At 71.3% G+C, this 223397-nt stretch carries 220 protein-coding genes, 4 tRNA genes, 3 pseudogenes and 2 riboswitches (1 of these 229 cut by a window edge); of the genes and pseudogenes, 111 read left to right on the top strand and 116 right to left on the bottom strand.

Features of this window, described 5'->3' with window-relative positions:
• Positions 1-196 precede the first annotated feature (196 nt).
• Positions 197-2671, top strand: coding sequence for an SMC family ATPase (locus AB0J74_RS15470; protein ID WP_363448409.1), 2475 nt, complete (start codon positions 197-199; stop codon positions 2669-2671).
• Positions 2668-3636, top strand: coding sequence for a hypothetical protein (locus AB0J74_RS15475; RefSeq protein ID WP_363448410.1), 969 nt, complete (start codon positions 2668-2670; stop codon positions 3634-3636). Before AB0J74_RS15470 ends, AB0J74_RS15475 begins: the two co-directional genes overlap by 4 nt.
• Positions 3637-3686: 50 nt before the next feature.
• Here AB0J74_RS15475 and AB0J74_RS15480 read toward each other — a convergent pair whose 3' ends face one another.
• Complete coding sequence (locus tag AB0J74_RS15480; protein WP_363448411.1) at positions 3687-5192, bottom strand: NAD(P)/FAD-dependent oxidoreductase; 1506 nt, start codon at positions 5190-5192, stop codon at positions 3687-3689.
• 95 nt (positions 5193-5287) lie between these two features.
• Here AB0J74_RS15480 and AB0J74_RS15485 point away from each other — a divergent pair, with 95 nt between their 5' ends.
• Positions 5288-6511, top strand: coding sequence for a PucR family transcriptional regulator (locus AB0J74_RS15485; RefSeq protein ID WP_363448412.1), 1224 nt, complete (start codon positions 5288-5290; stop codon positions 6509-6511).
• 95 nt (positions 6512-6606) lie between these two features.
• Entirely contained in the window at positions 6607-7224 is a 618-nt protein-coding gene (locus tag AB0J74_RS15490; RefSeq protein WP_363448413.1) for a zinc-ribbon domain-containing protein, read from the top strand.
• Between the two features lie 12 nt (positions 7225-7236).
• Here AB0J74_RS15490 and AB0J74_RS15495 read toward each other — a convergent pair whose 3' ends face one another.
• From AB0J74_RS15495 to AB0J74_RS15505, 3 genes are read right to left on the bottom strand one after another with little or no spacing between them, the layout of a single operon-like run.
• Positions 7237-7986, bottom strand: a complete 750-nt coding sequence (locus AB0J74_RS15495) for a GNAT family N-acetyltransferase (RefSeq protein WP_363448414.1) — start codon at positions 7984-7986, stop codon at positions 7237-7239.
• A gap of 26 nt (positions 7987-8012) precedes the next feature.
• Positions 8013-8726, bottom strand: coding sequence for an SDR family oxidoreductase (locus tag AB0J74_RS15500; RefSeq protein ID WP_363448415.1), 714 nt, complete (start codon positions 8724-8726; stop codon positions 8013-8015).
• Between the two features lie 11 nt (positions 8727-8737).
• A complete protein-coding gene (locus AB0J74_RS15505; protein WP_363448416.1) occupies positions 8738-9529 on the bottom strand; it encodes a helix-turn-helix domain-containing protein in 792 nt (263 codons plus the stop codon).
• A gap of 96 nt (positions 9530-9625) precedes the next feature.
• Between AB0J74_RS15505 and AB0J74_RS15510 the strand changes: the two genes are divergently transcribed.
• The gene (locus tag AB0J74_RS15510; RefSeq protein ID WP_363448417.1) at positions 9626-10213 is read left to right on the top strand and encodes an XRE family transcriptional regulator; all 588 of its coding nucleotides are present in this window, start codon (positions 9626-9628) and stop codon (positions 10211-10213) included.
• A 23-nt stretch (positions 10214-10236) separates the two neighbouring features.
• On the opposite strand, the gene AB0J74_RS15515 is transcribed toward AB0J74_RS15510, so the two are convergent.
• Complete coding sequence (locus AB0J74_RS15515; RefSeq protein ID WP_363448418.1) at positions 10237-10557, bottom strand: DUF1330 domain-containing protein; 321 nt, start codon at positions 10555-10557, stop codon at positions 10237-10239.
• Positions 10558-10632: 75 nt separating this feature from the next.
• Positions 10633-13239 carry a DUF4062 domain-containing protein gene (locus AB0J74_RS15520; protein ID WP_363448419.1) on the bottom strand — a complete coding sequence of 869 codons (2607 nt, stop codon included), beginning with the start codon at positions 13237-13239 and terminating at the stop codon, positions 10633-10635.
• A 256-nt stretch (positions 13240-13495) separates the two neighbouring features.
• Between AB0J74_RS15520 and AB0J74_RS15525 the strand changes: the two genes are divergently transcribed.
• From AB0J74_RS15525 to AB0J74_RS15575, 11 genes are all read left to right on the top strand, one after another.
• Positions 13496-14788 (top strand): extracellular solute-binding protein, encoded by a 1293-nt coding sequence (locus AB0J74_RS15525; protein WP_363448420.1) that lies wholly within the window; start codon positions 13496-13498, stop codon positions 14786-14788.
• Between the two features lie 84 nt (positions 14789-14872).
• The gene (locus tag AB0J74_RS15530) at positions 14873-15838 is read left to right on the top strand and encodes a sugar ABC transporter permease (RefSeq protein ID WP_363448421.1); all 966 of its coding nucleotides are present in this window, start codon (positions 14873-14875) and stop codon (positions 15836-15838) included.
• Between the two features lie 11 nt (positions 15839-15849).
• A complete protein-coding gene (locus AB0J74_RS15535; protein WP_363448422.1) occupies positions 15850-16692 on the top strand; it encodes a carbohydrate ABC transporter permease in 843 nt (280 codons plus the stop codon).
• Complete coding sequence (locus AB0J74_RS15540; protein WP_363448423.1) at positions 16689-18056, top strand: GH1 family beta-glucosidase; 1368 nt, start codon at positions 16689-16691, stop codon at positions 18054-18056. The genes AB0J74_RS15535 and AB0J74_RS15540 overlap by 4 nt, the downstream gene beginning before the upstream one ends.
• 23 nt (positions 18057-18079) lie before the next feature.
• The gene (locus AB0J74_RS15545; protein ID WP_363448424.1) at positions 18080-19123 is read left to right on the top strand and encodes a LacI family DNA-binding transcriptional regulator; all 1044 of its coding nucleotides are present in this window, start codon (positions 18080-18082) and stop codon (positions 19121-19123) included.
• A 73-nt stretch (positions 19124-19196) separates the two neighbouring features.
• Positions 19197-19694 (top strand): SigE family RNA polymerase sigma factor, encoded by a 498-nt coding sequence (locus AB0J74_RS15550; protein WP_363448425.1) that lies wholly within the window; start codon positions 19197-19199, stop codon positions 19692-19694.
• On the top strand, positions 19691-20902 hold the full coding sequence (locus AB0J74_RS15555; protein ID WP_363448426.1) for a hypothetical protein: 1212 nt from the start codon (positions 19691-19693) through the stop codon (positions 20900-20902). The genes AB0J74_RS15550 and AB0J74_RS15555 overlap by 4 nt, the downstream gene beginning before the upstream one ends.
• An 81-nt stretch (positions 20903-20983) precedes the next feature.
• Positions 20984-21322, top strand: a complete 339-nt coding sequence (locus AB0J74_RS15560) for a YciI family protein (protein WP_363448427.1) — start codon at positions 20984-20986, stop codon at positions 21320-21322.
• Positions 21319-22908, top strand: coding sequence for an MFS transporter (locus AB0J74_RS15565; protein ID WP_363448428.1), 1590 nt, complete (start codon positions 21319-21321; stop codon positions 22906-22908). The genes AB0J74_RS15560 and AB0J74_RS15565 overlap by 4 nt, the downstream gene beginning before the upstream one ends.
• Before the next feature lie 42 nt (positions 22909-22950).
• Positions 22951-24417 (top strand): pyridoxal-dependent decarboxylase, encoded by a 1467-nt coding sequence (locus tag AB0J74_RS15570; RefSeq protein ID WP_363448429.1) that lies wholly within the window; start codon positions 22951-22953, stop codon positions 24415-24417.
• A complete protein-coding gene (locus AB0J74_RS15575) occupies positions 24414-24866 on the top strand; it encodes an HAD-IIIA family hydrolase (protein WP_363448430.1) in 453 nt (150 codons plus the stop codon). The genes AB0J74_RS15570 and AB0J74_RS15575 overlap by 4 nt, the downstream gene beginning before the upstream one ends.
• A 29-nt stretch (positions 24867-24895) precedes the next feature.
• Here AB0J74_RS15575 and AB0J74_RS15580 read toward each other — a convergent pair whose 3' ends face one another.
• On the bottom strand, positions 24896-25522 hold the full coding sequence (locus AB0J74_RS15580; RefSeq protein ID WP_363448431.1) for an FMN-binding negative transcriptional regulator: 627 nt from the start codon (positions 25520-25522) through the stop codon (positions 24896-24898).
• Between the two features lie 93 nt (positions 25523-25615).
• Between AB0J74_RS15580 and AB0J74_RS15585 the strand changes: the two genes are divergently transcribed.
• Positions 25616-26398: an alpha/beta hydrolase gene (locus AB0J74_RS15585; RefSeq protein ID WP_363448432.1), complete on the top strand. Its 783-nt coding sequence runs from the start codon at positions 25616-25618 to the stop codon at positions 26396-26398.
• Between the two features lie 283 nt (positions 26399-26681).
• On the opposite strand, the gene AB0J74_RS15590 is transcribed toward AB0J74_RS15585, so the two are convergent.
• Positions 26682-27929 (bottom strand): sigma-70 family RNA polymerase sigma factor, encoded by a 1248-nt coding sequence (locus AB0J74_RS15590; RefSeq protein ID WP_363448433.1) that lies wholly within the window; start codon positions 27927-27929, stop codon positions 26682-26684.
• Positions 27930-28191: 262 nt separating this feature from the next.
• Here AB0J74_RS15590 and AB0J74_RS15595 point away from each other — a divergent pair, with 262 nt between their 5' ends.
• The 3 genes from AB0J74_RS15595 (at position 28192) to AB0J74_RS15605 (ending at position 30926) form a co-directional block, all read left to right on the top strand.
• Positions 28192-29004: an SAM-dependent methyltransferase gene (locus AB0J74_RS15595; RefSeq protein WP_363448434.1), complete on the top strand. Its 813-nt coding sequence runs from the start codon at positions 28192-28194 to the stop codon at positions 29002-29004.
• Positions 29005-29085: 81 nt separating this feature from the next.
• Positions 29086-29589: a SigE family RNA polymerase sigma factor gene (locus AB0J74_RS15600; protein ID WP_363448435.1), complete on the top strand. Its 504-nt coding sequence runs from the start codon at positions 29086-29088 to the stop codon at positions 29587-29589.
• Complete coding sequence (locus AB0J74_RS15605) at positions 29586-30926, top strand: WD40 repeat domain-containing protein (RefSeq protein WP_363448436.1); 1341 nt, start codon at positions 29586-29588, stop codon at positions 30924-30926. The genes AB0J74_RS15600 and AB0J74_RS15605 overlap by 4 nt, the downstream gene beginning before the upstream one ends.
• Before the next feature lie 79 nt (positions 30927-31005).
• On the opposite strand, the gene AB0J74_RS15610 is transcribed toward AB0J74_RS15605, so the two are convergent.
• The gene (locus tag AB0J74_RS15610; RefSeq protein ID WP_363448437.1) at positions 31006-31218 is read right to left on the bottom strand and encodes a hypothetical protein; all 213 of its coding nucleotides are present in this window, start codon (positions 31216-31218) and stop codon (positions 31006-31008) included.
• A gap of 144 nt (positions 31219-31362) precedes the next feature.
• Between AB0J74_RS15610 and AB0J74_RS15615 the strand changes: the two genes are divergently transcribed.
• Together AB0J74_RS15615 and AB0J74_RS15620 are read left to right on the top strand one after the other, a co-directional pair.
• Positions 31363-31869 (top strand): sigma-70 family RNA polymerase sigma factor, encoded by a 507-nt coding sequence (locus AB0J74_RS15615; protein ID WP_363448438.1) that lies wholly within the window; start codon positions 31363-31365, stop codon positions 31867-31869.
• Positions 31859-33256 (top strand): hypothetical protein, encoded by a 1398-nt coding sequence (locus AB0J74_RS15620; protein ID WP_363448439.1) that lies wholly within the window; start codon positions 31859-31861, stop codon positions 33254-33256. The genes AB0J74_RS15615 and AB0J74_RS15620 overlap by 11 nt, the downstream gene beginning before the upstream one ends.
• A gap of 16 nt (positions 33257-33272) precedes the next feature.
• On the opposite strand, the gene AB0J74_RS15625 is transcribed toward AB0J74_RS15620, so the two are convergent.
• On the bottom strand, positions 33273-34004 hold the full coding sequence (locus AB0J74_RS15625; protein ID WP_363448440.1) for a hypothetical protein: 732 nt from the start codon (positions 34002-34004) through the stop codon (positions 33273-33275).
• Positions 34005-34103: 99 nt separating this feature from the next.
• On the opposite strand from AB0J74_RS15625, the gene AB0J74_RS15630 reads away from it, so the two are divergent.
• Positions 34104-34565, top strand: a complete 462-nt coding sequence (locus AB0J74_RS15630; protein WP_363448441.1) for a hypothetical protein — start codon at positions 34104-34106, stop codon at positions 34563-34565.
• 221 nt (positions 34566-34786) lie between these two features.
• Here the strand turns inward: AB0J74_RS15630 and AB0J74_RS15635 are convergent, their stop codons facing one another.
• Positions 34787-35347, bottom strand: coding sequence for an RNA polymerase sigma factor (locus AB0J74_RS15635; protein ID WP_363448442.1), 561 nt, complete (start codon positions 35345-35347; stop codon positions 34787-34789).
• A gap of 44 nt (positions 35348-35391) precedes the next feature.
• On the opposite strand from AB0J74_RS15635, the gene AB0J74_RS15640 reads away from it, so the two are divergent.
• Positions 35392-35622, top strand: a complete 231-nt coding sequence (locus tag AB0J74_RS15640; RefSeq protein ID WP_363448443.1) for a hypothetical protein — start codon at positions 35392-35394, stop codon at positions 35620-35622.
• Positions 35573-36820 (top strand): serine/threonine-protein kinase, encoded by a 1248-nt coding sequence (locus AB0J74_RS15645; RefSeq protein ID WP_363448444.1) that lies wholly within the window; start codon positions 35573-35575, stop codon positions 36818-36820. The genes AB0J74_RS15640 and AB0J74_RS15645 overlap by 50 nt, the downstream gene beginning before the upstream one ends.
• On the opposite strand, the gene AB0J74_RS15650 is transcribed toward AB0J74_RS15645, so the two are convergent.
• Both AB0J74_RS15650 and AB0J74_RS15655 read right to left on the bottom strand, forming a co-directional pair.
• Positions 36811-36972: a hypothetical protein gene (locus AB0J74_RS15650; RefSeq protein ID WP_363448445.1), complete on the bottom strand. Its 162-nt coding sequence runs from the start codon at positions 36970-36972 to the stop codon at positions 36811-36813. The two genes, AB0J74_RS15645 and AB0J74_RS15650, sit on opposite strands and share 10 nt — an antisense overlap.
• A 41-nt stretch (positions 36973-37013) precedes the next feature.
• On the bottom strand, positions 37014-37409 hold the full coding sequence (locus AB0J74_RS15655; protein WP_363448446.1) for a hypothetical protein: 396 nt from the start codon (positions 37407-37409) through the stop codon (positions 37014-37016).
• A gap of 211 nt (positions 37410-37620) precedes the next feature.
• Here AB0J74_RS15655 and AB0J74_RS15660 point away from each other — a divergent pair, with 211 nt between their 5' ends.
• Positions 37621-38793 carry a serine hydrolase domain-containing protein gene (locus AB0J74_RS15660; protein WP_363448447.1) on the top strand — a complete coding sequence of 391 codons (1173 nt, stop codon included), beginning with the start codon at positions 37621-37623 and terminating at the stop codon, positions 38791-38793.
• Between the two features lie 46 nt (positions 38794-38839).
• On the opposite strand, the gene thiM is transcribed toward AB0J74_RS15660, so the two are convergent.
• Entirely contained in the window at positions 38840-39640 is an 801-nt protein-coding gene (thiM, locus tag AB0J74_RS15665) for a hydroxyethylthiazole kinase (protein ID WP_363448448.1), read from the bottom strand.
• Between the two features lie 200 nt (positions 39641-39840).
• Entirely contained in the window at positions 39841-40395 is a 555-nt protein-coding gene (locus AB0J74_RS15670) for a hypothetical protein (RefSeq protein WP_363448917.1), read from the bottom strand.
• A 966-nt stretch (positions 40396-41361) separates the two neighbouring features.
• Here AB0J74_RS15670 and AB0J74_RS15675 point away from each other — a divergent pair.
• A complete protein-coding gene (locus AB0J74_RS15675) occupies positions 41362-41808 on the top strand; it encodes a hypothetical protein (protein ID WP_363448449.1) in 447 nt (148 codons plus the stop codon).
• 40 nt (positions 41809-41848) lie between these two features.
• Complete coding sequence (locus tag AB0J74_RS15680) at positions 41849-42394, top strand: TetR/AcrR family transcriptional regulator (protein ID WP_363448450.1); 546 nt, start codon at positions 41849-41851, stop codon at positions 42392-42394.
• Between the two features lie 2 nt (positions 42395-42396).
• On the opposite strand, the gene AB0J74_RS15685 is transcribed toward AB0J74_RS15680, so the two are convergent.
• The 7 genes from AB0J74_RS15685 to AB0J74_RS15715 all read right to left on the bottom strand — a co-directional run bounded on the left by AB0J74_RS15685 (position 42397) and on the right by AB0J74_RS15715 (position 47795).
• The gene (locus tag AB0J74_RS15685; protein ID WP_363448451.1) at positions 42397-43206 is read right to left on the bottom strand and encodes an arginase family protein; all 810 of its coding nucleotides are present in this window, start codon (positions 43204-43206) and stop codon (positions 42397-42399) included.
• Complete coding sequence (locus AB0J74_RS15690) at positions 43203-43769, bottom strand: GNAT family protein (RefSeq protein ID WP_363448452.1); 567 nt, start codon at positions 43767-43769, stop codon at positions 43203-43205. Before AB0J74_RS15690 ends, AB0J74_RS15685 begins: the two co-directional genes overlap by 4 nt.
• 6 nt (positions 43770-43775) lie before the next feature.
• On the bottom strand, positions 43776-44417 hold the full coding sequence (locus tag AB0J74_RS15695) for a 50S ribosomal protein L11 methyltransferase (RefSeq protein ID WP_363448453.1): 642 nt from the start codon (positions 44415-44417) through the stop codon (positions 43776-43778).
• On the bottom strand, positions 44417-45133 hold the full coding sequence (gene bioD, locus AB0J74_RS15700; protein ID WP_363448454.1) for a dethiobiotin synthase: 717 nt from the start codon (positions 45131-45133) through the stop codon (positions 44417-44419). Before bioD ends, AB0J74_RS15695 begins: the two co-directional genes overlap by 1 nt.
• A 47-nt stretch (positions 45134-45180) precedes the next feature.
• Positions 45181-45681 carry a GNAT family protein gene (locus AB0J74_RS15705; RefSeq protein WP_363448455.1) on the bottom strand — a complete coding sequence of 167 codons (501 nt, stop codon included), beginning with the start codon at positions 45679-45681 and terminating at the stop codon, positions 45181-45183.
• Between the two features lie 363 nt (positions 45682-46044).
• Entirely contained in the window at positions 46045-47067 is a 1023-nt protein-coding gene (locus tag AB0J74_RS15710) for a GNAT family N-acetyltransferase (RefSeq protein ID WP_363448456.1), read from the bottom strand.
• A 29-nt stretch (positions 47068-47096) separates the two neighbouring features.
• Entirely contained in the window at positions 47097-47795 is a 699-nt protein-coding gene (locus AB0J74_RS15715) for an amino acid-binding protein (protein WP_363448457.1), read from the bottom strand.
• Positions 47796-47921: 126 nt separating this feature from the next.
• Here AB0J74_RS15715 and AB0J74_RS15720 point away from each other — a divergent pair, with 126 nt between their 5' ends.
• The 3 genes from AB0J74_RS15720 (at position 47922) to AB0J74_RS15730 (ending at position 50699) form a co-directional block, all read left to right on the top strand.
• The gene (locus tag AB0J74_RS15720) at positions 47922-48950 is read left to right on the top strand and encodes a phosphotransferase family protein (RefSeq protein ID WP_363448458.1); all 1029 of its coding nucleotides are present in this window, start codon (positions 47922-47924) and stop codon (positions 48948-48950) included.
• Positions 48950-50164: an acyl-CoA dehydrogenase family protein gene (locus AB0J74_RS15725; protein WP_363448459.1), complete on the top strand. Its 1215-nt coding sequence runs from the start codon at positions 48950-48952 to the stop codon at positions 50162-50164. Before AB0J74_RS15720 ends, AB0J74_RS15725 begins: the two co-directional genes overlap by 1 nt.
• Before the next feature lie 61 nt (positions 50165-50225).
• Positions 50226-50699, top strand: coding sequence for a hypothetical protein (locus tag AB0J74_RS15730; RefSeq protein ID WP_363448460.1), 474 nt, complete (start codon positions 50226-50228; stop codon positions 50697-50699).
• Between the two features lie 2099 nt (positions 50700-52798).
• Here the strand turns inward: AB0J74_RS15730 and AB0J74_RS15735 are convergent.
• Genes AB0J74_RS15735 through AB0J74_RS15750 form a run of 4 tightly spaced genes read right to left on the bottom strand, consistent with a single transcriptional unit; the run spans position 52799 to position 56575 of the window.
• The gene (locus AB0J74_RS15735) at positions 52799-53863 is read right to left on the bottom strand and encodes a zinc-dependent alcohol dehydrogenase family protein (protein WP_363448461.1); all 1065 of its coding nucleotides are present in this window, start codon (positions 53861-53863) and stop codon (positions 52799-52801) included.
• Between the two features lie 9 nt (positions 53864-53872).
• Positions 53873-54454: a TIGR03086 family metal-binding protein gene (locus tag AB0J74_RS15740; protein ID WP_363448462.1), complete on the bottom strand. Its 582-nt coding sequence runs from the start codon at positions 54452-54454 to the stop codon at positions 53873-53875.
• A gap of 51 nt (positions 54455-54505) precedes the next feature.
• Positions 54506-55705 (bottom strand): MFS transporter, encoded by a 1200-nt coding sequence (locus AB0J74_RS15745; RefSeq protein ID WP_363448463.1) that lies wholly within the window; start codon positions 55703-55705, stop codon positions 54506-54508.
• A gap of 6 nt (positions 55706-55711) precedes the next feature.
• Entirely contained in the window at positions 55712-56575 is an 864-nt protein-coding gene (locus tag AB0J74_RS15750) for a hypothetical protein (RefSeq protein ID WP_363448464.1), read from the bottom strand.
• Between the two features lie 288 nt (positions 56576-56863).
• Between AB0J74_RS15750 and AB0J74_RS15755 the strand changes: the two genes are divergently transcribed.
• Positions 56864-57169, top strand: coding sequence for a helix-turn-helix domain-containing protein (locus AB0J74_RS15755; RefSeq protein WP_363448465.1), 306 nt, complete (start codon positions 56864-56866; stop codon positions 57167-57169).
• On the opposite strand, the gene AB0J74_RS15760 is transcribed toward AB0J74_RS15755, so the two are convergent.
• Complete coding sequence (locus AB0J74_RS15760; protein WP_363448466.1) at positions 57159-58283, bottom strand: zinc-binding dehydrogenase; 1125 nt, start codon at positions 58281-58283, stop codon at positions 57159-57161. The genes AB0J74_RS15755 and AB0J74_RS15760 overlap by 11 nt on opposite strands.
• A 205-nt stretch (positions 58284-58488) precedes the next feature.
• On the opposite strand from AB0J74_RS15760, the gene AB0J74_RS15765 reads away from it, so the two are divergent.
• Genes AB0J74_RS15765 through AB0J74_RS15790 form a run of 6 tightly spaced genes read left to right on the top strand, consistent with a single transcriptional unit; the run spans position 58489 to position 64817 of the window.
• The gene (locus AB0J74_RS15765; protein WP_363448467.1) at positions 58489-60093 is read left to right on the top strand and encodes an ABC transporter substrate-binding protein; all 1605 of its coding nucleotides are present in this window, start codon (positions 58489-58491) and stop codon (positions 60091-60093) included.
• A complete protein-coding gene (locus AB0J74_RS15770) occupies positions 60086-61153 on the top strand; it encodes an ABC transporter permease (RefSeq protein ID WP_363448468.1) in 1068 nt (355 codons plus the stop codon). The genes AB0J74_RS15765 and AB0J74_RS15770 overlap by 8 nt, the downstream gene beginning before the upstream one ends.
• The gene (locus tag AB0J74_RS15775) at positions 61153-61977 is read left to right on the top strand and encodes an ABC transporter permease (protein WP_363448469.1); all 825 of its coding nucleotides are present in this window, start codon (positions 61153-61155) and stop codon (positions 61975-61977) included. Before AB0J74_RS15770 ends, AB0J74_RS15775 begins: the two co-directional genes overlap by 1 nt.
• Entirely contained in the window at positions 61974-62954 is a 981-nt protein-coding gene (locus AB0J74_RS15780; RefSeq protein WP_363448470.1) for an ABC transporter ATP-binding protein, read from the top strand. Before AB0J74_RS15775 ends, AB0J74_RS15780 begins: the two co-directional genes overlap by 4 nt.
• Positions 62951-63925 carry an oligopeptide/dipeptide ABC transporter ATP-binding protein gene (locus AB0J74_RS15785; protein ID WP_363448471.1) on the top strand — a complete coding sequence of 325 codons (975 nt, stop codon included), beginning with the start codon at positions 62951-62953 and terminating at the stop codon, positions 63923-63925. The genes AB0J74_RS15780 and AB0J74_RS15785 overlap by 4 nt, the downstream gene beginning before the upstream one ends.
• Before the next feature lie 58 nt (positions 63926-63983).
• Positions 63984-64817 carry a metal-dependent hydrolase gene (locus AB0J74_RS15790; RefSeq protein WP_363448472.1) on the top strand — a complete coding sequence of 278 codons (834 nt, stop codon included), beginning with the start codon at positions 63984-63986 and terminating at the stop codon, positions 64815-64817.
• On the opposite strand, the gene AB0J74_RS15795 is transcribed toward AB0J74_RS15790, so the two are convergent.
• On the bottom strand, positions 64805-65734 hold the full coding sequence (locus AB0J74_RS15795; RefSeq protein WP_363448473.1) for an SMP-30/gluconolactonase/LRE family protein: 930 nt from the start codon (positions 65732-65734) through the stop codon (positions 64805-64807). The two genes, AB0J74_RS15790 and AB0J74_RS15795, sit on opposite strands and share 13 nt — an antisense overlap.
• 60 nt (positions 65735-65794) lie before the next feature.
• Between AB0J74_RS15795 and AB0J74_RS15800 the strand changes: the two genes are divergently transcribed.
• On the top strand, positions 65795-66235 hold the full coding sequence (locus tag AB0J74_RS15800) for an Lrp/AsnC family transcriptional regulator (protein WP_363448474.1): 441 nt from the start codon (positions 65795-65797) through the stop codon (positions 66233-66235).
• Here AB0J74_RS15800 and AB0J74_RS15805 read toward each other — a convergent pair.
• The 3 genes from AB0J74_RS15805 to AB0J74_RS15815 form a co-directional block, all read right to left on the bottom strand.
• Positions 66232-67509, bottom strand: a complete 1278-nt coding sequence (locus AB0J74_RS15805; protein WP_363448475.1) for a hypothetical protein — start codon at positions 67507-67509, stop codon at positions 66232-66234. The genes AB0J74_RS15800 and AB0J74_RS15805 overlap by 4 nt on opposite strands.
• A 170-nt stretch (positions 67510-67679) precedes the next feature.
• Positions 67680-68663 carry an SRPBCC family protein gene (locus AB0J74_RS15810; protein ID WP_363448476.1) on the bottom strand — a complete coding sequence of 328 codons (984 nt, stop codon included), beginning with the start codon at positions 68661-68663 and terminating at the stop codon, positions 67680-67682.
• Positions 68660-68998 carry a hypothetical protein gene (locus tag AB0J74_RS15815; RefSeq protein ID WP_363448477.1) on the bottom strand — a complete coding sequence of 113 codons (339 nt, stop codon included), beginning with the start codon at positions 68996-68998 and terminating at the stop codon, positions 68660-68662. Before AB0J74_RS15815 ends, AB0J74_RS15810 begins: the two co-directional genes overlap by 4 nt.
• A gap of 130 nt (positions 68999-69128) precedes the next feature.
• On the opposite strand from AB0J74_RS15815, the gene AB0J74_RS15820 reads away from it, so the two are divergent.
• Positions 69129-69791 carry an HAD-IA family hydrolase gene (locus tag AB0J74_RS15820; protein WP_363448478.1) on the top strand — a complete coding sequence of 221 codons (663 nt, stop codon included), beginning with the start codon at positions 69129-69131 and terminating at the stop codon, positions 69789-69791.
• Here AB0J74_RS15820 and AB0J74_RS15825 read toward each other — a convergent pair.
• The gene (locus AB0J74_RS15825) at positions 69788-70237 is read right to left on the bottom strand and encodes an NUDIX domain-containing protein (RefSeq protein ID WP_363448479.1); all 450 of its coding nucleotides are present in this window, start codon (positions 70235-70237) and stop codon (positions 69788-69790) included. The two genes, AB0J74_RS15820 and AB0J74_RS15825, sit on opposite strands and share 4 nt — an antisense overlap.
• Positions 70238-70369: 132 nt before the next feature.
• Here AB0J74_RS15825 and AB0J74_RS15830 point away from each other — a divergent pair, with 132 nt between their 5' ends.
• The 7 genes from AB0J74_RS15830 (at position 70370) to AB0J74_RS15860 (ending at position 78004) form a co-directional block, all read left to right on the top strand.
• Entirely contained in the window at positions 70370-72127 is a 1758-nt protein-coding gene (locus tag AB0J74_RS15830; protein ID WP_363448480.1) for a cellulose binding domain-containing protein, read from the top strand.
• Positions 72128-72233: 106 nt separating this feature from the next.
• Positions 72234-73952, top strand: a complete 1719-nt coding sequence (locus tag AB0J74_RS15835) for a PHP domain-containing protein (protein ID WP_363448481.1) — start codon at positions 72234-72236, stop codon at positions 73950-73952.
• Complete coding sequence (locus AB0J74_RS15840) at positions 73952-74518, top strand: hypothetical protein (RefSeq protein ID WP_363448482.1); 567 nt, start codon at positions 73952-73954, stop codon at positions 74516-74518. The genes AB0J74_RS15835 and AB0J74_RS15840 overlap by 1 nt, the downstream gene beginning before the upstream one ends.
• A 103-nt stretch (positions 74519-74621) precedes the next feature.
• Positions 74622-75365, top strand: a complete 744-nt coding sequence (locus AB0J74_RS15845; RefSeq protein WP_363448483.1) for an ABC transporter ATP-binding protein — start codon at positions 74622-74624, stop codon at positions 75363-75365.
• Positions 75355-76101 (top strand): ABC transporter permease, encoded by a 747-nt coding sequence (locus AB0J74_RS15850; protein ID WP_363448484.1) that lies wholly within the window; start codon positions 75355-75357, stop codon positions 76099-76101. The genes AB0J74_RS15845 and AB0J74_RS15850 overlap by 11 nt, the downstream gene beginning before the upstream one ends.
• Before the next feature lie 11 nt (positions 76102-76112).
• A complete protein-coding gene (locus tag AB0J74_RS15855) occupies positions 76113-77378 on the top strand; it encodes a sensor histidine kinase (protein ID WP_363448485.1) in 1266 nt (421 codons plus the stop codon).
• Positions 77375-78004 (top strand): response regulator transcription factor, encoded by a 630-nt coding sequence (locus tag AB0J74_RS15860; protein ID WP_363448486.1) that lies wholly within the window; start codon positions 77375-77377, stop codon positions 78002-78004. The genes AB0J74_RS15855 and AB0J74_RS15860 overlap by 4 nt, the downstream gene beginning before the upstream one ends.
• Before the next feature lie 143 nt (positions 78005-78147).
• Here the strand turns inward: AB0J74_RS15860 and AB0J74_RS15865 are convergent, their stop codons facing one another.
• The 8 genes from AB0J74_RS15865 to AB0J74_RS15900 all read right to left on the bottom strand — a co-directional run bounded on the left by AB0J74_RS15865 (position 78148) and on the right by AB0J74_RS15900 (position 86605).
• On the bottom strand, positions 78148-78513 hold the full coding sequence (locus tag AB0J74_RS15865; RefSeq protein WP_363448487.1) for a hypothetical protein: 366 nt from the start codon (positions 78511-78513) through the stop codon (positions 78148-78150).
• A gap of 36 nt (positions 78514-78549) precedes the next feature.
• Positions 78550-81120 carry an AAA family ATPase gene (locus AB0J74_RS15870; RefSeq protein WP_363448488.1) on the bottom strand — a complete coding sequence of 857 codons (2571 nt, stop codon included), beginning with the start codon at positions 81118-81120 and terminating at the stop codon, positions 78550-78552.
• 90 nt (positions 81121-81210) lie between these two features.
• Positions 81211-81756: a hypothetical protein gene (locus AB0J74_RS15875; RefSeq protein ID WP_363448489.1), complete on the bottom strand. Its 546-nt coding sequence runs from the start codon at positions 81754-81756 to the stop codon at positions 81211-81213.
• A gap of 9 nt (positions 81757-81765) precedes the next feature.
• Positions 81766-82359 (bottom strand): hypothetical protein, encoded by a 594-nt coding sequence (locus AB0J74_RS15880; protein WP_363448490.1) that lies wholly within the window; start codon positions 82357-82359, stop codon positions 81766-81768.
• The gene (locus AB0J74_RS15885) at positions 82356-83198 is read right to left on the bottom strand and encodes a carbohydrate ABC transporter permease (RefSeq protein ID WP_363448491.1); all 843 of its coding nucleotides are present in this window, start codon (positions 83196-83198) and stop codon (positions 82356-82358) included. Before AB0J74_RS15885 ends, AB0J74_RS15880 begins: the two co-directional genes overlap by 4 nt.
• On the bottom strand, positions 83198-84181 hold the full coding sequence (locus AB0J74_RS15890) for a sugar ABC transporter permease (RefSeq protein WP_363448492.1): 984 nt from the start codon (positions 84179-84181) through the stop codon (positions 83198-83200). Before AB0J74_RS15890 ends, AB0J74_RS15885 begins: the two co-directional genes overlap by 1 nt.
• A 3-nt stretch (positions 84182-84184) precedes the next feature.
• The gene (locus AB0J74_RS15895) at positions 84185-85546 is read right to left on the bottom strand and encodes an extracellular solute-binding protein (protein ID WP_363448493.1); all 1362 of its coding nucleotides are present in this window, start codon (positions 85544-85546) and stop codon (positions 84185-84187) included.
• A gap of 6 nt (positions 85547-85552) precedes the next feature.
• Positions 85553-86605, bottom strand: coding sequence for a LacI family DNA-binding transcriptional regulator (locus AB0J74_RS15900; RefSeq protein WP_363448494.1), 1053 nt, complete (start codon positions 86603-86605; stop codon positions 85553-85555).
• Positions 86606-86823: 218 nt separating this feature from the next.
• On the opposite strand from AB0J74_RS15900, the gene AB0J74_RS15905 reads away from it, so the two are divergent.
• The 6 genes from AB0J74_RS15905 (at position 86824) to AB0J74_RS15930 (ending at position 94995) form a co-directional block, all read left to right on the top strand.
• Positions 86824-88131 (top strand): Gfo/Idh/MocA family oxidoreductase, encoded by a 1308-nt coding sequence (locus AB0J74_RS15905; RefSeq protein WP_363448495.1) that lies wholly within the window; start codon positions 86824-86826, stop codon positions 88129-88131.
• Between the two features lie 14 nt (positions 88132-88145).
• Positions 88146-89552, top strand: a complete 1407-nt coding sequence (gene uxaC, locus AB0J74_RS15910; protein ID WP_363448496.1) for a glucuronate isomerase — start codon at positions 88146-88148, stop codon at positions 89550-89552.
• On the top strand, positions 89549-90835 hold the full coding sequence (locus AB0J74_RS15915; protein ID WP_363448497.1) for an enolase C-terminal domain-like protein: 1287 nt from the start codon (positions 89549-89551) through the stop codon (positions 90833-90835). The genes uxaC and AB0J74_RS15915 overlap by 4 nt, the downstream gene beginning before the upstream one ends.
• A complete protein-coding gene (locus AB0J74_RS15920) occupies positions 90826-92295 on the top strand; it encodes a mannitol dehydrogenase family protein (protein WP_363448498.1) in 1470 nt (489 codons plus the stop codon). The genes AB0J74_RS15915 and AB0J74_RS15920 overlap by 10 nt, the downstream gene beginning before the upstream one ends.
• Positions 92295-93518: a Gfo/Idh/MocA family oxidoreductase gene (locus AB0J74_RS15925; RefSeq protein ID WP_363448499.1), complete on the top strand. Its 1224-nt coding sequence runs from the start codon at positions 92295-92297 to the stop codon at positions 93516-93518. Before AB0J74_RS15920 ends, AB0J74_RS15925 begins: the two co-directional genes overlap by 1 nt.
• A gap of 154 nt (positions 93519-93672) precedes the next feature.
• Positions 93673-94995 (top strand): pectate lyase, encoded by a 1323-nt coding sequence (locus tag AB0J74_RS15930; protein WP_363448500.1) that lies wholly within the window; start codon positions 93673-93675, stop codon positions 94993-94995.
• 97 nt (positions 94996-95092) lie between these two features.
• Here the strand turns inward: AB0J74_RS15930 and AB0J74_RS15935 are convergent, their stop codons facing one another.
• From AB0J74_RS15935 to AB0J74_RS15950, 4 genes are read right to left on the bottom strand one after another with little or no spacing between them, the layout of a single operon-like run.
• Entirely contained in the window at positions 95093-95917 is an 825-nt protein-coding gene (locus tag AB0J74_RS15935; RefSeq protein WP_363448501.1) for a PmoA family protein, read from the bottom strand.
• Positions 95914-96723, bottom strand: coding sequence for a sugar phosphate isomerase/epimerase family protein (locus tag AB0J74_RS15940; protein WP_363448502.1), 810 nt, complete (start codon positions 96721-96723; stop codon positions 95914-95916). The genes AB0J74_RS15935 and AB0J74_RS15940 overlap by 4 nt, the downstream gene beginning before the upstream one ends.
• Entirely contained in the window at positions 96720-97847 is a 1128-nt protein-coding gene (locus tag AB0J74_RS15945; RefSeq protein WP_363448503.1) for a DUF993 family protein, read from the bottom strand. Before AB0J74_RS15945 ends, AB0J74_RS15940 begins: the two co-directional genes overlap by 4 nt.
• Positions 97844-98995 carry a Gfo/Idh/MocA family oxidoreductase gene (locus tag AB0J74_RS15950; protein WP_363448504.1) on the bottom strand — a complete coding sequence of 384 codons (1152 nt, stop codon included), beginning with the start codon at positions 98993-98995 and terminating at the stop codon, positions 97844-97846. Before AB0J74_RS15950 ends, AB0J74_RS15945 begins: the two co-directional genes overlap by 4 nt.
• Before the next feature lie 85 nt (positions 98996-99080).
• On the opposite strand from AB0J74_RS15950, the gene AB0J74_RS15955 reads away from it, so the two are divergent.
• On the top strand, positions 99081-100076 hold the full coding sequence (locus AB0J74_RS15955; RefSeq protein ID WP_363448505.1) for a LacI family DNA-binding transcriptional regulator: 996 nt from the start codon (positions 99081-99083) through the stop codon (positions 100074-100076).
• A 1-nt stretch (position 100077) separates the two neighbouring features.
• Here the strand turns inward: AB0J74_RS15955 and AB0J74_RS15960 are convergent, their stop codons facing one another.
• Positions 100078-101532, bottom strand: a complete 1455-nt coding sequence (locus AB0J74_RS15960) for a GGDEF domain-containing protein (protein WP_363448506.1) — start codon at positions 101530-101532, stop codon at positions 100078-100080.
• A gap of 270 nt (positions 101533-101802) precedes the next feature.
• Here AB0J74_RS15960 and AB0J74_RS15965 point away from each other — a divergent pair, with 270 nt between their 5' ends.
• The 3 genes from AB0J74_RS15965 to AB0J74_RS15975 all read left to right on the top strand — a co-directional run bounded on the left by AB0J74_RS15965 (position 101803) and on the right by AB0J74_RS15975 (position 103921).
• Complete coding sequence (locus AB0J74_RS15965) at positions 101803-102036, top strand: DUF397 domain-containing protein (RefSeq protein WP_363448507.1); 234 nt, start codon at positions 101803-101805, stop codon at positions 102034-102036.
• 104 nt (positions 102037-102140) lie between these two features.
• On the top strand, positions 102141-103004 hold the full coding sequence (locus tag AB0J74_RS15970; RefSeq protein ID WP_363448508.1) for a helix-turn-helix transcriptional regulator: 864 nt from the start codon (positions 102141-102143) through the stop codon (positions 103002-103004).
• On the top strand, positions 103001-103921 hold the full coding sequence (locus AB0J74_RS15975) for a phosphotransferase (protein ID WP_363448509.1): 921 nt from the start codon (positions 103001-103003) through the stop codon (positions 103919-103921). Before AB0J74_RS15970 ends, AB0J74_RS15975 begins: the two co-directional genes overlap by 4 nt.
• Before the next feature lie 24 nt (positions 103922-103945).
• Here the strand turns inward: AB0J74_RS15975 and AB0J74_RS15980 are convergent, their stop codons facing one another.
• Entirely contained in the window at positions 103946-104311 is a 366-nt protein-coding gene (locus AB0J74_RS15980) for a YciI family protein (protein ID WP_363448510.1), read from the bottom strand.
• Positions 104312-104809: 498 nt separating this feature from the next.
• A complete protein-coding gene (locus AB0J74_RS15985) occupies positions 104810-105793 on the bottom strand; it encodes a zinc-dependent alcohol dehydrogenase family protein (protein ID WP_363448511.1) in 984 nt (327 codons plus the stop codon).
• A gap of 253 nt (positions 105794-106046) precedes the next feature.
• Between AB0J74_RS15985 and AB0J74_RS15990 the strand changes: the two genes are divergently transcribed.
• A complete protein-coding gene (locus AB0J74_RS15990) occupies positions 106047-106574 on the top strand; it encodes a hypothetical protein (RefSeq protein WP_363448512.1) in 528 nt (175 codons plus the stop codon).
• 575 nt (positions 106575-107149) lie between these two features.
• Here the strand turns inward: AB0J74_RS15990 and AB0J74_RS15995 are convergent.
• The 3 genes from AB0J74_RS15995 to AB0J74_RS16005 all read right to left on the bottom strand — a co-directional run bounded on the left by AB0J74_RS15995 (position 107150) and on the right by AB0J74_RS16005 (position 110451).
• Complete coding sequence (locus AB0J74_RS15995; protein ID WP_363448513.1) at positions 107150-107605, bottom strand: hypothetical protein; 456 nt, start codon at positions 107603-107605, stop codon at positions 107150-107152.
• A gap of 630 nt (positions 107606-108235) precedes the next feature.
• Positions 108236-108733 (bottom strand): hypothetical protein, encoded by a 498-nt coding sequence (locus AB0J74_RS16000; protein WP_363448514.1) that lies wholly within the window; start codon positions 108731-108733, stop codon positions 108236-108238.
• A gap of 359 nt (positions 108734-109092) precedes the next feature.
• Positions 109093-110451, bottom strand: a complete 1359-nt coding sequence (locus tag AB0J74_RS16005; RefSeq protein ID WP_363448515.1) for an aromatic acid exporter family protein — start codon at positions 110449-110451, stop codon at positions 109093-109095.
• Positions 110452-110718: 267 nt separating this feature from the next.
• Between AB0J74_RS16005 and AB0J74_RS16010 the strand changes: the two genes are divergently transcribed.
• Entirely contained in the window at positions 110719-110841 is a 123-nt protein-coding gene (locus tag AB0J74_RS16010) for a 50S ribosomal protein L36 (RefSeq protein ID WP_116069511.1), read from the top strand.
• Here AB0J74_RS16010 and AB0J74_RS16015 read toward each other — a convergent pair.
• On the bottom strand, positions 110801-111550 hold the full coding sequence (locus AB0J74_RS16015) for a class I SAM-dependent methyltransferase (RefSeq protein WP_363448516.1): 750 nt from the start codon (positions 111548-111550) through the stop codon (positions 110801-110803). The genes AB0J74_RS16010 and AB0J74_RS16015 overlap by 41 nt on opposite strands.
• Positions 111551-111699: 149 nt before the next feature.
• Between AB0J74_RS16015 and AB0J74_RS16020 the strand changes: the two genes are divergently transcribed.
• From AB0J74_RS16020 to AB0J74_RS16030, 3 genes are all read left to right on the top strand, one after another.
• A tRNA-Gly gene (locus AB0J74_RS16020) sits at positions 111700-111772 on the top strand.
• Positions 111773-111794: 22 nt separating this feature from the next.
• Positions 111795-111865, top strand: a tRNA-Cys gene (locus AB0J74_RS16025).
• A 13-nt stretch (positions 111866-111878) separates the two neighbouring features.
• A tRNA-Val gene (locus AB0J74_RS16030) sits at positions 111879-111953 on the top strand.
• Between the two features lie 65 nt (positions 111954-112018).
• Here AB0J74_RS16030 and AB0J74_RS16035 read toward each other — a convergent pair.
• The 8 genes from AB0J74_RS16035 to AB0J74_RS16070 form a co-directional block, all read right to left on the bottom strand.
• On the bottom strand, positions 112019-113188 hold the full coding sequence (locus AB0J74_RS16035; RefSeq protein WP_363448517.1) for a site-specific integrase: 1170 nt from the start codon (positions 113186-113188) through the stop codon (positions 112019-112021).
• Positions 113185-113367, bottom strand: a complete 183-nt coding sequence (locus AB0J74_RS16040) for a helix-turn-helix domain-containing protein (protein ID WP_363448919.1) — start codon at positions 113365-113367, stop codon at positions 113185-113187. The genes AB0J74_RS16035 and AB0J74_RS16040 overlap by 4 nt, the downstream gene beginning before the upstream one ends.
• 467 nt (positions 113368-113834) lie before the next feature.
• On the bottom strand, positions 113835-115868 hold the full coding sequence (locus tag AB0J74_RS16045) for a cell division protein FtsK (RefSeq protein ID WP_363448518.1): 2034 nt from the start codon (positions 115866-115868) through the stop codon (positions 113835-113837).
• A gap of 179 nt (positions 115869-116047) precedes the next feature.
• On the bottom strand, positions 116048-116392 hold the full coding sequence (locus AB0J74_RS16050) for a hypothetical protein (RefSeq protein ID WP_363448519.1): 345 nt from the start codon (positions 116390-116392) through the stop codon (positions 116048-116050).
• The gene (locus AB0J74_RS16055; protein ID WP_363448520.1) at positions 116389-117114 is read right to left on the bottom strand and encodes a DUF2637 domain-containing protein; all 726 of its coding nucleotides are present in this window, start codon (positions 117112-117114) and stop codon (positions 116389-116391) included. Before AB0J74_RS16055 ends, AB0J74_RS16050 begins: the two co-directional genes overlap by 4 nt.
• Positions 117111-117335: a hypothetical protein gene (locus AB0J74_RS16060; RefSeq protein WP_203718968.1), complete on the bottom strand. Its 225-nt coding sequence runs from the start codon at positions 117333-117335 to the stop codon at positions 117111-117113. The genes AB0J74_RS16055 and AB0J74_RS16060 overlap by 4 nt, the downstream gene beginning before the upstream one ends.
• A 33-nt stretch (positions 117336-117368) precedes the next feature.
• Positions 117369-117620: a DUF6284 family protein gene (locus AB0J74_RS16065; RefSeq protein ID WP_363448521.1), complete on the bottom strand. Its 252-nt coding sequence runs from the start codon at positions 117618-117620 to the stop codon at positions 117369-117371.
• Between the two features lie 521 nt (positions 117621-118141).
• Entirely contained in the window at positions 118142-118435 is a 294-nt protein-coding gene (locus tag AB0J74_RS16070; protein ID WP_363448522.1) for a hypothetical protein, read from the bottom strand.
• A gap of 95 nt (positions 118436-118530) precedes the next feature.
• Between AB0J74_RS16070 and AB0J74_RS16075 the strand changes: the two genes are divergently transcribed.
• The 3 genes from AB0J74_RS16075 (at position 118531) to AB0J74_RS16085 (ending at position 120006) form a co-directional block, all read left to right on the top strand.
• Entirely contained in the window at positions 118531-118881 is a 351-nt protein-coding gene (locus tag AB0J74_RS16075) for a GntR family transcriptional regulator (protein WP_203718966.1), read from the top strand.
• Between the two features lie 127 nt (positions 118882-119008).
• Positions 119009-119608: an NUDIX hydrolase gene (locus AB0J74_RS16080; protein ID WP_363448523.1), complete on the top strand. Its 600-nt coding sequence runs from the start codon at positions 119009-119011 to the stop codon at positions 119606-119608.
• A complete protein-coding gene (locus tag AB0J74_RS16085; RefSeq protein ID WP_363448524.1) occupies positions 119605-120006 on the top strand; it encodes an NUDIX hydrolase in 402 nt (133 codons plus the stop codon). The genes AB0J74_RS16080 and AB0J74_RS16085 overlap by 4 nt, the downstream gene beginning before the upstream one ends.
• 2 nt (positions 120007-120008) lie before the next feature.
• Here AB0J74_RS16085 and AB0J74_RS16090 read toward each other — a convergent pair whose 3' ends face one another.
• From AB0J74_RS16090 to AB0J74_RS16105, 4 genes are all read right to left on the bottom strand, one after another.
• Positions 120009-120317 (bottom strand): hypothetical protein, encoded by a 309-nt coding sequence (locus AB0J74_RS16090; protein WP_363448525.1) that lies wholly within the window; start codon positions 120315-120317, stop codon positions 120009-120011.
• A complete protein-coding gene (locus AB0J74_RS16095) occupies positions 120317-120811 on the bottom strand; it encodes a nucleoside-diphosphate kinase (protein WP_363448526.1) in 495 nt (164 codons plus the stop codon). The genes AB0J74_RS16090 and AB0J74_RS16095 overlap by 1 nt, the downstream gene beginning before the upstream one ends.
• Positions 120812-120991: 180 nt before the next feature.
• Entirely contained in the window at positions 120992-122863 is a 1872-nt protein-coding gene (locus AB0J74_RS16100) for a hypothetical protein (protein ID WP_363448527.1), read from the bottom strand.
• A 174-nt stretch (positions 122864-123037) separates the two neighbouring features.
• A complete protein-coding gene (locus AB0J74_RS16105) occupies positions 123038-124081 on the bottom strand; it encodes a pentapeptide repeat-containing protein (protein WP_363448528.1) in 1044 nt (347 codons plus the stop codon).
• Positions 124082-124542: 461 nt separating this feature from the next.
• On the opposite strand from AB0J74_RS16105, the gene AB0J74_RS16110 reads away from it, so the two are divergent.
• Entirely contained in the window at positions 124543-125451 is a 909-nt protein-coding gene (locus AB0J74_RS16110) for a hypothetical protein (RefSeq protein ID WP_363448529.1), read from the top strand.
• A gap of 13 nt (positions 125452-125464) precedes the next feature.
• On the opposite strand, the gene AB0J74_RS16115 is transcribed toward AB0J74_RS16110, so the two are convergent.
• The 3 genes from AB0J74_RS16115 to AB0J74_RS16125 form a co-directional block, all read right to left on the bottom strand.
• Positions 125465-126712, bottom strand: coding sequence for a hypothetical protein (locus AB0J74_RS16115; protein WP_363448530.1), 1248 nt, complete (start codon positions 126710-126712; stop codon positions 125465-125467).
• A 140-nt stretch (positions 126713-126852) separates the two neighbouring features.
• Positions 126853-128076 (bottom strand): AAA family ATPase, encoded by a 1224-nt coding sequence (locus AB0J74_RS16120; protein WP_363448531.1) that lies wholly within the window; start codon positions 128074-128076, stop codon positions 126853-126855.
• Positions 128077-129556: 1480 nt separating this feature from the next.
• A complete protein-coding gene (locus AB0J74_RS16125; RefSeq protein ID WP_363448532.1) occupies positions 129557-129928 on the bottom strand; it encodes a nuclear transport factor 2 family protein in 372 nt (123 codons plus the stop codon).
• Between the two features lie 287 nt (positions 129929-130215).
• Between AB0J74_RS16125 and AB0J74_RS16130 the strand changes: the two genes are divergently transcribed.
• The 3 genes and pseudogenes from AB0J74_RS16130 to AB0J74_RS16140 form a co-directional block, all read left to right on the top strand.
• Entirely contained in the window at positions 130216-131253 is a 1038-nt protein-coding gene (locus tag AB0J74_RS16130; protein ID WP_363448533.1) for a hypothetical protein, read from the top strand.
• A gap of 55 nt (positions 131254-131308) precedes the next feature.
• Positions 131309-131800 (top strand): pyridoxamine 5'-phosphate oxidase family protein, encoded by a 492-nt coding sequence (locus AB0J74_RS16135; protein WP_363448534.1) that lies wholly within the window; start codon positions 131309-131311, stop codon positions 131798-131800.
• 49 nt (positions 131801-131849) lie between these two features.
• A pseudogene (locus AB0J74_RS16140) lies at positions 131850-132071 on the top strand (hypothetical protein); the annotation flags it as partial.
• A gap of 81 nt (positions 132072-132152) precedes the next feature.
• On the opposite strand, the gene AB0J74_RS16145 reads toward AB0J74_RS16140, so the two are convergent.
• Genes AB0J74_RS16145 through AB0J74_RS16155 form a run of 3 tightly spaced genes read right to left on the bottom strand, consistent with a single transcriptional unit; the run spans position 132153 to position 134087 of the window.
• The gene (locus AB0J74_RS16145) at positions 132153-133253 is read right to left on the bottom strand and encodes an aldo/keto reductase (RefSeq protein ID WP_363448535.1); all 1101 of its coding nucleotides are present in this window, start codon (positions 133251-133253) and stop codon (positions 132153-132155) included.
• Between the two features lie 45 nt (positions 133254-133298).
• On the bottom strand, positions 133299-133919 hold the full coding sequence (locus tag AB0J74_RS16150) for a TetR/AcrR family transcriptional regulator (RefSeq protein ID WP_363448536.1): 621 nt from the start codon (positions 133917-133919) through the stop codon (positions 133299-133301).
• A gap of 9 nt (positions 133920-133928) precedes the next feature.
• The gene (locus AB0J74_RS16155) at positions 133929-134087 is read right to left on the bottom strand and encodes a hypothetical protein (protein ID WP_363448537.1); all 159 of its coding nucleotides are present in this window, start codon (positions 134085-134087) and stop codon (positions 133929-133931) included.
• Positions 134088-134244: 157 nt separating this feature from the next.
• On the opposite strand from AB0J74_RS16155, the gene AB0J74_RS16160 reads away from it, so the two are divergent.
• Positions 134245-134490, top strand: coding sequence for a hypothetical protein (locus tag AB0J74_RS16160; protein WP_363448538.1), 246 nt, complete (start codon positions 134245-134247; stop codon positions 134488-134490).
• 18 nt (positions 134491-134508) lie between these two features.
• On the opposite strand, the gene AB0J74_RS16165 is transcribed toward AB0J74_RS16160, so the two are convergent.
• Positions 134509-135567 carry a DUF4331 family protein gene (locus AB0J74_RS16165; protein ID WP_363448539.1) on the bottom strand — a complete coding sequence of 353 codons (1059 nt, stop codon included), beginning with the start codon at positions 135565-135567 and terminating at the stop codon, positions 134509-134511.
• 23 nt (positions 135568-135590) lie between these two features.
• On the opposite strand from AB0J74_RS16165, the gene cpt reads away from it, so the two are divergent.
• A complete protein-coding gene (cpt, locus tag AB0J74_RS16170; protein ID WP_363448540.1) occupies positions 135591-136124 on the top strand; it encodes a chloramphenicol phosphotransferase CPT in 534 nt (177 codons plus the stop codon).
• Positions 136125-136316: 192 nt separating this feature from the next.
• Here the strand turns inward: cpt and AB0J74_RS16175 are convergent, their stop codons facing one another.
• Positions 136317-137075, bottom strand: a complete 759-nt coding sequence (locus AB0J74_RS16175) for a class I SAM-dependent methyltransferase (protein WP_363448541.1) — start codon at positions 137073-137075, stop codon at positions 136317-136319.
• 161 nt (positions 137076-137236) lie between these two features.
• Here AB0J74_RS16175 and AB0J74_RS16180 point away from each other — a divergent pair, with 161 nt between their 5' ends.
• The 3 genes from AB0J74_RS16180 (at position 137237) to AB0J74_RS16190 (ending at position 141099) form a co-directional block, all read left to right on the top strand.
• Entirely contained in the window at positions 137237-139339 is a 2103-nt protein-coding gene (locus tag AB0J74_RS16180) for a M14 family zinc carboxypeptidase (RefSeq protein ID WP_363448542.1), read from the top strand.
• Positions 139340-139432: 93 nt separating this feature from the next.
• Positions 139433-140056, top strand: coding sequence for a fasciclin domain-containing protein (locus tag AB0J74_RS16185; protein ID WP_363448543.1), 624 nt, complete (start codon positions 139433-139435; stop codon positions 140054-140056).
• A gap of 65 nt (positions 140057-140121) precedes the next feature.
• Positions 140122-141099: an alpha/beta hydrolase fold domain-containing protein gene (locus AB0J74_RS16190; protein ID WP_363448544.1), complete on the top strand. Its 978-nt coding sequence runs from the start codon at positions 140122-140124 to the stop codon at positions 141097-141099.
• 7 nt (positions 141100-141106) lie between these two features.
• On the opposite strand, the gene AB0J74_RS16195 is transcribed toward AB0J74_RS16190, so the two are convergent.
• Positions 141107-141733, bottom strand: coding sequence for a pentapeptide repeat-containing protein (locus AB0J74_RS16195; protein ID WP_363448545.1), 627 nt, complete (start codon positions 141731-141733; stop codon positions 141107-141109).
• 16 nt (positions 141734-141749) lie between these two features.
• Positions 141750-143690 (bottom strand): AAA family ATPase, encoded by a 1941-nt coding sequence (locus AB0J74_RS16200; RefSeq protein ID WP_363448546.1) that lies wholly within the window; start codon positions 143688-143690, stop codon positions 141750-141752.
• 87 nt (positions 143691-143777) lie between these two features.
• On the opposite strand from AB0J74_RS16200, the gene AB0J74_RS16205 reads away from it, so the two are divergent.
• The 4 genes from AB0J74_RS16205 to AB0J74_RS16220 all read left to right on the top strand — a co-directional run bounded on the left by AB0J74_RS16205 (position 143778) and on the right by AB0J74_RS16220 (position 147508).
• On the top strand, positions 143778-144401 hold the full coding sequence (locus AB0J74_RS16205; RefSeq protein WP_363448547.1) for a TetR family transcriptional regulator: 624 nt from the start codon (positions 143778-143780) through the stop codon (positions 144399-144401).
• Between the two features lie 9 nt (positions 144402-144410).
• A complete protein-coding gene (locus AB0J74_RS16210) occupies positions 144411-144911 on the top strand; it encodes a nuclear transport factor 2 family protein (protein WP_363448548.1) in 501 nt (166 codons plus the stop codon).
• 67 nt (positions 144912-144978) lie between these two features.
• Positions 144979-146280, top strand: a complete 1302-nt coding sequence (locus AB0J74_RS16215) for a DUF1800 domain-containing protein (RefSeq protein ID WP_363448549.1) — start codon at positions 144979-144981, stop codon at positions 146278-146280.
• A 10-nt stretch (positions 146281-146290) separates the two neighbouring features.
• Positions 146291-147508, top strand: coding sequence for a DUF1501 domain-containing protein (locus AB0J74_RS16220; RefSeq protein ID WP_363448550.1), 1218 nt, complete (start codon positions 146291-146293; stop codon positions 147506-147508).
• Here AB0J74_RS16220 and AB0J74_RS16225 read toward each other — a convergent pair.
• A complete protein-coding gene (locus tag AB0J74_RS16225; protein ID WP_363448551.1) occupies positions 147495-148316 on the bottom strand; it encodes an alpha/beta hydrolase in 822 nt (273 codons plus the stop codon). The genes AB0J74_RS16220 and AB0J74_RS16225 overlap by 14 nt on opposite strands.
• A 126-nt stretch (positions 148317-148442) precedes the next feature.
• Between AB0J74_RS16225 and AB0J74_RS16230 the strand changes: the two genes are divergently transcribed.
• The gene (locus tag AB0J74_RS16230; protein ID WP_363448552.1) at positions 148443-149393 is read left to right on the top strand and encodes an NAD(P)-dependent oxidoreductase; all 951 of its coding nucleotides are present in this window, start codon (positions 148443-148445) and stop codon (positions 149391-149393) included.
• Positions 149394-149423: 30 nt separating this feature from the next.
• Complete coding sequence (locus AB0J74_RS16235; protein WP_363448553.1) at positions 149424-150383, top strand: LysR family transcriptional regulator; 960 nt, start codon at positions 149424-149426, stop codon at positions 150381-150383.
• Here AB0J74_RS16235 and AB0J74_RS16240 read toward each other — a convergent pair.
• Complete coding sequence (locus tag AB0J74_RS16240) at positions 150373-151980, bottom strand: protein kinase (protein ID WP_363448554.1); 1608 nt, start codon at positions 151978-151980, stop codon at positions 150373-150375. The genes AB0J74_RS16235 and AB0J74_RS16240 overlap by 11 nt on opposite strands.
• 214 nt (positions 151981-152194) lie before the next feature.
• Between AB0J74_RS16240 and AB0J74_RS16245 the strand changes: the two genes are divergently transcribed.
• From AB0J74_RS16245 to AB0J74_RS16255, 3 genes are read left to right on the top strand one after another with little or no spacing between them, the layout of a single operon-like run.
• Complete coding sequence (locus tag AB0J74_RS16245) at positions 152195-152434, top strand: hypothetical protein (protein ID WP_363448555.1); 240 nt, start codon at positions 152195-152197, stop codon at positions 152432-152434.
• A gap of 47 nt (positions 152435-152481) precedes the next feature.
• A complete protein-coding gene (locus AB0J74_RS16250) occupies positions 152482-153264 on the top strand; it encodes a hypothetical protein (RefSeq protein WP_363448556.1) in 783 nt (260 codons plus the stop codon).
• Between the two features lie 26 nt (positions 153265-153290).
• Positions 153291-154469, top strand: coding sequence for a threonine synthase (locus AB0J74_RS16255; protein ID WP_363448557.1), 1179 nt, complete (start codon positions 153291-153293; stop codon positions 154467-154469).
• Here AB0J74_RS16255 and AB0J74_RS16260 read toward each other — a convergent pair.
• Both AB0J74_RS16260 and AB0J74_RS16265 read right to left on the bottom strand, forming a co-directional pair.
• Positions 154452-155357 (bottom strand): DJ-1/PfpI family protein, encoded by a 906-nt coding sequence (locus AB0J74_RS16260; protein WP_363448558.1) that lies wholly within the window; start codon positions 155355-155357, stop codon positions 154452-154454. The genes AB0J74_RS16255 and AB0J74_RS16260 overlap by 18 nt on opposite strands.
• Positions 155358-155367: 10 nt before the next feature.
• Positions 155368-155964 (bottom strand): isochorismatase family protein, encoded by a 597-nt coding sequence (locus AB0J74_RS16265; protein ID WP_363448559.1) that lies wholly within the window; start codon positions 155962-155964, stop codon positions 155368-155370.
• A gap of 137 nt (positions 155965-156101) precedes the next feature.
• Here AB0J74_RS16265 and AB0J74_RS16270 point away from each other — a divergent pair, with 137 nt between their 5' ends.
• The 3 genes from AB0J74_RS16270 to AB0J74_RS16280 are packed head-to-tail and all read left to right on the top strand — an operon-like array spanning position 156102 to position 159897.
• A complete protein-coding gene (locus AB0J74_RS16270; RefSeq protein ID WP_363448560.1) occupies positions 156102-157760 on the top strand; it encodes an FAD-dependent oxidoreductase in 1659 nt (552 codons plus the stop codon).
• Positions 157757-159223, top strand: a complete 1467-nt coding sequence (locus tag AB0J74_RS16275) for an ATP-binding protein (protein ID WP_363448561.1) — start codon at positions 157757-157759, stop codon at positions 159221-159223. Before AB0J74_RS16270 ends, AB0J74_RS16275 begins: the two co-directional genes overlap by 4 nt.
• The gene (locus tag AB0J74_RS16280) at positions 159220-159897 is read left to right on the top strand and encodes an HAD family hydrolase (protein WP_363448562.1); all 678 of its coding nucleotides are present in this window, start codon (positions 159220-159222) and stop codon (positions 159895-159897) included. The genes AB0J74_RS16275 and AB0J74_RS16280 overlap by 4 nt, the downstream gene beginning before the upstream one ends.
• Before the next feature lie 243 nt (positions 159898-160140).
• On the opposite strand, the gene AB0J74_RS16285 is transcribed toward AB0J74_RS16280, so the two are convergent.
• The 5 genes from AB0J74_RS16285 to AB0J74_RS16305 all read right to left on the bottom strand — a co-directional run bounded on the left by AB0J74_RS16285 (position 160141) and on the right by AB0J74_RS16305 (position 164299).
• Positions 160141-161310 (bottom strand): hypothetical protein, encoded by a 1170-nt coding sequence (locus tag AB0J74_RS16285; protein WP_363448563.1) that lies wholly within the window; start codon positions 161308-161310, stop codon positions 160141-160143.
• Between the two features lie 210 nt (positions 161311-161520).
• Positions 161521-162129: a Clp protease N-terminal domain-containing protein gene (locus AB0J74_RS16290; RefSeq protein ID WP_363448564.1), complete on the bottom strand. Its 609-nt coding sequence runs from the start codon at positions 162127-162129 to the stop codon at positions 161521-161523.
• Positions 162129-162365 (bottom strand): helix-turn-helix domain-containing protein, encoded by a 237-nt coding sequence (locus AB0J74_RS16295; protein WP_089248094.1) that lies wholly within the window; start codon positions 162363-162365, stop codon positions 162129-162131. Before AB0J74_RS16295 ends, AB0J74_RS16290 begins: the two co-directional genes overlap by 1 nt.
• A 32-nt stretch (positions 162366-162397) precedes the next feature.
• On the bottom strand, positions 162398-163204 hold the full coding sequence (locus tag AB0J74_RS16300; protein ID WP_363448565.1) for a metalloregulator ArsR/SmtB family transcription factor: 807 nt from the start codon (positions 163202-163204) through the stop codon (positions 162398-162400).
• Between the two features lie 198 nt (positions 163205-163402).
• On the bottom strand, positions 163403-164299 hold the full coding sequence (locus AB0J74_RS16305; protein ID WP_363448566.1) for a DUF1295 domain-containing protein: 897 nt from the start codon (positions 164297-164299) through the stop codon (positions 163403-163405).
• A 177-nt stretch (positions 164300-164476) separates the two neighbouring features.
• Between AB0J74_RS16305 and AB0J74_RS16310 the strand changes: the two genes are divergently transcribed.
• The 6 genes from AB0J74_RS16310 to AB0J74_RS16335 all read left to right on the top strand — a co-directional run bounded on the left by AB0J74_RS16310 (position 164477) and on the right by AB0J74_RS16335 (position 174526).
• On the top strand, positions 164477-165460 hold the full coding sequence (locus AB0J74_RS16310; RefSeq protein ID WP_363448567.1) for a diacylglycerol kinase family protein: 984 nt from the start codon (positions 164477-164479) through the stop codon (positions 165458-165460).
• Entirely contained in the window at positions 165457-166449 is a 993-nt protein-coding gene (locus AB0J74_RS16315) for a YihY/virulence factor BrkB family protein (RefSeq protein WP_363448568.1), read from the top strand. Before AB0J74_RS16310 ends, AB0J74_RS16315 begins: the two co-directional genes overlap by 4 nt.
• A gap of 10 nt (positions 166450-166459) precedes the next feature.
• Positions 166460-168340, top strand: coding sequence for a phosphatase PAP2 family protein (locus AB0J74_RS16320; protein WP_363448569.1), 1881 nt, complete (start codon positions 166460-166462; stop codon positions 168338-168340).
• Positions 168276-169082: an endonuclease/exonuclease/phosphatase family protein gene (locus tag AB0J74_RS16325; protein WP_363448570.1), complete on the top strand. Its 807-nt coding sequence runs from the start codon at positions 168276-168278 to the stop codon at positions 169080-169082. Before AB0J74_RS16320 ends, AB0J74_RS16325 begins: the two co-directional genes overlap by 65 nt.
• Before the next feature lie 213 nt (positions 169083-169295).
• The gene (locus AB0J74_RS16330) at positions 169296-172319 is read left to right on the top strand and encodes a glycoside hydrolase family 9 protein (protein ID WP_363448571.1); all 3024 of its coding nucleotides are present in this window, start codon (positions 169296-169298) and stop codon (positions 172317-172319) included.
• Positions 172316-174526 carry a cellulose binding domain-containing protein gene (locus AB0J74_RS16335; protein WP_363448572.1) on the top strand — a complete coding sequence of 737 codons (2211 nt, stop codon included), beginning with the start codon at positions 172316-172318 and terminating at the stop codon, positions 174524-174526. The genes AB0J74_RS16330 and AB0J74_RS16335 overlap by 4 nt, the downstream gene beginning before the upstream one ends.
• On the opposite strand, the gene AB0J74_RS16340 is transcribed toward AB0J74_RS16335, so the two are convergent.
• Both AB0J74_RS16340 and AB0J74_RS16345 read right to left on the bottom strand, forming a co-directional pair.
• Positions 174514-175512, bottom strand: coding sequence for an LLM class flavin-dependent oxidoreductase (locus AB0J74_RS16340; RefSeq protein ID WP_363448573.1), 999 nt, complete (start codon positions 175510-175512; stop codon positions 174514-174516). The two genes, AB0J74_RS16335 and AB0J74_RS16340, sit on opposite strands and share 13 nt — an antisense overlap.
• 39 nt (positions 175513-175551) lie before the next feature.
• The gene (locus AB0J74_RS16345; RefSeq protein ID WP_363448574.1) at positions 175552-176514 is read right to left on the bottom strand and encodes a TIGR03557 family F420-dependent LLM class oxidoreductase; all 963 of its coding nucleotides are present in this window, start codon (positions 176512-176514) and stop codon (positions 175552-175554) included.
• Positions 176515-176602: 88 nt separating this feature from the next.
• Here AB0J74_RS16345 and AB0J74_RS16350 point away from each other — a divergent pair, with 88 nt between their 5' ends.
• Positions 176603-177253, top strand: coding sequence for a 4'-phosphopantetheinyl transferase superfamily protein (locus AB0J74_RS16350; RefSeq protein WP_363448575.1), 651 nt, complete (start codon positions 176603-176605; stop codon positions 177251-177253).
• Positions 177254-177363: 110 nt separating this feature from the next.
• A complete protein-coding gene (locus AB0J74_RS16355; RefSeq protein ID WP_363448576.1) occupies positions 177364-178731 on the top strand; it encodes a cellulase family glycosylhydrolase in 1368 nt (455 codons plus the stop codon).
• Positions 178732-178752: 21 nt separating this feature from the next.
• On the opposite strand, the gene AB0J74_RS16360 is transcribed toward AB0J74_RS16355, so the two are convergent.
• A complete protein-coding gene (locus AB0J74_RS16360; RefSeq protein WP_363448921.1) occupies positions 178753-179610 on the bottom strand; it encodes an NAD(+)/NADH kinase in 858 nt (285 codons plus the stop codon).
• Positions 179611-179687: 77 nt separating this feature from the next.
• Complete coding sequence (locus AB0J74_RS16365) at positions 179688-180788, bottom strand: hypothetical protein (RefSeq protein WP_363448577.1); 1101 nt, start codon at positions 180786-180788, stop codon at positions 179688-179690.
• Positions 180789-180884: 96 nt separating this feature from the next.
• Here AB0J74_RS16365 and AB0J74_RS16370 point away from each other — a divergent pair, with 96 nt between their 5' ends.
• Both AB0J74_RS16370 and AB0J74_RS16375 read left to right on the top strand, forming a co-directional pair.
• On the top strand, positions 180885-181541 hold the full coding sequence (locus AB0J74_RS16370) for a response regulator transcription factor (protein ID WP_363448578.1): 657 nt from the start codon (positions 180885-180887) through the stop codon (positions 181539-181541).
• Between the two features lie 44 nt (positions 181542-181585).
• A pseudogene (locus AB0J74_RS16375) lies at positions 181586-182893 on the top strand (ATP-binding protein); the annotation flags it as partial.
• A gap of 221 nt (positions 182894-183114) precedes the next feature.
• Here AB0J74_RS16375 and AB0J74_RS16380 read toward each other — a convergent pair.
• Complete coding sequence (locus AB0J74_RS16380; RefSeq protein ID WP_363448579.1) at positions 183115-185211, bottom strand: tetratricopeptide repeat protein; 2097 nt, start codon at positions 185209-185211, stop codon at positions 183115-183117.
• A 132-nt stretch (positions 185212-185343) separates the two neighbouring features.
• A complete protein-coding gene (locus AB0J74_RS16385; protein ID WP_363448923.1) occupies positions 185344-185808 on the bottom strand; it encodes a MarR family transcriptional regulator in 465 nt (154 codons plus the stop codon).
• Between the two features lie 48 nt (positions 185809-185856).
• Between AB0J74_RS16385 and AB0J74_RS16390 the strand changes: the two genes are divergently transcribed.
• Together AB0J74_RS16390 and AB0J74_RS16395 are read left to right on the top strand one after the other, a co-directional pair.
• A complete protein-coding gene (locus tag AB0J74_RS16390) occupies positions 185857-186375 on the top strand; it encodes a VOC family protein (RefSeq protein ID WP_363448580.1) in 519 nt (172 codons plus the stop codon).
• A 24-nt stretch (positions 186376-186399) separates the two neighbouring features.
• The gene (locus tag AB0J74_RS16395; RefSeq protein WP_363448581.1) at positions 186400-187296 is read left to right on the top strand and encodes a hypothetical protein; all 897 of its coding nucleotides are present in this window, start codon (positions 186400-186402) and stop codon (positions 187294-187296) included.
• Here AB0J74_RS16395 and AB0J74_RS16400 read toward each other — a convergent pair.
• The 3 genes from AB0J74_RS16400 to AB0J74_RS16410 form a co-directional block, all read right to left on the bottom strand.
• Complete coding sequence (locus tag AB0J74_RS16400; RefSeq protein ID WP_363448582.1) at positions 187293-187793, bottom strand: potassium channel family protein; 501 nt, start codon at positions 187791-187793, stop codon at positions 187293-187295. The genes AB0J74_RS16395 and AB0J74_RS16400 overlap by 4 nt on opposite strands.
• A gap of 81 nt (positions 187794-187874) precedes the next feature.
• Positions 187875-188048 (bottom strand): DUF4236 domain-containing protein, encoded by a 174-nt coding sequence (locus AB0J74_RS16405; protein WP_089248056.1) that lies wholly within the window; start codon positions 188046-188048, stop codon positions 187875-187877.
• Between the two features lie 116 nt (positions 188049-188164).
• Entirely contained in the window at positions 188165-188383 is a 219-nt protein-coding gene (locus AB0J74_RS16410) for a hypothetical protein (protein ID WP_363448583.1), read from the bottom strand.
• 41 nt (positions 188384-188424) lie between these two features.
• Between AB0J74_RS16410 and AB0J74_RS16415 the strand changes: the two genes are divergently transcribed.
• The 4 genes from AB0J74_RS16415 to AB0J74_RS16430 all read left to right on the top strand — a co-directional run bounded on the left by AB0J74_RS16415 (position 188425) and on the right by AB0J74_RS16430 (position 193974).
• Positions 188425-189486, top strand: a complete 1062-nt coding sequence (locus tag AB0J74_RS16415; RefSeq protein ID WP_363448584.1) for a PQQ-dependent sugar dehydrogenase — start codon at positions 188425-188427, stop codon at positions 189484-189486.
• Positions 189487-189544: 58 nt separating this feature from the next.
• Positions 189545-190438, top strand: a complete 894-nt coding sequence (locus AB0J74_RS16420) for a dienelactone hydrolase family protein (RefSeq protein ID WP_363448585.1) — start codon at positions 189545-189547, stop codon at positions 190436-190438.
• A gap of 91 nt (positions 190439-190529) precedes the next feature.
• A complete protein-coding gene (locus AB0J74_RS16425) occupies positions 190530-193112 on the top strand; it encodes a LuxR C-terminal-related transcriptional regulator (RefSeq protein ID WP_363448586.1) in 2583 nt (860 codons plus the stop codon).
• A gap of 16 nt (positions 193113-193128) precedes the next feature.
• A complete protein-coding gene (locus AB0J74_RS16430) occupies positions 193129-193974 on the top strand; it encodes an SAM-dependent methyltransferase (RefSeq protein ID WP_363448587.1) in 846 nt (281 codons plus the stop codon).
• Here AB0J74_RS16430 and AB0J74_RS16435 read toward each other — a convergent pair.
• Complete coding sequence (locus AB0J74_RS16435; protein WP_363448588.1) at positions 193890-194531, bottom strand: TetR/AcrR family transcriptional regulator; 642 nt, start codon at positions 194529-194531, stop codon at positions 193890-193892. The two genes, AB0J74_RS16430 and AB0J74_RS16435, sit on opposite strands and share 85 nt — an antisense overlap.
• 50 nt (positions 194532-194581) lie before the next feature.
• Between AB0J74_RS16435 and AB0J74_RS16440 the strand changes: the two genes are divergently transcribed.
• Both AB0J74_RS16440 and AB0J74_RS16445 read left to right on the top strand, forming a co-directional pair.
• A complete protein-coding gene (locus AB0J74_RS16440; RefSeq protein ID WP_363448589.1) occupies positions 194582-195712 on the top strand; it encodes an FAD-dependent monooxygenase in 1131 nt (376 codons plus the stop codon).
• A 9-nt stretch (positions 195713-195721) separates the two neighbouring features.
• Positions 195722-196069 carry a TraR/DksA C4-type zinc finger protein gene (locus AB0J74_RS16445; protein WP_363448590.1) on the top strand — a complete coding sequence of 116 codons (348 nt, stop codon included), beginning with the start codon at positions 195722-195724 and terminating at the stop codon, positions 196067-196069.
• Here AB0J74_RS16445 and AB0J74_RS16450 read toward each other — a convergent pair.
• From AB0J74_RS16450 to AB0J74_RS16460, 3 genes are all read right to left on the bottom strand, one after another.
• On the bottom strand, positions 196066-196791 hold the full coding sequence (locus AB0J74_RS16450) for a hypothetical protein (protein WP_363448591.1): 726 nt from the start codon (positions 196789-196791) through the stop codon (positions 196066-196068). The two genes, AB0J74_RS16445 and AB0J74_RS16450, sit on opposite strands and share 4 nt — an antisense overlap.
• A gap of 233 nt (positions 196792-197024) precedes the next feature.
• Positions 197025-197879, bottom strand: coding sequence for a helix-turn-helix transcriptional regulator (locus AB0J74_RS16455; protein ID WP_363448592.1), 855 nt, complete (start codon positions 197877-197879; stop codon positions 197025-197027).
• 8 nt (positions 197880-197887) lie between these two features.
• A complete protein-coding gene (locus AB0J74_RS16460; protein WP_363448593.1) occupies positions 197888-198883 on the bottom strand; it encodes an aldo/keto reductase in 996 nt (331 codons plus the stop codon).
• A gap of 184 nt (positions 198884-199067) precedes the next feature.
• A riboswitch (cobalamin riboswitch) is annotated at positions 199068-199131 on the top strand.
• A 56-nt stretch (positions 199132-199187) separates the two neighbouring features.
• On the opposite strand from AB0J74_RS16460, the gene AB0J74_RS16465 reads away from it, so the two are divergent.
• Together AB0J74_RS16465 and AB0J74_RS16470 are read left to right on the top strand one after the other, a co-directional pair.
• Positions 199188-199409, top strand: a complete 222-nt coding sequence (locus tag AB0J74_RS16465; protein ID WP_363448594.1) for a CbtB domain-containing protein — start codon at positions 199188-199190, stop codon at positions 199407-199409.
• Positions 199409-200128 (top strand): CbtA family protein, encoded by a 720-nt coding sequence (locus AB0J74_RS16470; RefSeq protein WP_363448595.1) that lies wholly within the window; start codon positions 199409-199411, stop codon positions 200126-200128. The genes AB0J74_RS16465 and AB0J74_RS16470 overlap by 1 nt, the downstream gene beginning before the upstream one ends.
• A gap of 91 nt (positions 200129-200219) precedes the next feature.
• Here AB0J74_RS16470 and AB0J74_RS16475 read toward each other — a convergent pair.
• The 12 genes and pseudogenes from AB0J74_RS16475 to cobF form a co-directional block, all read right to left on the bottom strand.
• A pseudogene (locus tag AB0J74_RS16475) lies at positions 200220-200993 on the bottom strand (sirohydrochlorin chelatase); the annotation flags it as partial.
• On the bottom strand, positions 200990-201628 hold the full coding sequence (locus AB0J74_RS16480) for a precorrin-8X methylmutase (RefSeq protein WP_363448925.1): 639 nt from the start codon (positions 201626-201628) through the stop codon (positions 200990-200992). The pseudogene AB0J74_RS16475 and the gene AB0J74_RS16480, both read right to left, overlap by 4 nt.
• Entirely contained in the window at positions 201625-203349 is a 1725-nt protein-coding gene (gene cobJ / locus AB0J74_RS16485) for a precorrin-3B C(17)-methyltransferase (protein ID WP_363448596.1), read from the bottom strand. The genes AB0J74_RS16480 and cobJ overlap by 4 nt, the downstream gene beginning before the upstream one ends.
• On the bottom strand, positions 203346-204500 hold the full coding sequence (cbiE, locus tag AB0J74_RS16490) for a precorrin-6y C5,15-methyltransferase (decarboxylating) subunit CbiE (protein ID WP_363448597.1): 1155 nt from the start codon (positions 204498-204500) through the stop codon (positions 203346-203348). Before cbiE ends, cobJ begins: the two co-directional genes overlap by 4 nt.
• The gene (gene cobM, locus AB0J74_RS16495) at positions 204493-205293 is read right to left on the bottom strand and encodes a precorrin-4 C(11)-methyltransferase (protein ID WP_363448598.1); all 801 of its coding nucleotides are present in this window, start codon (positions 205291-205293) and stop codon (positions 204493-204495) included. The genes cbiE and cobM overlap by 8 nt, the downstream gene beginning before the upstream one ends.
• Complete coding sequence (gene cobI / locus AB0J74_RS16500) at positions 205290-206003, bottom strand: precorrin-2 C(20)-methyltransferase (RefSeq protein WP_363448599.1); 714 nt, start codon at positions 206001-206003, stop codon at positions 205290-205292. Before cobI ends, cobM begins: the two co-directional genes overlap by 4 nt.
• On the bottom strand, positions 205994-207328 hold the full coding sequence (locus AB0J74_RS16505) for a cobyrinate a,c-diamide synthase (RefSeq protein ID WP_363448600.1): 1335 nt from the start codon (positions 207326-207328) through the stop codon (positions 205994-205996). Before AB0J74_RS16505 ends, cobI begins: the two co-directional genes overlap by 10 nt.
• Positions 207322-207936, bottom strand: a complete 615-nt coding sequence (cobO, locus tag AB0J74_RS16510) for a cob(I)yrinic acid a,c-diamide adenosyltransferase (RefSeq protein ID WP_363448601.1) — start codon at positions 207934-207936, stop codon at positions 207322-207324. The genes AB0J74_RS16505 and cobO overlap by 7 nt, the downstream gene beginning before the upstream one ends.
• Positions 207937-207940: 4 nt before the next feature.
• Positions 207941-210040, bottom strand: coding sequence for a VWA domain-containing protein (locus AB0J74_RS16515; protein ID WP_363448927.1), 2100 nt, complete (start codon positions 210038-210040; stop codon positions 207941-207943).
• Between the two features lie 57 nt (positions 210041-210097).
• Positions 210098-210270: riboswitch (cobalamin riboswitch) on the bottom strand.
• Positions 210271-210350: 80 nt separating this feature from the next.
• Positions 210351-214034 carry a cobaltochelatase subunit CobN gene (gene cobN, locus AB0J74_RS16520; protein ID WP_363448602.1) on the bottom strand — a complete coding sequence of 1228 codons (3684 nt, stop codon included), beginning with the start codon at positions 214032-214034 and terminating at the stop codon, positions 210351-210353.
• The gene (locus AB0J74_RS16525) at positions 214031-214783 is read right to left on the bottom strand and encodes a cobalt-precorrin-6A reductase (RefSeq protein WP_363448603.1); all 753 of its coding nucleotides are present in this window, start codon (positions 214781-214783) and stop codon (positions 214031-214033) included. The genes cobN and AB0J74_RS16525 overlap by 4 nt, the downstream gene beginning before the upstream one ends.
• Complete coding sequence (cobF, locus tag AB0J74_RS16530; protein ID WP_363448604.1) at positions 214780-215526, bottom strand: precorrin-6A synthase (deacetylating); 747 nt, start codon at positions 215524-215526, stop codon at positions 214780-214782. Before cobF ends, AB0J74_RS16525 begins: the two co-directional genes overlap by 4 nt.
• A 40-nt stretch (positions 215527-215566) precedes the next feature.
• Between cobF and AB0J74_RS16535 the strand changes: the two genes are divergently transcribed.
• Positions 215567-216358: a (2Fe-2S)-binding protein gene (locus AB0J74_RS16535; RefSeq protein ID WP_363448605.1), complete on the top strand. Its 792-nt coding sequence runs from the start codon at positions 215567-215569 to the stop codon at positions 216356-216358.
• A 35-nt stretch (positions 216359-216393) separates the two neighbouring features.
• Here the strand turns inward: AB0J74_RS16535 and AB0J74_RS16540 are convergent, their stop codons facing one another.
• From AB0J74_RS16540 to AB0J74_RS16550, 3 genes are all read right to left on the bottom strand, one after another.
• On the bottom strand, positions 216394-217290 hold the full coding sequence (locus AB0J74_RS16540; RefSeq protein WP_363448606.1) for a DUF1963 domain-containing protein: 897 nt from the start codon (positions 217288-217290) through the stop codon (positions 216394-216396).
• A 290-nt stretch (positions 217291-217580) separates the two neighbouring features.
• Positions 217581-217652 (bottom strand) — tRNA-Val (locus AB0J74_RS16545).
• Positions 217653-217711: 59 nt separating this feature from the next.
• On the bottom strand, positions 217712-218245 hold the full coding sequence (locus AB0J74_RS16550) for a TIGR02611 family protein (RefSeq protein WP_363448929.1): 534 nt from the start codon (positions 218243-218245) through the stop codon (positions 217712-217714).
• Positions 218246-218539: 294 nt separating this feature from the next.
• Here AB0J74_RS16550 and AB0J74_RS16555 point away from each other — a divergent pair, with 294 nt between their 5' ends.
• Positions 218540-218971 carry an SsgA family sporulation/cell division regulator gene (locus AB0J74_RS16555; RefSeq protein WP_089247988.1) on the top strand — a complete coding sequence of 144 codons (432 nt, stop codon included), beginning with the start codon at positions 218540-218542 and terminating at the stop codon, positions 218969-218971.
• 54 nt (positions 218972-219025) lie between these two features.
• Here AB0J74_RS16555 and AB0J74_RS16560 read toward each other — a convergent pair whose 3' ends face one another.
• The 3 genes from AB0J74_RS16560 to AB0J74_RS16570 form a co-directional block, all read right to left on the bottom strand.
• Entirely contained in the window at positions 219026-219439 is a 414-nt protein-coding gene (locus AB0J74_RS16560) for an SRPBCC domain-containing protein (protein WP_363448607.1), read from the bottom strand.
• Positions 219436-219747, bottom strand: a complete 312-nt coding sequence (locus AB0J74_RS16565) for a metalloregulator ArsR/SmtB family transcription factor (RefSeq protein WP_363448608.1) — start codon at positions 219745-219747, stop codon at positions 219436-219438. The genes AB0J74_RS16560 and AB0J74_RS16565 overlap by 4 nt, the downstream gene beginning before the upstream one ends.
• A 64-nt stretch (positions 219748-219811) precedes the next feature.
• Positions 219812-220450 carry an NAD(P)H-dependent oxidoreductase gene (locus AB0J74_RS16570; RefSeq protein ID WP_363448609.1) on the bottom strand — a complete coding sequence of 213 codons (639 nt, stop codon included), beginning with the start codon at positions 220448-220450 and terminating at the stop codon, positions 219812-219814.
• Positions 220451-220541: 91 nt separating this feature from the next.
• Here AB0J74_RS16570 and AB0J74_RS16575 point away from each other — a divergent pair, with 91 nt between their 5' ends.
• Positions 220542-221030: a MarR family transcriptional regulator gene (locus AB0J74_RS16575; RefSeq protein WP_363448610.1), complete on the top strand. Its 489-nt coding sequence runs from the start codon at positions 220542-220544 to the stop codon at positions 221028-221030.
• Positions 221031-221059: 29 nt separating this feature from the next.
• Here AB0J74_RS16575 and AB0J74_RS16580 read toward each other — a convergent pair whose 3' ends face one another.
• On the bottom strand, positions 221060-221191 hold the full coding sequence (locus AB0J74_RS16580; RefSeq protein WP_363448611.1) for a hypothetical protein: 132 nt from the start codon (positions 221189-221191) through the stop codon (positions 221060-221062).
• On the opposite strand from AB0J74_RS16580, the gene AB0J74_RS16585 reads away from it, so the two are divergent.
• The gene (locus AB0J74_RS16585; protein WP_363448612.1) at positions 221178-221402 is read left to right on the top strand and encodes an FAD-dependent monooxygenase; all 225 of its coding nucleotides are present in this window, start codon (positions 221178-221180) and stop codon (positions 221400-221402) included. The genes AB0J74_RS16580 and AB0J74_RS16585 overlap by 14 nt on opposite strands.
• Before the next feature lie 228 nt (positions 221403-221630).
• The gene (locus AB0J74_RS16590) at positions 221631-221726 is read left to right on the top strand and encodes a hypothetical protein (RefSeq protein WP_363448931.1); all 96 of its coding nucleotides are present in this window, start codon (positions 221631-221633) and stop codon (positions 221724-221726) included.
• On the opposite strand, the gene AB0J74_RS16595 is transcribed toward AB0J74_RS16590, so the two are convergent.
• Positions 221691-222212 carry a DUF6188 family protein gene (locus AB0J74_RS16595; protein ID WP_363448613.1) on the bottom strand — a complete coding sequence of 174 codons (522 nt, stop codon included), beginning with the start codon at positions 222210-222212 and terminating at the stop codon, positions 221691-221693. The genes AB0J74_RS16590 and AB0J74_RS16595 overlap by 36 nt on opposite strands.
• A 48-nt stretch (positions 222213-222260) precedes the next feature.
• Positions 222261-223397, bottom strand: partial view of an amino acid transporter gene (locus tag AB0J74_RS16600; RefSeq protein WP_363448614.1) — the 3' portion only. 837 nt of this gene lie beyond the right edge of the window; 1137 of the gene's 1974 nt are visible here — the last part of the coding sequence; its start codon lies off the right edge, out of view; the stop codon is at positions 222261-222263.

A 223397-nucleotide genomic window follows, 5' to 3' on the forward strand; every position in this document is an offset into this window, starting at 1 on the left:
AGGCCCGGGCTCACGCCCGGCCTCGCGAAGCGAGGTTGCCGCGTGAGGGAGCTTGCGACCGAACCATTTGGCTCAGTAGGCCCGGGCTCACGCCCGGCCTCGCGAAGCGAGGTTGCCGCGTGAGGGAGCTTGCGACCGAACCATTTGGCTCAGTAGGCCCGGGCTCACGCCCGACCTCGCGAAGCGAGGTTGCCGCGTGAGGCCGCTCAGGTTGGATATGGCGGGGTTCACCGTCTTCCGCGACGAGACGACGGTCGACTTCACCGACGCCGACTTCTTCGCCCTGGTCGGGCCGACCGGGGCGGGCAAGTCGACCGTGCTCGACGCGATCTGCTTCGCCCTTTATGGCCAGGTGCCGCGCTGGGGCAGCAGCCGGGGCATCGCCAACGCGCTGTCGCCGTCGGCGACCGAGGCCCGGGTGCGGCTCGTGTTCGAGTCGGCCGGCGCCCGTTACGTCGCGACCCGCGTGGTCCGCCGCGACAGCCGGGGCAACGTCAAGACCGGCGGTGCGGGCCTGCAGCAGATGCCCGACAACTTCGACGTGTCCAAACTCGACACCGGGATGACCCCCGAAGACCTCGGCGACGTGCTGGCCGGCACGCCGGCCGAGATGGACGAGGCCGTGCAGCAGGCGGTCGGGCTGCCCTACGAGCAGTTCACCAGTTGCGTGATCCTGCCGCAGGGCCAGTTCGCCGATTTCCTGCACGCCAAACCCGCGACCCGCCAGCAGATCCTGGTCAACCTGCTCGGCCTGCACGTCTACGAAGAGATCCAGAAGCGGGCGACCGCCCGGGCGCAGCAGGCCGACGCCGACCTGCGCGCGGTCGACCAGTTGCTGGCCGGCCTCGACGACACCTCAGACGAGGCGCTGGCCGCCGCGGCCGAGCGGGTCGACGCGATGCTGGCCCTGGCCTCGCTGGTGGCCTCGGTGACACCGCAGTTGCAGGCGGCGCAGCGTGCCGCGGCCGAGGCCGCGGCCGGCCTGACCGCCCTCGACGACGAGATCGCCCTGCTCGACCGGGTCCGCGCGCCGCGCGGGGTGGCCGCCCTGGCCGCGGCCGCCGCCGACGCCCGCGCTGCTGCGAGCAAGGCGGCCGATGCCGTCACGGCCGCGGAGGAGCGCGAGGAGAAGCTGCGCGGCGAGCTGGCCGCGACCGGTGACCCGGCGGCGCTGCGGCTGTTGCTGCGCGCCCACGAGGAGCACGCCGCGGTCGCCGCCGAAGCGGCGTCCCTCCAGGATGGACTTTCGGCCGCGACCACCGAGCACCGCACCGCCGCGGCGGCGCTGGAGCAGGCCCGCGCGGCGGCGCTGCGCACCGCGACCGAGCTGGACGCGGCCCGGCGCGCCTACCAGGACGCCCAGGCGGCCGACCGGGCCGGCGCCCTCCGCGTGCACCTGCACGCCGGTGCGCCCTGCCCGGTCTGCGAGCAGCCGGTCGCGACGGTGCCGGCGGTGCCCGCGACCTCGGCCGTGCCGGCCGCCGAGAAGGCCGGCCACGCGGCGAAGGCCGCCGACGAGAAGGCGCAGGCCGAGGTGGCCGAGCGGGAGAAGGCGGCCCGCGCGCTCGAACGCACCCTCGACCGGGCCCGCGCACAGCACGAGCAGCTCACCGCCCGGCTGGCCACCCTCGGCTCGCAGCTCGCCAACTCGCCCGGTGTCAGCGCGCTCCAGCGCGAGCTGGAGACGCTGGCCGGGCTGCAGGCGGCCCTCGACGGGGCGGTCGCGGCGCTCAAGTCCGCGCGCGAACAGGCGCGCACGGCCAGCGCCGCTCGCAGCTCGGCCGAGCAGCGGCTGACCGCGGCCTGGCGCGAGTTCGACGCGGCCCGCGACGCGGTCGCCCGGTTCGCACCACCGGCCGCGTCCCGCGACGACCTCGCCGACTCGTGGTCGGTCCTCGCCGACTGGTCCGCGACCGAGGTGGCCGACCGCCGGTCGGCGCGCACCGCGCTGGCCGCCGGCGCCGCCGACGCCGACGCCGCGGTCACCGCGGTGCGCGCGCGGCTCGATGCCGCGTTCGTCGACGCCGGGCAGCCGGCACCCGACGACCACGTGCGGGCGGCGACGGTGGCGGTCGAGCGGGCCACCGCCGCGCACCAGCGCGTCGAGGAGCGGCGCGAGCAGGCGCGAGGGTTGCTCGACAAGCGCGTCGCGCACGAGCGCGACAGCCAGGTGGCCAAGGCGCTGGCCGGGCACCTGCGGGCCAACAACTTCGAGCGCTGGCTGCTCGAAGAGGCCCTCGACCTGCTGGTCGAGGGCGCCTCGCGGATCCTGCGCGAGCTGTCGGGCGGGCAATACGACCTCGTGCACGAGAAGGGTGAGTTCTCCGTCGTCGACCACCACGACGCCGGGCTGCGCCGGGGCGTGCGCACGCTATCCGGCGGCGAGACGTTCCAGGCGTCACTGGCGCTCGCGCTGGCCCTGGCCGAGCAGCTGGCCGGGATGTCGACGGCGGCGGCCAGCCTCGAGTCGATCCTGCTCGACGAGGGCTTCGGCACGCTGGACGCGGCGACCCTCGACACGGTCGCGGCGACACTCGAGGGCCTGGCCGCCCGGGGCGACCGGATGGTGGGCGTGGTCACCCACGTGCCGGCGCTGGCCGAGCGGGTGCCGGTGCGCTTCGACGTGACCAAGGACGCGCGCTCCGCCCACATCACCCGGAGCGGCATATGACCGAATATTTCGTGGACAACTGGGATCCGGCCTACGGCGCCTCGTTCGAGGCCTCGTCCGCGCCGGCCAGCCAGAGCACTGCCCAGGTCAACACCGACGTCGAGCTGCCGGCGGCGGCCTGGCGGCCACTGACCGCGCCGCCGACGGTCCGCGCCCCCGACGTGGTGCTGCTGGTCGACGGCGTGCGCCGGATCGACGCGAGCCTGTGGACCCGGGAGGAAGACGGCACCTCGCATCCCGGCCTGGCGGCGTCGTACGCGGCCGGGGTGGTCCGTTGCGACCTGCGCGCCGGCGTGGCGTCACTGGCCGGCGCCCTGGTCGAGCGCGGCCTGTTCACCACCTCGCCCACCGCGGGCGACATCGCGGCCGGCACCGTCCACTACGGCGTGCGGCAGGTGCCGGGCGCGCCCGACCCGGCCCGCCTGGTGCCCGCCGTCCAGGGTCCGTTGACCGCGCTGGAGGTGGCGGTCTCGACCGAGGTCCGCGGCGCGTCCGACGACCTGCTCGTCGTCGACGGGCCACTGCGCAACCGGCGGCAACTGTCCCGCACGATCGGTTACGTGAAGACACAGCAGAGCCAGTATCTCGACGGCCCGCTGACCAACGTGGTCACCGCACTGCGCCCTGGCGAGCGCTCGCCGGTCTTCCTGATGGGCACCGCCTGGGGCGGCTACTCATGGTATCTGCGGCTGCCCGGCCCGCCGGGTGCGCCGTGGGCCGGCATCGTCCGCCTCGAATGCTCGACCGAGATGCCGTCGCAGGAGGCGATCGAGCTGGCCGACCTGTCCCTGGTCACCCTGCCCCGGTTCGCCTCGACCCCCTACAAGGACCCGCGGGCGCCGCAGAATCTGATCCCGATCGCCGGCCTCGAACGCCGCCTGCGTGGCCTGCTCGGCGATTCCCGCCTGCTGCACCGTGCCCTGACCCTGGCCGCCGCCCGCAGCGCCGTGCCCGCCGGGCGGTAGCCCCGCGAGATCCCGGCGTCGTCGACCAACTCGGTCGACGCCGTCGCGGGCTAGCCGCTGCCCTGGGTCGCCCGATCGCCGCCGATCGACGGAGCGGTCGCGGCCCGGCTGAAGTGCAGCTCCGGGTCGACGACGCGGTCGGCGCGCAGGAGGCGCACGTCGGTGTCGTAGCTCATCGACGTGAGCCAGGGCAGCCGGTCGCCCTGGCGGGGCAGCTGGTCGATGACCCGGCGGATGTAGCCGGCGCCGAAGTCGAGGAACGGCCGGGTCGGCATCGTCGGGTCGGCGATCTCCGGACGGCAGATCGCGTAGCCGTGTTCGTCCATGTGCTTCAGCAGCAGGCAGAAGTGCTCGCAGAGCAGGCCGACCTTGAGCGTCCAGGACGAGTTGGTGTAGCCGACGATGAACGCGAAGTTGGGCACGCCGGACAGCATCATGCCCTTGTAGGCGACCGTCTGGGCCGGGTCGATCGGCGCACCGTCGACGGTCAGCGTGACGCCGCCCAGGGCCTGCACGTTGAGGCCCGTCGCGGTGACGATGATGTCGGCCGCCAGTTCGCGTCCGGACGCGAGCCGGATGCCGTGCTCGGTGAAGGTCTCGATCCGATCGGTGACCACCTCGGCGGTGCCGGCCCGGATCGCCGCGAACAGGTCGCCGTCGGGGACCAGGCACAACCGTTGGTCCCACGGGTCGTACGGCGGCCGGAAGTGCTCGTCGACCGGGTAGCCCTCGGGCAGCTGCTTGGCGTTGAGCCAGCGGATCAGCCGGCGGGCCCGCTCCGGGTAGCGCTTGCAGAACCGCCAGATCCAGCGTTGCTGCGCGATGTTCTTCCGCCTCGTCCAGGCGTGTCCGCGGACCGGGCCCAGATACTTCTTGAGGGCGTTGCCGATGGCGTCCTTCGTCGGCAACGAGAGGATGTAGGTCGGGGTCCGTTGCAGCATCGTCACGTGGGCGGCGGTGCCGGCCATCGCCGGCACGATGGTGACCGCGGTGGCTCCACTGCCGACCACGACGACCCGCTTGCCTTCGTAGTCAAGGTCTTCCGGCCAGTGCTGCGGGTGGACGATCTCGCCCTCGAACCGGTCGCGGCCGACGAACTCGGGCGTGAAGCCCTCGTCGTAGCGGTAGTAGCCGCCGGCGGCGAAAATCCAGTCGGCGGTGAACGTGGTCGTCGCGCCGGAGTCGTCGCGCTCGACGTCGACCGTCCACCGTGCCGTGTCGCTGTCGAACGCCGCTGCGCGTACCCGGTGGTGATAGCGGATGTGGGGGTCCAGGCCGTTCTCGGTGGCCGTCTCGCGCAGGTATTGGAGGATCCGCGGTGCGGACGCGATTGCTTCCTCGTCGCGCCAGGGCTTGAACTCGTAGCCGAACGTGTGCAGGTCGGAGTCGGATCGGGTGCCCGGGTAGCGGAACAGGTCCCAGGTGCCGCCGGACGCCCCGCGCGCTTCGAGGATCGCGAAGCGCTTCGCCGGCAACCGCGTCTTCAGGTAGCGCCCGGCGCCGATGCCGGAGATCCCGGCGCCGACGATCAGGACATCAAGGTGCTCGACCGCCATCTGTTCATGCTGTGCCTTGATCCCGCATAGGCGAAGGGCGATCTGCACCAGGTTGGTGGGTCGCCAGGTGCGATCTGCACCACTACGGTCGATGCATGTCATGGGATCCGCCGTCGCCCCGGGTGCGCGAGCTCATCCGGCAAGGCGCCGAGATCGCGCTCAACCCGCGCCCCGAATGGCTCGCCGAGATCGACGCGGCCACGCTCGCCGGCGAGGCCCGGCGACCGATCGCCGGCGACCCGGTGCTGGCCGCCGCGACCCGCCGCACCAACCGCTCCAACCTGCTGTTCTGGGCCGCCGCCAACGTGCGTGCGCCGGGCCAGCCGGTCGCGGCCAACGACGAGGCGGCCCCGCTGGCCATCGCCCGCGACCTGGTCCGCCGTGGCCTCGACGACTCGGCGCTGGACGCCTACCGGGTCGGTCAGGCGGTCGCGGCCCGGCTATGGACCCAGATCGCCTGCTCGCTGACCACCGACACCGGCGAGCTGCGCGAGCTGCTCGACGTCTCGCTGCGGTCGATCGCCGCGTTCGTCGACGCGACCGTGGCCACCATCTCGCTGCGGATGCGGGCGGAGCGGGCCGCGCTGACCCGGGGCACGCACGCCGAGCGACGCGAGACGGTCACCCTGCTGCTCGACGGTGCCACGGTCAACCAAGCGGAGATCCGGCTGGGCTACCCGCTGGACCGCACCCACACGGCCGCCGTCGTCTGGACCGACGATCCGGACACCGATCCGCGCCACCTCGACCGCGCCGCCGACGTGCTGGCCGCGGCGGCGGGAACGGGCCGGCCGCTGAACGTGATCGCGAGCGCCGCGTCCCGGTGGGTCTGGGTGCACGGCCACCCCGACCTCGGCGAGCTGCGGTTGGCGCTGGACCGGCTGCCACAGGTGCGGGTGGCGCTCGGCTCGCCGGCGCCGGGCGTCGACGGCTTCCGCCGCAGCCACCTCGACGCGCTGACCACCCAACGCCTGCTGGCCCGGCTGACCTCGGCTCAGCGGCTGGCGTCGTTCGACGAGGTGGAGTTGGTCGCCCTGGTCACCCAGGACGCCGAGGGCGCGGACCGGTTCGTCAGCCGCACCCTCGGCGGCCTGGAGTCGGCGCCCGCAGAGGTGCGCGCCGCGGTGCGGGCGTTCGTGGCCGAGCAGTGCAACGCCTCGCGCGCCGCCGCCCGCCTGTTCACCCACCGCAACACCCTGCTGCGCCGGCTGGCCCGCGCCGACCGGCTGCTGCCCCGCCCGTTGGCCGGCAACACCGTGGCGGTCGCCGCCGCCCTCGACGTGGTGCACTGGCGGGCGATCGGTGCCCAACCGTCGTGATGGACCAGGCGCATGGCCGACAGGCACGCACGAAGGCGTACGCGCTGGTAGGGTCCCCCGGTCACCCACCTGTCCCTCACCGGCGGAGAGTCGCAATGATCATCTTTGGTGTCTCGGTCTTCTATATCTTCGGCCTGATCGGCACCGGGCAGTTCCACTGCCCACAGTGCGGGGGTGACCGCGACTACGAGCACCGCACCGCGCGCCGGTTCTTCACGCTCTTCTTCCTCCCGGTCATCCCGCTCGACAAGGTCGGCGAGGCGGTCCGCTGCCAGACCTGCAAGACCCGGTTCGACCCGATCGTGCTGCGCCGCCCGACGACCGCGCAGCTCGCCAGCGCCCTGCCGGCCGCCATGCGCGCCGCCGCGGCCATCATGGTGCGTGCCGGTGGCGCCTCCGACGCCGCCGTCCGTGCCGCCGTGGATGGGGTGCACGAGGCCGGCGCCGCCGACTACGACGTCTCCCACCTGCAGGCCGACTCGGGCCAGCCGACCGAGCTGGCTGTCGAGCCACTGCGCAACCTGGCCGCCAACTTCACCCAGGACGCCTGCGAGCGCCAGCTCGCCAACGCCGTCCGGGTCGGCCTGGCCGACGGCCCGCTCAACCAGCAGGAGCGCGAGGCGCTGCACTGGATCGCCGAGCAGCTCGGCATGACCCCGGCGCACGCGACCGGCGTCATCGCCACCGTCGAGCAGTCCATCACGCGCGGCTGATCCCACCGCCGGTCAAGCGGTAGGTACGTCGGCCACCTCGATCACCCGGGTGGCCGGCGCGGCCGCGCCGATCGACGTGCGGAGGGCGAGGCGGTCGGGGTCCACCATGAACGACTCGTAGCCGGACCGCGACGCGAACCGGATCAGGTGTACCTCGGTCGCACCGTCGGCGGTCCGGGTGCGCCGCTCGAGCACGCCGTTGTGCCGGCCCAGCAGGGCCAGCACCGCGTCTTCGTAGCGGCGGCCCTCCTCCGGGTGGCCGGCGGCCATCTCTACGACCGCGACGAGCAACAGGCTCGACGGCGGGCGCTCCAGCCAGACCTGCGCCGGCCAGCCCGGCCGCTCACCGGGCTCCTCGTGATGCGCGGCGAAGCCGTGCCGGGCGTAGAAGCGGGCGGCCCGCTCGTTGCCGGCCAGGTAGGACAGCCGCACCGGGCGCCCGGGAACCTCGTCGACCAATGCGGTCAGCAACGCCGAGCCGGCACCGGCGCCCTGCGCACCGGGGCGCACGTAGAGCCGCCAGATCACCGGCACCTCGGCGTGCGGGTCGATGTTGCCGACGCCGAGCAGCTCGTCGCCCTCCTCGGCGACCAGCAACGTGGTGGCCTCCAGCGAGCGCGTCGTCGCCTCCGCCGTCCACCACGTGGCCAGCCCGTGTGCGATGTAGTCGGGTCCGGCGAAACCGTAGGCCGCCGGCCAGGTCTCGTGCCCGATCGCGACGATCGCGGCGACGTCCTCGGGTCCGGCCTTCCTGATCTCCATGACGGACCACGATGCCACGCCCGCGGTCAAATCAGCAGGCCGCCGGTGGCGCGGATGTTCTGGCCGGTGACCCATCCCGCGTCCCGTGAGGTCAGGAAGACGACCACGGCGGCGACGTCGTCGGGCTGGCCGAGGCGGCCGAGTGCGGTGAGCGCCGCCGACCGCGCCAGCCCCGCCGGCGTGTTGTGCTGGCGCAGGAAGGCGGTGTCGGTGGCGCCCGGCGAGACCGTGTTGACGGTGATCCCGCGCGGACCGAGTTCCCGCGCGGCCACCGCGGTGACCTGCTCCAGCGCCCCCTTGCTGGCGCAGTAGAGGACGTGGCCGGCCGCGGGCAGCACGGTGTTGAGCGTGGAGATGTTGACGATCCGGCCGCCGTCGCGCATCAGCTTCGCGGCCCGGCCGATCGCCAACATCGGCACCTTCGTGTTGGCGGTGAACGCCCGGTCGAACTCGGCCTCGGTCACCTCGGCGACGCCGGCCGGCGCCGGGTTGACGGCAGCGTTGTTGACCAGGATGTCGAGTCCGTCCTGGACAGCGTCGAACAACAGGTCCAAACAGGACGAAGATGTCTGGTCGGCGCGCACGGCGATCGCGCCGGGGCAGCGGGCGACGACCTCGTCGGCGGCCGACTTGTCGCGGGCATAGCTGAACACGACGCGGTTGCCGGCCGCGGCCAGCCGCTCGACGACGGCCCGGCCGATGCCGCGGGAGCCGCCGGTGACCAGTGCGGTGGGTGTCATGCCACCGGACGCTATGCCGCGGTCAGCGGCCGGTATTGAACGAATGCGCACAGCTGCGCCGGCGTCAGCCCGACCATCGCGCGCGTCTCGCGGGTGAAGTGTGGCTGGTCGGCGTAGCCGGCGCCGGCCGCCGCCCGGGCCAGGGCCGCGCCCTGGCCGAGCAGGCCGAATGCGCGCTGCAGGCGGGATACCCGGGCCACGGTCGCGGGTGACAGCCCGATCTCGCGGCGGAAGCCGACCTCCAGCGTCCGCCGCCCGACCCCGAGTCGCTCCGCCAGCGCACCGACGCCGATCCGCGGCCCCTGCAGGGCTTGCCAGGCCGCGCCGACCACGCCGCCGGGCGCGTCCGGGCCGAGCCGGGCCAGCAGCGCGGCGTCGAGCAGGGCGAAGCGGGCCGGCCACGAGGGCGCGGCCGCGAGTCGCTCGGCGAGCGGGCCGATCCGCGGGCCGAGCACGTCACGCCAGTCGACCGACAGCCCGGCCAACTCGCTCATCGGCAGGCCGCACAGCTCCGCGACGCCGACCGGGGTCAGGCCGACCGTGACGCCGCGGCCCCAGGTGGTCGGCCCGTCCACGGTCGCTCGGGCGCGCGGGCCGGTGACCAGGCCGAACGGCCCGTCGAAGGAGATGACCAGGGCGGTCAGGTTGATCGGGAGTAGGCGGTGGGCCAGCGGAGCGCCGGTGCCGGACGCGAACCCGGCGTAGCCGACGACGCGACCGTGCAGCCGGTGATCCGGGCGGCCCGGTGCCGCCCGGCAGGCCGCGCCGGGCGGCTGGACCGGCATCGAGTGGACCTGCGCCATCGCACCATCATCGCCCGGCTCAGGCGGCTCGGGGAGCCGCCAGCTCATCGGCGGCGCCGATATTCCACAATAATAGAAACTTGGTAGATTCCGGTGATGATCTCGGAGCGCGTCGGCAACGGACTGGACATGGCCGAGCTTGGTCAACGGCTTCGCGCCGAGCGTCGCCAGCGCGGGTTCACGCTGGAGGACCTCGCCGCGGTCAGCGGCGTCAGTCGCAGCATGCTCTCGGAAGTGGAGCGTGGAAGCCGCGTGCCGACGGTGCTCGTGCTCGACCGGATCGCCACCGGTCTCGGCACCAGCATCGCCCGGTTGCTGCGCGACGAGGTGCCCGCCGAGCGGCTGGTGCTGCGTCGCGAAGAGCAGACGGTGGCCCGTGACGAGGCTGGCTGGGAGCGGCGCGTGCTCAGCCCGGTGCTGCCGGGCGTCGACTTCGAGTTCATGCGCACCACGATCGACCCGGGTGTGAACGCGGGCGTGTTCCTGCCGCACAGCCCCGGCTCGCGCGAGTATCTCGCGGTCGAGGCCGGCGTGCTACGCCTGTCGCTCGACGGCGACAACGTGGTGCTGCGCCAGGGCGACAGCATCTTCTACCCCGGGGATTGTCATCACGGCTTCGCCAATACCGACACAGTTCCTTGTGTCTATTACCTCGCGATGGACATCGCCGCCGCTGCCCACTAGGCGCGAGCCGACGCGGCCGCCTTTCAGTGCACGGAGTCGGCGGCGCGGTAGCCGTCCGGTACGCCGTCGGCGGTAATCACGTCGGCCACCATGTGTGCCGTGCGCAGGCCCAGGATCTGCTGGTACTCGGGCGAGTCGTACCAGTTCCGGATCCGCTCACGGTCGGGGAACTCGATGACGATGACGCCCGCGCCCCACTTTCCCTCGATGGTTTCGACGTTCCCGCCGTGCACCAGGAACCTGCCACCGAACGGCTCCAGAGTGGCGTCGATGCGCCGTAGATACTCGACAATGTCCGGGCAGGGCTCCACCGAGTGGAAGTGCGCGATGGCGTACGCGGCCATGGTCTCCTCCTCATTCGACGATCAGGTCCTGCTCCGTAAGGTACGGACAAGTCGGCCGTGGGGAATCGGTAGCGCTTAGGTATTCGCTGGGGTGCGTTGTTGGGGAGCCTCCAGCGCGTACGCCAGCGCCGAGCCCAGGTTGTCGGCCGTGCCCTGCGACCAGGCCCGCGGGTGGGCGCGGGTGTCCAGGTCGGCCCCGCTCGGCCAGTCCGGCACGTACGCCTGTATCCACGCGGCGCCGGTGTCGGTCCGCAGCTTGCGCGCGGCGGCCGCCAGCCGCACCGCCCGTTCGGCCGAGCCCCCGCGCGCCGCCAGGTCGGACAGCGCCTGGAGGAAGAGCGCGGCACTGGCCTCGTCGCGTACGCCGGCCGCGACCCGCAGGCCCGATTCGAGGTAGGCGGTCGCGCCGGCCTGGTCGCCGTCCACCATCTCGGCGACGGCGAGGCTGAACAGCGCCACGATCTCGCCGAGGTGGTCGTTGGTCTTGCGGGCGAGCCGCAGCCCGTCGGCGAACTGCGCGGCCGCGGCCTTGGGGTCGCCGGCCTTGAGCGGGACCAGGCCGAGCCGGGTGTGGTAGAGCGCGATCATCCACTCCTCGCCCAGCCGCTCGCTGATCTGCTTGGTCTCCTCCAGCAGCTCGCGGGCCTGGTCGTAGTCGCCGCGGGCGAGCGCCAACTGTCCCAACATCCCGGCCGCCCGGGCGGTGGCGTCGTCGTCGCCGAGCCGGCGCAGCAGCGGCAGCGCGCGCTCCAGCTTGGCCCGGCCGACGGCGTGCTGCCCGGTGACGAACGAGATCGCGCCGTCGCCGAAGAGCACATGGGCGTACGCCCGAGGCGAGAGCTGGTCGGCGTGCTCGAGCACCCGCTCGATGCTCCGTGCGCCCTCGTCGGTGTGCCCGCGCAGCCACCAGAGCGACCAGACCACCCAGCCCAGCCGGACCGCCTCTTCGAGCTGCCCGGTGTCGATGAACCAGGTCATCGCCGCGCGCAGGTTGTCGTGCTCGGCTTCGAGCAGGTCGACCGAGGCCGGGTTGGTCGAGGTGCGGCCGAGCGGCGGCGCCACGTGCTCGGCGAAGTAGAGGTAATGCAGGGCGTGCCGGTTGTGTGTGTCGGTCCAGTCGCCCTCCTCGCGGAGCCGTTCCAGGGCGTAGTCACGGATGATCCCGAGCATCGTGAAGCGCGGCTCGCGGTCGCCCTTCTCCTGGCCGATCAGGCTGCTCTCGATCAGCGAGCTGAGCGCGTCGATGCCGGCGTACTGCTCCGGCACGCCGGCCACCGCCCGGGCCGCGGTCAGGTCGAACGGGCCGGCGAACACGCCGAGCCGGGCGAACAGCCGCTTCTCGTGGTCGGGCAGGAGGTGATAGCTCCAGGCGATCGTGTCGCGCAGGGTGCGCTGGCGGGCCGGCAGGTCGCGGGCGCCGCCGGTGAGCGTGCCGAGCCGGCTGGTGAGGCGACCGAGCAGGGCCCGAGGGGTGAGGACGCGCACCTTCGCGGCCGCGAGCTCGACGGCCAGCGGCAGGCCGTCGAGCCGGCGGACTATTTCGGCGATCGCCGCGGCCTCGTCGGGGCCGACCGCGAAGTCGGCCTTGACCGCGCGGGCCCGCTCGACGAACAGCCGGGCGGCGCCGTCGCGGCGGACGGCGACCGACGGGTCCTCGGCCGGGTCGGGCACCGGCAGCGGCAACACGTCGAACACGTGCTCCCCGGTCAGCCGCAGCGGCACCCGGCTGGTGGCCAGCATCGTGATGCCGGCGCCCGCACCGAGCACCGCGGCAATCGTCGGCGCGGCGTCCGGGAGGTGTTCCAGGTTGTCGACGACCAGCAGCAGCGAGCGGTTGCGCAGATAGGTGACCACGTCGTCGAGCGGCGAGCGGTTGGGCACGGTACGCAGCCCGAGCGACTGGGCCAGGGATGCGGCGACCAGGTCGGGGTCGGTGACCCCGGACAGGTCGGTGAAGCGCACCCCGTCGGCGAAGGTGTTGTGCAACGCCGAGCCGAGCTCCATCGCCAGCCGGGTCTTGCCCACGCCGCCGGGCCCGGTCAGCGTGACCAAGCGCACGTCGTCGCTGGTCAGCAGGTCACGCAGGGCGCGCTGCTCGGCCCGCCGCCCGAGCAGCGGGTTGGGCGGCACGGGCACGTCGTCGCGCGGCATGACCTCGGCCTCGCCGGAGGAGGATCCGGAGCCCGAGCGGGCGCCCGACCGCGGGGTGAAGCGCTCGGTGAGCAGCAGGGCGATGTCTTCGCCGACCACTCGGCGCAACTCGTCGGCGGAGCGGAACTGCCGGTAGCTGACCCGGGCGTCGTCGCGGATCCGGTCGAGCAGGGCGGTCAGCCGGGGATCGCGGTCGGGCGCCGGCGCCTTGACGTAGATCAGCTTCGGCAGGTGGCCCGCCACCAGGTATTCGTCTTCGATGCCGGAACGCTGCGAGTCCGGACCGACCCAGCCGTAGCTCTCCCAGTAGATGCCGATGAAGAGCTGGCTCTGCTCCAGGTAGGCCCGGTAGACCTCGCGTGGGCCGTGTGGCCGGGCACCCAGCTCGAACATCACCGGCACCAGCCGCATCCGGGCGATCGCGTCACGGACCGCCAGTCGCTCAGGCTCCAACTCCTCCAGCGTCGACGAGACGAACACACGCAACCGATGGTCCGGCGTGTGGATCACCGGACCGCCCGAAGTTGCCATGAAAAATCATCACTTCCCCCCATACGGACACCGAACCTACCCGCCCTCCTCGGCCCCGACACCTGCCAGCCAGCCCTGAGAGCGCTCCCATAACGGTTTGGGAACGCTCCCATCGAACGGTATTGACGTCGCCGTTACGTGTCGGCAATCTCGTGGGAGCGCTCCCGGCGGACCGCGCAAAGGCGGGTCCGGACGATTCCGTGTGGCGCCGACCAACCCACCGCTCCTGCATTCAACGACCTGAGAGGGGTCCTGAATGAGCGTCATTCGACGCCGCAACAGGCTGGTCGCGCTCACCGCCGTCGCCACTGTCGTGCTCGGAGTCACTGCCTGTGGCAGCGACGACGAACCCGGCACTGACGCCGGCGGCAAGCCCGACAAGCTGGTCATCGAGACGGTCGGCGAGTTCGGCTACGACGAGCTCGTCAAGCAGTACGAGAAGGACACCGGCATCAAGATCGAGCTGCGCAAGACCGCTCAGCTCAACGAGTACCGCCCGAAGATCGTGCGAAGCCTGGCCACCGGCAAGGGTGTGGCCGACGTCGTCGCGCTCGAAGAGGGTGTTCTCAACGAGTTCAAGCTCAACCCCACCAACTGGGCCGACCTGACACCCCTGGTTGCCGACCACAGCAAGGATTACCTGCCGTGGAAGTGGGAGCTGGGCAAGTCCGCCGACGGGCGGCTGATCGGCCTGCCGACCGACGTGGGCAGCCTCGCCGTCTGTTACCGCAGTGACCTGTTCAAGGCGGCCGGCCTGCCGACCAACCGCGACGAGGTCACCGCGCTCTGGCCGGACTGGCCGTCTTTCATCGAGACCGGCAAGAAATACCGCCAGCAGACCGGCAAGGGCATGCTCGACTCGGTCACCACGGCGGCCAGCGCGATCGCCTTCCAGGCCGGCGGCGACATCTTCTACGACAAAGACGACAACATCATCGCCGACAAGAGCCCGGCGGTGAAGCAGGCGTGGGACACCTCGCTGAAGATGGTCGACGCCAACATCACCGCGAAGACGGCGACCTGGTCGCCGGAGTGGAGTGCCGGCTTCAAGCAGGGCACGTTCGCCGCGACGTTCTGTCCTTCGTGGATGCTCGGCATCGTGCGCGACAACTCGGGCCCGGAGAACAAGGGCAAGTGGGACGTTGCCGGCGTGCCCGGTGGCCTCGGCAACTGGGGAGGGTCGTGGCTCGCTGTGCCTGAACGGGGGAAGCACAAGGCCGAGGCCGCCAAGCTCGCCGAGTTCCTGACCAGCGCCAGCAGCCAGGTGGCGGCGTTCAAGCTCAAGGGTCCACTGCCGACGAACCTGGAGGCCCTGAAGAACCCCGATTTCCTGGCCTACACCGACCCCTACTTCAGTGACGCGCCGACCGGGAAGATCTTCGGTAGCAGCGTCGAGGCCATCAAGCCGATCCACCTCGGCCCCAAGCACCAGGCCGTGAAGGAACAGGCGATGGAACCGGCACTGCAGTCGTACGAGAACGGCGAGGCGACTGCCAGCGCCGCCTGGGACCAGTTCATCAAGGACGCCGCGACACAGGGCGCCTTCTGACGGCACCGGACCGGAAGGGCCCCTTCGCGCAAGGGGCCCTTCCGCGCGGCCGTTTCGGCAGCATCGTCCAGAGAGGACACCCGAATGGCACTCGCCACGCCCGCGCGCCCGGCGCCGCCCGCGCCGGCCCGGGCACACCGGCATCGCACCAGCGGCAGCGCCAAGCGCGCCCGCTGGGACATGAAGTTCTCGCCGTACCTCTACATCGCACCGTTCTTCATCGTGTTCGGCATCTTCGGCCTCTATCCGATGGCGAAGACCGCCTGGATGTCACTGCACGACTGGGACATGATCGGCGACCACACCTTCATCGGCTTCGACAACTACGCCGAACTGCTCAAGGACGAGTACTTCTGGAACGCGGTCGTCAACACGCTGGGCATCTTCGTCGTGGCGACCGTGCCCCAGCTGATCCTCGCGCTGTTCCTCGCCAACCTGCTCAACCGCACCCGGTTGCGGGCCCGGACGATGTTCCGGATGGCCGTCTTCGTGCCCAACATCACCTCGGTGGCCGCGGTCGCGATCGTCTTCGCGATGCTGTTCCAGCGCGACTTCGGCGTCATCAACTGGCTGCTCAGCCTGATCGGCATCGACCCGATCGACTGGGACGCCCAGCGGTGGAGCTCCTGGACGGCGATCGCCTTCATGGTCGACTGGCGGTGGACCGGCTACAACGCGCTGATCCTGCTGGCCGGCATGCAGTCGATCCCGCGTGACCTCTACGAGGCGGCCGCGCTCGACGGCGCCAGCCATTGGCGGCAGTTCTGGCGGATCACCCTGCCGATGCTCACGCCCACGTTCGTGTTCGTCGTCGTGCTGTCGACGATCGGCGGCCTGCAGCTCTTCACCGAGCCGCTGATCTTCGGCAACGGAAACATGCGCGGTGGCACGCAACGCGAGTTCCAGACGCTCGCCATGTACATGTACGAGAAGGGCATCAACAGCCTCAACACGGCCGGATACGGCGCCGCGATCGCCTGGGCGCTGTTCGTGCTCATCGGCATCGTCGCCGCGATCAACCTGGCCCTCGTCCGCCGAACCGTGAAGTGAGGGAGCGCACCATGGTCGCGGCCTCCGCCCGCCTCTGGAAGACCAGCCCGCTGACCTACATCGCGCTGGTCATCGGCGTGCTGGCGTCGATCTACCCGTTCTACTACATGTTCGTCATCGCCACCCGCAGCCTGGACGCGATCAACTCCGTGCCGCCGCCGTTCATACCGGGCAGCGCGTTCGGCGACAACTTCCAGCGCGTGCTCGACAACTCCGAAGCCAACTTCATCAAGGGCATCGTCAACTCGGTCATCGTCTCCACAGTGGTCACTGTGGCCGTGGTGCTGACCGGCACGCTGGCCGGGTTCGCCTTCGCCAAGCTCCGGTTCCGCGGCCGCAACGGCCTGATGCTGGCGATCGTGGTGACCATGATGGTGCCGACCCAGCTGGGGTTGATCCCGCTCTGGGGGATGATGCAGGACTTCGGCTGGTACGACACGCTCTACGCCGTCACGGTGCCGTTCCTGGTCAGCGCGTTCGGCGTCTTCATGATGCGCCAATACGCGACCCAGGCCATCTCCGACGAGCTGATCGAGGCCGCCCGGGTCGACGGGTGCAGCACGTTCCGGGTTTACTGGAACGTCGTGCTGCCGGCGCTGCGGCCGGCGGCGGCGGTGCTCGGCCTGCTCACGTTCATGGACACCTGGAACCAGTTCCTCTGGCCCTACGCGGCGCTGACCAACGACAATCCCACCCTGCAGGTGTCGCTCGCGTTCCTGTCCTACGCCTACTACACCGACTACTCGCAGGTCTTCGCGGCGACGGCCGTGGGCACCGTACCCCTGCTGCTCGTGTTCCTGTTCTTCGGCCGTCAGATCATCGGCGGCATCATGGAAGGCGCCGTCAAGTCGTGACCACGTTCCCGCCCGACTTCCTCTGGGGCGCCGCCACCGCGGCCTATCAGGTCGAAGGAGCCGCCACCGAAGACGGGCGTACGCCGTCGATCTGGGACACCTTCAGCCACACACCCGGGCGCACCGTCAACGGCGACACCGGCGACGTCGCCTGCGACCACTACCACCGGTTCCGCGACGACGTGAAGCTGATGGCCGACCTGGGCCTGCGGTCCTACCGGTTCTCGCTGGCGTGGCCGCGGATCCAGCCGCGCGGCACCGGCCCGGCCAGCCAGCGTGGGCTCGACTTCTACCGCGGTCTGGTCGACGAGTTGCTCGACCACGGCATCGAGCCGTGGGTCACCCTCTATCACTGGGACCTGCCGCAGGAACTCGAAGACGCGGGCGGCTGGCCGGCCCGCGACACCGCGCGCCGGTTCGCCGACTACGCGGCGCTCGCCCACGAGGCGCTGGGCGACCGGGTGCGGTTCTGGACCACGTTCAACGAGCCGTGGTGCTCGGCGTTCCTCGGCTACGGCTCGGGTGCGCACGCGCCGGGCCGCTGCGACCCGGGCGAGGCGGTGCGGGCGGCACATCACCTGATGCTCGGGCACGGCCTGGCGACCCAGGCGATCGGCTCGGCCGGCATCACGCTCAACCTCTACGCGATCTCGCCGGCCTCGGAGTCGTCGGCCGCGGATCTCGACGCCGCCCGGCGGATCGACGGGCTGGCCAACCGCATCTTCCTCGACCCGTTGCTGCGCGGTGCGTATCCCGCTGACGTCGTCGCCGACCTGGCCGGCGTGACCGATATGTCCCACGTACGCGATGGGGATCTGTCCGTGATCTCCACGCCGCTGTCCGTGCTGGGCGTCAACTATTACAGCCGCCACGTGGTCGCGGGTCCGGTCGAAGGGGCGGAGCCGGAGCCCTACTGGCGCAAGCAGACGTGCTGGCCCGGCAGCGAGGATGTCCGGTTCGTCACCCGAGGGCTCCCGGTCACCGAGATGAACTGGGAAATCGACGCGCCGGGCCTGGTCGAGACGCTGACCCGGCTGCACGTCGAATACCCGGCGGTTCCGCTCTACGTGACCGAAAACGGCGCCGCGTTCGCCGACGAAATCGTCGACGGCGAGGTCCCGGATCCCGAGCGGGTCGCCTATTTCGACGCCCACCTGCGCGCCTGCCACGAGGCGATCACGGCCGGGGTGCCCCTGCGGGGCTACTTCGCCTGGTCGCTGATGGATAATTTCGAATGGGCGTGGGGCTACACGAAGCGCTTCGGCATGATCCATGTCGACTACGCGACCCAGTTCCGCACCCCCAAGACCAGCGCCAGGTGGTACGCCGACGTGATCCGACGTAACGGACTGGCCGCAGAATAAGGCCGCCTGCGGAGGAGCAAACGATGACGACCCAGCGCACCCGGTCCCTAGGCCGACCGACCCTCGACGCCGTGGCGGCGCGGGCCGGCGTCGGCCGGGGCACCGTCTCCCGGGTCGTCAACGGCTCGCCACAGGTCAGCCCGGAGGCCCGGGCGGCGGTGCAGGCGGCGATCGCCGAACTCGGCTACGTGCCCAACCGCGCCGCCCGGGCCCTGGTCACCCAGCGCACCGACTCGGTCGCCCTGGTCGTCTCGGAGTCCGAGGAGCGGGTCTTCACCGAGCCGTTCTTCGCCGCGATCGTCCGTGGCGTCAGCTCCGGCCTGCTCGACACGTCGATGCAACTGTGGCTCGCGATGGCCCAGTCGCCGGCCGAGCGGGAGCGGATCGAGCACCACCTGACCAACCAGCACATCGACGGCGTCCTGCTGCTCTCGCTGCACGACGCCGACCCGCTGCCCACCTTGTTGGAGCAGCGCGGCCTTCCGGCGGTGCTCGGCGGCCGCCCGGCGCGGATGCTGCAGCCCGACGCCCAGGAGGCCTACTACGTCGACGTCGACAACGCGGGCGGCGCCCGCCAGGCGGTGGAATACCTGTTCGGCCGCGGCCGCCGCACGATCGCGACGATCGCCGGCCCGCAGGACATGGGCGTCGGCGCCACCCGCCTGTCCGGCTACCGCGAGGCGGTGGCCGCGCTGGGCGCCAGGGTCGACGAGAAGCTGATCGCGTACGGCGACTTCAGCGAGGCCAGCGGCACGGCCGCGATGCGCGAGCTGCTCGCCGACAACCCGGACCTCGACGCCGTGTTCGCGGCGTCCGACCTGATGGCCTACGGCGCGCTGCGCGCGCTCCAGGAGGCCGGCCGCCGGGTGCCGGAAGACGTCGCGGTCGTCGGCTTCGACGACGCCCAGATCGCCCGCCAGTCCAACCCGCCGCTGACCACCGTGCACCAGCCGATCGAGGAGATGGGCCGCGAGATGGCCCGCCTGCTGGTCGCCCGCATCCGCCGCGAAGACCCGAACCCGCACGTCCTGCTCGACACCTCGTTGGTCGAGCGGGAAAGCGCGTAGCGAAGGACTACCACCACACTGGGCGCAACGGATCGGCCGCGGGCGGAGTAAAGACCAGTGGAGGTGGCGCCCGGTGCCGGAGCAGTCGTTCGACGAGTTCGTCCATGCGAGCCTGCCCATGCTCAGCCGTTACGCCAACGCGCTGACCGGGTCGGCACACGCGGGCGAGGACCTGGTCCAGGACACGCTGGTCAAGGTGTCTCGGGCCTGGCGACGCGTACGTGCCGACGGCAATCCCATCGCGTACACCCGCAAGGTCATGTTGCACACGTACCTGAGCGCGTGGCGCGGTCTGCTGCGGCGGCCGCGGACCGTGCCGCTGTCGCAGGACTGGGCCGGGCCCGACCAGTTTCCGCTGGTGGAGTCCCGGGACCTGCTGCGCCGCGCCCTGGCCGGGTTGCCGCCCGCGCAGCGGGCGGTCCTGGTCCTCGGCTATCTCGACGACCTGCCCGACGACGAGATAGCCGCCGTCATCGGGCGGCGCCCCGCCACCGTCCGGTCGCTGCGCCAGCGGGGCCTGGCCACACTCCGGCGCCATCTGGTTCTCGAGGCCCACCAGGAGCAGCGATGAACGACAGGGATGCCGCCGTCGAGCCGCTGCTGCGCGAAGAGCTCGAGCACCTGGCGGCGCTGCCACAGCCCGAAGCGGGCGCCCTGCTGCGCCGGGTGTCCCGACGCCGGCGGCGCAACGGGATCGGTGCCGCCGCCGGCGCCCTGGCCGTGCTCGCGATCGTCACGGGCACCGTCCTCACCGTCGGCCGACCTCCGGCCCGGCCACCAGCGGTCACGCCGCCCGCGAACCTGGCCGTCGCCGGCGTGCCCCAGGTCCACTTCGTGGATGCCGACCACGGCTTCGCCCTGGCGTCGTCGTGTCCGGCCGCCGCGGGCGACTGCGCGGTGTGGCTGGCGAACACCTCGGACGGGGGTACGAGCTGGCAGGCGCACCAGGTGCCGGGCCTGACCTATCCGAACGCGGCCGAGGGCGGGGATCCCCGGGTCACCCTCCGGGTGCTCGACGCGTCCCGGGCAGCCCTGGACGGCTACGACGGCGACCGGCGCTGGTTCACCACCGACGCCGGTGCCACCTGGACTCAGCCGTCGCCGCGCCCCGACGGCACCGTGGACAGCATCCCCGCCAACGGCCTGGCGCAGATCGAGAGCAACGCCGGCGCCCCGGTCGGGATCGTCGTGCTGCTACCCGACGGCCGATCGGCGCGGTTGGCCTCGCCGCCGGTCGCACCGCTGACCGAGTCGATGACCGACGTCACGGTCGGCACCGACGGAAGCGCCTGGATGGAGGGCAGCGACGACGACCGGTCGTGGTTGTTCGTCAGTCGCGACCGCGGACGGTCGTGGAATCGGGTCCCGCTCCCCGCGGAGGCGGCCGAGCCGGGCCGCCCGCATCGGACGGTCGGCCGGCTCGCCGTCTACGACGGCCGCACCGCGTTCCTGGTGGACGCGTCCGGGTACCGGCTGTGGCGCACCAAGGACGACGGACGGCATTGGGAACCGCTGCTGGTGCCGATCGCCAAACCGTCCGAAGACGTCGGGCTTGTGGCCAGCCCCGAGGCCGACGGCGGGCTCACCGTCTTCGACGTCCTGACCGGCCGGAGCTTCACGATGCGGGGGAACGGCGACCGGTTCGTACCCGTCGCCGCGGAGCAGCGTCCCTCCGTCCGCATCGGCGCCCGCTTCCTGGCCGGCAGCGGCCCGAGCGGCCGGGAGCCGCCGTACTTCCACTCGTCCGACCGGCAGACCTGGACGGAGCTGCACTTCTGACGCGGGCATCGCGGATCGTGTCCGATACGCCGCGGGCCGTTCGTCTCAATAGACGTCAACGCGGTTCGTAGAGGAGGAGCGATGCGGTACTTGTTGCTGATCAGTGCCGATGAGGAGAGCGTGTCCTGGGAGGCGGCGGGAGGGAAAGTCGACAGCTTCACCGACTGGCTCGCTGACCTACGGCAGCGCGGCATTCTTCGCGCACACGAGGGACTGCACCCGAGCGTCACCGCGACCACCGTCAGCGTGCGCGGCGAGGAGGTGCTGCTGAGCGACGGCCCGTTCATCGAAGGCCGGGAGCAGATCGGCGGCTTCGCGCTCGTCGAATGCGTCGACCTCGACGAAGCGATCGACATCGCGGCCCGCCATCCTGCCGCCGCGATCGGGCACATCGAGATCAGGCCCGTTCTCCCCTCATGACGCCGCTGGCCGGACGGAAGGAATGGTCGGGTCTAGCCATCCTTTCGCTCCCCGTTCTGTTGCTGTCGATAGACCTCAGCGTGTTGTATCTGGCCATTCCGGACCTGACGCGAGATCTTGGCCCGACCAGCCAAGAGCAGCTATGGATCCTCGACGTCTATGGCTTCCTGGTCGCCGGCCTGCTCATCACGATGGGCACGCTGGGCGACCGGATCGGTCGGCGCCGGCTGCTGTTCATCGGCACCGCCATGTTCGGCGCCGCGTCACTGGTCGCGGCGACCGCCACCAGCCCGGAGGTCCTGATCGCCGCGAGAGCGGCACTGGGCGTCGCTGGCGCGACACTCGCACCCTCGACGCTGGCCCTCGTCACGACCATGTTCCAAAACCCCAAGCAGCGGGGCATGGCCATCGCGATCTGGTCGAGCTGCTTCGGTGGCGGAGCGGTGCTCGGTCCAACGATCGGCGGTGCGCTCCTATCCGTGTTCTGGTGGGGCTCGGTGTTTCTCCTTGCCGTGCCGGTCACCGTGCTGTTGCTCGTCGCCGGGCCGTTTCTCCTTCCTGAATATCGCAACGCCAACGCCGGCCGGTTGGACCTGCCCAGCGCCGGCCTGTCCATTGCCGCTGTCATCCCGTTCGTCTACGGCGTCAAGACCCTCACCCTTGGCGGTGGGGTCGCTGCCGCTCTTCTCGCATTGGTGGTTGGCGCGCTGTCAGGCATCCTGTTCGTCCATCGCCAGACGCGACTGCGGGATCCGCTGCTCGACCTGACGCTCTTCGCCACGCGCAGCTTCAGCTACATGCTGACCCTGAGCCTGCTGGTCGGCGCTGTCCAGGGCGGTAGCCTGCTGCTCATCAACGAGCACCTGCAGGTGGTCGTCGGTCTGAGCACATTGGCGACGGGTCTGTGCCTGGTGCCCGCCGGTGCGGCGATGATCGTCACAATGACGCTCAGTCCCGCGTTCGCGCGCCGTCTGCGGCCGGGCAACGTCATCGCTCTCGGGCTGCTTGTTTCCGCCGCCGGCTACGGCCTACTCACCCGAATACCCGCCGCGGGCGCGTCGGCACCGGCGGTTCTCGCGACCTGCCTGATCATGGCCGGAGTCGGCCCCGTCGTCGCACTCGGCTATGACCTCATGCTCCGGTCCGTTCCTGCGGAAAAGGCCGGATCCGCGGCCGCCACGGCGGAGACCGCGGGCCAGTTCGGCGTCGCTGCGGGAATCGCCGCCCTTGGCAGCATCGGCGCGGCTCTCTACCGAAGCCAGGTAGACCTTCCCGACAACCTGCCGGCCCGAGCGGCGGCCGCCGCGGACAGCGTCACCGCCGCTGCCGCCGTTTCCGCGAACCTCCCGGCCCCCATCGGCCGAGAACTGCTCGAGGCAGCCCGCCAAGCATCCACCTCCAGCTTTCAGCTCGTCGCTGCCCTCGCCGGCCTGCTCATCGCCGCTCTGGCGGTCCTTGCGGCCTGGTCGTTGCGGCACGTTCCTAGTTCCGCCGCCGCTGGCGACGGCGGCGTCCAGGCCGGTTTCGCCAGCGCGTCGCTCAACGAGCAGCCGGAGGGCGTCGGGCGAGGTCGAGATGAAGAGTGACGCGACCTGTCGAAGCGGAGCGTTTCCACTATAGTGGAGACCATGGATTCACGTCTCCAGCAACGTGCCGGCGCTCAGTTGGGTCCGGAAGCGATTGGAGCGCGCGTCGCCAGCATCATCACGCAGTATCTGGCCGACCTGCCGGGACGGCCCGTTTTCACTGCGTATCCCGCTGATCTGGCGACGGCGCTCGCTGTGGAGCCGGTGCCGATGGAGGGAGCACGCGTCGACGCCGTGCTCGCGGAGTTCCTGGAAAAGGTGGCGCCATACCCCTTCGGCAACGGGCATCCGCGTTTCGCCGCATGGGTCAACTCGCCGCCGCATCCGGTCGGGATCGCCGCCGAGGCGCTGGCCGCCGCGATGAACCCGAGCGTGGCCGGCGGCAACCACGCCGCGGTTCACGTCGAACACCAGGTGGTCCGCTGGTTCGCCGAGCTGGCCGGCTTCGGCGACCCGCCCGACGGGGTCGGCCTGCTTGTCAGCGGTGGCTCCGCGGCGACGTTGACCGCCTTTGCGGCAGCCCGCCACCGGGCGGCGGCCCGCGCCGGCATCGACGTGCGGGAGCAGGGCCTGCAGGGTCACTCCAGGCGTTTCCTGCTGTACGTGGGCGAGGACGGACACGGCTGTGCCCGCAAGGCCGCCGAAATGCTCGGGATCGGTTCGGCCCACGTCCGAACGATCGGCTCCGATGATGCTCACCGGATGCGGCCAGAGTTGCTGCGGGCACAGCTCGAGCGTGACCGTGCCGAGGGCGGCCTGCCGGTCGCGGTGATGGTGAGCGCCGGCACGACGGGCACGGGTGCTATCGATCCGATCGGCGCGATCGCCGATGTCTGCGCCGAGCACGGCGTGTGGCTTCACGTGGACGGCGCGTACGGCGGACCGGCCGTCCTGCTGCTCCAACGCTATGCCTACGAGCGCGCCGCGATATCGCGAGCCGACAGCCTCGCGCTGGACCCACACAAGTGGCTCTACGCACCGGTCGACGCCGGTCTGCTGCTGTTGCGTGACCGTCAAGGAGCCCGGGACACCTTCAGCCTGGTCCCGCCGTATCTACGCACGGACGACGACCCGCATGGTGTCGGCGGCCCGGTGTGGTTCAGCGAGTACGGATTCGACCAGACCCGTCCATTTCGCGCGCTCAAGCTGTGGTTCCTTCTCAAGCACTTCGGCGTCGCGGGGTATCGGGCTCACATCGAACATGACATAGCCGTCGCGGCACGGCTGGCGACCACTGTGGACGAGGCCCCCGATCTGGAACTGCTCGCCCACGGGTTGAGCGTGGTGTGCTTCCGTTGCCACCCGCCGGGACACCCGAGCGATGCGCTCGACGACCTCAACCGCGAGGTATTGCGAGCGGTTCAGTTGGGCGGTCGGGCCTTCCTCGCCGGCACCACGATCGACGGTGTGTTCGCCCTACGGGCGTGTGTGGTGAACTTCGGCACCACCGAATCGGACGTGGACGAGATGGTCGCCGACGTCCGCGAAACCCTGGCCCGGCACAGATGAGCCGCCCAGCCCATTTCTTCGATCTCGGTGGCACCCTGCTCGCGCTCGACGACCAAGGTGAGATCGGCTACGACACAGATGGCCGGGTGACCGTCTTGCCCGGCGTACCGCAAAAACTTGCCGCCCTGGTCGGATCGCCCGTGTTCGTGGTGACGAATCAGGCCGGCATCGCGGAGGGGACGCTGAGCCGAGAACGGTTTGACGACTTCTGCAGCCAGCTCACGACCGCCGTCCCCGGCGCGATCACCGCCGTAGCGTTATGCGCACACGCGCGCGACGCCGGGTGCTTCTGCCGCAAGCCGCGTCCCGGGCTCGTCCATCGACTGGCCGCCGCCCACGACCTGGACCTGTCCGCGTCGGTGCTGGTCGGCGACTCCGAAACGGACCGGCAACTGGCGTCCAACGCGGGCATCGGCGCCTTTCAGTGGGCGCACCGTGCTTTCGCCTGACCGGAGGGGGCCACACCCGGGCGCTTCCGTCAGGCTCGATCCCGAGCACTCCGCGTCGCGTCGGCGACGGGGGTCTGTCCGTCAGCGTTCAGGCCTGCGATGACACCGTCCACATCGGATGCTGGCCGGTTCTGACTGAGTTTGAACTTCGCCTCGATCCGGCTGATCGACAACTCCACACCGACAATGGCGCGCAGCTGTCCGTCGATGAAACCCCGAGGCGCGTCGTCCACCGACCATGGGTGGCTGCTGCGGCTCTCGTGTCTGTCGGTCAGCCTGCGCACGAGGGCTTCGAGCCAGTCCACGTCGTCGTGCACGACGAGCCGCCCGTAGACGTGGGCGGTCACGTAGTTCCAGGTCGGCACGACGCGGCCGTGGTCGTTCTTCGTGGCGTACCAGTTGGGTGTGATGTAGGCGTCCGGGCCGCGCACGATCACCATCGCCTCGCCAAGCGCGGGCCGACTCCATTGGTCGTTGTTGCGTGCCACATGGCCGACGAGCGAGCCACGATCCCCCGTCGAGGCGTCATACAACAGCGGGAGCAGGGTGGCGACCGGGCCGCGCTCTGTCGCGGTGACCAGGTCGCCAACCGTGATGCCGTCGAGTAGCTCGCTTACGGACGCGTCATCTCCCTGGAAATGGCCCGGGATATACATCGCGTCATTCTAGGCGCCCAATCTCCCGAAGTTGTCCGGCGCTGTGGGCGACGTTCGTCTCTGATGTAGCGACCACAACGAACGGAGAAACGTATGGACACCGTAACGTCGCGCGACGGCACGTCGATCGCCTACCAGCAGGCGGGAAGCGGACGGCCGCTCGTCCTCGTCACCGGGGCCTTCAACGACCACACAACGTGCGCCGAGCTCGCCGCCGAACTGTCCCCTGGCCGGACGGTCATCACCTACGACCGCCGCGGCCGCGGCGAAAGCGGGCACCGGATGCCCTACTCGATCGACCGCGAGGTCGACGATCTGGCAGCGCTCGTCGAACACGCCGGGGGATCCGCGGCGGTGTTCGGGTATTCGTCCGGCGCGCAGCTTGCCCTCAAGGCGGCCGCCGACGGGGTGGCCATCAGCCACCTCGTCATGTACGAGCCGCCGTTCGCGTTCGACACCGGCCAGTTCGGCCCGCCCGACCTCCACGAGCAAGTCGCGGACCTCGTCGCGCAAGGTCGACCAGGCGACGCCGTCGCCCTGTTCCAAACCGCCGGCGTCGGCATGCCAGCGGAGTTCGTGGCCCAGATCCGCCAGTCACCGATGTGGCCGGCACTCGAGGCGATGGCCCCGAGCCTGGTCTATGACGTGACCATCATGACCTCGTTGGCGAGCCCCACCCAGGCGATGGCGGATGTTTCCATGCCCGCACTCATCCTCAACGGCACCCAGACCTGGCCGAAACTCCAGCACGCGGCCAAAACCCTCGCCGAGGCCATGCCGGCCGCACGCTACGAAGAGGTGCCCGGGGGACAGAACCACGAGATCCCGCCCGAAGCCACCGCCGCGCTCGTCCGGGATTTCCTCGACGAGAACTGACCAGGGGCTACTGGGCGCGGGCCCGCGGGCGGGTCGACCGGATGGCCGGGCGGACCAACGAGTGCAGGTCTGCCCGGCCGCCCGGCACGAACGGGCCACCATCAGGAGCGATGTCGCACGGGGCCGGCCTGATCGGTCTGGCGGGCCGCAGCATCGTGTCGGCAGCCACGGTGTCGGCCGGCGCGTCACCGTCCGCGCCAGCCGCCGTCCGGGTGTCAAGGTCCGCGTGACATGTGAGGAGCCACCGGCAGGGTCGCCGGCCGCCGGCGGTGCGGCAACAGGTTCAGGCTTCCTCGCATGCTTGTTGGCGGCGGAGCAGGTAGGCGCGCTCGCCTTCGTTCTGCGTCTGAGTCAATGCCTGTCGGTATTGTTCCGCTGCCTCGCGCAGGCGACCCAATCGGCGGAGGAGATCGGCACGGACGGCCGGCACCAGCGGGTGCTCGTCTTGCCGGCGGGGCGTCGCCAGTTTGTCGAGTGAGTCGAGACCGGCCTGGTAGCCGTCACGCATGCCGACCGCTACAGCGCGGTTGAGCCACACCGTTGGTGTTGGCGTTAGGGCATAGAGGTCGTCGTAGAGGGCGACGATCTGCATCCAGTCGGTCTCGGCCGCGGTCGGTGCCGTCGCGTGGCAGGCCGCGATCAACGCCTGGAGCTGATAGGGCCCAACGCGTTCGAACTCCAGGGCGCGCTTGACTGCCGCGACTCCCTCCTCCACCATCGCCGCATCCCAAGCCGATCGGTCCTGGTCTTCCAAGGGAACAAGCACACCGTGCGCGTCGATGCGGGCCGGAGATCGAGCGTGCAGCAGAAGCAGTAGGGCGTACAAGCCGATGCTTTCCGGATTGTCATGCATGAGATCGGCGACCATCCGCGAAAACTTCACCGCGTTGCCGCAAAGGTCGTATCTGATCAGGTCAGGCCCCGACGCCGCGGCGTAACCTTCGTTGAAAAGCAGGTAGATAACGGCCAGAACAGCGTTGGTCCGAGCTGGCAAGGCGCGCGCCGGAGGCACTTGATACGCGATGCCGGCCGCCGCGATTTTCTCTTTCGTGCGGGAGATGCGCCTGGCCATGGTCGATTCGCTGACGAAGAAGGTGCGAGCGATCTCCGCAGTGGTCAGGCCACACAGGGTCCGCAAGCTCAAGCAGACCTGTGCCTCAAGGCCCAGCGATGGGTGGCAGCACGTGTAGATCAATCGGAGTCGATCGTCGGGAATTCCCGTGGTGATCTTGTCGTAATCTACTTCGTCTTCCTGTCCCTCGGTAACGACGAGCATGCGTAGCTTGTTGCTTCCCACCCGCTCGCGACGGATGTGATCAACAGCGCGGTTGCGAGCCGTCGTCGCCAGCCACGCGCGGCGGCGCTCGGGCGGACCGTCGGCCCGCCAGCTGGACAGCGCCTGCGCGAACGCTTCCTGGGCACAGTCTTCGGCCAGGTCCCAATCGTTGGTCAGCCGGATGAGCATCGCGACCAGCCAGCTCCAGTCTTCCCGGAAAGCCGCGGCCACGACCCGCTCGACATCGCTTGTCATCGAACCAGGATCGGGTGGATCTCCACCGGCCCGATCGCGGCCATGGGACGACCTACGGCGACCAACAAGAGATATCGCACCGTGTCTCGTCTCCTGATTTCGCGGCGGGACGCTCCATCGCGATTGAGCGGTCGATCCGACGGCTCACACACATCCTATCGTCATGCGAAGCGGTTAGGCGACGGCGCGGGCTGTTCGCTAGCCGTCCTGCGTGGACATACTCTCGCTCAAGCCGCGTACGAACGGAAGCGCAGGTCTCATCGTGACAGAGCAGTCCGACGCCGAGTACGGTGCGCAGCCGGCCATCGACACCAGCGTGCCGCATTCTGCCCGCATCTGGAACTACTGGCTGGGCGGCAAGGACAACTTCGCCGCGGACCGGGCCGCGGGCGACCAGTACCGCGCCACCTTCCCCGGCGTCGTCGACCTGGCCCGGGCGTCGCGCGCGTTTCTCAAGCGCAGCGTGCGTTACCTCGCCGGCGAGGCCGGGGTGCGGCAGTTCCTCGACATCGGGACCGGACTGCCCACATTCGACAACACCCACGAGGTCGCCCAGCGCGTCGCACCGGATGCCCGGGTGGTCTACGTCGACAACGACCCGCTGGTGCTGGTCCACGCCCGCGCGCTGCTGGTCGGCACCCCAGAGGGTCGCACAGCCTACATCGACGCGGATCTGCACGACCCCGACGGGATCCTCGCCGAAGCCGCTAAGACACTCGATCTCTCCGCGCCGGTCGCGATCGTCCTCAGCGGGGTCCTCGGCCACGTCCCTGACACCGAAGCGGCGCACGACATCGTCAAGCGGCTGCTCGACGCCGTGCCCTCGGGCAGCTATCTGGCCATCAACGACGGCACCAGCGATGACGCGGTCGCCGAGGCGGACAAGGCAGCCGAGGAATACGCCGAGACCGGAGCGGTGCCCTACAACAACCGCAGGCCCGCGGAGATCGCCCGCTTTTTCGCCGGCCTCGAGCTGGTCGAGCCCGGCGTGGTGTCGGTGCCACTCTGGCGCCCGGACCCCGGCGACGACGTCCGCGAGCTCGGCGCGTTCGGCGGCGTGGGCCGCAAGCTCTAGGTGGCGGTCGCTGGCCACGAAACGCCGACCGTTATCGTCCGCGCACCCTCCAAAGACGGGCCGGGGAGCGTGTTAAGAGGCATGGTGGCGCAGGACTCGTTCCGTGACTACGTCGCGGCGCGGCTGGTGAGCTTGTCCCGTGCCGCTTTTCTGCTGACCGGCGACCGGCATCTGGCCGAAGACCTGGTGCAGCAGGCGCTGATCCAGGTGGCCAGCCGGTGGGAGAAGATCTCCGCCGGCGGCGACCCCGACCCGTACGTGCGGCGGGTGCTCTACACCCAGCACGTCTCGTGGTGGCGCCGGCACCGGCTGATCGACCGGCCGCACGCCGTCCCGCCCGACGTGGTGGTCGCCGACCGGGCCCACGACACCGACACCGAGCTGACCGTGCGGCAGGCGCTGCGCCGGCTGACCCCCAAGCAGCGCGCGGTGCTGGTGCTGCGCTACTTCGAAGACCTGACCGAGGCGCAGACGGCCGAGGTGCTCGGCCTGTCCGTCGGCACGGTGAAGAGCAACACCCGCGACGCGCTGGCCCGGCTGCGGGCCGTGGCGCCGGAGCTGGAAGACCTGCGGGAGGCGCGATGACCGGGCGGCTGCTCAAGGACCTCGCCGACGAGATGCCGCCGGCCCGGCTGCCCGACGATTTGTGGGCGGCCGGGCGGCGCCGGCGGCAGCGGCGCCGGCTGTCCTACGCGGTGACCGCGGTCGTCGTGCTGGTCCTGGCCGTGGCTCTGCCCGATCTGGTGGCGCACCGCCGAGCCGCCGAGGTGCCCGCTGACCGACCCGGCGCGGTGCCGTCCCGGGTCGAGATCCCGCACCTGTGGCAGGCCAAGGTCGGGCAATGGCCGGCCGGAGCGGGCGGACAAGCAGCGCTGGTCTTCTCCACCAGCAAGACCCGCTACTTCGAGGGCACCGGGGTCGCGGTAGGCGTCGACGGCAGCTACCGGCTGATCTACCGGGAGATCGGCGAAGACGCCGGGCTGCTCACCCCGGACGGGCGCTACTACGTACGCGGCGGGCTGCGACTGCTCGACCTGACCACCGGCGAGGAGCGGCAGCTCTCCGGCGAGCCGATCTGGGGCGTCCCCCTCGCCTGGTCACCAGACGGCTCCGAGCTGCTGATCGGGGTGTCCAACGACGACGGTGTCATCACCTACGGCGACGACAACGTCCCCGACAACGATCCGGAGAAGCCCGACGACCTGGTGGCGGTCGACATGCGTACCGGCGCGCGCCGGCTGGTGGCGGTCGGCCGGTTCAACTCCTACACCGCGGCCGCGTGGTCGCCGGACGGCACCCGGATCGCCGTCGACGGCCCGGTCGGTCGCGGTGACACCGGCCGGCGGATCTCGGTGATGGACGCCCACACCGGTGCGCCGGTGTGGACCCGCGACGTGCCGCAGACCCTCGGGCTGGCCGGACGGGGGGCCTGGAGTCCGGACGGCCGCCGGCTCGCCCTGTTCGCCTTCGACGGCTGCGTCAACATCTGCGACCCGAGTGGGTACGACGCCCGGCGCTGGCGTGTCGAGCAGGCCGATCCGGCGACCGGGGAACTGGTCGGCGCGCCGCTGCCGCTGGCCGCCACGCCGGAAACCGCCGTCGGCTGGCGCGACGGGCGCGACCTGGTGTTCACCTATTCGCCGAACGACTCCGCGGATCCACAGGTGACGCTGGTCGCGCTGCGGCCGGACGGCACCCTCGACACGCTCGTCGACACCCCGGTCGGGGTGTCCGGCCTGGAGATCCCGGAGAACCTGCTGCGGGCCGGTGCCTTCGGCGGGCCGGCGGCGCACCCGTCGATGTGGGCCGCGCCGGCGTGGGCCTACCTGCTCGCCGCCGTACCGGTGCTGCTGCTGCTCTGGATCGTCCGCGGGGTGGTCCGCCGGGCCCGCCGCCGCCGTCGAAAGAGGGAACGTGCCTAGTCGTTGACGCAGCGCAAGACCGGCTTTGGCGTCAGGGCCGTCGGGTCGAGTGGCCGGTCGAGACGATCGGGAAAGATGGTCAGGTCGCGGACGAAGGTACGCGCGCTGACAATGAGAGCGTGCCGCTGACCGACGTCTCGACGTCGGCGCGCCCGCCCCGCGCCGCCAGGGTGAGCAGCCGGTCGGCGTAGGCCCGACGCGGCCCGTGCCACATCGGTTTGCGCCGGCCGGCACCGTCGACGGCCGACCAGGAGGTCACCGGCCAGCAGTCGCCTCGCGCAGGGTCGACCACGCGGGTGGAGCCTGGTAGCCGTTAACCGGTTGCTGGGAAGCTCTTCGATGGCTGCACGGCGGGTTCGATTCGCTGGGTGACCGTTGCAACGATTCGCGGGCCTGGTGCGCCTAATGTCGCGGATCGATGGGGTGGGAGGCGTTCGTGCCGGTGGAGATTGTGCCTCCTCGAAGTGAGGTGTTCGACGCGGTGTATGTGGTGCACTATCCGCCGCTGGTGCGTCTGGCCTATGTGACCACCGGCAGCATGCCGGCCGCGGAAGACATCGTGCAGGACGCGTTCGTCGAGTGGCTGCGCCGCTACGACGACGTCGAGTCGCCGGTGCCCTACCTGCGCAGGGCGGTCGTCTCGCGGTGCACCTCGTGGATCCGGCGTCGCGTGGTCGAGCGCCGCCACGCCCTGCTGATCGGCCATCCGCCCGCGGAGCCGTCCGTCGTCGCCAGTCCCGACCGGGATGCGGTGGCGGTGCGGTCGGCGCTGGCCCGGATCAGCCCGCGGCAACGGTCGGCGGTGTTCCTGCGCTTCTACCTGGATCTGTCGGTACCGGAGATCGGGGAAGCCCTCGACTGCCCGTCCGGCACCGTCAAATCTCTGCTGCACCGGGCTATGGCCGTGCTGCACCGGCACCTGGGGGACTTCGATGACGCCTGAACCCGTCGCGTCGCTGCTGCGCGAGCACTTCGACGTGATTCCCGTGGCGCCGGGACCCACCGCCGCCGAACTGCGCGCCCGCGCCGCGGCGCCGGAGCCCGCGTCGGGACGGCGCCGGCCCCCACCGTGGCGCTCGGCGCTGCTGGCCGTCGCCGCGGCCGCCGCCGCCGTCGTCGCGGTGCTGGCCGTCGCCGTACTGCCCGGCCTCGGCGACCACGGCTCCACCGGGGCCGCGGGCCCCCGCGTCGACGATGGGGTGACCCTCCCGCGCAAGCTCCCGGGGCTCTCGTTCCTGACCGCGAAGGTCTCGCAGGCGCCGCCCGGGCGAGCGATCGCCGTCTTCCGGCAGGGCGCGTGGGGGACCAGATGGGGCACCACCCAGGTGATCGTGCTCGGCGTCGACGGCCGCACCTACCGCCGGTTGGACGTCGCCGAGGAACGCGGCAACTGGGCCGCCGACGGCGAGTGGAGCGCCGCTCCGGTCCTGCTGGCGCCGGACGGGTTGTCGGCGGCGGTCGCTGACCCGACCCGGGTGACCTCGACCATCGACGTCGTCGACCTCACTACCGGCCAGTCGCACCCCTACCGGCTGGACCCGCCGGCGGCAGTCAGTCCGCTGGCCTGGTCGCCAACGGGACGGTCCCTGATCTACGCGGTTCTGGACGGGCCCAGCGAAGACGGGCAGGGGCCGGCCGGGCTGGCCGTGCTGGACATCGACAGCGGCCGCAGTCGCCGGGTGAGCGAGTCGCTGCCGGACGGGGTCGGCTCCGCGGCACCCACGGCCGGCAGCAAGGTGATCGTCGCCGGCGACCCGCCGGGGTGCCCGATGCGCGTGTTCGACCTCACCGACGGGGATGGGCCGCGGGACCTTCCCGCCGGGAGCGACTGCGCCGGCGGCGCGCGCGTGGTGCCCGCGCCCGCGGACGGCACCGACCCGGGTGGGGCGCGGGAGGACAGGGTCGTCGTAGAGGAGCAGAACGAGCGCCTGCGGAAGACCGCGCGGCTGCTCGACATCGCCGACCCGGATGCCGCCTTGCCCGAACCAGTCGACATCGGGTCCGAGAATTGGCTGGTGGGTTGGCGACCGGGCGGAATGCTGGTCACCACGTCCGACGGGTTCGTGGAGATACCGACGGACGGAGCACCGCAGCGGGTGCTCACCCGCTTCTCCGAATCGGGCTCCGGCAGCGTCTACGACTGGCAGGTGGCGGCGAACCTGGTGCCCGACGCCGTCGTGTCCCGCACCGGGGTCGACCGGGGCCCCTGGCCCTGGTGGTGGCGGATCACCCTGTCCAGCGTGCTCGTGTCGGTCTTTCTCGTCTGGCTCATCGCCCGTCGCCGGCGGTCCCGACGCGCAGTCGTAGACGCGTCGAGGATGCCGGACTGACCTCGACCGCCCGTCGCTACTGGTCCGGGATCAGCATCTGCGCGAGGACCAGGCGCCGGTCCAACCAGGACGCCCAGATCTGCCACGGGGCCGCACGCGGCTCCCGCGCCCGCAACGGCTTGGTCAATGCCTTCTCGGGAAGCACCGCCGGCTCGTCCGGGCGTGTCCACCACTCCAGCTCGCGCCGGATGGGGGAGCTACCGACGTCCTGGAGACCGCCCCCGCCACCCAGCAGGAGCTCGGCCGGCATCGCGATGGCGAGTTCGAGGGCCTTCCACGGCGCGGCCTTGACCGTCCTCTTCAGCAGCGGCAAGTCCCGGGCCAGCAGTTCCGGCTGGCCGGGCTGGCGCAGTCGCCAGCCGTGCCGGGACAGCGCGTTGCGGGGCGGAACCCGCTCGATCGCACCGATCTGCCGGCCCGCGGCGTCGACGACGACGTAACGCCACCATCCGGTCGCGTCGACCGCGTCGGTGAACGTGCGGCAGATCAGCTCCTCGCAGCCCTCGTCGGCGAAGAACGCGTCTCGTACGCCTGACCCGTATGCCGGGTGTTTTCGTTTCTGTAGCTGGGACTCGTGCAGGTGATAGCCGTAGGGGACCCGGTCGTCGTCCGCACCACCAGCGGGCACCGTGAGGATCGTGTTCGGCTGTCGCATCGCGGCCCGCTTCGACCACGGCAGCGTCTTGTCGCGGTCGACGAGAACGAGGAAGAGTTTCTCCGCCGCCTGTCGGGCCGCTCCTTCGATCACAGAAAGCATCCTGGCACGGGCGTCCGAGCCATCGGCCCGGCCGCTCAATATTCGGGCACGTCAACCTGTGCCGAGCGGGTCAGGGCCATAATCGGTCAGGTGTGGACACCCACGCGCGGCGGCCGCGCCATCACCGCGATGCTCCTTCCAGCCCTCGGCCTGGCGGCCCTCGCCGGTTGTTCCGCCGGCCCGGAGGGCACCGTCGGGGTCGATGACACCCAGGAGCGGGCGATGGAGTACGCCCGCGGCCAGGCGGAAGTGGCCGACGACGCGATCCGGCAGGCCCACGTCCGGCTGGCCGACGACTATCGGCGGGCGGCCGGCCAGGTCGACGGCGTCGAGGTGCTCAGCGTCGAGGGCGAGGCCAGCGACGCCGGGCCCGGCGTCACGCTGGTCATCCGCCTGCACGGCGTGGCCGCACAGGTCAACAGCCGGGGCGAGATGGCCGGCAAGCTGGACCTTCCCGTCTGCTTCCGGCTCACCTACGGGCCCGGGACGTCGCCCGCCCCGCCCGGCGAGGTGGCTTGCCCCACCATCGCGTCGCCCGGTCCAACCGGCTAGCGCGCGGCTGACCGCCTCGCCGCTGCTGGTCGGTGCCGAGGCCCGCGGGATACTGGGTGACCACGCCAACGCGTAGCCGCCCGACTCAGGCGCGGCAGCGGCGGTCCTCGCCGACCTGACCGCGGGCTGCTTCACGGCGGAATCCGTGGCCCGGACCGAACTCGGCCGGCACGGCGGCGGCAGCCCCGTTGCCCACTCATCCTGGCGCGCAAGCGGCGCGGCTAGTGTTCCGCGGCCGGGCCGGCGAGGGAGGCGCGGACGTGGCGGCGGGCGTCGTGGACGCGTGACTTCACCGTGCCGACCGGGATGCTGAGGTGGCCGGCGATCTCCTCGTAGCTCAGCTGGCACAGGTCACGCAGCACCAGCGGCGCGACCAGTTCTGGGCGGTGGGCCTCGAGGCGTTCCAGTGCGTCCAGCAGGTCGAGCCGCGACCCCGCGATCACGCTCGTCGTGCGCGGGTCGGCGGCGTCGATCGGCAGCAGCGCCGTCGGTTGCTCGCCGTCCCGGCGCTTCAGGCTGCGGTAGGTCTGGCGGGCGCAGTTGGCCGTGACGACGTAGAGCCAGGTGGAGAACCTCGACCGGCCGGCGAAGCCGTCGATGTTGCGGGCCACCTGCAGCAGCGCGTCCTGGCAGGCCTCCTCGGCGTCCTGCCGGCAGGGCAGGAAGCGCAGGCACTGCCGCAACACCTGCGGGCCGATCCGGCTGAGCAGCGCGTCGAGCGCGGCCGCGTCGCCCGTGGCCGCGCGGGCGGCGAGGTCTTCGATGTGGTGATCGTCCGCCATCCGCGTGCCCCGTTTCTTCGCGTTGGGTGCCCCATAATACGGGCGTGTCAGTGCCGGAAATGATCGGTCGATATCGCATCGTGCGGCGTATCGGGTCTGGAGCGTTCGCAACGGTGTGGCTCGGCGCTGACGAGGCGCTGGACGCCCAGGTGGCGATCAAGGTGCTGGCCGACAACTGGTCCTACCACTCCGATCTGCGCACGGTTCGAGCAGGAAGCGCGGATCATGCGCCGGGCCGATTCCGCGCTGCTGGTGCGGGTGCTCGACGTCGGTGAGTTGCCCGACGGGCGGCCCTACCTGGTGATGCCCTTCATCGCCGGTGGCGCCCTCGCGGAGCGGCTCGCCGCCGGGCCGCTGCCGGTGCGTGATGCCCTGCACATCGCGGCCGACATCGCCCGCGCCATCGCGGCGCTGCACGAAGCCGGTGTGCTGCACCGCGACCTCAAACCGTCCAATGTGCTCTTCGCGCCAGCGCCAGCACCCGCGCCCGCGTTCGGCCGGGACCGGGTTCTCGTCGCCGACCTCGGCCTGGCCAAGGCGCTCGCGAACGCCTCCGGCTTCACGATCGCCGCCGGCACGCCCGGCTACATGCCGCCCGAACAGGCCACCCCGGGCGGTGGTCTGGACACCCGCGCCGATGTGTACGCGATCGGCGCCACCCTCTTCCACATGCTGACCGGCCGCCCGCCGGAGCCGGTCTGGTCGAGTTCCAGCCGTGCGCGCCGCCCTTCCCAGGTGCGGTCCGAGCTTCCGTCCATGGTGGACGATGTGGTGAGCCGGGCGCTGCAACCCGACCCGCGGCAACGCTGGGACTCCGCCGCGGCCATGGTCGCCGAGTTGGAGCGGCTCGCCGCGGCGCTGGAACGCGAGTCCAGCCGCGGCCGGGTGCTGCGGTGGTTGGGTCGCACAGTCGGCGCCGTGATCTCGATCGCCGCGGTGCTGGCGACCACGAGTGCCAGCGCCACGCTGCCGGCCCGGTTCGGGTGGGTACGCGTACACGATGCCAGCGGTGACCTGTCCGTCGCGGTCCCACCGGCCTGGGCCGGCCAACTGAAGGACGACGGCTGGAACCCGTCCGTGCTACGCCTTCCGGCCGGCCATGCGCCCGGGCTGGTGGCCGCGCCCGACCTGGGTGTCTGGCCCGATCCGGCCAGCGCGATGCCCGGCGTGTTCGTGGGTGCGAGCAACGCCCTGCTTGCCGGAAACCCGGCGTTGCCCAGCCACCCGTCCTGCGTCGCCGCGCCCGACCGCACCGTCGAGGTGGCCGGCAGCCCGGCGCGGGTGACCCGATGGACGTCCTGCGGTGCCGCCGTCTCGTTCAGCGAGGTGGTGTTCGCTGTGCCGCACCGTGGTTTCGGGGTCTACGTGCAGATCAAGCAGGTCGGCGAATCCGACCTGACCGACGAGATCCTGGCCGGCCTGCGGTTGTCCGCCTCGTTGACACCGCAGGCGGCCGGCGACGGCTACTCGTAGCAGTCCTGGTGTACGTGCTGAAGGGTCAGGCTGGCGACTTTGTCGTTGGCCACCACGATGCGGTAGGTGGCCAGGTCGCTCACCTTCGCGTAGCCGCGGCCGTTGTTCGAGCCGTTTTCGATGGACTTCCAGTTCGGATAGGCCCGCCGCATGTCCGCGCCGGACGTGCCGATGTGTACCCCCTTGGGGGTGTTCAGGCCACGCCAGCCGAAGATGGCGATGGGCCGTACGTCTTCGAGAGGTAGACGCGTCCCTGGCCCTTCGGCGCGTTACGCAGGAACGCGTAGACGCACCCGTCCTGGCGGAAGTCGGTGACCAGCCCGGTCGCCTCGGCCTGCTGCTCGGTCATGCCGATCTTCAGCGCACCGTAGCCATCCGGACCCAGCACGAGCGGTGCGTCGGCAGCCTCCGTGGAAGGCGGGGTGGACGGCGTGACCGGCGGCGGTGTCGTCTCGGTGGTGGGCGCCGGGGTCGGCGCGGCGGAGGTGGCGGCCGGCGTGCCGGCCGGTGCCGCCTCGCCGCTCTTGTGCTCGACCGGTGTGCACGCCCCTGCCAACAGCAGACAGACGAGGCCCCCGACCAACGGCATTAGCGGAGCACCCACGGTCCACATGAGAGGCAGGGGCGGATCATCTGATCTCCGGGCGGCCCTCCTTGCCGGGTGGTGGGGGCTAGCCCCGGTGTCGGGTTGCGGGTTTTCCGGCTGGTGCGCACATCGACGCTCTTCGTACGGTCGTCGCACGGTCGCTTTCCCGAGAAGGAGCCTGGATGTGAGTGCACGTTCCACAGTCCGAAGGACAGTGAAGTGGCGCAGGGTCATCGCGGCCGCGACGGCCGGCGTGATGCTGGCCGTGGTGGTCGGCAGTGAGGTCGTCTCGGCCGCACCGCTGGCCGAGGATCACCGGTCCACGGCCACGATGCTGCGACACGGCCTCGACGATCTGCACGGCCTCGGCGTATCCGGGGCACAGGGCCTGGTCCGCGACGGGAACCGGGTGACGGTGGCCCGCAGCGGCGTGGCCGACCTGGACGCCGGCGCGTCGATGCCGGGCGACGGGTACTTCCGGATCGGCAGCGAAACGAAGACGTTCGTGTCGGTGGTGCTGCTCCAGCTCGTCGGCGAGGCCCGGATCGCGCTCGACGACCCGATCGAACGCTGGCTACCCGGTGTTGTCGACGGCAACGGCAACGATGGCCGGCACGTCACCGTACGCCAGATACTGCAGCAGACCAGCGGCCTCTACGACGCCATCAACGACCTCGCAGTGCTGCGGTCGGCCGATGAGTTCCGGGCGCACCGCCTCGACCACTACACCGAGGCGCGACTCGTCGCGATCGCGATGGCACACCCGCCGCTGTTCGAGGCCGGCACGCACTGGAGCTACTCGAACACCAACTACATTCTGGCCGGGATGCTCATCGAACGGGTCACCGGACACCACTGGTACGCCGAGGTCCGGTCCCGGATCCTGGGACCGCTGCACCTGACCCACACGTTCTACCCCGGCGACCGGCCCACCCTGCCCGCACCGCACAGCGAGGTCTACCAGCAGTTCGCGCCCGGCGGGCCCTTGGTCAACGCGACCGTCTTCAACCCGACGGTGGCGGCCTCCGCGGGCGGCCTGGTCAGCACCACCTCCGACCTGGCCCGCTTCTGGCAGGCGGTGGCGGGCGGCCAGCTACTGCGGCCGGGACAGGCGGCCGAGATGCGGCAGACCGTGCTGGCCGAAGCGATGCAGGACATCCGGCCCGGCATCGCCTACGGGCTGGGCATCATGTGGATACCCAACCGGTGCGGCGGCTACTGGGCGCACTTCGGCGACATGCCCGGAGTCAGCACCCTCAACGCGGTCACCCCGGACGGGCACCGCTCGGCCGTCTTCTACGTGGCCACCACGCTGGCCGACCCCGACCGGGGGCCGGCGGTCATGCAACGGGAGCTGACACTGCTCGACGACCTGAGCTGCGGCTGACGGCATAGACAAACGGCGTTTCGAGGTACGCCGGGCGGGAGCGCGGTCACGAAATGGAGACCCGCTGGAGGAGATCCCGCTCCGTCAGCGCGGCGAGCGCGTCCACGAACGCGACGGCGAAGCTCCCGGGCCCGGTCGCCTGCCGTGCGGCCAGTTCGGCGGCGACCGAGTACGCGGCGAGCGCGGCCACTGTCGTGGCGAACCGGTCCTCGTCGACCGCCGCGAAAGCGGCCATCACCCCCGCCAGCGCGCAGCCGCCACCGGTCACCTGGGTAATCATGGCGTCCCCGTTGGCGATCCGCGACTCGCGCTCCCCGTCGGTGACGAAGTCGACGGGCCCGGAGACGGCGACCACGCCGCCCGTTCTCCGGGCGAGTGTGCGCGCCGACTCCGCGGCGGCCTCGACGCTGTCGGCGGACCCGTCGGCGCCAGCACCCGCGAGCACGGCGATCCCGGACGGCTTTCCGCGGATCATCGGCGGGCGCAGCTCGAGGAGCTGCTGTGCGAGCGCGGTGCGCACCGGCAGGCGGCCGATCGCCACCGGATCGAGTACCCACGGCGTACCGGCGGAATTGGCCGCCTGGGCCGCCTCGATCATCGCGGTCCGCTGCTCCGCGTACGGCGTCCCGAGGTTGATCACGACACCGGAGGCGCCTCCGGCGGCGAGCGGTCCGGCCTCGTCAGGAATGTCGACCATGGCCGGTTGCCCGCCGACCGCGTACAGGACGTTCGCGGTGAAGTTGGTGACCACGACGTTGATCAGGCATTGGACGAGCGGGGTCTGCTCCCTCACCCGGGCCAGGGCCTGCGGGACGAATGCGGCATGGTCAGTAGACGTCGCGGACATGGACGCTCGCTTCCGACGGAGACCACAACAGTAGCCAATCGATGACAGAAAGTGACGGAAGCGCGCCGACCCTGCGAGGTACTCGACCTCCATCCGCGGGTGGAGTCCGGCGTGCCGGTGGACCCGCGGGTGTCTTCAGAGTCGGGCCCGATGACGGTCTGGACGAGTCGTCCGGACCGTCTTCCGATGGATGGTGCGCGTCATGGACTTGCGTTGATCCCGAAAGCTGACGTATCGACAATTCGATCGGCTCGCTCGCGGGTGCCATCAGCACTGAAGAACTCGTCCTCCTCCCGCATCCACTGCTTCCACAGATCCTCCTTGCCGGGGAAGCGGGTGTCCCTGGCCATACCGCGGGCCAGCCTGGTTTCCGCGGGAGCCTCTACCCAGATCGCGTACGCCACGCGGCCGATCGTTTCTCGACGGGTGCAGGTGACGCCCTCGAAGATGATGGTCGGAGACCATTGTTGGGTCTTCCAACCGCCGAGAGTCGATCCATACCAGTCGGTCCAATCTCTGGCCTGGTAGGTCGCATCCCGGCCGGCCAGGAGCGGCGACAGGACCTGCTCGTCGAAACGCGGCCACCAACCGGCAAAGCAGTCCCACGAGACGAAGTCATCGATCTCGATGATGGGCGCCGCCAGAAGACGTGACAGGCGAGCCGCGAGGAAGCTCTTCCCCGCTCCGCTCCGGCCGTCAACGCCGACGATCCGAATGCCGTTGATCGGCGCACGTTCGGAAATGGATACGGCCATCTGCTCAGCAACATCGGAGCCCGGCGTCACCTTGGGTCTCACGCGCCCATTTTAGACGCGTCAGTTCGGGCGCCCAGCACTGATCACCTGGCGCCCGCCAACCGGCGGCGCTCGTTCTTCGCCGTGTCCAGGGAGCCGTGGCCGTCCGCGATAAGAGTTCGCGCCGCGACAACGTCCGCATCCATTCGAAGCCGCCACGCCGAGCGCTAGCTCGTAGCCTGGCGATCTCGGATCCGCCCGGACGGCGGCTCTGCCTCGCCGAGGCGCTGAATTGTCGAGTCTTCGGGCTGTCCTGTCCGAGGGTGTGCCGGGGACGACCCCGCCGCTGTGCACAGCAGCCGGGCCGGTCCACAATACAGAGACCCCACCTTGACGCACCGCCACGGATCCCTGTTCCAGATAGACCCTCCTTGACCGCTGCGGCTGGGCCATCCCAAACGATCATGTCGCGAACTTGTGCGACATGAGGTCGCAACCGCACTGGACAGTGAGGTGACCACCAAGATCGGGTAGGTCGTGCGCCTCAGTCGCGCACACCCTGCTGGTGCCTATCGGAGCAATTGCGTGCTGAAGAAAATAGTCATCAAGGACTACAAGGTGTTTCGCGACAACGACGTTGGTAAGTCGAATCGAATTGGCGTCGCCCTTGTTTCGGTCTCGCCGACTCCAAGGGTTGGCTGGCGTCTCGGCGCACTTCAACCTCGGCAGCATCCTGGCCGGGCTCACCTCCCGTGTCGTCGGTGGCGAGCTCCTGGTGTGGGACGCCGCCCTGGAGCGGTGAAGCTTCACACTGCTCTGGCGTCGCGCGGCTGACGGCCGCGGGAGGCAGCTTGGAGGAGGGGACCGGCTCGGTTCTCGGCGGCCCGCGGCTCGTAGGCGCGGATAGGGCGCTTGGTGACTCTTGACGTGGCTAACGTTGTTAGCCTACGGTTTGGCTAACAACGTTAGCCGACGTAGGGAGAGGCCATGACGACCACCAGCACGACGACGCCGACGACGCCGTCCCGGCCGCGAGCCGGTCGCGATCGGGCCGCCAGGGTCCTGTTGGGTCTGGCCGCCGTCGGCGCCGCCGGTGCGGCACTGACCGCGGCCGGCACGGTCCTGGACGCCGATGGCGCGACCACGGTCGTGGAGACCTGGCGGGCCTACGGGCTGGTGGTGTTCACGGGCCTGTTCGTGTTGCTGGCGATCTCGCCCCGCGGCTACCGGGGCGTGTGGGAGCTGGTGATCTTCCACAAGGTCGCGATGACGGTGACCGCCCTGCTCTACGCCGCGCACGGCGGGATCGCCGATACCGCGGCGATCATCGGCTGGGACGGCAGCGTCTCGGTGCTGCTGGTCGGCGCCTACGTGCTGGCTCGCGGCTGGACGGCGGCGCCGAACTGGCGCCGCGACCCGCGGCCGGCCCGGTGAGGACCCCTCCGGCCGGTGCCAGGCGGCCTGCGAGGCGGCCGTGAACCGCCGCGAGCAGATGATCGACGTGGCCGAGCGAATCCTCGAACGCGAGGGCCCGGACGCGGTCACCATGCGCCGAGTGGCTGACGAACTGCGGATCCAGGCACCCTCGCTCTACAAGCACATCTCCGGCAAGGCCGAGATCGAAACCGCGTTGCAGCAGCGTGCCCTGGAAAGGCTCGGTGCCGCCCTGGCCGCGGCTGGCAGCGACCTGGCCACGCTCGCTGCCGCTTACCGGCGGTGGGCGCTGGCGCACCCGAGGCTCTACGAGCTCAGCGCCCGCCATTCCTTGGATCGCAGCCGACTCGCCTCCGGTGTCGAGGCCGCCGCGGCCGCGCCACTGCTCGAGATCACCGGCGGCAACGTCGCCGCCGCCCGAGCCCTGTGGGGCGTGGCGCACGGCCTGGTCGACCTCGAACTGGCCAACCGATTCCCGCCCGACGCCGACCTCGATGCGGCGTGGGAACACGCCGTCTCCGCGTTCGCGATCTACTGCACACCACGACCCGACGGCGCTGCGCTGGTCGAGCGGGGGAGCGGGTAGCCCTACCGCAGGGGAGACCGGCCCACGAGCGCCGTCGCGAGGGTGCGGATCACTTCGGCCTCGGCCTGGTCGGGGGTGCTCTCAGGCGGGGCGTGTTCGGTGATGGCGGCCCCGACCACGTCGTCGACGGCGGACAGCAGGGCGGCCAGGCGGTCCGGATCGACACCGGACGGCTCGGGATAGCCGACCGAACCGAACGCGCGCGGGTCGAGCACGTCGAGGTCGACGTGCACGTAGACCGGGCCGGCCAGGCCCTCGACCGCGCGCTCGAGGTCGTCGACGCCGACGGCGCGGATGCCGGACCGCGCGAGGTAGTCGAGTTCGGTCGGGCCACCCGCCCGGCGGCCGGCGATGACCACCTGCTCGGGGCGCAGCGGCTCGGCCGGAACCAGAGCGGCCGGGCCGTCGCCCAGCAGGGTGCGCAGCACCATCCCGTGGAACGAGCCGGACGGCAACGTGTCCGGCGTGTAGAGGTCGGGGTGGGCGTCGAACCAGAGCACCGTGAGGTCGTCGCCGTAGCGGGCGCGGGCGGCGGCGATCGGGGCCAGGTCGACGCCGCACTCGCCGCCCGCGGTGACCACCAGCCCGTCGAGGCCGGCGAGCGCCTGCCGGGTCAGTTCGAGGTTGGCCACCAGCACGTCCAGCGCGCGTACGCCCTGGTCGAAAAGCCCTGGATCGTCGCGGACGGGCACCGTGACCACCGCGTCGACCGGGACCAGCGCCGCGGTCCGGCGGGCGCCGGCGGCCAGCCGGCGGGCGTTCTCCGCCTGCGAACCCTGCCATTGCGGCACACAGAGCGCCGTCGTCGTCACTGTTGGGCACGCCACTCTTCGGCGAGCATGGCGAAGTCGAGCTCGGTGCTCCACTCGCCCTTGAAGAGTTCGTTGTGCACCAGACGGGCCTCCTGGCGCATGCCGAGGCGGCGCAGGACCTTGGCCGACGGCTCGTTGCGTTCGTCGATGCGGCCGATGATGCGGTGCAGGCCGAGTTCGTCGAAGCCGAGCCGGAGCATGGCGCGGGCCGCCTCGGTGGCGTAGCCGTTGCCCTCGTGTGACGGGTTGACCACATAGCCGATCTCGCCGCCCAGGTGGGCCCGGCTGTGGAAGAACAGCACCACGTCGCCGACCAGCTCGCCCGTCTCGGCCAGCTCGATGCCGAGGGTCAGGGCCTGGCCCTCGTCGGTCAGCTCGGTGGTGGCCCAGTGGGTGGCGAGCCGCTCGGCGATGACGTCTTTGTCCATCGGTTCGAACGGGACGTAGCGGCAGACGTCGGGCAGGCTCCGGTAGGCGAGCAGGGCGTCGGTGTCGGCGGCGGTCAGCGGGCGCAGGAGCAGGCGCTCGGTTCGGACCGGATAAGAGGGGCGCACGCCGCCCATGGTGCCCTACGGCAGGCGCCACACCGAAGTGCGTTTCGTGGTGACGCTTTCCAGCGCCATCGTCGTGGGCACCTCGTAGGTCGCCACCTCGGTGCCCGCCGCACCGGGGCGGAACGCCCGGCCCGGGTCGCCGGCGTAGGCGTCGGCGCCGGCCTTGCGGGCCCGCCGCAGGAACGCGAACATCCGGGTCGCGAACTGCTGGCTGTAGAAGACGTCACCGGCCAGCACGACGTCGGCGTCGGCCGGGCCGTCGAGGATGTCGGCCCGCTCGGCCGTCACCGTGACCCCGTTGGCCGCCGCGTTGGCGCCGACCGCGGCGATCGCCAGCGGGTCGATGTCGACCGCGCGCACCGCGGCCGCGCCGGCCCGGGCCGCGGCGATCGCCACCAGGCCCGAGCCGCAGGCCACGTCGAGCACCCGGCGGCCGGCCACCACCGACGGGTTGTCGAGCACGTAGCGGGCCAGCGCCTGGCCGCCGGCCCACGCGAACGCCCAGAACGGCGGTGGCTGCTCGCTGCGGAACTCGCCCTCGGTCAGCTCCCACAGCCCGATCGGCTCGTCGGCCTGGTGCAGCGTGATCTCGGGCGTCAGCGGCACCGGGGCCAGCCGGGCGTGCAGCTTGACGAACGCGTCGACGAGGTCGGTCATCAGTTGATGTCTTCCGCCCAGGCGCGCCAGTCGTCGAGCACGCCGTAGAGAGTCGGGGTCAGCCAGCCGGGGGCGGAGCGGCCGAAGACACCGGGCTCCATCCCGCCTGCGCCGTCGGGCAGCACACCGACCAGGCTGTCGACCAGGTCGGTCAGGTTCGACCAGTGCACCAGCTCCGGCTCGGCCGGCCAGGCGCCGAGCACCACGCCGGCCGTGACCGCCCGGCGGGACAGCGCCTCCAGGGTGAGCGCGATGTGGTTGAGCGTGCCGCGGCCGGCGCGCGCCACCACCACGGCCGGCGCGCCCAGCGACACGGCGAGGTCGGCCACCGTCCACGGCTCGCCCGACGGGCGCAGGCCCATCGGCACGAGCAGGCCGCCGGCGCCCTCGATCAGCACCACGTCGTGTTTCTCGGCCTCCGCGCGCACGACGTCGACGACGGTGTAGAGCTCGAGCGGCTCGACCGAGGCGATCCGGGCGGCGGTCAGCGGCGCCAGCGGTTCGGGATAGGTCGCCAGGTTACGCACCGTCTCCGGTGCCGCGAGCAACCGCACGATGTCCACGTCGGAGGGTTCGCCGGTCTGCGCGGGCTTGACCACCGCCACCCGCATGCCGGCCGCCTGCGCCGCGACGGCGATCGCCGCGGTCGCGATGGTCTTGCCGACCCCGGCGTCGGTGCCGGTGACCAGAACCGGCCCGGTCCACGCGTCGCTCACGGCGGGAACTCCACCACAACCGGCCGGGCCCGGTCAAAGTCGTTCACCTAGTCGATCAGGTCTTCGGCCAACAGGTCGAGCAGGATGCCGTCGTGGAAGGTGCCGTCGGGACCGCGCTCGTAGCGGCGCAGCACACCGACCCGGCGGAAACCGACCCGCTCGTACACGCGGATCGCGGCCGTGTTGGCCGCCGCGGGATCGATCACCAGGCGGTGGTGGCCAACGGTGTGGATCAGGTGCTTGGCCATCGTGCGGACCGCGTCGGTGCCGATGCCCTTGCCGTGCACGGTGGGCTCGAGATAGATGTCCATGCCCGCGTGCCGGTACATCGGGTCGGCTTCCTCGTAGGTCTGCACGGCGCCGACCAGGCGGCCGTCGACCTCGACGACGAACGTGCGGTCGAGGTCGTCGGCCACCGCGGCCGGGTAGTCCTCTTCCTCACCCCACCAGAGCGTGACCTCGGGAGCCGAGCGGATCAGCGCCAGCGCTGCGATGTCGGCGTCGGTCGCCGGGCGGAGGACCACCTGCGCGCCAGTCAACGTCGTCATTCTTGGAAGGCTAATCCGCGGGTACGCGACAGCGCGCCGGATTTATGCCCGACTGGGCCCGGTGGGTCATTGTCAGCCACACACTGGTACCAGCGCCTTTGGCCTTTCGGCCGGGGGCCCGCGTGTTTTCCGGCATTAAACTCGGTGCTGTCCGTGGAGCCGCGCGCGACTACGCGCAGCGGAGGACACGAGGGGGCGGATGTGGGCGCATCCGCCCCCTTTTTTATGTGCGTAAATACATCGCGGGCGCGCTGCCGAACCGGCAGCACGCCCGCGATGAGGGCCCCTTCCCGCCGTCCCACGGGAAGGGACCCGGACCCATCCCCTACCCCCGGCGTCCGGTGGACGCCGAAGCCTTGAGCGTCACGTGCGTGACGCCTGATCTCGCAGTGGCACCGTCACGCTCGCGACCGCGCCGTCGCGCTGCACGGGCACCGCGTGCCCGAGGCGCCGAAGCGTGCGCTCCATTCCCGGGTTGTCGACACCCGTGTGCGCCAGCACCGCCGCACAGCCGAGCCGTTCGGCCCGGGCCAGGGCCCGGCGGACCAGCGCGGTGCCGATGCCCCTGCGCTGCCAGCCGTCTTCGACGACCACCGCCAGTTCCGCGAGTGAGCCTTCCACGACCAGGTTGGCCATCGCGACGACGGTATGCGCGGAGGTGATTCCCGGCACCGTCGCCAGCAGCGTGCGGACCCGCGCCGGGTCGAGCAGCCGGGCCAGTTGGGCCGGCTCCGGCACCTTCACGTAGCGCCGGCCACGGGTGCCCGGCGAGCAGCGCTCGTGCATCGCCAGCAGGGCCGCCAGGTCGTCGGGCAGGGCGGGCCGGAGCACGACCTCCGCACCGTCGGGCAGCAACAGCGTGGCGGCGTCGGTCGAGGCGGTCGCCGCCACGTCGACCAGTGCCTGGGCCCGCGCGTACTCGGCGGGGGTGAATTCAGGAGCCACCCGGCGTACGTCGTAGCGGCCACCGGTCGGGTCCGGCAGGGCCATCGCGTCGGCGCGCATCCCCGCTCGGGTCGGTGAGTCCGGTCGCCAGGTGACCTCGTCGGCGTCGAGCAGGGCGCGCAGCGCGTCGCCGAGCGCGTCCGGGTCGCGGACCAGCCGGGCGGCCAGGCCGAGCGCCCGGGTCGGCTGGTCGGCCAGGCCCTCCGCCTCGGCCGGCGCGATCCAGCTGTCGCGGCCGCGGCCGCGCTCGACCGCCGTCCGCAGGTCGGCCTCTGTCATCGTGTGCGGCGCGTCGACCAGGAAGTCGTCGACCGCGCCGGCCTCGGTGGTGTGCACCTGGACGGCCAGGATGTTGACCGCCTTGAGCGCCAGGCTCGCGGTCAGGACGGAGAGGAAGCCCGGACGGTCGTCGACCGTCGCGCGGATCCGCCAGAGAGTCATGCCGTCCCCCTTCCTTTCGCTAGCGGGACTCAGGCCGCCGGGACCGGCGGCGCTGTGACGAGGTCGAGCCGGTCGCCGAGGATCACCGCGGCGGCGCGCACGAGTTGCGCCATCCGGTCGACCTCGCTGACGTGGAAGGCGGCGGCCGGCAGGTCGTCCTCGCCCTCGCCGCGGGCGACCACCAGCACCAGCCCGGCCCGGCCGAACGGCGCGGCCGCGTACCGGATGCCGTCGGTGCTCTCCAGGGGTCTGGCCCGCAGCGGCGTGACCTCGGGGAGCCGCAGCGGTGTGGGTGCCCGCCAACTCGCGGTGGCGACCGCGGGGGCCGAACCGGCCCGGGCCGCCCAGTCGGCGGAAACCACCGCGGCCGCCGCCCAGTCCGCGGCCAGCAGCCCCGGTATCGCGTCGACCAGCGTGGCCAGGCCGTCGGCGGGGTTGGCGGCGAGCTGGCCGAGCAGCTCCGCGTCGTGGCCGCTGGTGGTGGGCGCGCCGATCGCCCGCCAGACGCCGTCGACGTGCACGCCCGGGATCGCACCGAGCCCGGCCCGCAGCCGCTCCAGCCGGTTGCTGCCCGGCCAAACGACGGTGAAGTCGTCGACGGCCCGGCCACCCAGCCGTTCCAGCACGACCACCTGGACGATGTCGGCACCGGCGACGCCGAGCGTGCGCGCCACCTGACCGAGCGCCCCGGGCCGGTCGGGAAGGGTAACCCGAACCCGTAACAACATCCCCGTCTCCCTCGCTCGCGTTGGCAACAGCCTGCCGGATGACCATTTCGCCCCTGTTGCCGTGCCATGTCTGCCCAGGAACAAGCTTGGCTTGACACCGTGAACCGCGTGCCCTCAACTGTTCAGATGACTGAGGAGGGGCCGGCTGGGCTCGATCTGCATAGTCTGTCCGGCTACCTGGGCGTCCCGGTGTCCGCCATGTTGATTCCCGGTGGCCGCTCCAACCTCACCTACCACGTGGTTGCCGGCGGCGAAGACCTCGTGCTGCGCCGCCCCCCGCTGGGCCACGTGCTGGCCACCGCACACGACATGGGCCGCGAGTTCCGGGTCATCTCGGCTCTGGCGCCGACGCCCGTACCCGTGCCGGAGACGATCCGTTTCTGCTCTGACGACTCGGTGATCGGCGCGCCGTTCTATCTCATGCGCCGGGTCGACGGCGCGGTCATGCGCAGCACCACGCAGACCGACCCGCTCGGCGCCGACCGCCGCCGCGAGTTGGCCTTCGCCATGATGGACACGCTCGCCGCGCTGCACGCCGTCAAGCCCGACGAGGTCGGCCTCGGCGACTTCGGCCGGCCCGACGGTTTCGTCGCCCGGCAGGTCAAGCGCTGGAGCGGCCAACTCGACAAGTCGCGCAGCCGGCCGCTGCCCGAGGTCGACGAGCTGCGCGACCGGCTGGCGGCGACCATTCCTGCCCCGGTCGGCCCCGGCACCGTGGTGCACGGCGACTACCGGCTCGACAACCTGATCGTCGCGCCCGACGGCAGCGAGATCCGTGCGGTGCTCGACTGGGAGATGGCCACCCTGGGCGACCCGCTCACCGACCTCGGGCTGCTGATGACCTACTGGGACGTGCTCGGCGGTCCCGAGGCGGCCGGCGCGGCCGGGGTGGTCACCGACGGGATCGGCCCGCGGGCCGGGTTCCCGACCGGCGCCGAGCTGATCGACCGATACGTGGCCAGCGGCGGCGTCGACGTCGGCCCGCTCGACTGGCACGTGGCGCTCGGCTGTTTCAAGCTGGCCGTGATCGCCGAAGGGATCTACTACCGATACACGCTCGGCCAGACCGTTGGCGAGGGCTTCGAGCGGTTCGCCGACATGGCCGGGCCGCTCACCGCGCACGGCCTGGCCGCACTCGCACCCGTGGAGGGCTGATGGACTTCGGCTTCGACCAGCGCACCGGCGAACTGCACGAGGCGGTCAACGACTTCCTCACCGAACAGGTGTATCCGGCCGAACCGGTCTTCACGGCCCAGATGGAGCGGGCCGAGAACCCGTGGACCCGCCCGCCGGTGATCGACGAGCTCAAGGCCGAGGCCCGCCGGCGCGGGCTGTGGAACCTGTTCCTGCCGGGCGCGCACGGTGCCGGGCTGACCAACCTGCAGTACGCCCCGCTGGCCGAGCTGCTGGGCCGCAGCCCGCACCTGGCGCCCGAGGCCCTCAACTGCGCCGCGCCCGACACCGGCAACATGGAGTTGCTGGCCGAGTTCGGCTCGCCGGAGCAGCAGGCCCGCTGGCTCTCCCCGCTGCTCGAGGGCACCATCCGCTCGGCGTTCTGCATGACCGAGCCCGACGTGGCCTCGTCCGACGCGACCAACATCGCGACCACCATCCGCCGCGACGGCGACGACTACGTGATCGACGGTCGCAAGTGGTGGTCGTCGGGCGCGATGGACCCGCGCTGCGAGATCTTCATCGTGATGGGCAAGACCGACCCGTCGGCCGAGCGTCACAAGCAGCAGAGCATGATCCTGGTGCCGCGCGACACGCCGGGCGTCACCGTCCTGCGCGGCATGACCGTCTTCGGCTTCACCGACGGCTCCCACGGCGGGCACGCCGAGATCACATTCGACGGTGTACGCGTACCCGCGTCGAATTTGATCGCCGCCGAAGGCGACGGTTTCGGCATCGCGCAGGCGCGGCTCGGCCCGGGCCGGATCCACCACTGCATGCGGCTGATCGGCATGGCCGAGCGGGCCCTGGAGTTGCTGTGCGCCCGCACCGCGTCGCGCGCGGCATTCGGCAAGCCGCTGTCGGAGCAGGGCGTGGTGCGCGACTGGATCGCCGAGTCGCGGGTCCGGATCGAGCAGGCCCGGCTGCTGGTGCTCAAGACCGCCTGGCTAATGGACACGGTCGGCAACAAGGGCGCACACACCGAGATCCAGGCCATCAAGATCGCCACTCCGTCGATGGCCGAGTGGGTCATCGACAAGGCCATCCAGGCACACGGCGCGGCCGGCGTCAGCCAGGACACCCCCTTGGCGGCGCTGTGGACCTCGGCCCGCACGCTGCGCCTGGCCGACGGCCCCGACGAGGTCCACCGGGCCTCGCTGGCTCGCCGCGAACTGCGGAAGTGGTCGCTGAACTGACTCGCCCGTACTGCCGCGGTATGGCCAGCCTGGCCACCGACCCGGCCGCGGGGCCGCCTTGATGATCACTTACTTGACGGTCGCGGTGGTCGGTTTCGCGTCGGCGTTCCAGCCCTTCCTGCCGGCGGAGGCATACCTGCTGGGCGTCACCGCCACCACCGGCGCGGTGCCGGTGCTGGCCGGCCTGGCCGCGGCCGTGGGACAGACAGGCGGCAAGGCGGTCGTCTTCCTGGCCAGCCGCGGCCTGGTGCGCTGGTCCTACCTGCGCCGCTTGGTAGACCGCCCACCCCCGGCGAAGCCCAGGTCGCCTTTCCGCCGGCGAATGACGGCCCTGATCGCCCTGCTCGACCAACCGCGCTGGTCCGCCGCTCTACTCCTGCTGAGCGCGGTCGTCGGCATCCCCCCACTGATCGCGACAACGATCTACGCCGCCCGCACCCCGATGCCCCTGCCCATCTTCGCGGTGTTGACGCTGACCGGCCGCTCAGTCCGTTTCATCGTCCTCGCCCTGGCGCCAGGCCTGCTCATGACCTAGCCCCTGGACGTGTGCTCGAGCCCTCGACCCGGGATCATGGTGACGCAGATATGCCGGCCCGGATCGGCGCACGCCGACCACTAGGTCACCCGCCCCTCTCGTGGCCGTGGCGGTGTCCTTGGGCGCGACCCCAGGCTTCTCGCGGTGTGGCCGCAGTGGTTCGGGTCGGGCCGCAGTCCCGCGCTCTGGTGGTGGCGCGTTTGGTGTCGGGGCGCGGCCACCGCTGTCACGGTGAGGTGGCGCGCTTCGCGTAGGGCCAGGCTCCAGTGCTCGGCGCGATGTGGTGGTGGGTTTGGGCGGGCCGCGGTCCTTGCTTTCGCGGTGTTGTGGGGCGGGCTTCGCGTCGCGCCAGGCTTCAGTGCTCGGCGCGGTGTGGTGGTGGGTTTGGGCGGGCTGCGGTATCCGGGGCTTTCGCGGTGTTGTGGGGCGGGCTTCGCGTAGGGCCAGGCTCCAGTGCTCGGCGCGATGTGGTGGTGGATTTGGGCGGGCCGCGGTCCCGCACTCTCGCGGGGTAGTGCTGGCGGGCCTCGGGTCGGGCAGTGCTGCGTGCTTCGCTCGCTCGATCGGGCGCTGTAGTGACGAAATCGGTGACTGGCCCGGAGTCGGAGCGCGGTGTCGGTGCCTCGGACAGGTCGGCCGGCGTGTGTCGGGCCAAGCGGTACCGCCGAGGGAGTCAGAGCCGCCGAACCGGATGGTGCCGCGCGTCATCTCCGCTTGGGCGTGATGGCGCGCCAGCCTGCCTGATCGTTGCGTTGGCGGCAGAGTCGACGGCGTGGTCGGCGCGCGGCGTTGCGGGCCGTGTCAGGTGGGCCAGCGCGTGCCGGCCAAGCCGAGGCCGGTGGCCCGCGCGGGAATCGTCCGGTGGCGATCGGCGATCTCGACATGGGCCGCAACAGGGCGTTGGGGTGGTGATGGCTTGGACCACCTGGTCGCAGAGGCGTGGCGCCGGAGTCGCTAGCGTGCCTTGGCGTCGGCGGGCGCGGTGTCGCGGGGCCGGCGACGGGCGGCCAGCGGGCCAGGCCAAGGCGAAGGAGGGTGGCCCGCTCAGGGGGTCCTCGGGAGCGATCGGCAATTCGCCGCTGGCGGCCTGCGCGCGGTTGGCGTGGAGGTGCGCTTCGCGTCGGGCTGGGGTGGTGCGCTTTGCGTCCGGCTGTTGTGGTGCGCTTGGGCCTTGACGATGCACGCCCGCCGATGACGGATTCCTTATTGGGCACCAGCGAAATTCCCGTTGCCGCGCGAGTATGCGTTTTTGGTCGGCGCGGTTGTGTGTCCGCCGCTATGCGTATTCTTGTCTGACGAGGTGCTTCCTTTGTAGGCGGTCCAGAATGATCGACCGTATTGTTGGTGCCGGAAGCGGCGTCGTGAGGGGCCGGGAATTCCGAGGCTTCGGGAAGGCGCGTTGATTGGTCGGGCGGCATCTGTGCCGCTGAGCCAGACGATGACGGCAGCATCGGGTCGATTCCGCCGGTGGTCACCGGGCCGCGTGCGCGGCGCAGGCGCTCGGCGTGGCGATGGGACAAGCCCCAGGCGCGATGGCGCGCATGCTCGCGGCGGAACGCTTCACCCGCGGGCGAATAACTGCGGGAGGCGGTGCGATCGCGCATCGCGGCCAGCTCTGTGGTGGTGAACAATTGAAGCTGCCGCATGCATCAATTGTCTCCTGTTCTCGCCGATATTTCCGCCCCTCGATGGCCTTCGATAATGCAATCTGCGGCTTCGAAATGGACCGATGGCCGGCTCATGCGCTCGATGCGTAAGCGCACAAGAACAACCATGCGTGCGTTGATCGTCAGCAGAGTCAGCAGAGTCGGCATAGCAGGCGGAGCCAGCGGAGCCAGCGGGCGAGCAAGGCCACCGGGCCGGCAGAGCCGCCGGGAGGGCGGGGCCACCGGGCCAGCGGGCCGGCGGGGCCGGCGGGCCGGTGGGCCGGCGGGCCGGCGGGGCCGGCGGGCCGGCGGGGCCGGCGGGCCGGCGGGGCCAGCGGGCGGCCGGGGCCAGCGGGCGGCCGGGGCCAGCGGGGTGAGTGGGGTGAGCTGGCGAACTGGCGAGACGAGAGCGCGAGCCGACCGGCCCCGGGCGGGCCCGCCATCAGCAAACAGCTACTCGCCCGCGGCGCGAGGGCGGATGAGCCGGATGCCGTTGACCGGGGCGCGGACCATCGAGATCAGGGCCGCCGGGGCCTCGTCTAGGGTCAGGTCGTCGGTGACCAGGTCGTCGGGGCGTAGGCGGCCTGCCTCGATCAACCGCAGCATTTCCGGGAACGCGTGTGCCGGTAGGCCGTGGCTGCCGCGCAGTTCCAGTTCGTAAGCGATCACCCGGTCCATCGGCAGCGCCGGGCGGCCGGTCACTGCCGGCAGTAGGCCGACCTGGACGTGGCGGCCCCGGCGGCGCAGGGAATCGATCGACGTCACGCAGGTGACCGACGAACCCAGGGCGTCGAGCGACAGGTGTGCCCCGCCGCCCGTGCGGTCGCGGACCGCCGCCGCTACCTCGGCCGGGCCGCCGGAGATGGACGACGCGTCGAGGACCTCGGCCGCGCCGGCCAGGGCGGCCAACTCCAGCGCGCGCGGTGCGATGTCGACGGCGATCACCCGGGCGCCGGCCGCCGCGGCGACCATCACCGCTGACAGGCCGACGCCGCCGCAGCCGTGTACGGCCACCCACTCGCCGGGCGCGACCCGGCCCTGGTGCACCACCGCGCGGAAGGCGGTGCCGAAGCGGCAGCCGAGGCTGACGGCCGCGGTGTCGGTAACCGAGTCGGGGAGCCTGACCAGGTTGACGTCGGCGTGCTCGACCGCGACCAGCTCGGCGAACGAGCCCCACCGGGTGAAGCCCGGCTGGCTCTGGTTCTCGCAGACCTGCTGGTCGCCGGCCAGGCAGCTCGGGCAGTGGCCGCACGCGCAGATGAACGGCACGGTGACCCGGTCGCCGGGGCGCCAGCGGGCGACGCCGGCGCCGACCGCGGTGACCACGCCGGCGAACTCGTGGCCGGGCACGTGTGGCACGACGATGTCGGGGTCGTGGCCGCGCCAGCCGTGCCAGTCGCTGCGGCACAGCCCGGTCACCGACACGCTGATCACGGCGCCGCCGGGTGGTGGTGTCGGGTCGGGCAGCTCGCGAACCTCGGGCGGCGACCCGAAAGCCTCGTAGTAGACGGCGCGCACGCGGTCAGGTTACGCCTGGCCGGTCCAGCCCGGGTCACGACCAAAGGCGGCGATCAACCGGTCCTGCATACGGGCATCCGCCGGCACCTCGACAGCCGCGGCGATCGCGCCACCGGCCCGGTAGGCGTCCTCGTTGGCCGGGAACCAGACGGCCACCTCGTCGACGACGGCCTCGTCGAGATCGCGGTCGGCGTCGATCGCGGCGGCCAGGTCCCAACCGTGCACCAGGTGGTCGGCGAGCAGTTGCCGCACGTACTCCGGTGCCGGTGTCGTGCCGAACGACAGCTCCACCGTCCGCTCCAGGGCGCCCGGTGCGCTCACCGCCGCGACGGCCTCGGCCAGCGCGTCCCGGGTCGCGGCGACCGGGTCGTCGCCGAGCAGGTCGCCCTCGAACCGGTTGCCGACCGAGCCCAGGCTGGCGCCGTTGATCAGCGGCACCGTCCAGCGGTCCTCGTACACGATGTGGTTGACCAGCTCCCGCACGCTCCAGGCCTGACACGGCGTTGGCCGCGACCACTGATCGGCGCCGACCCGCGTGACCAGGTCGCCGAACCCGCCGAGCGCGCGCCGGTAGGCCGCCAGAAGCTCCATAACGCCGATTGTGCTCCCGCACGGGCGGCCGGCGACGCGGATCGCGCCAACTCAGGGCCGCAACGCGCCGCGGAACACCCACGCCAGCAGCGCGCCGAGCGCGACCACACCGACCGCGCAGGCACCCGCGATCGTCAGGCCGCCGGCCCGGCCCAGCACCGGCGACAGCGCCGTGCCGGCCAGCGCCGAGCCCGCCGCGAAACCCAGGTAGACGGAGGTGTTGGCCCAGGTGAACGCCTCGGCCCGGGTGGTGTCCGGTGAGAGTTGGGCGACCAGGGTGAACTCGACCGTGGTGGTCGGCGCGATGAACAGGCCCGCGAAGAGCAGCAGCACGCCGAGCGTCCAGAGGTTCTGCTGCAGCAGGATCACGCCGAAGCCGACTACGTTGCCGAGCATCAGGATCCCGTACTGCCGCCAGGGCGGGGTGTGGAACGACCGGCCGGCGTACCAGAGGCCGCCGGCGATCGAACCGATGCTCCACACCGCGATCAGGATGCCGGCCTGGTCGGCGTGCCCCTCGAAGGCCGCGTGGGCGGGAATCGCGACCTCCATGACGCCGTACGCGACCGAAGCCAGCCCGGCGACCGCCAGCACGACCAGCATCCCGGCGGAGCGGACCGGGCTGACCCGCCGTTGCCGGGCCGGGGGAGCGGGCCAGCCGCGGCGGACCGGCGGCGCCGTCGCGAGGCCCACCGACCCGGCGGCGGTGACCACGGCGGCCACGATCGTCGCGGCGTACGCGTCAGCCAGCGCGGTGATCAGCCCGACCACCAGCGGGCCGACCACATAGGTCAGCTCGACCGCGATCGCGTCCAGCGCGTACGCCGTCCGCACCTGCCCCGGCGCGATCCGCGGCAGCACCGCCCGGGTGACCGGGTCGGTCGGCGGGTTGACCGCACCGGCCGCCCCGGCCAGCACGACCGCCGCCCACGACGGCACGCCGGCCTTCAGCGCCGCGACGAGGCCGACCAGCAGCGCGGCCTGCGCCAGCCCGCACCAGACCAGCACGCCGACCGCGCGACCCCCGTCGGCCAACCGGCCAATCACCGGGCCGACCGCCGCGGTCAGCGCCGAGTTGGCCGCGGTCGCCAGCCCGGCGGCGCCGTACGACCCGGTGCCGGCCGCGACGACCAGCACGAACAGCAGCGTCAGCATGCCGATCGGCAGCCGGCCGACCAGCGAGGGCAGGGCGACCCGCAGGACTCCGGGCGTGCGCAGCAGGACGCCGTAGCGGCGCAGCGCCTCGGGCACCTCCGCTCAGCCGGCGAGGTTGCGCAGTTGGAGCAGTTCGTCGACGGTGGTGTCGAGCAGGTCGCCCGGGTGGTCGCGGAGGATCCGCGGGGTAGCGAGCAGCGTGTCCTGCCGGCCGGGCGGCCCGGCGAGCACCGGCCACAGGCCGACGTTGGCGCAGCTCTCCACGGCTTCCGCGGCCCAGCCCGGCGGGTCGACCATCGACACGAACGAGCCGCCGTCGATCGACAGGATGAGGTGGCTGGATACCAGGGCGGTGGTCAGCGCGACCTCGTCGCCGTCGCCGCCGGCCCTGGTGCGGTTTTCCACCCAGACCCGCAGCCGCCGGGCCGGGCGGGCCGCGGGCACCGGCTGGGCGCTGACGTTGACCATGGCGCACAGCGGCCGCCGGTGGCGGACCACCTGGCCGACCAGCGCGCCGTGGTGGTCGTGCACCTCGTCGCGGTCGAAGCCGCCCGGCACCCGCACGGTGTGCCGGGCCGGGCCGCCGCGCAGGCTCGCGTCGTCGACCTCGAAGAGGATCTCGTGTTCGACCGCCTCGTCGCAGGTGGCGAGCGGGCCGCCGTCGACGTCGAGGGAGCCGACCGGCTTGAACCGGCCGCGTTCGGGCAGCCAGCGGTAGACGACCCGGCGCTGCACCTGCAGGAACCGCAGCAGCACGCAGAGCCGGAAGCCGTCGCGGGCCTCGACCAGGCATTCGGTCTGCGCGGTGGCGGAGAGCGACTCGTTGGCGGCCGCGACGTCGGCCGGCATCAACACGCCGAACTGCCATCGGCTCGGGTCGCGATGGCCGGCCGCGCGGTAGGGACGGAGCACCGGTCCCGCGCACAGGACGGTGTCGGCTATGGTCCGCGCCGCATCGATGTTCATGAGCGCTGCTGCACCTCGGCTTCTTTGCTGGGCCTGAACGGGACGGCGGATCCCACGGGGCAGCGCGTGGCGTTGACAGTCGGTGGAGCTTGGGTCAAAAGCGATCATGTCGACCGTTTTGGTCAGCATAAGCCCGTTGCGGCGCATCGCTCAAGACCGCTGTTCCGTGTCCGACCGACGGCCGTTCACCCGCACGGATGACCAGCACGGTGACCGGTTGCGGCAGTCTGCGATCCGGCGAAAACTAGGTCGTCCCGCCGAGGTCCGTTGTGGAAGGCGGCGATTGCCGTGAGCGCGCCGGACGATCTGTCGAGCGACCGCACCGCCGAGCGTCAGTGGATCTGCGCCCGCCGGATCCGCGAGCGCCGTCGCCAGCTCGACCTGACCCAGGCCGATCTGGCCACCCTGCTGACCCGGCGCGGGCTGCTGCTGACCAACCGCACGGTGAGCGCGATGGAGAACGGCCGCCGGCTCGACCTGGGCAAGCTGCCCGATCTCGCGGCGGTGCTGACCTGCTCGGTGACCTACCTGCTGGGGATGACGCGCGACCCGGCGCGCTGGGAGCCCGACGACTGGCAGCCGGTCACAGGATGACCACCTGGCGGGTGGTGGCGCCGGTGGCCAGCGCGTCGAAGCCCTCGTTGATCTCGTCGAGCTTCAGCCGGCCGCCGAGCAGCAGGTCCGCCGGTAGCGACCCGGCCAGGTAGAGAGCGACATACCGGGGGATGTCGCGACGCGGCACCGCACCGCCCAGATAGGAACCGCGCAGCGTGCGCTCCTCGGCGACCAGCGAGACGGCCGGGATCGACAGCAGCTGGCGCGGGTCGGGGAGGCCGACCGTGACCGTGGTGCCGCCGCGCCGGGTGGCGGCGTAGGCGGCGGCCAGCACGGCCGCGCTGCCGACCGCCTCGATCGCGACGTCGGCGCCGCCGCCGGTCAGGTCGCGGACCGCCTCCGTCGTGCCGGGGCCGCCGTCGAGCGTGTGGGTCGCACCCGCCGAACGGGCCACCGGGTGTTTGGCCAGCACCGGGTCGACCGCGACGATCGGATGGCAGCCGGCCACCCGGGCACCCATCACGGCGGCGAGCCCGACGCCACCGAGGCCGAAGACGACCGCGGCGGTCCCCGGCTGGGGCCGGGCGGTGTTGACCACCGCACCCACGCCGGTCAACAGGGCACAACCGAAGAGCGCGGCCCGGTCGAGCGGTACGGACGGGTCGACCGGCACCAGCGACTCCGCGGCCACGACCGTGTGTTCGCTGAATGCCGAGACGCCCAGGTGCTGGTGCACCTCACGACCGGAGCGCCGGAACGGCCGGTGGCCGCGCAGCAGCGTGCCCGCGGTGTTGGCGGCCGCGCCCGGCTCACAGAGCGCCGGCCGGCCCGACTGGCACGGCGGGCAGTTTCCACAGGCCGGCACGAACGCGCAGACCACGTGGTCGTCGGGGCGCAGGCCGCGGACGCCCGGGCCGACCTCGACGACCACGCCGGCCGCTTCGTGGCCGAGCACCATGGGCAGCGGCCGCGGCCGGGAGCCGTCGATGACCGACAGGTCCGAGTGGCACAGCCCGGCGGCACCGACGCGGATGAGCACCTCGCCGGCCCCGGGCGGGCGCAGGTCGACCTCGCCCACGGTCAGGGGGCGGCTGTCGCCGTAGGGCGGCCGTCGCCCACTTTCCTCGAGGACCGCCGCTCTGGTCGTGATCACCTAGGGCACCGCCAGGATGGAATGAGATTTCACGTGGACGCTAGGCAGGGCATCGTTCCATGTCAACAAGCAATGTGGACGGTGTAGGCAGCTCTTGACAGCGCGTCCCCCGGCCGCGAATGATCCCGGGTCACAAACATGAAACGTGGTTCCACGAACTGACTCGGTCGTGCTTCTCGATTGCCTGGGGGCAGCGATGCGCCGTGTGATACCCCTTCTCGCCATCGCCACGTTGCTGGCGGCCGCCGGCTGCGGCGGCGCAGACACCAAGTCCGGCGATGCCGGCGATGCCCGGTCCAAAACTCTCGTCTACGGGGTCAACCTCAAGTCCCAGGGTCCGTGGGACCCGCACGTCGGCGCGGTTGGCCTCGACCGCGTGGTCAACCGGGCCGCCTACGACACGCTGGTCGCCTACGCCGGCACCGACTACGCGAAGGTCGTACCCGATCTCGCCAAGGAATGGACCGTCTCGCCCGACGCGAAGACCTTCACCTTCAAACTCGACCCGGCCGCGAAGTTCGGCACCGGCCGCACCGTCACCGCCGAGGACGTGCGGTGGAGCTTCACCCGGCTGAAGAACCTCGCCGGCCCGCCGTCCTACCTGGCCGGCCCGATCGACACGGTCACCGCACCCGACCCGGCCACCGTGGTGGTCACGCTGAAGAGCCCGGACGTCTCGTTCCTGCGCCAATTCGTCGACGGCCACTTCTCGGTGCTCGACAAGGAGACCGCGACCGCGCACGGCGCCACGGACGCGGCTGACGCGGCCAAGACCGACACCGCCGGCAACTGGCTGGCCGCCAACAGCGTCGGCTCCGGGCCCTACCAGATCCAGTCCTGGGAGGCCGGATCCCGGCTGGTGCTGGTGCGCAACCCGAAGGCCTGGCGGCCGGCGAAATACCTCGACAAGATCATCCTGCAGGACGTGCCGACGCCGGACGCCCAGCTCGCGGCACTCAAGCGCGGTGAGATCGACCTGACCCAGCCGCTCGGCAAGAGCCTGCTGGAGCCACTGGGTTCGGAGAGCAAGCTGCAGGTCGCCGGCACACCCGGCCTCACCTGGTACCTGCTCGGCATGACCCGCAACGCGAAGCTCGACCCCAACCTCGCGAAGCAGCCCGTGCAGGAGGCGATCCACAAGGCGCTCGACTACCAGGGCATCGGCCAGTTGGCCGAGGGGCTGCAGCAGTGGTACGGCATGATCCCGCCGTTCATCCCCGGCGGCGTCGCCGAGCAGGACGCGCCGAAGCAGGACGTCGAGGGGGCCAGGCAGGCGCTGGCCCAGGCGGGGCTGGGCGGCGGCTTCGACACCGAACTGTGCACGACGACGTCGACCGACCAGCAGCCGTCGGCCCTCGACCTCGCCCAGAAGGTGCAGTCCGACCTCAAGAACGTCGGCATCCGGGTGAAGATCGACAGTCAGGAGAACTCGGCCTTCCTGACCAAGTACCGGGCGGCCGAATGCAAGATGGTGCTGACCATCGACGGGCCGGCGTTCCCGGATCCGTCGCACATCGTGCCCTACCTGCCCGACGGCGCCCGGGCGCTGCGGATGGGCTGGTCGGCCGCGAACCCGGGTTGGGACGGCGCCGCCTACTCGGCGGCGGCGAAGCAGGCCCTGACCACGACCGACGAGGCGAAGCGCGACCAGCTCTGGCACGACGTGGCGGTCGGCATGAACGCCAACGGCCCTTGGGTCGGGATCGCCTCGGTGCCGTACCAGTTCGCCGCGGACGCCCGGATCAAGGGCCTCGACCAGGCCACCAACCAGGTCACGTTGCTGGACGTCGCGGCGCTCACCCGTGACTGAAACCGTCGAACTCCGGCGCCCGCTTCGTCGCGGGCGCCGGGGGTCCGGCCGGGCCCGGTCGATCGGGCGCCGGCTGGTCACCCTGCCGTTCCTGCTGCTCGGCATGACCCTGCTGATGTTCCTGATCAGCCGGTTCCTCCCGGCCGACCCGGCGGTCGCGTTCCTCGGCAACAACGGCGCCGACAACCAGCAGGCGGTCGACGCCTTCAACGCGAAATACGGCCTGGACAAGCCGTTGTACGAGCAGTACTGGATCTACCTGGACCGGCTGCTGCACGGCGACCTGGGCACCTCGATCTCCACCGGTCGGCCGGTCTCCTCCGAGCTGGCCAGCGCGTTCCCGGCCACCATCGAGCTGGCCGGCGCGGCGCTGCTGCTCTCGCTGCTGCTCGGCATCCCGTTCGGGATCCTGGCGGCGGCCCGCCGGCGCTCGGTGCTCGACCGGCTGACCGGCGGCGTATCCATGCTCGGCGTCTCGATGCCGCCGTTCGTGCTGGCCCTGGTCGCCCTGCAGGTCCTCTACCTGCAGCTCGGCTGGGTGGCCGGCCCCGGCCGGCTCGACCCGTTCCTCGATCCACCCCCGACGGTCACCGGGCTGATGACCATCGATGCGCTGCTCGCCGGCCAGCCCGCGGTCGCCGGTGACGTGCTGCACCACCTGCTGCTGCCGGCCCTGGTGCTCGGGCTGATCCACGGCGCCTACTTCGCCCGCGTGGTGCGCTCCACGATGATCGACACGTTGGGCAGCGACTTCGTCCGCACCGCTCGCGGCAAGGGCCTGGCCGGCCCGGTCATCGTGGTCGGTCACGCGTTCCGGGTCGCCCTGGTGCCCACGCTGAGCCTGATCGGCCTGACCTTCGGCGAGCTGTTCGCCGGTGCCATCACGGTGGAGACGATCACCGGCTGGCCGGGCGTCGGCCGCTACATGTACAACGCGGCCACCAAGTTGGACTTTCCCGCGGTGATGGCCGGCACGCTGGTGATCGGGGCCGCGTACGTCGTGGTGAACCTGGTCGTCGACATCCTCTACGGCGTCGCCGACCCGCGGGTGGAGGCGTGATGAGCAGGAGTGCGACGGCGTCCCGGATCCGGCCGCACTCGGCGGCGCAGTGGGTGGGCGTGTCGATCATCGCGGCCTGGATCCTGCTCGCGGTCGTCGCGCCACTGATCAGCAGCGACCCGCTGGCCCAGACCACCTCCGACCGGCTGCAGGCGCCGAGCGGCGCCCACCTGTTCGGCACCGACCAACTCGGCCGCGACGTGTTCAGCCGGGTGCTGCACGGCGCCCGCGCCACGCTGCCGATCGGCGTCTGCATCGTGCTGCTCGCGACGCTGGTCGGCGTGCCGGCCGGGGCGCTGGCCGGGTTCGTCCGCGGCTGGGTCGACGAGGTCGTGATGCGCCTGGCCGACCTGCTGTTCGCCCTGCCGGCGCTGGTGCTCGCGCTCGCGATCGCGGCCGCGCTCGGGCCGAGCGTCAGCAGCGCGGTCATCGCGATCGCGGCTGTGATGTGGCCGCGCTATGCCCGCCTCACCCGCGGTCAGGTGCTCACCCTGCGGCAGCGCGAGTTCGTGCTCGCCGACCGGGCCACCGGCGCGAGCCCGGCCCAGGTGCTCTGGCAGACCGTGTTGCCCAACGCGGCGCCGGTGGTCTCCCTGGTCGCGGTGCTCGACCTGGGCACCGCGACGCTGGCCGGCGCGACGCTGAGCTTCCTCGGCCTCGGCGTCCAGCCGCCCACGCCGGAGTGGGGCGCGATGGTCTCGTCGGCCGTGCAGACGCCCGAGGCCTGGTGGACCAGCCTGTTCCCGGGGTTCGCCCTGGTCAGCTTCGTGATCGCGATCAACCTCTACGGCCAGGTCTTCGACCGGAAGGAGTTGGGCCGGTGAGCCTGCTCCGGATTGACGGCCTGTCCGTCGAGTTTCCCGGCGGCGTACGCGCCGCGCGGGAGGTCACTCTCGACGTGCGGGCCGGGGAGACGCTGGCGGTGGTCGGCGAGAGCGGCTCCGGCAAGAGTGTGACCGCGCTCGCGGTGCTCGGTCTGCTGCCGGAAACGGCGAAGGTGACGGCCGGCCGGATCGAGTTCGACGGCGTCGACCTCCTGCGCTGCCGGCCGCGGCGGCTCAACGAGCTGCGCGGCGGCGCGATCGCGATGGTCTACCAGGACCCGCTGACCGCGCTCAATCCGGTGCTGACGGTCGGCCGCCAGATCGAGGAGGCGCTGCGCCGCCACCTCGGGCTGGGTCGGCGGGCCGCCGCCGGCCGGGCGGCGGAGTTGCTCGACCTGGTCGGGATTCCGCAGCCCGGGCAACGGCTCAAGGACTATCCACACCAGTTCAGCGGCGGGATGCGGCAGCGGGTGGTGATCGCGATGGCGATCAGCTGCGACCCCCGGCTGATCATCGCGGACGAGCCGACCACCGCCCTCGACGTCACGATGCAGGCGCAGATCCTGCACCTGCTGCGCCGGCTGCGCGACGACCTCGGCACCAGCCTGATGCTGATCAGTCACGACGTCGGGGTCGTGGCCGGGCTGGCCGACCGGGTCGCCGTCATGTACGCGGGCCGGGTGGTGGAGCGGGGCAGCGCGGCCGAGGTGATCGGTGCGCCGAACCACCCGTACGGCCGCGGTCTGCTCGCTTCCGTGCCCAGGATCGACGCTGCCGCCCGCACCGGTTTCGCGGCCATCCCCGGCACCCCGCCGGACCCGGCGGCGCTCCCGGCCGGTTGTGCGTTCGCGCCGCGCTGCGGGCACGTCGTCGACCGGTGCCGGGCCGAGGATCCGCCGCTGCTCGACGCCGCCGGCGGCCGGCAGGTCGCCTGCTGGCGGCACGCCGAGGTAGCGGCCGCTGGAGGTGGCGCATGAGCGGGGCCCTGCTGGACGTGCGGTCGGCGACCGTGACCTACAAGACCCGGGCCGGCACGGTGACCGCCGTCGACGGCGTCGACCTGACGGTGCGCCGGGGCGAGATCCTGGCCCTGGTGGGCGAGAGCGGCTGCGGCAAGAGTTCGCTCGGCCGGGCCGTGCTCCGGCTGGAGCCGTTGCGGCACGGCAGCGTGCTGTTCGACGGCGTCGACCTGGCCACGCTGTCCGGTGCCCGGCTGCGGCAGGCCCGCCGCCGGCTCCAGATGGTCTTTCAGGACCCGCAGTCGTCGCTGGACCCGCGGCGCACGGTCGGCCAGATCGTCGAGCGTCCGCTGAAGGTGCACGGGATCGGCACCGTGGCGCAGCGCCGCGACAAGGTGGTGGCCACGCTCGACCTGGTCGGCCTGGGCAGCCGCTACCTCGACCGGCCGCCGGCCGCGCTCAGCGGCGGGCAGCGGCAGCGGGTGGGCATCGCCCGCGCCCTCGTGCTCGACCCGGACCTGCTGGTCTGCGACGAGCCGGTCAGCGCGCTCGACGTGTCGATCCAGGCCCAGATCCTGCAACTCCTGCTCGACCTGCGCGATCGGCTCGGCCTGGCCATGCTGTTCGTCGCCCACGATCTGGGCGTCGTGCGGCACCTGGCCGACCGGGTCGCGGTGATGTATCTCGGCCGGATCGTCGAGGGTGGACCGGTCGACGACATGTTCGCCCGGCCCCGGCACCCCTACACCCAGGCGCTGCTGGCCGCGGCGCCGGTGCCCGACGTGGCGGTGGAACGGGCCCGCAGCGTGCCGCTCGCGCTCGGCGACCTGCCCGATCCTCTGGCACCCCCGTCGGGCTGCCACTTCCGCACCCGCTGTCCACACCAGCGGCCGGTCTGCGCGCAGGCCTCGCCCGAGCTGGTCCAAGCCGGCCCGGTCGAGGTCGCCTGCCTGCGGCACGAGGACATCCCGGCCTTCAGCCCGGTGTGAGCCGTCCTCGCGTGTGTCGCGGCCGGGACGCTGGCGCGGGCCACCGATACTTGGGTCCATGATGGGCAAGTCGCACGCGCTCTCCGGAGCGGTTGGTTGGTTGGGCGGATGTGCCGGGCTGGTCGCGGCCGGGCACCCGGTCGGGCCCGTGGCGGTGGTCGCGGGCGCCGTCGTGTCGTCCGGCTTCGCGCTGTTGCCCGACATCGACCACCCCGGCTCGACCGTCTCCCGCACGCTCGGCCCGATCACCCGGCTGATCTCGCGCAGCGTGTCCGACGCGGCCGGCGCGTTCGGCAAGGCCACCTGTGACCACTGTGACCGCCGGCCCGGGCAGGGCGGCCATCGCCTGATCACGCACACGGTGCCGTTCGCGCTCGCGGTCTTCGCCCTCGCGGCGCTGGCCGGCCGGGTCTGGGGCGTGACGACGAGCGTCGTCATCGTCGGCTTCGCGGTCTGGCTGGCGACACACACCGCGCTGCGCCCCAACACCCGCGCCGAGATCATCGACGCGCTGATCCCGGGCCAGGTGCGCGGCCGGCGGGCCCGCAAGTACGCCGCGGCGCTCGGCTCGCTGATCGCCGCCGCCGTCGTGGCGCTCACCGTGCGCGAGGTCGCCGAGCCGGGCGCGAGCTGGTGGTGGGTCGGCCTGGCCGCCGGCTGGGGCACGCTGGCCCACTCGCTCGGCGACTCGCTCACCCACTGGGGCAGCCCGCTGCTCTGGCCGGCGCGGGTCCGCGGCTGCACCTGGCGCACCGTCGGCACGCCGCGGTGGATGCGGTTCCGCGCCGGCGGCGCGGTCGAGCGTTGGCTGGTCGCACCGGCGATGGGGCTGTTCGGCCTGGGCGCCGCCTATCTGCTGCTGGCGCCCGTCGCCCGCGGTTATTTCGGGTAGCGCACGCCGGTGAAGTTGACCCGCAGCGTGTAGACCGAGGTGGTCGCCGTGATGAAGAGGTGGTTGCGCTGCGGCCCGCCGAAGGTCAGGTTGCTCACGATCTCGGGCACGAGCAGCTTGCCGAGCAGCGTGCCGTCGGGCGCGAAACAGTGCAGCCCGTCGTGTGCGGCGGCCCAGATCCGCCCCTGGTCGTCGACCCGCAGCCCGTCGAACGAGCCGGCGTCACAGGTCGCGATCACCTCGCCGCCGGTGAGGTTGTCGCTGTCGGCGACGGTGAACCGGCGGATGTGCTTGCGTCGCGTGTCTGCGATGTAGAGCGTCTCCTCGTCTTCGCTGAACGCCAGCCCGTTGGGCCGCTCGAAGTCGTCGGAGACCATCCGCACCTCGCCGGAGTGCGGGTCGACCCGGTAGACGTGGCAGCCGTCGAGCTCCGGCTCGGCCGCGTGCCCCTCGTAGTCGGTGCTGATGCCATAGCTGGGGTCGGTGAACCACACCGAGCCGTCGGCCCGCTCCACCACGTCGTTGGGGCTGTTGAACTGCTTGCCGCGATAGCGGTCGGCGAGCACGGTGATGCTGCCGTCGTGTTCGGTGCGGGTCACCCGCCGGTTGCCCTGCTCGCAGCTGATCAGCCGGCCGGCCCGGTCGACGGTGTGGCCGTTGGTGTAGCCCGCTGGCTGCCGCAACGCCCCGACCGCACCGGTGGCCTCGTCCCAGCGCAGCAGGCGGTCGTTGGGGATGTCGCTGAAGACCAGGTAGCGGCCGGCCGGGAAGTAGGCCGGGCCCTCGGTCCAGCGTCCGTTGCCGAACAACCGCTCCAGGAAAGCGTCGCCGTCGGTGCGGCCGAACCGCTCGTCGAGCGAAACGAACCGGGCGGGCACCCGGTCGATCTCGCGTCGAACGTCATGTGGCGTAAGCATGAAATGACTGTATCCTGTTCGGTGTTTGATGTGAATGGCGGGACGGGAGTCGGGCTCGGAATGGACCAGACGGATGCGATTCTGATCGCCGAGCTGCAACGCGACGCGTCCCAGCCCTACACGGCGCTGGCCGCGGCCGCCGGGTTGTCAACGGCGGCGGCCCACGAGCGGGTACGCAAGCTCCGCGACCGCGGCGTCATCCGGCGCACCACGATCGAGGTCGACCCGGCGGCGGTGGGCGTGCCGGTGCTGGCGTTCGTGCTGATCCGCAGCGAGCGCTGGGTCGGCGACGACGGCACCCGCGACCGGCTGGCGGCGATTCCCGAGGTCGAAGAGGCACACGTCGTCGCCGGCACCGCGTCGCTGTTGCTCAAGATCCGCGCCGCCGGCACGGCCGGGCTGCAGGACGTGTTGCGCCGGCTGCACGGTGTGGGCAGCACCGAGACGATTGTCGTGCTCGAATCGTTCTTCGATCGCCCCGTCCACATCACGGGTCCCTAGCTGGCCGAAGCGCCCGTGCGCTCGGGTCGATCCCTGAAATGCTCAAAAACATGGCTGAAAATGGGGTACGTCCACCGGATCCGCCGCCCAACGGCCACCGCGAGGATGGCCAGCACAACGGGCACCAGGATGCTGCCATCGCCCGCCAGGACGACGTGTTCCTCGACATCCCCAAGCTCCAGGTCGACAAGATCGAGTTGGACGTCGCCAACCTGCGGGCCCGGGTCTCCCTCAACGCCGAGGTGCTGAGCCTGTTGCGGCTCAACGTCGGCGTGGACGCGGCGATCGACCAGGTGCACCTGGGCATCGCCGGGGTCGAGGCGCAGGCGCAGCTCAAGGTGCGGCTGGAGAACGTCGCGCACATCATCGACAGCGTGCTCGGCACGATCGACGCGCATCCCGAGATCATCCAGCCGCTGGTGGAGAACGCCGGCAAGGCGATCGGCGCGGCGGGCGAGGGGATCCAGTCCGCGGTGACCGACACGGGCCGCGGGGCCGGCGAGGCGGTGCGCGAGATCGGCGGCGGCACCGGCCATGCCGTGAGCGACGTCGGCGGCGGCGCGGGCGAGGCGGTCCGCGATGTCGGCGGCGGGGCGGGCGAAGCGGTCCGCGACGTGGGCGGCGGCACGGGCGAAGCGGTCCGCGACGTGGGCGGCGGTGCCGGCCAGGCCACCCGCGATGTCGGTAGCGGCGCCGGCCAGGCCACCCGCGATGTCGGTAGCGGAGCGGGTCAGGCCACCCGCGATGTCGGTGGGGGTGCCGGTGAGGCCACGCGCGACGTGGGCGGTGGTGCTGGTCAGGCCGCTCGCCAAGCAGGTGGGGGAGCCGGTGAGGCCGCTCGCGATGTCGGTGGGGGTGCCGGTGAGGCCACGCGCGACGTGGGCGGTGGTGCTGGTCAGGCCGCTCGCGAAGCAGGTGGGGGTGCCGGTGAGGCCGCTCGCGATGTCGGTGGTGGTGCTGGTCAGGCCGCTCGCGAAGCAGGTGGGGGTGCCGGTGAGGCCACGCGCGATGTCGGTGGTGGTGCTGGTCAGGCCGCTCGCGAAGCAGGTGGGGGTGCGGGTGAGGCCACGCGCGATGTCGGTGGTGGTGCCGGTCAGGCCGGTGGCGAGGCCGGTCAGGCGGCCGGCGGGGTCGTCGACGATGCCGGCCAGGCCGCGGGCGACGCCGGTAGCGCGGCCACCGGCGTCGGTGACACCGTGGACGGTGTCACCGACGCCGATGCGGGCAAGGCCGGCGCCGAGGCCCGGGAGACCGGCGAGCAGGTCACCGAGCACGCCGCGGAGGCCGAGACCGAGGGCGGCGACCGGCCGGACATCTCGGCACAGTCGACCGTCGCCGCTGACCGCAAGGAAGAACGGACCAACGGCAACCGGCCGCCCCGTCGTGCGGGCCTGCCGAGGCGCAAGCCCCGGAACTGGTAGGAGAAGGGGCGGGTCGGCGCGGGCTAGGCCTGGGCGCCGACCTTCTCCTCGTCCTTCTTCTTTTCGGACTCATCGGACTCGTCGGACTCGTCCTTCTTGTCGGACTCGTCCTTGGCCTGCTCGTCGCCCTTGTCCTCGCCCTGTTCCTCGGCCTTGTCCGCGGGCTGCTCCGCACCCTCGTCGCCGGAGCGGTCGTCTTCCTGGACCACCTCGCCGTCGCGGATCTCGCCGCGCCAGCCCTTGACCTCGTCGGGGTTCAGGATCGTCTCGCGCATCACGTGCCGCACGAAGTGCTTGAGTTCCAACCGGGCCCGGCGGCCGGGCGCGCGCCACAGGTTGCCGGTCTGTTCCATGAAGCCCTGTGGGTGGTACTCGAGCACCACCAGGATGCGAGTGAGGTCCTGCGTGACCTCGTGGAATGTGACGGTGCCGTCGACCGAGCCCTTCTCGCCCTTGGAGGTCCAGACGATCCGCTCGTCGGGCACCTGCTCGGTGATGGTCGACTCCCACGTGCGGTGCGACCAGAACACCTGCGCCTTCCACTTCATCTTCTCGGAAGACTCCTGGTCGATGTCCTCGACCTTCTTCATGAAGCTGGGGAAGCTCTTGAACTCGGTCCACTGGTTGTAGGCGACCGAAACCGGCACACCCACCTCGATCGATTCGACGATGTTGGTGACCTTGAGCGTGTTCTTGCCGCCGCTCTTCTTACCGTCGCCCTTGCCGAACGCCTGCTTCACCTGCTCCTTACCGCCGGCGACGCCGGCTCCGGCGAGCGCCTTGACAGGCGAGTCACCCTTCTGGAGGCCCTCCACCCCCTTGGCGACCGCTGTCTGGGTGGCACCGTTGCCACCGCCGGCGTACTCGGTGAGTCGGTCGGTCAGGTCGCCCATCCGCTCGTTGACGGCCGCCTTCGCCCTGTCGGCCAGCGCGCCGGCGATATTCTGCAGCCCTTCCAGCAGTTTCCCGGTGACCGGGCCGCCGGACTCATTCGTACCCTGGCTCACTTGTCTTCCTCCCCGGAGTCGGAGCTGGAGTCGGAGCCGCCCTGGCGCATCGCCGTCGCCCGCTCGGTCAGTCGCTCACCGATCCGGTCGGCGGAGCGCACGAGGGCGGAGACGGCGGCCGTCTTTCCGGCACCGCCGAGCTTGCTCACCAGGCCAGATCCATGTTGTTTGCCCTGGTTCTCTTTTCCGTTGCCGCCGCCACCACCGGCATTGCGGGCCGCCATCCGGCCACCCGCGGCCGCGGCGCCGATCATCAGCGCGGTGCGAAGTTTGTGTTGCCGGCCGAGCACGTACCCGACGCCGACAGCCAGCGCGGCGCTCCCACCAGGCTTCATGATGGCTCCCTTCGTAGTTCCGCCATCTCACGACGGCTACCCGTGGGCGCCCGGCCAAAACGTGAATAGCGCCATATAATCCGCTTTCGTCGGAAACAGCGCAGCCGCCTCGACCGGGTACGGTGCTGCGGTGTCACGAGCCGCCGTCGTCTTTGACCTGTTCAACACGCTCGTCCCGGGTGCCGACGCCGCTCGCGACCGGGTGCTCGAGGAGATGGCCACGGTGGTCGGCGTCGACCCCGCCGCCTTCGTCCGGGCCCACCACGAGAGCTGGTCCGACCGGCTGGTCCGCTGGGACGCTGCGCAGACCGTGCGGATCCTCGCCGGCCGCCTCGGCATCCACCCATCGGAAGCCGCGGTGACGCGAGCGGTGCGGCTCCGGCGAGACCTCGGCGCGCGGCTGCTCGCCGACGTCACGCCGGCCACCTTCGACGCGCTCGACGCGCTGCGGGCCGGCGGCTACCGGCTCGGGCTGGTCAGCAACACCACCGCCGAGACCACCGAACTGTGGCCGGCGACCGCGCTGTCCCGCCGGTTCGACGCCGCGGTGTTCTCCCCGGACGTCGGCGCGGCCAAGCCGGACCCGCGGATCTACCGCGCCGCCGCCGACCGCCTCGGTGTGCGCCCCGCCGACTGTTGGTTCGTCGGCGACGGTGCCGACGGCGAACCGGCAGGTGCGGCGGCGGTCGGCATGGCGGTGCTGCGCACGACCGAGTTCCAGGACACCGACCCGGCATGGCCGGGCGAGCGCGTCGCGTCACTGTCGGAGTTGGTCACCCGCCTCCGCGCCTAGTGGTGGGGCAGCGGGTCGGGCGCCAGGTGGTCGAGATAGCGCGACTGGTCGAGCCAGCTCGTGCGCAGCAGCGGGCCGGCCTCGGCCAGTGGCACGAACCGGCAGGCGACCGGCACGCCGGTGTCCCAGGCCTCGGGGTCGCCGATCGTGATGTGGCTCCAGGCATCGCGCGGCTCGTCGGTGTGCAGGTGGAAGTAGAGGCCGATGAACGGGTGGCCGTTGCCGTAGCGACCCAGTTCGGCGCCGAGCAGGCCGCCGGGGGAGAGGGTGCCGGCCACGCCCGTCTCCTCGATCGCCTCGCGGACCGCGCCGTGATCGGGTCGCTCGCCGGGGTCGACGCCGCCGCCGGGCACGTGGTAGCCGTGATCGGGCTTGCTGGGGTAGTGGAAGACCAGTAGTTCGAGCCCGCCAGGCCCGCTTCGGGTCACATAGGACGCTGCCCTCACGCGCGGTTGTCTCACCGGTCGGGTCTACCCCGCCGCCTCACAGGGCGGCAAGCCGGTTTCGCGGTACGGGGTCTGGACAGGAACAGTTAAGAGTCCTAATAATTGGGCATCCATCGATATCTGGAGGCCCGGATGCGTCGTACCAGATCGGTTCTCATGGGGTTGGTCGCCGTTCTGGCGGCCGCCGTCGGCGCCGTCGCGATCGCGGGCAACGCCGCGGCGGCCGGGCCGACCGCCACCTTCACCAAGATCTCCGACTGGGGCTCGGGGTGGGAGGGCAGATACACCGTCAGCAACGGCGGCACGACCTCGATGAGCTCCTGGGCGGTCGCGTTCGACCTGCCGTCCGGCGCCACCGTCACCACGTTCTGGGACGCCGACATGATCCGGTCGGGTCAGCGGTTCACGTTCCGCAACAAGTCGTGGAACGGCACGGTCGCACCGGGTGCGTCGGTCTCCTTCGGATTCAACGGGTCCGGCGCCGCGACGCCGAGCAACTGCACGCTCAACGGCGCGTCCTGTGGCGGCGGCGGGCCGACCACGCCACCGACGTCGAACCCGCCGACCAGCAACCCGCCCAACCCGACCGTGCCGGGTGCGCCGGGCGCGCCGCGGGTGACCGGCACGACCAGCGGTTCGATCTCGCTGAGCTGGGGCGCCGCCTCCGGCACCGTCACCGGCTACCGGGTCTACGAGGCCAGCACGGTGCGGGCGACCGTGACCGGCACCAGCGCCACGATCAGCGGGCTCGCCGCCAACACGACGCACACGTACGCCGTGGCCGCGTACAACAGCGTCGGTGAGGGTGCCCGCAGCGCGACCGTGACCGGCACGACCGGAACGACCACTCCGCCGGCCAGCGGTCTGCCGAAGCACGCGCTGATCGGCTATCTGCACGCCAGCTTCGCCAACGGCTCCGGCTATCTGCGGCTGGCCGACGTGCCCGCCGACTGGGACATCGTCAACCTCGCGTTCGGCGAGCCGACGAGCGTGACCTCCGGCGACATCCGCTTCCAGCTCTGCCCGGCCAGCGAATGCCCGGGCGTCGAGACCGAGGCCGAGTTCATCGCCGCGATCCGGGCGAAGCAGGCGGCCGGCAAGAAGGTGCTCATCTCGATCGGCGGCCAGAACGGGCAGGTGCAGCTGACCACGACCGCGGCCCGCGACCGGTTCGTCAGTTCGGTGGCCGCGATCATCGACCGCTACGGCCTCGACGGGCTCGACATCGACTTCGAGGGGCACTCGCTGACGCTCAACACGGGCGACACCGACTTCCGCAACCCGACGACGCCGGTGGTCGTCAACCTGATCTCCGCGGTGCGGACCCTCAAGCAGCGGTACGGGTCGCGCTTCGTGCTCACCATGGCGCCGGAGACGTTCTTCGTCCAACTCGGCTACCAGTTCTACGGCTCGGGGCCGTTCGGCGGGCAGGACCCGCGAGCCGGCTCCTACCTGCCGGTCATCAACGCGCTGCGCGACGACATCACCGTGCTGCACGTGCAGGACTACAACTCCGGGCCGATCATGGGCCTCGACAACCAGTACCACACCATGGGCGGCGCCGACTTCCACATCGCGATGACCGACATGCTGCTGGCCGGGTTCCCGGTCGCCGGCAACACCGCCAACGTGTTCGCGCCGCTGCGCGAGGACCAGGTCGCCTTCGGCACGCCGTCGTCAGTCACCGCGGGCAATGGCTACGTCGCTCCGGCTGGTGTCCAACAGGCGGTCAACTGCCTGGTCAAGGGCACCAACTGCGGTGGTTACACGCCGCGTAGCGGCACCAACCCGGCGTTCCGGGGCCTGATGACCTGGTCGATCAACTGGGATCGCTTCTACAACTGGGAGTTCCGCAACAGTCACGAGCCGTTCCTCAACGCGTTGCCTTAGACCACAGCCCTATTCGAACGTTCACGTAAGAAGCGCTCAGGCAACACCCACTGTTAGCCGCCCTCCGTGATGTTGGCCGACGGCACGCCATTTCACAGGAGGACACATGGGCCACGGCCATGGGCACCACCACCACGACGACGAGGTCGGGATCGGCGGCAGTGACCTGCCCGCCGCTCTCGACCTGTCCACCCCGGACGAGGAGCTGCGCCCCGAGGACCGCAGCCGGCGGGCGTTCCTGCGCCGGGCCGGTCTGCTCGGTGCGGGCGTAGCCGCCGCCGGCGCGCTGGCGGGTGCCGGCGTCGGCGTCGGCGCCGAGCCGGCGTCCGCGCACGGCAAGGACGATGAGCACGACGACAAGGGCGGGAGCTTCACGTGGCTCGCCGGTGACCACCACATCCACACGCACTACAGCAGCGACGGCATGTACCGGGTGATCGACCAGGTGCAGCACGGCCGGGCGTACGGGCTGGACTGGATGGTCATCACCGACCACGGCAGCGAGGCGCACGCCAAGATCGGTGTGGACAAGGTCAACCCGGAGATCCTCGCCGCTCGCGAGGCGCTCAAGGACACCCTGGTCTTCCAGGGTCTCGAGTGGAACATCCCGGCCGCCGAGCACGGCACCGTGTTCGTGCACCCGGGCAAGAACGAGCTCTCGGTGCTCAAGCAGTTCGAGAACAGCTTCGACTCGAGCGTCAAGGCCGCTGGCGACTCCACGCCGGCCAACGAGGCGCTGGCCATCTCCGGCCTCAACTTCCTAGTCGACGCCGTCAAGCGCGGCAAGGTCGAGCACGCGCTGTTCCTGGCCAACCACCCGGCCCGCAACGGCATCGACTCGCCGCACGAGATCCGTGGCTGGCGCGACGCGGCCCCGGGCATCGCGATCGGCATGGAGGGCGCGCCCGGTCACCAGGCCGGCGGCCTCGCCAAGGCCAAGGGCGGCCCGGGCGCGGCCCGCGGCGCCTACGGCAACAGCCCGTCGGCCAACTCGTTCCCGTACCCGCTGGAGAGCTACCGCACCTGGGGCGGCTTCGACTGGTTCACCGCGACGGTCGGCGGCCTCTGGGACAGCCTGCTGGCCGAGGGCAAGCCGTGGTGGATCACCGCGAACTCGGACGCGCACACCATCTTCCTGGAGACCGCGGTCCGCGGTAACAGCGACTTCAACCAGCTCGGCTACTACCTCGACCCGGTGCACGGCGGCACGGTCAACACGACCAACGTCGACTTCTGGCCCGGCTACTACAGCAAGACCCACGTGGGTGCCACCACCGACTCCTACAAGGCGGTGATGGACGGCCTGCGCCTGGGCCGCATCTGGGTCGACCACGGTGGCCTGCTCGCCGGCCTCGACATGCGGGTCCGTAAGGCCGGCGACCGGTCGAAGGACGGCGGCACCCCGCTCGGCGGCACCGTCTCGGTCAAGAAGGGCACCGCGCTCGAACTGGTCATCTCCATCGACCTGGCCGTGCTGCCCAACTGGGCCGAGTTCGTGCCGAAGCTGGCCCGGGTCGACGTGATCCGCGGCAAGGTGACCGGCAAGCCGGCGGACAAGGACGCGTTCACCACGCCCAACACCCGGGTGGAGAAGTCGTTCGAGGTCGGATCCGGCCAGAAGAAGGTCTCCTTCACGTACGCACTGGGCCGCGCCGAGGAGTCGTACTACGTGCGGGTCCGGGGCACCGACGGCAACCGCAAGGGCCCGGGCTACCTGGGCGTCTCGGTCGACCCGGAAGGCCCGGCGATCGACGTGGTCGGCGACGCCGACCCGTGGGCCGACCTGTGGTTCTACACGAACCCGATCTGGGTCGAGACCCACTGATGACCGAGGCCTTTAGGGTCCTCCCGCAGCTGGCGGCCGAGGCCGCCAGCTGCGGTGCGGTCACCCACGTCGGATTCGACCGCGCCGACAGGGACGTGCGGGCGGCGGAGCACTGGTTCGTCGAGGTTCTCGGCGACCAGCGCGACCGCGTCGTCGCCTGCACCCACCTGTTGCGCGTGCCGAGCCCGCACGTGGCGTTCAGCATCGCGCTGCCGTCGGGGGTCGAGGTGGATCTGCCACCCGTCCCCGACGGCCTAGCGGCCGCGGCGGCCCTGGCCCGCGAGGAGCACCTCTCGGGCCAGGGCGGCCGGGCGTTCGCCTATCCGGGTCGCGACGCCCTGGTCGGCACGCTGAGCGTCGCGGAGATCCTGTCGCTCAGCGCCATCGACCGGGTCACGGTCATGGGCGGCGCCCCGGCGACGCCGGAGACCCTGGTCGAGACCAGGGATCACGTCCGGCCGCTCTGGATGGCCGGCCACCTCACCCTGGTCACCCTGCCGCACGTGGGCGGCCGGATCGCGCCGTTCGAGATGCCGGAAGAGATCCCCTGCTGCTCGCTGCACTAGGCGGATCCACCGATCGGTTGACCGGCGGAATCCACCGTGACCGGGCCGTGGAGCGCTAGCTGGTCGGTGCCCGCCGAGCGCCGCCGCGCCCAGGCTTGTTGGCATGACAGCGGTTATCGAAGTGCGGCAACTGCACAAGCGGTACGGCGACAAGGTCGCCGTCGAGGATGTGTCGTTCACCGTCGCCGAGGGCGAGATCTTCGGGATCCTGGGGCCCAACGGCGCCGGGAAGACGACGACGGTGGAGTGTGTCGAAGGGTTGCGCCGGGCCGACGGCGGGACGATCCGGGTGCTCGGGCTCGACCCGGTGCGCGACCGGGCGGCGCTGACCCAGCGGCTCGGCGTGCAACTGCAGGACGCCCAACTGCCCGAGCGGCTCAGGGTGGGCGAGGCGCTCGACCTCTACCGGTCCTTCTACGACCAGCCGGCCGACCCCGAGTCGCTGATCCAGGCCCTCGGGCTGGGCGAGGTCCGGCGTACCCGATTCGGAAAGCTCTCCGGCGGCCAGAAGCAGCGGCTCTCGATCGCGCTCGCGCTGGTCGGCAACCCCCGCATCGCGGTGCTCGACGAGCTGACCACCGGGCTCGACCCGCGGGCCCGCCGCGAGACCTGGAAGCTGATCGCCGACGTGCGCGCCCGCGGCGTCACGATCGTCCTCGTCACCCACTTCATGGAAGAGGCCGAACGCCTCTGCGACCGGGTCGCGGTGATCGACTCGGGTCGGGTCGTGACCGTCGACACACCGACCGCCCTCGCCGACCGGGCGGCCGCCCAACTCGGCCTCGAGCGGGCCAGCCTTGAAGACGCCTTCGTGGCACTGACCGGGGAGAACGCCGATGTCAACTGAAGCCCTGCGGCAACTGACCGCCACCGAGTTCACGCTGTTCCTGCGCGACAAGGTCGGCCCGATCTTCGGCGTGCTGTTCCCGGTCGCGCTGCTGAGCGTCTTCGGCAACATCGACTTCTTCAGCAGGCCGGGCAACGGGTTCGACGGCCAGCCGCTGCTCTACACGTACGTGCCGATCCTGGTCTGTTTCGTGGTCGCCATGCTGGCGCTCAACACCATCCCACCGACCCTGGCCGGCTATCGGGAGCAGGGCGTGCTGCGCCGGATGCGCACCACGCCGGTCGGCCCGGCCCGGGTGCTCGCCGCCCAGCTGACGATCTGCTTCGGCACCTCGATGGTGGCGGTCCTGGTGCTGCTCGGCGTGGCCCGGTTCGTCTTCGACGTGCCACTGCCGCGCAACCCCGGTGCGTACGCGCTCACCGTGCTGCTCGCCGCGTTCGCCCTGATCGGCGTCGGCGTGCTGGTCGCAGCGGCCGCGCCGACCGGCAAGGCCGCCAACGCCATCGGTTCGGTGCTGTTCTACGCGCTGAGCTTCTTCGCCGGGCTGTGGCTGCCGCTGCAGGCGATGCCGCCGATGCTGCGGCACGTGAGCGAGGCCACACCGCTGGGCGCCGCGGTCACCGCGCTGACCGACGCCACCCAGGGCCACTGGCCGGACGCCTGGCGGTTGCTGCTGCTGGCCGGGTACGCGGTGGTCACCGCGCTGCTCGGGATCCGGCTGTTCCGGTGGGAGTAGGTTTCCCAACCATGCGGAACGCGATGCCGTGGGCGATGGTGAGCGACCAGACCACGCTGCGCTGGGAGCGGATCGCCCACCGGGCCGTCTATGGCCTGCTGGCCCTCCTGGCCGGGGTCACCGTCCTGCTGAACCCCACGCTCGACGGCCGGACCCCCCTGTCGCTCGGCCTGCTGGTGCTGACCGCGGTGTGGATCCTGTTCTTCTACACACTGCGGCCGGCCTGGCGGGTGCGGCCGTTGCCGATGGCGATCTTCTTCGTCGGCCTGGCCGCGCTCTGCCTGGTTCTGGTGCTGGAGAACCCCTATTTCGGGTTCATCACACCGATCGGCTACTTCTTCGCCTTCGGCGTGCTGCCCTGGCCGTGGCGGATACCGGGCGTCGTCGCGGTGGCCACGGCGGCCGGGATCGCACAGGCCTCGGGCATCTCGTTGCGCACCACCGAGGGGGTGGTGCTGCACGTGGCGATCATCCTGATCAACGCGGCGCCGATGTCGGCGTTCGCCTGGGTCGACTGGCACGGCGACCGGGAACGTGAGGAGCGTGCGCGGACGATGGTGGAGCTGCGAGCCACCAACGAGCGGCTGGAGATGTCTCTCGCCGAGAACGCCAGCCTGCACGAGCGGTTGCTCGGCCAGGCCCGCGAGGCGGGCATCCACGAGGAACGGCAGCGGATGGCCCGGGAGATCCACGACACCCTCGCGCAGGGGCTCACCGGCATCGTCACCCAGCTCCAGGCGGCCGAGCAGGCGGCGGTCGAGCCGGAGCAGTGGCGGCGACACCTCACCGCGGCGACCGAGCTGGCCCGGGAGAGCCTGCGCGAGGCCCGGCGTTCGGTGCACGCGCTGCGTCCCGAGCCGCTGCGCGGTGCCCGACTGGGCGACGCGGTCGCCGGCGTCGCCAAGCGGTGGTCGGCCCAGCACGGCATCCCGGTGGAGGTGACCACGACCGGCGCCGAGCGGCCGATGCCGCCCGAAGCCGAGCTGGCCCTGCTGCGCACCGCGCAGGAGGCGCTGGCCAACGTCGCCGCCCACGCCGGTGCCACCCGGGTCGGCGTGACCCTGTCCTATCTAGACGGTGAGGTGGCGCTCGACGTGCGCGACGACGGTCGCGGCTTCGACCCGGCCCGGCCGCCCGCGTCGAAGACCGGCGGCGGCTTCGGCCTGCTGGCGATGCGACAGCGCGTCGAGCAGGTGGCCGGCACGCTGCGGGTCGAGTCGGAACCGAGCGCCGGCACCGCGATCTCGGCCTCGATCCCGGCGGGAGCAACGGCATGATCACACTGCTGGTGGTCGACGACCATCCGATCGTCCGTGACGGCCTGAGCGGGATGTTCGCCCGCGACCCGGATTTCGAGGTGCTCGGCCAGGCGGGCGACGGCGCCGAGGCGGTGCGGCTGGCCCGCGCGCTGCGCCCCGACGTGATCCTGATGGACCTGCGGATGCCCGGCACCGACGGCGTCACCGCGATCGGCGAACTGGCCAGGCATGGCGTCGAGAGCAAGGTGCTGGTGCTGACGACGTACGACACCGACAGCTACGTGGTGCCGGCGATCGAGGCGGGCGCGACCGGCTACCTGCTCAAGGACGCGCCCCGCGACGAGTTGCTCCGGGCGGTCCGCGCGGCCGCCCGGGGTGAGGCGGTGCTGGCCCCGTCGGTGGCCAGCCGCCTGATGCACCAGGTGCGCCAGCCCGGCGCCGGCCCCCTCAGCGAGCGGGAACTCCAGGTGTTGACGCTGGTCGCCGACGGCCGGAACAACCGGGAGGCGGCCGCGACGCTGTTCATCAGCGAGGCCACCGTCAAGACCCACCTGCTCAACATCTACGCCAAGCTCGGCGTCAGCGACCGCGCCGCGGCGGTGGCCGAGGCGTTCCATCGGGGGCTGCTGACGCCCGGGCGATAGGGATGTGCCGCCGCGCCTTGGGGGTGACGCGGCGGCACACCGCCGGGTCTGCTGACGTTCGTGTTCGGCCCGGCCCCGCGGTCGCTCGGCTTCGCGGAGAGAAGCGATCGCAATCATGGGTACGCGTTCCCGGCGCCAGCGGTTCAGTAGCTGAAGGTCGTGGCTCCCTCGTCGCCGATCCACTGCCACAGCGGCACGGTGCCGCCGATCTCGGCGTTGTCGACCAGGTCGCCCTTGTCGAGCCGGCGGGCGTCGAAGCAGATCGGGCAGACCAGCAGCCGGCCGCCGGCGGCGGCGTATCGGCGGGTCAGGTCGGCCAGCGGCGGGCAGCCCTCGCAGGCCACGCCGACCGCGACGCCGGTGACGGCCAGCCGGGTGGCCTCCTTGGTCAGGAACATCATCGTCGGCCGGCCCTGTTCGGCGGCGCCGACCGCGACCAGGAACGCGACGGTCACCTTCTCCGGGTCTTCCAGGCCGGTGACCAGGCTGACGACGGCTTTTCCGGGCATGGTTCTCTCCCCCTCGTATCGGTCCTGGCCGGGACGCTAGGCAGCCGGGCCGTCCGGGGAATGGGGAGAAGTCCCTAACTTGCGGGCCTGGGCGGCCGCCTGGCCGCGGCTGGCCACGCCCAGCCGGGCCAGCACCGCCGACACGTGGTGGTCGACGGTTTTCGGCGCGAGCCGCAGCCGCTGCGCGATGTCTGCGTTCGACAGCCCGTCGGCGATCAGGTCGAGCACCTCGGCCTGCCGGGTGGTCAGGCCGGCCGGGTGGCGGGCGGTGCTCCGGCGCGGGCCGCGCGGCAGGCCCTGCATGCCCCGGCCGCGCAGGTCGGCCCGCAACCAGGCGGCGGCCTGGGTGGCGCCGAGCGCATCGAGCCCGGCCAGCGCCTCGAGCGCGGCCGCACGGTCGCCGCCGGCCAGCGCCTCCAGCCTGAGGAACCCACCGCCCCGCCGGTCCCATTCGGTGGCCGCGGCCGACCATTCACCCAGAATCATCCGGCGGTACGGGTCGAGCGCGTAACCGGGGGCGCCGTCGCCACCACCGGCCTGCCAGAGCCGCAGCGCCAACTCGCCGCTGTGTGGTGCGGACCGTTGCCGCACCGCCAGCGCCAGCACCGGCCGCACCTCGGCAGCCGCCCGTTCCGGCTCGCCGTACCAGCGGAAGTGCTCGGCCCGTGCGCTCTTGACCGGGACCACCCACTGCAGCTCCCGGGTCGGGCCCGCCTGGCGGTCGGCCTCGTCGAGGGTCGCCAGCGCGGCGGCCCGCTCGCCCCGGGCGCCCTGTATCCGGCCGCGGACGACCAGGCCCGGCACCACCCCGACGCCGCGGCGGACCGGCCGGTCGAGGGCTTCGTCGGCGTCGGCCAGCGCGCCGGCCCAGTCGCCGGCCTGGAAGCGGAGCAGCGCGCGCACGCCGAGCAGGTATTGGACGTAGCCGTCGAGGTCGACACCGCGCGCGTAGTGCAGGGCGCGTTCCAGGGCCGGCGCCGCCTCCGCGAACCGGGCCTGTTCGGCGAGCCCCACCGAGGCGTTGACCAGGGCCCGGGCCGCGTGGTCGACGTGACCGGCCGCGGCCGCCGCGGTGTGCGCCGCGACCAGCGCCGCCTCGGCACCCGGCCGCAGCAGTTGCAACTCCGCCGTCGCGACGTTGACCGCCGCGTGGATCGCGGTGTCGTCGTCGCCGAGCGTCTCGGCCAGCGCCCGGGCCCGCTCGCCCCACTCGATTGCGCCGGCGGCGTCGTGGTCGAGCATCCGCAGCTGCGACAGGTTGCTGTAGGCCATCGCCAGCTCCCGGCCGGGGGGCTCGGCCGCGAGCACCGCGACCGCCCGGTCGGCGGCCGCCCGGGCCTCCGCGGCGTCGCCGGTCCACCAGGCCATCCGGGACAGCCAGCGGTAGCCGGCGCCGACCAGCGCGGGGTCGCCCAGCCGCTCGCGCAGGGCGACCGCGGTGCGCCGGGCGGCCAGCCCGTCTGGCGCGGCGCCGGCCAGGTAAGCCGCGGCGGACCACTCTTCGAGCAGGGTGGCCCGGTCGGCGGGTGGCAACCGGTCGGCGTGTGCGGCCGCGGCCCGGTAGTGCGCGGCCGCCTCGCGCCGCGCACCCTGCCGCGCGGCGGCCGCGCCGGCGATCCGTCCCCAGTGGAGCACCGCGGCCACGTCACCGGCGCCCCGGGCGTGATGGGCCAGCCGGCTCGGGTCGACACCGCCGGGCGCGGCCAGGGTCCGCAACACCGCCGCGTGCAGCGCGGCCCGCTGGCGGGGAGCCAGGGACTCCTCGACGGCGGAGCGCAGCAGCTCGTGCCGGTAGGCCACGCCATCGCCGGCCGGCACCAGCACGCCGCCCGCGACGCACTGGTCGACCTGCTCGTCGTGCCCGTCGAGCAGCGGCCGGTCGGCCCGGCCCGGCACCACGGCGACGAGGCGGGCCAGCTCGCGGGCCGGCGCCGGCAGGGCCCGGATCCGGTCCAGGATCAGGCCGCGTACGCCGGCCGGCGCACCGTCGCCGGCCGTGCCGAGCAACTCGGTGACCAGCAGCGGGTTGCCCCCGGTGAGCGCCAGCACGGTGGCCGCGTCGCGGCCGGCGCGGGTGGCCTCGGCGGCGACCCGCTCGGCCGACAGCGGGCCCAGCGGGATCGGGGTGCCGCGGACCGCGGCCAGCACCCGGTGCAGCGGATGCCCGGCGCCCACCTCGTCGTCGCGGTAGGTGAGCACGAGCAGGGCCCGGCGCTGCCCGATCCGGCGGGCCAGGAGCACCAGCAGGTCGAGGGTGCCCTCGTCGGCCCAGTGCGCGTCTTCGACCACCAGCACGGCCCGCCGGTCCAACTGGTCGAGCAGTGCCGCGAGGATCGCCTCGGGTGCGGCGCCCGCCGCGAGCCGCTCGGCCAGCGCGCCGCCGGCCTGCCGGGCGATGTCGTGCAACGGGCCCAGCGCCCGCGGCGTGACCAGCGGGTCGCACCATCCCCAGTGGACGCGGCCGGCGCGGCGGGCGAACTCGGTCACCAGCGCCGACTTGCCGACCCCGGCCTCGCCACTGACGACCGCGACCCGGCCGCCGGTGGCGCAGGCCCGCAGCAGCCCGTCGAGCACCGCCAGCGGCGCACCGCGCTCCCACAGCTCCACCGGCCGATGGTCCCACCGCGTGACCGGCCGGACACACCTCCGATCGGGTTGCTGAGGTTCGGTCGGCGGTCGAGCACGGCGGGGCGGCCGTCAGTCGCCGCGCTCGTCGACCACCTGCAGCAGGCCGTGGGTGAACCAGAGGCGGTGCCCGGCGGTCTCGACCAGCCAGCGGCTCGCGACGTCGGGGTTGACCTGGCGGGCGTCGGGCCAGCGGGCCAGGGTGTCGGCGACGACGCATGACCACGGTGTCAGGTCCGGTGGCTCGGGCAGCACCGGCGGGGGAGTGTCGGGCGCGCGGACCAGCGTGCCGTCGATCACCACGTTGGCCGCGCCGATGATCGCCTGCCAGCGCAGGTCGGGCCAGAGCGGCAGCCGCCAGTGGCAGACGGTCGCGGTCACGTCGCCGGCGCGCACGAGGTGCCGGTCGTCTTCCGGGCCCAGCACCGCGACCAGCAGGTCGAGCCCCTGCGGCGCGCGCCGCGACCGGAGCATGGTCTGCCAGCGGTTGGCCGCGGCCAGATAGTCGGCCTTGCGGGCGCCCAGCCGGGTGTAGGCCGCCACCACCAGATCCGGCTGGTAGTCGGCCATCCGGCGGAGCAGCATCAGGGTGAACTCCCGGCGCGCGAACCCGTGCACCCGTCGACGTTACCGCCGCAGGGTGGCCGGGTCGGGCGGCGCGGCCAACCGGCGGACGACCGCGTGCAGCGCGTAGAGGGCGTAGCCGACCAGGCAGGCGGCCAGGATCGGGTGCACCAGCACCGCCAGGAGGGCCGCCAGCGCGACCACGCCGGCCGCCGCCGCGACGGTCGCCGGGCGGGCCGCAAGCGCCGCCCGCACCGCCGACCGCCACCCCCCGTCGGGCCGGCCGCCCAGCGCGACCACGGTCAGCGCCGCATAGCCGGCCCCCGCGGTCGCGATCGCGACGGTCGCCCCGAGCAGCAGGCCGCCGCCCGGCACCCGGCCGCCGGACACGCCGGCCACGTCGATCACGACCAGCGCCACCGCCGCCGCGACCACGACGGTGGCCAGCACGCCGGGCAGCAGCGTGCGCCGGAAGACCAGCGCGGTGCTGCGCCACGGCGGCCAGCGGTCGTGGGTCAGGAAGTGGTGCACCGCCGCGCTGGCGGTGGCGAACGCCGCGCCGGTCGTGACGACCGGCAGCGACGCCGCCACCATCAGCAGGCCGAGGACCGCGACGTCGCTGGCGACGCGTACGGTGTCTCGCCAGTCGGTCTTCATCCCTTGATGCCGCTCGTGTTGATGCCCTCGACCAGCAGCCGCTGGAACGCGACGAAGAACAGGAAGACCGGCACCAGTGACAGCAGCGACATCGCGAACATCGGGCCGACCGCGCTCTCGCTGGTCGAGTCGATGAACAGGGTCAGCGCCACCGGCACCGTGTAGTCCTGCAGGTCGCTCAGGAACACCAGCTGCCGGAAGAAGTCGTTCCAGGCCCAGATGAACGAGAAGATCGCGGTGGTCACCAGCGCCGGCCGGCTCAGCGGCACGATCACGTGACGGAACACGGTGTAGGGCGACGCGCCGTCGATCTTCGCGGCCTCGTCGAGCTCGACGGGTATGCCGCGCATGAACTGCACCATCAGGAAGACGAAGAACGCCTCCGTTGCCAGGAACTGCGGCACCAGCAACGGCAGGTAGGGCCACGGTTCGCCGACCCAGCCGAGCTGCTTGAACAGCACGTACTGCGGGATGATCAGCACGTGGCCGGGCAGCAGCAGCGTGCCGATCATGATGGCGAACCAGACCCTGCGCATCCGGAACCGCAGGCGGGCGAACGCGTACGCGGCCAGCAGGCAGGAGACCGCGTTGCCGACCACGGTCAACACCGCGACCATCGCGCTGTTGGCGAAGAACCGGCCGAAGCTGACGTCGAAGTTCTGCCAGCCGTCGCGGAAGTTGCCCGGGGTGAACACGTCGGGCCAGAGGCCGATGTTGGTGGCGATCTCCTCGCGCGACTTGACCGAGGTGCCCAGCATCCACAGCAGCGGATAGAGCACGATCGCCAGGATCACGATCAGGATCAGCAGCCGTACGACTCGGCGGGTGCTCCCGCGCATCAGCGGTCCTCCCCGTCGGCGTAATGGACCCAGAACCGGCCGGTGCTGAAGAGCACCACGGTGATCAGCGCGATCGCCACCAGGAACACCCATGCCATCGCGGACGCGTACCCCATCTGCAGTTCGGTGAAGCCCTTGATGTAGAGGTTGAGCGAATACATCAAGGTCGAGTCGACCGGCCCGCCGGTGCCGTTGCTCAGCACGAACGCCGACGTGAAGCCCTGGAACCCGTTGATCGTCTCCAGCACCAGGTTGAAGAAGATGACCGGCGAGAGCATCGGCAGGGTGACCGCGCGGAACTGGCGCCAGGCGTTGGCGCCGTCAACGGACGCCGCCTCGTAGAGCTCCGTCGGGATCTGCTTGAGCCCGGCCAGGAAGATCACCATCGGCGCGCCGAACTGCCAGATCGCCAGCACCATCAGGGTTTCCAGCGCCCAGTCGGGGTCGTTGACCCAGGGCGCGCCCTCGATGCCGAAGACGCCGAGCAGCGAGTTGAACGCGCCGTCGCGGTTGAACATGTTGACCCAGACGATCGCCAGCGCGACGCTGCCGCCGAGCAGCGAGGGCAGGTAGAACAGCCCCCGGAACAGGCCGACGCCCTTGAACGCCTTGTTGAGCAGCAGCGCGACGCCGAGCGCGGTGGCCAGCTTGAGCGGCACGGCGATCAGCGCGAACATCACCGTGACCCGGACCGCGTGCCAGTAGGACGGGTCGGCGGTGAACATGGTGCGGTAGTTGTCGAGGCCCACCCAGTCGACCTCGGAGAAGTCGCTGAGCGCGTCGTAGTTGGTGAAGCTCAGGTAGAGGGACAGCAGCATCGGGATGGCCGTGATGCCCATCAGGCCGAGCAGCCAGGGTGACAGGAAGACGTAGCCGGCGAAGTTCTCGCGGCGGCGCGGGCCACCCCGGCCCCGCCGACTGGCGGGACCGGGGGAGGCGGGGCCGGCGGGAACTGCCGCCGGCGGCGCGGTGCTCACTGCCAACGGTCAGGCCTGTCCGATCGCGGCCTTGGCGGCGGCGAAGTACGCCTTGGCGGCGTCTGCCGGCGTCTGTCGGCCGTACTGCACCTCTTCGGCGGCCTTGATCAGCTCGGACCGCACCTTGCTGTGCCCCTTGAGCGGGACCTGCGGGGACGGGCCGAACTTGGCGCCCAGCTCGTTCTCCACCGCGATGGACTGCTTCATGTTGGGGTCGGTCACGCTGTCCGAGACCGCCTTGCGAATGTCCAGGTTGGACGGCAGGCCGCGGTCGGTGCCGAGCACCTTGGCCGCCTCCGGGTCGTTGGCGAGGAAGTTGATGACGTCGACCGCGATGTCCTTCTTGTCGCTGCCGCGGAACACCGAGAAGTACATCGAGGCACGGGCCCACTGGGCGCTCGTGTCACCGGGGTAGGCGATGACGCCGAGCTCGTCCTTGGTGTTCTTCTTCAGCTCGGGCATCTGGTTGGCCCACACCCAGCTCGTGCCGGCCTTGCCGGTCACCACGAGCTGCTTGCTGATGTCGGTGACGTTGCCCTCGTGGATGACGTCGGCGGTCGGGGTGGCACCCCGGTCGCGCGCACCCTTCCACAGCTCGAACCACCCGGTCACGTCCTGCTCGGTGAACCCGAGCTCCTTGTCCTTGTAGAGGTCTTTACCCTGCTGGCGCAGCCAGACCCAGAAGGCCTTGTAGTCGGCGCTCGGGTCCTGGGTGCCGGGGACCTTGGCGGTCTTCGACACGTTCTCCGCCCAGGTGATGAAGTCGGCCCAGCTCATCCCGGTGGTCGGCGCGGGCAGCTTGTTCTTGTCGAGCAACGTCTTGTTGTAGACCAGGCCCTGGGTGTTCTCACCGAACGCGACGCCGGCCAGCTTGCCGTCGACCACGCCGTATTTCCAGAGGCTCTCCGGGAACTTCGACAGGTCGAGCTTGCCACCGTCCTTGTAGGACGTGAGGTCGAGGGTGACGTTGCGCGACGCGTACTCGGTCAGGTAGTTGTCGTCGATCTGGAAGATGTCCGGCGCGTCGCCGCCCGCGGTCAGCGTGGCCAGCTTGTCGAAGTAGCCCTGGTTGGCCTGCCAGGTCTTCTTGAACGTCACGTTGGGGTGCTTCTTGGTGTAGAGCGCGAGCGCGTCCTCGGTCAGCTTGGCGCGACCTTCCGCGCCCCACCAGAAGATGGACAGTTCGACCGGCTTGTTGGGGTCGGCGGCGGCACTGCCGCCGTCGTCGTCACCGCAGGCCGCGGCGGCCAGCGCGAGCGGGATCACGACGAGGGCGGCCAGCAGTCGTCGCCGCAGGCCAGAGGGCGGAGAGGCGGTACGGTGGTGGCGCGTGGTCGGCTCGACCGCACGCGGGGATGGTGCGCGGTGCATGTGCGCTCACTCCTTGGCGTAGGAGGCGACATCTCCGAGGGCGGCGGCAACCACGCCGCCCGGGTCCGCATGGCTGTGCGGACCCGGGCCCGGCCCCGTCGAGTCGCGGATGACCAGTTCGGTCTGAAGGGTTACCTGTGCGGTGGTGCGGCGGTCGTCGCCGTGCGCGAGGAGCATGTCGACGGCCGCCCGTCCGGCGGCGGCGGTTGGGGTCGCCACCGTCGTCAGCTTGGGGCGGGTGAGGCGGCTCAGCGCGATGTCGTCGATGCCGACGACGCTGATGTCTTGTGGGCACCGGTGGCCCAGTTCGTGCAGGCCCTCGATCAGGCCGATGGCCATGAGGTCGTTGTAGGCGAGGACGGCCGTGACGCCGGACCGGACGATCTGGTCGGCGACGGCCATGCCGCCGGTCTCGGTGGGCTGGTTGGGCCCGATGACGGCGAGGTCGGCCTCGCTGGCCCGCGCCGCCGACATCGCCGAGCGCCGGATCTCCCGACTGGTCCACGATCCGCGGGGGCCGGCGACCAGGGCGATCCGGGTGTGGCCGAGGCCGCGCAGGTGTTCGATGGCGAGCCGGGCGCCCTGCGCTACGTCCATCACCACGGTCGGCAGCCCGGTCAACTGGCGGTTGACGACCACCAGCGGCACCTCGCGGCTGAGTTGCTCGATCAGGCTGTTGCTCATCCGGGGGCTGCACAGCAAAACACCGTCGACCTGTTTGGCCAGCGCGCGGACCAGGCCCTCTTCGACGTTGGCGTCTTCGTTCGTGTCGGTCACGAAGATGTGGTAGTCGCGCTGCCGGGCCTGGCTCTCCGCGGCTTTGATCAGCGGAGGGAAGAACGGGTTGGCGATGTCGGCCACGATCAGGCCGATGTTGTGGGTGCGCCCGGTGATCAGCGCGCGGGCGGCCCGGTTGGGGCGGTAGCCGAGGTGCTCGGCGCAGGCCAGCACCCGGCTGCGGGTCTCCGGATTGACCAGGTGCGGCGCCGAGAACGTGCGCGAGACCGTGGAGATGTGCACTCCGGACTCGCGCGCGACGTCGCGGATGGTGGCTGGCACGCGGGACCCCTCCGGCTGGCTTTTTGTGGTGGCCGTCACTCAAGTGCGCCAATTAATGCAAACGGTTGTGTGGCTGTCAACGGTCTGTTGTTTCGAATCGGTTGCGGAGGGCCCACTATGTTTGGTGATAACGGGAATAACGGGCAAGACATTGACGGACGCGGCGACGTCATGGTTAGTTTCCTGCAAACGTTTGCAGGCCGTGGAGAGGTGGATCGATGCGTCGCTACGCCTTGGTCGGCGCGGGTGCGCGGGCCGGCATGTTCCTGCGCGCGCTCGCCGTCGACCACGCCGACCGGGCCGTCGTGGTCGCGCTCGCCGACACCAACCAGACCAGGATGGCGGCGCACAACAGGTGGCTCGCCGAACTCGGTGCCGGGCCGGTGCCGGCCTACGCCGCCGCGGACTTCAGCGCCATGCTCGCCGCCGAGCGGGTCGACGAGGTGCTGGTCACCAGCGTCGACCGCACCCACGCCGACTACATCGTGGCCGCGCTGCACGCCGGCTGCGACGTGGTCACCGAGAAGCCGATGACCGTTGACGTCGAGGGTTGCCGGCGGATCCTTTCGGCGGTCTCCGAGACGGGGCGCCGGGTTCGGGTCGCCTTCAACTACCGCTACAACCCGCTGCACGAGGCGTTGCGCGCGCTGCTCGCGTCCGGCGAGATCGGCGAGATCGGGTCGGTCCACTTCGAGTGGTTGCTCGACGTGCGGCACGGCGCCGACTATTTCCGCCGCTGGCACCGCGACGCCGCCAACTCGGGCGGTCTGCTCGTGCACAAGTCCGGCCACCACTTCGACCTGGTCAACTGGTGGCTCGGCGCGACGCCGGAGACGGTGTTCGCCTTCGGGCGGCGGTTCTTCTACGGCCCTTCCGGGGCCAGGCACGGCTATGCCCGGGCGTACGACCGCGGGCACGGCTCGCCCGAGGCCAAGGGCGACCCGTTCGCGCTGCACCTCGCCGACAACCCGCGGTTGCGGGCGCTCTATCTCGACGCCGAGGACGAAGACGGCTACCTGCGCGACCAGAACGTGTTCGCCCGCGGCGTGACCATCGACGACGACCTGGCCGTGCTGGTGCGCTATTCCTCCGGGGCGACGATGAGCTACCACCTCACGGCATACGCGCCCTGGGAGGGTTACCGGGTCATGGTCAACGGCAGCCGGGGCCGGGCCGAACTCGAGGTGGTCGAGAGCGACCACGTCAGCCCGGCCGGCGCTGGCGAGGTCAAGGGCGCCGCCGTGCACGGCGAGGTCGCCGCGGCCGAGCAGGGTCACGCCCGGTTGACCGTCCATCCCTACTGGGCGCCGCCCCGCGAGGTGCCGGTGCCGGGTTACGCGCGCGGCGGCCACGGCGGCGCCGACCGGCGGATGACCGCCGTGCTGTTCGGCGGCACGATCGACCCCATGGAGCGCTCCGCGACCGCCCGCGACGGCGCCCTCGCGCTGCTGACCGGCCTGGCCGCCAACCGCTCGATGGCGACCGGCGCACCGGTGGCCGCCACCGACCTGCTCGATCCGATCTGACCGCGAGGAAGTGCATGTCCGACCTGCTGTTTCCGGCCGAGCCCGGTCAACGGTCGATCGCCCGCGAACTCTACGGGCTCGTCCGCGACCAGCCGCTCATCTCGCCACACGGCCATGTCGACCCGGCGCTGCTGGCCGACGACGAGCCGTTCCCCGACCCGGCCCGGCTGATCATCGTGCCGGACCACTACCTGACCCGGATGCTGCTCAGCCAGGGGATTCCGCCGGCCCGGCTCGGCGTGCCGAGCCGCGACGGGGAGCCGGTCGAGACCGACGGCCGCGCGATCTGGCGGCTGTTCGCCGAGCACTGGCACCTGTTCCGCGGCACGCCCTCGCGGCTGTGGCTGGAGCAGACGTTCTCGTCGGTCTTCGGCGTCACCACCCGGCTGTCACCGGCGACCGCGGACGACATCTACGACACGGTCGCCGCCCGTCTCGCCGAGCCCGCCTTCCGGCCCCGGGCGCTGTTCGAGCGGTTCAACATCGAGGTGCTGGCCACCACCGAGTCGCCGCTCGACGACCTGGGCGCGCACGCCAAGCTGGCGGCCGACGGTTGGGGCGGGCGGGTCATCACCACCTTCCGGCCCGACGACGTGGTCGACATGGAATACGAGGGCTGGGCCTCGCGGGTCGGCCGGCTCGGCGAGATGACCGGTGAGGACACCGCCACCTACCGCGGCTACCTCGCCGCGCTGCGGTCCCGCCGGGAGGCGTTCATCGCCGCCGGTGCCACGTCCAGCGACCACGGCCACCCGACCGCGCGCACCCTGAGCCTGAGCCCGGCCGAGGCGGCGTCGCTGTTCGCCCGCGGGCTGCGCGGCGAGGCCGACGCGGCCGACGCCGAGACGTTCCGTGCGCACATGCTGGTCGAGTTCGCCCGGATGTCCATCGAGGACGGTCTGGTGATGCAGCTGCACCCCGGCGCGGTGCGCAACCACAACCGGTGGCTGCACGCGAAACACGGCCGCGACGTCGGCGGCGACATCCCGCAGGCGACCGAATACCTGCACGCGCTGACCCCGCTGCTCGACGCCTACGGCAACGACCCGCGCCTGCGGGTCGTCGTCTACACGCTCGACGAATACACGTTCAGCCGCGAGTTGGCGCCGATCGCCGGCGGCTACGCGGCCATCTACCTCGGCGCGCCGTGGTGGTTCCTGGATTCGCCTGAGGTGCTGCGCCGGTTCCGCGAGACGGTCACCGAGAGCGCCGGCTTCTACAACACCGCCGGCTTCGTCGACGACACCCGGGCGTTCTGTTCGATCCCGGTGCGGCACGACGTCGCCCGCCGGATCGACGCCGGCTTCCTGGCCCGGCTCGTGGCCGAGCACCGGTTGCCGTTCGACGAGGCCGCCGAGACCATCGTCGACCTCGCCTACCGCCTGCCCAAAAAGGTCTTCCGCCTAGGGGATGACGCATGACCACGATCCTGTCGGTCGACGTGCACGACGTGCGCTTCCCGACCGCCGCCGCCGGGGACGGCTCCGACGCGATCAACCGGGGCGACTATTCGGCGACCTATGTGGAGCTTCGAGCCGACGGGCCCTTCGTCGGGGCCGGCTTCACGTTCACCAACGGCCGGGGCAACGAGATCACCTGCGCGGCCGTGCGGGCGCTGGCCCCCTCGGTGGTCGGCCGCTCGCTCGAGGACATCGCGGCGGCGCCGGTGGCGTTCTGGCGGTCACTCACCGCCGATCCGCAGTTGCGCTGGCTGGGGCCGGAGAAGGGCGTCATCCACATGGCGACCGGTGCGGTCGTCAACGCCGTGTGGGACCTGCGGGCCAAGGTCGCGGGGGTGCCGCTGTGGCGGTTGCTGGCCGAGATGCCGACCGACGAACTTGTCGCCAACGTCGACTTCCACCACATCACCGACGCGCTGACGCCCGACGAGGCGGCGACGATCCTGGACAAGGGCCGGCACGGGTACGCCGAACGGCTGGCGCTGCTGGAACGGGACGGCTTTCCGTCGTACACCACCTCGGTCGGTTGGTTGGGTTATCCCGACGAGAAGGTCCGGGCACTGACCCGCGCCGCCTACGCCGAGGGTTGGCGGGCGATGAAGATGAAGGTCGGCGGCGACCTCGACGACGACGTGCGCCGGGCCCGGATCATCCGGTCCGAGATCGGCACCGACGCGCTGCTGATGATGGACGCCAACCAGGTCTGGGACGTCGACGAGGCGATCGCGGCGATGGCCCGGCTGGCCGAGGTCGACCCCTACTGGATCGAGGAACCGACGCACGCCGACGACGTGCTCGGGCACGCGCGCATCCAGCGGGCGGTGGCCCCGATCCGGGTCGCCACCGGCGAGGTCGCGGCCAACCGGGTGATCTTCAAGCAGCTCCTGCAGGCCGAGGCGATCGGCGTCATGCAGATCGACGCCTGCCGGGTCGGCGGGGTCAACGAGGTGCTCGCTGAGCTGTTGCTGGCGGCCAAGTTCGGCGTGCCGGTCTGCCCGCACGCCGGCGGGGTCGGCCTGTGCGAGCTGGTGCAGCACCTGGCGGTTCTCGACTACCTGCGGATCGGAGCGTCGCTCGACGGGCGGATGGTCGAGTACGTCGACCACCTGCACGAGCACTTCGTCGATCCGGTGCGCACCCGGGACGGGCGCTACATCTTGCCCACCGCACCCGGCTACAGCGCTTCGATGAAGCCGTCCTCGGTTTCGTCGTTCTCCTTCCCGTCCGGAGAGGTGTGGCGATGACGTCGCTTCTGGGCCTGGGCGCGGTGCGCCGGCTACCCGCCGAGAGCCGGCCGCTGGTGCGGCCCGGCACCGTGCCCGCCGGGATCGTCCATCTCGGACTCGGCGCGTTCTTCCGGGCGCATCAGGCGGTCTACACCGAAGCGGCGCTGGCTGCCGCCGGTGGCGACTGGGGGATCGTCGGGGTGGCGCCGCGGTCCCGCTCGGTCGTCGAGGCGTTGGCGACGCAGGACCAGCTCTACAGCGTCACGTCGTTGTCGGCCGGTGACGCGCGGACCCGCGTCGTCGGCGCGCTCGCCGCTTCGCATGCCGCCGTGGCCGACCCGGCGCGGATCGTGGCGCTGCTGGCCGATCCGGCGATCCGGGTGGTGACGCTGACCATCACGGAGAAGGGCTACCGGCTCGACCCGGCCACCGGGCGGCTGCTCTCCGATCCATCGCTCGACTCCGACCTGCTGGGTGACCAGCCGCCGACCACCGTGCCCGGGCTGCTGGTGCGCGGCCTGCTCGCCCGGGCCCGGGCCGACGCCGGCCCGATCGCGATCGTGAGCTGCGACAACCTACCGTCCAACGGGCGTCGGGTGCGGGGGATGCTCGACGCCGCGTTCGCCCGGGCCGGCCGGCCAGACGGGTGGGTGCGCGCCAACGTCACCTGTCCCGGCACGATGGTCGACCGCATCGTGCCGGCGTCGACCGAGGCGACCCGGTCCGCGGCTCATGCCGCCCTGGGCGTGGTGGACCAGGTGGCGCTCAGCGCCGAGCCTTACATGCAGTGGGTCATCGAAGACGACTTCCCTGGCGGACGCCCGGCGTGGGAGGCGGCCGGTGCGGTGCTGACCGACGAGGCGGGCCCGTGGGAGCGCCTGAAACTGCGGGCGCTCAACGGCGTCCACTCGGGGATCGCCTACCTGGGCGCGCTCGCCGGCCGGGAGACGATCGTCGACGCGCTGGAGATGCCCGGGATGGCCGACGCGATGCGCCGGTTCGTCGCGGAGGACGTCGCGCCCAGTTTCACCCCGCCGGCCGGCGTCTCGGTCGTCGCCTACGGGGCGTCGGCGCTGGACCGCTTCGCCAACCCGGCGATCGCGCACCGGACCACCCAGGTGGCGATGGACGGTTCGCAGAAGTTGCCGCAACGGGTGCTGGAGACGATCGGTGACCGGCGGTCGGCCGGTGCGACCCCCCGCTGGGGCGCGCTGGTGGTGGCGGCCTGGATGCGCTATGCCCGCGGCGTCGCCGACGACGGCCGCGCCCTTGACCTCGACGACCCGCTGGCGCCGTCGATCCGCGCGGCGATCGCCGCGGCGCCGACCACGCCGGAGGGCCTGGCCGATGCGCTGTTCGGCCTGACCGCGGTGTTCCCGCCGCCGCTGGCGTCGGACGAGGTCGTGCGGGGCCTGGTGGTCGAGTGGCTGACCGAGTTCGAGAAGCACGGGGTCGAGTCGACGCTGGCCGGTCTGTGATGCGGCCGCGGGTGGCGCTGATCGGTGCCAACGGCCACGGCCGCTGGCACCGCCGTCGCCTTGCGGAGCGTGATTACGCCTTCGTCGGCATCGCCGAGCCCAACCCGGTGGACGCCGACCCACCGGTGCCCGCTTCCACCCCGGTCTTCCGCGACCACCGTTCGTTGCTGGCGGCGACCCGACCCGACGTGGTGATCATCTGCACCCCGCCCGGCACCCACCTGCCGATCGCCCTCGACGCCCTGGCCGCCGGCTGCGACCTGCTCCTGGAGAAGCCACCGGTGCTGTCGCTGGCCGACCACGCAAGGCTGACCGCGGTCCTGGCGTCGACCGGCCGGGCATGCCAGGTCGGGTTCCAGGCGCTGGGGTCGGCGGCGCTCGACTCGCTGTGCGCGGCGATCGCGGCCGGTGCGCTGGGCACGGTGAACGGCGTGTCGGCGGTGGCGTCGTGGCAGCGGGACGACGCCTACTACGCCCGGTCACCCTGGGCGGGCCGGCGTGCCGTCGACGGTGCGCTGACCAACCCGCTGGGCCACGCGGTGATGGAGGCCCTGGCCCTTGCCGATCTCTCCTTGCTCTGCTCCCCTATAGGCAGCACCGGTAGCGGCGCTACGCGTGCTTCCTATATGGCAGCAGAGCAAAGTCTCGATGCGAGCATGCCCGGGCGCCTGGAAGTTGAGCGTTATCGGACCCGGGCGATCGAGAGTGACGACACCGCCGTGTTGCGGGTGACGCTCCCGGGTGGGCTGCCCGTGGTCGTCGCGGTGACCCTGGCCGGCGAGGAGTTCATCCCCGGCGAGGTCACCGTCACCGGGTCGCGGGGGAGTGCCACCCTGGAATATCCGACGGATCGGCTCCGGCTGCCCGGCGAGACGGAGCTGCGCGAGGTGCCCGGCCGGGTCGACCTGCTCGACAACCTGATCGCGCACCAGGCCGACCCGCACCGGGTGCCGTTGCGGTCGCCGCTCGCGGCCACCGTCGGGTTCACGGCGGTTGTCGAGGCGCTCGGCGGGGCGCCGGTGCCGACCCTGCTCGACGACGATCTCGTCGACGACCTGGGCACCGGACCGCGGCGGATCCGCTCCATCCGCGGCATCAACGGGGTGCTCCGGAGGGCCGCCGCCGACCTCGCGTTGCCGTCTGAGCTCGGCGTGGCCTGGTCCCGCGCGCCCTACACGGAAAACAGCTTGCAAACAACGGGGTCAGTCGCCCGGCGAAAATAGGGTTAATAGGTGCCTCCCGACCAGATCGGTGGTCGGGCAATTGGCACTGCCGCAATTTACTGCAACTAAACTGCACATCGACTGCATTGACACTTGTAATGACGGATACCTATGTTTCGTAATAGCTGTACAGGTTGCGAAACGGAGTGTCTCAATGCGATTTCGAAGTCTCGCCGCCGTCGTCGCCGGCGCGATGCTGGTGGCCCTGGCGGCACCCGCCGCCGCGGCATCCGTGCCGCTCACGGGCTCGGCCATGGAGCGGCTCGCGCGCCAGGCCCTGCCCGCCGACGATGGTTGGGCCGCCGAGGGCGCCGGCACGACCGGCGGTGCCGCGGCCACGCCGGAAAACGTCTTCTACGTCGACGACCGCGACGAACTCGCGGCCGCCGTGGCCGGCACGACGCCGGCGATCGTCATCGTCCGCGGCACCATTCGCGGAAATGCCGACGCGAACGGTGCGCCGCTTTCGTGCGCGCAGTTCGCTGACCCGGCGTACTCGCTGGACGCTTTTCTCGCCGCTTATGATCCGGTGGTCTGGGGCCGTGTGGCGCCCAGCGGCCCGCTCGAGGAAGCGCGGGCACGCTCGGCCGCCAACCAGAGCGCCCGGGTGCGGGTCAACGTCGGCTCCAACAAGACCATCATCGGCAGCCGCGGTGCCACGCTCAACGGGATCTTCCTGCGCCTCGACGGCAGTGCCAACGTGATCATCCGGAACATCACCCACGAGGACGCGCGGGACTGCTTCCCGGTCTGGTCGCCGACCGACGGCGAGAGCGGCAACTGGAACGCGGCGTACGACAACATCTGGGTGCGCAACTCGCGACACGTCTGGGTCGACCACAACACGTTCACCGACGCCGACAACCCGGACTCGGCGCAGCCGCTGCATTTCGGCCGGCCCTACCAGGTGCATGACGGGCAGACCGACATCACCAACGGCAGCAACTTCGTGACGGTGTCCTACAACCGGTTCACCAACCACGACAAGACGATGCTGATCGGGTCGACCAACACCCCGGGCGTCGACGTCGGCGCGCTCAAGGTGACCGTGCACCACAACGAGTTCGACGGCTCGGTGCAGCGCGCGCCGCGGGTGCGGTTCGGCCAGGTCGACGTCTACAACAACCTCTACCGGGTGCCGGCCGACGACCCCTACGAATACAGCTGGGGTGTCGGCGTGCAGTCGGCCATCTACGCGGAGAACAACTATTTCGCGCTGGGCGTCGGTGTCGCGCCCGACGCGATCGTCTTCGACTGGGGTGGCACGGCACTGACCGAGAAGGGCACGTGGGTACGCGCCGGGCGCTCGCTGCCGCGGCCGGCCGATGTGCTCGCGGCCTACAACGCGGTCCACGACCCCGACATCGCCGCAGACGCCGGGTGGACGCCCACGCTGCGGGCCGGTCCCGTCCTGCCCGCACCGGCCGCCGCGCTCGTTGTCGAACTGTGCGCGGGCGCGCGCCGGCTGCCGGTCTAAATCCGGGGGCGGCGGTCAGAGCGCTCCTGACCGCCGGGGCCGGGGTCACACCCCGGCCCGTGGTCGAGCGTGACCGCGGGGGCCGGCGCGGGCCGGATCAACCCCTGAGAGCCCGCGGTGGCGGGCGCCGGACGGCGTCCGCCACCTCCGTTCGGGTGAGCACCCCGTCGGCCACCAGCACCGTCAACCGCCGGACGACCGGCGTCGACGGCGTGACTGTGAGCGGATGGTCGAACGCGAGCGCGGCGCATACCCCGGGATAGATCCCGGTGCGCACGAACCACCGGTCGTCGCCGGCGAGCCCCCGGAACACCAGCGTGTAGGGTCCGGGACCGGTCAACGCCAGCCACGGCGCCGCACTGCCGTTGACCTCCTCCTCGCCCTCGGCGTCGGCGGTGAACGTGCGCGCCTCGCCCGGCGCCGCCCGCCAGAAGAATCCGCCGTAGCCCGCGCCGTCGGGCCGGCCGTTGGTGGCCGGGCTGCCCAGCGCGATCGGCTGCTCGGCGGTCAGCGTGTAGGCGAACGAGAGCTCCCAGCCGCGGGCGGCGGTCGCGGCGGTCATGCGCCGTTCCTCGTGTAGCAGCACCCGGCCGTCCCGGTCGCGCCACTCCAGCCGCTCGGCGACCCCGTCGCCGGCCGGCAGCCAGCCGGTGTGCACGATCGCGCCGTGGTCGTCGAGCCAGGTGTAGCCGCGGTCGCGGACGTAGGTGCGGCCGCCCCAGAGGTTGCTGCCGGCCACGTCCTGCATCGCCACCGAGACGCCGAGATGCCAGACGTGGTCGTCGGGCGCGACGTCGGTGACCGGCGTGCCGCTCAGCGTCCGCACCGGGTGCAGGTAGGGCCGGGGGCCCTGGGTCGGCCCGACCGCCGGATCGACCACATAGGACGCGACGGTCACCCCGCCGACGGTGAGCGCCGTCATCCGGCCACCGTTTCCCGGTAGCCGCGCAGCGCCGCGTCGAGCACCTCGTCGCCCGGTCGGGCCCACACCTCGGCGGAGAACACCTCGACCTCGACCGGCCCGGTGTAGCCGGCGGCGTCGACCGCGCGCCGGAAGCGGCGGTTGTCGACACATCCGTCGCCCGGCAGCCCGCGGCCGAGCAGCACGCCGGCCGGCAGCGGGGTGACCCAGTCAGCGACCTGGAAGCACGCGATCCGGCTCTCCCGGCCGGCCCGCTCGATCTGCGCCCAGACCTGGTCGTCCCACCACAGGTGGTAGGTGTCGACAACCACACCGGCCGCGTCGACCGGGTGCGGTGCGACCAGGTCGAGGGCTTGGCCGAGGGTGGAGACCACGCAGCGGTCGGCGGCGAACATGGGATGCAAGGGCTCCAGCGCCAGGCGTACGCCGGACGCCTGGGCATGTGGAACCAGCCGGCCGATCGCGTCGCTCACGTGGGCCCGGGCGCCGTCGAGGTCGCGACTGCCGGCTGGGAGGCCGCCGGAGACAAGCACCAGGGCGGGTGCGCCGAGGGCGGCCGCCTCGTCGATGGCGCGCCGGTTGTCGTCGTGCCAACCGGGCTGGTTGAAGAAACCGCCGCGGCACAGCGAGGTGACGGCGAGGCCCGCGTCGCGTACGAGGGAAGCGGTTTTGTCCAGACCGAACGCGGCGGTCTCCTCGCGCCAGAGGCCCACGCCCCGCACGCCCGCGCGGACGCAGCCGGCGACCAGGTCGGGCAGCGGCCAGTGCTTCGTGGTGGCCGAGTTGAGGGCGAACCGCTCGGTCATTGCGCCACTCCCACCGTGGTCAGCCAGGCCCGCGCGCGGAACGCGGCCAGGTCGGCGTCGGGGAGCAGCCCGGCGGCGTCGGCGAGCCTGATCAACGTGGCCAGGTGTCGCGGCGACCGGCCGCTCTGCAGGCCGCCGACCATCGTGAAGTGGCTCTGGTGGCCGGCCAGCCAGGCCAGGAAGACGATGCCGGTCTTGTAGTAGAAGGTCGGCGGGCCGAAGACGTGCCGGGCTAGCGGCACGGTCGGCGCGAGGATCTCGTCGAACGCGTGCTCGTCGCCCGCGTCGAGCGCGCGCAGGGCCGCGGCCGCCGGTGCCGCGATCGCGGCGAAGATGCCGAGCAGCGCGTCGGAGTGGCCGGTGCCGTCGCCCTTGATGAGCCGCGGATAGTGGAAGTCGTCGCCGGTGTAGAGCCGCACGCCCGCGGGCAGGCGGTTGCGCAGGTCGACCTCGAAGGACTCGTCGAGCAATGACACCTTGATGCCGTCGACCTTGTCGCGGTGCGTCCGGATCAGCGTCAGCACCGTTTCGGCCGGCTCGGCACCCCAGTAGCCCGCCAGCGCCGGGTCGAACATCTCGCCGAGCCAGTGCAGCACGACCGGGGTGTCGGCCTGGCCGATGAGCCCGCCGTAGACGTCGAGGTAGTCGTCGGCGTGCCGGGCGGCGGCGGCCAGGTGGCGGCTGCACATCAGCACCGGCGTCGCGCCGGCGGCCTGGACGTGGGCGAGCTGCTCGGCGTATGCCTCGCGGACCTCGTCGAGGGTGGCCGGGCCGGGCGGGAGCTGGTCGGTGGCGACGCCGGCGACGATCGGCCCGGTCGCCTCGCGCGCGCTGCGCCGGACCAGCTCCCGGGTCGCGGTGTAGTCCAGGCCCATGCCGCGCTGTGCGGTGTCCATCGCCTCGGCGACGCCGAACCCGTGTGTCCACAGGTGGTGCCGGAACGCCAGGGTGGCCTCCCAGTCGACGGCGGCGGGGGCGCCCGGGCCGTTGTCGGCCCGCGGATCGGCCACGACGTGCGCGGCCGCGTAGGCGACCCGACTGGTGAACGGCGGGCCGGGCGTCGCGTAGGCCGCGCCGGCGCCGCTGAACCGGAACTCGCCGTCGGGCAGGACGACGGAGGTCATGCCTCCAGCTCCGGCACCGCGAACCGGCGGCCCTCGCGCGCCGACCGCCGGCCCAGTTCGGCGAGCTGCACGCCGCGGGCGCCGGCCCAGAGGTCCCAGGAGTAGGGCGCGTCTTCGACGACGTGTCGCAGGAACAGCTCCCACTGCTCCAGGAAGCCGTTGCGGAACTCCTCGTTGTCGGGCACGACCTGCCACTGCTCGCGAAACCGCTCGGTGGCCGGCAGGTCGGGGTTCCACACCGGTTTGGGGGTCATCGACCGGTGCTGCACCCGGCAGTCGCGCAACCCGGCGACGGCGCTGCCCTCGGTGCCGTCGACCTGGAACTCGACCAGCTCGTCGCGGTAGACCCGGACCGCCCAGGAGGAGTTGACCTGGGCGACGATGCCGCCGTCGAGCTCGAAGATGCCGTAGGCCGCGTCGTCGGCGGTCGCCTCGTAGGGCCGGCCGGCCTCGTCCCACCGGCGCGGGATGTGGGTGGTGACGTGAGCGGTGACGGCCCGGACCGGGGCGAAGATCTGCTCGAGCAGGTAGTGCCAGTGCGGGAACATGTCGACGGTGATGCCACCGCCGTCGGCCGTGCGGTAGTTCCAGGAGGGGCGCTGGGCCGGTTGCCAGTCGCCTTCGAAGACCCAGTAGCCGAACTCTCCGCGTACGCTCAGGATGCGCCCGAAGAAGCCGCCCTTGACCAGCCGGTCGAGCTTGCGCAGCCCGGGCAGGAAGAGCTTGTCCTGCACGACGCCGTGCTTGACGCCGGCCGCGTCGGCCAGCTTGGCCAGCTCGACCGCGCCGGCCAGGTCGCCGGCGGTGGGCTTCTCCGTGTAGATGTGCTTGCCGGCCGCCACCGCCGCCCGGATCGCCTTCTCGCGGGCGTTGGTCACCTGCGCGTCGAAGTAGATCTCCACGTCGGGCCGGGCCAGCGCGGCGCCCAGGTCGGTGGTCCACTCGGTCAGGCCGTGCCGCTGGGCGATGGCCCGCAGCTTCGCGTCGTCGCGCCCCACCAGCACCGGCTCGGGCCAGAGCAACGAGCCGTCGCGCAGCGGCAGGCCGCCGGCTTCGCGGATCGCCAGCAGCGAGCGGACCAGGTGCTGGCGGTAGCCCATCCGCCCGGTCACTCCGCCCAGGACGATCCCGATCGTCTTGCGGTCCACGACCAACCTCCCAGGTAAGCGCTTTCCTGGGAAAGGTAAGCGAGCGGCATGGGCCGAGGCAAGGGCTTTCCCTTACGATCTAGGGGTGGCCACGCTGGACGACGTCGCGCGGCGCGCGGGCGTCTCGACCGCGACCGCCTCCCGCATCATCAACGGCAGCAGCAAGCCGGTCAGCGCGGCCCTGCGCGACCGCGTCGAGGCGGCGGTCGTCGACCTGCACTACGTGCCCAACGCACACGCCCGGCTGCTGGCCCGCTCCGAACGCACCGCCGTCGGCGTCATCGTGCACGACGTCTCCGACCCCTATTTCGCCGAGATCACCCGGGGCCTGCAGCGGGTCGCCACGGCCGACGGCCGGCTGGTCATCATCTGCAACTCCTACCGTGACCCCGCCCGCGAACTCGACTATGTCGAACTGCTCCGCGGCCATCAGGTGGCGGCCATGGTGCTGGCCGGTTCCGGCTACCACGACCCGGTCTTCGCCCGCTCGCTGCGCGGCACCCTGCGCGCCTACGAACTCGGCGGCGGCCGCGTGGCGGTGATCGGCCGCCACGCCCGCACCGGCGACGCGGTCGTCCCCGACAACGAGCCCGGCGGCTACCTGGCGGGGGAGCACCTCTACACGCTGGGCCATCGCGAGATCGCGGTGATCGCCGGCCCGCGCAACCTGACCACCACGACCGACCGCCTGGCCGGCCTGCGCCGCGCCGCCCGCACCCACCGCCGCCCACCCCCGAAGGTCGTCTACGCCGACTTCGACCGCGACAGCGGCGAGTCGGCGACGGCGGCCCTGCTGGCGGCCCATCCCCGGGTGACGGCGATCGCCGCGCTGAACGACTCGATGGCGGTGGGCGCGCTGGCCCACCTGCGCGGCGTCGACCGCCGGATCAGCGTGATCGGCTTCGACGACATGCCGATCGCCCGCGACGTGACGCCGGCTCTGACCACGATCCGGCTGCCGCTGTCAGACATGGGCGCGCTGGCCATGTCGCTGGCCCTCGCGGCGCCGTCGCCGGAGCCCCGCGTGGAGCGCATACCCGCGGAACTGATCCAACGGGAAAGCACCTTCCCACCCCGGTGATTCAGGCCAGCGGGCTCAGATGCGGGTCGAGGCGGCGGGCCGGCGTGGCGGCAGCGGGTTCCTTGTAGGGCGCGACGCCGCCACCCTGGCGCTTGGCCGCGTACATCGCGATGTCTGCCGTTCGAAGCAGTTCGCCCGATCTGGCCTCGGTCAGGTGCGAGCCGGTGACGCCGATGCTGACCCCGAGGCGGATCTGGGTGTCGGCGACCTGCGACGGGCAGGTGACCGCGAGATGGATGCGCCAGGCCAGTTCGATGGCCTCGGTGAGCGAGGCGGCCGGCAGCGAGATCGCGAACTCGTCGCCGCCGAGGCGGGCCAGCACCTGGCTGGGGGTGAGCACGTTGCGGATCCGGTCGGCGGTCTGCACCAGGACCTGGTCGCCGGCCGCGTGGCCGACGCTGTCGTTGACCTCTTTGAAGCCGTCGAGGTCGAGCAGGAGCAGCGAGCCAGGGGTGCCGCTCGCGCACAGGCCGTCGAGGTGTTCGTAGAGCGCCCGGCGGTTGGGCAGGCCGGTCAGGTCGTCGGTGCGGGCCTGCTGGTAGACGTCGCGCAAGTCGCGTAGCTCCTTGAAAGTCAGGCCGGCCCGGGCGAAAACGGCGAGGACGCACGCCGCGGCCAGGGAACTGCTCAGCATCGGTAGGGCGGCCGACTGGCCGATGGTCAGCAGCAGCAGGCTGCTGACCGAGAAGAACGCGGGCACGGCCAGCGTCTGCCAGCTCACGACGGGCGGCGTCGTCGACTTGGCGGCGGTCGGCTCGGGTGTGGGCGCGAACGCCAGCAGGGTCGGCAGCGCGAGCGACAGCACGACCAGGTAGGCGTGCTCGGTGAACGTGTCGGTGAGGTGGTTGAGCGTTCGCATGCCGTCGGTGACGCACGCCGCGCCGAAGGCGGCCACCACGAGGGCCTGCGTGCGGTCCAGGCGCGGTCGGCCGGCGGTGACGCGCAGGATCAACACCACGAAGAGCACGAGACCGGCCAGGTGTACGCCGATCCGCGCCGGCCTGTCGTCGAAGCCTCCCACGCAGGCCAGCGCCGCGATACCCAGGGTGGCCACGATGCCGTCGAGCCAACTCGCGCCGGTGAAGGCCGCCTGGTCGGATCGCCACAGCAGCGCGACGAACAGGTAGAGAAGCAGGTAACCGAGCACGGTCAGGGTGTCGCCCACCGCGGTGTGGATGGCCTCGCCCTGGCTGGTGAGCAGGTTGCCGGCGAGCAGAGCCGCCATCGCCAGGCCGGCCGCCGTCCACGCGCGACAGTGCTGACCGCCGCTGTGTGCGTGCAGCAGGCAGATCACCGCGCAGGCCGCGAACGGGATGGTCGCCAGGATGACCCGTTCGGAGCCGAGGGTGCCGGTCGCCGCCATCAGGCCGAGCAGCAGCACGACACCGACGGTGCCCGCGCGGAGTGCCTGTCGCGCGGCGTAGCCGCGCAACTGCGGCGTCCGGGCTTTCGGCACGGGAACTCCACGTCGAATCGCAGGCTGGACCTGGTTGGGGGCGGGTGGTGCGCACCGGTTGTCCGACCTACGCGGCGAGCAGCCCTTCACCATCGCGGTACATATAGAACATCTTCCCGGTCTGGACCCGTGCCTCGCAAGAGCAAATGCACGTGCATTTGCTCCGGGCCCCAAGCCCGCAGCTGTACGTGCATCTTCCCGTGAGAATGCACGTGCATTAGGCTCCGGCCCACGGAGGGGGACAGCCCTCACGGAGCGTCGAAGGTGGACATGAAGATCGAAAATGGCGTCGCGGCATCCGAACTCGACGGTGTGACCTGGTTGAAGAGCCGCTTCAGCGGGGCACAGGGCGACTGCGTCGAGCTGGCCCGGCTGACCGGCGGTTCGATCGCGGTGCGTAACTCCCGCGACCCAGGCGGCCCCGCCCTGGTGTTCACTCCGCGGGAGGTCATCGCGATGTTCGCCGGCGTACGCGACGGCGAGTTCGACCACCTGGTCGAGTGAGCGGCAACCGGTCGGACGACCCACGGGACGTGGACCGGTAACGGCGCCGTCACGTACGCTTGCCGGCATTCCGTCGATGGCGCTCGCCCAACCCGAGGAACGATATGACCTCCCCCGACGCTGTCGGCCCGACAGCACGCCGCATCGTCGTGGGCGCGCACCTGCGTCGCCTGCGCGAGGCGGCGGCGGTGTCCAGAGAGGACGCGGGCTACCACGTCCGGGGCTCGGCGTCGAAGATCTCCCGGATGGAGCTCGGCCGGGTCAGCTTCAAGGAACGCGACGTCGCCGACCTGCTCACCCTCTACGGCGTTGTCGACGCGTCGCAGCGCGAACCGTTGCTGTCCCTGGCCCGCGACACCCGCTCCGACGGGTGGTGGCACCGGTATGACGATGTCCTGGAGAGCTGGTTCGGCACCTACGTGGGCCTGGAGGAGGCCGCGTCGACGATCCGGGCCTACCAGGTGCAGTTCGTTCCGGGCCTGTTGCAGACGGCCGACTACACCCGCGGCGTGGTGGTCTCCGGCCTGCCTGACACGCCGTCGGCCGAAGTGGACCGGCGGGTCAAGCTGCGCCTCGAACGCCAGCGGATCCTGGAGCGAACGCCTCCCGCCACCTACTGGGTGGTGATGGACGAGGCGGCGCTGCGGCGGCCGGTCGGCGGCCGCGCCGCCATGCAGGGCCAGCTCAAGCACCTGCTCGAGGTCGGGGAGCGGCCCAACATCACCATCCAGGTGATGCCGCTGCGCCGCGGCACCCACACCGCCGACGGCGGCGCGTTCAGCATGCTGCGCTTTGCGGACCCCGATATTCCCGACATCGTGTACGTGGAGCAGTTGGTCAGCGCCCTCTACCTGGACAAGCCGGAGCACGTGGAGCGTTACCGGCAGGCCATGGAGCGGCTCACGGTGGCGGCCCTGTCGCCGGCCGAGACCCGGGACTTCTTCGCCAAGCTCCTCAAGGCGGCATGACCCGCAGGCCCGACGTCCCGCAAGGCGCACTGGAGGCGTTGCTGCGTCGGGTCTTCGGCACCGCGGTGACCTACGAGCGCACCCCGGAAGGGGTGTCGACGCAGGTCTACCGGGTCTTCTCCGCCGACGAGGTCTTCTACCTGCGGATCGCCGAAGAGCCGGACGAGAACCTGGAAACCGATGCCGAGCTGCATCGTCAGCTTCGGCTGCGCGGTGTGAAGGTGGCCGACGTCATCCACGTATCGCCGTTCGACGAGGACATCGGCCGGTCCGCGATGGTCACGACCGCCGTGCCGGGCGGCGCGTCGACCGCCGTCGCGTCGCCGGCGGTCGTCGAGGCGGCTGGTGCGGACCTGGCGGTGATCAACCAGGTTCCGGTGCACGGCTGGGGTTTCGTCCGGCGGCTGGGTCGTGGCTGGCCGCTGCGGGCCTCTTACCCGGACCACGCTTCGTTCGCCGCGTCGTCCGGCTGGCCTGGCCGGTTGGCGTCGCTGTTCTCGGCGGCCGAGTTGGCCGTGGTCGAAGACCTCCTGCTCGCCGAGCCCGCCCCGGCGCCCGTCCTCAGCCACGGCGACTTCGACCTGACCCAGATCTTCCAAGCGGCCGGCCGCTACACCGGCCTGATCGACTTCGGCGAGATCCGCGGTGCCGAGCCGTTCTTCGACCTAGGCCACTTCGCGCTGCACCACCGCGCCGAACTCCCGGCTCTGCTGGCCGGCTATCAACGAGTCCGACCCCTGCCCGCGGGCCACCTCGCCTCGATCCGGCGCAGCGCGATCCTGCTGGGCGTCCGCCAACTCTCGCGCTGGCTCGCGCCGCCGCGCAACCGCTCGCCCGACCACCCGGTCGTCGGCTACCGAACGCGGCAGGTCAAACGTCAAATCGCGGACGGGGCCATGACCGCCGACCGGCCATGACCTCCGCGTTAGGTGCCCACTCCTTCAGCCCGCCCGGCGAAGCATCTCGTCCGTCTCTGGATCGTCCATGAGCTCGCGCACCTCCTGCGCACACCGACAAGCGGCGGCGGTCTTGGCGGCCCAGACCAGAGCCTCCTCGCGCGAGGCCACGTCGACGACCGTGAACCCGCCGATGACCTCTTTGGTCTCCGGGTACGGCCCGTCGGTGACCATCCCGTCCGTGCCCACGACGCTCGCCTGCTGCCGTTGCAGCCCGGCCCCGAACACGAACACCCCGGCGTCGATGGTCTCCTGCACGACCGCGTGGGCGGCCTTACCCACGTCACCCCAGTCCTCTTCGGGGATGTGATCCATCGCGCCGTCATTGAACGAGATCAGGTACCGCGTCATCGATCGACTCCCTTGTCCCGGCGGCCCCGTCCGGCCACCGCCACCCTGTTCTACGAACGACCCGCCCCAGATCGGACGCTGGTCCTCACCGTCGGAAGCCGCCCGGATCGGAGAGGTAGCGGTCGAGGTCGGGATCCCGGCGGGTAGTCCCAGTTCAGCGAGGTGTCATACCAGCCGACGAGCCGCTCCAACTCGTCCCGAAGCGGCTGGCTGACCGGCACCAGATCAAGGTCGACCGGAGTACCCCAGCGCCGCTGGTCTTCGACGCTTCGCATCCAGAGCACGCCTCCGGAGCCTGGGTCGAAGGAGAACCACGCCTCGTGCACGCCTCGTAGGCTGGTCGACCTCTCGATTCCCTGTCAACGCCGCACCGCTGTGGGAAGCGGGTCGATGACCCGGCTCGGAAGCGCGACGCCGCGTGCTGTCGACCCCGCGTGTCCCCGGCGAGCCACTCCCGAGGCCGGTGGCGTCCGCCATCCCGACGTGGCCTTGGATGCGTCAACCGACGTCGATCATGATCTTGCCACTGGTGTTGCCGCTCTCGACGGTGGCGTGCGCGTCGGTCGCCGTGGCCAGGGTGAACCGCCGGGGGTCGAGAACGGGTTTCAGCCCGCCCGCGTCAGCCAGGGCCGCGGCTTGGCGGAGGATTTCACTATGGTGCTCGCGTCCCTCGCCGGTCAGCAGCGGTAGCAAGGTGAAGATCCCGGAATAGCTGGCTCCGCGGAACGACAGGGGTGCGAGGCTGTGGGTGCCCCAGCCCAGAGTGCTGACCACATGACCGGTGTACGTACGGACCGCAGTGAATGACTGGTCGAGAGTGGAGCCGCCGACGCTGTCGAAGACCACGTCGAAGCCCTCACCGGCGGTGTGCTCAGCGACGTAGTCCGCGACTGCCGTGGTGGTGTAGTCGATCGGAGTCGCCCCGAGCCGCGCGATGGTCGCGAGGCTCCGAGCCGACCCGGTGGCAAAAACCTGCGCATTCCTGGCGCGGGCGAGCTGGATGGCGACGTGGCCGACGCCGCCGGCGCCCCCATGAACCAGCACCCGTTGGCCGGCGTCGAGCCGCGCTCGGTCCACCAGCCCCTCCCACGCGGTGATGACGGCCAGCGGCAGGGCCGCTGCCTCCCGCGGAGTCAGCGACTCCGGCTTGTGTGCGAGCAACCGGGTATCCACGGCGGCGAACTCGGCGAGCGATCCCTGGAGGTCCCCGACACCGCCGGTCAGCCCGTACACCTCGTCACCGGCGGCGAAGTCCGTGACATGCGGGCCGACCTCCGCGACCACCCCGGCGAGGTCCATACCGAGTACGGCCGGCGGCTGGCTCCGGGCGTGTGCGGCCCTTCCGGCGCGGATCTTGGTGTCCAGCGGGTTGACGCCGCTGGCCGTGACGCGGACCAGCACCTGTCCGTGACCCGGCACGGGAGTCTCCGTCTCCTCCAGGACCAATGGGCCGCCGAATTCTTTGAGCAGTACCGCACGCATGGCGCCACCTCTTCGGTGTGTAGGGCGACGAGCGGTCGCCTCGTCCGACCCGCGGCCCGACGTACCTGGGCTCGGGCGAACGGATGGCCCGCTCCTGCGGCATGCGTCGTGCCGGACGGTAACGGCGCGGGCCCCCCGTCCCATAGTGCCTCGACGTGCGACACCCCGGACAGGGGACCGATCTGCCGCGTGGCCAGGTTTGGTCCGCCAAGTAAGCGCCGCGGCTGTGGGGCCGGTCGTCGGGCTTGCGCTCGTGGCGAGCCCGGGCGGGTTTCCAGAGGTCGCCTGGCTCGCCGCCGTCTCGTGGGCTGTCGCGGCCACGCTGTTGATGCTCCTCGGTCGCGCCGCGTCCGGCCCGCCGCGGGCGGTCACACCGGCTCGCCTGGCGGTCGGCGTGGTCCGCGAAGACCACGCCCTGCTGCGGTTCGCCCTCGCGAGCGGCCCCGCCACGCTGCTGACTACCGAGGCAGCGGTTGTCGTGCCGCTGTCCGTGTCCGACGGTCGCTTGACCACCCTCTTCCTTTCCGCCGGTGCGCTCTGCGCGGCGGCCGCCCAGTTCCCGTTGTGGCGACCAACGCTGATCCGCCACGGCCTGGCACTGGGTTTCGGGCTCGCGGGCGTGCTGCATGGGCTGGCGCAAGGAGCTCTCTTAACGGCCTTGTTCCACCACATCCGCCAGCTCACGCCACCCGGACTCAACGGGGCGTACTTCGGCGCGGTCAACTTCGTCTCCGGAGTGGCCGCGCTCGCCGGCAAGGCCACCATCCGCCCTCCCTCCTAGTGGGGGTGGGCCGCCGCAGTCTGGTCCGGCGTCGCCGGTTCTCCTCAGCCCGTCGGGCTTGAAAGCGGGGACGGGGACCGTGCGCCACCCCCGCCGTCTACCTGTCGTGTCGCCAACCCTGCTCCCGGTCGAGACCTGGAAACCCGAACCCGCTGTCGGCTCCTTGAGGTCATCGAGGCCGACCAGACTCGGCTCGTCCTCGACATGCCAGTAGCTGTCGTGCCGCTCGGGATCCCGCGGTCTGGGATGTCCAGTCGACGGGTGAACGACAGGCCAGGACTCCTCCAATGCGGCCCAAGCCGCCTCGACATCCGCGACGCGATTTGTGCGAGCAACGGCCTTCGCACCGTGGCCCTGGAGACTAGAGCGTCACCGGCGCCAACGGTGTCACACCTGCTGCGGGGACGTAGCCCTGTCCGCGTCGCAGCTGTAGCTCCTGGGACTCCTTCGTTCGTCCTATGTGGGCGCCCACCCAGCTGGTCGGCTCATCGGCCGGCGACCTCCGAACGCTCGAAACGTGGAAGCCGCTTCCATGTGTCGGAAGCGGCTTCCATCTCGGTTGAGCGGAGCGGACTTCAGCCAACTGGAGCGAGCGCGCGCCGCCGGCGTACCGTTCGTACGACCATCACGACCCAGGCCACCGCGGCGATCACGCCCGCGAGAACGAAGCCCGTCATGAGCAGCCAGGTCGACCCGCCGGCCGCGGCGAAGACGCCGTTGCGGGCGCCCGTGTCACGCACGGGCACGAAATCGCCCACCGCCAGGCCGTCGGGGTCGTCATAGAGAATGACGTCGGTCCGCTGCCCCCCGCCATCGGTAGCCGCGAAATCGCCATACCACGTGCAGTTGCGCCGCCCGCACTCCTCGCGCACCACGGTGAACGTTCCTGGCGTGCCGTCTCCGGCCTTCGCCTGCCATGCCGGAACCAGATCGAAAGCGCCGAAGAACAGGGCTGCGACCGCAATCACGGGCAGCCCGATCCAGACAAAGACCTTCGTCCGCCATTTATTGATCTTCTCGGAGTTTGCCACGGCGAAGGAAACTAGCGGATCATGGCACGCCGACGCTACCCGGTGCCCACGCCGCCATCGCGCCCGTCTGGATCAACGAAATCGTACGCCGGCAGCCGACAACGTTCGCGCTCCGGCTCGCGCCGGAGTCGGGCGCGTTCGGGGCAGCGGGCTTCGAGCAACGCCCGCTGCGCCGATGAGAGGTAACCCTCCGTCCTCACCGTGGCCTGGATGGGCTCGGACAGCCCGGGGGGCAATCCGAGTCCGCACCATCGTCCACTGAGGATGGTCACCAAAGAGGGCGCCACCCTGGTCTGGGAGAGCGTTGTCGAGGCCGCGCACTGCTCCACCCGCGCAGGTCGGAGTGCATCATCGAGCACCAACTGCGGCGCCTTTGGTAACGGTGTAGCGACACGCGCACGGATGCAAAGAGGCCGGCTCCCTCGCTCCGAGGAAACCGGCTCACCTGCCTAGCTAACTACCGTGTGGGCGACACTGGGATTGAACCAGTGACCTCTTCCGTGTCAAGTTCTGGCAGCACGGCGGGATGCGGTCTCGTACGACGTCGGCCGGTGTCTCGCAAGCGCTGGCGGTCCGGTCCCGCGCGGGGTCGGTTGCTGTACTTCCCTGCTGTACTCCCCGAACCACTTGTCACTCAGCCGGATGGGGAGATCGGGCACGCCAGGGCTCGTCCCACGTTGCCCACAGCCGTGACTCTTCGACGACCTCGGCACCGACACTTAACAGCACACAGAGCACAGCGGTTAGCTTGGCGAAGACAACTGTCGACGAGCCGTACCGACCCTCGACGATGCCAGTAAAGACCAAGCCGCCACCGAGCATCGCGTTCGCGGCGCCGAGCGCGCCGCGATACTCAGGCTCAGTCAGACCAAGCGTGGCGTGCTCGCCCGGCACTGCCAGGGTGCCCGGCGTCGGATCGAGTGAGAACGTACCGTCACGTCCCTCAGCTACACGGCCGACGAGCAGCCCGTACGAGGACGGGTGCCCCAGTCGACCGCGGTACTCCACGCCGATCGCGCCCACGCTCGCCGGGATCGGGCCTTCGTCGCCTGTCCAGACGACAAGCTGTGCGTGTTGACTGCGCACAATCAGGCGATGCACGGGGCCACCGTAGCGCCAGCGCTTCATGACTCCTTGACCCCCAGGCAACCAACAGGGTCCGATGACCTCACCCGCGAGCAGGGCTGGCCAGCGGAACGGTCCGTCAGCGTCCACACGGGCCGGCGGGATCTACTGAGGCCGAGACGGGTGGGCGGCGCGCGCACTGGCAGGGCAGGCCGGGGCCTGCCCGGTAACAACCGGCCCGAGGGGTCGTAGAGGCTCCAAGGTCAAGGGCGGCCCGGAGGGCCGTTCGGGCCGCTTGAAAGGGCGTGCGTGGTTCTGCCGACCGCGGACCAGGCAGGGACGGGCCCGCCAGGGACCGGCCCGTTGCGCGCGGGAGCGAGCGGTCGTGCCCCAGACGGACGCGCGCCCAAATGCCTTCGTTCCTATCGCTTGATCCGGCGGCGCAGCGAGCGGGCGCCGTCGTCGAGTTGCTGCCGGATGAGCGCCGGCGTGAAGCGGCGCAGTGGCCGGACCGGCTCGGGGCGCGGGCGGGTGATCGCCGGCGAGACCGACTCGGTGTCTGGGTCCAGGTCGTTGATCAAGCGGTCCAGGTGGCCGACCAGCGCGCCGTTGACGCGCCAGATCGCCGGTTCGGTCTTGGCGTCTTCCTGGAGTTGGTAGGTGCACTCGTCGCGCAGGAAGCGGGCCCGGCGTAGCGCGTGCCGCAGGGGCTCGGGGCTCGGCGGTGGCGCGCTGACGTCGGAGGCGATCACGACGCCGAACGCCAGTACCGCGTCGGCGATCGCGTCGAGCAGGCGCGACACGCTGAGCGTCACCCACGGTCCCGGAGGGATCGGGGCGCAATCGCCGGAGCGGCGGTCGAGCAACGCGCGGGAGACGCCGCGCAGGGAGATCGTGCAGAACTCGAGCGCGGTGAGGCCGGGGCGCATGGTGACGGGGATGTGTGCGGTGCGCATGGCGCGCGGGTTGAGGCGCACGCTGTCTTCCGCCTGGGTGAGGGCGGTGCGGGCGGTGGTGATGAGTTGCTCGATGTTGCGGGCGCGGCGCAGGCTGTCGGCCGCCCGGTCAGCTGTCCAGTCCGACTGCACCCAGCCCGCCATGTCGCGCAACTGTTTGCCGATCTCCGCGGCCAGCTTGCCGATCGCGTTGCCGGCGGGCTGGACGTAGACCCTCGGCAGGGCGACGCTCACCACCACGGCGACGCCGGCGCCGATCAGGGTCTCGTAGACCCGTTCCATGCCGACGTTGGTGTTGCCCGCGACGGCGAGCACCAGCATCGCCGAGATCGGTACTTCCAGGGCGTGGTCACCGAGACGGAGCGCGTAGGCGATTGTCATGGATGCCACGACTGTCACGCCAAGGCTCCACCAGTGCAGGCCGAAGATGCTCGACAACAGGACCGCGACCAGGACGCCGGCGATCACGCTGCCGATGCGTTCCCAACCCGAGCGGATGCTCTTGATCGGGGTGACCTGCACGACCAGCAGCGCGGTCAGCGCGGCGACGATCGGCGGCTCTTTGGCGGAGAGGGGTTCGGCCAGGACGAACGCCAGGACGGTCGCGAGCGCCACCTTGATCGTCCGGAGGCCCGGGATCGGTTCCTGGCCCCGCATCCGGGCCCAGAAGCGGCGGCTGCGGGAGGCGGTGGGTGCGATGTCGGCGGGGTCGGCCGGGGCCAGCAGGTCACCGGTGATTCGGACGCTGTCGCTCGCGATGCGGCGTGCCTTGGCCGCGGGTCGGGCAACCGCGCCCGACCGGCCGTGTCGCGAGCCTCTCGACATGCCCCTCCCGACCAGTTGTCACGACTGATCGAGTTTACCGGCGGGGCCCCTTCCCCGGGCCGTGCCGGCGCAGGAGAGGGGCCCCTGGATGCGGACTGCCGGAGGCTCAGCCGCAGTGGTCCGGTAGGTGTCTCACCGTACGTTCCGCAGCAGATGCGCGCAAGAAGTTTATCTATGCGTTGCAAGAATCAGACTGCAAGTGCTTTTGGGAATGCGCAGAGTGGTCGTTGCGTTGCGCTGGAGGCACGCTAGGGAAAGGCTTTGATCATGAAGGTACGCACTTCGCTCCGCTCCCTCCGCCGCAAGCCAGGCGCGAAGGTCGTCCGGCGCCGCAACCGCATCATGGTGCTCAACCGGAAGAACCCGCGTTGGAGCGGGCGCCAGGGTTAGTTTTCCGGCCCACGAAGAACGTGCGCGGGGTGCGGTCGTCAGAGGTCACCTCGGTGACCGCCTCCGCCGCGAAGCCGTGTTGCCGCAACAGCCGCAACCAGGTGTCGCGCGGGAACAGGCCGGTCACATGGGTCTCCTGGGCCGCGCTGATCCCGCCGTCGGCGTCGCGCAGCAGGAACGCGTAATCGGTCCTGGTGGTGGTGTCGGTCGGGTCGGGGTCGTAGGTCCAACTCAGGTAGCGCGCCGCGCGGCCGTCGTCGCCGTCGACCCCGCCGTGGTCGGTGTCCGGCTCGAAGGTCTCCTTGACGTCGTCGGGCACGAGCACCACGCGGTCGGCGTGCGCCGCCGCGGTCGCGATGGCCTTGCTCAGGTCACCTTCGGTGGTCATGTAGGTGATCGCGTCGTGGATGAAGACGGCATCGAACGCCCTGCCGAGGCGCAGGTCGCGCATGTCGCCCCGGTGATGCGGCAACTCTGGGTTGATCTTCCGCGACTGCTCCAACATCCCCGGCGCGATGTCGACGAGCGTGAGATCAAACTGCTTCTTCAGGTGTACGGCGTTGTGCCCGCCGCCGCTCCCCAGCTCGAGCACGGTGCGGGCGCCGCACAGCAACGAGGCCGCGAAGGCGGCCTCCTCGGCGTATTCGTCGGCCGGCGAGATCAGCGGCCACCAGGGTGCGAGGTCACCGTAGAAGCGATGCTCGGTCACGCTCCGATTCTCCCAACCCTGTCGCCCCATTTCTCGGCGTCCGTTTTGCCCGCTTGGCCGCGACGACGCGCCGGGGGTACCCCGAGTTGGCAGTTGCCGGGGGCCTCGGCTAAAGTTCACATCCGTCGCCAGGAACAACAAGGCGACATGCGGACGTAGCGCAGTTGGTAGCGCATCACCTTGCCAAGGTGAGGGTCGCGGGTTCGAGTCCCGTCGTCCGCTCGGCACGTCGAGGCAAGACCTCGGTGGAGTGGCCGAGAGGCGAGGCAACGGCCTGCAAAGCCGTCTACACGGGTTCAAATCCCGTCTCCACCTCGCACAAAAGCGAGGGCGATTGGCGCAGTGGGAGCGCGCTTCCTTGACACGGAAGAGGTCACTGGTTCAAACCCAGTATCGCCCACCAGCTCAGAGGCCATGTCCCATTGATGGACATGGCCTCTTTCGCGTCCTGAGTAACTAACTGAGTGACTACGGTTCTTCGGCTGTCGCGTGCGCAAAGATCTTGTCCATAGTCGCGGCGCCGTGGAGCAGCACCGGGCGCAGCTCGTGCCGGTAGACCGCCTCCGTCACCCGCGTTCCGGCGTGGCCCACGAGCGGCGCGATCTCCTCGACGGTGACGCCGGCCTCCGACATGAGGGACACGAAGCTGTGCCGTAGTTCCCGTGGCGTCCAGTCCCTCGGGTTGAGGCCCGCGGCCTTGATCACGCGTCGGAATGCGCGGCGGACGTTGGCCGGGTCGAGCTGGGTCCCGACCGTGCTCGTGAAGACGAGATCGCTCTCGTGCCAGTCCTTGCCCGCGGCCTTCCGATCTTCAATCTGCCGGTCGCGCTGGCGGGTGAGGGCGACGACGCAGCGCTTCGGGAGCGCGAGGGTGCGGCGGGACTTGCGGGTCTTAGTGTCGCCACCCTCCCGGACCGAGCGCCAGACCATCACAGACGGCGGTACGGGCGGGATCTGCTCCGGTCTGCCGATGAGGTCGACGTGATCCCAGCGGAGCGGCCGGAGTTCTTCCGTGCGTGCACCGATCAGCATCGAGAGAACGATGTATGCCTCAAGAGCGGTCCCGTCCGCAGCGTCGAGAAGCGCTTGCGCCTCGACGAGGGTGAGCGACTTCGAGGGGCGCCCTTCCTGGCCCTTCGGGATGGCGCAGAGTTCGACGACGTTGCGCTTCACCTTGTCCCGCGCCATGGCGCGACGGACAGCGCGGTTGAGCATGGAGTGGAGGATGCCAACAGTGCTGCTGCTGAGCGTCTTCGCGTTGGCGGCGAGCCACTTCTCGACGTCCTGGGCGCTCAATTCGCGTAGCTTTCTCGCGCCGACCTCCGGAACCACATGGGTCGCGGCCAACGTCCGGTACTTGTCGATGGTGGCTTGCGAACGATTGCTGAGACCGTAGGCGAGCCAGTCGTTCACCGCGTCGGCAACGGTGTATCCGGTCGCTGCGATGGCCAGCCCGTCTTCGTAGTCGCGGATGACTTCCTTGAGCTTGGCTTTCGCTTCGGTCTTGGTCTTGCCGCTTCCCCGCCGGACGATCCGCTTGCCCGCAGGGGTGTAGCCGATGGTGACGGAGGCGATCCAGCGTTGCCGCTTCTTGTCCCAGTGCAGTCCGCCGTCGCCCCGGCTGCGTCGTTCGGTCATGCCGCTTTCCTTTCGCTGGCTTCGGATTCGAGGAGGGCGACGTATTCGGCGATGGCGCTTGCCGGGACGAGTCGCGTCCGTCCCTGGGTCACGGTGCGGAGGCGACCGGACCGGATCTGCTCGTAGATGACGGAGCGGCTGAGGCTGAGTAGCCGCATCGCCTCTGGGACGCGGTACATCGCCTTCGGTTGATCTCCGTCGCCCGGTATCAGCCGCAACGGTTGTGTCGCTTGTTCTTCCACGGGGTCGCCTCCTCTCAGCGGTTGCCATCGCGGTGGATGCGGAGTGCTTCGTTGATGAGGTGTGCGCCAAAGCGCAGCCGTAGTCCGGTGGCGTCGCAGCGTCGGCAGGTTCGGAAGGTGCGTCCTAAGCGGCGCCGGATGAGGCCGGTTCCGCCGCATGTACGGCAGCGGCGGAACGGGGCGATCCAGCACAGGGTGAGGTAGCAGACGGTGAGCAGGGGCAGGGCAGCGCAGCCGATGCTTCCTAGCAATGTCGAGTGGTCCATGACCTTCTCCGGCGGGTTTGAGGAGGGGTGGAGCGCTGACCGCTAGAGCGCTAACGGCCAGCAGGAGGCCGGTTCGAGGTGCTAGCAGCGGTGCTAGGTCTTGCACGGAGGAGCGCTAGACCTAGCACCGTGCAGCGGCTATGCCGCGTCTTGCCCGCGGTTGCGTTCGGTGATGGCGGCGATGAGGTGTGCGTGTTCGAAACCGCGCCGGTTTGCGCCCTTGCCGGTGAATGCGTCGCTGCCCCAGATCTGAGTGACCCGCACGCCGAAGGGCTTGAGTGCGACGGTGACCCTTTCGCCGTCCCATCCGGCGTAGACGTCGGGGCGTAGCTCGGCCAGGCGGGCTGCCACGGTCTCGCACCACACCTTCGCTTCTCCGGTAGGCACTACCGCGGCGATGTCGTCGAGCAACGAGACGGATGCGGCGATGGCCTTGAGTGCGCGGACGTCGCCGATGGCGTGACCAGTCAGCGTTCCCGCCTTCTGTCGCAGGGCTTTGGCGCGTGCGACAACGGTTTCCGCTGCCGGTCCGTCCACATAGTAGGTCCGGGTGATCTGCGGGTCTTCAGATTCACCTGCGAGATAGCCGATTCCGAGGTCGCGTCGGCTGAACATGGTGGCGCGGATGCCGTTGCGGTAGGCGCTGGTGCCGAGCACCATGTCGTTCTCCATCTGGCCCATGACTTTGAGGCAGAAGCGGAGTACGGCGTTTCCGGAGATGCCTGTCGGTAGCGACTTGGCGTCGGGGCGTTGGGTGGCGAAGACGGCGATGATTGCGGCGGCCGGTCCGCGGCGCACGAGGTCTTCCGCTATCGCTCGCAGCTCGTCGCCGTAAACGGGGTGTTCGAACCACCGTTGGCATTCGTCGGCTACCAGGACGATCGGGTGTAGTCGGAACGTCCGGCGTGCGGCGAGTTCCGGGGTTACTTTCGACTCCGGGCACACCTCTCGCGGCAATGCCCGAATGGCCTTGCTACGCCGTGTCAGCTCTTGGGCCAGCTCGCGCATGTCGGCTAGGCCGTAGGCGATGTCGTCGTCTTCGGAGCCGGCGCGGTAGCGGTGGCAGACCGGTTCCAGAGGCGCGAAGTCGCCCATGCCTTTGAGGTCGTAGGCGTGGATCTCGGCCAGCACATCCAGCGATGCGCCAAGGAGAAGCAGGCGAGCGGCGAAAGTCTTGCCGACACGGGGAATCGAGCCGATGACCATCGAGGCAAACATGAGCGTGACGACAACGGGGCGCCCCCGGTGGTCGGTGCCGAACGGGATCGGCTTGAACAGGTCGACCGTTCCCGCCTTCAACAACGGCCAGACCGGACGACGCGACTTGGCGAGGTCTTCGTCCCCGACCCACAGCACCAACCGCCCGGGGTGGACGTCGAGGTTGCCGTCGGGCCAGACGCAGCCGAGTGGACGTCCAAGCGCGGACGCGAGTTCCTTGCGCCGGTCGGCGACCTGGTCGACGGTCGTGCCGGGCGGCAGGTCGACAACGGCGCGCCAGCCGGGACCGTCACGGCTGATCGGTTCGACGAACCGGACGGCTTCTTTGGCGCCCTTCTTCGCGTACGCCTGGTTGATGCTCGCGACACCGATCGAGCCGAGCGCCGCGAGAACCACGTCGGAGGTGAGCTTCGGCGATCGGCCGGTGGACACGGCAGCGTCGAGCAGGGGCCGATCGGCGGGAGCGCCGATGGCACCGAGCAACGCGACTGCCGCCGTGAGCGCGATCCACCAGTGCTCTCGGGTGCCGAGCAGCAACAGCAGCGCTAGGCCGCTGAGCGCGACGCTGCCGGCCGAAAGCGCGAGCAGGGTGCGTAGCCGCACCCGAGCGTCGCGTTGCCGGGAGAGCTTCAGGTATTCCTCTGCGTTCTCCCGCCGCACCGCTGCCGCGCGCACCGGGCCGCCTTCGGCGTCGCTGACCCACCAGGCGGTCCCGGTCGTGAGCCGGACGACTCCGCGCGGTGCGCGGAGGACCAGTCGGACGGCGTACTTGGGGATGCGGATGAGGTGGTAGACAACTACGTGTGCGGAGAAGCCGAGCAGCCACCGGGTCTGTATCGACAGCTCCGGCCACGACCGTGCCCACGCGGGCACGACGGGGCGCCGCTTCGACGTCCGGATTCCCGCGACGCTCCACCGCTGCGAGTCGTCGGCGTCCGGCCCGTCGACCGGCACGGCGTGCCGATCGGTTCGTGCCGCGTCCAGGTCGACGATCTCGGCTTCATGCCGGTCCCAGTCGAAGTCTTCGGGGTTTGCCATGATGGTTGTTCCTCCGTCGATGTCCAGATGGGTTGACCGGGGGCCGGGGCGCGGCGGGTGGTTTGCGAGGCCGGTTGGCCGCGCCCCGGGCGTGGTCAGCGCTCGATGTCGTCGATGGCTTCGCCGTCGCCGCGAGTCAGCGTCGCGGCGAGTTCGTCGTAGGAGCCGGTGTCGAAGGCGGTGACGAACTCGGCCGCGCCGACCGGCAACGAGGCGTCGACGGTTTCGCCGCGGGTCGAGATGACCTTGATGCGCTGGAAGCTCGTGGCCGCGACCTCGATGTCAGGCAGGACGCTGACGACGTACTTGGAGACCGGGCAGGCCAAGCCGTCTTCGCGCAGCCCCGTCCATCCGCCGGCGAGCAAGGTGTCCGCGACCTCATCCGCCGTCGCGCCGAGTGCGGCAAGCGCTTTGGTCAAGCGCTGATACGTCTTGCTCATCGAGTCGTCTCCTTCGCGTGTGCATTGGCTTTGGGCTTTGAGGCTTTGAGGTGGCGACGCACGGTCCGGTCGGTCACGCCGACCCGCCGCGCGATGTCCGCCGTGGACATGTCCGGGTGTCGGTCGCGTATCCGGCGGACGGCGGTACCTGTGTCCTGCGTCGGAAGTGGCTTCCGGGTGGCGGGCCTGCGAGCCGGACGCTTGCGCGACGGCTGAGGCGCCGCGTCGGAGGCCTTGTTCGGCGACAGGTCCGGGACAACCTCAGGGGCCGCGTCCGGCGTGCTGTCCGTGTCCGGTGTCGTCGCTGGCACCGCGTCGACCGGCGCCGCGTGCGGCTGCATGCGTCCGGCCAGCTCGACCAGGCACACGGACGCGACGACGACCACGCCGTCTACGGACAGCGGGATGAGATGGGACGCGAGCCCCTGTTCGCCGTAGCGGGCGGCAACCGCGACCATGTGGGTGTAGGACACCCACGCGGCGATGCCGGCGATCAGTGCTGTCGCGGACAGCCGCACCACGGCCAGTGACCGTCGATGCACCGGGACCCGCGAGATCAGCTCGACGGTCAGCAGCAGCGCGAGCGGCGGCCACGCCGAGATGGCTTGCGAGATCGGGTTCGGGTCGGCGTGCAGCATGTTGGCCGCGACCGAAGCCGCGACGCCCAGGGCCAGGGCGCCGCGGACTCCCCACCGGACACGAACCAGATGCCGATCGGTCATCGGTCACCGCCGAGCGCCGCCCCGACGGTCGCCATCCCGGACCGGACGCCGTCGATGATGGCGTGCGCCGGTCCGGCGAGGATGCCGTCCGAGCCGGCGACGACCAGCCCGAGCATGAACGCCAGCACCGCCGCGAACGCGATCCGGCCACGGGTCCGCCGGTCGACGAACAACGTCGCGAGCAGGACGATCAAGATCAGGGAGAAGATGCCCAAACTCATCGGAGGCTCCTTTCCGCGTACGGAGGTGTGTGGTCACGCGGCATCGCCGAACACCTCGCCCACTCGGGAGTGCACGAGAGCCGCGACCTCGCGGAGGACCCGGCGCTCCGCGGCACGTAGGCGGTGCCAGTCGCGGACCGTCGGCTGAGGTTGAGCGGTCAGAACGCGAATCTCGGCCGCGACGAGTGCCATCTCCGCCTCGATGAGCGGCCACTCGCTCTGAATCGCGGCGAGTTCGGCGCTCGACGGTCCGTCGTCGCTCGGCTTGGAACGAACAGGCTTCACGGCGATCTCCTTGGTACGAACTACAAGCTGACGTTGTATTCGAGCTAGTGCGTACGCCGCGAACGAGCGGATGGTTGTGACGTACGCTCCCCGGTGATGGCCGAGACGACCGGCGAGTTGCCTACCGACTGGTGGACCACCGAGGACGTGTTGGCGTACCTGCGTTCAGTGGGTGCGCCGATTAGCCGCGTGACGTGGGCTGCTTACGTGTCCCGTGGCCAGGCGCCCGCCGCGGACCGCATGTTCGGCCGGTCCCCCGCGTGGCGACCGGCGTCGATCCGGTCGTGGCAGGCGTCGCGTCCGCGTCGCGGATCGGTTGCCGTGGAGTCGAACATCGTGTCTTCACCTCCTTCGGTTGCGCGTCGTTCCGGTGAGGACAAGTCAACCGGGAAACGTCCGCGCCGCCGATGAGGCAAGTGACCATCGCCGATGCACAGCGGATGCAGTGTCGGTGCAGTTCGCCGCCGAGCAGGCGGAAGGCCCCAAGCGAGGTTCGCTCGGGGCCTTCCGGCCATCCGTCGCTAGCGAGGCGGACGGAGAGCCTCCCAAGCGATGTCCAGGTAGTCATGCAGGTTGCCGACATCGTCGGCGTTGAGGAACGCTATGGCCGGTGCGTGGCCGGGCGCGTAGTAGCCGAGTTCGACGCCGTCACCGTTCGCTGACCGTGTCAGCGTGACCGAGATCTGGTCGGTGCCGTCCGAGTGCAGTTCGCCGACGCACTGCGCGTGAAACCCGTTGCCGTGCGAGTGGTTGGCGCCGCACCAGGCGGGGCAGTCCGAGCCATTGACGCCGGTAGGCGTGGATTCTGTCGTCATGCTTCCCTCACCTTCGTGCCCGATCGATTAGCTCGCATACACGTCTAGACGAATATACCACCCGACGTCTAGTCGGACCTACGTACGGTGATCTCATGATCACGCCATCCCGCGAAGGCGCCGCATACATGCAGCTCGCCGCGGTGTTGCGTGACCGCATCCGCAACGGGACCCTCCCATCGGGCGGGCGGATGCCTTCCGAGAAGGATCTCCATGACGAGTTCGGCCTAGCGCGGGAGACCGTCCGCCGCGCCCTGGCGGTCCTACGCCAGGAAGGCTTGATCGAAGTCCGGCAAGGTCACGGCACCTACGTCGTCGACACGCCACCGGAGGTCAAGCTTCACCGCGGTGACAGCGTCACATCGAGCACGGCGCTCACCGTCACCCGAGCGTCAGGGGATTCCGAGACCTTCCCGGCCGGCACGAACCTAACGGTCGCCGACTAGGCACACGGATGGACCGCCGTCGCGCAGCCTTCGATCGCAAGGCTTCGCGATGAGCCAACCCGCGCGGCACACCGTCATCGACCAATGGACAGGCCGATACGCCAGCGCGCTCCAAGCCGCACTGCGCATGTCACAGGACGAGATGGCCGCACTCATCGGCGTCGCCAAGCGAACCGTTGCGGCGTGGCACGAGCGGCCGGCGATCGTCATCCGGCCCGAGCTCCAACGAGCGCTCGACACCGCCTACGAGCGGGCGGACGAGTCAGTCAAGGTGCGCTTCGCGCGGCAACTCCGCGCCGACGACCGAGCCGAGATCGAAGCCGCACCCAGCAGCGTCACGCTCACTGTCGCGATCGCCGTGGTCACCAACGAAACCGACGTCCTACTCGTCTGCCGACGCGAAGACGATCCGAACGGCATCACCTGGCAGTTCCCCGCGGGCATCGTCAAGCCAGGCGGGAACTCCCGGACCGTCGCCATCCGAGAAACCCTTGCAGAGACCGGCATCCACGCCTCCGTGGTCCGGGAACTCGGAAGCCGCATCCACCCCATCACCGGCGTCTTCTGCGAGTACTTCCTCTGCCTCTACCTCACCGGCCGGGTTGAGAACCGCGACACCGCCGAAAACGTCGACGCGGTCTGGATTCCACGGCAACGCCTCGACGACTTCATCCCCGCCGACCGCCTCTACCCACCCATACAGCAAGCACTGAACGAGGAGCCATGACCGAGCCCATCCGACCCACCATCGCCGCCGCCGTCATCATCGACGACGGCCGGCTTCTCCTTGTTCGCCGACGCGTCAGCGAAGGCCAACTCTCATGGCAGTTCCCAGCCGGCGAAGTCGAACCAGGCGAGTCCAATGAGGACGCAGCAGCACGTGAGGCTTACGAAGAGACTGGATTGACGGTCCGAGCGACGAAGTCGCTCGGAAGTCGCGTCCACCCGAACACCGGCCGGACCATGGACTACATCGCATGCGACCGGGTCGACGGGACCGCCTTCGTCGCCGACGAAGAAGAGTTGGCCGAGGTGGCGTGGTGCGACCGCGCCACCGTAGCCAAACACGTGCCCTACCCGTTCTATGGCCCAGTTCAGGAGTACCTAGACGCAGCGCTGCGCTGACCTCAGCCGGCGAGCAAGTCAGCCAGGCGAGACCGGACCACGCCATCGTGGAAGTGGTCCGGCAACGGCACCCCACCGACCGACTGCCGCCCCGATGCCACGTGATCGAGGCTGGCAGACGGCAGCCGCTCGGCCAACTCGACACAAGCTCGCGCGTACTTCCGAGCCTCGTCTGCTTGACCAGCCTCGCGCAGCCTCACAGCAAGCGCGTACGCGTACTCCGCCGCGGAGCGCTCTTCCTCGTAGAACAGCTCCTCGTCGTACAGCCCCTGCAACTCGGCGATCGTCGGCGCCCCGTCGTCAGCGGCCACTAGAAGAGGAACTTTTCGGCCACCGTCTGGTAGTCGTGCAACTCCGAACCGTCGAACCACAGGTCGACCTCGTACTTGGCCTCGTCCGGCTTGCCTGACGCGTGCACAAGGTTCGCGGCAGCCGTGTGCTTCGACTCGGTGTAAGCCTTCGAGGTGTGCGCGAAGTCCCCACGGATCGTGCCGGGCGTAGCCTCGTTCGGGAACGTCACACCAACCAGACGACGGACGGTCGCTACGGCCTCGACGCCCTCCAGTACCAGGGCGATGACCGGCCCGGTCTGCATGAAGTTCGCGGTGACGTCGAAGACCGACTTGCCGAACCGCTCCTCCAGGTCGAAGTAGTGCTTCTTCGCCAGCTCAGCGTCGATCTGCACCATCTTCGTTCCGACGATCTTCAGACCAGCGTCCTCAAACCGTTGGAAGATCCGACCAACCAGACCGCGTGCAACCGCGTCTGGCTTCAGCAGTACGAGGGTCCGCTGTAGCGCCGCCATGTGTTCGCTCCTGAGTTCCGAAGATCGGGCAACGCCTACAGCCTGCCCGATGTCCGTAGGGATCCGCTTGCTGGGGTCAGGAGGCACGTATGGGATGCCACTGTTTGGTTCCCCAAGCGGGGTCGACCTTTGAAGCCGGCCACAGGATCGCTTCGTACAGCGTTGCCCTGCGTGGCGTCCTCATCTACTCCCGATCACGAACAGATCCCCAGTTTGTTCTACCACTGCAGCCCTCACTGCAAAGAGAAGCGAGTCCAGCAACATCATTCGGAGAGCGTCCGGCGTATTAGTGCCCACTTCGGCACGCGCACGGGCAGCCTGCTGGCTCCGGTGGGTTACATGTGGTTGCACAATTGCTACGTGGGCGTTGTCTTGCGGTCCCCTGTAGCGCAGCATCTCCAGAAGTTCGCCGCGGTCAGTTGTCCTCCGACCATCGGTCCAACAGGCAGGCCGGGCGATCGAAGGCCTCGCTAGCCGCAATTCCAGGTGCTCGCCAGAGATGTAGCGAACGTTCTTTACAGCTTGGCTCGCCACTACCTCATACGGTCCAACGGCTATTTGCCTGCGTGGGCTAATGCTGCCAGCACCCTTGACATGTATAAGAGTGAGTTTGCCATCCGGGTCCAAGTGGACGAAGTCAGAAACTTCGCCTGCACCGTCGTCACAAGTGAGCCAACCATGCGTATAGGAGTTTACTACCCACCCAAACAGCGAGTCATCGCCTTCGCCGCCAATCGCGTCGTGAATCTCCTGTGTGCTAGCTACGCGATCTTGATCTATCAGGGGCTTCTCGGCAGTTACCCGATAGCCCGAGAAGTCTTCGAATCTCCAGTTCGGAAATGCCGCCGACCGAATCTCCATCTTCCACATCTGGGAGTTAAGGAAGGCGTGTCCGGACTGATAGTGGGCGGTCATCAGATCTTGGCCATGATCTCTGAGCGCGTCGAGAATTGGCCGAACAGAAGGGAGATTGGTGGGATCGCCATCAAAACCGAATTTGCAGACAAGCCTATTTCGAACTTCCCTCACAAAGCACTTCAACGTTCCGCCGAGAGAACCATCCAATCCTACATGCAAACGGAAATCGATGCCTTTCGGATCGCCCTCTACCTCGATGAGAGCTTGCTGCAACAGGGCAGCGGCCGACACTCTTTCCTCGCTCACGCCAACCACCGACAAATCCTCTGGCTGCAAAAACGAGACGTCGAACGCGCTTGTAACCGAAGAGAGGTCTTCTTCTCGCTGAGCCAGCAAAGGATAGGGATCATCTGGGGCGGCTTGGTCAGCCATCGCCTCTTCTACTAGAACGAGTGCTTCGTTCGCTTGCGCGAAGAAGTGGGCCACGCCGTCTGAACCCGAGCCCCACATCCGAGACTTGTCCGGCGCAGCGCCAACTGTGCCTCTTAGTGCAACGAGGCCGGCGTCACGAGGCACCTCCGCTCTAGCAGCGCTCATGGCGAAAGAACCATCACCTGGAACTAGTAGATCTTCGACTCGGGTACCGCTCAGCGCCTTGGTGTCTGCCTTGGTGGATCTCTTCGAATGGATTCCGCGCAGCCAAATGCTCCGGGTTTGACTCCCACGCAAGAATGCTGCTTTTGAGAAAGCCTCTGGTATCCGCTGGTACTGTTTTCTGACGGGCTCATCGAGCCAACGCTGCATCGACTCTTTGATTGATTCAAAATCTGTATAGAAGGCGATCAACCGACCTCGCCTCAATCCAAGGAACAGTCTGTAGCTGACGTTCGTGTAGGGGACATCGGATGCCATCCACGAGGGGTGCTTGTCGTGGCGGAGAATGAATGCATCGACTTGGTATAGATCGTCGCTGAGCCAGGAGAGGTCGGGCGACTTGCGTAGGGCTTCGCCAATGCCGTCTGCGACAACGTTGCGGACGTCATCGCGGCGTTTTCGACTTCTCCGTCTGACTTCCGCCATGAATCGGTCGAATGCTCTCGGCTTGTCCTCGGCCTCGATCTGGACAATGGTGAGCGACAGAAATGGGCGAAGCAACGTCAGAGCGACCGGCTGAACGCTCTCAACTTCGTCCATCTATTGAGCGTATCTAACCGAACCCACCGCCTCGCGTCCAAGTAACTCGATCGGGTTACACGAACTGGCCACCTTACGATGGCCAACTAGGTCGACTCCGCTTCCAAGAGCACCATGAGTTGCGGGCGTTCAGCGGGCACAGGCGCGGGTTATGACTCGATTGATCCAATCGGGCTACGCCGGCGCAGCGCCGTCGTCGGTGGAGCGATGATGACCTTCGCCTTCTGTTCCTACTCGTCCAACCGCGTCTTCCGGCGTCACTGCACTAGGCGCGGCGCCTCGACGGCGTTTGCCGAGATAGGCCGGTACGAGGGTCCCGTCATCGATCACAGCCAGAGCAAGCTGTTCGTGTCTGAGGCCCTTCACTTCGGTTAGGTCAACGCCACGAAGGTCGGCCTGCTGTAGCGATGCGCCTTTCAGGTTGCAACCGCGCAACACGGCGCTACGGAGGTCGGAACCGTCCAAGCTGGAGCCACGTAGGTCCGCCCACCGGAGAAGAGCGCCAACCAGGTTTGCGTCGGAGATGTGTGATGCTGGCAACCGCGCACCGCTGAGATTTGCCGCCCGGAGGTCGCATCCATGCAACGCCACACCTTTAATGCATCGGGCATTAACGAGGTCCGCACCCTGTAGGTTCGACCCTTCGAAATGGAGATTGTCAATCCAGCCATGAAGGAGGGCAGCGCCCGGCAAATCTGTTGGGCCCAACTGGATCCAAGGAGATTCGTAACGACGGGGCCGGTTGTTTAGGGCTGTGAGTGCAGTTTGCACATCGATCGGCAAAGGATTGCCCACCCAATGCAAACTAGATTCATAGCTGTCATCGAGTTCGAGGTCGGCGTCGTCTTCAACGTATTCGTCTCGCGGTCTAGCGTCGCGGACAAAGCCAGCCAGCAAGTCGACCACCGCGCGATGATCGCGCGGAGAGTCCCGCATCAATCTCGACAGAGCATAGATGGCGCCGATACGTTCAGCCGGGTGGGATGACACTAGTTGTGTGGCCGCTTTGGTGTACCGGTCTGCTACCTGCCCCGACCGCGTAAGAAGGTAGCTTCGTGCGGTAAACACGATGGTTGCGAGGCCGCCGAAAGCGAGGGCGATCTGCAGTAGCGTCGTTCTGCTAGACGTGACCGCCTGTGCCTTCTTCTCAGGATCTTTTATTGAGTCGATAAGCTGCGCATCAAACCAAAATGGTCCACGCCAGATGAGGAGCGCCACCCCTGTCAGTGCGGCTAGCGCCGCACAACTGATTACAAACCGCCTTAGCCATACAGGTACCTCATGCCGCAACCGACGGCGGACCTTGAAGGCGTTGAGTGATAGGACCTCATAGGGTTTCGCAAACCAGCGAGGCAGTCGAGCCATGCTTGAGCACCTTAGGCGACTCCGCCGCTTCCGTACATGCTCAGCGACTACCCGCGCCATTGGGGCGTGTTCGCTCCCCGCTCTACCGGGACGCTGGAAGTTCGCCTGGGGCATCCGTTTGCCTCCGGCGGGTAAGGCATCCGGCCTGCGACCCGGAGGTAGCGGCGGGCGGCCCGGTTACTCGCCCCTGGACCTTCGGCGACTCTGGGATGGCTTGCAGATCCCGAGAGCTCGCCGCACACCACAGGCAGCCAAACCGCGCCCGCGCTTCGGGTTCCTCGTAGCTCCACATGCAACAGAGGTACGCTCGCGCCGTGACGCTTCTCGCCGAAGTCATCGATGGTGCCGCCGGGCCTGCCGATGTGTCGACGCTGCTGCGAAAGCTCAAGGTCGTGGCGTCCAGAACCCGCTCTACAAAGCTGGCGGACTGGGTTGCCAAAGAGCTTGAGGGCTACAAGAACGAGGACATCCTCCCCGAGTACCGCGGCCCCGTCGAGACGATAGTGCTGGGGCACTTCGTTGGGATGGGCAACCGCCAGGCACAGAACGTGCCGATCCCGCCGAGCACATTCCCTTCTGATATGCGCGAATCGTCCCTCTTTATGCTTCGCATCTTCCACCCTGTCGCACAGATCGCAGACATGGCCGAGCGAGACAGCGTCGAGTTCGCCTGGCCAGCAGACGCGATGCGGTACTACAACTACGGAACTGCCACCGGAATCATCCACCGAGTGCTGCAGGACGACATGGCGTTGATGACCGCGCATCGGCCGATCATGCGACAGGTTTGGGTCGGCGTGCTCGACGCCGTCCGCAACCGCATCCTGGATCTCGCCCTTGAACTCGAACGGGTCGCGCCAGAGGCCGGCCAGGGAGACGCGACAGCAAGCGCTCGCGAAAAGGCAGCAGCCGTCGCGAATACGTTCAATTTTTACGGCACGTCCAATGTTGCGGTCGGAAGTACCGACTTCGAACAGTCGGTCAACGTCGAGCGCGGGGACGAACGTTCACTCTTCGAAGCGCTCCGCGCGCTTGGCGTGATGGACTCGGCGATCTCCGAACTGCGCGCCGCTCTCGCCGCAGACCGGTCCGAGGCCGGCACCGCCCCGCAGCGCGAGCCAGGCTCCCGCGTCCGCGGCTGGCTGGCCCAAGCGTCTACTCAGTTCGGAAGCGGCGCCGCCGCTAACCTCGTTGCTGAGGCCGTCAAGGCTTTCTTCGGGTGAACGTGTGGGTAGGTCACCAATATATGCCAATGATTTCGGAATCTAGGAATACTTCTCGCGCAAGCGTGCTTTGCTTAATGGGCGAGATAGCAGGTAGGGTCGGTTTTGCGTCCATGGTCAACCCAGCATTGGTCAACGCAATGCTACGAAGGTATGCAGCCTTGGTGGCGTCGATTTCGACAGCGACTCGCGATCGCAGGAATTCCCTTATCGCCTCGAACGCAGCGCGACGTTTGGCGAGGTCCTCGTACGATCCGCCCAGTTCCCTTGACAGTTCCTCGATCTGATCCTGGACTTCTGGCTCTAACCCGATGCCCGCCTCGTCGCCGATTAGGCGGGCATACTCAATGAGCGCTGTCGCCATTCCATCCGCTCTTTCGCTATCCGTGGTGACGTTCCTATTCGCGCCCGAGAGGATGCTGAATGCACTCTCGCCAAACTCAGACATGGCGCGGGGAAGATCTGGTGCCAGCCCGCCTAACAGGTCCACCATCTTGACTGGGCGCCAATCGTTTGCAAGCTTATCGTTGGACATGCGGCAGAGCATCTTATATCGAGCGTCTGAGTACAGGACTTGGCGGACGTCTTTCCAATAGAGCCGCTGCTCTGTCACACCGACAACGACCAAATCCCGGACGTTTAGCTCATCTAAATCTTCGACTTTACGCAAGACCTCGACGTGCGCAAGCGCCTTCTCGCCATTAGGCAGGTTGATGGCTTTATAGTCCAGCGCCTTTCCTCTCACAGGGATCAACCCAACCATCATCCGCTCCAATACTCGATTGATCGCGGTAGGCGTGGTCAGTTGCCCCGTCATCGACGTTGGGAAGAGCTCGGGGCTTTCGCTTATGATGTCGACCACTGCGGTCAAGCTTGAGCTCATCCTGAAAATCGGATCCGCCAAAAGCTCGACCTCAATTTCGAAAAGTTGACCCCGGCGCCACTCCTTTTCGTGGATTAACCATCCGTCAAACTCGGGTTTGCCAACCCTACCTTGGAGTCCCTTGGCAGTTCCGACTTGAGGCGGACGGTCACTGCCACCTGCCAATGATCCAATCGCCAGATCTTCTACTTCCAGCTCATAGAGTTCCTTAAAGTGAGTCTGCACGGTCGCCTTTCGCAGGACCTGAGAGCTTCTAGTCTGCGCACTCTCGAACCTCGACTTCGTTTCGCCTTTAACTACGCCGACTGTGGCGCCGACGGTTCCTTGCATCTCGGTCTTCAGTGCGTTCGCTTCGGTATCCGTAAACTCGGATGCCACTGGCCCTAGACGTGATGCAATTAGGCTAAACACGCTGACCTCATCTAAGTAGACAAATTCTCGTAATTCCGCGCCCAACCTACGGGCGGCACGCTGCCGCCGCCGACGCCTGAGCCAACCCCGAAAACGGGCCGCTAGATTCACTTGGACTCTCCATTCTTGGAGATACGCAAAGTTTGTCGCTTTTGCTTCTCGACTCTTTCAAAACCGCCGATTACGTCTTCGGCCATTATCGCTTTACGTTCGTCGGTTACCGCAAGGAGGGCGGCTTCGCTCCAGATTGCAGCGAGTTCTGCCGCAGACCAAGAATCCGTACGTTCTGCTAGAAGCGGAAACGGCAATGGTCCAGCCGTCTGCAGCTTTTTCGCTGACGCCCTTAACATCTCTTCGCGATCGCGTTGGGCAGGTAGCGGAAATTCGATTTCCCAGTCGAATCTGCCGGGACGCCGAAGTGCTAAGTCGATGTCTTGGGGTCGGTTTGTCGTTGCAATTACCACGACGTTTGATTGCGCAGAGAAGCCATCCATCAGAGTGAGCAGCTGAGCGACAATTCGACGGGATGCCTCGTGTGCGTCCTCAGAACGCTGCGTTGCGACACTGTCAATCTCGTCGAAGAAGATTATGGCGCGATCCTGGTTCGCAGCGTGTTCGAAGATCTTCCTAAGGAGCTGCTCACTTTGGCCGTACCATTTGCTGATGACCTCGGGGCCGCTGATCTGATAGAACACGGCGTCCGCCCTGCTGGCAATGATGCGAGCCAGCATTGTCTTTCCGGTTCCCGGCAATCCAGTGAACAGAACGCCTTTGATCGGCCGAGCTCCGATCGCCGAAAGTGCTTCCCTATACTTTAGCGGCGTCTCTATAAGTTCACGGGCGCGCTCAACCACGCTTTCCAACCCGCCAAAGTCGTGGAAGTCAAGGTCGTAGTCGGTGTTCTTAACAAACTGTTCTACTTGATGCTCGTCAACCTCATCATCAAGAAATCGCAGCGGCTCTTCCGAGAGCACTCGTACGACGCCGCGGGAAGCAAGTGCTTCTACCGTGTTCCCCTCGCGGTACTCGACATCGTTCCGCGTTGGGACAATCTTGCGGGTGCCGGATTGGTCGACCACCGTGACGTCAGGAAGCTTGATTTTTACCACCGCGACCCACGAGTCTTCGGGCCACAGCTCGGACGGAGCCTTTTCGATGCGATCCGAGTAGATCAGGATCACGTCGTGCGCCTTGAAGCTGGAGTGCTCATCAAGCCGAACCCATCCTGTTGCGCCACCGCTCAGATCGAAGTAGAGAAGATGGCCTTCGTCCGCGACGAGCCGCACGCGTCCAAGAGTGCCGCGCTCGCCGAGTTCTATGTAGTCACTCACGCCTGCATGCTAGAGGTAGGGCACGACAGTTCTGCGTCCTGATCATCGCCATGATGCCTTGTCGGAACTGGTCGAGTTCTGAACCGGTTGGGCGCGTTATTCGACGCGTTCGGCCGCACGAGCTGAAGATTCGCCAGATTTGAGGCTTCCGTGACTCTCGCCCGGCGTCGCTCACGCCACCTGCGCCAGACGGACCAGCTCGGTGACGGACCTCGAAGACGACGGTGGACCCGCAGGCGATCGAGGACCCGCAGGGTTCGGGTAGCCCGCGACGGCGCCGTCTTCGCCTTCGACGGTTGCCGACGCTATCGCCCTAAACCGACAGATGGGGATCGCTGCGGTCGGAGTCACGTGCGGACCCGGCGCCGCGCGGAACCTAAACACTTGGGATCGTTAGGGGCATCAGGGATGGGGCTGCGTGTGGGTGTGAGTGACCAACTGAGTGACAATCGCCAGCGGCATCGTTGGACTTGCACGGACTGCTGCGGACGGTCTCGCAGCTCCTAACCCGCATCAGCCTCGGCGCAGCGAGCATCAGGATTCCTTGACACGGAAGAGGTCACTGGTTCAAACCCAGTATCGCCCACCAGATAGACCAGCAGGTCAGAGCCGGTTTCCCCGAAGCGGGGGGCCGGCTCTTCTGCATCGTCATCGTTCCTCGGGAGAACTCTGGGAGATGACCTTGGCAGGCTCAGAGCTTGCGCCGCTCTCCCAAGAGCAGCCAGCCAGAGTTCGGCGAAGTACCCCTGTAAACGATCTCCGTTGGGCAGTCTGCGGGCCGTCCGGGCCGTCGGCTGCTACCAGGAGGGTGACGGGCGAGTCGGCCTGTACGCCGGATTCTGTCTCTGTCGCAAGGCTCAGGGGAGAAGGTATTCCTCTGCCATGTCGAGGATTGCCTGCCAGAGCCAGACCAGGTGCACTGCGCCAACGTGGCCGGCGTTGGGGTCGATAGCCACCAACCCATCGAGGCCAAGCGGTCGTACCCCGAGCCGGCTCCCGCCCGTCTTGCTGATGGCTTCGAATCTGGTCTGGGCCTGTTCGAGGATGGCGTAGCCCGCGATCGCGTCGAAGGTCGGTAGCTCGTCGCCTATCCACCCCGATCTGGTCCTTCGGGAAGGCGGGGACCGCCATGACCCGGCCGCAGCCGAAACGGCCATCCGATAACGGCAGGGCCCAGTACTGCCCCGGACGCAGGTGGACGTTCGACCGCGGCGCGCACGGACTCCCACTCGCGGCGCCTGTCGCCTGCGCGCAGTTCGTCGAGACCCTCAAACATCCCGAGCACCTTACAAACAGCCGGATCACTATCCACTGCACGAATACATCTCGACGGAGTTCGATCGATGAGTTGTGCCCGTGGCGGTGGGCGGCTGTGCGATGGTTAGCGCATGATCCGTTCGGTGGCTGAGGATCCGGTCGCTGTTCTGGACGAGGCGGTCCACCGTTGTGGCGGCAGATGACTGACCCGACCGCGGACCGGTCACCGGGGCGGCCGATCGATCGCGGTCGCGAGCAGGGTGCGCAGGTCGCTCACGAGGCCGTCGCGGATCGTCAGGACGTCGACGCCGCGGGCGACCGGATTGCCCGGCGGCCCGAAACGCCACGCCTGCGCCGCCGTGTCGGGGCCGAGGTAGGCGGGGCCGTCCTCCTCGAACACGAAACCGGGCGCACCGTCGAGCAGTTTCTGGGCCTGGTTGTCCAGCGCTTCCCGCCCTCGGTAAACGCCGTCCGGGTCGGTGAAGGTCACGTCTTCCGTGTATGTCCGGTCGATGGCCGCGCGCCGGCGTCGCGGGTCGCGTTCACCGAAGACCTCGTGCAAATTGCTGTGCAGCAGTTCCTCCGCGCCTGGCATGCGCCAACCCTCTCGTCATGGTCCGGCCGGTACATCGAGCCTAGCTCCGGAGGCCGGCGCCCCACGGGCGTCAGCGCACACCGCGGACCAGGCAGGGACGGGCCCGCCAGGGACCGGCCCGTTGCGCGCGGGAGCAAGCGGTCGTGCCCCCGACGGCCGCGCGCACCTGTGGCTCTCGGTTCGGTTCGCTCAGGGGTTGATGTCTGTCTATCTCCATGTCGCCGGATGGATGTGTCTGGGGAGCAGGATCCGACGTGTTCCTCCACTCCGGACGCGGGAGCACAGATATGCGTGTAAGAGGCAGGTTCCTGGCCACGAGCCTTGTCCTGACCCTGGTCGGCGCGAGCGCGCTCACCACCTCGACCCCGGCGGCCGCCGCCGTCAGTCGGGCCGAGCTTGCCCTTCGTTGGGCACCGATCCACTACCAGGACGTCGACGCCACCGGCAGCCACGCCATCGGTGGCAGGGGCGACTTCATCGCCGCCGTTGACTTCGACGGCAACCTCGACGGGCGTGACAACTGGGACCACGCCGGGGCGTCGGTTGCCGCACACGCCTACTACTCGGTCGTCGAGACCAGCGCCTACTGGTATCTCACCTACCTGTTCTTCCACCCCCGCGACTGGGCCGATCACCCCTTCTTCGAGACCGAGCACGAGAACGACGCCGAAGGCGTTCTGCTGGCGGTCGAGCGTGACGGGTCCACCTACGGCACGCTGCGCGGCGCGGTGACGGTCGCGCACAGCGACTTCTACTCGTACACCCCGGCGGGTAGCACCTGGACCTCCGGGCGGGAGGGCGTCGACGGCACGCTGCAGTTGGCGACCTCGCCGCACGACGGGTTCACCCACCCCGTCACCGCACAGGAGTCAAAGGGCCACGGTCTCAAGGCCCGCCCGCAGTACGACATCGTCGGCGACGGCATCGTCTACTATCCGTCCACAGTGGCCGAGTCGCCGAGCAGCGGTGACGACCGCGACGTGCGCTACAAGCTGGTCGACCTGTTCGCCGCCGGCGGGCTGTGGGCACAACGGGCCAACACCAAACTGTTCGCCAGCCTGGGTACGTTCGCCGGCGACACCACCGGCGGTTGCGGCTCGGGCACGTTCGGGTGCTCGGCCAACTCGGCCAACGCGCCGTGGGGCTGGGACGACGGCGACGACCTGCCCGGCCGTGGCGAGATCGCCAGCGACCCGGCGAAGCTGTCGGCCGAATACTTCACGATCCCGGGCGGGGTATCCCGTGCCTACACCTACAACCCCTACAGTGATGCGGCGGCAGCGTTGCAGGAAGCCGCCCGGACGGCGCCACCCACGGTCGACTGACGCTTCGCCGAGGTGGCCGGCCCGCGCGGGGCCGGCCACCGTAAGATGGTCGATCATGGCTACCTGGCAGGAGTTCGTCGACGAGGCACCGCGGATCGCCGAGATCTTTCAGCGGCGACACGCCGCCACCGGAAAGCTGTGCATGCTCGCCACGGTGCGGGCCGACGGCTCCCCGCGGATCAGCCCGATCGAGCCGCGGGTCTTCGAGGGCCGGCTGGTGCTGGTCGGGATGCCCAACACCCAGAAGTTCCGCGACCTCGGTCGCGACCCGCGGTTCTGCCTACATACGGCCACTGTGGACCCGCAGGTCGGCGACGGCGACGTGAAACTGTTCGGTGCGGTGTTCAACGATCCTGACAGGGCGATGCACCAGCGGTTCGCCGACGACCTCTACGCGGAGATCGGGCTCGACCTGCGTGGCCAGGAATTCGACACGTTCTACGTGGCCGAGTTGCACAGCGCGTCGTCGGTCACCCTCACCGACGGCCACCTCGTCGTCACCATCTGGAAGCCGGGCCAGGGCGAGCGGGCCGTCGCCAAGTCCTGATCGGCCGGCGCGGCCCCCTCGGGGTGCGAGCCGGACGCGAGAGCGTCAGCTGCCCGTGGCCGCGGTCGCCGTCGCCACCCTGACGGCCGTGCCCGCCGATGCGACCCCACCGGGCATCCCGTCGAAGGCCAGCGCGCAGTCGCCGCTCAACGGGCTGACCGTGGCCACCGAAGGCTCGTCCAGCGGCTACAGCCGCGACCTGTTCCCGCACTGGATCACCATCCCCGGCGCCTGCAACACCCGCGAGACCGTGCTCAAGCGCGACGGCAGCGGCGTGCAAGTCGTCCTGGGGCCTGCGCCTGCAGTCGTCGGAGAAGTCGGCCTTGCAGACGATGCTCGACACCTGTCCGTCCTAAGAAGACACAGCGGCAGCGTTCCACACTGGAGGGGCGTACCCGGCCGGCTTGTCGCCGATGCCCAACCCCGGGCTGACGATCCACGACTGGTATTCGGGCGTGAACATCGAGTACGGCGCGCCCCAGACCGGTTTGCTGGCCGCGTCGAGGCGGGCGCGTAACGCCGGCGGGATCTCGAAGTCGAGCGCGGCGAGGTTGCTGTCGAGCTGGGCGGGCCGGCTCGCGCCGACGATGACGGAGCCGACCCCGGGCTGGGTGGCCACCCAGTTGATCGCGACCTGGGCCATGCTGCGGCCGAGTTCACCGGCCACGTGGTCGAGTTCCTTGACCACCCGCCACTCGCGCTCGCCGACGGGACGCTGGCCGTCGAGCGCCAGGCGGCCGTCGCCGGCCACGGTTCCGTCGCCGCTGGGACGGTACTTGCCGCTGAGCAGCCCGCCACCGATGGGGCTCCAGGCGGTCAGGCCGAGGCCGAGGGTCTGCGCCATCGCCGTGTACTCGGCCTCGATGTCGCGGGCCACCAACGAGTAAGGCAGTTGCACGGTGACCATCGGGGTCAGCGCGTGCGCTTCGGCGAAGGTCTGGGCGCGGGCGGCGTACCAGGCGGGCACGTCGGAAAGGCCGGCGTAGCGCACCTTGCCGGCCCGCACCAGGTCGTCGAAGGTCCGCACGACCTCCTCGACCGGCGTGATCCGGTCCCACGTGTGCAGCAGGTAGAGGTCGAGGTAGTCGGTGCCCAGCCGGCGCAGCGACGCCTCGACCGCACGGATCATGTGCTTGCGGCCGTTGCCGCCGGCGTTCGGATCGGCCGGGTCGACGGTGTTGGTGAACTTGCTGGTCAACACCAGGCGATCGCGTACGCCGCCCGCGGCGATCAGCTTGCCGAGGATGGTCTCGCTCTGCCCGGCGGTGTAGAAGTCGGCGGTGTCGATCAGGTTGCCGCCCGCCTCGACGTAGCGCCGGAAGATCGGCTCGGCCTCCGCCTCGGTCTTGCCGTAGGGAGCGTGGAATCCTTCGACGCCGAAGTTCATGGTGCCGAGCGCCAGCCGGCTCACCCGCAGCCCGGACCGCCCCAACAGGTAGTAGTCGTTGTTCATGTTGCCAACCCTGCGTCGCGAAAAATGGACCCGCAAGTCCAGAATTCAGCGGCGGCGCAGACCGGCGATCCCAATGTCGAGCGCGGCTTCGAGGTGGCCGATCTGGCCGGTGGCGAGCAGCACCATCACACCGCCCTGAATCCCGGCGAGCAGCGCCGCCGCCGACCGGTCGGAGTCGAGGCCGGGGTCGATCTCGCCGATGCCCTGCATGTGTCTGATCCCGGCGGCGATCTCGCCCTGCCACTGTGCGATCAGCTCGGCGACCACGGCCTGGGCACCAGGGGAGCCGCGGCCGAGCTGGGCGGTGAGGCCGCTGAGCGGGCAGTCGCGCCCCTGCGCGAGATAGCGGGCGACGACCCGGTCGCGCCAGGCCTGCCAGGCCGGCCACGAGGTGAGCGCGCCGAGCTGGGGTTGCTGGTCGGTGAGCACGCGGTCGGCCTCGAACCGGGCCACCGCGAGCAGCAACTGGTCCTTCCCGTCGGGGAAGTAGTGGAAGAGCTGACCCTTGCTGGTGCCGGTGCGGGCCCGCACGTCGTCGAGGGTGGTGTCGGCGATGCCCCGCTCCCTGATCTCCGCGGCGGCGCCTTCGACAATCCGCTGCCGCGTGGCGACCCCTTTGCGGGTCAGCGTCCGCTCCATGCCGGCGGTTCCGGTTTCTGGACTCACCGGTCCACTTTACTGCGCGCTGGCCCGCATCTCCTGGCGGTGAGCGAGTACCTTACGCAGGTCGAAGATGGCAGCGATCGGACCGATCACGCCGAGGAGAAGCAACCACACCGACACCCGGTACTCGCCGTCGACCGGGTTCAGCCACAGCAGCCCGAGTCTAACCACGCACCACCGTGCCCCCGCCATTACGTCAGCCTTGCCCCGAGGGGGCGGACTGGGAGCGGCAGGCACAGACGAGTCGTTGGGTGACGTTGACTGTCCGGACACTGTCGATCTCGGACTGGCTTGTGGCAACCTGGTCGATCTCTAAGGGGAGGGGCCAGTGCCGGTCATCAAGGATCGTGTCGTCCTCAGAGCTTGGCGACACAAGAACCAGTCAGGGCGGATTCACTTCGTGGTGGCCCGAGCCGATGGAAGTCAGCGCCGGCTTTGGGTCAGTGAAGGTCACTTCCTATACGAGGTCCTGGATAGCCACCTGCTCGCGACGGGGTACACGGGCCCGGCGAGCGGCAAGACCGATCCCGAAGAGATCAACGACGACACGGAGGAAGCCGAGCCGTCCGCCTGATCGGCTGCCCTGGCGTCGTCACTGCTCGGGGTTCGGCGGCCCGAGGTAGGGGAACTGGGCCAGCATGTCGTCGTGCGGTTGCAGGCCCGTCGGGCCGATGCGGCCGTTGGTGAGCCACGCGAAGCGCATGCTGAAGACGTCGTCCGTCAGGCTGCGGCCGTTGGGATAGGCCGCCGGCTTGGTGCGGTCGTAGCGCAGGATGTCGGGCAGGTCCTGCATCGCCGCCGCCTTGGCGTCTTCGGCGGAATAGCCGCCCTCTTCCAGGACCTTCGACCACGGGCCCAGATAGTTGGCCACGTCGTCGGACGGCTGCCGGGCGTTGTAGAGGTTCTTCTGCCCGTCGGGATTGATGAACGGGTTGATCGTCGGGTTGCCGCCGCGGTCCATCTGCTCGAGTTTGCCGTTGTTTCGGCGGCTGATCGTCGCCCAGACGCCGATGGTCGGGCTTGGGCCCAGCATGGAACTGGGCACTTCCAGGGCGATGCAGTCGACGTTGTTGCCCGCGAAGTCGTCGTGGCCGGTCCATTCGAGGCCGTGCAACGCGCCTTCCACGTCGGCGAAGAAGGGGTCGCTGCGCAGGCCGGTGAACAGGCGGATCTGGTCTTTCTCGACCGGCTTGACCGAGCCGTCGAAGGTGACCGGGATCGCGTCGGCGATCACCTCGCCGGCCGGCTCGGGCCGGCGGGCGTCGGCGCCGGTGGCATACCAGGCGGTGCCGGTCTGCGTGCCGTCCCGGTAGTCGGAGAACACGAACGTGAAGGCGACGTCACCCCGGGTGTCACCGTCACTGTCCACATTGATCCGATAGACGGCGCCGGGGTAGAACTCCGGACCCTGGTGCTGCTCGGGGATCGGTGGCGGGGCGCCGGTCGGGTTGGCGTCCATGATGAGCACGGTCTTGTCGGGGCTGCTGGACGAGGTGAACGCGAAGACGTCGGTCAGGTCCAGACGCCGGTCGTCACCGGGGAACTTGAGGTTGTCAGCGCTGAAATGATTGGACATTCGGGTTTCCCTGTCTGAGTTGGCTTCGCGCATCGGGTTCCCGTTGTCGAAGGATCTAACCTCGATCAGCGCCACACGAAGACCGCTACCGTGACGGCATGCAGGTGCAGGTGATCGTGCTCAACGGTGGGTCCAGTTCCGGCAAGTCCGGCATCGCGCGGTGTCTTCAGGCCGTGCTGCCGGAGAGCTGGCTGGCGCTCGGGACCGACGCGTTCGTCGAGATGTTGCCCGCGACCAAAGGCCTGATCGAGTTCCCGCCGGACGGGACGGTGGTCATCGCGCCCGAGTTCCGCACGCTCGAGGCGGCCTGGCGGGACGGCGTCGTCGCGATGGCTCGCGCAGGCGCTCGGATCATCGTCGACGAGGTGTTCCTCGGCGGGGCCGACTCGCAGAACGAGTGGCGGCGGGCGTTCGGCGATCTGCCCGTGCTGTGGGTCGGCGTCCGGTGCGACGCCGCCGTCGCGGCCGGCCGGGAGGTCGCCCGCGGCGACCGGGTCGCCGGCATGGCCCGGGACCAGGCCGAGATCGTCCATCGCGGGGTCGTCTACGACCTCGAGGTCGACACCACGCACACCGAGGCGATGGAGTGCGCCCGGGCCATCGCGGGCCGCGCGCAGCGCCAGGAAGGGTGACCACGCGGCGCGCCTGCCGGGGACATATCCCGCGCCGCGCACAGGGCCGAATGATGGTCAGGCGCGACATCCACCACGCGCACCTCGGGGGCGCTCGGGCTGACGTACCCCATCCAGGATCCGGCTGGTCCGCAAGGCCGGCCCTGGCTCCGCGCACCGGACCCGGGTCGTCGACATGGCCGGCACGACCGGTCACCCGGCGCTGTTGGTTGCCCTGCGCAGCACGAGCGTGGCGAACCCGAGCACGTCGCGGTAGCCGCGCAGCCACCCGGCCCGGTGGTCGCGCGCGACGGCGAGCACCTCGGCGGCGTCGGGGTGCCCGGGGTTGTCCAGACCCCACCCGGTCAACGAGCCGACCCAGGACCACTCGTAGTCGTTCCACTCCTGCGCATCGCTGACGTGCGCGTAGACCGGCGTCCAGCCGTCTTCCTCGGCCGCGTCGACCAGGCCGGCCAGGTCGGTGTAGTCGGCCGGCTTCACGTCGAGCGCCGCCAGCGCCGCCGGTGTCGGCGGGACCTGCCAGAAACCCTCGCCGACCAGCAGGACGCCGTCGGCGTTGACATGCCGGCCGGCCTGCCGCAGCGTGCCGGCGAACCCGCCGAAGATGTGTGTCGCCCCGACACACAGCACCAGGTCGTAGTCGCCGTCGGGCACATAGTCGCGGGCATCGCGTTCGTGCAGGGTGAGCCGGTCGGACAGGCCTCGTCCCTCGGCGGCGGCGGCCGCGCGTTCGAGGACATAGGGGTTCAGATCGACCCCGTCGGCGTGACCGTCGGGGTAGTGGGCCAGCGCCTGCATCGCCCAGGCCGCGTCGCCGCAGCCCAGGTCGAGGATGCGGGCGGTCGGCTCGCGGCCGGCCCGCCGGAGCAGCCGGTTGACGTTGACGCCGGAGACCGGCGCCGCGATCGGGTGCCGTGAGTGGGCGATGCTGCTGAGCCGTTGACGATCCACGACCCAAGTCAACACCGTCCCGGCGTACGCCTCATCCGGGTTTCGAAGGCTCAAGAGTTTCTCAAGATCGTTGCGATCGGCCCGTGAGGACAGTCAGGCTGACCGACACCGATGGCTTGATCTAGGAGTTCCCCCCGGGGTCCCCCCAACCTGGAGGATTCATGAAACGACGGCGGCCTACCGTCATCGCTCTCTCCGCCTTGCTCGCTGCCAGCTTCGCTCCGTTCGTGTCGTCGACCTCGGCGTTCGCGGCAGAGCCCAACCAGGTCACCAACCTCTCGGTCACCCAGGCCGACGGGTTCGCCACCGTCGCCTGGACGCCGGTCGACGGTGCCACCGACTACCAGATCGAGCGCACCGCGGTGGACGCCGCGAACGAGCCGACCGGCAACCCGACCATCGTCGGTGTGTGGCGGCCGAACCGTCAGATCAACAACGAGAAGCCGACCTTCGCCGACTCCGGGTTCAACCCCGGTGACCGGTTCGAATGGCGGGTACGGGCCCGGATCGGCACTGCCGAGCAGCCCTACTCGACCCCCGTATTCGACGCCACCCGCGCGCCCTGGGGTGACCCGAACGTGGCCGGCCAGAACCTGCGTACGCAGTGGGAGACCACCCAGGCCGCGCAGTTCACCAGCGACGTGAACGAGTACGCGTACACCGCCGCCGTCGACGAGATGAGCGAGCGGGTGCGGGTGGTCGAGATCGGCCGCACCGTGCTGGGCCGCCCGATCAACATGTTCGTCATCGGCTACCCGACCCCGCCGGCGACCCCGGCCGCGGTTGCGGCAACCTCGCCGCTGGCCGTCAACTGCAACGTGCACGGCAACGAGCCCGGTGACCGCGAGGCCTGCCTGATCATGGCCCGCCAGCTGGCGTTCAGCAACGACGCCCGCACCCTCGACCTGCTCAAGGGCACGACCGTGCTGATCGTTCCGTCGATCAACGGTGACGGCCGGGCCGCCAACACCCGGGGCAACTCGACCGGGCAGGACCTCAACCGGGACTACTCGCTGATCCGCCAGCCGGAGACCGCGGCGTACGTGCGGATGCTGCGCGACTACCGCCCGGTGGCCGGCTACGACGGTCACGAGTTCGGCAACAGCCAGGCCGGTGACCTGCCGATGCTGCCGCCGCGCCACCAGAACGTGGCCCAGCCGATCTACGACGAGTCGCTCGACATGATCGAGAACCACATGTACGTCGAGGGCGCGAAGTCCGGCTGGTGGCCCTGCCCCTACGGCTGCCAGAACGGCGGCCAGGTCGGCCTGTCGGAGGAGACCATCCTCCGCAACACGCTGGGTCTGAAGAACACCATCAACTCGCTCCTGGAGCTGCGCAGCTCCGGTGGCCAGACCCGCCCGGACGAGGGCAACGCCGCCAACAACCGGCGCCGCAAGACGTTCTCCGCGCTGTGGACGTTCAACTCGTTCATGGACTACCACCACGCTCAGCTCGGCGACATCAAGGAAGCCCGGACCGAGGCGATCGAGTTCCAGGCCGGCAACTCCGGCCGGATCGTCTTCCGCGGCTCGCGGATCATCCCGGCGCACCCCGCGCCGCACCCGGGCGAGTCCCCGCCGCCGGCCGACCAGCCGGACGCGGAAGACATCCTGGACAACGCGCCGTGTGCCTACAAGCTCACGGACGAGCAGTACAACGGTGCCCGCACCGACGGCCCCGGCGGCGTCGGCGCGACCGTGGCACAGCGGATCGCCGACCACGGCTGGAAGGTCGTCAAGGTGGCCGACGGCTACATCGTGCCGCTGGCCCAGCCCGAGCGTGGCCTGATCCCGCTGCTGCTCGACGGTCAGGGTGCCGAGGAGTGGGTGTCCGGCGAGCGGGTCTACCCGACCCTCACCGGCAAGCACAACGGCCCGCTGACCGTCTCCGGCTTCGCGTGCATCGAGGACGCGACGGTCAACGGCCCGGTCAACGTCCGCCCGGGTGCGACCCTGGTCGCGACCCACACGACCATCAGCGGTCCGGTCAACGCGGTGGGCGCCAGCGGCGTCTTCCTCGGCGACAGCACGGTGGGCGGCCCGCTGCGGGTCACCAACACCAACGGCCCGGTCACGGTCATCGGCACCACGGTGTCGGGCCCGGTCAACCTGGCCGACAACACCGGTGGCGGCGCGCCGTACCTGGCCGGCAACAGCGTCAGCGGCCCGCTGAGCTGCTCGGGCAACAGCCCGGCCCCGACCAACCTCGAGGTCCGCAACACGGTCAACGGACCGAAGGCCGGTCAGTGCGCGACACTGTGACGTCGCACTGACGTAGGAAACGTTCGCACCGGCGGGTCGGACCGGGACCCCCGGCCCGCCGGTGCGACGCCCCATGCTCGTCTGGAGATTCTCATGTGGACTGTCTCGCCCCGCCGCGCCGCGCTCGCGCTGACCGCGGCGGCCGCCCTGTTTCTGGCCGCCGGCTGCACCGGCTCGGCCGAGGGTAAGGCGGAAGCCGGCGTGCAGGGGCCGCTCTGCGACGCGTTGCCCAGCGGCACCGAGCCCGGCAACCCGACCGCACTGGCCACCGAACCGGTCGACAGCGCGCTGTCGTGGATCCCGGTGCTGACCACGTTCGAAGGCGCGATGCGGGCGTCCGACCTGCTGCCCGAGCTCAAGGGCAAGCCGGGCATCACCGTGCTGGCGCCGAGCGACGACGCGTTCGCTGCCAAGTTCTCCAGCGACAACCTCGACGAACTGATGATCAAAGACAAGGACACGTTGCGTACGCTGCTGCGCGCGCACCTCGTCGACCGCTCGCTGAGCCTGGCCGACCTGATCGACGCCGGCTCCGTCAAGACGCTCGACGGCACCACCGTCACGGTCGCGAAGGCCGACTCGATGGCCCGGATCGGCCCGGACGCGCAGACCGTGTGCGCCGACTACCGGATCGCCAACGGCCGCATCCACATCATCAACCACGTGCTCGGCAACCTGCCGACCACCGCGGGCACCGGCAGCGACCCCGGACACTGACTCGACGCAGCTCAATGTCGGCAGCCGGGCGCATAACCGGCGCGATCGCGGGCAGGCGTCCGCACATGGAGTACTACCTCGATCCGGAGTTGGCGGCGATGTTTGCCGGCGGGTTCCCGAGGTCGGACCTCGCGGACCTGGCCACGGCCCGAAAGAACAGCGCCGCCGCGCGGGAGGGGTTGCCGGGGTACGAGTCACAGCGGGGCATCAGCGTGACCGACGTGGTGTTGCCGGGCTATCAGCGCGACGACGGGGTGGCCGGACGGCTCTACCGGCCCGCCGGGGTCGGCGGCCCGCTGCCCGCCCTGATCTACCTGTTCGGCGGGGCTTTCGCGCTCGGCTCCATCGACGCGATCGACGGCCGGGCCCGACAGATCGTCGATCGGATCGACGTCACCGTGCTGAGCGTCGCCTACCGGTTGGCGCCGGAAAACCCGTATCCGGCGGCGCTCGACGACGCGTACGCCGCGCTGCTCTGGCTTTCCGGCGCGCCGGACGTCGACCCGGCGCGGGTCGGCGTGCTCGGTGAGAGCGCGGGCGGTGGGCTGGCCGCCGCACTCGCGCTGGCCACCCGGGACCGCGGCGGGCCACGGCTGATCGCCCAGTTCCTCGACGCGCCGACGGTCGACGACCGGTTGACCAGCCGGTCGATCCGGACGCTGACCGACGTGCCGGTCTGGCAACCGCGCAACTCGCTCTACAGCTGGAGCTACTACCTGCGCGGCACCGCCGAGCCGGGAGCGGCCTACGTGCCCATCTACGCGGCGCCGGCCCGCGCGCCGATCGAGGCCCTGGCCGGCCTGCCGCCCGCGTACGTCACGTCCTACGAGGTCGATCCGACGCGCGACGAGGGGCTGGACTACGCGCTGTCGCTCATCCGCGCCGGCGTGCCGACCGAGTTGCACCACTACCCGGGTGCCGTGCACGTCACCCACTCGATCCCGGGCACCGCCATCGGGGCCCGGATGACCGACGACCGGCTGGGCGCGATCGGGCGGCTGCTCACGCCCGGCGCGTTCGTCGCCGTCGTCAGCGCCAGCTGACCGTCGCTCAGCTGACCACCGTGATGCCCAGGGCCTGGGCGAACGTGTGTGACAGCGCGGCCAGGTCGGCTGCGGCGATCGTGGCGCCGGCCAGGCTGGTCACGCCGCCGAGGCCGGCCACGTCGCAGCGGGTGAAGTGGGCGCCCGCGCAGTTGGCGTTGGAGAGTTGGGCGCCGGTCAGATCGCAGCCGGTGAACTCGGCGCGGCGCAGGTCGGCGTTGGTGAAGTCGGCGCCGGAAAGGTTGCAGTCGACGAAGGAGACGTGTGCGAACGAGGTGAAGCGGAAGGCAGCCAGGTTGGCGCGACAGTCGGCGAACGTCACCTCGCGCAGCGTGCCGGCGGCCCACTGGGCGCCGGTCAGGCGCACGTCCGCGAAGCGGACCCGGAGCAGTGTCGGCTTGTTGAACCGGGTGTTGGCCCAGTCGCCCTGCTCGGCGACGCAGTCGGTGAAGCGCGGCTGATCGAGCACCGCGGCCGCCAGCGAGGTGCGCTCGAAGCGGCACTGGTCGAACTCGACCACGTCGGCCTCCTGGCCGGACAGGTCGCGGCCGGCGAAGCGGAGCCGGCGGAAGAGCGCCTCGTGTTCGAGGTCGTCGGTGGTGTCGGTGAGGGTCAGGGCTGGTCGACCGGGCACGCCGACCACCGTAACCTCAGCCGGCGATCGACCGGGGGAGGGGCCGGTTGTGCAGGATGTCGAGGCGCGACACGGCTCGGGTCAGCACCACGTAGAGCCGGTTGAGGCCGCGGGGTTCGGCGGCGACGATGTCGGCCGGCTCGACGACGATGACGTGGTCGTATTCCAGGCCCTTGGCCAGGCCGGCGGGCAGGATCGTGACCCGCGGGCTCGGCGGCAACCGCTGCGAGAGGCCCGCGACCGCCGCATCCGCCGCGATGACGCCGACCGAGCCCGGTTGGCACAGGGCCGCCCGCACCGCCGCGGCGGTCGCCGACGGCAGGTCGTCGGTCCGCTCGACCCGCAGGACGCCGTCGTCGCGGACCGGTCGGGTGGCGGGCACGTCGACGTCGAGAGCGGCCAGCAACCGGTTGGCCAGCGGGACCACGGCCGCCGGCACCCGGAAGCCGGCGGTCAGCGCGACCACCGGCGCGCCCGGCTTGCCGAGGTGGGCCAACTGCTCGGGCCAGGCGGTGGCGGCCCACGGTGTGGTGCCCTGCGCGAGGTCGCCGAGCACGGTCAGCGACCCGTGGGTGCTGCGTCGGGCGACCGCCCGGCACTGCATCGGCGAGAGGTCCTGCGCCTCGTCGACGATCACGTGCCCGTAGCGCGGCGGATGGTCGACCAGCCCGGCCACCTCGTCGACGAGCAGCAGGTCGGCGGAGGTCCAGCGGGGCGTGCGGCGCACGATCGCCGCCTGCTCGGCCGGGTCGAGGACACCGTCGGCGGCCTCGGCCAGCGCCGCGGGGTCGCCGAGCAACCCCGCGACCAACCGTTCCGGGCGTACGGGCGGCCAGAGCTGGTCGACGACGGCGCGGACCGGACGGCTGCGGCCGATCCGCTGTGCCCAGGCGGCGCCGAGTTCCAGGCCGCGCGACTCGGCCTGGCGCCGCAGCCGGTCGACGATCCGGGACCGCAGCCGTTCGCGCCCGATCCCGTAGAGCGGTGACTCGTGCCAAATCTGGGCCATCAGCCCGGCGAGCACGCCTTCGGAGATCCGCCAGCGGAACGAGCCGTCCGGCACCGCCAGCGGCCCGGTGGGCTCGCCGAGCCCGGCGTAGAGGGCGCGGCTGAGCACGGTCGCCATCCGCGCGTCGTGCTTGACCGCCGCCGCCCGATCAGTGTCCACGGCGGACGGACGACGGTAGTCGAGGAGCTGGTCGAGGGTGCGCTGCTCGACGTCGACCTCGCCGAGGGCGGGCAGCACCGCGCCGATGTAGGCCAGGAAGGCCGGGTTGGGCCCGAGCACCAGCACCCCGCCGCGGGCCAGCCGCCGCCGGTGCGCGTAGAGCAGGTAGGCCGCCCGGTGCAGGCCGACGGCGGTCTTCCCGGTGCCCGGCGCGCCCTGCACGCACAGCGACGCGTCGAGGCCGGCGCGGACCAACTCGTCCTGGTCGGGCTGGATGGTCGCGACGATGTCGCGCATCGGGCCGACCCGGGGGCGCAGGATCTCCTCGGTGAGCAGGCGGCTGGTGGTGTCGTGGTCGAGGGGCTCGTCTTCGAAACCGGTCAACTCGCCGCCGCCGGACCACCCGTACCGCCGGCGGACGGCGACACCGAGTCGATCGCGGGCGCTGGCCCGGTAGAAGGCCCGGGACACCGGTGCCCGCCAGTCGACCACGAGCGGCTCCTCCGGCGGCTCGGCGACGTGCCGGCGGCCGATGTAGTAGCGCCGCCCGCGATGCTCGCCGGAGTCGAACGTCAGGCGGCCGAAGAACAGCGGGCCGTCGGGCTCGGCGGCCAACTCCTTGGCGTGGGTGCGCAGCATCCGGCCCAGCGTCTCGGCGGTGTAGCGGTCACCGGCGACCTGGGCGCCGGTGGCGACCCGCATGCGCGCGGTGTCGAGCATCCGGGCCAACGCGGCCCGTGAAGCGGCGAGGTGCGCCCGCTCCTCGGCGAGCTGCTGGTCGAGGCTCACAGGGCATCCTCCAATGCTTAACCGAGTAAAGATTAGCGTGCAGTCAAAAATTTGCCCAAGTTAGTCGTCCTTCCGTAAACTCGGCGCGTGACCGAACAGGCGGGCCTCCGCGAGCGCAAGCGGCAGCGCACCCACGACACGATCTCGGCGACCGCCATCGCGCTCTTCCTGGAGCGGGGTTTCGACGCCGTGCCGGTGGCCGACATCGCGGCGGCGGCCGAGGTGTCCAAGCCGACCCTGTTCAAATACTTCCCGACCAAGGAAGACCTGGTGCTGCACCGGATCGCCGACCACAGCGGCGAGGCGGCGCGGGTGGTCGCCGGGCGGGCCGCCGGTGAGCGGCCGCTGGCCGCCCTGCGCCGGCACTTTCTCGACGGGCTGCGCGACCGCGACCCGGTCACCGGCCTCAACGACCACCCGCAGGTGCTGGCCTACCACCGGATGGTGTTCGAGACGCCGAGCCTGGCGTCCCGGGTGGCCAGCTACACCGAGGCCGACGAGGCGGCGCTGGCCCACGCGCTCGACCCGCGCGGGGGTCTGCCCGCCCGGCTGGCCGCCGGGCAGATCCTGGTGGTCCAGCGGATCCTGGCCCGCGACAACTGGCGGCGGCTGATCGGCGGCCGCACGGCCGCGCAGGTCCACCGGCCGGCCGTCACCGCCGCCAACCGGGGCTTCGACCAGTTGGAGTCGGGGCTCGCCGCGTCGTGGTAGGCATGGATGATGCCAACGACCATCGCAACGTGGCGGGCCGCACTCGAGGCCGGTGACGCCGAGGCGGCCGGCGGCTGCCTCGCCGCGGACGCCGTCTTCATCTCGCCACTCACCGAGAAGTTCCGGTTCCACGGCCGGGAGCAGATCACCGAAGTGCTGCGTTCGGCCGTCGAGGTGTTCGACGACGTCCGGTTCCACACCGAGGTCGGCGAGGGCTCGACGTACGCCCTCTTCTTCCATGGTCGGGTCGGCGCTCAGGCGGTGGAGGAGGCACAGCTCATCCGGCTCGACGACGCCGGGCTGATCGGCGAGCTGACGTTCTTCGGCCGGCCGTTGCCGGCGCTGACTGAGACCATGGTCGGGCTCGGCCCGCGCATGCTGCGCCGGCAGGGTCAGCCTGGGCTCGGCCGGCTGATCGGGCTGGCGGTCAAACCGCTCGCGGCGATGACGCGGTTCGGCGAACGACGGATCGTGCCGCTCGGCGACCCCAACCGGCCCCGACGCCGGTAGGACCTGCCGCATCGACGGCTGACAACGCCCTTACGTTCCTCGTACACGGCTGGCCTAGGGTCCACCCATGGCTGACCGCGCGAGGATCGCCCACCTGCTGCGCCGCGCCACCTTCGGGCCGACGGCCGAGGAGGTCGACGCGGCCGAGCGGGCCGGCTACGACGCCACCGTCCGGCGACTGGTGCGACCGGCCGGTGCGGATTCGGCCGCGCCGCCACCACCGGTCTTCGCCGCGGTCGCCGAGTTGGGCAAGGACGCCGGCCGCGCCGACAGGCAGAAGGCCAACCAGCAACGGCGCCAGCAGGTCGCCGCGACCATCGAATGGTGGCTCGACCGGATGGTCGCGGCCGAGCACCAGCTCGCCGAGAAGATGGTGTTCTTCTGGCACGGGCACTGGGCGACCAGCGCGCAGAAGGTCAAGGCCGCACCGCTCATGCTCGGCCAGTTGCAGACGTTCCGCGACCACGGCCGGGGCGACTTCGCCGCGTTCACCGCCCGCATGGTCCGCGACCCGGCGCTGGTCGTCTGGCTCGACGGGCAGAAGAACACGGTCAAGGCGCCCAACGAGAACCTGGCCCGCGAGCTGATGGAGCTGTTCACGCTCGGCATCGGCAACTACACCGAGGGCGATGTCAAGGCCGGCGCCCGCGCGCTCACCGGCTGGACGGTCGACCGCCGCGCCGGCACCGTCAGGTTCGTGGCTCGCCGGCACGACCGCGGCGCCAAGATCATCCTCGGCCGCACGGCGGCGTTCGACGCCGACGGGTTCGCCGAGCTGGTCGCGACCCAACCGGCGACGACGGCGTTCGTGGCCCAGCGCCTCTGGTTCCGCTTCGCCAGCGGCGAGCCGATCGCCGACGAGGTGAAGGGCCGGCTGGTCGCCGCCGGGCGCGACATCGACGACCTGCTGACCGCGCTGTTCACCGACGCTGGCTTCGAGGGAACCCGCGGCCAGCTCGTCAAACAGCCGGTCGAGTGGGCGGTCGGCGCGATGCGGCAGCTCGGGGTCCGCCCGGCCCGGCTCTCCGAGCAGCAGCGCAAGCAACTCGTCAGCGGACTCAACGGCCTCGACCAGGTGCCGCTGCGGCCGCCGAGCGTGGGTGGCTGGCCGGCCGGCGCGGCCTGGCTGACCACCAGCTCGCTGCAGGCCCGGTTGCGGCTGGCCGAACTGCTCGCCGACTACGCGGCGCCGCCCGTCCTCGACAAGCTGCGGGCCGCGCCCGCCGCCGGACGCACCGACGCGCTGGCCCGGCTGCTGGTCGTCGACGGCTGGACCGACCGGACCCGCGCGGTGCTCGCCGGCGCGGCCGGCAAGCCCGAACGGCTGCTCCAGCTCGGCCTGGTCAGCCCCGAATACACGATCCACTGAGGAGCAGACCATGGACGCGCTCACCCGGCGGAAGTTCCTCATCGCCAGCGGCGTGGTCGGCGCGGGTGCGCTCGCGGCCGGCGCGACCGCCTACACGCTGGCCGACATCCTCGGCACGGCCGGCGACGGCGACCGGCCGGCCGACGCCGGCACGCTCGTGGTGGTCACCCTCTACGGCGGGAACGACGGCCTCAACACCGTCGTGCCCTACGCCGACCAGGCCTACCAGGACGCCCGGCCCGACATCGCCTACGACGCCGGCGAGGTGCTCCGGCTCGACGACAGCACCGGGCTCAACCCGGCGCTGAAGGGGTTCCACCGACTCTTCACCGAGCGCCGACTGGCGGTGGTCCGCGGCGTCGGTTATCCCAAGCCCGATCGCAGCCACTTCCGCTCGATGGACATCTGGCAGACCGCCGACCCGGTGCGTCCGGGCACCACCGGCTGGCTCGGCCGCTGGCTCGACACGGCCGGCGGCGACCCGCGCCTCGCGGTCAGCTTCGAGCCCGCATTGCCGCCGCTGCTCGCCGGCGCGACCAGTGCCGGTGCCGCCGTGCCGACCAACGCCCGCCGCGGCGCGAAGGGCGTGACCGGGCTCGGCCGGCCGGCGGCCGGCGAACCGGCGCTCCAGGCCCGGGCCGCGCGCTGCTTCGCCGACCTGGACAGCATCGAAGCGATGATCACCGAGGTACGCGACGCGCAGCCGGCCGATCCGGACGCCGACGAGGGCGACGACCCCGCCACCGGCACCGGCGGCCGCGCCGAACTCGGCGCCCAACTCGACCTGGTCGCCCAGTGCGTCGAGGCCGGCGTCGCCACCCGGGCGTTCTCGGTCTCGCTCGGCGGCTTCGACACCCACGCCGACGAGAAGCAACTCCAGGAGATCCTGCTCGCACAACTCGACAAGGCGGTCACCGGGTTCGTCGACCGGATGGCCGGCAGGCCGGTGACGGTCGCTGTCTACTCGGAGTTCGGCCGCCGGGTGCGCGCCAACGCCAGCGACGGCACCGACCACGGCACGGCGTCGAACGTGTTCGTGCTCGGCTCCGGCGTGCGCGGCGGCCTGCACGGCGAGCAGCCCAGCCTCACCGACCTCGACGACGGCGACCTGAAATACACCGTCGACTTCCGCGACGTCTACGCCGGCCTGCTGACCGACGTGCTGGCCACCGACCCGCAGCGGGTGCTGGGCGGCTGGACCGGCAAGCTCGCGCTCACCGGCTCGTGAGCCACGCCATCGCGTCGGGGAAGCGGCGCAGGATCGACACGTGACCGTCTACCTCGGAGGTTCGCAACGTGGCCTCCGGGATCCGCTCGGCGAGCCACGCGCTGTGGGTCGGCGGCACCATCCGGTCCCGTAGGCCGGCCAGCAGCAGCACCGGCGCGGTGACGGCGGCCGGATCGAAGCCCCAGGGCGCCACATAGGCGAGATCGTCGTCGCCCGCGGCCACCGGGCCCTGGGCCAGCGCCGGCCGCACCACGTCGAGCACCCAGGCCCAGTCGGTCTCCAGTGCGTCGCTGTCGGCGTCGACGAAACCGATGTCGGGGTCGGTGGAGGGGTTGTCGTCGTAGGCCGCGCGGGCCGCCGGCCCCTCGATCGCGGCGTGCAGCGATGCCGCCGCGCCCGGCGCCATCCCGCCGAACCAGTCGAGCCCGGCGGCACCCCAGGGTGCCAGGCTCGACCCGATCAGCACCGCGCTGGCCCGCTCCGGCAGCAGCGCGGCGACGGCGAGCGCGTGTGGCCCACCGCCGGAATGCCCGACCACCGCGAACCGGTCGAGCCCGAGCGCCTGGACGACCGCGGCGGTGTAGCGCGCGGCGGAGGCGACATCTCGCCCCGGCAACCGGGTCGAGCCTCCGTAGCCGGGCCGGTCGTAGGAGACCCAACGGATCCCGTCGCCGAACAGCGGCACCGGCGGTGCGCCGAGGTTGGGTGTGCCGTGGTGCCAGAACACGGTCAGCGGTGCGGCCTGGGCGGTGTCGTAGACATGAAGGGTCTGCCCGCCGCCGAGGTCGAGATCGAACTCCTTGGTCACCCGGCCGACCTTACCCCCGACCGGGCTGACAACCGATGGTTGGCGAGGACGACAAACATTCGTTGGACCGACGGCGGACGGGCTGGTCTGCTGGTCTTATGTAGTCGAGGTTTGGGGGAGACAGCGATGAGAGTCCTGTTGGCAGGAGCTTCCGGCGTTCTCGGACGGCACATGGCCGCCGCACTGACCGGGTCCGGGCACGAGGTGGTCGGGCTGACCCGGTCGCCGGGCGGCGCCGGGCGGCTGCGCGACGACGGCGTCGAACCGGTCGTCGCCGATCTGATGGACCGCGACGGCCTGCTCCGCGCCGTGCAGGGGTTGCGGGCCGACGCCGCGATCCACGCCGCGACAGCGCTGCGGAAGGTGCCGATGCGGCATTCCGGCATGACCGCCACCGACGAGTTGCGGGTGCGGGGGACCCGCAACTTCATCGAGGCGGTCCAGGCCGTCGGCGCCCGTCGGCTGGTCGTCGAGTCGATGCATTTCGGTTACGGATACGGCGACTTCGGCGACCGGGTGATCACGGAATCCAACACTCCGTTCGCGCCGCCCGGCCGCACCGCCGCGCTGGAGCGCCACCTCGAGGGATTCCGGGTCAAGGAGCGCCTGGCGTTGCACACCGAGGGCATCGAGGGCATCGCGCTGCGCTTCGGCGCCCTCTACGGTCCCGGCTACGGCGCCGGCGGCACCGACCAGATCGTGGCGATGCTGCGCAAGCGGGCGCTGCCGGTGGTGTCCGAGCGGGTCCGTGGGTCACTGCCGTGGACCCACCTGGCCGACGCGGGCACGGCCACCGTGGCGGCACTCGAACGCGGCCAGCCCGGCGAGGCCTACCACGTTGTCGACGACGAATCGGCCTCGATGACCGCGCACGTCCGCTTCCTCGCGCAGACCTTCCGAACGCCGGCGCCGATGACCGTGCCGCTGTGGGTGATCGGCGCCATCGGGCCCTACCTGCACGCGTTCCTGACGTCCGTGGCGCATCTGTCCAACGCGAAGGCGCGTGACGAGCTGGGCTGGGCGCCCGCCTACCCGACCTACCGCGACGGCATCAGGTCGCTGGCGCCCGCACGTTGACATCGGGGTGGGATCGGCCATCGTGGACGGGTGGACTTCGACCTGGCTCAGGTGCGCGCGTTCCTCGCCGTGGCCGAGTTGCGGCACTTCGGGCGCGCGGCCACCCGGCTCAACGTCACCCAGCAGGCGCTGTCCAAGCGCATCCAGCGACTCGAACAACTGCTCGGTGAGCCGCTGCTGGTGCGCGACAGCCGGGCGGTGGAGCTGACCGACGCGGGCGCGCGGTTCCTGCCGCACGCCCGCGCCCTGCTCATCGCCGCCGACAGCGCGGTGGCCGAGACCCGGTCGATCATCCGGCCGGTCCGGGTCGATGTCTGGGGGCACCTGCACGAGCCGCTGGCCTGGATGCGCCGGCTCAGCGCCGCTGAGCCCCGGCTGACCATCGAGGTCAGCATGCGGCGCGGGCTGCCGGCGGCCATCGACTCGCTCAGCCGCGGCGAGATCGACGTCGCGTTCGGCCGGGTGCACGACCTGGGTCAGCCGGTGCCGGCCATGCTCACACACGAGTTGGTTCGGCTGGCGCCGCTCGGCGTGCTCGTCGACACCGGGCACCCGCTGGCCACGGCGGCCAGCGTCACACCGGCCGACCTGGCCGACTGTGGCATCTGGCAGCCGATCTCGGACGCGGCGGCCGAGCTGACCGGCTACAAACAGCGGTTCGCCAAGCACTTCGCGGTGCCGCTGGTCGGCGGTGGCTCCAACCTCGGTGCCGAGCACGCCGCCGACTACCTGCGGGCCCATCCGGCGCACGCGGTCCTCGTGCCGGCCGCCCTCGCCGTGCCCGCCGACGCGAAGGTCCACGTCGTCCCGTTGACGGCGCCGGTGCCGCGCTGGCCGTGGTCGATGCTGTGGCGCGATGACGACCACAACCCGGCGGTCGGCCTGCTCCGCGGCCGGCTGGTGGAACTGTCCCAGGCCGAGAACTGGACCCGCTTCGACCCGGCGCGCGACTGGCTCCCGGAGCTCGACCTGGCCGACCTCAGACCTTGACCGGGCGGCCGTCGCGGCAGGCGATGCGGACCCGCAGCACCGGGTCGAGCAGGTTGAGCACCGGGTTGAGGGTGACCGTCACGGTGTCTTGGGGGCCGTTCGGGTAATCGGCCTCGTAGCCGAGCAGGCTGGCGCCGAGCACCTCGGCCCGGTCGCCGACGCAGCGAGCCGTGATCCGCATGCCGGGGAGGGGCGACAAGGTGACCGTGCGGCCGGGGGTCGGGCCGGGGTTCGCGGTCGGTTGTGGACCACCGCCGCCGCTGCTGGCGCCGCCGTCGCCGGCTGAATCGCCGCCGGTGCCGGTGCCGGTGCCGGTGGCCGGCCCGCGGGTCGCCTCGGGCGCGTTGCCGGGCACCTGGCCGCCGCGGCCGGTGCCGTCGTTGCCCACCGCGGCGGTGGCGCTCGGCACCGGCTCGCCGACCGAGGCGCTGGTCGGCGGGGTCGGCTTCGGAGCCGACGAGGTCACGGACGGGGTCACGGACCCGGTCGCGCCGGCCACACCGCCGGGCTCGTCACCGGGCACGACCAGGGCGGCCACCACCGCACCGGCGACCAGCACGGCACCGGCCGCGCCGAGCAGCGCGCGCCGCCGCCGATCGCCACCGCGCACCGGCACGGCCTTCACCACCTCGGTGGTCAGCTCGGGGTCGGCCTTCGGGCGCGCGCCGTCGACGACGTCGGCCGCCAGGGGCACGGCGGCCGCCGCCTGGGTGGTCGCGTCCATCGCGGCGACCAGGCCGGCCAGTGCCGGGTCGTCGTCCTGCGGCGGCGGCACGATTCCGGCGGCGTTGGCGAGCACCGCCGCCACCTCGGCCGCACCGGGCCGGTCGGCCGGTTCCTTGGCCAGGCACCGATCGCAGATCGCGTTGACCTCGGCCGGGATGTCAGCGAGCGGCGGGAGCGGTTCGGGCTCGACGTACACATGCGCGTCGAGCATCTGGGTCGTGGTGTCGGCCAGCCAGGGCAACCGGTTGGTCAGCGCGCGGTAGATCAGCAGGCCGAGCGCGTAGATGTCGGACGCCGGCGAGACCTGGCCCAGGGTGAGCCGCTCCGGCGCCAGGTAGGCCGGGGTGCCGAGCAGCAGCCCGTCGGCCTCGAGTTCGTCGCGGCCGACAACCGCGGCGATGCCGAAGTCGACGACCTTCGCGCCCGACGGCGTCAGCATCACGTTGCTCGGTTTCACATCGCGGTGCACCAGGTCCTGTGCATGGGCCGCGGCCAGGGCGGCGGCGACCTCCGACAGGATGCGCAGCGCGACCCGCGTGGGCAGCGGGCCGTCGTCGAGGCGCTGCGCGAGCGTGCGGCCGGGCAGCAACTCCATCACGACGTAGGGCACCTTGAGCCCGTCGTCGTCGACGGTCTCGCCGTAGTCGAAGACGCCGGTGACGTTGGGGTGCCAGAGCCGGGCGGCGGCGCGGGCCTCGGCCCGGATCCGCTGCCGCGCGGCGACGCTGACCGCGTGCCGGGTCGCGAGCACCTTGACCGCGACCTGGCGCTGGAGCACGAGGTCGTGGGCGCGCCAGACGACGGACATGCCACCGGCGCCGAGTCGGTCGTCGAGCCGGTAGCGGCCGTCGAGGACCTGTTGGGACCGCACTCGCACAGCTTGCCAACATCGGGCGGAAATGGCATCCCGGCGACGGGACCGGCATCGACGGCCATGATGACCGAATCATGCCGTCCTGGGGCGGACGAGGTAGGTTGGCCTGGTGCATCTCGACGCGCTGATCCGGCCGCTCCGCCGGATCGTGCGCCGATCTGCCCGAGTTCTTTCTGGTTTGGCCGCTTTGGCGCTAGCCGTAGGCATCGGTGTGTCGACGCCCTCCGCGCCGGCCGTCGCCGGGCCGCCGGCACCCGCGGTCGCGACCACTCCGGCCGTCGCCGGCGAGCCGATCATGGTCACGACGCCGGCCGCACCGACACCCGCGCCCACGGTCGCGGCCACCGCCGCCCGGCCGGTGACGGTCGAGGCGACCCCGCCGCACCCGTCCGCGCTCGTCGAGAAACCGGCACCCCGCGCCCCACCGGCAGGCGACGACACCACCCGCTGAGCCCCCTCGGCCCGTCGTCCCTCAGTCACTACCGGTGAGGTGTCCCCATGCACACGGCAATGCAGCTTTTCCTCGTCGGCGTACCGCGCGCCGCCGTCATCTGGTCGATCCTCCTGGGCCTGTCGATCCTGGCGATCGCCGGCCTGCGGCTGGTCGGTCCTCGCGCCCCCAAGCGTCCGGGCGTCCGTGCCCGGCTGCGCGCTGCCCGCGCCCGCAGGCAGGAGCGCGTCGTGGCCGCGGCCGAACTGGTCCGCTACGCCGACGAGGTCGGGGTCGCCGCGGAGCGAGCGGAAGCGACCGCCCGCCGCCGGCACGACGACTGGCTCGTCGCGCAGGAGAAAGCGGAGAAGGCCTGGACGGCCTTCGAGGCGGCGGACCTGACCGCGAGCCGGATGTCCGCGGCCGCGTTGCTGCCGACACCGACCACACCGCAGACGCCACAGGAGTACGCCGAACGGGAACGCTGGCTGCACCGCGCCGCGATGGCCGCGTGTGCCCACAATCAACTGTCCTTGATGGACCTGAACGACGCGCTCGCGGCCCGCAACGGCTGGGATCCGCGCCGCCACCCGGTCGAGCAGGAGGCCATGCTGCGCCGGGCGATCCGCGACACGCTGCGCGCCGCCGAGCGGGTCGCCGCCCGTACCGAGCGCACCGCGTGGGAGTCGGCCGAGACGGCCGCCGCCGCCGCGCACAGCCTGCGGGCCGAGGCCGCGGCCGCCAAGGAGCGGGCCGACGCCGTGCGCCACCTGGTGCGCGCCGGCACCGTGGCCGCAGCGGCACGGCGGCAGCACCGGCCGCGTACCGTCGTCGCCCGGCAAGGGGTGTGACCAGTGAGCTATCGAGACGACGGCTGATGTTCCTCGACCACCTCGCCTGCCCGCGGTGCGGCCGCCGGCACGACGCCGAGACGCTGACCAACCTCTGCGACTGCGGCTCGCCGTTGCTCGCGCGCTACGACCTCGACGCCGTCCGGTCGGCGGTGACGCCCGCCGCGATCGCCGGCCGCGGCGCCGACCTGTGGCGCTACCGCGAGGTGCTGCCGCTCCGCGACGACACGCACCGGGTCACGCTCGGCGAGGGCTGGACGCCGCTGTGGCCGGCCGCGCGGTTCGGCGCCTCGATCGGCCTCGACCGGTTGCTGGTCAAAGACGAGGGCCTGGTGCCGACCGGCTCGTTCAAGGCCCGCGGTGCGGCCGTCGGCGTCTCCCGGGCCCGCGAGTTGGGCGCCCGGCACGTCGCCATGCCGACCAACGGCAACGCGGGCGCGGCCTGGGCCACCTACGCGGCCCGCGGCGGGCTGCGGTCGACGATCGCCATGCCGCTCGGTGCCCCGCTGATCACCCGCAACGAGGTCGTCGCCGCTGGCGGCGAGCTGATCCTGGTCGACGGGCTGATCGGCGACGCCGGGCGGCGGATCGCCGAACTGCTGGCGGCCTCCGGCGGAGCCATCTTCGACGCCGGCACGCTGCGCGAGCCCTACCGCCTCGAAGGCAAGAAGACGATGGGGTACGAGATCTGCGAGCAACTCGGCTGGCGGGTCCCCGATGTGATCATCTACCCGACCGGCGGCGGCGTCGGCCTGATCGGCATCCACAAGGCCCTTGACGAGATGCGCGCACTCGGCTGGATCGGCGAGCAGGTGCCGCGCCTGGTGGCGGTGCAGTCGACCGGCTGCGCCCCGATCGTGCGGGCCTTCGAGGCCGGCGCCCGCCGGGCCGAGCCATGGGCCGACGCGCGAACGGTCGCGTTCGGCATCACCGTGCCGGCGCCGCTCGGCGACGAGTTGATCCTCGACGCGCTGGCCGCGACCGGCGGCACCGCGATCGCCGTCGACGACGCCGAGCTCCTGGCCGACCTGCGGGCGTTCGGCGAACGGGAGGGCCTGCTGCTCTGCCCCGAGGGCGCCGCCTGCCTGAGTGCCGCCCGCCGGCTGCGCGCCACCGGTTGGCTGGCGGCCGGCGACGAGGTGGTCGTGCTCAACACCGGCGCTGGCATCAAATACCCCGCGACCGTCTCAGTCGCGGGCCCGTAGCCGGCGCAGCATCCGGGGGTCGTCGAAGCCGACCGCGCGGGCGGCCGCGTGCACGGTGCTGCCGTGGCCGATCAGGTGCTCGGCGCGTTCGAGCCGCAGCGCCTGCTGGTAGCCGAGCGGCGTGAGCCCGGTGGCGCGGGTGAACTGCCGGGTCAGCGTCCGCTCGGAGACCCCGCCGGCGCCGGCCAGCTCGGCCAGTGGCAGGCGCTGCGCGTACCGCTGGTCGATCAGGTCCTGGATCTTGTGCACCGCGTCGCTGAGGTGGCCGCGGTGCCGCAGCATCGCGCTGCTCTGGTGTTCGTCGCCGTTGCGGCGGGCGTAGACGACCATCTCGCGGGCGATCCGCGCCGCGACCGCGGGCCCGTGCCGGACGGCGATCAGGTGCAGGGCCAGGTCGATCCCGCTGGCGATGCCGGCCGAGGTGACCACCCGCCCGTCGACGACGTAGAGCACGTCGCGCACCACCGTCGCCCGCCGGTAGCGCCGGGCCAACTCGTCCTGGAGGTCGTGGTGGGTGGTGCAGCGGCGGCCGTCGAGCAGGCCGGCCCGGCCCAGCACGTCGGCGCCGGAGCACACGCTGGCGACGGTGCCGCCGGCGGCGTGGTGCGCCGCGACCCAGTCGAGGGTCCGCGCACCGAGCCGGCCGGTGCCTCGCAGCGTCGGCGACCGCCAGCCGGGCACCAGCAGCAGATCGGTCGGCGCCAGCGGAGTCAGGTCGGTCTCGGCACGGACGGTCAGGCCCTGCGCGGAGGGCACCTCGGCCTGCTCGCCGACATAGCGCAGCGAGTAGCCGTAGCCGAAGTCGGCCGCGGTGGAGAACACCTGCGCGGGCCCGGCCAGGTCGAGCAGGTGCAGGCCGGGCACCAGCAGGAAACCGACGGTGGTCACGATCCGGTCATCATGCCACGAGCGCGGCGCCGACCACCTCGGCCGCGGTGCGGACGGTCGCGAACCGGCCGTCGAGGACCCGTTCGGTGCGCGCCACGATGTCGGCGTTCCCGAGCGTCCGCGGGTCGGCGAGAATCTCCTCGACGCTGGCCGCGGCGGCGTCGCGGTGCGGGATCGGGAAGGTCAGCGTCGCGTCGGTGACGAAGGTGACGGCATACCCCAGATCGCCGCCGACCCGAGCGGTGGTCTCGACGCACTGCTCGGTGCGGATGCCGCAGACGGTCAGGTCGAAGATCTGCCGCTCGGTGAGGAACTGGCCGGCGTTGGTGGTGGTGAAGACGTTGTGCGAGGTCTTGACCAGGGTGGGCTCGCCGGGCCGGTGCGGGTTGACGCCGTCGAGCAGGCGGACGTGCCCGTTGGCCGGGTCGAAGACGCCACCCGTGCCGGGCTCGCTGTGCAGCACCCAGACCACCGTCCCGCCGGTGGCCCGGAAGTGGTCGACGAGCGCGTTGACGTTGGCGACGAAGTCGGGGTTGGAGCCGGCCCGCCAGATCTCGCGTTGCCGGAAGGACTCCTGTGCGTCGATGACGAAGAGTGCGCGGTTCATGCTCCGATCGTCGTCGCCGTGCGGGCCGTCGCGGAAGGCCGGATCGGGTCCGCGGACGGACGGATCCGGTCATTCCCGGGGTGGCGCGATAGACAGGAGGCGGCGGTGCGCACGCGCTGAGTGCTTTCATTGGGGGCATGGCGAATCCGGCGATCCTCACCGTTGACGACGACCTTGCTGTCTCCCGGGCCGTCGCCCGTGACGTGCGCCGTCAATATGGCGACCGTTACCGGGTCGTGCGGGCCAACTCGGGCGCCGAGGCGCTCGAGGCCCTCAAAGAGCTCAAGCTGCGCGGCGAGCAGGTGGCGATCCTGCTCGCCGACTTCCGCATGCCGCACATGAACGGCATCGAGTTTCTCGAGTCGGCGATGGATCTCTACCCGAGGGCCCGGCGGGTGCTGCTCACCGCCTACGCCGACACCGATGCCGCGATCGACGCGATAAACCGGGTCGACCTCGACCACTACCTGCTCAAGCCGTGGAACCCGCCGGAGGAGAAGCTCTATCCGGTGCTCGACTCGCTGCTCGACGCCTGGGCCTCCTCGCCCGAGGCCGCGGCCGCGGTCACCCGGGTGGTCGGCCACCGCTGGTCGGCGCCGTCGTTCAAGGTGCGCGACTTCCTGGCCCGCAACCTGGTGCCCTACCGGTGGTACCTGTCCGACGAGCCGGAAGGCGCGCGGCTGCTGGGCGCCGCCGGCCTGACCGAGGTCGACGTGCCGCTGGTGATCACGTCCGAGGGCAAGTCGCTGGTCCAGCCGTCGGAGACCGACCTGGCCACCCATGTCGGGCTGTCCACGACACCGGCCAAGGACTTCTACGACCTGGTGGTGGTCGGCGCGGGCCCGGCGGGGCTGGGCGCGGCGGTCTACGGCGCGTCCGAAGGCCTGCGCACCCTGCTGGTCGAGCGGCACGCCACCGGCGGGCAGGCCGGCCAGAGCAGCCGGATCGAAAACTATCTGGGCTTCCCCGACGGCGTCTCCGGCTCGCAACTGGCCGAACGGGCCCGCCGGCAGGCGGTGCGGTTCGGCGCCGAACTGCTGACCACCCGCGAGGCCACCGAACTCGACGTGCGCGGCACCACCCGGGTGCTGCGGTTCGGCGACGGCAGCGAGGTCGCGTCGCACGCGGTCGTGCTGGCCACCGGCGTCTCCTACCGGATGTTGGAGGCGCCCGGCCTGTCCGACTTCCGGGGCCGCGGCGTCTTCTACGGCTCCGCGGCCACCGAGGCGCCGAGCTGTTCGGGGCAGGAGGTCTACATCGTGGGCGGCGCCAACTCGGCCGGGCAGGCCGCCGTCTACTTCTCGCGCTACGCGAAGAAGGTGCACATCCTGGTCCGCGGCGACGGCCTCGGCCGCACCATGTCCCGCTACCTGATCGACCAGATCGAGGGCCACGACAACATCGACGTGCACTCGTTCACCGAGGTCTGCCAGGCCAGCGGTGACGAGCACCTGGAACAGCTGGTGCTGCGCGACACCCGCACCGGCGAGACACGTCCCGCCGACACGTCCTGGCTGTTCATCTTCATCGGCGCCGAGCCACGCACCGACTGGCTCGACGGCGTGATCACCCGTGACAACCACGGCTTCGTGATCACCGGCCCCGACCTGATCGCCAGCGGCAACCGCCCGGTCGGCTGGGACCTGCCCCGCGACCCCTACCACCTCGAGTGCAGCGTTCCTGGCGTGTTCGCCGCCGGCGACGTCCGCTCCGACTCGGTCAAACGGGTCGCCTCGGCGGTCGGTGAGGGCGCGATGGCCATCTCCCTGGTGCACCGTTATCTGGAGGCGCAATGAGCACCGAACTCGCCGGACACGCCGAGGGCGACCGGCTTTCCCCGGCAGAGCTGCGCAAGCTGTTCCTGTTCGAGAAGCTCGACCCCGAGCAACTCGACTTCCTGGCCAGCCACGGCTCCGTCGAGACACACTCCGGCGGCAGCTGGATCTACCGCGAGGGCGAGCCGGCGACCTGCTTCTACGTGCTGCTGAACGGCACGGTCGCGCTGAGCCGCACGGTCCGGGGCGACGAGGTCGAGACGACCCGCACCGACCAGGTGGGTGCCTATGCCGGTGCTACCCAGGCCTACATCGAGCGGATCCCGCAGATCTACGTCAACAGCATGCTGGCCGTCTCCGACGTCGAGCTCTACCAGCTCCCCGCCGACCAGATGGCCGCGGCGCTGCGCGACTGGTTCCCGATGGCGATGCATCTGCTCGAGGGCCTGTTCTTCGGCATGCGCTCGATGCAGACCGCGGTCAGCGAGCGCGAGCGGCTGCTGGCCCTGGGTTCGCTGTCGGCCGGCCTGACCCACGAGCTCAACAACCCCGCCGCGGCGGCCGTACGCGCGACCTCGGTGCTGCGCACCCGGTTCACCGGCATGCGCAACAAGCTCGCGCTGATCGCCGACGGCCGGGTCGACGGCACCCGCCTGCACGCGCTGGTGGGCCTGCAGGACGAGGCCATCAAGCGGGCGGCCAGCGCTCCCGAGCTGACCCCGATGGAGACCAGCGACGCCGAGGACAAGCTCGGGGAGTGGCTGGAAGACCAGGACATCGCCGGTGCCTGGGACATCGCGCCGACGCTGGTCTCCGGCGCGATAGACAGTGAGTGGCTGCAGAAGGTGCGCGACGAGATCGGCCCGGAGAACTTCGAGCCGGCGTTGCGCTGGTTGACCTACACGCTCGACACCGAGCAGCTGATGACGGAGATCGACGACGCGGTCACCCGGATCTCGTCGCTGGTCGCGGCGGCCAAGCAGTACTCACAGCTCGACCGTGCTCCACATCAGACGGTGAACGTGCACGAGCTGCTGCACGCGACGCTGGTGATGCTGCACGCCAAGTTCCCCAAGGGCATCAAGCTGGTCAAGGACTACGACCGCACGATCCCCGAGATTCCGGCGTACGCCGCGGAGCTCAACCAGGTCTGGACCAACCTGATCGACAACGCGATCAGCGCGATGGGCGAGTCCGGCACGCTGACCGTGCGCACCTCCCGCGACGGCGACAACGTGGTGGTGTCGATCGGCGACACCGGCCCGGGCATCCCGAAGGACGTGCGACCGCGCATCTTCGACCCGTTCTTCACCACCAAGCCGGTCGGTGAGGGCACGGGCCTCGGCCTCGACATCTCCTACCGGATCGTGGTCAACAAGCACCACGGCGACATCCGGGTCGACAGCAAGCCCGGCGAGACCTGGTTCCACGTCGTGCTGCCGACCGACGGGTCCGAACCGGATTCGTCCGGCGACGCTGAGTGAGCCACCTGCTCTTCGACTTCTTCGGCACCCTGGTCGACTACGACGACGGCCACGCACGGTCCCCGGTGCGGTCGGCGGCGCTGGCCGGCTCGCTGCTCGGCGAGCCGCTGACCGCGGCGTCGTTCACCGCGCGGTGGGACGTCGTGTGGGCCTCGTGGGAATCGCGCTGCGCGCCGTCGTGCCAGGAGTTCTCGATGCGCGACGTGGCGGGCTCGTTCCTCCCCGGCGTGCCGGCGGCGTCGGTGGAGGCGTTCATCGAGGTCTACATCGCCGAGTGGAACACCGGCGTGCGCTACCTGCCCGGGATCCGCGACCTGCTGGGGTCCCTGGCCCGCACCCACCGGCTCGCGGTCGTCTCAAACACCCACGAGCCCGACCTGGTCCCGGCCCACCTGGCCGCGATGGGCGTGGCCGACCTGGTCGACACGGTCGTCACCTCGGTCGAGGTGGGCGTCCGCAAGCCGTCGCCGACGATCTACGCGGAGGCACTGTCGCGGCTCGGGATCGGCCCGGGTGCGGCGGTGTTCGTCGGCGACAACCCGACGGCCGACTACTTCGGACCGCAGGCGGTCGGGATGCGGGCGTTGCTGATCGATCCGGCGGCACGGCACTCGGCCGTACCGCCGGCTGATCGACTCTCTTCGGTTTTCGACCTGCCGGGCCGGCTCGCCTAGCGGGCGCCTTGGGCGGTGCCGTCGTGCGGGCCGCCTCGGGCGGTCGTCCGCGCGGGGTGGTGCCGTCGTGCCGGGCCGCTCGGCGGTCTAGCGGGTCGTCCGCGCGGGGTGGTGCCGTCGTGTTCGGCCGTTCGGCGGTCTAGCGGGTCGTCCGCGCGGGGTGGTGCCGTCGTGTTCGGCCGTTCGGCGGTCTAGCGGGTCGTCCGCGCGGGGTGGTGCCGTCGTGCTCGGCCGTTCGGCGGTCTAGCGGGTCGTCCACTCGTGGGCGGTGCCCTCGTGCAGGGCCGCGTAGACGCGGTCACGGATCTCGTTGGCCTCCATCGTGGACAGTGTGCGGTCGAGGTCGCGCAGCACGAGGCGGAGCAGCACGTTCTTCTGGCCTTGGCGCAGGCCCATCCGGCGGCGGGCCGATTCCGGCAGGTCGTCGTGGCCGGTCTCGCCGCGTACCTCGATCTCCTCGATGGCGGCGGCGTCCGCGCCCAGCACGGCCCGGACCCGGTCGCCCAGTTGCTCCGCGTCCTGGTCCTCGGCGACGGCCAGGGAGAGATCGCGATTGGTGGCCGGCATCGCCGAGACCGGGTGGTATGCCGCGAGGTCGCGCATCTGGTCGGCGACCCGCGGGTCGGTGGCCCGCAGCAGGCGGATGTCGTCGATTCCCTTGACCAGCATGGTGATCCGGTCGAGGCCGAGGCCCATCGCGAGGCCGGTCACGGTCGCCGGTAGGCCGCTGCCGCGGAGCACGTCAGGATGGGCCAGGCCGCACTCACCGATCTCGACGCCGTCGACGTAGATCTCGCGTCCGTGCAGCGTGTAGGGATGCGGGCTGGGCGGCGTCGCGATGCTCCGACCGGGAAGCACGGCGGCGACGACGGCCCGGACCATCGCGTCGAGGTCGTCGGTGGTCAGCGGTCGTCCGTGACGGATCCGCCAGAGATCGAGTTGGTGCGGTTCGCCGACATGCTGGCGATCGATGGCGTCCCGCCGATAACACATGCCGGGAACGGAGAGCAACACGTCGTCGGGCGCCGCGCTGCCGTTCCCGGCCGAGGTCGCTGTGCGCGCGGCGGTACCAGCCACAGCCTCCACCCCTGCCGCGGCCCCGGCGAGTTGGTCGAGCAGGGCGGGTATGCGGGCGGTGGTGTGCGAGCGCAGCATGCGGTCGGCATCCACATAGCGGCTGTAGCGGCGGTCTCTGGTGACGGCGGCACCGTCGTACCCCAGGCGGTCGTAATTGTCTTTGACCGTGACGATGCGTGGCCCAGGGTCCCGGCGGACCGGGACGCCCCAGGCGGCCGCCAGCGCCTGCTCGATGCGGGCGACGACATGTTGGACGGCGTGTTCGCCGGCGGCGGGGTCGGTCAGGTCGCGGCGGGCGAGGGCGGCGTCGAGTTGGGCAGGGGTCAGGTAGGACATGGCGGATCCTCACGGTGCGAAGGGAGACAGGCGGAAACGAAAAACCCCCGGCTCGCACCGGGGGTTTCGTGGTCTCCCGCGTCCGCGGGGCGCTCTTTGGGAATCAGCGCACGACAACCAACCCACCGGCGAACCGGGGGCGGCTAAATCGGATGCTCTGATGCCTCACGCCAACCAGTGTAGACCCTGATCCGTCTCCCGGTCGGCCGCCTAGGCGGCGGCCGCGCGGATCTCGGCTTCGAGGCGACGGCGCAGGTCGGCGAGTTCGACGCCGGCCTCGGTCAGCACCAGCACCCCGAGGCCTTCGCCCTCGCGGATCAGGCCGAGGAGCACGTGCTCGGTGCCGATGTAGTTGTGCTTGAGCCGGATCGCCTCGCGGAGCGAGAGTTCGAGCACCTTCTTCGCCCGTGGTGAGAACGGGCCGCCCGCGATGTAACGCCGGCGGCGAAGACCGAACAACCCACGCGCGGGCGGCCGGGTCCGCGGTCGCAGGGCGCCTTCGCCGAAGGTCGCTTCGATCTTCTGGCGTACGGCGTCGAGGTCGATCCCGATCTGCCGCAGTGCCTCGGCGTCGGCCTCGTCGAGCACCCGCGGCGCCTCGTCGAGATGCGACTTGACCCGCGCCCGGATGTCGTCGGCGTTGGCGCCGGCGTCGCGCAGCACCCGCCCGGCCACGCCGCCGCTGGCGCCCTCGGGGTCGTCGTGGAGCATCGCGAGGAGCAGATGCTCGGTGCCGACCTTGTCCTGCTGCAACTCCTTGGCCTCGGTCACGGCACCTTTGACGATGGACCGGGCCCGATCCGTGAACCGCTCGAACATCACGCCTCCTGTGACGGACGCACGACCGGACGCCCGGCGTGCTTCTTGTGTACGGCCTGCCGGCTCACTTCGAGCGCGGCGGCGATGTCCTGCCACGACCACCCCTGCGCCCGCGCGTTGTCGACCTGCACCGTCTCCAGTGATTCCAGGAGCCGGCGCAGCGCCAACACCGCTCGCAGCCCGACCTTCGGGTCGGTGCTGCTAGCCGCCGCAGCGAGATCCACTGCCTGAGTCATGATGTCAATGTACGTTGACAGTGCCAGAGTTGTCAACTCTGGTTGACGGGCTCCGGCGCCGGGATCACGTCACCGGTCTCCAGCAGCGTCTTGAGGTTTGAGAGGATCTGCGGCCAGCCGCCGTTGATGGCGTCGAGCACCGCGCTGCCCGGCTCGAAGCCACCGTGGATCACGGTGAGCTTGACCGCTGCGCCGGCTGGTTCGAGGTCGAAGGTCACGGTGGAGCGCGGCTCGGCGGCGAAGGTGGCCCGCTGTGCCTCGTCGATGCCGGACGCCGCGGCCCAGTCTTGGGTGAACGTGTGCCAGGTCAACGACAGCCGCCGCGGTGGATCCGACTCCAGCACGACCTGCTCCGGGTCGGCGATCCGGGCGCCCTCCTGTGCCCAGACGACGGGGGAGCCGGCGGACCAGTCGGTCTCGAAGGCCACACCCCAGTAGCGCTTGGTGAAGGCCGGGTCGGTGAGCGCCTGCCACAGCCGTTCCGGCGTCGTGTTGATGTAGGTCGTGTAGACGAACTCGGGCTTGTTCATCGGGGTCTGCTCCAATGCGGTCTTGAGGTCGGCGAGGGCCTGGGCGCGGCCGCGGTCGTAGCGGTTGATCCAGCGGTCGGCGATGGCGTTGACCGGCGCGGCATTGAGGTAGTGCAGCTTTTCCCGGCCGCGCCGGACGGTGGTCACGAGTTCGGCTTCGGCCAGCACGGCCAGGTGCTTGCTCACCGACTGCCGGGCCATGTCGAGACCGGCGCACAACTCGCGCAGGGTCTGGCCGTTGCGCGCGTTCAGCGAGTCGAGCAACTGCCGGCGGCTGGGGTCGGCCAACGCCTTGAAAACCAGGTCCACGGGACTTCACCTCACATGCAGCCGTTTGGCTGCCTATCCGACCATAGGCAGCCTATTGGCTGCATGTCAACTGCGCAGAAAACTGTCGTACGTACGTTCTAATCTGCCTGCATGAATGCGGAGATGGCCACCAGGGGTGGCGACGGCGGTCCGTGGGGCGACGGCCCCCAGTGCGGGTGAGGTGACGTGATGATCCGGTCAGCGCAGGCGGGGCAGCAGCGCGGGCACCTCGCGCATGTGGTCGGCATAGCCGCTGCGGCGCTCGAGCGAGCGGCGGTCCATCAGCGGGATGCTGGCGGCCACGAAGAGCACCACCATGGCCACCGGGCCGATCACCGTCCACCACCAGTCGGGCGCGGCGGCGAGGCCAAACAGAAACAGGCCCCACCAGAACGCGATCTCACCGAGATAGTTCGGGTGGCGCGTGCGCCGCCACACCCCGGTCGCGAGGATGCGGCCGCGGTTCTCCGCCGCGGCCGCGAAGCGGTGCATCTGCAGGTCTGCCACGGTTTCGAGCGCGATCGCCGTGGCGGTCACCACGATGGCGACGACATCGAGCAGGCCGAAGGGGCGTGAGCCGGCGAGCGCGGGCCAGACGGGGAGCAGGCCGAGAAACACCACGAGCGTGGGCATGAGTTGGATGCCGCCCAGGTTGACCACCCACCACGGCACGCGTCCGCGGGTCGCGCGCAACTGGTCATAGCGCCAGTCGACGTGGTGCAGGCCGGTCCAGCCATAGGTCCAGTTGCCGGTGAGCCGCACGGCCCAGATCACGACGAGGAGGAGCACGAAGGCCTGGCGCAGCCCGTCGCCCGTGTCGGTGGTGAGGGCCCACCAGGCCGCGACGACGGGTGGGGCCACGCTCCAGTACGGGTCGTAGAGGCTCGCGTTGTCGACCACCATCGACAGCACGAATATCACCAGCGTGGCGACGAGGTCGGCGACGAAAGCGACCAGCAACGGATGCCAGGAGGGAGGTGACAGGGCCACGACGGCCCAGGCCGCTCCGAACGCGAGCAGGTAGGCACCGAACACCACGGACAGTGAGCCGGCGCGCGAGAGGCGTGCCGCACGCGAAACCACAACCCCGTCCACGCGACCCCTTCCGCCACCGGATCGCGATCATCGTAGGCGTCGATGGGGATCGCGCACCAGGTGAGAGCCGCCGGCGGGCGTTCCCATCGCGGGCACCGGTCATGCCTGAAAGTGGGGATGCGCACCCGAACGTGACCCGGCTCGCCGAAATCGTTGCGGTCCTGCACACTTTCCTGCGTGGAGGCAAGCCGTCACGGGGTGCGTTCGGCTGTTGTGGTCAACCCGGCGAAGCTGGGTGACTCGGCCGATCTGCGCGCCGTCGTGAGCAAGGCCCTGAAGAAGGCGGGCTGGCCGGAACCCGAGTGGTACGAGACGACCGTGGAGGATCCCGGCCGCGGTCAGAGCCGGGCCGCGGTCGAGGCCGGTGCGGAGGTGGTGTTCGCCTGCGGCGGTGACGGCACGATCATGGCCTGCGCCTCGGGGCTCGTCGGCACCGACGCCGCCCTGGCCGTGCTGCCCAGCGGCACCGGCAACCTGCTGGCCGCCAACCTCGGGTTGTCGACCGACCTCGCGGCCGGCATCGCGGTGGCGGTCGAGGGCGGTCGGCGCCGGCTCGACCTCGGGCTGGTCAAGGGGCGCGACGAGAAGCGCTACTTCACGGTGATGGCCGGCATGGGGTTCGACGCGCAGATGCTCGAGTCGACGTCCGAGGTCACCAAGGCCCGGATCGGATGGCTGGCCTACCTGTTCGGCGGGCTCAAGCACCTGCGCGACCGGCCGATGCGGATCTCCGTGCGGATCGACGACCGGCCGCCGATCCGGCGGCGGGCCCGCTCCGCGCTGGTCGCCAACGTCGGGCGGCTGCAGGGTGGCGTGCGGCTGTTCAAGGAGGCCGAGCCCGACGACGGCTGGCTCGACATCGCGATCCTGACACCGCAGACCGTCCGGCACTGGGCGGCCCTGGGCTGGGCCGTCCTGCGGCGGCGCGGCCGGGTGCCGCGGATGGAGACCTACCGCGCCCACCGGGTGCAGATCACCAGCAACCGACCGCAGCCGCGCCAGCTCGACGGCGACCTCATCCCGCCCGGCCGGGCGCTGAAGATCGAGGTGCAACCCCGCGCGATCTGGCTCTGCGTGCCGCGTCCCGACGACGCCGACGACCTTGCCTACGACGCCGACGCGGCGGCCAAGCGAGGCAGGCGCCTGGTGGGCACCGAATGAGCTCGACGCGGATCATTCCCGAGACCCGGCTGATGTCGGCCGAGCAGCTGACCGCCGACGACGCGTGGCACACCCTGCGTCGGCACGGCGGCTGGCAATTGCTGCGCGACGCCTTCGTGCGGCTGCGCTACGGCGACGGCTTCAGCCACGCCCGGGCCTTCGCGTTTCAGCTCTGCCTCGCCGTCGTGCCGTTCCTGATCGCGCTCACCGGGCTCACCACCGACCTCGGCGTCGAGGCCGGCGGGCGGGTCGTCGCCGACACCGTGATCGCGCTGACCCCGGGCGCCAGCGTCGACGTCGTGCGCGACCTGCTCACCGACAACGACCGCACGGAAGACGCCGGTGAGCTGGCGCTCGCGCTCGGCCTGATCACCGGCCTGGTCGCGCTGACCATGGCGATGTCGCAGGTGGAGCGCGGCGCCAACCGGATCTACGGTGTCGAGCGCGACCGGCCGGCCCTGCTCAAATACCTGCGCGCGGCGGTGCTCGCGATCGCCGCCGGCCTGCCGATGCTGCTCGGCTTCCTGATCCTGGTCGCCGGTGGGCCGATCGGCGAGTCGGTGCAGCGCGAGTACGGCTGGGGTGAGTGGGTGCACCACGTCTTCGACGTGGTCCGCTGGCCGCTCGGCGCCGCCCTGACCGTGTTCGCCATCGCCGTGCTCTACCGACACGCGCCGCGCCGACGCCAGCCGGGGCTGTCCTGGCTGCTCTTCGGCGCCGGCATCGCCACCGTGCTCTGGGTCGGGGCCAGCCTGCTGCTGGCCCTCTACGTGAGCCTCGCGGAGAGCTTCAACCAGACCTACGGCGCGCTGACCGGCATCATGGCGCTGCTGATCTGGGCCAACCTGACCGGCGTCGCCTTCTTCTTCGGGCTCGCCTTCACCGCCCAACTGGAAGGGCTCCGGGTCGGCGCGCCCGAGCCGGCCCAGCCCGACCGGTGGGAACCCCTGGAAGAGCGCGAGGGTGTGCGCGAGGGCGCATCCGGGTAACGAACGCCGCATGACGGACGACACCGACGGCCGCCTCGACACCGACGGCCGCGTCGACGGCGGCGCCTGCGTCGACGGCGGCGCCCGCCCTGATCGCGACGGCCGCCTCGACGGCAGTGCCCGCTCTGACGGCGGTGCCCGCTCTGACGGCGGTGCCCGCTCTGACGGCGGTGCCCGCTCTGACGGCGGTGCCCGCTCTGACGGCGGCGCTGGCACTGACCGCGACGGCCGCGTCGACGGCGACGCCCGCACTCACGGTGACGGCCACGCTCACGGTGACGGTCACGCTGACAGCGATTCCCGCACTGACCGTGGCGGCGACCCCCGTGCCGACGACGCCCGCCCTTACGGCAAGGGTCGGCCCAGCGGCGACCGCGGCCTCGGTGGCGACGCCAGCCCTGACCGCCACGGTCGCCGTGACGGCGACCAGGTCGAAGCCCGGCCGCTCGAGCATTTCACCGCGCGCAGCCTCGCGGGCCTGGCGGCCGTGGTCGCCGCCGGGATCGCCTTCGGCGTTCTGCTCGCGTTGGTGCGGTTCCGGTTCGGGCCGCTCTACGACCTCGACCACGGTGTCGCCGCGTCGGTCAACGGCTATGTCGCCGGGCACGAGGGGCTGCTCGGCCTCATCCGGTTCGTCACCGGGATCGGCGGCCCGCTCAAGGTCTGGGTGGTCGTGCTCGCCGTCGCCGTGCTGCTGATCCGGCGGCGCTTCCGGCTGGCCGTCTTCCTGGTCGTCGCGGGTCTTGGCGCGCTCGCCCTCGACCCGACGATCAAGCTGCTGGTCGGCCGCCTGCGGCCGGTGGTCGACGTGCCGGTCGCGCACGCGCCGGGTAACAGCTTCCCCAGTGGACACGCGCTCGGCTCGTTCGTGGTCTACGGCGCCCTGCTGCTGGTCTTCCTGCCCGCGGTGCCGAAGCGCTGGCGGCCCGTGGCGATCACGGGGGTGGCCACCCTCGTCCTGCTCATCGGGGTCAGCCGGATCGCGCTGGGCGTGCACTTCGTCTCCGATGTGCTCGCCGGCTGGCTGCTCGGCGCCGCTTGGCTCGGTGCGACGCTCTACGCGTTCCGCCTCTGGCGCCGGGAAGACGGCCGCCGGGCGCCGAAGATCACCGAAGGGCTCGAACCCGAGGCGGCCGGCGACCTGCAACCGGCGCCGGACGAGCGCGCCGTCCTGCCGCACCCGTGGGTCGAGACGGCCGAGGTGCTGGTGGGCTGGGTGCTCGTACTCGGAGCGCTCTTCGGATTTGGCATGTACGCCAGTTACCACGCCGACGGCACGCTCCTGGCGACGTTGGACACCGCCGTGCCGCGCTGGTTCGCCGAGCACCGCAACCCGACCCTCGACGGCTGGAGCCACTGGGCCAGCAAGGCCGGTGACACGCACACGATCCTCGCCGTGTCGCTCGTCTTCTGCACGCTGGTTCTGGCACGCTGGCGCCAATGGCGGCCGATCCTGTTCCTGACGCTGGTGATGGTCGGCGAGCTGACGCTGTTCCTCGCCTCGGCCGCGGCGGTCAACCGGCCCCGCCCCGACGTGCCGCACCTCGACCAGAACCTGCCGACTTCGTCGTTCCCCAGCGGGCACATCGCCGCGACCATCTGTCTGTGGACCACGATCGCGCTGATCGTGCTGGCCCGCACCGACCGCTGGTGGCGCTGGCTGACCGTGGTGGCCGCCGTGGTCATGCCGCTGATCGTCACCACCTCGCGGTTCTACCGCGGCATGCACCATCCCAGCGACCTGCTCGGCGCGATCCTGCTCACCGCGCTCTGGGTCGGCCTGCTCTACGTCGTGGTCAAGCCCAACGCCGAAGCGGCGGCCAGCCATGCGGATGATGACCTACAACATCAAGACCGGGGGGTACGACGGCTCGCGCGGCACCCGTCTTGACGCCATCGCGGAGGTCATCGCGACCGCCGTGCCGGATGTGGTGGCCCTGCAGGAACTGCGCGGCGACTCCGGCCCATGGCTCGCGGAGCGCCTAGGCATGCGGATGGTCCGCGCCCGATCCTCCTGGGGCCAGCCGGTCGCGGTCCTGATCACACCGGACCTGACCGTGCTCGCCGAGGGCACCGTGGCCCGCCCGTTCCACCACGCCGCCGCGCGGGTCGAGATCGCCACGCTCGGTGGCCCGCTCACCGTGATCTCCGCGCACCTGCACCCGCACTGGGGGTGGCGGCGGCTACACGAGGCCCGCTGGCTGGTGACCGCGGTCGGCAAGGCGCGGCTCGCGCTGGTGCTCGGCGACCTCAACACGCTCGACCCCTGGACCGACCACCAGGAGAAGCTGCGCGCGCTTCCGCCGACCTACCGGGTGCGGCACCTGCGCTGGCGCCCGCTCGGCCGCCGGCCGAGCGACCGCGACATCGGCACGATCGCCCGGGTCGACACCCGGGCGATCGCCGCGCTCGACGCCGCCGGCCTGGTCGACGTCTTCCGCGCCGTGGGGGAGGGCCCGGCCGAGACCGCACCGACCGCGCTCGGCGGCGCCGAGTTCTCCGGGATGCGCCTGGACTACCTGTTCGCCACCCCGGGCCTGGCCGAGCACGTGCGCTCCTGCCGGATCGTCCGGACGCCGCTCGCCGACCGGGCCAGCGACCACTACCCGGTCATCGCCGATATCGACATCTGAGCCAGCACCGAGATCCACACCCGAGCCAGCACCAGATCGACAACTGACCAGGCGCCGACGATCAACACCTGACCAGGCGCCGACGATCAACACCTGAGCCAGCACCGAGATCGACAGCTGACCCACCGACGACATTGACAGTCGCCGAAACGCGATGGCAACATGGGAGCGCTTCCAAGGATGTTCATCAATCTATGACGGCGAGGGAACCCCGTGATACGTAGCCGCCTCGGCGCCGCAACCGTCCTCGCGCTGGTCGCGGCCGGCCTGGTCGGGTCGGCGGGCAGCCCTGCGGCCGCCGCGCCCGTGGAGCACATCACCAACGGCACCTTCGAGACCGGCACCGCGCCCTGGTGGTCGACCGCCAACACCACCCTCGCGGTCCGCGACGGCCGCCTCTGCGCCGACGTCCCCGGTGGCACCGCCAACCCCTGGGACGTCGCGCTCGGCCACAACGGCATCCCGCTGGTCGACGGCGCCGCCTACACGCTCAGGTTCACCGCGACCGCGCCCGTCAGCGTGACGGCCAACGTCCAGCTCAACGAGGCTCCATACACGACAGTGCTGTCGACGGCGGTGACCGCGAACGGCACGGCGCAGACGCACACCTTCACCAGCGGCCTGACCGCCGCCGACGGCACGTTCACCCTGCAACTGGGCGGCAAGCCCGATCCATACACGTTCTGCCTCGACGACGTCAGCCTGACCAGCGACAGCGACGGCGACCCGGCACCGGAGCAGATCGAGAACGGCGACTTCGGCGACGGCACCGGCGGCTGGTACTCCTACGGCACCACGAGCACCGGGGTGGAAGACGGCCGGCTCTGTTCGGTGGTTCCCGGCGGACTGGCCAACCCCTGGGACGGCGGTGTCGGGCAGAACGACGTGCCGCTAGTCGCCGGCTCCGCGTACACGCTGAGCTTCGACGCCGCCGCCGACCCGGCCTCGACCGTGCGGGTCGCCGTGCAACTCGGCGCCGACCCCTACACCGGCTATTTCAGCCGTGACCTGGCGCTGACCGCGGCCGGCGACCACTACGAGTTCACCTTCACCGCGCCCGACGACACCTCGATCGCGCAGGTCGCGTTCCAGGTCGGCGCCAACCCGGCCGGCTACCGCTTCTGTCTCGACAACGTCTCGCTGCGCGGCGGCGAGGCCGAGCCGCCCTACGTGCCCGACACCGGTCCGCGGGTGCGGGTCAACCAGGTCGGCTACCTGCCCGACGGCCCGAAGCGCGCGACCCTGGTCACCGACGCCACCACCGCGCTGCCCTGGCAGCTCAAGAGCAGCACCGGCACCGTCGTGGCGAGCGGCACGACCACACCGCGCGGCATCGACGCGGCCTCCGGCCAGAACACCCACACCATCGACTTCACCGGGTACGCCGCACAGGCGCGCGACCTCACGCTGGTGGCCGACGGCCAGACCAGCCACCCGTTCGACGTCACCAAGGGCGTCTACGACCGGCTGCGCTCCGACTCCCTGCAGTTCTTCTACATCCAGCGCAGTGGCATCGCGATCGACGGCGACCTGGTCGGCGCCGAGTACGCCCGCCCGGCCGGCCACCTCGGCGTCGCACCCAACCAGGGCGACACCGACGTGCCCTGCCAGGCCGGCGTCTGCGACTACCGGCTGGACGCCCGCGGCGGCTGGTACGACGCCGGCGACCACGGCAAGTACGTGGTCAACGGCGGCATCGCCACGGCCCAGTTGCTGAGCGCCTACGAGCGCACCAAGACCGCACCGACCGCGGGCTTCGGCGCGGCCCTCGGCGACAGCACGCTGCGGGTGCCCGAGCGCGGCAACGCCGTGCCCGACATCCTCGACGAGGCCCGCTGGGAGCTCGACTGGATGCTGCGCATGCAGGTACCGGCCGGGCAGCCGCTGGCCGGCATGGTGCACCACAAGCTGCACGACCAGAACTGGACGGGCCTGCCGCTGGCGCCGACCGCCGACCCGCAGCCGCGCGAGTTGCACCCGCCGTCGACGGCCGCCACGCTCAACCTCGCGGCCACCGCGGCACAGGGCGCCCGGCTCTGGGCACCCTACGACCCGGCGTTCGCCACCCGGGCGCTCACCGCCGCCAAGACGGCCTACGCCGCGGCCAAGGCCCACCCGGCGCTCTACGCCAGCGGCGCCGACGGCAACGGCGGCGGCGCATACAGCGACAACGACGTCACCGACGAGTTCTACTGGGCCGCGGCGGAGCTCTACCTGACCACCGGTGCGGCGACCTACCGCACCGACCTGACCGCCTCGCCGCACCACACCGGCGACGTCTTCGCCGCGACCGGCTTCTCCTGGGGCAGCACCGCCGCCCTCGGCCGCCTCGACCTGGCAACCGTCCCCAATGGACTGCCGGCCGCCGACCGCAACCGGGTCCGCCAGTCCGTCCTGGAAGCCGCCGACGCCTATCTGAGCACGGCCGGCGGCCAGGCCTACGGGCTGCCAATGCCCGGCACGCCCGGCTCCTACTTCTGGGGCGGCAACAGCAACATCATCAACAACGCGGTGGTGCTGGCGACCGCCTACGACCTGTCCGGCCGGGCCGCCTACCGGACCGGCGCGATCGAGGCGATGGACTACATCTTCGGCCGTAACGCACTCAACCAGTCCTATGTGACCGGTTGGGGTGAGCACGCGTCGGAGAACCAGCACACCCGGATCTACGCGCACCAGCTCGACCCGGCACTGCCGCACCCGCCGGCCGGCTCGATCGCCGGCGGCGCCAACGCCGGTCTCGACGACCCGTTCGCCAAGCAACTGCTCGACGGGTGCCGGCCGATGTTCTGCTACGTCGACGACATCAACTCCTACGCCACCAACGAGGTCGCCATCAACTGGAACTCGGCGCTGGCCTGGATCTCGTCGTTCCTCGCCGACCAGGGCGCGGCGCCGGCACCGGCGATCAGCTGCAAGGTGGTTTACACCGACTACGGCACCTGGCAGGGCGGCAAGGGCTTCACCGGCCAGCTCGACATCACCAACACCGGCACGGCACCGGTCAACGGCTGGACCGCGCGGTTCGCGTTCACCGGCGACCAGAAGCTGCGCGAGGCCTGGCTGGCCCAGGCGAGCCAGACCGGCGCGGTGCTGACCGCGCGCAACGAGTCCTCCAACGCCCGCATCCAGCCCGGTGCCACCGTCATGTTCGGCTTCAACGCCACCCAGTCGTCCTCCTACGCCAACCCCGCGCCGGGCCTGGTGACCGTCAACGGAAGCCGGTGCTCGTCATGAGGAAGGTCGCGGTCGTGACGGCGACCGCACTCCTCGGCGCGAGCCTCGCCGCCGCGGTGGGCACCGCCGCCGCGGCGGCGGGGTGCCGGGTCGACTACGCGGTGAGCGACCAGTGGCAGGGCGGCTTCGGCGCGAGCGTGACCGTGACCAACCTCGGCGACCCGATCACCGGGTGGACGCTGACCTGGAGCTACGGCGCGGGCCAGACCGTGACCCAGGCGTGGAACGCGACGGTGACCCAGGCCGGCGCCGCGGTCACGGCGCGCGACGCCGGCTACAACGCGGCCCTGCCGACCAACGGCACCGCCACCTTCGGCTTCAACGGCGCCTGGACGACCAGCAACCCGGCTCCGCAGTCGTTCACCCTCAACGGAACGGCCTGCACGGGCACCAGCACGCCGAGCGACCCACCGCCGACCACGCCACCGCCGACCACGCCGCCGCCGACGACCCCGCCGGCCGGCGCGAAGCAGGTCGAAGACCTGGACCGCGGCGCGATCAGCGTCCACTCCGGCACCGGCAACCTGGTCTCCTGGCGGCTACTCGGCACCGAGGCCACCGACACCGGCTTCCACGTCTACCGCGGCGGCACGAGGCTGACCAGCACCCCGATCACTGCCTCCACCAACTACCTCGACGCCGGCGCGCCCGCCGACGCCACGTACACCATCCGTGCCGTCACCGGTGGCGTGGAACAACCGGCCGGCCCGGCCGCCCTGCGCTTCGCCAACGGCTATCTCGACGTACCGTTGCAGCGCCCGCCCGGCGGCACCACCCCGACCGGCGAGGCGTTCACCTACAGCGCCAACGACGCCTCGGTGGGCGACCTCGACGGCGACGGTGACTACGAGATCGTGCTCAAGTGGGACCCGTCCAACAGCAAGGACAACTCGCAGTCCGGCTACACCGGCCCGGTCCTGGTCGACGCCTACCGGCTCGACGGCACCCGGCTTTGGCGGATCGACCTCGGCCGCAACATCCGTGCCGGCGCGCATTACACCCAGTTCCAGGTGTACGACTACGACGGCGACGGTGCCGCCGAGATCGCCATGAAGACGGCCGACGGGAGCCGCGACGGCACCGGCCAGGTGATCGGCAACGCGTCGGCCGACTACCGCAACAGCGGCGGCTACGTGCTCAGCGGGCCGGAGTTCCTCACCATGTTCGACGGCCGCACGGGAGCGGCGCGCAGCACGATCGACTACGTGCCGGCGAGAGGCACCGTGTCGAGCTGGGGTGACAGCTACGGCAACCGGGTCGACCGGTTCCTCGCCGGCACCGCCTACCTCGACGGCACCCGGCCGAGCCTGATCGTCTCCCGCGGCTACTACACGCGCACCGTCATCGTCGCCTACGACTTCCGCGACGGCACCCTGCGCCGCCGCTGGACGTTCGACTCCAACAGCGCCGGCTCGGCCTACGCCGGCCAGGGCAACCACGGCCTCACCGTCGGCGACGTCGACCGCGACGGGCGCGACGAGGTGGTCTTCGGCGCGATGGCCGTCGACGACAACGGCGCTCCACTGTGGAACACCGGTAACAACCACGGCGACGCGGCCCACCTCGGCGACCTCGACCCGGCCCGACCGGGCCTGGAGTATTTCAAGGTCTCCGAGGACGGCAGCAAGCCCGCGTCGTGGTTCGCCGACGCGCGCACCGGCCAGGTGCTCTGGTCGACCGCCCCGGCCGGCGACAACGGCCGCGGCGTGGCCGCCGACGTCTACGCCGGCAGCCCGGGCGCCGAGTCGTGGTCGGCCGCCGTCGACGGGCTGCGCTCGACCAGCGGCGCCAACCTCGGCCGCAAGCCGTCGTCGACCAACTTCGTCATCTGGTGGGACGGCGACCCGGTGCGCGAGCTGCTCGACCAGACCCGGATCGACAAGTACGGCACCGGCGGCGACACCCGCCTGCTCACCGGCTCCGGGGTGGCCGCCAACAACGGCACCAAGGCCACCCCGGCCCTGGCCGGCGACATCCTCGGCGACTGGCGCGAGGAGGTGATCTGGCGGACCAGCGAGAGCACGGCGCTACGGATCTACGCGACACCGACGCCGACCGACCGCCGCATCCACACGCTGGCACACGACCCGCAGTATCGGGTCGCGCTGGCCTGGCAGAACACCGCGTACAACCAGCCACCGCATCCCAGCTTCTTCATCGGAAACGGGATGGCGGCGCCGCCGCGGCCCAACGTCTACACCCGCTGATCGACCAGCGTCCGCACCAGCTCGAAGGAACGGATCCGGTCCTCCACGTCGTACACCATCGTGGTGAGCATCAGCTCGTTGGCCTGGGTGGCCTCAAGCAGGGCGCCGAGCTGTCCGGCCACCGTCGACGGCGAGCCGACCGCCTGCCCGACCTGGCGGTCGGCCATGAACGCCCGCTCCACGTCGCTGAGCGGGTAGGCGGCCGCCTCCTCGGGCGTGGCCAGCGGCTGTGGTTTGCCCTGGCGCATCCGCAGGAACGAGAGCCCGGCCGGGCCGGTCAGGAACTGCGCGCGCTCGTCGGTGTCGGCGCAGACGGTCGACACCGCGACCATCGCGTAGGGCTCGTCGAGCCAGCGCGACGGCGTGAACCGGTCGCGGTAGAGAGCCAGCGCGGGCAGCGTGTTCTGCGCGCTGAAGTGGTGTGCGAAGGCGAACGGCAGCCCGAGCAGCCCGGCCAGTTGGGCGCTGTAGCCGCTGGACCCGAGCAGCCACACGTCGGGCGACTCGCCGGCCCCGGGCGACGCGACGATCGGGCCCGGTGTGTCACCGGTGAAGTAGTTGATCAGGCTGGCCAGCTCCTGGGGGAACTGCTCAGCCGAGAGTCCCTCGGCGGTCCTGCGCAGGGCCAGCGCGGTGGCCTGGTCGGTGCCGGGCGCCCGGCCGATGCCGAGGTCGATCCGGCCCGGGTGCAGGGCCGAGAGGGTGCCGAACTGCTCGGCGACCACCAGCGGGGCGTGGTTGGGCAGCATCACGCCGCCGGACCCGACCTTGATGGTCGACGTCGAGGCGGCGAGATGGGCCAGCAGGACGGCCGGCGCCGACGAGGCGATCGCCGGCATGTTGTGGTGCTCGGCGACCCAGAAGCGGCGGAAGCCGAGCTCCTCGGTGCGCCGGGCGAGCGCGGTGGTATGGGCGAGCGCCTCGGCCGGTGAGCCGTTGGCGGCGACGGGCGCGACATCGAGCACGGAAAGCGGAACGTCGATCACAAACCAGCTACAACGCCGGAGCCGCCGATTAGCTTCCCCCTACAGCTGCTTCAAACGCGGAATCAGCTCACTCGCGGCCCAGTCGATGAACTCCGGCTGGCTCTCGTCGCCGATCTGGAGCAGCGAGACGTGGGTGAAACCGGCGTCGGCGAACTTCTTGACCGCTTCGACGTGGGCGTCGACATCGGGACCGCAGGTGATGCCGGCTGCGACGTCTTCCTCGCGCACGAACCGCGACGCCTGCTCGAACGCGGCCGGGTTGGGCAGGTTGGAGTTCACCTTCCAACCCAGCCCGAACCATGGGAACTGCTCGTGGGCCGTCTTCCGGCAGGCCGCCTCGTCGGGACCCCAGCACATCGGCACCTGGCCGTAGCGGGGCCGCCCGGCGCCGCCCGACTCGTCGTAGAGCTTCATGAGGCGGGCCTGCGGCTCGGTCGCGATCGCGCCGTCGCCGTATTCGCCGGCCAGTGAGGCGGACTCCGGCCCGGAGAGGGCGACGGCGATCGGCACGCGCGTGTCGGGACGGTCCCAGACGTAGGCCTCCGGCACCTCGAAGTACTCGCCCGAGTAGGTGAGCGTCTCGCCGTCGAGCAGCGGCCGAATGATCTCCAGTGCCTCGGACAGCATCGCGTGCCGCTCGCGCACGTGCGGCCACGGCCCGACGACGTGCTCGTTGAGGTTCTCACCGGCGCCGACGCCGAGCGTGAACCGCCCGTCCGCCAGGATCTGCATGGTCGCCGCCTTCTGCGCCACCACGGCCGGGTGATATCGCCGGGTCGGGCAGGTGATGTAGGTCATCAGGTCGGCCCGCGAGGTCGCGTGGGCCACCGCGCCGAGCACCGCCCAGGCGTACGGCGAATGTCCCTGCGCGTCGAGCCACGGGTAGTAGTGGTCGGAGATGGTGATCTGGTCGAACCCGACCTCCTCGGCCCGGATCGCGTAGTCGACCAGATCCTTCGGCCCCGACTGCTCGCACAGCAGGGAGTAGCCCACGGCGACCATGTTTCTCCTCCTCGAGAATGTCCGCTTTCGGCCCGCATACCCTGCTTTCGCGGCCCCAACCGTCGGCCGGGCCGATATCCTCGCCCGCGTGCCCCCGCTGATCGCGGCGATCCTGCCGCCCGCCGTCGTCTCCGTCGACCGCCGCGACGACAGCGACCCGGCACCGCTGTTCCCGGCGGAGGCGCAGATCGTGGCGGCCGCGGTGGCCAGCCGCCGGCAGGAGTTCGCGACCGTGCGGCTGTGCGCCCGGGAGGCGCTGCGGTCGTTGGGTGTCGCGGCCGGCCCGCTGCTGCCCGGCCCGGGCGGCGCGCCGGCCTGGCCGCCGGGCGTGCGCGGCAGCATGACGCACTGCGCCGGCTACCGCGCCGCGGCCGTGGCCCGCGCGACCGACCTGGCCGGGCTCGGCATCGACGCGGAGCCCGACGAGCCGCTGCCGGCCGGCGTGCTCGATCTGGTCGCCGACCGCGGGGAGCGGGCCGCGCTGCCGACGGACGGGCTGTGCTGGGACCGGCTGCTCTTCTGCGCCAAGGAGGCGCTCTACAAGGCCTGGTACCCGCTGACCGGTCGCTGGCTGGGCTTCGAGGAGGCGCGGGTGGGGCTGGCTCCGGACGGCACGTTCACCGCGCGGGTGCTGGTGCAGCGCGCGCCGATCGGCGACACGGTGCGCACCGAGTTCGCCGGCCGCTGGCTCGCGGCGCCCGGCCTGCTGCTCGCCGCGGTGGCCGTGCCGACCGATTGACCGCTCCGTGCCAGCGGCCCTACTGTGAGTCGACGCCCCAGGGAGCCGGGCGGCAGCTGTGGGCAAGCTGCCAGCCCTTGTCACGTCTCCCTTGTGAAGGCAGGCTCCACATGCGACCCCGACTCCTCGCCGCCGTGACGGCGCTGTCCGCCGCCGCGCTCGCGGCCCTGTTCATCCTCACCATCGGCTCCCCGGCCCGCGCGGCCGCCGGGTTCACCGTCGCCAACGGCCGCCTCTACGACGCCAACGGCACCGAGTTCGTCATGCGTGGCATCAGCCATGCGCACACCTGGTACCCGAGCCAGACCCGGGCGTTCGCCGACATCAAGGCGACCGGGGCCAACACCGTGCGGGTCGTGCTCAGCGGCGGCCGCTGGCCGGCGAACAGCGCCGGCGACGTGTCCAATGTGATCAGCCTGTGCCGGCAGAACCGGCTGATCTGCGTGCTGGAGAACCACGACACCACCGGGTACGGCGAACAGAGCGGCGCGGTCACCCTGGCCGCGGCGGTCGACTACTGGATCAGCCTGCGCGCGGCGCTGGCCGGCCAGGAGCGCTACGTCATCATCAACCTCGGCAACGAGCCGATCGGCAACAACGCCGTCAGTCCAACCTGGACGCAGGCGACGACCGCCGCGATCCAGCGGATGCGCGACGCCGGCTTCGACCACACGCTGATGGTCGACGCGCCCAACTGGGGCCAGGACTGGCGCTTCGAGATGCGCGACAACGCCGCCGCCGTGTTCGCCGCCGACCCCGACCGCAACACGGTCTTCAGCATCCACATGTATGGCGTCTTCGACACCGCCGCCGAGATCACCGACTATCTCGGCCGGTTCCGCACCGCCGGGCTGCCGATCGTGGTCGGCGAGTTCGGCTTCAACCACTCGGACGGCAACCCCGACGAGGACACCATCATGTCGTACGCGCAGGCCAACCGGATCGGCTATCTCGGCTGGTCGTGGAGCGGCAACGGCGGCGGCGTCGAGTATCTCGACATGGTGACGAGCTTCGACCCAACTAGGCCGACGAGTTGGGGACAGCGGATCATCGACGGTGCCAACGGCATCCGGTCGACCTCGCGCGAGGCGACCGTGTTCGGCAGCGGCCCGACCGGGTCGCCGACCGTCGGGCCGACCCAGTCGCCGACCGCGCAGCCCACGACCCAGCCGCCGGCCCGCGGCTGCACCGCCGCCTACAAGGTGATCGGCCAATGGCCGGGCGGCTTCCAGGCCGAGGTCACCGTCACCGCCGGCAGCGCCCCGGTCAGCGGCTGGTCGGTCGGCTGGACCTGGGCCAACGGCCAGCAGATCACCCAGTCCTGGAACACCACGCTGACCACCTCGGGCAGCACGGTGACGGCCCGCAACGTCAGCTACAACGGCACCCTCGGTGCCGGGGCCAGCGCGACGTTCGGCTTCCTCGGTTCGTCGACGAGCAGCAACACGGCGCCGGCGCCGACCTGCACGGCCAGTTGAAGCCCAGCGCCGGGGTCGGCGTCAGTCGACCTCGGCGCTGCCGGTCACCCGGAGCTTGCGGCGGGCGCGCTCGGAGAACGTGGTGTGCCCGAGGCGGATCACCCGGGCCGCGCCGGGCACCGCGTTGATCTCCAGCTTGTCGCCCGGGCCGACGTAGGTGGCGACGCCGCCGTCGACCTCGACCGCCAGCCGGCCGCTGCGTTCGAGCACGTCGAGGCTGAGCGTCTCGTCGACGGAGAGCATCAGCGCCCGGTTGTAGGACGAGTGCGGCGACGACGGCACGACCAGCACGCCCTCGAGGTTGGGGGAGACGATCGGACCGCCGGCCGAGAACGCGTACGCCGTCGATCCGGTCGGGGTCGCCACGATCACCGCGTCGGCGGCGTACCGGACGAACGGGACGCCGAGGATGCCGACGCCGATGGCGGCGGAGCCGTCGCCGGGCACCCGTACGAGCGCGATGTCGTTGAAAGCCGTGACGTCCCGACCGTCCGGCAGCGTGGTGTGGACCGCTAGCCGCTCCTCGAGGGTGTATTTCCTGCCGTCGATCGAGGAGAGCGCCCAGGGCAGGTCTTCGACGTCGATCTCGGCGAGGTAGCCCAGCTTGCCCATGTTGACCCCGAGCACGGGAGTCTTGGTGTAGGCGGCCAGCCGCATGCTGCGCAGCATGGTGCCGTCGCCGCCGAGACTGACCAGGATGTTGGCCTTGTCGGCCAGGGTCTCGGGGTCGACCGGGATCGCGTTGCAGTCGATCCGGGCGATGTCGTCGGCCAGCCCCAGCACCGAGGCGCCGTGGCTGCCGGCCCACTGGAGGATCGTTTCCATCGCCGGGGCCGAGTCGCGCTGCGGATGCAGGACGATCCCGACGGTATGCACCATTCCCACACGGCAACTGTAGTGCGCGCGGACGGCGGAGCGCCCGGTCCGCGAGGGACCGGGCGCTCGGCCGGATCGGGTCAGCGGTGGCTGGCCGCGATCTCGTAGAGCTTCTCCGGGCTGACCGCGCCGATGAACACGCGGCCGTCGTCGGTCAGCAGCCCGGTCACGAGCCGGCTGCTGAACAGGTGACCGCTGCCCCACCCGCCACTGACCTCGGGCAGCGAGCCGAGCAGCCCACTGATCTCGGCCGGCGCCTTGTCGGTGCCCTGGTCGAGCTTGGCCATCACGACGGTGGTCCAGCCCTTCCCGATGATCGTCGGCTCGGCGCTGACCGGCGGCTTGCCCGCCCTCTCGGGCTGTGACTTCTCCAGATCCTTCAGCATCTGGTTGCCCTCGGTGACCTTGGTGCCGGCCGGCGGGTTGAAGGCGAACTGCGCGTCGTCGGGCCGGGCGAAGCTGACCATCGTGAACGCGGCCTCGAACGCCGGCTTGTCGGAGGCGGTCGGGTAGACCCGGAACCGCAGCGGCACGTGCTCGGTCGCGTCGATCGCGACGGAGATCTGCCCGACCAGCGACTCGTGGTCACGAGGGGTCAGGTTGAGCTCGTAGGCGTCGCGCCCGGCGATCTTGGTCGAGCGCCCGACGCTGACCTGGGTGCTCGGGTCGATCGCCTTGAGCGCCAGGTCGGCCGCCTCCTGCGGGGTGGCGGGGAAGCCGGCGGGCGGCGCCCCGTGGTCGCCGCTGCCTTCCTTCACCGTCGCGTGGGTGGCCTGCTTGGCCTTGCTGCTCCAGACCCAGGCGTCGGTGCCGTTGCGGATCAGGTCGGTCTGCGCGTTGGTGCCGACCAGCGAGATCCGGGCCTTGTCGGGCCCGGCGTACCAGACCCGCAGGGTGTGCTGGCCGCTGACCAGCGACACCAGGTTGTCGTCGCCGAGCATGCCGGCCATGTTGAGGATCGGCGGCAGCCCCAGGTCGGCGCGCTGCACGACGGTGCCGGAGATGCCGTCGAGGCGCGCGGTCTGCAGGTCGACCAGGAGTTGGGCGGCCGAACGGTCGGGGAGCGTCGGGTCGGCCGCGCCGGCGACGGTGGCCACCGCGGCGCCGCCACCGATCACCGCGACCGCGGCGGCCGCGGGCACCAGCCAGCGCAGCACCGGACGTTTGGTCAGAACAGACATGGGTGGTTACCTCCTGCGGAAGATGATGCCGGGTTGACGCTGTGACCCGGCTGAGAGTGCTGGGAAGCGGTGGCCCCGGGATGGCACGCTTTGCTGGTGCGGTTGCTGGTGGTCGAAGACGAGGCGCGGCTCGCGTCGGCGTTGCAGCGTGGGCTGCAGGCGGAGGGCTTCGCGGTCGACGTCGCCGGCGACGGCCCCACCGGGCTCGAGTTGGCCCGGCACGGCGAATACGACGCCATGATCCTCGATGTGATGCTGCCCGGCCTGTCGGGCTACCGGGTGGTCCGGGCCCTGCGGGCCGAGGACCGCTGGCTCCCGGTGCTGATGCTGTCGGCCAAAGACGGCGAATACGACCAGGCCGACGGGCTCGACTGCGGTGCCGACGACTACCTGACCAAGCCTTTCTCGTACGTCGTGCTGCTCGCCCGGCTGCGCGCGCTGCTGCGCCGGGGCGCGCCGGCGCGCCCGGCGGTGCTGGAGGCCGGCGACCTGTGCCTCGACCCCGCGCAGCGCACGGTGACCCGGGGCGGGGCCCCGATCGGGCTCACCGCCCGCGAGTTCGCGCTGCTCGAATACCTGATGCGGCGCACCGGCGAGGTGGTCTCCAAGACCGAGTTGCTCGACCACGTCTGGGACGCGAGCCTCGACACGGCGCCCAACGCGGTCGAGGTCTACGTCGGCTACCTGCGCCGCAAGATCGGTCGCGAGCGGCTGGAGACGGTCCGCGGCGCCGGCTACCGGCTGGCCTCGTGAACCCGGCCCGGTTCTGGCGCCGGCTGAGCCTGCGGGCCCGGCTGATGGTCGTCGGCGTCACCGGCCTCGTCGGCGGGCTGCTGGTGGGCGGCATCCTGCTGGTCTCGGTGCTCGGAAGCACGCTGCACCGCGGCGCCGAGGAAGACGCCGCCACCATCGCGTCCGGGATGGCCGACCTGATCGCCAACGACTCGCTGCCCGACCCGCTCCCGGTCTCCGGCGACGACGTACGCGCCCAGGTGATCGACGGCCAGGGCCGGGTGGTCGCCGCGTCGCTTGAGGCCGACCGGCTGGTGCCGTTCCTCTACCCCGACGAGCGGCCGGCGGCCGGCGCCACGAAGTCGTCCACCGTCTACGTCCCGGGCGACCGGATCGGCGTCAACGGCCCGGTGCAGGTGGTCGCGGTCCCGGCCGGCACCGTCGACCAGCCCCGCACGGTGCTGGTCGCCAAGTCGCTCAACGACCTGGTCCGCAGCGTCAACCTGCTCAAGGAGTCGCTGCTGATCGCCTACCCGTTGCTGGTGCTCCTGCTCGCGGCGATCGCCTGGCGGGTGATCGGCGCGACCCTGCGCCCGGTGGAGACGCTGCGGGCCGGCGCCGAGGCGATCGACGCCACGGCCGGGGCCGGCCGGCTGCCGCTGCCCGAGTCCCGCGACGAGATCCACCGGCTGGCGGTCACCCTCAACGGCATGCTGACCCGGCTGGAAGGCGCGCGGGCGCGGCAGCGGGCGTTCATCGCCGACGCGGCACACGAGTTGCGCTCGCCGCTGGCCAACCTGCGCACCCAACTCGAGGTCGCACAGCGGATCGGCGACCCGCCCGACACCGACGACCTGCTGGCCGACGTCGGGCGGCTCGGCCGGTTGGTCGACGACCTGCTGCTGCTGGCCCGCGCCGACGACATGGCCGGGCGCCCCGACCCGGTGACCGGGCCGGTCGACGTCGGCGCGCTGCTCGCGGCGGTTGCCTCCCGCTACCCGGCCACGGTCGTGCTCCGGCCGAGCGAGGCCGCCCTCTGGACGGTGGGCGACGAGTCGGCGCTCGACCGGGTGGTGGCCAACCTGCTCGACAACGCGGTGCGGCACGCACAGAGCCGGGTCGAGTTGACCGCGACGGCCGTGTCCCGCGGCTGGGTGGAGATCACCGTGACCGACGACGGGCCGGGCGTGCCCGAGGCCGACCGTGACCGGGTGTTCGACCGGTTCACCCGCCTCGACGACGCCCGGGCCCGCGACGCCGGTGGCGCCGGCCTGGGCCTGTCGATCGTGCGGGAACTGGTGGCGCGGCACGGCGGCACGGTCGCGCTCGGCGACGCGGAGCCGGGCCTGCGGGTCGCCGTCCGGCTCCCGGCGGCCGAGCCGATGCTCGAACCGGCACCACCGCTCGAGCCCGAGCCGCCGCGCGAGCCGGCCGAGCCGCCGCGGGAGCCGGCCGCCCCGGTCGAGCCCGAGCCGCCCCGCGAGCCGGCCGAGCCGCCGCGGGAGCCGGCCGCCCCGGTCGAGCCCGAGCCCGCGCGCGAGCCGGCCGCCCCGGGCGCGGCCGCAGAGCCAGCGGTCGAGGGCCCGGCGGCGGTTCAGCCGCGGTCGGTGCAGACCGGCTTGGCGTTGCCGACGACGCCGCCGGAATACACCACGCCGACCACGAAGCAGTAGTCGCCGGTGGTGCCGAGGCCGTAGACGACGTAGTTGTCGGTGCCCGCGGGCAGCTCCTCGATCGGGCGCGGCCGCTGGCCGGTCGGGCCGGCCGAGACCACCACCGGGCCGCCGGCGCCGGCCGGATAGGTCCAGCGGAGGGTGACCTGTTCGGTGCCGTCGTCGAGGGAGACCCGGCCGGGCGGCGTGCCGGGCCGGACGGCCGGCGGAGTCAGCGGGGCCGACGACGTGGGCGGCGGCGTGAGGCTCGGGCCTGCGGTCGGCGTCGTGGTGCGCCGGGCTACCGGTGTGCCCGGGTCGATCAGCATGAAGCCGGCGATCACCGCGGCCGCGCCGAGCACCACGACCAGCAGGCCGGCGATCACCAGCGGGGCCACCCGGCGCTTCCGCCGGGGCGGCGTGTAGGGGACCGGCAGCGGCGCGACCCGCCGCTCGGGCCCGGCACCGGACTCGATCTCTCGCGGGTAGGCGGCCGGCGGCGGGGCCACCTCGGCACCGCCCGGGAGCGCGGCGGCGGGCGGCTCGGTGCCCCACGCGTCGCGTTCCCAGCCCTCGTCGGACGGCTCGGTGCCGGGGGCGGCCCAGCGCTCGTCGTCGCCGGCCCGGCCGGACCACGCCTCGTCGGCCCACTCGTCGCCTTCCCACGACTCGCTGGTCGTGCGGTCCCAGGTGGCATCGGACCCGCGCCGCCACCGCTCGTCGGCGGCGGCCGGCCCCGGCTCCGGCTCAAACTCCGGCGCGGTGCGCTCGGCCGGCCGGTCCCAGGCGGCGTCGCCGGTGTGTGCGGGCTCGGCGATGGCCGACTCCCAGCCCGTCGCGGCGGTGGCCCAGGCGGCCTGCTGCTCCGGGTCGGGCGTACGCCAGGTGTCGCGGGATTCCCGGTCGGACCAGGCCGGCGCCTCGTCGGCCGGCCACAGCGGGCGCTCGGGCGCCGTCCGCTGCGCCGGCGGTGACCAGCCCTCCTCGGGCTGCTCGGCCTCGGGCGGGTAGACCTCGGTGGCGTAGGCGTCGCGCAGGTCGGCGCCGGGCGCGAAGAGGTCGGGCGGGTGGTCGGCGGCGGCGTGCCGCGGTGTTCCTGGGCCGTCGTCGAGCGCCGAGCCGCTGTCGAAGCCGTCGCGCAGCGTCGGGGTGACCGGGCGCGGCGCGACCGGCGGCGGGGCGACCGGCACCGGCGCGACCGGCGGCGGCGCGACCGGCTCGGGGTCGACGGGCGCGACGTGCTCGGGCACCGGCGAGAACGGGCGGGCATAACCGGCCGGCGCGCTGGGGGCCCGCGGCGGCGGCGGGCCCGAGTCGCTGGCCAGCCGCACGCTGTCTTCGACCGCGCAGACATGGTCGGGGTTGGCCGCCGCCCGGGACAGCGCTGCGACCTGGGCCAGCAGCGGGTGGTCGGCCGGCAGGTGCGTGCGGCCCAGCTCCTGGGCCAGCGCGAAGTGGGCGTGCGAGTCGGCGGTGCGGCCGCAGTCGCGCTCCATCGCGCCGAGCTTGGCCAGCATCCGGATGCCGGCCGGGTGGCCGTCGCCGTAGACCTCGCGGTGCAGCTCCCAGGCGTCTTCCAGCCGGGTGCGGGCGGTGGCGCAGTCACCCCGGGCGTATTCGACGGTGGCCAGGTCGGCGTGTGCGGCCAGCACCCGGGCCGACTCGGGGCCCTCGGCCGCGGACAGCTCGAGGATCACGTCGTGGTAGAGCCGGGCCGCCCGCTCGTGTGCGCCGACCCGGTGCAGCACGGCGGCGAGCGTGGTGGCGGTGTCGGTGGTGCGCGGGTCGTGCGCACCGTAGAGCCGGGTGGTCGCCGAGTAGGCGTAGGAGGCCCAGCCCCGCGCCGCGTGCGCCTCGCCCAGGGCGAGCAGCACCTTGCCCTGCAGCGCGGCGGCCAGGGCGAGCTCGTCGGTGGCGGTGGCCGGCGAGGGGTCGGCCGTGGCCAGCGCCGCGCCGAGCAGCTCTTCCGCGCCGGCCAGGTCACCGGCGTGGATCCGGTCCTGTGCCCGCGTGGTGAGGTCACCGAGGCCGATGGACATCGCCTCATCGTGCTTGCCCGGCGACGTTCTGTACAAGAGCCAGTTGGCGGAGATATTGACCGGACACGACGTGACCTGGGCCGCCGCGCTCCGAAGTCGTCCGTTCGTGCGGATGGCGTACGCCCGATATGTCTATCGGCTTTCCTTGATCTCCCCCAGGATCGCGTCGCTGATCCGCTTCAGCTCGCCGACCTGCGCGGCGCTGAGTGGATCGAACAGATGCCGGCGTACGCCCTCGACGTGCCCGGGGGCCGCCTCCTCGAGCCGGCGGTAGCCCTCGTTGGTGAGCACCGCGACCTGGCCGCGGCGGTCGGTCGGGCAGTCCTGGCGGCGCACCCAGCCGGACTCCTCCAGCCGGGCGACCGCGTGGGACAGGCGGCTGCGCGACGAGCCGCACGCGTCGGCCAACTCGCTCATCCGCATCTGGTGGTCGGGTGCCTCGGAGAGGCGGACCAGGATCTCGTAGTAGGCGTGTGGCATCCCGGCCTCGTGCTGCAACTCGCGGTCGAGGGTGTCCATCAGCGCCCGGGTGGCGCCGAGGAACGCACGCCAGGTGGCCTGCTCCTCGTCGTCGAGCCATCGGGTCATGAGCGGCATCATACTCGCATAGTTGAACTCTCAACCAATTAGCGCTACTGTTGGGGCATGGGCATCCACCGTCTGAACCACGCGGTCCTCTTCGTCAGCGACCTCGCCCGCAGCGTCGCCTTCTACCACGACGTGCTGGGCTTCCGGCAGGTCGCGATGACGCCCGAGGGCTTCAGCGGCGCCGCGTTCCTGCAGGCGCCCGACTCGACCAACGACCACGACCTGGGCCTCTTCGAGGTGCCCGGCGCCGGCCCGTCGACGGCCGGCCGGGCCACCGCCGGCCTCTACCACCTCGCGTGGGAGGTCGACACGCTCGACGAGTTGTCCGCCACCGCCGAGCGGCTCGCCGCCGCGGGCGCGCTGGTCGGCACCAGTGACCACGGCAGCACCAAGTCGCTCTACGGCAAGGACCCCGACGGGCTCGAGTTCGAGATCGTCTGGCTGATCCCGGCCGACCGGCTCGACGACGCCGCCCTCGAGGCCCGGCGCCGGATCGGCCGGCTCGACCTGGCGGCGGAAAAGGCCCGCTACGGAGGCCAGACGCGAGGCGGTGTCGGCATCTCCGTTCCCGCGTAACGGCTTTTCCGCTAGAAAGATGGCATGAGCGGGCCGGTCGACGACGTCGTACGCGAGATCCTGGTGCGGCAACTCGACGCCTGGGGGCCCGCCGCGCTGCACCGCTCCAAGCGGGCCACCTTCGCGCAGGCCTACAGCGGCCCACCGGCCGGGCTGGCCGAGGCCGCCCTGCGCGTCTTCGACGAGTTCACCGACCTGCTGCGGGGGCGACGACTGACCGCGCCGGTCGTCTCGCCGGCGCCCGACCGGGCCGCCCTCGACGCGGTCTACCAGGAGCTCGACCGTCCGTCCGGGTTGGACATCCACGCCGTCGAGGGCGGCGTCGACACGCTGCCGGCCGTGCTCTCCGCGGCCTCGGCGGCCGGCGCGCCGCTGTTCGCGTTCCTCGACGCCGCGACCGGCCCGCCACCGTCGGCCGGCACCCTCGCCGCCGTCGCCAAGGGCAAGCCCGGCGAACTCCTGCTGGTGCTCGCGGCCGGTGCCGCTGACCACCGGACGATGCTCGGCACGGCCGGCTTCCCCCTCGTCGCCGACGTCGAACTCGTCGCCCGTGACGGCACCGCCCGGCTGGTCGCGTTCGCCACCGCCGCCGGCAAGAGCCTCGACACGTTCAAAGACGCGATGTGGGCGGTCGACGAATACGCCGGCGTCCGCTACCGCGACCCGCACGACCCGGAGGGGCACCTGCTCGACATCTCCGAGCGCCCCCACCCCGGCCCGCTGCGCCGCGAGATCCTCGCCCACCTGGCCGAGGTCGGGCCGGCGACGGTGACCGACCTGCGCCGGTTCACCGTGACCGACACCGTCTACCGCGCGGCCGACGCCAACCGAGTGCTCACCACCCTGCTGTCCGCCGGCCAGGTCACCCGCGACCCACCGGCCGGCCGCCTCGGCGGCGACGTGGTGATCACCGCCGCCTAGGGCTTGTCCCGCCGGCTTTTCCGCACGCGGGCGGTCGCCTGGTTGACCAGCAGCGACGCTCCGGTGGCGAGCACCCCGATGTTGAAGACCATCTGGAAGATGACCAGCACCCGGGCACCCTGGCCGGACGCGTGGATGTCGCCGAACCCGACGGTGAACAGGGTCGACAGGGCGAAGTAGAGGGCGTCGGTGCGGGTGTCCATCCCGACGAACTGGTCGTGGGCCGAGACCGCGAGCACGTAGTCGGCCAGCGCGAACGCGATCGCGCCCGCGACGAGGGCCACGGCGAGTCCTTCCAGCGGCAGCACGTCGCTCCTCAAGCGGCGGCGGATCTGCCAGATCACCAGCGCGACGGCGCCGCCGACGAACACCACGGCCGCGGTGATCCGCAGTGCTAGCCGCCAGTCGTGGGTGGACGCGTTGACCGGCACCACGTAGTAGAGCGCGACCAGCAGGACGACCGCTCCCAGCACACGGAACCAGGCCGCCTTGGTCATATCGGACAATCTACTAAGGGCCGGACGCACTCGCGGCGCCCTTCCGGTGTTCCCGGGAAGGGCGCCGCGAGGGGGGAGGGGTCAGCTCTTGTCCTGTTTCCAGGACAGCGGCCCCGGCAGGTCGACGCGGTGCGCGCGAGCCCGGGAGTTCCACGACCAGCGACCGATCTTGATGCTCCAGGAGCTGAAGCCGTTCTCCGTGAAGTTCAGGATGATCGGGCCGATCTTCTTCCGCTTACGGAACATCAGACCCATGATGATCAAACACCCTTCGTCTCGGCCCGCGGCGTCCGGTGCGCGCCGGGGTCGGGCAAGGATGTGCCCAGAACGGCCGTTCGCGAAACCGGCTCGGGCCGCAGTGGACGGTCCTGCTAGCGCATGATTCGGCGCCAGGCCGCCCACGACATGATCGAGCAGGCGGAGGCGGCCGACAGCAGGGTGAAGGCGCTGGCGAACGAGCCGACCGAGAAGGCCGAGAACGCCGAGCCGACGGAACCGATGCTGCCGATCGACCCGATCGAACCGATCGAGAGGATCGAACCCTTCGAGCCGATGCTGAGTACGGAGTCCTCGGAGCGGATGGAGAGCATGGTTCCTGAGTGCCCCGTACGCGCGGCGCTATTCTCGAACGGTGAGCCGCGCTCGGATCGCGCTGGTCGTCGTGACGGTCGCCATCCTCGTCGCCGCCCTGTTCGGCGGCGCCGCGGCCTGGCGAGGCTGGTTCAGCGACCCCTCCGTCCCGTCGGCGCCCGACGCGCGGGCCAGTGTGAGCGACGTGGTGACCGACCTGCGGGCGCCCTGGGGGCTGGCGTTCCGGCCCGACGGCTCGGCCCTGGTGACCGAGCGCGACAGCAAGCGGATCCTGTCGGTCCAGGGCAACACCGCGCGCCAGGTGACGGTGGTCGACGAGGCGCGCCCGTCGGGGGAGGGCGGCCTGCTCGGCATCGCCGTCGCACCGGCCGGCGACTGGGTCTACGTCTACTACACGGCGGCCGACGACAACCGGATCGCGCGGTTCCGGCCCGACCAGCCCGACGCCCGGTCGACGATCTTCACCGGCATTCCCAAGGCCGGCAACCACGACGGCGGCCGGATCGCGTTCGGTCCCGACGGGATGCTCTACGTCGGCACCGGCGACGCGGGGCAGCGCGACGCGGCGCAGGACCGCGCCAGCCTCGGCGGCAAGATCCTGAGGCTCACGCCGGACGGTGCGCCGGCGCCCGGCAACCCGTTCGGCGCCACCCCGGTCTACAGCTACGGCCACCGCAACGTGCAGGGGCTGGCCTGGGACGCGAGCGGCGCGATGTTCGCCTCGGAGTTCGGCCAGAACACCTACGACGAGCTCAACCGGATCGAGCCGGGCCACAACTACGGCTGGCCGCAGGCCGAGGGCACCTCGACCAACCCGGCCTTCACCAACCCGGTCGCCACCTGGAGAACGGCCGACGCCTCGCCGAGCGGCATCGCGGTCGGCCGCGACGGCAAGGTGTGGATGGCCTGCCTGCGCGGCGAGCGGCTCTACACGATCAACACCGACGGCAGCGGCGCACAGGCGCTGCTGCGCGGCGAGCACGGCCGGCTCCGGCACGTCGCGACGGCGCCCGACGGCTCGATGTGGGTGCTCACCTCCAACCACGACGGCCGGGGCGACCCCGCGCCGGGTGACGACCGGATCCTGCGCCTCACCACCTGACACCGGTGATTTCGCCGATGCGCGGCTGACCGGCCGCGCCAAACACTGGTCTGCGTCGATGTCCCCCGACGGACCAGGAGCCCCCCACGTGAAGACAGCCATCCGTCTCGCCGCCGCCGCGGCGGTCGCCAGCCTCGCCGTCGGCGTCGTGGGCGTGCCGAACGCCCTCGCCGCCGACAACCCCTACGAGCGCGGCCCCGCTCCGACCACCTCGATCCTGGACGCGTCGCGCGGCCCGTTCGCGACGTCCCAGGTCTCCGTCTCGTCGCTGGTCACCGGCTTCGGCGGCGGGATCATCTATTACCCGACCAGCACCAGCGAGGGTACGTTCGGCGGCATCGCGATCTCGCCGGGCTACACCGCCGCGTGGTCGAGCATCAGTTGGCTCGGCCCACGACTCGCGTCGCACGGTTTCGTGGTCATCGGCATCGAGACCAACAGCCGGTTCGACCAGCCCGCCAGCCGTGGCCAGCAGCTCCTAGCCGCGCTGGACTACCTGGTCAACAGCAGTTCGGTGCGGTCCCGGGTGGACGGTACCCGGCTCGCCGTCGCCGGACACTCGATGGGCGGCGGCGGCACCCTCGAAGCGGCCTCCGACCGGCCGTCGCTGCAGGCCGCGATCCCGCTTGCGCCGTGGAATACCGACAAGACGTGGTCCGAGGTGCAGGTGCCGACGCTGATCATCGGCGGCGAGAGCGACACGGTCGCGCCGGTGGCGTCGCACTCGATCCCGTTCTACAACAGCATCCCGGCGTCGGCGGAGAAGGCCTACCTGGAGCTCAACAACGCCAGCCACTTCTTCCCGCAGACCGTCAACACGCCGACCGGCCGGCAGATGGTGGCCTGGCTCAAGCGGTTCGTCGACAACGACACCCGTTACGAGCAGTTCCTCTGCCCGGGCCCGAGCGGCAGCGCGATCGACGAATACCGCAACACCTGCCCGAGCAGCTAGCCCACCGCGTTCACCAGATACAGGCAGAGGCGCCCGTCGATCGACGGGCGTCTTTGTTGCGGGGAGCTTTCGGATAGGTGACACTGGATACATGCTTGTTGCACCGGCAGTGCAGATTCCTGTGCTGCGCGGTCGCGCCCGGGAGCAGGCGGCTATCGGCCATCTGCTGCGGCGGGCGGCGCACGGGCATGGCGGCGTCCTGCTGATCGAGGGCGACCCGGGTTCCGGCCGCAGCGCGCTGCTCGCCCACGCGGTGCGGCAGGCGCCGGGCTTCACCCGGATGCGGGTGCTCGGGCTGCCGGGCGAGGGCGACCTGCCCTACGCGGCGCTGCAGCGGCTGCCCGTCGCGCCGCCGGCCCGCCGCCCGCGCACCGCCGACCAGCGGCTGCGGCTGTGCACCCGGGTCCTCGACGCGCTGGTCGCGCGCAGCCGGGAGCGGCCGGTGTTGTGCCTGGTCGACGACGCCGAGCGGGTCGACCCGCCGTCGCTGGAGGTGCTCGCGTTCCTCGCCCGGCGGGCCGGCGAGCACCGGATCGCGGTGGTCTTCGCCGGCACCAGCGGCCCGCCGGTCGACGGCACCACGCTGCGGCTGGCCCCGCTCGACCCGACCACGGCCACCGACGTGCTCGCCGACCACGGCGTCGGCGGGCAGCTCGCGGAGGTGCTGGTCGGCCTGGCCGGGGGCAACCCGGCGGCGCTGCACGACCTGGCCCGATCGCTGACGCCCGGCCAGCGCCGCGGTGCCGAGCCGCCACCGGCCGGGCTGCCGGCCGACGGCGCTCTGCGCGGGGCCTACCGGATCCGGTTGCGCTCCTTGCCGCCGACCACCCGGCGGGCGCTGCTGCTGCTCGCCCTCGACGACGGTCTGGACCCGGCCGCGCTGGCCCGGCTGGGCGGCGGCGCGCTGGCCGCGGCCGAGCGCTGCGGCCTGCTGCGCGGTGCCGGTTTCACCCACCCGGCGGCCCGCGAGGTGGTCTGCGACGACGCCACCCTGGCCGAGCGCCAGCGGGCCCACCGGGTGCTGGCCCGGCTGCTCACCGGCGACGCGCACCGGCTGCGCCGGCTGCTGCACCTGGCGGCCGCGACCCCGCCGCCGGACGCGCGGCTGGCCGCCGAGATCGAGCGCGCCGTCGGCTCGGTCGTCGACTGCCGGGTGGGCTCGGTCGCGCTGGAACGGGCGGCGGAGCTGACCCCTGACGCCGGGCCGGCCTCCGCGCGCCGGGCGGCCGCGGCGCGGTTCGCCTGGCTCGGCGGCGACCCGGTGCGGGCCCGCCGGCTGCTGGCCCGCTCGGGCGCCACCGGCTCGCTGCTGGCCGGCGAGATCGCGCTGCGCGGCGGCACCGCCTGCGCCGCGTTCGAGCTGTTGCTGGCCGCGGCCGACGAGCTCACCGCGACCCTCCCCGACCGCGCCTGGCGGGCGCTGGTGCTGGCCGGCGAGGCGGTCTGCCTCGACGGCAACCACGGCCGCTATGCCGCCGTGCTCCGCCGGGCCGCCGTGCTGCGCCGCCGCGGCGATCTCGACCCGCTGCGCTCGGCGCAGGTCGCCGGGCTCGCGGCGGTGCTCCGCGGCGACCACGAGCGGGCCCGGCCGGCGCTGCGCTCGGTCCTCGACGCGGCCACGTCCGACCCCGAGGAGCTGACCTCGGCGGCGACCGCCGGGCTGCTGCTCGGCGACGACGCCGCCGCGCACCGCACGCTGGAACGGGCGGCCGAGCTGGCCCGGTCCAGCGGCGCGGTCGCGCTGCTGCCGCGGCTGCTCGAACTGCGTACCTTCGTCGATTATTGGCTGGGCTCCTACGAGGCCGCCGCGGCGAGCGCCCGGGAGGGCCTCGAGGTGGCCCGGGCCTGCGGCCAGCACGCGGCGGCCGGCAACCTGGTCGGCCTGCTCGCGTTGCTCGGTGCGCTGCGCGGTGACGCGCCGGAGTGCATGCGCTGGATGCGCGAGCTGCGGTCCGGCTCGCACGCCAGCCGGCCACGGGCCCTGGTGCAGTGGGCCCTCGCGGTGCTCGACCTGGTCGCGGGCCGGTCCGCCGACGCGCTGCGCCGGCTGGTCACCATGGCCGACGCCACCGTGCTGATCCAGATGACCGCCGCGCCCTACCTGGTCGAGGCGGCGGCCGCGGCCGGCGACCCGGGAGCCGCCCGGGCCGCGGCCGGCATGTTCGACCGCTGGGCCGCGGCGACCGGCGACCCGACCCGGCGGGCGCTGGCGGCCCGCTGCCGCGCCCTGCTCGCACCGCGCGGCAGTGCGGACGCGCTGGAACAGTTCGAGCAGGCGTTGCTCCTGCACCCGGCCGACGGCGGCGAGTTCGAGCGGGCCCGCACCGAGCTGTTGCTCGGCCGCGAGCTGCGCCGGGCCCGCCATCCCCGGGACGCCCGGCCACACCTGCACCGCGCCGCGGAGGGGTTCGCGCTGCTCGACATGCCGGTCTGGGCCGCACAGGCGACCACCGAGCTGCGGGCGGCGGGGGAGGCCTGCGACCTGCCCACGCCGGCTGGTCTCACGCTGACCGCACAGCAGCAGCGGATCGCCCAGTTGGTCGCCGGCGGCGCGACCAACCGGGAGGTGGCGGCCCAGCTGTTCCTCTCCACCCGGACCGTCGACCACCACCTGCGCAACATCTTCAGCCGGCTCGGTGTCCGCTCGCGGACCGAGCTGGCCCGCACACTGTGATAGGCATCGTTGCGTGGTGTCGGTGCGGGTGGAGACGACAGCGGTCGGCGTGGCGCTGATGCGGGCGCTGGAGGTCGACGTGCCCACCCGGCAGCGGCTGCTCGACGACCCGATCTCGGGACGGTTGCTCAGTGGTTGGCCGGGCCTGGTCGCCAAGCATCGGCCGGCCCGCGTCGCGCTCGGCCGGCTGGCGGAGCTGGCCATGCCGGGGATGCGGGGCACCGCCGTCTGCCGGACCCGGGTGGTCGACGACTGGTCCCGGTCGGCGGTCGCCGACAGCGCCGCGCAGGTGGCGATCATCGGGGCAGGCCTCGACACCCGGCCCTACCGACTCGCCGAGTTCGCCACCGTGCCGGTCTGGGAGGTCGACCTGCCGTCGACCCAGGCGCGCAAGCGCGCGGCCCTGTCCCGGGCGGTCGGCACCCCGCCGGCCAACGTGCGCTACCTGCCGGTCGACCTCAACGCCGGCCCACCCGGCAACGCGCTTGGTGCGGCCGGCTTCGACCCCGCCGCGCCGGCGCTGGTGCTGTTCGAGGCCGTCGCGCAATACCTGCCGGCGGCGTCGGTGTCGGCCGTGCTCGACTGGGTCGGCTCGCTGGCGCCGGGCAGCCGGCTGGTCTTCACCTACCTGCCACGGCGGGTGATCGAGCAGCGGGCTCGCGGTGCCCGCCGCTACGGCTGGCTGAGCAGCTTCGACCCCGGGCGGCTCGCGGTCGTGCTCGCCGGCCACGGGCTGGTGCTCCGCGACGACCTCGGCGGCGCCGACTATCCGGCCCGCTATCCCGAGCTGGCCGGGCGGCGCCTGGCGTTGCGCGAGATCGAGCGGGTGGCGCTGGCCGAGGTGAACCCGGCCAGCAGCTGACGCACCGCGGTGGCCAGGTCGGCGCGGTTCTCCGGCGTGCCGGGCCGCGGGGCGGTCAGCGCGCCCGCGCCGGCCAGCCGGTCGAAGAGCAGACCGTCGACACAGGCCACGAAGTGGTCGCCGGCCTGGGCGGGGTCGGCCACGCCGGCCGCGGCCATCAGCGCGCGGGCCTGCTCGCGCGACGTCCGGCCGTACTCCAGGATGGTCCGCAGCTCCGGGTGGTGGGTCGCCTCCAGCAGGCAGGCGTAGCGGGCCAGGGTGCGTTCGCGGCCCGTGGTCAGCCAGCCGTCGAGGACAGCCGCGACCGCCTCCGCGAACCCGGCCGGGTCGGGGGTGCCCGCCGGTGGCAACGCACCCGCGGCGACATCGGCGTTGTCGAGCTCGGCGAGGCGGCGGACGAGCGCCTCGATCAAGGCCTTGCGGGTGCGGAAGTAGGCCGAGGTCGTTCCGGCCGGCAGCGCCGCCCGCGCGTCGACCGCCCGGTGGGTGAGGCCGCGCATCCCCTGCCCGGCCACCACGGAGATCGCGGCGTCGGCGAGGTCGGTCAACCGGGTCACGAGGTGTATTCTACGGCTGTAGAAGATTCTACAGATGTAGAAGGTGGGTCATGGCGACGGCGGTCGTGGTGGGTGCGGGAATCGGCGGGCTGAGCGCGGCGATCGGGCTCCGCCGGCGCGGCTGGCACGTGACGGTGCTGGAGCGGGCACCCCGGATCGAGGCCGTCGGCGCCGGGCTCACGCTGCTGGCCAACGGTCTGCGGGCACTCGACGCGCTCGGCGTCGGCGACGCGGTCCGGGCGCAGGGCCAGGTCGAGGCCGCGGGCGGGCTGCGCACCCCCGACGGCACGTGGCTGACCAGAGTCGACGGTGCCGCGATGACCCGGGCGCTGGGCACGAGCGCGCTCGGCATCCACCGGGCCACCCTGCACCGGGTGCTCGCCGACGCGCTCCCGCCCGGCACGCTGGTGCTCGATGCCGAGGTCAGCGAGGTCGTCGCTGGCCCGCGTCCGCGGGTCGACGGTCGCGAGGTCGACCTGGTGGTGGCCGCCGACGGCATCAACAGCGCGGTTCGGGGGCTGCTGTTCCCCGGCGTTCCGGGGCCGGTCTACGCCGGATCGACCGCGTGGCGCGGGGTCACCACCGAGGCCTGGACGGGCGCGCCGCTGGTCGGCATCACCTGGGGTGAGGGCGCCGAGTTCGGCATGGTGCCGCTGGGTGACGGCCGGGCCTACTGGTTCGGCGCGGTCACCTCGCCGCCCGGCGCGTGGCACGACGACGAGCTGGCGGCCGTGCAGGAGCGGTTCGGCCACTGGCACGACCCGGTCCCGGCCCTGATGGCGGCCAGCGACACGGTGCTGCGCGACGACATCTACTGGCTGGCCACCCCGCTGCCGTCCTACGTGGAAGGCGGGGTCGCGCTGCTCGGCGACGCCGCGCACGCGATGACGCCCAACCTCGGGCAGGGCGCCAACCAGGCGCTGGAGGACGCGGTCGTGCTGGCGTCGGTCTGCGACCCGGCCGGCGATCTCGGCCCGGCGCTGGCCGCCTACGACGCCCGGCGCCGCCCGCGGTCACAGGCGGTGGCCAGGGCCGCCTTCCAGATGGGCCGGTTCGGCCAGCAGTTGCGCAACCCGGTCGCGGTGGCGCTGCGCAACACGGTGATCCGGCTCACCCCGCCCCGGGCCGGCCTCCGCCAGATGGTCCGTTACGCCGGCTGGACCCCGCCCGAGCTGCCGTAGGCTTGTCGGATGGCCGACAGCACGGTGGAGCGGCTGCGCGCGGAGCGCCGCGAGACGGTCGCGCAGATCGAGACCCTCGGCCAGGTGGTCGAGGGCATCGTGACCGCGCAGACCGGCACGGCCACCGACGACGAGCACGATCCCGAGGGCCAGACGATCGCCTACGAGCGGGCGCAGGCCGGCGCCCTGCTGCAGCGGGCCCGCGACCGGCTCGTGGCGATCGACCGCGCGCTGGAGCGGGTGGCCGACGACAGCTATGGCCGGTGTGAGCGCTGTGGCCGGCCGATCGACCCCGAACGGCTGGCCGCGCTGCCGGCGACCCGCACCTGCATCACCTGCGCGGCGGCCAGGCGCTAGCCTTCGCGGGCCGCCGCGAGGTGGCTGAGCGCCTGGGTCTCGGTGCCCGCGTTCTGTGACTCGACGCCCAGCGCGCGGAGTTGGCCCTGCATGAACGCGACGAGTTGCGCGCGGTAGTCGCGGTCGAACTGCTGCAGACCCTCGATCTCCTGCTGCAACGCCTCGCGCTGGGCCTGCAGCCCACCGACCGCCTCTTCGTAGCGGCGCTGCGCGTCCTGCTCGAGCGCGTCGGCCGCGTCCTGGGCGTCCTGGGTGATCTGCTCGGCGTTGGCCTGCGCGTCGGCGACCAGGCGCTCGGCCGTGTCGTTGGACTCGGTGGCGAGTTGCTCGGCGTTGGCCTGGGCGTCGTTGAGGACGCGCTCGGCCTCGCGGCGGATGTCGTCGGAGTGCGCGGCCGCGTCGCGGGCGGACTGCTCGGCCGAGGCGCGCGCGTCGGCCAGCACCTTGTCGGCCTGGCGGCGCATCTCGTCGGAGTAGCCCTGCGCTTCGCGGGCGACCTGGTCGGCGGCCTGACGCGCCTCGGCCACGATCCGCTCGGCCTGCCGCTGGGCGGCCGCGACGTGCTCGTCGGCCGTGCGCTGGGCCAGCGTCAGCACCGCGAGCGCCTGGTGCGAGTTGGGATCGGTGAAGGTATCGCTGGGCTCAACCAGCGGCTGCCCGTTGTCGGGAGCGACACTACCGAACAACCCCTTCACACGGCCCTTTACCCGGTTGTCAGTCACCGGTCGACCTCCGTCCTCGAGCGGCCCGGTCGGCCGGACGCTACCAGGCCGGACCTGCTTTGTTCGAGGGGGAAGTCGACAGGTTCAACCCTTGACCAGTGTCGTTCGCCCCGAATGTCCACGATGAGCGGAGTGAATTCTCCGCGCTAGCGGACGATTCGCTCGGCGAGGCCGGTCGCCAATCTGTCGACATCGCGTCGAAGGTCACGGTGGACTTCGGCGCGCCGCCTCGCTCAGTCGACCGCATAGCGCCGGCCGAACGATTGGTCGCCCAGGGCACGGAGGAACTCGAAGCTGTCCGCGGTGTGCGAGCCGGGCTGCGGCCGGAAGATCACCAGTCGCTGCCCGGTGCTCTCGCTGCGTACGAAGTCACATTGCACGTCGAGGTTTCCGGCGCGCGGGTGGACGATCACCTTCCGGGTGCTGTGCAGGGGTGTCACCTGCATGTCGCTCCAGTAGGCGGCGAACTCCGGGCTCGCCGACCGCAGGTCCGCGACCAGCCGCTCGACGTCTGGGTCCGGGCCGCGCCGGGCCGCGGTGGCGCGCAGGTCGGCCGCATAACCGCGACCGAGCGACTCGTGCTCCTCGGGCGCGTTGAGGGCGCGCGACTCCGGGTCGGTGAACCAGCGCCAGATCACGTTGCCGGACCGCTCGTCGCCGTCGGTCCACGCCCCGAGCAGCGCGCGGCTCAGCGCGTTCTGCGCGAGCATCGTGGTCAGGTCGTCGATGACGTGCGCCGGCACGTCGGTGAGCGCGTCCAACAGGAACATCAGGGCCGGGTCGACGTAGCCGCCGACCGCGCCGGCCGCCGGCGGCGAGTAGCCCGCCAGCCGGTAGAGGTAGTCCCGCTCGTCGACGGACAGCCGCAGCGCGCGGGCCAGGGCGCCGAGCAGAGACTGCGAAGGCTTGTCGGCGCGGGACTGTTCGAGCCGCTCGTAGTAGTCGACGGAAAGGTTGGCCAGCAGCGCGACCTCTTCCCGGCGCAGACCGGGAGTGCGCCGCCGGCCGCCGGAAGGGATACCCACGTCCGGCGGCCGGAGCGCCTCCCGGCGGCTGCGCAGAAAGTCGCCTAGCTCGCCGCGTGCCACAAGCTGTCTCACTCCTCGATCGCGGCCATCGCCACAGGGGTGTAGCGGGCGCCGACCGCGGCACCGACGGGCGCCGCGGCGTCGAGCTCCGCGCGGATCGCCGGGCTCAGCTCGACCTGCGCGGCGGCCACGTTCTCCGCGAGGTAGCCGCGGCGCTTGGTGCCCGGTATCGCGGTGACGCCCTGTCCCAGTACCCAGGCTAGTGCGAGGCGCGCCGGGCTGAGGTTCTCCCGCTTCGCGATGTCGCTGATGCGGTCAACGATGACCAGGTTGCGGTCGAGATTGTCGCCGGCGAGCCGGGGCCAGGTCCTGCGGAAGTCGCCGTCGGGCAGGTCGGCGAGGTCGCGCACACCGCCGGTCAGGAAGCCCCGGCCGAGCGGCGAGTAGGCGACGAACCCGATGCCCAGCTCCCGCACGGTGTCGAGCACGCCGTTGCTCTCGACGTCTCGGGTGAACAACGAATACTCGGTCTGCACCGCCGACAGCGGCGCCGTCGCGTGCGCGTTCGCGATGCTCGTGGGTGCGGCCTCGCTGATACCCAGATAGCCGACCTTGCCCGCCGCGACCAGCTCCCCGAGCGCGCCGAAGCTCTCCCGCACCGGGACGGCCGGGTCCACCCGGTGCAGGTAGAGCAGGTCGATGTGGTCGACGCCGAGCCGGCGCAGCGAGCGGTCGACCGCGGTGCGCAGGTAATCGGGACGACCGTTGGCGGGACCGACGATCGATCCGGTCTCGTCCAGCGTCACGCCGCCCACCTTGGTGGCGATGACCGCTTCGCCGCGCCGTTGCCCGAGCGCCCGCCCGAGCAGCTCCTCGGCCGCTCCGGCGCCGTACATGTCGGCGGTGTCGAACATGGTCACGCCCAGGTCGAGCGCCCGGTGCACAGTGGCCACCGCTTCGGCGTCGTCGCGGGTGCCGTAGGCCGCGGTCATGCCGAAAGTGCCGAGCCCCTCGACGCCGGCCACCAGGCCCTGGCTTCCGATCGGGTGTTGTCGCAACGTCATCGTGGTTCCTCTCGTCTGTGCGATCTCCACCCTGCGTCGCGCCGGCGCGGTCTGCGGCGCCCCGGTTATCCCCGACCCGCCAGGGCGACGCTTGCCGGAATGTGTCGAGGACGTCTCATGGCGTCGCCGCGGTTGACACCCCGGCGCGGGCGACCGTAGCGTCCGGGACGAAGTGACGATGGTAGGAAGCCGGTGGAAGTCCGGCACGGTCGCGCCACTGTGACCACGTTCGCGCGTGGGAGTCAGACCCTCCGCCGTCACCGAAACCCGTTGTGGGACGCGTGATCCCGAGGAGGTTCGTTTCGTGTCCAGTCTTTCGTCTTCCGCCACACCCACCCCGGCCGTCGTGCCGGTGGCCCTCCCATGGCGCCAGCTCCAGCCCTGGCTACTGTTCGGTGCCGTGCTGGCGCTCGGCCTGCTCTACTTCGTCGGCAGCGAGCAGGGGGTCTTCCACCTGGTCGGTGGCAGCGGCGTGCACGAGTTCGTGCACGACGGCCGCCACCTGCTCGGTTTCCCCTGCCACTGATGCTGTCACCGCGTTCTCTGCTGATCCGCGGCATGCTGGTCGGGCTGGCGGCCGGCGTGCTCGCGTTCGGGTTCGCCTACCTGGTCGGCGAAGGCCCGATCGACGCGGCGATCGCTTTCGAGGCGGCGCATGCCGAGGCCGGCGAGCCGGCTCTCGTCAGCCGCACCGTGCAGAGCACCTTCGGGCTGCTGACCGCGACGCTGGTCTACGGCGTCGCGTTCGGCGGCATCTTCTCGATGGTGTTCGCGGCCGCATACGGGCGGATCGGCCGGCTCGGCGCGCGGGCGACCGCGGCCCTGGTCGGGCTGGCCGGCTTCGTCACCGTCGCGCTGGTGCCGTTCCTGAAATACCCGGCCAACCCGCCGGCGACCGGTTCGGAAGACACCATCGGCCGGCGTACCTCCTTGTATTTCCTGATGGTGGTGATCGCACTCGCGACGCTGGCGTTGGCTGTCTACATCGGACGATCGCAGGTCGCGCGCTTCGGCGCCTGGAACGCCACGCTCGTCGCGGCCGGGGCGTTCGTGGCGGTGATCGTCGTCGCGCACATCCTGCTGCCGCCGATCGAGGAGATCCCGGAAGGTTTCTCGCCGCTCGTGCTGTGGAACTTCCGCCTCGCCTCACTCGGCACGCAGGTGGTCGTCTGGGCCGCGCTGGGGCTCGGCCTCGGCGCCGTCGTGGAGCGCGACATCCGCCGCGCGGGGGTCTTCAGCGCCTGATCCCGCCCGCCGGCCGCCACCGTCAATGATGGTGGTGGTCGGCCGGGTGGGAGTGTGGCAGTTGGGCCGCGCCGACCGCGCGCTCGTGGAACGGCAGCGCCACCCGGTATTTGCAGGTGTCGCAGTTGGCCCGGATGTCGCCGGCCAGCGCCTCCGCGTAGCGCTCGGCCACGATCTCGGCCAGCCCGTCGCAGTCGCCGATCACCTCGGCCGCGCGCACGTCGGCTCGGTGGTCCTGCGCCCACTGGCGTGCCTGCGCTTCGACCCGGCGGGGGAGGACACCGGTGAAGAGGAAGTAGGGCAGCACCACGATCCGGTGCGCCCCGAGGGCCCGGCAGCGGTCCAGGCCCGTCATCACGCCGGGTTGGGCGAGCGAGACGAACGCGTACTCGACACCGGCCACCGGCGTCGTCTCGGCCAGCAGTCGCGCGACCTTGGCGACCTCGGCGTTGGCGTCCGGGTCGGTGGAGCCGCGGCCCACCAGCAGGACGGTGGTGTCCGGGTCCACGCCGGTGCCGGTCAGTCGTTCCCGCAGCAGACCCAGGACGCCCGGGTGCGGACCGAGCGGCCGGCCGTAGGCGAAGGACAGCCCGGGATGCCGTGCCCGTTCGGCGGCCAGCGACGCGGGGATGTCGCCCTTGGCATGGCCGGCGGCAACCAGCATCAGGGGTACGCAGGCCAGCCGTCGCGCGCCGGATCGGACCAACTCGGCGACCGCGTCCTTGACCGGCGGCGGCGAGAGTTCGATGAAGCCACCTGCGACCGGCACGTCGAGGGTCCGCCCGACCCGGGCCGCGAAGCGGCGGAACTCGTCGGCGCCCTGCGGGTCGGAGGTGCCGTGGCCGGCGATGAGCAAGGGAGTCATGCGAGCGGGTCTCCGTAGAGCAGAGCGTTCACGGCGGCGGCGGCGACCGCGGCGCCGCCGCGGGCCGAGCGGTTGGACAGTTGCGGAAGGGCGGTGCGGCGCAGCGCCGCCTTCGATTCGGCGGCGCCGACATAACCGACCGGCAGGCCGATCACCAGGGCCGGTCGCACCGTGCCGGCCTCGGCCAGCCGGATCAGTTCGGCCAGCGCGGTCGGCGCGTTGCCGATCACCCAGACGGCGCCGTCCGGGTGCCTGCCCGCCGCGAGCCTGATGCCGGCGGCCGAGCGGGTCAGGCCGGTCTCCCGGGTCGGGTCGGCAGGATCGGTCGGCCCGGCCGTGCGGGCCAGATCGGCCGCTTCGGGGGCCGCGACCAGGCAGGTGGCCGGGTACGCGGTGACACCCGCCGCGACCATCGTGACGTCGGTGACCAGCGCCGCACCGCCGGCCAGCGCGGCCGCACCGGCCACCAACGCTCCCTCGTCGGTGACCAGGTCGTCTCGCCAGCCGGGGTCCGCCGTGGTGTGGATGATGCGCTCAACCACGTCGCGGGTGTGCCGCGGCAGCCCGGTGGTGTCGGCCTCGGCGCGCAGGATCCGGTAGGACTCGGCCTCGATCGGGTGCACGGCGCGCTTCACGACAGCCACGCGTACTCCCGTGGTGTGACCATCCGCCCGGCCACCAGCCGGGTCCGGCTGGAACCCACCAGCACCACCGACCGCATGTCCACGATGGATGGGTCGGCGGTCAGCGCGGCGAGGGTGGTCAGGCACACGCGCTGGCCAGGGCGGGACGCGTCGCGGACGACCCCTACCGGCGTTTGCGGCAGCCGGTGCTCGCGGAGGATCGCGAGGGCGTCGGCGAACTGGGCGACCCGGGTCCGGCTGCGCGGGTTGTAGAGGCAGGCGACCAGGTCTGCGGCGGCCACCGCGCGGAGCCGGTCGACGATCACCGGCCAGGGTGTGTGCAGGTCCGACAGCGAGACATAGGCGTGGTCGTGGCCGAGCGGCGCGCCCAGCAGCGCACTCGCCGCGAGGGCCGCCGTCACTCCCGGCACGGCCTCGACGTCGACGTCGGCGCCGGCCAGTTCGAGCGCCGGCGACGCCATCGCGTACAGCCCGGCGTCCCCGGAACCGATCAGCGCGACCGCGTGCCCGGCGGTGGCCAGTTCGACGGCCTCGCGGGCCCGCTTGGACTCCTCGCCCAGCACCGACGCGACGATCCGGGCCCCGGGGGAGAGCAGGTGGCGCACCTGGTCGACGTACTGGTCGAGGCCGACCACGACCGACGCCCGCCGCAGGGCGGCGGTGGCCCGCGGCGTCCGCAGGTCCTCGGCGCCCGGCCCGATCCCGACGATGGTCAACCTTCCGCGCGGCACGAGCCGTGCGACAGCGGCGGTCGCGGTCGGCGTGACCTGCTTGGGCACCACCAGCGCGGCGCCCCGGCCGGCGTCGCGGGCGGCCCGTACCGCGGCGGCCTCGGCCACGCTCGGCGTGCCGACGGCGGCCCGCACCACCTCCGACGGCGTCGGCACGTCCTCGACCGCGAGTTCCGCCGCCGGGAAGGTGAGCACCGCCCAGCCCCGCTCGGCCGCGAACTCGAGGATGCCGGCCTCGTCGGCTTTGGCGTCCACTGTGGCCAGTGCCCGCACCGCGCTCGGGTCGAGCCCGCCGGCCGCCAGGGCGGCATCCACCACGGCGGCAACCGCCTCGGCGGTCACGCCCCGACTCGCGCCGACCCCGACCACCAACGAGGGCGGCCGGTAAACCAGATCACCGGTGACCTCGCGCAGGTCGGAGACGGTCAGCCGGACCGACGCGCGGTCGCCGGCCGCCGGCAGCGCGGCATCGTCTCCCGCCGGCAGTGGTGGCAGCGGCCAGGTCGCGTCGGCGACCACGGTCGCGCCCGCGCCGTCCAGCAGGGCCCGGGTCACCCGGGCGACCGGGTTGGGGTCTGCGAGGCGGAAGCCGAGGTCGGCGCCGAAGCCGTCCAGCGGCGGGAAGCCGACGCTGTCGGTGGCGGTGGTGATGACCGGCTCGGCGCCGATCAGGGCTCCGATCCGGTGTGCCGCCTCGTTGGCGCCGCCGTCGTGGCCGCCGGTCAGGGCTACCGCGAAGCGGCCGGCCTCGTCGACGCAGACGACGCCCGGGTCGGTGTGCTTGTCGGTCAGCAGCGGCGCGATCAGCCGGACCGTGGCGCCGGTGGCCAGGAAGCAGACCACGACGCCGCCGTCGGCCCAGGCCGCCGCCAACTGCGCGCGGACCGCACCGTCGTGGGTGCGGACCTCGTCGGGCCAGGCCTGGGCGAGCCGCGCGGCCAGCCGGCGACCGGCGACCGTCGGCGCCACCACGCCGATCATCGGCTGCCCCAGACCAGCGTGACCGGGTTGGTCGCGGCCAGGCGATGCCGGCCGGCGATCTGCGCCAGGCGGTTGGCCTGCACCTGGACGCCGCCGGCGGCGTAACCCGCGGCGGTGAGCGCGTCGGCGGCCGGGCCGACCGGTTCCAGCGCGGCGAACGCGGCCACCACGGTCGCCGGGCGGCGCGCGAGCACCGCCGCGAGCACGTCGGCGCCGCCGCCCCCGACGAACACGGAGTCGGGCTCGGGCAGGTCGGCGAGTGCCGCCGGCGCCGCGCCGGTCAGCACCCGCACGTGGACGCCGTGTCGGGCGGCGTTGGCGCGGGCCAGGTCGGCCGCGGCCGGGTCGCGGTCGACGGCGACGACCGCCGCGCCGAACCGGGCGCACTCGACCGCGACCGAGCCCGATCCGGCGCCGATGTCCCAGACCAGCGTGCCCGGTGCGGGGCGGAGGTGGGGCAGCGCGACCGCGCGTACCTCGGCTTTCGTGATCATCGAGGCGCGATGGTCGAACGCGTCCTCGGGCAGGGCCCAGCCGTCCGGCGTCCGCGTGCCGCCGGCCAACCAGCCGGCCGGGCCGCCCTCGACCTCGCCGGCCAGTGAGATCACCACGTTGGGCTCGGCCCAGTCGCCGTCGGGGGCGGTCAGTCGCTCGTCGGGGGCGCCGAGGCAGGAGGCCACGATCAGCCGCCGCGGCCAGCCGTCCAGGGCCGCCGCCAGCACCGGCGGCTCCGCGCCGGGACCGGTCAGGACGGCCACCTTCGGGTAGGCGCGGCAAACGTTGGCCGCCCGCCGCAGGCCGCCGTCGCGCCCGTGCGCCGACACCACGACCGCGTCGTCCCAGGGCAGCCCGAGGCGGGCGAAGGCCTGCGCCACCGACGACACCGCGGGCCGGACGACCGGGTCGACACCGGCCCGGCGCAGGGACCGGACGATGCCGAAGAAGCCGGGATCACCGCTGGCCAGCACCGCGACTGGTCCACTGTGGTCAGCCAATCGGGTGAGGGCCGCGCCGACATCGCCCAGCACCACGCGCTCGGCGGAGGAGTCGACGGCCGCCAGGTGTCGTGCGCCGCCGACGAGCAGCGTCGCGTCCGCGACCGCCACGGGCAGCGGGCCGCCGTCAAAGCCGAACACCGTCACGTCAGCCACGGCGGGCCTTGAGCTGGTCGCGCGCGGCCGGATCGGCCCGCCGGTGGCCGTGGAAGTGGCCGGGGTGGTAGAGGTGGCTGCGGGTGCCGTGGGCGGCGAGCGCCGGCCCGACCAGGAACAGCGTGTGCTTCCAGAGCTTGTGCGCCCGCACCGTCTTGGCCAGCGTGCCGATGGTGCACCAGGCCAGCAGCTCGTCGGGCCAGCTCACCCGCGAACCGACGACGACCGGCGTCTCCGGCGGATAGCCGCCGTCGAGGAGTTGCTCGGCCAGTTGCTTGGCGCGCGCCGCCGACAGGAACACCGCCATCGTCGTGCCGTGCCGGGCGAAGTCGGCGATCCGCTCGCCGTCGGGCATCGGGGTCTTGCCGCCCTCGAGCCGCGTCAGGATCACCGACTGGGCCACCTCGGGCACGGTCAGCTCGCGGCCCGCCGCCGCGGCGACCGCGGCGAACGCCGAGACGCCGGGCACGATCTCCGTGGTCAGGTCGAGCCCCGCGCACGCGTCGAGTTGTTCGGCCACCGCGCCCCACAGGCTCGGGTCGCCCGAGTGCAGGCGCACCACGTGCAGGCCCTCGGCCGCGGCACGATGGTAGATGGCGACCACCGCCTCCAGCGGCACCGCCGCCGAGTCGACCACCTCGGCGCCGGGCCGCACGTGGTCCAGCACCTCGGCGGCGACCAGACTCGACGCCCAGACCACCACGTCGGCCTCGGCCAGCCGGCGGGCGGCCCGCAGGGTCATCAGGTCGGCGGCGCCCGGACCGGCGCCGACGAAGGTCACCCGACCGGTCACAGCTTTCCTCCGCGTCGATGGCGGACGGCCGGGATCAGCACCGTCGCCAGGTATGGCAGCGCGCCGTCGACCGAGTCGAGCGGCTGCACCTTCTCGTCGGGCAGCCCGAGGTGGGTTCCGACCAGCGCGCCCCGCCAGGCCGCGGCGTCGGCGATCGCGGCCATGTGCCGGCCGCCCTTGTAGACCACGACCGTGGCGTCCCGCGCCAGCGCCTCGTGCAACGGAGCCAGGTCGCCGCGGGCCATCGGCAGCAGCACGAGTTCCTCGCCGCCTTCGACCAGCGGCCGCCCGGCCGTGGCGGCCAGCGCCTGCATCGCGGTGATCCCGGGGACGGTGGAAACCTCGACCGACGGCACGAGGCCGCGCACGGTCGAAGCCAGGTAGCCGAAGGTGGCGTACACGTTGGGATCGCCGATCGTCGCGAACGCGGCCGTGCCGCCGGTCTCCCGCAGCCACTCGGCGACCCGGCGCCCGGCCGCGTCCCAGTAGCGCTCGCGCCGCCCGGCGTCCTCCCGCTCGTTGAGCGCGAACACCAGCCGTTCGATCCGCTCGTGCGCGGCGTGTGCGCGCACGGTCGCCTCGGCGCGCCCGACATCGGCTGGGTCCAGCACGGGCACGAACACCCGCCCGGCGGTGGCCAGGGCGCGTACCCCCTTGAGGGTCATCAGCTCCGGGTCACCGGGCCCGACGCCGACTCCGATCAGGCGCATGCCGCCACCAGCCGTTCCGCGATCTCGGGCGTGCCCGCCCAGTGCAGGTGCAGATAGGAGGCGTGCACGTTGCCCGCCACGAAGCCTTCGGCCGGCTGCTCGCGCCAGGCCCAGGCCGGCATCGCGCCAGAACCGGGTGTGGTCGCCGTCCGGTGGAACTCGTGCCCGGTCACCCGGGTGCCGACCGGAGCGAACCAACTGGGTGAGATGGCCACCGCGTCGCGGTAACGGAGGGTGAGCCGGCCGGTCATCGCCGCGTCGGCCGGCAGCACGCCGCACATCGGCGCCCCGTCCAAGGTCCGGGAAAGCCAGAGCAGCCCCGCGCACTCGGCGGCGATCGGGGCGCCGCTCGCGGCCAGTGCCGCCACGGCCGACCGCAACGGTACGTTGGCCGACAGCTCGGCGGCGTAAACCTCGGGGAAGCCACCGCCGACCACCAGGGCGGCGGTGTCGGGCGGCAGGGCCTCGTCGTGCAACGGGTCGACGGTGACGACGTCCGCGCCGGCGGCGGCCAGCAGCTCGGTGGTCTCCGCGTAGCCGAAGCTGAACGCGGGCCCACCGGCGACCGCGACCACAGGCCTCCCGGCCACGGCGGCAACCGGCGGTGACCACGGCTCCACCGGCAACGGGGGCGCGGTTGCGGCGGCGGCGGCCACGGCGTCGAGGTCCACACTGGACGCGACGAGCGAGGCCAGCGCGACCATCGCGGCGGCCGCCTCGGCGCGGCGTTCCACCACCGGCACCAGGCCGAGGTGTCGCGTCGGCGCGGCCACCGCGTCGCTGCGCCGCAGCACGCCGAGGACCGGCGTGCCGGTCTCCTCGAGGGCCTCGCGCAGGATCGCCTCGTGCCGGTCGGAGCCGACCTTGTTGAGCACCACGCCGGCGATCCGCAGCGTCGGGTCGAAGCCGCGGAAGCCGTGCACCAGCGCGGCGACCGACCGGCCGACGGCGGAACCGTCGACCACCAGCAGGACCGGCGCCGACAGCAGCTTGGCCACCTGCGCGGTCGAGCCGTGCTCGCCGGCGTGCGCCCGGCCGTCGAAGAGCCCCATCACGCCCTCGACCACGGCGAGGTCGGCACCGGCCGCGCCGTGCGCGAACAGCGGCGCGATCCGTTCCGCGCCGACCATGACCGGGTCGAGATTGCGGCCCGGCCGGCCGCTGGCCAGCGCGTGATAGCCCGGGTCGATGTAGTCCGGACCGACCTTGAAACCGGCCACCGTCTCGCCGCGCGCGGCGAACGCCGCGAGCAACCCGCCGGCCACGGTCGTCTTCCCGTGCCCGGAAGCCGGCGCGGCCACCACGATCCGTGGGGTGGCTACCACTCGATGCCCTGCTGACCCTTGCGGCCGGCGTCCATCGGGTGCTTGACCTTGGTCATCTCGGTGACCAGGTCGGCCGCCCCGACCAGCGCGGGCGCGGCGTCGCGGCCGGTGACCAGCACGTGCTGGTTGCCGGGGCGGGCCCGCAGCGTCGCCACCACCTCGTCGACGTCGACCCAACCCCATTTCATCGGGTACGTGAACTCGTCGAGCACGTAGAACCGGTAACGCTCCTCGCGCAGATCCCGCTTGACCTGCGCCCAGCCCTCCGCGGCCTCGGCGGCGTGGTCGCGCTCGTCGCCCGGCCGGGCCAGCCACGACCAGCCCTCGCCCATCTTGTGCCAGGTGACCGGCGCGCCCTGGCCGGTGGCCGCGTGGTGCGCGCCGAGTGCCTTGAGCGCGGTCTCCTCGCCGACCCGCCACTTGGGACTCTTCACGAACTGGAAGACGACGATCGGCCAGCCGGCGTTCCAGGCGCGCAGCGCCATCCCGAACGCGGCCGTCGACTTGCCCTTGCCGATGCCGGTGTGCACCGCCAGCAACGGTTGCCGCCGGCGCTCGCGGGTGGTCAGCCCGTCGTCGGGAACCTGTTCGACCTTGCCCTGAGGCATCGCGTCACACCGCCTTCAGCGCGCTGGCGGACAGCGCCGACAGCGGCAGGTATTCGGCGTCCAGCGCGGTGGCCAGCGCGCGGGCCATGCCGAGCCGGACCGGGCCGCTCTCGCAGTCGACCACCACGCTGGGCACGCCGGCCAGCGCCGGCGCGACCGTGCGCGGGTCGGGCCCGCGGGTGAACCGGCCGTCGGTCACGACGACCAGCAGCGGGCGGCGCAGCGGGTCGCGGCGGCGCTCGCCGGCCAGCGTGCGGGCCGCGGCGGTCAGCCCGGCGGCCAGCGGGGTACGCCCGCCGGTGCGCAGGTCCGCGAGCCGGCGCACGCCGACCTCGTGGCTGGCGGTGGGCCGCAGCACCGTCGTCGCGTCGGAGTCCCGGAACGTGATCATGCCGACCGTGTCGCGGCGCTGGTAGGCGTCGCGGAGCAACGACAGCACGGCCTGCTTGACGGTCGCCATCCGCTGCCGGGCGGCCATCGAACCCGAGGCGTCGACCACGAACAGCACCAGGTTGGCCTCGCGTCCGATGTGGACGGCTTCGCGCAGGTGCTGCTGGCGGATCGCGATCGGGCCGCCGCGGTGGTCGCGGGCGGCGGCGAGCACCGTGTCGGGCAGGTGCACCGCACCGATCCGGCCGCGCGGCGCCCGCGAACCGGCGACCCGGCCGCGTGCCGCGTAGGCAGGGGAGCGCCGTCCAGCGTGGCCGTGCCGGCCGCGGGAACGCGCGGTGAGCGTGCGGGTCCGGTAGGCGGCACCGACCGTGGCGGGTGTGGCCGGCGGGGCAGTGGCGGGTGCGCCACCCGGCCGATCCTCGGCATCGGGCGCGGCGGCGCCGCCGGCACCCGGTCCGCCGCCGTGCGGCCGCGGATCGTCCGGCCCACGCTCGCCGCCGCCCGGTCCGCCGTCATCCGGCCGCGGATCGTCCGGCCCGCGGCCGCTGTCGCCCGGTCGGCCGTCGTCCGGCCCACGGCCGCTGTCGCCCGGTCTGCCGTCGCCCGGTCTGCCGTCGCCCGGTCTGCCGTCGTCGGGTCGCCGGTCGTCCGGCCCGCCGCTCGGGCCGCTGCCGTCGGCATCGGGTCCGTCCGGTTCGGCGGCCGGACCGGCCTGGGCCAGCGCGTCGTCGAGGGCCTGCCGGTCGGCGCCCGGCGGGTCGAACGGGTCGCGCCGGCGCCGGTGCGGCAGGGCGAGTCGGGCGGCGTCGTCGACCTCCTGGTCGGTCACCGCCGGCCGGTCCCGCCACGCGGCCAGCGCGACCGCGGTGCGGGCGATGACGATGTCGGCGCGCAGCCCGTCGACCCCGTACGCGAGGCAGATCCGCGCGATCCGGTCCAGTGCCGGGTCGGGCAGCGTGACCTTCGGCAGCCGGGCCCGGGCGGCGACGATCCGCTCGGCCGTCTGCGCGTCGGCGCCGGCGAAGCGGGCCGCGAAGCCCTCGGGGTCGGCCTCGTAGGCCAGCCGGCGGCGGACCACCTCGGCCCGGTCACCGGCCTCGGCCGGCGCGCCGACCTCCACGACGAGCCCGAACCGGTCGACCAACTGTGGCCGCGGTTCGCCCTCCTCCGGGTTCATCGTGCCGACCAGCAGGAACCGGGCGGCGTGCCGCAGCGAGACGCCGTCGCGCTCGACGAACGCGCGCCCCATCGCGGCCGAGTCGAGCAGCAGGTCGACCAGGTGGTCGGGAAGCAGGTTGACCTCGTCGACGTAGAGCGCGCCGCGGTGCGCGGCGGCGAGCAGGCCGGGCTCGTAGGCCTTGGTGCCCTCGGTCAGGATCCGCTGCACGTCGAGGGTGCCGACGACCCGGTCCTCGGTGGCACCGACCGGCAACTCGACCAGCCGCGACCGCCGCACCAGCGGTGTCACCGAAGCGTGCGGGCCGTCCGGGCAGGCCGGATCGGGCACGGCCGGGTCGCAGGCGAAGCGGCAGCCGGCGACCACCGCGATGTCGGGCAGCAGCGCCGCGAGGGCGCGTACCATCGTCGATTTCGCGGTGCCCTTCTCGCCGCGCACGAGCACGCCGCCGATCACCGGCGAGACGGCATTGAGCAGCAGAGCCAGGCGCAGGTCGGCCAGGCCGACGACGGCGGAGAACGGGTACGCGGTCATCCCGCGTGCCGGCACGACAACATGGCGCACGATCCCTTCCGCGGGTGTCCACGCCCGCGATGGTTAACGGCGAGCGGCCGAGTGTCCTGGCTCCCGGATCGACGCTCCCCCTCGGCCTTCCAACCCTTTCGGGCCGTGACCATCAGGTGAGGGATCGCTCCCCGGTGACAGTGGCGGGACCGCCCCGGAATCGCACCGGGTTCCTCCGCACCGCTCGCTAGACATGCTGACCCACGGCACGGGGCCGCGTCAAAGGGAGGCGGATCACGCCCCCTCCGACGCCTGGTCCTTCGGACGGCGAGATCAACACCTAAGGCCCTTCGAGGTCACCTTCCGTCCGGAGATATTCCGCACGCAACGCATCGATGGTTTCGGGTGACGGTGCCGTCCACAGGCCGCGGTCGGCGGCCTCCAGCAACCGCTCGGTGATCCCGCGCAGGGCCCACGGGTTGGACTTGTCGAGGAACTCGCGCACCGACGGGTCCAGCACGTAGGCGGCGGCCAGCTTCTCGTACATCCAGTCGTCGACGACGCCGGCCGTGGCGTCGTACCCGAAGAGGTAGTCGACCGTCGCCGCGAGTTCGAACGCGCCCTTGTAGCCGTGGCGGCGCATCGCCTCGATCCATCGTGGGTTGACCACCCGGGCCCGGAACACCCGCTTGGTCTCCTCTGCCAGCGACCGGGTGCGCACGTCGTCGGGACGGTGCGAGTCGCCGATGTAGGCGGCCGGGTCGGTGCCACGCAGCGAGCGCACCATCGCCACCATGCCGCCGTGGTACTGGAAGTAGTCGTCGGAGTCGGCGATGTCGTGCTCGCGGGTGTCGACGTTCTTGGCCGCCACGGCCATCCGCCGGTAGACCGTCTCCAGGTCGCCGCGCGCCGCCCGGCCGTCGAGCCCCCGCCCGTAGGCGTAGCCACCCCAGACCGCGTAGACCTCGGCCAGGTCGCGGTCGTCGCGCCAGTTGCGGGCGTCGATCAAGGGCAACAGCCCGGCACCGTACGCGCCCGGCCTGGAGCCGAAGATCCTGGTGGTGGCCCGCCGCCAGTCGCCGTGTTCGGTCTCGTCGGCCAGGGCGTGCGCGCGCACGAAGTTGTCCTCGGGTCGCTCGTCGAGGGCGGCGACCGCCGCGACCGCGTCGTCGAGCAGCGCGATCACGTGCGGGAAGGCGTCGCGGAAGAAACCGGAGATGCGCACCGTGACGTCGATCCGTGGCCGGCCCACCTCGTCGAGCGGGACCACCTCGAAGCCGGTGACGCGGCGGGACGCGTCGTCCCAGACCGGTCGGCAGCCGATCAGCGCGAGCACCTCGGCGATGTCGTCGCCCTGGGTACGCATCGCGCTGGTGCCCCACACGGTCAGCCCGACCAGGGCCGGCCAGGTGCCGGTGTCGTCGCGGTGCCGCGCCAGCAGCGAGTCGGCCAGCGCCCGGCCGACGTCCCAGGCGTTGCGCGACGGGATGGCCTTCGGGTCGACCGAGTAGAAGTTGCGTCCGGTCGGCAACACGTTGACGAGGCCCCGGGTGGGCGAACCGGACGGTCCGGCCGGCACGTAGCCGCCGTCGAGGGCGTGCCGCACCGCGGCGATCTCGTCGGTGGTCGCCTCCAGCCGGGGCACCACCTCGGTCGCGGCGAACCGCAACACGTCGACCACGCCGGCCGGGGCGCTGCCGAGGGCTTCGGCGGCCGTGGCCTCGGCGGTTTCCGGATCCCAGCCGGCCGCCTCCATCGCGACCACGAGCCGGCGGGCGACCTCTTCGAGCGCGTCGACCAGATCGGCCGAGGTGGTGCCGGCCCGCTCGAGCAGGGCGGCCGCGCTCCGCGTCGCGTTGCCGCCGACCAGGTCGGTCTCGTCGAGGCCGAAGTGCGCCGCCAGGGCCTCACGCAGGCCCGGGACGGCGCCGCGGCGGCCGCCCCAGACCTGGCGGGCGCGCAGGATCGCCAGCACCATGTTGATCCGGGCCTCGCCCGCCGGTGCCGCGCCCAGGATGTGCAGGCCGTCGCGGATCAGCGAGTCCTTGATCTCGCACAGGTAGCCGTCGACGTGCAGCACGAAGTCGTCGAACTCGTCCTCACCGGGCTGGTCCTGCACGTGCAGGTCGTGGTGCAACTCGGCGGCCCGGATCAGCGTCCAGATCTGGGCCCGCAGGGTCGGCACCTTGTCGGGGTCGAGGGCGGCGACGGTGGCGTACTCGTCGAGAAGTTGTTCGAGCCGGGCCATGTCGCCGTAGGTGTCGGCGCGGGCCATCGGCGGCACCAGGTGGTCGACGATCGTGGCGTGGCCGCGCCGCTTGGCCTGGGTGCCCTCGCCCGGGTCGTTGACCACGAACGGGTAGATCAGCGGCAGGTCGCCGAGCACGGCGTCCGGCGCGCACTCCCGCGACAGCCCGAGCCCCTTGCCGGGCAGCCACTCCAGCGTGCCGTGCTTGCCGAGGTGGATGACGGCGTCCACGTTGGACGCCAGCCAGCGGTAGGCGGCCAGGTAGTGGTGCGACGGCGGCAGGTCGGGGTCGTGGTAGATGGCGATCGGGTTCTCGCCGAACCCGCGCGGCGGCTGGATCATCAGCGTGACGTTGCCGTAGCGCAGGCCGGCGAGCACGATGTCACCGTTGTCGACGTAGAGCTCGCCCGGCGCGGCTCCCCAGTGCCGGGTCATGTCGGCCTTGAGCGCGGGCGCGGTCTGCTCGAACCAGCGCTGATACGTCGCACCGGGCACCCGGATCGGGGCGTTGGCGAGCTGCTCCTCGGTGAGCCACTCGACGTCGTGGCCGCCGGCCGCGATCAGCGTGTGGATCAGGGTGTCGCCGTCGGTGGGCACGTCGCCCACGTCGTAGCCGGCGTCCTTGAGCGCGGCCAGCAGGGCCACGGCCGACGCCGGGGTGTCGAGGCCGACCGCGTTGCCGACCCGGGAGTGCTTGGTCGGGTAGGAGGACAGGACCACCGCGATCCGCTTGTCGGCGTTGGGAATCGCGCGGAGGCGGGCGTGCGCGACGGCGATGCCGGCCACCCGCGCGGCCCGCTCGGCGTCGGCGCGGTAGACCGGGACGCCGTCGGGGCCCGGCTCCTTGAACGAGAACGGCACCGTGACCAGGCGGCCGTCGAACTCGGGGATGGCCACCTGCATCGCGGCGTCCATCGGGGTCAGGGCTGCGCTCGACTCCAGCCACGCCGCCCGCGAGGTGGTTAGGCACAAACCCTGCAGCACGGGCACGTCGAGCCCGGCCAGCGCCTCGACCGACCAGGCGTCGTCGGCGCCGCCGGCGGAAGCGTCGGCCGCGGTCGTGCCGCCGGCCGCGAGCACCGTGACGATCAGCGCGTCGCAGCCCTGGAGCAGTTCGTAGAGGCCGGTCTCGGCGGAGCGCAGCGAGGCGGCGTAGACCGGCAGCGGCGTGCCACCGGCGTGCGTGACGGCCTCCGCGAGGGTGTCGACGAACGCGGTGTTGCCGGCGAGCGCGTGGGCGCGGTAGAAGACGATGCCGATCGTCGGGCCGGTCTTCTCGGTTCTGGGGCCATGCAGGCCGAAGGCGGGGAACTCGACCGGCGCCGCGAACCCCTCGCCGGCCATCAGCAGCGTGTCGGCGAGGAAGCGGTGCAGCTCGCGCAGGTTTTCCGGCCCGCCGGCGACCAGGTAGCGCTGCGCGTCGGCGACCACCCCGGCCGGCACGGTGGACAGCGCGGTCAGCTCGGCGTCGGGCACGGCCTCCCCGCCGACCGCGACCACCGGCAGGCCGGCGGCCAGGATCGCGTCGAGGCCCTCGGGCCAGGCGCGCCGGCCGCCGAGCAGGCGCAGCACCACGCCGGCCACGCCGTCGAGCAGGCCGGGGAGGTCGTCGGGGGTCAGCCGGGCCGGGTTGGCAACCCGCCAGGTCACGTCCGTGCCGGTGGTGCTGGCGGCGCTCGCGGCGCTGGTGCCGCTCGCGGCGCGGGTGGCGCTGGTGGCGCTGGCGGCCAGCAGGTCGGTGTCGGCGGTCGAGAGCAGCAGGAACGTCGGGGTCACGCCCCGGACAGTAGTTCGCGCACCCGCGCCGCGGCCGCCTCGGGTGTGTCGACGGTGGGCAGCGCGGCCGGTCGCGGGCGGTCGACCAGGATGACCGGGACGCCGCGGTCGCGGGCGGCGTCGAGCTTGGCGCGGGTGGCGTCGCCGCCGCTGTCCTTGGCCACGACGACGTCGATCGCGTGCCGGCGCAGCAGCTCACGCTCGTGGTCGAGGGTGAACGGGCCACGCTCCAGCAGCAGTTCCACGTTGGCCGGTAGGTCGGCGCCGGGTGCGTCGACGCAGCGGACCAACAGCAGCGGCAGCGCCGCGCAGGCGGGGTCGGTGAGGAATGTCGCAAGCCGCTGGCGGCCGGTGGTGACGAAGGCGCGTGCGCCGTGTGCGGGCAGCGCGGCGGCGGCCGTCGCCAGGTCCGGCACCCGGTGCCACCGGTCGCCGGGCTGCGGTGTCCATCCCGGACGGACCAGGCGCAACCGGGGTACGCCACGGGTGGCGGCGGCGTGCGCGCTGACGGTTTCGGCGAAGGGGTGTGTCGCGTCGACCAGGATGGCCGGCGCGTGCCGTTCGAGCCACGCTTGCAGCCCGTCGGCGCCGCCGAAGCCGCCGGTGCGGGTCTCGCCGGCCGGCGGTCGCGGTCGGCTGGTGCGGCCGGCGAAGGAGGTGACCACACGGAGGTCGGGGTCGGTCACGAGCAGGGCGGCGAGGTGGCGGGCCTCGGTGGTGCCGCCGAGGATCAGGACCGTCGTCGTCACCGGTCGCGGCGGCGGAGCAGGTAGGTGTCCATGATCCAACCCTTGCGGGCGCGCGCTGCGGCGCGTACGCCGTCGATCTCGTCCTTGGTCTCGTCGAGTTTGCCCGCCAGTAGGATCTCGTCGGGGGTGCCCAGGTAGGCGCCCCAGTAGATGTCGACGTCGCCCCCGACCTCGCGGTAGGCGTTGCGGGCGTCGAGCATGACGACCAGGTCGTCGACGCCGTCCGGGATGCCGTGCGCGGCCAACCGGCGGCCGGTGGTGATCTGCACGGCCCGACCGACCCGGTTGAGCCCGATCCGGTGCCGGGCGGCGAGCGCGCTGACGCTGCTGATCCCCGGGACGACCGCGTAGCTGAACTCGACGCCGACGATGTCGTCGAGGATGCCGAGCGTGCTGTCGAACAGAGCCGGATCACCCCAGACCAGGAAGCCGCCGGTCTGGCCCTCGGCCAGGTGCTCGCGGATCACCTCGCCGAAGGCCGCCGCCCGCTGCCGGCGCCACTCGTCGACCGCCGCCGGGTAGGCGCGGGCCGCGCGGTCGCGTTCCGGGTCGTCGACGGTGACGACGCGGGCCGTCGGCGCGTGCTGTTTCAGCAGGTCCCGGCGCAGGTCGGTGAGTTCCCGTTTCTCGTCGCCCTTGTCGACCAGGATGGCGACGTCGAGCCGGGCCAGCGCCTTGACCGCCTCGATGGTGAGCTGGTCAGGGTCGCCGGCCCCGATCCCGATGACGAGCAGGTGCCGCATGGAGTCAGTGTCTCCCATCGATAGGTCTACTCTCACACGCGTGCCGCTCCACCGAACCGCCGCCGCCGGTCCGGCGTTAGCAGCCGCCGCGGCGGTCGGTCCCTACTTCGCGTGGGAGGCGTGGTCGGCAGGTTCGGGCTGGCACCCCTACACCGACCTGCTCACCCCCTCCGTCGCCACCGCCCGGGTCGCCGCGGCGCGATCCACGCTGGTCGGTGCCTTCGGGCTGGCCGAGGAGGACGTGCCGACCCGCGTCGTGGCGTCGGTCTTCTTCATGGGCGTGGCCGCCCGGCTGCTCTCGCCCCCGCTGGGCGCGGCCGTCGCCGGGGGCGCGCTACCCCTGGCGACCCGGGCCAACCTGTGGTGGAGCCCGGTGCCGGCCGGCCCGATGCCGATCGCCTACGGGGTGGTGCCCGCGCTGCCGGCGGCCGACCTCGACCCGGCCGAGGTGGCCAGCGCGCTGGTCGACGGCCCGCTGACGGAGACGGTCACACCGTTGCTCGACCTGTTCCGCTCGACGTTCACCCTCTCGCCGCAGGTCCTGTGGGGAAACGTGGCGTCGTCCCTGGCCGGCGCGGTCGGCGTCCTCGCCGACACGATGCCCCGCCACGCCGACCGCGCGGGCCAAATCCTGGAGCAGGCGCTGACCCTGCCGCCCCTGACCGGCACAGGCAAGGTCGTCCGCCCCGACCCGACCCGCGCCCGCCGTTTCCTGGTCCGCGACAACTGCTGCCTGTACTACCGCCTACCCGGCGCCGCCACCTGCGCAGACTGCGTCCTAACCCCCGCACCCACCCGCCGCCGCCACTGGAACGCCCTACTGGCCGGCTAACGCCCCCACCCGGGGCTCGACCCGCGCCTCTCGGCCTATTCGGTGAACGCGGGGAACGAGCGCATCTTGTCGAAGCGGCCGGCGGCCAGGTCGTCGAATCTGATCAAGAAGCGTCCGAAGTGAACAGCGGATTCGGTGGGGAACTGGGCGAGCGGCACCCATTCCTGGATCAGTCGGGATTCCTCTTCGCGGCGCCAGCGGATCCTCTCGGACCGCGGAAGGTCAGGTTCGGTCTCCAGCCGGGCCCGGAGGCTCGCCCGCGCCATCTGCTCCTCCGGAGAGTACGAGCCTCCGATTCGCTTCGTGTATCCACCGATGCGTAGGGATGCCAGGCCCATCTCCGTCTTCCAGAGATCCTGGACCAGCGCGACGAGTCCATCGGTGTGCGTCAGCTCACTGACCAGCTGCTTCACGGTGTCCGACGCGACCATGAGGCGGTCGTCCAGATCCTCGCCGTCGGGCTCGAGCCCAGGTGGCAGCTCCGGCACGACCTCGGCATAGAGCCTGTACTCCGGGTTCGGGCCCGGGCTCTCAGCGTCGGACGGCAGCTGCCGGACCGCTGTCTCGGTGCCTGCGGGGACGTACAGGACCCGCGCGTACGCGTCGTAACCGCGACTACACGCGTCAAAGGCCATCTCAGGATCCAGGAAGAAGAGCAGCGAGCCGTCCACCGGCAGCGGAAGCTTCTCGACCTTCGGCAGGGCCGCGCAGTCGAGGGACGCGACGAACGGCAACGGCATCCCGCGCTCGGACGGCCACTCCGTGCCGGCAGGTAGCTGCGGCAGCCCGCCGCTCTGCCCGACAACATCCCCGCCCTGGTCACCGCCACCTACCCAGATCGCGAATCGCAGCTGCTCGGCGAACCTGTCAACCTGATCCGCCGGAATGCCCCGCTCAATCGCCTCCCGGCGAAACGCCCCGGATAGTTCCATAGCGAACGATCATGGCAGATGGGCGTGCCTGCTCCACCACAGGTTTTCGCCGACGACCCGTGGCCGAAGCTCGTCGATGTGGCCCGCCGTGCCGGCTTGAGTACAGACACCGCCTCAGCGACGCTGAATCATCCGGAGCTGGTCTCACGGGGCTGTGCCAGGCAGCACTGGAGGCGCGGCGGACCTTCGACATTGGATCTCGACCGCTGAGACGCACCGAGACGGGCCAGAGATGGGAAAGAGGCCGACCCCACGACGGGGATCTGGCCTCTGACCTGCTGGACTACGCGTGGGCGATACTGGGATCGAACCAGTGACCTCTTCGGTGTGAACGAAGCGCTCTCCCGCTGAGCTAATCGCCCTCAGCGCGCACGACAATACCTGATGTCGGCATCGCCGTGCACATCCGCCCCGCCCGACCTCACCAGCCGAAGAAGTCTCGGGTTTCGGTGATCAGGTCGATGTCGAGGCTGACCTTGACCGACGCCCATACGACGAAGGCGACGAAGACGAGACCCACCACGCCGATCACGGAGCGTAACGGCCAGGGTTGGCGGCCGATCCAGTGTGTCCAGGCTCGGACGTTGCGGCGGGTGAAGTCGAGGAGCTTTCTGGCCCAGGTGAACTCCACCGCCCAAATGGCCAGGCCACCGATCACGATGAACCAGCCCGGGCCGGGTAGCGGTATGAGCAGAATACCCAGGGCGACCACCGCCAGGCCGGCAATCGCGACCGAGATACGCAGGATCATCCGTCCGGTCGGATTCGCCCGGATTAAGTCAAGAGTCTCGCCTACGCGACCGCGTTGTGCCTGTCTCGGCAGCGAAACGCCGTTCTGGGCCTCGGGTTCCGATTCCGGCGCCGGACTACTCCGATCGGGCGTCACCCCGTATCCCAGCTCGCCATCCCCTTCGGTTGTCGCCGCCTGCTCCGGGCCGCTGTCCATTTGCTCCATTGAGGATGGTTTCATCGCCCAATCCACTCCGGCTCCGCCTCGGCCCGTCACTCAACGGGACTGCTCGACGTTACCGAACTAAGTCGACGTCTGAGCTACCCGACGCCGGACGGTGCGCAGTACCACAGCAAGTCGGGCATTATACGCATTTTGCCGGGCTTGTAGCGCAATACCGCGCCGTCTTCCCACTACTGGGTGAGATCAGCGATTGACGGAGCGTAAGTAGAAGTATCACCTGAGTATGGGAAACGCGGGGCAAGCGCGTCCCGCAGCGGTGCCGGGGGGAGAACGTACATGAGTGTCATCCGACCGACGACCGTTGAGGTCGAAACCTCACTGCGGCTCGTCGCACCAGACGCCACCGCTCTGCCGGTGCGCGCCAGCCTGCGCTACGACCCAGCCGACCCGTACGCGGTCCACGTCCTGTTTCACGCCGACTCGGCCGGCGGCGAGGCGGTGAGTTGGTCGTTCGCCCGTGAGTTGCTCGTCACGGGCCTCGACGAGCCCGCCGGCATCGGCGACGTCCGGGTCTGGCCGTGGGCCACACCGCGGGGCGACTTCGTCGCGCTGGCCCTGTCGTCACCGGACGGGAACGCCCTGTTCGAGGTACCGCGCAGCGTCCTGGTGCGGTTCCTGCGGCGGACCTACGTCGTCGTGCCCCGTGGCCGGGAAACCGACCACCTCGACGTCGACGCGGCGGTAAACCGGCTGCTGGCCGGTCGCTGAGAACCAAGAAGACGGCGCCGCGCGGATCTGCCGACTCCGCGCGGCGCCTTCTTTTTATGCGTGTACGGCTTCAGCCAGGCGCGCCAACCGCGGCACCACGACGTCCCGCCAGCCGGGCCCCATCTTCTCGAACGCCTCCCGGTCGCGCGGGTTGTCGAAGTCGAAGCCGCTGTGTTCGAGCAGCAACCGGGTGCCGGCGCCCTCGGCGACCAGGCGCCAGGTCAGCGTCCACGAGTCGTTGAACGTGTAGACGAACTTCTCTTCCGGGATCACCTCGACGACTTCGCAGGGTATCGATCCGTAGACCGGCATCTGGAGATCGAAGCGGTGCCCCACGATCGGTGCGATGTCACCCGGCGCCCACCAGCGGGCGTGCAACTCCGGATCGGTGAGCGTGCGCCAGACCCGGCTCGGTGGCGCGGCGACGAACTGGTCGACGGCGATCGTGTCCGTACTCGATGCGGTCATGTCTCCTCCTCGGCGACATCGGCGAGCGAGCGCAGCCGCTCGCGCCAGAAACGTTCGAACGGATGCAGCCAGTCACCGACCTGGGCGAGCGGCTCGGCGTTGAGGTGGTAGTGCCGTTGCCGGCCCGAGGGCACGTCGCGCACCAGCGCGACCCGGCGCAGCACCTGCAGGTGCTCGGCGATCGCCGGCCGGCTCAGCTCGAACTGGTTGGCCAGATCTCCGGCGGTACGCGGCCCCTCGGCCAGCAACCGCAACAGTCGCCGCCGGATCGGGTTGGCGAGGGCCAGGAACACGTCGTCTTCGGCCACGCCCAGAAAATACGTCGGAGACTCCCGACATGTCAATGATTCCCGACGCTTCCGCCGAAGCGGCTCAGCGCGGCAGCGCCCGGCCGTGCTGGCGGGCGAGCTCCTCGGCCCGGGTGCGCATCTCGCCGGCCAGCTCTTTGAACCGGTCGAGATTCGGGTCGACGCCGACCAGCGTCAGCTCGGTCTCGACGACCTCGAGGTCGAGTTGCCAGACATCGGCCAGGATCCGGCGCATCCACGGCGTCGCGTGGTCCCAACCGGCGCGGGGTGTGCCCGGCCCGTAGCCGCCGCCGCGGACCGTGACCAGCACGGCGGGCTTGCCGGCCAGCAGCGGCGGGGCGCCGGCGGCCATCCGGGTGTCGGCGAGCACCGTGTCCACCCAGGTCTTGAAGTGCTGGGAGACGCCGTAGTTGTAGAGCGGCACCGCGAACAGCAGCGCGTCGGCACCGACCAGCTCGTCGAGCAGCCCGCCGGCCAGCGCCACCGCGGCACGCTGTGCGGGGCTCTGCTTTTCCGGCGCGACGTATCTGGCCCAGGCCGCGTCGGCCCAGGCGGTCGGCGGGAGCACGTCGACGCCGATGTGGCGGCGCACGATCGGGTCGTCGGGGTGCGCGGCTCGCCACTCGTTCTCGACGATGTCGGCGATCTCGCGGCTGTGCGAACCCTCGACGCGGATGCTCGCGTCGAGCCGGAACAACGACATGGCAGGTCCTTCCACACGGTTTTGCTGACGTGTCAGCAAACCTAGGCCGAGGATGCTGACGCGTCAACAAAGGGCGGGTAAGATCGGCCACATGACCGAACCCCGCTGGCTCGACCCGCAGGAGCGGCGCCTGTGGAGGGCCTACGTGCGCATGCAGCGCGCGGTGGAGGTCGCCCTGGTCCGGCAGCTCGCCGAGTCCGGCATCTCGCGCACCGACTACGAGGTGCTCGTGCCGCTCTCCGAGGCCGACGACCGCACCATGCGCGTCCGCGACCTGGCGAGCTGGCTCGGCTGGGACCGCAGCCGGATCTCGCACCAGCTTCGCCGGATGGAGCAGCGGGGCCTGATCACCCGGGAAGACTGCGTCGACGACGCGCGCGGCACGATGGTGCGGCTGACCGAGCAGGGCTACGAGATCACCGTCACCGCCGCGCCGGGTCAGGTGTCGACCGTCCGCCGCGTCCTGGTCGACCTGCTCGACCCGCGGGAGATCGACCAGCTGACCGCGATCGCCGAACGGGTGGCGGCCGCGGCGGGCTACGCCCACCTGCCCTACCCCGACAACGAACTAACCGAGTAGCTGCCCGACCAACGCGCCGGCGAGCGAGGTTAGACGGCCACGCCGTTGTCCACGGACAGGCCGGGCGCCAGGTCCCCCGAGATCGCGTCGACGTGCCGGCGGAACGCTCGCTCCCGGTTGGCGGCGATCACGCGCAGGTCCGCGGCGATGTCCGGGTCCACCCGCGCCGCCGTGCACGACGTCGAAACCGGCGGCAGGGAAGCGGTGCGCGCCCGGTGGCTGATCGCCGCCGACGGCGCCCGCAGCCGCGTCCGCGAGCGACTGGGCATCGCCACCAGCGGCGCGCCGGACCTCGGCCGCCAACGCCTGGTCGCTTTCCGCGCCGACCTCAGCCGGTGGACCGGCCCGCGGCCGCGCGGCATCTACTTCTGACCGAGACGGGTGCGGTCCTGATCTGGACCCACCCCGACCACCGCTGGATGATCAGCCTCCCGAAGACCGCCGATCTGATCGACCTCGGCGTGCCCGTCGAGGTGCTGGCCAGCAGCACGTGGACGGCGGCGGCGGTGACCGCCGACGGCCCGTTCTTCCTGGTCGGCGACGCCGCACACCGCTTCCCACCGGCAGGCGCGACGCGCCTGAGCCTCTTCGGGCGCCGTCCTGGTCCGCCCGGACGGCCACGTCGCTTGGCGCCACCCCGGCCCACCGACCGACGGGGCCTCACTGGCCGCCCTCACCACCGCTGTGGCCCGCTGAACCGACCCCATCATCGACGCGCGGCCAGACGCGATCGCGCGGCGGGAGCGCCGTTTCCCAGTGGGTCTCGCCGCCGGGCCCGACCGTGATCGGTTCGACGCCGGTCCCGGTCAGGCGCCAGGACTCGTATTGGCGGTCCGGCCCGACGTGCAACTCTGCTCCGTCGTCAAAGGTCAGGTGGAGGGCGCCCCTGTCCCGGATCTCGACGCTCGTGACGGTCCTGCGGAAAAGGTCCATCACGGGTGCGAGGGACGATCCGGTGCCGGGGTCGAGTTCGTGCCAGTCACCGGCGGCGTCACAGAGCAGGAACGGTGTCTCGATGAGGAGTTCTGCGTCCAGTCGATAGCCTTCGACCGGATCGAGGGCGGAGAAGCTGAGGCGGACCTGATAGTCGAAGGCGGTGCGATCGACCGTTGAACCGACCAGCGTGGCTGGGACCCTCATGACACCTGCCCCGTGCGCGATTAGCTCAGCGGGAGTGCGCATCGTCGCCCAGGGCGGCCAACTCCGGCACCGCAGGGTCGGCGCCGTGGGCTAACCGCCGACGTGGATGGCGGGGCGGCGGGTCGGGTCGGGCTCGACCTCCCGGATGATTTCGCGTACGACCGGAGCCGTGTCGCCTCGGCCCAGCAGGAGGTAGCGGAACAGGTGCACCAGCGGGCTGCCCTCGGCCCACTCGAAATGGCAGTGCGGCCGGACTCCGGTCGCGTCCCGCAGTGCCAGCAGGACCGCCGCGATCGCGTTCGGCGCCGCCGGGCTCTGGGCCCGCAGGACGCGGTGGCGACCGACCGACACGCCCTGCACGCGCAGCGCCGTGCTGAACTCCGACGGGTCGACGATCTCGATCTCCAGGAACAGGACGTCGGCGCGGCCGGGCACGGGGTTCATGCCGCGCTGCTCGCCCTCCTTGGCGTCGTACTCGGCGACGTCGCCGGCCTGCCGGCGGTTGGCGATGATGTTGATCTCGCCGTCGTGCGCGAGCGAGTCGGTGACGAACTGGCGGGCCGGGAGGTCGAACTCGATGTGTTCGGCCCGCAGCTCCGTGGTGCGGGTGACCCGGGAGATGAGCGAGACGACCACGATGCCCAGGATGAACATCGCCGAGATCGCGATGCCGTCCGGTTTCTCGCGGATGTTCTCGACCAGGGCGTAGAGCAGCACCAGGGTGAGCACCGCGAAGCCGGCCGTCGCCAGTCGCTGCCGGCGGCGCAGGACGGAGATGGTGACCGCGACCGCGCCGGAGACCATCATGGCCAGGATCCCGGTGGCGTACGCGCCGGCCTGGGCGTTGACGTCGGCGCCGAACGCGATCGTGATCAGGACGCTGATCACCGTGTAGACCAGGACGACCGGGCGCACCGCGCGGCCCCACTCCGGCGCCATGCCATAGCCGGGCAGGTAGCGCGGCACGATGTTGATCAGGCCGGCCATCGCCGACGCGCCGGCGAACCAGAGGATCAGCACGGTGCTGATGTCGTACGCCGTGCCGAAGGCTTCACCCAGGCGAGCGTGCGCGAGGTAGGCCAGGGCGCGGCCGTCGGCGGCTCCGCCGGGCTGGAACTCGGCCGGGGGGATCAGCACCGTCGTGACGAACGACGTGGCGATCAGGTAGCCGCTCATGATGACGGCCGCGGTGGTGAGGAGCTTGCGGGTGTTCCGTACCCGGGACCG

The sequence above is a fragment of the Asanoa sp. NPDC049573 genome (assembly GCF_040676615.1).
Lineage (GTDB): Bacteria > Actinomycetota > Actinomycetes > Mycobacteriales > Micromonosporaceae > Asanoa.

What these genes read in the sequence shown, in the direction of transcription:
- AB0J74_RS15475 (WP_363448410.1), top strand. Translation starts at nt 2,668, where the DNA reads ATGACCGAATATTTCGTGGACAACTGGGATCCGGCCTACGGCGCCTCG.
- AB0J74_RS15480 (WP_363448411.1), bottom strand. Translation starts at nt 5,192, where the DNA reads ATGGCGGTCGAGCACCTTGATGTCCTGATCGTCGGCGCCGGGATCTCC.
- AB0J74_RS15485 (WP_363448412.1), top strand. Translation starts at nt 5,288, where the DNA reads ATGTCATGGGATCCGCCGTCGCCCCGGGTGCGCGAGCTCATCCGGCAA.
- AB0J74_RS15490 (WP_363448413.1), top strand. Translation starts at nt 6,607, where the DNA reads ATGATCATCTTTGGTGTCTCGGTCTTCTATATCTTCGGCCTGATCGGC.
- AB0J74_RS15495 (WP_363448414.1), bottom strand. Translation starts at nt 7,986, where the DNA reads ATGGAGATCAGGAAGGCCGGACCCGAGGACGTCGCCGCGATCGTCGCG.
- AB0J74_RS15500 (WP_363448415.1), bottom strand. Translation starts at nt 8,726, where the DNA reads ATGACACCCACCGCACTGGTCACCGGCGGCTCCCGCGGCATCGGCCGG.
- AB0J74_RS15505 (WP_363448416.1), bottom strand. Translation starts at nt 9,529, where the DNA reads ATGGCGCAGGTCCACTCGATGCCGGTCCAGCCGCCCGGCGCGGCCTGC.
- AB0J74_RS15510 (WP_363448417.1), top strand. Translation starts at nt 9,626, where the DNA reads ATGATCTCGGAGCGCGTCGGCAACGGACTGGACATGGCCGAGCTTGGT.
- AB0J74_RS15515 (WP_363448418.1), bottom strand. Translation starts at nt 10,557, where the DNA reads ATGGCCGCGTACGCCATCGCGCACTTCCACTCGGTGGAGCCCTGCCCG.
- AB0J74_RS15520 (WP_363448419.1), bottom strand. Translation starts at nt 13,239, where the DNA reads ATGGCAACTTCGGGCGGTCCGGTGATCCACACGCCGGACCATCGGTTG.
- AB0J74_RS15525 (WP_363448420.1), top strand. Translation starts at nt 13,496, where the DNA reads ATGAGCGTCATTCGACGCCGCAACAGGCTGGTCGCGCTCACCGCCGTC.
- AB0J74_RS15530 (WP_363448421.1), top strand. Translation starts at nt 14,873, where the DNA reads ATGGCACTCGCCACGCCCGCGCGCCCGGCGCCGCCCGCGCCGGCCCGG.
- AB0J74_RS15535 (WP_363448422.1), top strand. Translation starts at nt 15,850, where the DNA reads ATGGTCGCGGCCTCCGCCCGCCTCTGGAAGACCAGCCCGCTGACCTAC.
- AB0J74_RS15545 (WP_363448424.1), top strand. Translation starts at nt 18,080, where the DNA reads ATGACGACCCAGCGCACCCGGTCCCTAGGCCGACCGACCCTCGACGCC.
- AB0J74_RS15555 (WP_363448426.1), top strand. Translation starts at nt 19,691, where the DNA reads ATGAACGACAGGGATGCCGCCGTCGAGCCGCTGCTGCGCGAAGAGCTC.
- AB0J74_RS15560 (WP_363448427.1), top strand. Translation starts at nt 20,984, where the DNA reads ATGCGGTACTTGTTGCTGATCAGTGCCGATGAGGAGAGCGTGTCCTGG.
- AB0J74_RS15565 (WP_363448428.1), top strand. Translation starts at nt 21,319, where the DNA reads ATGACGCCGCTGGCCGGACGGAAGGAATGGTCGGGTCTAGCCATCCTT.
- AB0J74_RS15570 (WP_363448429.1), top strand. Translation starts at nt 22,951, where the DNA reads ATGGATTCACGTCTCCAGCAACGTGCCGGCGCTCAGTTGGGTCCGGAA.
- AB0J74_RS15575 (WP_363448430.1), top strand. Translation starts at nt 24,414, where the DNA reads ATGAGCCGCCCAGCCCATTTCTTCGATCTCGGTGGCACCCTGCTCGCG.
- AB0J74_RS15580 (WP_363448431.1), bottom strand. Translation starts at nt 25,522, where the DNA reads ATGTATATCCCGGGCCATTTCCAGGGAGATGACGCGTCCGTAAGCGAG.
- AB0J74_RS15585 (WP_363448432.1), top strand. Translation starts at nt 25,616, where the DNA reads ATGGACACCGTAACGTCGCGCGACGGCACGTCGATCGCCTACCAGCAG.
- AB0J74_RS15590 (WP_363448433.1), bottom strand. Translation starts at nt 27,929, where the DNA reads ATGACAAGCGATGTCGAGCGGGTCGTGGCCGCGGCTTTCCGGGAAGAC.
- AB0J74_RS15600 (WP_363448435.1), top strand. Translation starts at nt 29,086, where the DNA reads ATGGTGGCGCAGGACTCGTTCCGTGACTACGTCGCGGCGCGGCTGGTG.
- AB0J74_RS15605 (WP_363448436.1), top strand. Translation starts at nt 29,586, where the DNA reads ATGACCGGGCGGCTGCTCAAGGACCTCGCCGACGAGATGCCGCCGGCC.
- AB0J74_RS15620 (WP_363448439.1), top strand. Translation starts at nt 31,859, where the DNA reads ATGACGCCTGAACCCGTCGCGTCGCTGCTGCGCGAGCACTTCGACGTG.
- AB0J74_RS15635 (WP_363448442.1), bottom strand. Translation starts at nt 35,347, where the DNA reads ATGGCGGACGATCACCACATCGAAGACCTCGCCGCCCGCGCGGCCACG.
- AB0J74_RS15645 (WP_363448444.1), top strand. Translation starts at nt 35,573, where the DNA reads ATGCGCCGGGCCGATTCCGCGCTGCTGGTGCGGGTGCTCGACGTCGGT.
- AB0J74_RS15650 (WP_363448445.1), bottom strand. Translation starts at nt 36,972, where the DNA reads ATGCGGCGGGCCTATCCGAACTGGAAGTCCATCGAAAACGGCTCGAAC.
- AB0J74_RS15655 (WP_363448446.1), bottom strand. Translation starts at nt 37,409, where the DNA reads ATGCCGTTGGTCGGGGGCCTCGTCTGTCTGCTGTTGGCAGGGGCGTGC.
- thiM (WP_363448448.1), bottom strand. Translation starts at nt 39,640, where the DNA reads ATGTCCGCGACGTCTACTGACCATGCCGCATTCGTCCCGCAGGCCCTG.
- AB0J74_RS15670 (WP_363448917.1), bottom strand. Translation starts at nt 40,395, where the DNA reads ATGGCCGTATCCATTTCCGAACGTGCGCCGATCAACGGCATTCGGATC.
- AB0J74_RS15675 (WP_363448449.1), top strand. Translation starts at nt 41,362, where the DNA reads ATGACGACCACCAGCACGACGACGCCGACGACGCCGTCCCGGCCGCGA.
- AB0J74_RS15690 (WP_363448452.1), bottom strand. Translation starts at nt 43,769, where the DNA reads ATGGGCGGCGTGCGCCCCTCTTATCCGGTCCGAACCGAGCGCCTGCTC.
- AB0J74_RS15695 (WP_363448453.1), bottom strand. Translation starts at nt 44,417, where the DNA reads ATGACCGACCTCGTCGACGCGTTCGTCAAGCTGCACGCCCGGCTGGCC.
- AB0J74_RS15705 (WP_363448455.1), bottom strand. Translation starts at nt 45,681, where the DNA reads ATGACGACGTTGACTGGCGCGCAGGTGGTCCTCCGCCCGGCGACCGAC.
- AB0J74_RS15710 (WP_363448456.1), bottom strand. Translation starts at nt 47,067, where the DNA reads ATGACTCTCTGGCGGATCCGCGCGACGGTCGACGACCGTCCGGGCTTC.
- AB0J74_RS15715 (WP_363448457.1), bottom strand. Translation starts at nt 47,795, where the DNA reads ATGTTGTTACGGGTTCGGGTTACCCTTCCCGACCGGCCCGGGGCGCTC.
- AB0J74_RS15720 (WP_363448458.1), top strand. Translation starts at nt 47,922, where the DNA reads ATGACTGAGGAGGGGCCGGCTGGGCTCGATCTGCATAGTCTGTCCGGC.
- AB0J74_RS15725 (WP_363448459.1), top strand. Translation starts at nt 48,950, where the DNA reads ATGGACTTCGGCTTCGACCAGCGCACCGGCGAACTGCACGAGGCGGTC.
- AB0J74_RS15730 (WP_363448460.1), top strand. Translation starts at nt 50,226, where the DNA reads ATGATCACTTACTTGACGGTCGCGGTGGTCGGTTTCGCGTCGGCGTTC.
- AB0J74_RS15740 (WP_363448462.1), bottom strand. Translation starts at nt 54,454, where the DNA reads ATGGAGCTTCTGGCGGCCTACCGGCGCGCGCTCGGCGGGTTCGGCGAC.
- AB0J74_RS15750 (WP_363448464.1), bottom strand. Translation starts at nt 56,575, where the DNA reads ATGAACATCGATGCGGCGCGGACCATAGCCGACACCGTCCTGTGCGCG.
- AB0J74_RS15775 (WP_363448469.1), top strand. Translation starts at nt 61,153, where the DNA reads ATGAGCAGGAGTGCGACGGCGTCCCGGATCCGGCCGCACTCGGCGGCG.
- AB0J74_RS15785 (WP_363448471.1), top strand. Translation starts at nt 62,951, where the DNA reads ATGAGCGGGGCCCTGCTGGACGTGCGGTCGGCGACCGTGACCTACAAG.
- AB0J74_RS15790 (WP_363448472.1), top strand. Translation starts at nt 63,984, where the DNA reads ATGATGGGCAAGTCGCACGCGCTCTCCGGAGCGGTTGGTTGGTTGGGC.
- AB0J74_RS15795 (WP_363448473.1), bottom strand. Translation starts at nt 65,734, where the DNA reads ATGCTTACGCCACATGACGTTCGACGCGAGATCGACCGGGTGCCCGCC.
- AB0J74_RS15800 (WP_363448474.1), top strand. Translation starts at nt 65,795, where the DNA reads ATGGACCAGACGGATGCGATTCTGATCGCCGAGCTGCAACGCGACGCG.
- AB0J74_RS15815 (WP_363448477.1), bottom strand. Translation starts at nt 68,998, where the DNA reads ATGAAGCCTGGTGGGAGCGCCGCGCTGGCTGTCGGCGTCGGGTACGTG.
- AB0J74_RS15830 (WP_363448480.1), top strand. Translation starts at nt 70,370, where the DNA reads ATGCGTCGTACCAGATCGGTTCTCATGGGGTTGGTCGCCGTTCTGGCG.
- AB0J74_RS15835 (WP_363448481.1), top strand. Translation starts at nt 72,234, where the DNA reads ATGGGCCACGGCCATGGGCACCACCACCACGACGACGAGGTCGGGATC.
- AB0J74_RS15840 (WP_363448482.1), top strand. Translation starts at nt 73,952, where the DNA reads ATGACCGAGGCCTTTAGGGTCCTCCCGCAGCTGGCGGCCGAGGCCGCC.
- AB0J74_RS15845 (WP_363448483.1), top strand. Translation starts at nt 74,622, where the DNA reads ATGACAGCGGTTATCGAAGTGCGGCAACTGCACAAGCGGTACGGCGAC.
- AB0J74_RS15850 (WP_363448484.1), top strand. Translation starts at nt 75,355, where the DNA reads ATGTCAACTGAAGCCCTGCGGCAACTGACCGCCACCGAGTTCACGCTG.
- AB0J74_RS15855 (WP_363448485.1), top strand. Translation starts at nt 76,113, where the DNA reads ATGCGGAACGCGATGCCGTGGGCGATGGTGAGCGACCAGACCACGCTG.
- AB0J74_RS15860 (WP_363448486.1), top strand. Translation starts at nt 77,375, where the DNA reads ATGATCACACTGCTGGTGGTCGACGACCATCCGATCGTCCGTGACGGC.
- AB0J74_RS15865 (WP_363448487.1), bottom strand. Translation starts at nt 78,513, where the DNA reads ATGCCCGGAAAAGCCGTCGTCAGCCTGGTCACCGGCCTGGAAGACCCG.
- AB0J74_RS15880 (WP_363448490.1), bottom strand. Translation starts at nt 82,359, where the DNA reads ATGAAGACCGACTGGCGAGACACCGTACGCGTCGCCAGCGACGTCGCG.
- AB0J74_RS15885 (WP_363448491.1), bottom strand. Translation starts at nt 83,198, where the DNA reads ATGCGCGGGAGCACCCGCCGAGTCGTACGGCTGCTGATCCTGATCGTG.
- AB0J74_RS15895 (WP_363448493.1), bottom strand. Translation starts at nt 85,546, where the DNA reads ATGCACCGCGCACCATCCCCGCGTGCGGTCGAGCCGACCACGCGCCAC.
- AB0J74_RS15905 (WP_363448495.1), top strand. Translation starts at nt 86,824, where the DNA reads ATGCGTCGCTACGCCTTGGTCGGCGCGGGTGCGCGGGCCGGCATGTTC.
- uxaC (WP_363448496.1), top strand. Translation starts at nt 88,146, where the DNA reads ATGTCCGACCTGCTGTTTCCGGCCGAGCCCGGTCAACGGTCGATCGCC.
- AB0J74_RS15915 (WP_363448497.1), top strand. Translation starts at nt 89,549, where the DNA reads ATGACCACGATCCTGTCGGTCGACGTGCACGACGTGCGCTTCCCGACC.
- AB0J74_RS15925 (WP_363448499.1), top strand. Translation starts at nt 92,295, where the DNA reads ATGCGGCCGCGGGTGGCGCTGATCGGTGCCAACGGCCACGGCCGCTGG.
- AB0J74_RS15930 (WP_363448500.1), top strand. Translation starts at nt 93,673, where the DNA reads ATGCGATTTCGAAGTCTCGCCGCCGTCGTCGCCGGCGCGATGCTGGTG.
- AB0J74_RS15935 (WP_363448501.1), bottom strand. Translation starts at nt 95,917, where the DNA reads ATGACGGCGCTCACCGTCGGCGGGGTGACCGTCGCGTCCTATGTGGTC.
- AB0J74_RS15940 (WP_363448502.1), bottom strand. Translation starts at nt 96,723, where the DNA reads ATGACCGAGCGGTTCGCCCTCAACTCGGCCACCACGAAGCACTGGCCG.
- AB0J74_RS15945 (WP_363448503.1), bottom strand. Translation starts at nt 97,847, where the DNA reads ATGACCTCCGTCGTCCTGCCCGACGGCGAGTTCCGGTTCAGCGGCGCC.
- AB0J74_RS15965 (WP_363448507.1), top strand. Translation starts at nt 101,803, where the DNA reads ATGAAGATCGAAAATGGCGTCGCGGCATCCGAACTCGACGGTGTGACC.
- AB0J74_RS15970 (WP_363448508.1), top strand. Translation starts at nt 102,141, where the DNA reads ATGACCTCCCCCGACGCTGTCGGCCCGACAGCACGCCGCATCGTCGTG.
- AB0J74_RS15975 (WP_363448509.1), top strand. Translation starts at nt 103,001, where the DNA reads ATGACCCGCAGGCCCGACGTCCCGCAAGGCGCACTGGAGGCGTTGCTG.
- AB0J74_RS15980 (WP_363448510.1), bottom strand. Translation starts at nt 104,311, where the DNA reads ATGACGCGGTACCTGATCTCGTTCAATGACGGCGCGATGGATCACATC.
- AB0J74_RS15985 (WP_363448511.1), bottom strand. Translation starts at nt 105,793, where the DNA reads ATGCGTGCGGTACTGCTCAAAGAATTCGGCGGCCCATTGGTCCTGGAG.
- AB0J74_RS16000 (WP_363448514.1), bottom strand. Translation starts at nt 108,733, where the DNA reads ATGAAGCGCTGGCGCTACGGTGGCCCCGTGCATCGCCTGATTGTGCGC.
- AB0J74_RS16005 (WP_363448515.1), bottom strand. Translation starts at nt 110,451, where the DNA reads ATGTCGAGAGGCTCGCGACACGGCCGGTCGGGCGCGGTTGCCCGACCC.
- AB0J74_RS16010 (WP_116069511.1), top strand. Translation starts at nt 110,719, where the DNA reads ATGAAGGTACGCACTTCGCTCCGCTCCCTCCGCCGCAAGCCAGGCGCG.
- AB0J74_RS16035 (WP_363448517.1), bottom strand. Translation starts at nt 113,188, where the DNA reads ATGACCGAACGACGCAGCCGGGGCGACGGCGGACTGCACTGGGACAAG.
- AB0J74_RS16040 (WP_363448919.1), bottom strand. Translation starts at nt 113,367, where the DNA reads ATGTACCGCGTCCCAGAGGCGATGCGGCTACTCAGCCTCAGCCGCTCC.
- AB0J74_RS16050 (WP_363448519.1), bottom strand. Translation starts at nt 116,392, where the DNA reads ATGAGCAAGACGTATCAGCGCTTGACCAAAGCGCTTGCCGCACTCGGC.
- AB0J74_RS16055 (WP_363448520.1), bottom strand. Translation starts at nt 117,114, where the DNA reads ATGACCGATCGGCATCTGGTTCGTGTCCGGTGGGGAGTCCGCGGCGCC.
- AB0J74_RS16060 (WP_203718968.1), bottom strand. Translation starts at nt 117,335, where the DNA reads ATGAGTTTGGGCATCTTCTCCCTGATCTTGATCGTCCTGCTCGCGACG.
- AB0J74_RS16070 (WP_363448522.1), bottom strand. Translation starts at nt 118,435, where the DNA reads ATGACGACAGAATCCACGCCTACCGGCGTCAATGGCTCGGACTGCCCC.
- AB0J74_RS16075 (WP_203718966.1), top strand. Translation starts at nt 118,531, where the DNA reads ATGATCACGCCATCCCGCGAAGGCGCCGCATACATGCAGCTCGCCGCG.
- AB0J74_RS16080 (WP_363448523.1), top strand. Translation starts at nt 119,009, where the DNA reads ATGTCACAGGACGAGATGGCCGCACTCATCGGCGTCGCCAAGCGAACC.
- AB0J74_RS16085 (WP_363448524.1), top strand. Translation starts at nt 119,605, where the DNA reads ATGACCGAGCCCATCCGACCCACCATCGCCGCCGCCGTCATCATCGAC.
- AB0J74_RS16095 (WP_363448526.1), bottom strand. Translation starts at nt 120,811, where the DNA reads ATGGCGGCGCTACAGCGGACCCTCGTACTGCTGAAGCCAGACGCGGTT.
- AB0J74_RS16100 (WP_363448527.1), bottom strand. Translation starts at nt 122,863, where the DNA reads ATGGACGAAGTTGAGAGCGTTCAGCCGGTCGCTCTGACGTTGCTTCGC.
- AB0J74_RS16125 (WP_363448532.1), bottom strand. Translation starts at nt 129,928, where the DNA reads ATGCCAGGCGCGGAGGAACTGCTGCACAGCAATTTGCACGAGGTCTTC.
- AB0J74_RS16130 (WP_363448533.1), top strand. Translation starts at nt 130,216, where the DNA reads ATGCGTGTAAGAGGCAGGTTCCTGGCCACGAGCCTTGTCCTGACCCTG.
- AB0J74_RS16135 (WP_363448534.1), top strand. Translation starts at nt 131,309, where the DNA reads ATGGCTACCTGGCAGGAGTTCGTCGACGAGGCACCGCGGATCGCCGAG.
- AB0J74_RS16145 (WP_363448535.1), bottom strand. Translation starts at nt 133,253, where the DNA reads ATGAACAACGACTACTACCTGTTGGGGCGGTCCGGGCTGCGGGTGAGC.
- cpt (WP_363448540.1), top strand. Translation starts at nt 135,591, where the DNA reads ATGCAGGTGCAGGTGATCGTGCTCAACGGTGGGTCCAGTTCCGGCAAG.
- AB0J74_RS16180 (WP_363448542.1), top strand. Translation starts at nt 137,237, where the DNA reads ATGAAACGACGGCGGCCTACCGTCATCGCTCTCTCCGCCTTGCTCGCT.
- AB0J74_RS16185 (WP_363448543.1), top strand. Translation starts at nt 139,433, where the DNA reads ATGTGGACTGTCTCGCCCCGCCGCGCCGCGCTCGCGCTGACCGCGGCG.
- AB0J74_RS16190 (WP_363448544.1), top strand. Translation starts at nt 140,122, where the DNA reads ATGGAGTACTACCTCGATCCGGAGTTGGCGGCGATGTTTGCCGGCGGG.
- AB0J74_RS16210 (WP_363448548.1), top strand. Translation starts at nt 144,411, where the DNA reads ATGCCAACGACCATCGCAACGTGGCGGGCCGCACTCGAGGCCGGTGAC.
- AB0J74_RS16215 (WP_363448549.1), top strand. Translation starts at nt 144,979, where the DNA reads ATGGCTGACCGCGCGAGGATCGCCCACCTGCTGCGCCGCGCCACCTTC.
- AB0J74_RS16220 (WP_363448550.1), top strand. Translation starts at nt 146,291, where the DNA reads ATGGACGCGCTCACCCGGCGGAAGTTCCTCATCGCCAGCGGCGTGGTC.
- AB0J74_RS16230 (WP_363448552.1), top strand. Translation starts at nt 148,443, where the DNA reads ATGAGAGTCCTGTTGGCAGGAGCTTCCGGCGTTCTCGGACGGCACATG.
- AB0J74_RS16250 (WP_363448556.1), top strand. Translation starts at nt 152,482, where the DNA reads ATGCACACGGCAATGCAGCTTTTCCTCGTCGGCGTACCGCGCGCCGCC.
- AB0J74_RS16255 (WP_363448557.1), top strand. Translation starts at nt 153,291, where the DNA reads ATGTTCCTCGACCACCTCGCCTGCCCGCGGTGCGGCCGCCGGCACGAC.
- AB0J74_RS16265 (WP_363448559.1), bottom strand. Translation starts at nt 155,964, where the DNA reads ATGAACCGCGCACTCTTCGTCATCGACGCACAGGAGTCCTTCCGGCAA.
- AB0J74_RS16270 (WP_363448560.1), top strand. Translation starts at nt 156,102, where the DNA reads ATGGCGAATCCGGCGATCCTCACCGTTGACGACGACCTTGCTGTCTCC.
- AB0J74_RS16275 (WP_363448561.1), top strand. Translation starts at nt 157,757, where the DNA reads ATGAGCACCGAACTCGCCGGACACGCCGAGGGCGACCGGCTTTCCCCG.
- AB0J74_RS16285 (WP_363448563.1), bottom strand. Translation starts at nt 161,310, where the DNA reads ATGTCCTACCTGACCCCTGCCCAACTCGACGCCGCCCTCGCCCGCCGC.
- AB0J74_RS16290 (WP_363448564.1), bottom strand. Translation starts at nt 162,129, where the DNA reads ATGTTCGAGCGGTTCACGGATCGGGCCCGGTCCATCGTCAAAGGTGCC.
- AB0J74_RS16295 (WP_089248094.1), bottom strand. Translation starts at nt 162,365, where the DNA reads ATGACTCAGGCAGTGGATCTCGCTGCGGCGGCTAGCAGCACCGACCCG.
- AB0J74_RS16315 (WP_363448568.1), top strand. Translation starts at nt 165,457, where the DNA reads ATGAGCTCGACGCGGATCATTCCCGAGACCCGGCTGATGTCGGCCGAG.
- AB0J74_RS16320 (WP_363448569.1), top strand. Translation starts at nt 166,460, where the DNA reads ATGACGGACGACACCGACGGCCGCCTCGACACCGACGGCCGCGTCGAC.
- AB0J74_RS16325 (WP_363448570.1), top strand. Translation starts at nt 168,276, where the DNA reads ATGCGGATGATGACCTACAACATCAAGACCGGGGGGTACGACGGCTCG.
- AB0J74_RS16335 (WP_363448572.1), top strand. Translation starts at nt 172,316, where the DNA reads ATGAGGAAGGTCGCGGTCGTGACGGCGACCGCACTCCTCGGCGCGAGC.
- AB0J74_RS16345 (WP_363448574.1), bottom strand. Translation starts at nt 176,514, where the DNA reads ATGGTCGCCGTGGGCTACTCCCTGCTGTGCGAGCAGTCGGGGCCGAAG.
- AB0J74_RS16355 (WP_363448576.1), top strand. Translation starts at nt 177,364, where the DNA reads ATGCGACCCCGACTCCTCGCCGCCGTGACGGCGCTGTCCGCCGCCGCG.
- AB0J74_RS16360 (WP_363448921.1), bottom strand. Translation starts at nt 179,610, where the DNA reads ATGGTGCATACCGTCGGGATCGTCCTGCATCCGCAGCGCGACTCGGCC.
- AB0J74_RS16365 (WP_363448577.1), bottom strand. Translation starts at nt 180,788, where the DNA reads ATGTCTGTTCTGACCAAACGTCCGGTGCTGCGCTGGCTGGTGCCCGCG.
- AB0J74_RS16380 (WP_363448579.1), bottom strand. Translation starts at nt 185,211, where the DNA reads ATGTCCATCGGCCTCGGTGACCTCACCACGCGGGCACAGGACCGGATC.
- AB0J74_RS16385 (WP_363448923.1), bottom strand. Translation starts at nt 185,808, where the DNA reads ATGCCGCTCATGACCCGATGGCTCGACGACGAGGAGCAGGCCACCTGG.
- AB0J74_RS16390 (WP_363448580.1), top strand. Translation starts at nt 185,857, where the DNA reads ATGGGCATCCACCGTCTGAACCACGCGGTCCTCTTCGTCAGCGACCTC.
- AB0J74_RS16395 (WP_363448581.1), top strand. Translation starts at nt 186,400, where the DNA reads ATGAGCGGGCCGGTCGACGACGTCGTACGCGAGATCCTGGTGCGGCAA.
- AB0J74_RS16400 (WP_363448582.1), bottom strand. Translation starts at nt 187,793, where the DNA reads ATGACCAAGGCGGCCTGGTTCCGTGTGCTGGGAGCGGTCGTCCTGCTG.
- AB0J74_RS16405 (WP_089248056.1), bottom strand. Translation starts at nt 188,048, where the DNA reads ATGGGTCTGATGTTCCGTAAGCGGAAGAAGATCGGCCCGATCATCCTG.
- AB0J74_RS16410 (WP_363448583.1), bottom strand. Translation starts at nt 188,383, where the DNA reads ATGCTCTCCATCCGCTCCGAGGACTCCGTACTCAGCATCGGCTCGAAG.
- AB0J74_RS16420 (WP_363448585.1), top strand. Translation starts at nt 189,545, where the DNA reads ATGTCCCCCGACGGACCAGGAGCCCCCCACGTGAAGACAGCCATCCGT.
- AB0J74_RS16425 (WP_363448586.1), top strand. Translation starts at nt 190,530, where the DNA reads ATGCTTGTTGCACCGGCAGTGCAGATTCCTGTGCTGCGCGGTCGCGCC.
- AB0J74_RS16440 (WP_363448589.1), top strand. Translation starts at nt 194,582, where the DNA reads ATGGCGACGGCGGTCGTGGTGGGTGCGGGAATCGGCGGGCTGAGCGCG.
- AB0J74_RS16445 (WP_363448590.1), top strand. Translation starts at nt 195,722, where the DNA reads ATGGCCGACAGCACGGTGGAGCGGCTGCGCGCGGAGCGCCGCGAGACG.
- AB0J74_RS16460 (WP_363448593.1), bottom strand. Translation starts at nt 198,883, where the DNA reads ATGACGTTGCGACAACACCCGATCGGAAGCCAGGGCCTGGTGGCCGGC.
- AB0J74_RS16470 (WP_363448595.1), top strand. Translation starts at nt 199,409, where the DNA reads ATGCTGTCACCGCGTTCTCTGCTGATCCGCGGCATGCTGGTCGGGCTG.
- cobJ (WP_363448596.1), bottom strand. Translation starts at nt 203,349, where the DNA reads ATGATCGGCGTGGTGGCGCCGACGGTCGCCGGTCGCCGGCTGGCCGCG.
- cobI (WP_363448599.1), bottom strand. Translation starts at nt 206,003, where the DNA reads ATGCGCCTGATCGGAGTCGGCGTCGGGCCCGGTGACCCGGAGCTGATG.
- cobO (WP_363448601.1), bottom strand. Translation starts at nt 207,936, where the DNA reads ATGCCTCAGGGCAAGGTCGAACAGGTTCCCGACGACGGGCTGACCACC.
- AB0J74_RS16515 (WP_363448927.1), bottom strand. Translation starts at nt 210,040, where the DNA reads ATGACCGCGTACCCGTTCTCCGCCGTCGTCGGCCTGGCCGACCTGCGC.
- cobF (WP_363448604.1), bottom strand. Translation starts at nt 215,526, where the DNA reads ATGCGGCACCTGCTCGTCATCGGGATCGGGGCCGGCGACCCTGACCAG.
- AB0J74_RS16540 (WP_363448606.1), bottom strand. Translation starts at nt 217,290, where the DNA reads ATGGAACTATCCGGGGCGTTTCGCCGGGAGGCGATTGAGCGGGGCATT.
- AB0J74_RS16550 (WP_363448929.1), bottom strand. Translation starts at nt 218,245, where the DNA reads ATGGAGCAAATGGACAGCGGCCCGGAGCAGGCGGCGACAACCGAAGGG.
- AB0J74_RS16555 (WP_089247988.1), top strand. Translation starts at nt 218,540, where the DNA reads ATGAGTGTCATCCGACCGACGACCGTTGAGGTCGAAACCTCACTGCGG.
- AB0J74_RS16560 (WP_363448607.1), bottom strand. Translation starts at nt 219,439, where the DNA reads ATGACCGCATCGAGTACGGACACGATCGCCGTCGACCAGTTCGTCGCC.
- AB0J74_RS16570 (WP_363448609.1), bottom strand. Translation starts at nt 220,450, where the DNA reads ATGTCGTTGTTCCGGCTCGACGCGAGCATCCGCGTCGAGGGTTCGCAC.
- AB0J74_RS16575 (WP_363448610.1), top strand. Translation starts at nt 220,542, where the DNA reads ATGACCGAACCCCGCTGGCTCGACCCGCAGGAGCGGCGCCTGTGGAGG.
- AB0J74_RS16585 (WP_363448612.1), top strand. Translation starts at nt 221,178, where the DNA reads ATGTCCGGGTCCACCCGCGCCGCCGTGCACGACGTCGAAACCGGCGGC.
- AB0J74_RS16595 (WP_363448613.1), bottom strand. Translation starts at nt 222,212, where the DNA reads ATGCGCACTCCCGCTGAGCTAATCGCGCACGGGGCAGGTGTCATGAGG.